Here is a 230,686-nt window from a genome sequence, read left to right on the forward strand (position 1 = left end):
ACGCATCATCGGCGAGGGATATCATACACGATATGGACAGCTTCATGCAGAACGGGAGGCATTTAAGAATGCGGCAGAGCGAGGCGAAGAGACGGCGGGAGCAGATTTGTATGTGACGCTGGAACCCTGCTGTCACACCGGAAAACAGCCGCCGTGTACGGAAGCGGTGCTGGCATCCGGGGTGAAGCGCGTGATTGTCGGCTGCACGGATCCGAATCCGGTGGTGGCAGGGCGCGGCATCCGGCTTCTGAGGGAAAAAGGGCTGGAAGTGGTGGCCGGAGTTTTACGCGGAGAGTGTGAACGGCAGAATGAGGTGTTCTTCCATTTCATGCGGACGAAACTTCCGTTTACGGTGCTGAAATACGCGATGACACTCGACGGAAAGACAGCGACGGTGTTGGGTAAATCCCAGTGGATCACGGGCGAGGCGGCGCGGAAGCGGGTGCATGAGGACCGCGGGCGTTATATGGCGATTCTGACTGGCGTTTCGACGGTGCTGGCGGACAATCCGCAGCTGACCTGCCGGATTCCGGGAGGGAAAAATCCGATCCGGGTGATTGCAGATACGAAGCTTCGGACGCCGCTTTCATCGACCGTGGTACAGACCGCGCGGGAGACACCGACCTGGATTGTGACGGCGGTATCGGATGCCGGAAGAAAGAAAGCATATGAGGACGCCGGCTGTCGTGTTTTAAGTGTCCCGGCAAAAGAGGGAGAACTGGATTTGCAGGCGATGATGCAGCGGCTGGGCGAGGAAAAAGTGGACAGCGTGATGGTCGAGAGCGGCGGGACGCTGGCATGGTCGTTTTTAAAGGCAGGGCTTGTGAACCGGGTGCAGGCCTACATTGCACCGAAGATTTTCGGAGGGGCAGGCGCCCCGACCCCGGTGAGGGGAACCGGTGTGGATGCGCCGCCGGAGGCATTTCTTCTTAAAAAGCCGGAGGCAGTGTGGCTGGGAGAGGATCTGCTGCTGGAATATGAGGTGTCCGGTCAAGATGCATGAGGCGGTGTTAGAACGGGAAAAAATCGCTGATTTGAAAAGGAGAAAAGATGTTCACAGGAATCATAGAGGAAGTGGGAAGGATCCGTGCGATTGAGCGCCAGGCAGTCTCGGCACGGCTGACGGTTGCTGCGTCCAAGGTGCTCTCGGATGTTCATCTGGGCGACAGCATTGCGGTCAACGGTGTGTGTCTGACGGTCACGTCATTTGGGAGAGATTATTTCTGTGCGGATGTAATGCATGAGACGCTGAACCGTTCGTCCCTGGGGGCGCTGGGTGTCAAAAGCCCGGTCAATCTGGAGCGGGCGATGCTGGCGGGCGGACGGTTTGGCGGACATATCGTCTCCGGTCACATCGATGGAACTGGAACCATCCGGGATGTGCGCCGGGACGGAAATGCCGTCTGGTATACGATTCAGGTCCCAGAACCGATTCTGCGGCTGATTGTGGAAAAAGGATCGATCGCGATCGACGGAATCAGCCTGACGGTCGCACGGGTGGATCACGTATCATTTTCCGTTTCCATCATCCCGCATACACTGCAGGAGACAGCGCTTGCGTTTAAGAGGGCAGGCGATATCGTCAATCTGGAAAATGACTGCATTGGAAAGTATGTGGCGAAGCTGATGGGAGTAGAAGAAGAGGATAAGGCAGGAAAGGGCATGACAAGAGAATTTCTGCAGCGATATGGATTTTAATAGAGGAGGAGAACAATGAAGCAGTTTGATACAGTTGAAAAGGCTCTGGACGAGCTGAAACAGGGACATTTAATCCTGGTTACGGATGACGAGGATCGCGAAAACGAAGGCGATCTTATCTGCGCGGCAAGTTTTGCCACGACAGAAAATGTCAATTTCATGGCGACGCATGCGAAGGGCTTAATCTGTATGCCGATGAGCGCAGAAATCTGCCGGAAGCTGCAATTCCCACAGATGGTGATGGATAACACGGATAACCATGAGACGGCGTTTACCGTATCGATCGACCATAAAACGACGACCACCGGTATTTCTGCCGAGGAGCGCGGTATTACGGCGCGCGCGTGCGTGGATCCGGACACAAAGCCGGAGGATTTCCGCCGTCCGGGACATATGTTTCCGCTGATGGCGAAGAAAAACGGCATTCTGGAGCGCAACGGTCACACAGAGGCGACGGTAGACCTGATGCGGCTTGCAGGGCTGCCGGAATGCGGTCTGTGCTGCGAGATCATGCGCGAGGATGGAACGATGATGCGGTCGGAAGAATTATTTGCGATGGCAGAACAATGGGGTCTGGCGATGATTTCCATTAAACAGCTGCAGGAGTACCGCAAGAGACATGAAAAGCTGGTCGAGTGTGTGGCAGAGACGCGGATGCCGACGAAATACGGCGAATTCCGCGCGTATGGCTACCTGAATCTCTTAAATGGAGAACACCATGTGGCACTCGTCAAGGGCGATATCGGAGATGGGAAAGATGTACTCTGCCGCGTGCATTCGGAGTGCCTGACCGGCGATGCATTTGGTTCCCTGCGGTGTGACTGCGGACAGCAGCTTGCGTCGGCGATGACCCAGATTGAGAAAGAGGGACGAGGCGTTCTCCTTTATATGCGGCAGGAGGGACGCGGCATCGGGCTTTTAAATAAGCTGCGCGCCTACAAGCTGCAGGATGGCGGCATGGATACGCTGGATGCGAACCTGGCGCTGGGATTTAAGGGCGATCTGCGGGAATACTACATTGGGGCGCAGATTTTAAAGGATCTGGGAATCAAGACGCTGCGTCTTCTGACCAATAACCCGGATAAGGTATATCAGCTTTCGGATTTTGGCATGGAAATCAAGGAGCGCGTGCCGATTCAGATGGAGGCAACGCCGTATGATGGATTTTACCTGAAAACGAAGCAGGCGCGGATGGGACATATTTTGAATTTTAAATAGAAAAAGTGACAGGCGAAAATAGATCGTCGGAAAGGATGGTACTTATGCGTACATTTGAAGGAAACGTAGTAGCGGAAAATAATATGAGGATCGGAATTGTGGCGGCACGATTCAATGAGTTTATCACCTCGAAACTGGTTGCAGGCGCGCAGGATGCGCTGCGTCGTCACAATGTCTCGGAGGAGGATGTAGATGTTGCGTGGGTTCCAGGTGCTTTTGAGATTCCGCTGATTGCGTCGGAGATGGCGAAGTGCGGAAAGTATGATGCGGTGATCTGCGTGGGTGCAGTTATCCGTGGAAGCACAAGCCATTATGATTATGTGTGCAGCGAGGTTTCGAAAGGAATCGCACAGGTTTCTCTGGCAAGCAGCGTGCCGGTTATGTTCGGTGTGCTGACGACGGATACGATCGAGCAGGCGATCGAGAGAGCGGGAACAAAGAGCGGAAATAAGGGATTTGACTGCGCGATGGGAGCAATCGAGATGGTGAATTTGCTGCGGGAGATCCGGAAGTAAAAATAATCAGGTAATCGGGCATCGAAAAAGCCAGGACTGCGGAATGCTGCAGCCCTGGTTTTTTGTCTTAGGAAAATTCGTCCATGCGCCAGGTTTTGGTGTTACCTGTTTTTGTTTGCTATCATGTTACTCTGTTTTCAACAGCCCCTGTTCCGTATAATATTTCTCAGCTCCCGGATGCAGCGGAATAGGAAGCTGGCTGCATATATATTCCGGATCAGATAAGTTACTTAAGGAGGGGTGGGCGCTGATCAGTTCTTCACGGGATTCGTCGAGAATCTTGGTGATGGTGTAGACCAGCTGTTCGTCCATGGATGCGTCCACGCAGAGAAGGCATTTGATTCCGAAGGTTTTCAGTGTCTCGGTTTGTCCCGGATAGGTACCGGCTGGGACGGTGGCGCGGACGTAGAAGGGGCTGGCTGCAAGAATTTTTTGCAGTTCTTCGTCAGTGTACTCCAGCAGGCGGCAGGGCGTCTGGCTGGCCAGGTCGGTCAGGCTGTGGACCGGGATTCCGGCGAAGCTGTGGACGGCGTCGAGTTTACCGTTTAAGACAGAGTCCACGCTGGCGGAGAAGCTGTAGTTTTCAAGGGCAGTGTTGGCAATATTGAGCCCGGCTGCCTTGAGAGCGGTGCGGGCGGAAAGCTCCGTGGTGGATCCTTCTGGTCCGACGGCAATGTGGTGTCCGGCGAGTTCATGAACGTAGGAGATATGCTCGGATTCCGGCGCCATCCAGGTGGACAGGCTTGAATAGACGGCCCCGATCGCCCGCAGGGATTCGACCGGATGACCGGAAAATTCGTCCGTTCCCTGATAGGCGGAAAATGCCACATCGCCGCTGACCAGTCCCATATCAAATTGTCCGTTTTTGATATTTTCCACGTTCGTGTAGGAACCGTTGGAGGCGCTTAAATTGACCTTGAGCTGTTCATCATGTCCGCTTAAAACAGAGGCGATGGCACTGCCAACCGGGTACATGGTTCCGCCGCTGTCGGCAGTTCCGATGGTCAGAACGTGCAGCTCTTCGTCTGCTTCGTTGGGATGGTCGTTGACCCGCGCATCTGCGGAGGTGCTGCCGGAACAGCCGGAAAGTCCGAGCAGGAAGGTAAGAAGCATCATTGGTGCCAATTTTACCAGTTTTTTTATTTTCATAGATCTCACCTTTTCGTAGTTTATCAGTATATAGAAAAAAACGCAGCGGTTCTGTCGAATGCTGCCTTAGCGATTAAAAGAATATTAAAACTCTATAAAAGTATAACATAAAAAACAGTGATAAGACAAGACCAAGGAAGAGGAAAATATAAATGTAACTGTTCACAGGTAGGCACTTTTGGAACCGAAAGTGCCGTAAGAAAACGTGGTGGCAGCAGGAATTTGCCGTATTTAAATGCGAAGCCACGGCAAATTCCGTTACTGGGCACGTATGCGTGAACAGTAACAAAAAAGAGCGTCCGGTTTATGTGGGGGAACCGGACGCTCTTCTTTCAGGTTACATTTTCAATTGAGCTTTAGGTATGTTGTTATATAAAAGATGTCTTATATGAAGTGTTCCTATCTCGTCTCAGTGATTATTTTGTAATCAGGCTGGAGAAGATGGAAAGGAAAATCGGGTTGTAAATATCGTCGATGATAACTGCGAAGGACGGATACAGAACCCAAGCAACGGTGTGCCATCCATACTGATCCATAACGGCTTTCTCGTTTGCTACTGCGTTCGGACCTGAACCACAGCCCCATCCACAGTTACCAGCTGCCATAACAGCTGCACCGTAATCGCGGCCAAATACGTTGAAGGATACGAAGATTGCAAAGAGTGCCATCAGGATAGCCTGTGCAAGGAGGATGATACCCATCTGACCAGCTACCGGAGCCAGCTTTGTGATATCGATGGTCATCAGAACCAGTGCCAGGTAGAGTTCCAGGAACATATGCTCGATAGCGTCGATCTCCGGAACCGGGAATTCGATACCAGCTGCATCCATGATGTTTCTTGCGATAGCACCTGCGAACAGACAGCCGATGAATTTCGGCATCTCGATCATTGGGATGTTGTCTAACAGGCAGTAGATCGGCATACCAAGTGCTGCTACAAGCAGAGACAGGGCAAATGCTTTGATCATACGGGTGTTGTTAAGAACAGCTGCTGAACCTGCTTTTGCGGATTCCGGTCTGTCGTTCGGGTCAGATTTCAGACCGTGACGGGAAATCAGGAAAGCTGCAACCGGGCCACCGATTAAGGAACCCATGATGTTGCCCATAGTACCGGCTGCTACACCGACTGTGGTTGCATCCGGAGCACCCATGTTCTCGAAGATAGGACCAAATGCAGAAGCAGTACCAACACCGCCGGACATAGCTGAGGAAGAACACTGCAGAGCCAGAAGCGGATGAAGACCGATGGCGCTGCCTACCAGGTAACCAACGACATCCTGTAAGGTAATCAGGACACAGGCTGCAACTGCGATTGCGATACAAAGCTTTCCGCCTGCATGCTTTAACATCTTGTAGCTGAAGCCGAAACCTACGCACAGGAAGAATAAGTTCTGGCATAAGTCTTTCACGATTTTTGCATCAAAGGAAAAACCGATGATTCCGGAACCCTTGATGATAGATACAACAACAGAAAAGATGATACCGGAAATAACCGGAGCCGGTATTGCATATTTTCTGAGCAGGGCGCTGTGAGCGACAATCGCGCGTCCTAAGAAGATAACGATGGCTGCGAAACCAAGTGTGGTCAGATACTCGAACTGGAATGTAGCAATCGCACCGTCCGCTGCCGGTGTGTAAGTTCCAAAGTACCCCATAATGTGTTCTAACATAGAACTTCCCTCCATTCTTTTTTAAGAATTTGTTTATTTCTTTTATAAGCAGTTTATAAGATTGAAAAAGGGAAGTCAATTTATGTAATTTTAAATACAGTTTTGTAAGTATTGTAAATAAAAATGACTATAAGAAAGCGACTGCAGTATAGATACGGTTCTATGATGAATCTGTACAGCTGTAGCCGCGAAAAGGCAGGAAAAACCTGTATATTGCTGGAAAACGAAGTGGCTCTTATTTTCCGGAATATCTATATTTAATAGAAGGGCGTCCACCGGTCTGGTAATCGATCATGCTGACCAGTTCGTTGGTTTCAACCAGGTAATTTAAGTACCGCCGGACTGTAATACGGGACAAATGAACCTGTTCCGAAATCTGTTCGCTGGACCAGACCTCCTCCGGATGTTCGGAGAGAAAGAGACGGATCAGTCCAAGGGTGCGTTCATTTAGGCCCTTTGTCAGCGGAGCGCTCTGGGAGGAGACATCCGGGACGGAGAAGAGGCGGTCGATCTCCGCCTGTCCCAGGTCAGAAGCGGACGCCGATGTTTTCAATTCCTCCTGACGTTTCGCAAATCGTTCCAGGGCAGCTTTGAAACGGTCATATTCAAATGGTTTGACGAGATAATCGGTGACGCCGCGGGAAATAAGCCGGCGGACGGTCTCTGCGTCGTTGGCAGAGGTTACCATGATGATCGCAGGGGTCATGCCAGCCGCGTGGAGCTGGTCGATAAATTCGTCACCGTTCATCTGAGGCGTGTAGTAGTCGAGAATAATCAGGTCAACCGTGCAGTTCTGCAGATACTGCAGGGCAAGGATGCCGTTTTTGAAAGTTGCCTCCACGTGAAAAGAGGAGGTCAGCTCGACATACTGTTTATTGATGGATGCAACCATCGGATCATCTTCTATAATAATGACTTTATACATTAGATTCTGTCTCCTTTCGGGTAAATGTCAGGGTGAAGCAGGTGCCCTCGCCAGGCTCTGTGTCGATATCGATGGTTCCGCCGTACTCCTCCATCAGCTCATGAACCAGGAAAAGCCCGGTTCCGCGGTTCTCGCCCTTGGAGGAAACACCTTTTTCGAAAATATGATCGAGCAGCTGTGGCTGTATGCCGTGCCCGGTGTCCTCGCAGGTGATGATGTTGACGTCTGGGCGGCAGTAGATGCCGATGTGGATCTCGCGCGGGCTTTCAGATGCGTTAATGACATCCGGACTGGCGGTGTGATCGTGGCTTAGCTCTTCAATGGCATTTTCCATCAGATTGCCGAGAATGGTGACAAATCCTTCCACCGGGATCAGCAGATCATGGTCGCGGCAGGTGCTGTCGGCGCTGACCTGCAGGCGGATGCCAAGCTCAGCGGCGTGCATCATTTTCCCGATCACAAGCGCACAGATTTTCGGAACGCGGATGCAGTTGGCTGTCTCACGGACGGACTGGCTGGAGACAAGGCTGCTGTTGGTGATAAAATTCATCGCCTGCTGAATCTCCCCGGTCTGTAGGTAGCCGAGAATGATGTGCAGCTTATTTAAAAATTCATGGTTGAACGCGCGCAGCGTGTCCAACATATTGTGGGCGCCGGAAAGCTCGTCGGAGAGACGCAGGAGGTCGGTGCGGTCAAATAAAACGATCAGGACACCCCGGCGCGCCTGTTTGCCGCGTCCATGGATCGGCACCTCCTTGACGATGAGCTGGCGTCCGGCGAAGCTGATGCTCTCGTGCGTTACACTTTCGCCGGTTTTTATAACCTGATCGAAAGCGGTCTGTGGAAACAATTCCTGAATCGTTAAGTGGGTGAGCGGAGGATCGTTTGCAGGACGACCGAGTATCGTGGAAACTTTCTGGTTGGCAAAGAGAATTCTGCCGTCCAGATCGGTTGCGGCAAGTCCCTCGTCGATCATATTCATGACCTCATCCTGGCGGGTATAAATATTGACGAGTTCTTCCGGGTCATATCCCAACAGGGAGTCGCGCAGCAGGGAGAACATTGTGTGCGTCAGGGAAATGCTGACGATCATCATGATCAGGAATATAATTATATAAAAGAACAGCAGACTGCGGTGCTGGGCGGACAGGGTAGCGGTGAACAGGGAAACCATCACAAAACCGACGATCTCTCCGCCGCTGTTTTTTACTGCGTGAAAGGCGCGCCGCTGCATGCCGTGCGTGCCGTAGCCGGTTGTGATATATGGATCGCTTCCTGCCAGAATAGCGTCCTCGTCACCTGCCACGTAGGAATCGCCGGTTTTCAGACGGTTCGTGTGGTAAAAGCGCAGTCCGTTTTTATCACTGATGACGATGACATTGATATCTGGTATATTCGAAGAAAGAGAATCCAGGTCGCGGGTCACGGTGGAATCAGGATAGCCGTTTTCCAGCATGGCGGCGACATCCGGAATTGCAGCAATATAAGAAGCAGTGCCGCTGATCAGCTTGTCCATATCCTTTCGCTGCCTGGAAATATCAAAAAACAGAGTAAAACCAAGTGAGATGAGCACCAGAGTAGCGGAAAGGAGCAGAAAGGATCGGTATAGATTCTGTTCCAGCGCTGATTTTCCTTCCTTTATCTTCATATATAAAACCTCCGGAATTTATTTTAGGAAATGATTTGATCCGGTCTGCAAAATGTGTAAACCAAAACGATGATTAAAGTTATTATAGTAAAAAAAGAAACGATCTGCAAGAAAGTGTGGAGGTTTACAAGGCGCTGGATGGCGAATTGCAAAGTGGCCGGGTTATTGTTCACGGGTAGGCACTTTTGGAACCGAAAGTGCCGTAAGAAAACGTGGTGGCAGCAGGAATTTGCCGTATTCAAATGCGAAGCCACGGAAAAAGGTTGAAAAACAAGAAGAGATCGATTAAAATGAAAATAGTTCGAATTAGAGCATTTGGTTAAAAAATTATGCAAAATTAAGGCTGTCAGCACAAAATTCCATTTAAGATATGACAATCCGTCGAAGTTGTGCGCAGCAAGAGAGAAAATACTGAATATTTGCTGTAAAATTTACAAAAAACCACTTGCTATTTTAGGAAAAGTTGGGTACAATACAAGCAGGGTTGATTAATATTTAACAATCATGAAGATGAATTTCTAGGAGGAATGAGATCATGGCAGTAAAAGTTGCAATTAATGGTTTTGGTCGTATTGGTCGTCTGGCTTTCAGACAGATGTTTGGCGCTGAGGGTTACGAAGTCGTAGCTATCAACGATCTGACAAATCCGAAAATGTTAGCTCACCTGTTAAAGTATGATTCTGCTCAGGGCAGATACGATGGACATACGGTAGAAGCTGGCGAAGATTATATTGTAGTAGATGGCAAGAAGATTACTATCTACGCAAAGGCAAACGCTGCTGAACTTCCGTGGGGCGAGATTGGTGTAGACGTAGTTCTGGAGTGTACCGGATTCTATACATCCAAGGCAAAAGCACAGGCACATATCGATGCAGGCGCTAAGAAAGTCGTTATCTCCGCACCGGCAGGCAATGACCTTCCGACTATCGTATACAATGTAAACCACAAGACACTGAAACCAGAAGATAAGATTATCTCCGCAGCATCCTGTACAACTAACTGCCTGGCTCCGATGGCTAAGGCATTAAACGATTATGCTCCGATTCAGTCCGGTATCATGTCCACCATCCACGCTTACACAGGCGATCAGATGATTCTGGACGGACCGCACAGAAAAGGCGATTTAAGAAGAGCAAGAGCAGGCGCTGTCAACATCGTTCCGAACTCCACCGGTGCTGCAAAAGCGATTGGTCTGGTTATTCCGGAATTAAACGGCAAGCTCATCGGTTCCGCACAGCGTGTTCCGGTTCCGACTGGTTCCACTACTATTCTGACAGCCGTTGTTAAGAAAGCTGACGTTACCAAGGAAGCTATCAACGAGGCTATGAAGGCAGCTCAGACTGAGTCCTTCGGCTACAACGAGGATGAGATCGTTTCTTCCGATATCGTAGGTATCCGCTATGGTTCCCTGTTTGATTCTACACAGACTATGGTATCTCCGATCGGTGATGACTTATATCAGGTACAGGTTGTTTCCTGGTATGACAACGAGAACTCCTACACAAGCCAGATGGTTCGTACAATCAAATACTTCGCAGAGCTGGCATAATTTTATCGATTCGATAGAAAATCATAAGGATTCAAGATGGGTCCGGTCCTCGGTCGGGACCGGACCTGTTTTTTATTCTTTTATAATGTAAAGGAGACAGGATATGCTGAATAAAAAATCCGTGGATGATATCAATGTAAAGGGCAAACGCGTTCTGGTACGCTGTGATTTCAACGTACCGTTAAAAGAAGGAAAGATCACCGATGAAAACCGTCTGGTGGCAGCGCTTCCGACGATCAAAAAACTGATTGCGGACGGCGGAAAGGTAATTCTCTGCTCCCACCTTGGCAAACCGAAGGGAGAGCCGAAGCCGGAGCTGTCTCTGGCACCGGTAGCCGTTCGTCTGTCTGAACTTCTGGGACAGGAAGTGAAATTTGCAGCCGATCCGGAAGTGGTTGGAGCGAACGCAAGGGCAGCCGTTGAGGCGATGAAGGATGGCGAGGTTGTTCTGCTTGAGAACACCCGTTACCGTGCCGAGGAAACCAAGAACGGTGAGGCGTTCAGCAAGGATCTGGCATCCCTGTGTGATGTCTATGTGGACGATGCATTTGGTACTGCACACCGCGCACACTGCTCAAACGTAGGCGTGACCCAGTATGTGGACACCGCAGTAGTTGGTTACCTGATGCAGAAAGAGATCGATTTCCTTGGAAATGCAGTGGATAACCCGGTTCGCCCGTTCGTTGCCATTTTAGGCGGCGCGAAGGTAGCCGATAAATTAAACGTTATCTCCAACCTGCTGGAGAAGTGCGACACGCTGATCATCGGCGGCGGCATGGCATTTACCTTCTTAAAAGCACAGGGCAAGGAGATTGGTAAATCCTTAGTCGATGATACAAAGTTAGATTATTGTCGTGAGATGGTAGAGAAGGCGGCGAAGCTTGGCAAGAAACTGCTCCTTCCGGTTGATGCAGCTGTAGCAGCATCCTTCCCGGATCCGATCGATGCACCGATCGAGGTACAGAATGTATCGGTTGACGCTATCCCGGCTGATACGATGGGACTTGACATAGGACCGGAAACTGCAAAGCTGTATGCAGACACCGTAAAATCTGCTAAGACAGTTGTATGGAACGGACCGATGGGTGTATTTGAGAACCCGACTCTGGCACAGGGTACAATCGCAGTTGCAAAAGCACTGGCAGACACCGAAGCAACCACGATCATCGGCGGCGGCGATTCTGCAGCAGCGGTCAACCAGCTTGGATTTGGCGACAAGATGACCCATATTTCCACCGGCGGCGGCGCTTCCCTGGAATTCTTAGAGGGAAAGGAGCTTCCGGGTGTAGCGGCAGCGAATAATAAATAAATGTTACTGTTTACAGGTAGGCACTTTTGGAACCGAAAGTGCCGTAAGAAAACGTGGTGGCAGCAGGAATTTGCCGTATTTAAATGCGAAGCCACGGCAAATTCCGTTACTGGGCACGTATGCGTGAACAGTAACAAATAAACAAACAGAAAAGAGGAATAGAATAGTCATGGCTAGAAGAAAGATCGTAGCAGGCAACTGGAAAATGAACATGACGCCGTCGGAGGCAGTAGCTCTGGTAGAGCTTCTGAAGCCGCTCGTTGTTTCGGAAGATGTAGACGTTGTATTCTGCGTACCGGCGATTGATATTATCCCGGTTGTAAAAGCGTGCGAGGGAACCAACATCGCAGTTGGCGCTGAAAATATGTATTTCGAGGAGAAAGGTGCTTACACCGGCGAGATTTCCCCGAATATGCTGACCGATGCAGGCGTTAAATACGTGATTATCGGACATTCCGAGCGCAGAGAATATTTTGCAGAGACCGATGAGACGGTCAATAAGAAGGTACTGAAAGCATTTGAGCACGGTCTGACCCCGATCATTTGCTGCGGCGAGACTCTGACCCAGAGAGAGCAGGGCATCACGCTTGACTGGATCCGCCAGCAGATCAAGATCGCATTCCAGAATGTGACCGCAGAGCAGGCAAAGACAGCTGTGATCGCATACGAGCCAATCTGGGCGATCGGTACCGGCAAGGTAGCGACCACCGAGCAGGCTGAGGAAGTGTGCGGCGCGATCCGTGCGTGCATCAAGGAAGTGTACGATGAGGCGACCGCAGAGGCGATCCGCATTCAGTACGGCGGTTCCGTATCTGCAGCATCGGCTCCGGAGCTGTTTGCACAGCCGGATATCGATGGCGGTCTGGTAGGCGGCGCATCCTTAAAGGCAGATTTTGGAAAGATTGTAAATTATAAATAAGAGATGAGCAAAAGGGGGCTGTCGCACGTGTGAGGCGTGGCAGTCCCCTTTTTGCCAGTAAAAAAAGAAGGTGAAGGTTTTGAACTGAAACAATCAAAATTGTTGGTTCATCCGGTTGTTTCAGAAAAAACGGTTCATTTCATGGAAGGAAAGGAAGAAGAAAGAGATGAAAAAAAAGCCAACCGTATTAATGATTCTCGATGGATATGGCATGAGAGATACCTGTGAGCACAATGCCGTGTGTGAGGCGAAGACACCGATCATGGATCAGCTGATGAGCCAGTGCCCGTTTGTGCGCGGCAATGCCAGCGGTCTGGCGGTCGGTCTGCCGGACGGACAGATGGGTAACTCGGAGGTTGGACATTTAAATATGGGTGCCGGACGTATCGTATACCAGGAGCTGACCCGTATCACGAAATCAATCGAGGATGGCGATTTCTTTGAGAATCCGGAATTTCTGGCAGCCGCAGACACCTGCAAGAAAAATGATTCCGCCCTGCATCTGTTCGGACTGGTATCAGACGGCGGCGTTCACAGCCATCTGACTCATTTATTCGGACTTCTGGAGTTCGCAAAACGTCAGGGACTTAAAAAAGTGTATGTGCACTGCTTCCTGGACGGACGTGATACACCGCCGACCTCCGGCAAGGAGTTCGTAGCAGAATTAGAGAAGAAGATGCAGCAGCTTGGCATCGGCGAGGTGGCTTCCGTGATGGGACGCTACTATGCGATGGACCGTGATAAAAACTGGGATCGTGTCCAGAAAGCTTACGATGTGCTGACAAAGGCAGAGGGCGAGAAGGCAGAAAGCGCGTGTGCAGGCATTCAGGCATCCTATGATAAAGAGGTAAACGATGAGTTCGTCGTACCGTTCTATGTAGAGAAGGACGGAAAGCCGGTTGCCACGATTCAGGATGGCGATTCCGTCATTTTCTTCAATTTCCGTCCGGACCGTGCAAGAGAGATCACTCGCGCATTCTGCGATGAGGGATTTACCGGATTTGCGAGAGAGAAGAAGCTTGACCTGACGTTTGTATGCTTTACCGATTACGATGAGACGATCGGGAACAAGCTGATTGCGTTCAAGAAGGAAGAGATTAAGAACACATTTGGAGAGTTCCTGGCGGCGCACCATATGACGCAGGCACGTATCGCCGAGACCGAGAAATATGCACACGTAACATTTTTCTTCAACGGCGGCGTGGAAGAGCCGAACGAGGGCGAGGACCGCATTTTGGTTCCGTCTCCGAAGGAGGTTCCGACCTACGACCTGAAACCGGAGATGAGCGCACCGATCGTGTGCGATAAGCTGGTGGAGGCGATCGAGTCCGGCAAATATGATGTCATCATCATCAATTTTGCAAACCCGGATATGGTAGGTCACACGGGCGTGGAGTCGGCTGCGATCAAGGCGATTGAGACCGTCGATGCCTGCGTAGGACGTGCAGTTGAAGCCATCAAGGCAGCCGGAGGCGTTCTCTTTATCTGCGCCGATCACGGTAATGCAGAGGTGATGGTCGATGAGGCAACCGGCGAGCCGTGGACCGCTCATACGACCAATCAGGTACCGTTTATCCTGGTCGGCGCTGACCCGGCGTACAAGCTGCGCGAGGGCGGACGCCTCTGCGATATTGTGCCGACGCTGATCGAACTGATGGGACTTGAGAAGCCGAAGGAGATGACGGGAGAGTCGCTGTTGGTGAAATAGGGAGAATTTTCGAATATATTAGGAAAGTATAAATATAACCGTCAATAAGAATCGGGAAAACTGCCATAAAGCAAGAAAAGATCATGAACAGAGAAATGGTCGGGGCTTGTTTTGTGGCAGTTTTTTGTTCACAGGTAGGAATTTTCTGAACTGAAAATCCCGTGAAAATCCCGTTACTTCTCTCTTCCATTTCATAAGAAAATAGGATAAAATAAAATCATCTATGTGAACCGCTCGGAGGCTGTTCCAGGGCAGACATTTTTAGAAAAGAAAGTGTTATGCGGAAAGGAAAATAGGATGGCAGCAGATTCACAGGGAAAACAGGAGGAAACAAGCATGAAGGTAGCGGTTGTTACAGACAGCAACAGCGGAATTACACAGGCACAGGCGAAAGAGATGGGCGTATATGTCCTGCCGATGCCGTTTATGATTGATGGAACCGAGTATCTGGAAGATATAAATTTGACACAGAAGGAATTTTATGAGCATCTGAGCGGGGATCACGATGTGAGCACATCCCAGCCGTCCCCGGAGACGATCTTAAATCTCTGGGAAAAACTTTTGGAGGAATACGATGCAGTTGTGCACATCCCGATGTCCAGCGGGCTTTCGAGTTCCTGCCAGACGGCAAAGATGCTGGCAGATGATTTCGACGGAAAAGTGCAGGTGGCGGATAATCACAGGATTTCCGTGACACAGCGCCGTTCGGTGCAGGATGCGCTTGACATGGCGGCAGCCGGCATGGACGCGGAGGCGATTTGCAAAAAGCTGGAAGAGACAGGTTTGGATTCAACTATTTATGTCACGGTTGACACATTAAAATACCTGAAAAAGGGCGGTAGAATCACACCAGCGGCAGCAGCGCTCGGAACACTTCTCCGTTTAAAACCGGTTCTGACGATACAGGGCGAGAAGCTGGACGCATTTGCGAAGGCGCGGACGATGAAACAGGCGCGTTCCATGATGATCACGGCGATCACCCGCGATCTGGAAAATCGGTTTGATGATATGACGGGAGAAAAAACGTATATTGATGTAGCGCATACCGACAATGATGAGATGGCGCAGGAGCTGGCAGCCGAGCTTCGGGAACTTTTCCCGGAGACGGAAGTCCGTGTAGAGCCGCTGTCCTTAAGTGTAGCCTGCCATATCGGACCGGGAGCGCTGGCGATTGCGGCAACGAAGAAGCTTGAAATCGGATCGTTGTTGTGAGAAACGCAGTTACGGAGCAGCATTTCGGGGTTAAAGTTCACAGCCAATGTCAGTAAGTTAAGCAACGCAAAGAGCGTGTGAACTGTAATCGTTCAGGACAGGAACATGAGAAGAATAGCAGAACATAAAAGAAAGATATGGAAAGCGATGGAGCACACGATTGGGATGCGAATCCCGCTGTTCCTTGCCTTTCTGATCCTGACGCTGGTTCCGCTTCTGGTACAGGTTCGTTTTACATCGGGGTATTTTTACCAGAGCCACGTGGAAGAACGGATGGCGGAAGCGCAGAACCGGTGTCTGATTTTAGCAAACAAGATACGCAGCAGTGATTATATCAATGTACTGCTGTCGGGAAATCCAAATCTGGCGCTGGATGCGGAACTTAGTACAACGGCGGATCTGATGAACGGAAGAATCGTGCTGGTGGACGACAGCTTTAAGATTTTGAAAGACACATTTGGTCTTTCCAGAGGGAAAACGCTGGTTGTATCGGATGTGTTAAAGGCATTTGACGGGGAAACTTCCAGCTATCTGAACCAGAAGAAAAAGTATTTCTATGTAGCGCAGCCGATTCAGGCAAAAAGCACGGATGCAGCGCCGATCGATTCGGATGTGGCAGCCGGAAATGGGAAAAATACGGCAGGCGTGCAGGGAGTCCTTCTTCTGATGGCGTCCACGGAAAATTCGGCGCTTTTGCAGGAGAAAATTGTGCATAAGACGGGATTTTTGCAGCTCGTTATGTTCTGTTTTATTCTGATCGCAGATTTATTGGCGGCGGCTTGCCTGCTGAAACCATTCCGCCGCCTGCAGCAGCAGCTCGATATGGTGGCAGAGGGAAATCTGGATCAGGATATTGATGTAAAAACGTACCGGGAGACGCGGGACATTTCGGAGGCAGTCATGCAGACCATCCGGAAACTGAAAAACCTGGATCAGTCGCGTCAGGAGTTTGTTTCCAACGTGTCGCATGAGCTGAAAACACCGCTGACTTCGATAAGAGTGCTGGCGGATTCTCTGATGGGGATGGAGAACGCCCCGGCGGAGCTATATCAGGAGTTTATGCAGGATATTTCGGCGGAGATTGACCGCGAGGGCAAGATTATCGATGATCTGCTGACGTTAGTCAAAATGGATAAATCATCGCCGGATTTGAATATTGCCCAGACTTCGATCAATGGTCTTCTGGAACAGATTTTAAAACGTCTGACCCCGATCGCGAAGCGGCGGAACATTGAGATCACGTATGAGAGCAAGCGGGAAGTATCGGCAGATGTGGACGAGGTAAAGTTGAGCCTGGCACTTTCGAACCTGGTGGAAAATGCCATCAAGTATAACCGCGAAGAGGGAAAAGTCTGGGTGACGCTGGATGCTGACCACAAGTTCTTTTATGTGAAGGTAGAGGATAATGGCGTGGGAATCCCGAAAGAATTCCAAGAGCGCGTATTTGAGCGTTTTTACCGTGTAGATAAGGCGCGCTCACGCGAGACAGGCGGTACCGGGCTGGGGCTTGCGATCACAAAGAATATTATTCTTCTTCACCAGGGCGCGATCCGCCTGAAGAGTGAAGAAGGCAAGGGAGCAACCTTTACGGTGCGGATTCCGTTGAATTATATTCCGTAGACAGCGTGGTTCTGGGCGGTTTAGAGGTTCGAGAGGGTTGCTGGTGCTGCGGTGTTCGAATGTTTCGGTGTTTGAATGCTGCCGTGTTCGAATGTTTCAGTGTTTGAATGTTGCAGTATTTGAGTGTTGCAGTGTTCGAATGAGAGGTCAGGGAAATGTCTATTGTGAGATAGATTGCAAAATAACAACAGGAAATAATAAATGGAGAAAATAAGAAAAAAAAGCTCTGGAAAACGGGCAGGAAGTGTAAGTTTGCGGCTGATCCTTTGCCTGGCATGTCTGCTTCTTCTGGGCGGATGCCGAAAAAAAGAAGAGGTGCATCCGACGGCGGGCGAGGACGGAGTCTATCAGATTTATTATCTCAATTCGACGCGCACGGGGCTGGCGAGTGTTTCCTATCAGACGGAGACGACGGACGCTGAGATCCTGATCGGGGAGCTGGCGGGGCAGATCCTTGCGGCGCCGGAAAACCCGGAGTATCAGGCAGTTTTAAGCGATAAGGTTGAATTCCTGGATATTAACCGGGACAATAACGTGCTGACGCTGAATTTTAATCAGGAATATATGAATATGAAAGCGTCGAGGGAGATTCTGTGCCGGGCGGCGCTGGCAAAGACCTTTACACAGGTTAAGGGAGTCGATTATATCAGCATTAATTGCGAGGGACAGCCGCTTCTGGACACACATGGAAACCCGGTGGGCGCGATCGCAGGAAGTGATTTTGTAGACAGTATTTCGGATGTCAATTCCTATGAAAAAGTAGAGCTGACCCTGTATTTTGCCAATGAAGAAAAAGATGGTCTGGTGGCAGAAAAACGGGAAGTATTTCACAGTATGAACACGTCGCTGGAACGCCTGGTAGTGGAACAGCTGCTGGCAGGTTCCCAGAATGGCGGGCTTTCAGTGATGCCGAAAAATACAAAGGTATTAAACGTATCACTGACAGATAATACCTGCTATGTCAACCTGGATAGCGGTTTTATTTCCGGGGATATCGATGTGGCGGAGTATATTCCGATTTACGCGATCGTCGATTCGCTGACAGAGCTTCAGACGGTAAATAAAGTACAGATCACGGTCAATGGCTCGGCAGATGTGACGTACCGGAATGTGATTTCGCTGGTGCAGCCTCTGGAGAGAGAGGAGAAGTATATTGTGAAGTAACTGTCAGACAGAATGTATATGCCATATTTGGAAGAGAGCAGCAATGGGATTTTGTTGATGTTTTGTAGAATACAGGAAAAGAGGAATTGAATATCAAACGACCGGTAATGTGGATGATGGTGGCTTTCGTACTTGGAGAGGTCGCAGCGTACCAGATGGGCATGACGGTGTGGTTTATAATTGCAGCAGCGCTTTTTTTGTTTCATAGGAAATTGTGTCCTATGAAACACAAGGCACATTCTTTTTCACCTGCAGTCATAAAAACAGCAGAAGGACGGGTAGATTCGGACTTTCAGACAGACGCAGAACGCGTCTGGAATTGGAAAGATCCGATGATGTGCCGTGTCTTTCTGCTGTTTTTCTGTTTCCTGGCAGGATGGGGACGGATGACGGTGGAAATGCGCCCGGATGCGCTGGAACGGATGGTAACGCAGAAGGGCGGTTCGACAGAGGTGGCGGTATCTGGAACACTGGATTCTGTTTCGGAAAAAAATGGGTGGTGTACGATGATTTTGACGGGGGTGGAGGTAGAGGATGAAAGTGTAAAAAAGGTACTGATATCGTGTAAAAGCGATTTACTGGATATGTGTGAAGAGAAAATTCTGCCACCCTGCGGAAGTCAGATTCATCTGACGGGAACTGCTGAGTTTCTGGAAGAAGCGCGCAATCCGGGGCAGTTTTCGTATCGGATGTATTATCGGGGACTAGGAATCAGAAACCGGGTGACGGCGGATCGGATTTTTATTTCAGAAGGAAAAAGTTCCCCTCTCCGAAGTCAGGCAGAATGCTTCCGGGCGTACGCGACGGCTGTTTTTCAGGAAATCTGTGTTCCAGAAGATGCAGGGATTTTCCAGGCAATTTTGCTGGGGGATAAATCCGGGTTATCGGAAGAGCTGCGCGAACGGTTTCAGGATAATGGGATTGCACATATTCTGGCGGTCAGCGGACTTCATGTCTCTTTGATTGGCATGAGCGTTTACAGCGCCCTGCGTTTGGGGGGCATATCGTATGGATGGGCGGGACTGGGTGCTTCAGCGCTTCTTACCTTTTATGGTTTTGTAACCGGATTTGGAGCATCGGTATTCCGGGCGGTATTTATGGTAGAGGTGTCCTGTCTGGCGGCATATCTGGGGCGGAGTTACGATCTGCTGAGTGCGCTGTCACTGTCTTTGATTTTGCAGGCGTGGCAGTCGCCGTATCTGCTCTTTTCGGCGGGATTGCAGCTTTCCTATGGCGCGGTTGCCGCGATTGGGCTGGAGACGGAGCGGCTGCGGAAAGTGGGAAAAAAGAGAAAAGAGCGGGAAGAGGAGGAACAAGAGAAAGAAAAAAAGAAAGGATATGAAACATTCATGCTTAGCTCGGCAATTCAGCTTTATACGATGCCGATTCAGCTGTATCACTATTTTACATTTCCAATGTGGGGAATTTTTCTGAATCTGATCGTGATACCGCTTCTCACGTATGCAGCCGGAAGCGGTCTGCTGGCGCTTGGAATTTACAGTATAGCGTTTGTGGGAGGAAAAATGGGGGAAATGGGCGGAGGCAGTAGCATTGCGGGAGTGCTTTCGGCTTTTGGGGGTGCAGCATCAGGAATATCAGAAATACCAGAAATATTCAGAATAGCGGCAAGTGCATGTACGGGTCCGGGGCATTATATTTTTCAGTTGTATGAATGGCTTTGCATCCAGGTGGAACGCGTGCCGTTTCATTCCATCGTGGCAGGACGCCCGGAAATGTGGAAAATAGGGGTGTTTTATGTGGCGCTGGGGATTCGATATGTGTGGAGTGTGGGAGAAGCAAGAGAGAATTTAGGGAGAAAAGGGATTTTTCGGTTTCCAAAAGACTGGAATGCACAGGGAAAAAATAGTGTATTTATTGCTGTGGCGGTAGTCTTTTTAGTGGTTAAGCCTGTTCATGGCTTTCAGAGCTGGTTCCTCGATGTAGGACAGGGCGACGGCGTCTTTCTGCGGACGCGGGATGAGGCAATTCTTTCGGACTGTGGCAGCAGCCAGGATAAAAAAATCGGGAAAAATGTGCTGGGACCATTTTTGAAAAGTCAGGGAATCCGCACGCTGGACTGGATTCTGGTCAGCCATGCGGATGCGGATCACACGAACGGGATCGAGTGGCTTTTGAAGGAGGAGGCAGATATCCGGGTGCGGAATCTGGCACTTCCGGCGGCGGGAAAAGGGCAGGAGGCATATAAAAAACTGGAAACTCTTGCCAGAAAACGGGGTGCGGAAGTCTATTATCTGCATCGGGGAGAAACGGTGCGGGCGAAAAGCCTGGCGCTTCGGTGCCTGTACCCGGAGGCGGGGGAAAAGCCGGTCGAGGAGCGAAATAGTCATTCACTGGTGTTTGATGTCACGTATGGAAAGTTTCGTATGCTTCTGACTGGAGATATTGGAGTGGAGGAAGAAAGAGATATTCTGGGAATGGAAGAGGACAAAAAGGGGGAAAAAGTGACACTGTTAAAAGCTGCACACCATGGTTCGAACGGTTCCTCCTCAGAGGAGTTTTTGGAGTGCTTTTCCCCAGCTTTCACGGTGCTCTCTTATGGAGAGGGAAATACTTACGGGCATCCGGCACCGGAGGCGGTGGAACGTCTGGAACAGACGGGAACGGAGATCTGGAGAACGGCGGATTCAGGGGCAGTGAATGTGTGGACGGACGGGAAACGTATGTATATCAAGGGATATAAGAAACAAGATTATGGGAAGGAAAGAGATAAAAACAGATAAAAAACTAATTGTTAACTATATAAAAATAATAGGTTGACAATAGAAAAAGGCTATGTTATGCTTGCAATCAGTTCTGCATCTGTTTCGACTACCCGGGATCTGGAACGGCCGCTGCTGTTTTAGATGGTTGGAACAGGGGTTGCGGAGAGAAATTTATGTACATGTGCGAGAATAGAATGGCTTCGGATGCCTGAAATCATTCAGATAACCAAGGAGGAAAAAGGTTTGAAACACATGAAGACAAAAGATTTAGTTTTGTGTGCGATGTTTGTCGCACTGATTGCAGTGGGAGCATTTATCAAGATACCGGTTCCGGTGGTTCCGTTTACATTGCAGTTTTTATTTACGATGTTGGCAGGTCTGCTTTTAGGTCCGGTCAACGGGGCGCTGGCGGTTGTGGTTTATATCGTATTAGGTTTAATTGGACTTCCGATTTTCGCACAGGGCGGCGGACCGGGATATATTTTCCAGCCGAGTTTTGGATATATCATCGGATTTGCGGTTGCGGCGTATGTGAATGGTAAGATTGCCAATGCCAAGACGCATCCGAGTTACCGGCGCCTGCTGGGAGCTAATTTTCTGGGACTTTTTATTGTCTATGCATTTGGAATGATTTATTACTACGTGATCAGTAATTTCTATCTGAATTCGCCGATCGGCGTAGGAGCGCTGTTTTTATATTGCTTTGTTCTGGCAGTTCCGGGCGATATCGTGCTCTGTATTGTGGCTGCCATCATAGGAAAACGGATGATTCCGCTGATTCAGGGAGGGAGACTTGGATAAAAGATGAGCAAGGGGATTTTTATAACAGGTACGGGAACGGATATTGGAAAAACGTATGTGACAGGCTTGATTGTGAAAAAACTGCGGGAGAGCGGCGCGGATGCGGCGTATTATAAAGCGGCAATGAGCGGCAATGAGCGGCGTGTGGATGGAAGCCTGATTCCAGGAGATGCCCTGCAGGTAAAAACAATGTCGGGAATCGGGCAGCCGCTTGAGGAAATGTGTCCGTATGTGTACGAGACGGCGGTATCGCCGCATCTGGCATCCCGTCTGGAGGGCAACCCGGTCCAGATGGATCGGGTGCTGGAAGATTTTCACAAAGTCTGTGAAGAATATGAGTATGTGACGATGGAAGGAAGCGGCGGAATTCTCTGTCCACTCTGCATAGACGAAGCGGATATCCGTCTTCCAGAAGTAGTAAAAGCGTGCGGGCTTGGCTGCCTGCTGATTGCAGATGCGGGGCTTGGGACGATCAATGGCGTGGGGCTTACTGCCTATTATCTGAAACAACAGGGAATTGCCCTGAAAGGAATTATTTTCAACCATTATGAGACGGGGAATCTGCTTCATGAGGATAACCGGAAAATGTGTGAATATTACACGGGCATTCCGGTTGTTGCCTGTGTGGCGGATGGGGATACGGAGCTTTCCATGGATGCGGAGACGCTGAAAGGGCTGTATGCGTAAGACAGAAGATAAAGGAGAAGAAAAATGATCTGGTATCCATATGAACAGTTAAAAACAATGAAAGCACCTTATGAGATCGTGGATGCGAACGGGGTATATCTTTACACGAAGGATCAGAAGCTGATTGATTCGGTTTCATCCTGGTGGAGCGTGATTCATGGATATAAACATCCGGTGATCAATCAGGCAATTATTTCACAGGTGGAAAAATTTTCTCATGTGATGCTGGGCGGGCTGACGCATGAGCCGGCGCGCAGGCTTTCAGAAAAATTGGCATCCTGGCTGCCGGGCGATCTGGACTACTGCTTTTTTTCAGATTCCGGCAGCGTGGCGGTTGAGGTAGCGCTGAAAATGGCGCTGCAGTATTATATGAACCGCGGCGATGAGAAGCGGACGATGATTCTGGCGCTGGAACACGCGTACCACGGCGATACCTTTAAGACGATGGAGGCAGGCGATGATGAGGACTACCATTTTGTGCTGAAAGCCTATGGTGCAAGCCCGTATGTGGTTCACATTCCGACGGAGATCCCGGCGCTGGAGAAAGCATTTGAACAGTATCATGACAAGTTGAACTGCGTGCTGGTGGAACCGCTTTTACAGGGTGCTGGCGGAATGCGGATGTACGACATTTCATTTTTGGAGAAGGCAAGGGAACTCTGTGATAAGTACGGCGTGCTGTTGGTTTTTGATGAGGTGGCAACCGGATTTGGCAGAACCGGAAACCGCTTTGTGGCAGATCGGGTGCTACCGGATATTCTGGTTCTCGGAAAGGCATTGACCGGCGGTTACATTGGTCATGCGGCGACTGTGGCAAATAAAAAGGTATTTGATGGATTTTTCGATGATAACCCGGAACATGCGCTGATGCACGGACCGACCTTCATGGGGAATGCCCTCGCGTGCAGTGCAGCGCTTGCCTCGATCGAGCTGTTTGAAACGCAGAACTACATGGAAAAGATTCAGAAGATCGAAGCCATCACCCGCCGGGAGATGGAGGGATTTACCGATCCGAGAATCAAGGAGGTCCGCATGATGGGCGGATGCGTCTGCGTCGAGGTATATGATCCGGCAGTCCTGAAAGGATATCAGGAATATGCGTACAAACGCGGCGTGTTCAGCCGTCCGTTCTTAAATTATCTGTACGCGATGGTTCCGTATATTATCAAGGAAGAAGAGCTGGTGCAGGTGCTTCAGTGCATGAAGGACTGGTTTGCGCGGGGATAGGTAACGAAGAAACGTAACTGCTCACAGGTGGGAATTTTCTGAACTGAAAATCCCGTATGCGTGAACAGTAACAGACATCTATCTTAGAATAAAAAATAATTTAAGTATTTCTTTCTGAATGAATTTCATTTATGATAGAAGATATGGAGTATTGTTTTAAGAAACGATACATGGATTGTGTTGCCTGCGATTGTGAATGGATAGGACAGAAGCAATCAAAATTCTAGTATAAAACTAACATTCGGGGAGAAACCAATATGAAAGAACAAATGAAGAAAATAGCGCTGCTATCGCTGTCATTGATACTGACATCGGCGTATTCTGTTTCGATCGTGCTGCCATCGCTGCTGCAGCATTTCAGTGAATATACAACCGCACAGGTGGAGATGTTGATCTCAGCACCGTCGTTTGCGATCACTGTCATGATCGTGCTGAATGCATGGCTGTCGCGTTATATGAAAGACCGTCCAATGATTGTGGGCGGTCTGCTTCTTTTATCGGTCAGCGGCATGGTACCGGTGTTTGTACAGGAATATCCGGTGATGTTCGCGTCCAGGATTTTCCTGGGGATCGGGATTGGGCTCATTAATGCGAAAGCAATCAGCATTTTCAGTGAATATTATGAAGGCAGGGAAAAAGCGGCGCTGCTCGGATACCGCGGATCGGCGGAGGTGCTGGGAAGCGCGGTTATGACGCTGGTTGCTGGAAAATTGGTGTTGATCCGGTGGAATCTGGCATTTTGGGTGTATGCGCTCGGATTTGTGATTGTACTTCTGTATCTTGTATGGGTTCCGGGGAATATGGAGATGGGACAGAGTGCGGGCTCACAGAGTGCAGGGGCAGAGAAAGAAAGTCTGGAAGCGGAGGCAGATGGAAAAAGAGAATGCTGGAAAAAAGAAGTCCTGCCCATTGCTTATGCACTGTTTGCGGGATTTGTCATCTGCATCTACTGTTCCAATTCCCTGCGTGTCCCGATGCTGATTTTGGAGAAGAAACTTGGAACGGAGTCGGAAGCCAGCATCATTCTCACGCTCATGATGCTGATGGGAATAGCTGCCGGTGTTTATTTTGGAAAACTGACGATGTGGTGGAAGGAAAAATTGCCGGGGGTTGGATGCCTGATGCTTGGAGCGGGGATGCTTCTGACCGCATATGCGGGCAATCTGCCGCTGATTGGAATTGGCATTAGTATCGTTGGATTTTTCTATACCGTTCTGGTTACCTATTCCTTCCACCAGATTTCCGAGCAGATTCCGCAGTCTTCTATCAATACAGCCACATCAATCGTGCTGGTCGGCTGCAATCTGGGAGCGGCGTGTTCGCCGTTTGTGCTGAAATGGATGGGAAGATTCAGTGAGGGCGTGAGCGTGCCGTTTGTGGGGTATGCGGGGATGATGGGAGTATTAGGAATCGTTCTGATAGTAGTCACGGGAAGAAAGAAATAATACAGTAAACCAATAATAGGAATGACGGCAAAATCTGCAACCAGAACTGTATCGTACGGAATCTTCAGTTTAGAAAATTCAGAAAATTCCTACCTGTGAACAGTTATCTGAAATCGAACGTTTGTACTGATTTGTTCTGCTTTTATGTATACATTCATGAGTGGATTTGGTATAATAGAAATACTTAATGGGATTTTTTGTGTACTAGGAAATTCCTTGGAATCCCCTATTACACAAAAAGGCACATTCTTTATTTGTGAATTATATCAAATCAGGAGAAAGCAATGGATCATTTTGAGTTGGTATCAGAATACAGCCCGACCGGCGACCAGCCGCAGGCGATTGAAAAGCTGGTGGAGGGCTTCAAGGAAGGAAATCAGTTCCAGACATTACTGGGTGTAACGGGCTCTGGCAAGACGTTTACGATGGCAAATGTGATTCAGAAGCTGAATAAGCCGACGTTAATTATTGCACATAATAAGACGCTGGCAGCCCAGCTTTATTCGGAAATGAAGGAATTTTTTCCCAATAATGCGGTGGAATACTTTGTCAGCTACTATGACTACTACCAGCCGGAGGCTTACGTCCCGTCCACGGACACATACATCGAGAAGGATTCCTCCATCAACGACGAGATCGATAAGCTGCGGCATTCAGCGACGGCGGCGCTGTCGGAGCGGCAGGATGTGATTATTGTGGCATCGGTTTCCTGTATCTATGGTCTGGGAAGCCCGATCGATTACAAAAACATGGTTATTTCCCTGCGTCCGGGCATGGAGAAGGACCGCGACGAGGTCATTCACAAGCTGATCGACATTCAGTACAGCCGGAATGACATGGATTTCAAGCGAGGTTCGTTCCGGGTGCGCGGCGATGTGCTGGAGGTATACCCGGCGTATTCGGGCGGCGATGCGTACCGGATTGAGTTTTTCGGGGATGAGGTAGACCGGATCACAGAGATTGACACGCTGACGGGCGAGATCAAGGCGCAGTTAGGACATATCGCGATTTTCCCGGCATCGCATTATGTCATCCCGAAAGAGCGGATGGAGATTGCGGCAAACAATATTTTAGAGGAAATGAAGGAGCAGGTCGCTTACTTTAAGAGTGAGGATAAGCTTCTGGAGGCACAGAGAATCGCGGAGCGGACGAATTTTGATGTGGAAATGATGCGGGAAACAGGCTTCTGTTCCGGTATCGAGAATTATTCGCGTCATCTGATTGGTTCGAAACCGGGAGAACCGCCGTGTACGCTGATGGATTATTTCCCGGATGAATTTCTGGTGATTGTGGACGAGTCGCACATCACGCTGCCGCAGGTGCGCGGTATGTACGCGGGCGACCAGTCGCGCAAGAAAACGCTGGTGGAATATGGCTTCCGCCTGCCATCGGCGCTGGATAACCGACCGTTAAATTTTGAAGAATTTGAGAGCAAACTGGATCAGATTCTCTGCGTTTCAGCAACACCGGGCGAGTATGAGGCAGATCATGAGCTTCTGCGGGCAGAGCAGGTGATCCGTCCAACGGGACTTCTTGATCCGCCGATTGAGGTGAGACCGGTCGAGGGACAGATCGACGATCTGATTTCGGAGGTCAACCGGGAGGTGGATCGAGGGTTTAAGGTGCTTGTTACGACGCTGACAAAGCGGATGGCAGAAGACCTGACCGACTATATGCGCGATGCGGGAATCCGCGTCAAATATCTGCATTCGGATATTGACACGTTGGAACGCGCCCAGATTATCCGGGATATGCGTCTGAATGTCTTCGATGTGCTGGTCGGCATCAATCTGCTTCGTGAGGGTCTGGATATCCCGGAGATTGCGCTGGTGGCGATTCTGGATGCGGATAAAGAGGGATTCCTGCGTTCGGAAACGTCCCTGATTCAGACGATTGGCCGAGCAGCGCGAAATTCCGAGGGGCATGTTATCATGTATGCAGATTCGATCACGGATTCGATGCGGGCGGCGATCGAGGAGACGGAGCGGAGACGCGCGATTCAGCAGGCGTACAATGAGGAACATCACATTACGCCGACGACGATCAAGAAAGCTGTCCGGGATCTGATCACGATCTCGCAGGCAGCCGAACCAGTTACGAATAAGGTAACAAAGGATCTGGAATCGATGGATCGCCAAGAATTAGAAAAACTCGTAAAGGAACTGACGAAGAAGATGAATCAGGCGGCAGCCGAGCTGAATTTCGAGGAAGCGGTCGTGCTGCGTGACCGTATGGTAGAGGTCAAGAAAATGTTGCTGGATTTGGAAAATTCGTAAATCAGAGGGTGATTGGTATGGAATATGGCGCGCTGATGGAGATGGCGGTCCGGGCGGGGGAGATCATGCTGGCGAGCGGAGCGGAGGTCTACCGTGTGGAGGACACGATTCACCGTATTTTAAAGCATTCAGGGATTGCACGGGCAGATGTGTTTGTCGTGACGACGGGGATCGTGGCGACGATTGCGGATGCATCACTTCCGCCGCTTACCTTGGTAAAACGGGTGGAAAACCGGGCAACGAATTTGAACCGCATCTATCAGGTAAACAATGTTTCAAGGGAATTTTGCAGCGGAAAATTGTCCGTCGGGGAGGCGCAGGAACGACTGGATCGGATTGCTAATACGACATTATATGGATTCTGGAAGAAATGCATTGGCTATGCGGCAACGACGGGATTTTTTGCGGTGATGTTTGGAGGCGGTCCGGGCGAATGCCTGGTGGCGGCTGTCGTGGGAGTTGTTCTTGCGTTTGTCCTGCGGGCGGCGTCCAACCTTATGCTGAATGATTTCTGTCAAAATGCACTTGGCTCGTTTGCGCTGGCGGTTGTAGCGTATCTGCTGCGCCGTGGGGCATTTCTGGGAATGAGCCTGGATGTAGTGATTATCAGCGCAATCATGCCGCTGGTGCCGGGGGTCACATTTACGGCAGCAATCCGCGATACGCTGAATGGAGATTACAGTTCGGGAGTCGCGCGGATGGCGGAGGCAGTCGTGGTGGCGCTGGCGGTTGCGTCGGGCGTCGGTCTGGCGATCGTGGCAGTCCGGCTGGCGGGAGGATCGGTATGACAGAGATGATAAGAGAATTGATGATCCAGAGCGTGGGGGCATTTCTGGCGGTTTTTGGTTTTTCCCTGCTGGTCGATATGCCGCGGAAATATCTGGTTTATGCGGGCATTACCGGAGGTGCCGGATGGCTGGCGTACCTGGTATCGATGCAGGTGGGAACCTCGCAGGTGGCGGCGGCATTTTTTTCCAGTCTGGCAGCGGCTCTGCTGAGCCAGGTATTTGCACGCGTGTTAAAAGCGCCCGTCACGATCTTTCTGGTGGCAGGAATCCTGCCGACGGTGCCGGGCGCATCGATCTACCGGAGCGTCTATTTTCTGATACAGGGACAGACAAAATGGTACAATTTTTATCTGATCCAGACGATCCAGATAGCGGGGGCGATGGCGGTTGCCATCTTTATTGTGGATTCACTGTTCCGTCTGCTCCGGAATAAAGCGTCGTAGTGGAACTGGGCGGCAGGTAGAGACAGCCCTGAATCCTGCTAAAATAATAAATATGATCTGACAGGCGGTCTTCAGCGGGCACATCCGACTGATTGATCGCCTGAACCATTTCATTGAGTTCTTCCGGCGGAAGGGAGACGCTGCTGGGAGTGAGAAGCACTTCATGGATGCTGGATGGAAGGATAATCAGATCTTCGCCCAGGCTTTCGGCAAACTCTTTTAAGACGCGGGGATAGAGCATGCAGGCAGCGCCGTTGATGCCGTGCGAATTTGTCAGAACGTAGAGAGCGACCGATGGAAGAGCTTCCGTTTCAACGATGTCCTCCATTTCGAGCTGATTGAGGGTGGATTCGATGGAGCTGATGTGGTACGGCAGTATGCGAGGTGTATTTTCTTCCGCCAGTATGCCGAGCTCTTCCAGAGAAATATCCCACAGGGCAAGATGGTCGCTGTGTACCAGGGTCGTCATCTGCCCCTCCTCATTGTCAGTGAGGATCAGATAGAAAACGATCGCCAGATCGAGATACGGAATATGCGGGACGTGGGAGAGAAGCACCTTATTTTTAGCGGCGTGGATCAATTTGTAGGCAATCCGGCCGCGTACGGCATCAAAATCACGCAGTTCCTCGCAGATATCCTCCGAAAATCCTGGATTTGTCTCATACACCATCAGGATCTGATCGGTAATAATGGAGAGCGGCATCCCTTCCTCCGCTTCATTATAGTAGGCGTTCAGATAGACAGTCGGTGATAACCGTGAGCCGGGTTTCGTAAAGCTCAGCCCGTCGAGCATCAGTCCATTATTTTTCAGAACACGCCGCAGGGAGACGTTGGCTTTTTTGTTGAGGCGCGTCTGCACCATCGACTGGATTGTTTTCAAAAAAGTTTCATAGACCATAGAGTACCTCCTGAAATAAAATTGCAGATAGGGGATGCCCGCTTGCTCATGTAGGTTATGAATTTCAGCAAAATGAGAAACAGTTTCCCCGTGTGAATAAGTTTTAAGGAATCAAATCAAGAAGCAGTCATGAAGTTTGAGATGTGAAGAAAGATTGCTTAGTGATTAAAAAATAAATAAAAAGTTCAGAGTTTTAGCGTTTACCTTTTGAGTGCGTAAGTATGAAAATAGTCATGGAAATCATCGAAAAAACTGAACATGAGAATCGCAGGAACCAGTAAGATGTGAAAAAATTGCCTGCATATAAAGAAGCAGGTGCCAAATGCACCGATATCATGATTATACTGGAAAATGGGAAGATTGGCAAGAAAAATAACAGGGAAAAAAGTGAAGTTCTGGTTGCGGATTGTTACTGTACACGGGTAGGCACTTTTGGAACCGAAAGTGCCGTAAGAAAACGTGGTGGCAGCAGGAATTTGCCGTATTTAAATGCGAAGCCACGGCAAATTCCGTTACTGGACACGTATGCGTGTACAGTAACTGCGGATTTGTTGCTGTTCACGCATACGTTCCCAGTAACAGTTTGCATGACGCTCATAATGTGTGAACGATGATAAATAAAGAGATAAGATGGCGCGACTACGAGACGAAAACTAATAGCTGGCATTCATGATGAAAATAAAACTGAAAAATAACAAGAAAATACAAAATTAGTATTGACAAAATGCGACATATGTATTAGAATAAAACCATCAAAAGAAACAAGAAATAAAACAAAAAAAGAAGGGAGCTGATTCCACCGAAAACATAAAACTGGTTCAATTTTTTAATAAAAAAATTGAACAAAGGAAAACCAAAATCAACAAGTAAAAATCAGTCAATCATCTATCATACATATTTAGAAACAGGATTCGGTTTAGTGATATGACGAGAAAGTATCATTAAAAAGAAGCGTTTTTTAAAAGAGAGATAGATAAGTGAAAAAAGAAAAAAATAAGATTGAACGATTCAGAAATTGTTGAAAAAGGAATCAAAATTGAATAAAGGAAAAGTTCAAAGAAAGAGGTATCATCCAATGGACGAGATAGTTTAAAGGGTATCGATAAAATGTCAATTTATCGATACCCTTTTTCTGGTTCATGGAAAGGCATCAAGAAGGATCTTTTCTTATATAAAGATCAAATCCCCTGTAACTCAAACGGCGGCGTGTATTCTTCTTTCGCGCTGCTTTTTTCCTGCATAAAGCCGTGCGTGAGCCCCAGCTCAATCGCAGCATCGACGACTTTCTGGTATTCGTAGCTTGTGATGCGGCGGTTGATTTCCGGATATTTGCTGCTCTGGTAGAAGGGGGTGTACTGGCTCATAAGGCTTACCAGAAAATGCCCCTCCGGGAGGTTGTCGTGAATCCAGTGGAGCAGGCGGATGGAATCGTCTTTGTGTTTCGGAAGAACCATATGTCGCAGGATCACGCCGCGCTTCATGAGCTGGCAGGTCTGACCATTTTCAGAGAAATCTTCCAATACCAGCGGACCGGTGTGCGCGATCATCCGTTTGACTGCTGCGGAGGCGACCGGAAAATAGTCCGGGGCGGCGGAGTAGCGGGCGGACAGCTCAGAAGAGTAATATTTTAAATCCGGCAGCCAGATATCGATATAGGGAGCCAGCGCGTCAACCGCCTCCAGTGTCTCATAACCGCCGCAGTTGTAGACGATAGGGATGGAAAGCTGCGGTTTGACCCGTTTTAAGACGGGCAGTAGCGACGGAAGGTACTGCGTCGGCGTCACCAGATTGATATTGTGCGCGCCCTGTGCCTGCAGTTCCAGAAAAATTTCCTCCAGACGCGTTTCGGAAATATCTTTTCCAAAGCCTTCGCTGCTGATCTGGTAGTTCTGGCAGAAACAGCAGCGCAGCGTGCAGCTGGAAAAAAAGATGGTACCGCTTCCGTGAAGACCGCTGATACACGGTTCCTCCCACGGATGAAGCGCCGCGCGTGCCGCCCGGATACCGGCAGGGCTGTGACACCAGCCCTGCTTTTTTGTGCGGTTGATCTGACAATTTCGCGGACAGCAATGGCAGCTTTCGTAGGAATAGGCGGCTGGTTCAGAGAACTGGACAGGCGAGCCGGCACTTGAATTAGGGAGGGGAATATATGTGTTCATAGGTTTTGCTTCCTTTTTTTATAAGATTTTTTGTAAAGGTAATTCCTTCAAAGTTTTTTTACATAGTTCAAATCTGTGTTGAATCTGAAAAATCGATCGTTATAATGTATTTATTCTACTAAGAAAGATAAGCAGTGTCAAATGTGATTACATTTAATACGAAAGGGCTGGACTTTGCACTGACGGCACTGTTTGTAATGATTTTTACGGAACAGTGGATCGGACAGAAGCGCCATTGGCCGGCAGGGACTGTATTTTATATGATTCTGGTGCAGATGGTGTTTGTTTAGATGATGCGTGTTTTTGCCTCGCGTGCGTTGCCATCGGAAGCAGTGTTTTTTGTTTCAGATCCGGGTTTCCCCAGGATCTGGTTGATACATTTCCAGGCATCTGTCAGCCGGTCGAGGTTCCAGGCAGCGTTGGCAGGGCTGGTGGACGGCAGTTTGATTGCCTCAATGCCAGTCTGTTTACGGCAGAAGCGGTCGTACATTTTTCCGGACAGCCCGCCGTTTGTGTAAATCGCCTGGATGGAAGCGTGATCCAGGATAGAGGCGAGGTCGTTTGGAACAACATCGCGGATGGAACTGTCGCTGGATCCTTCGATGGAACAGCTATGGATGGTGTCCCAGACGGCGATGTGGTTCCGCAGCAGAAATTCCTTCTTTTCCTCGATGGAGGATGGAACGTCTTCCTTTCGCAGGCGCGCTAAGAGCTTCCAGAAACGATTCTGTGGGTGCCCGTAGAAAAAACAGCTTTCTCGGGATTTGACCGACGGAAAGGAACCGAGGATCAGGATGCGGGAGTCGGCGTCAAAAACAGGCGGGATTGGGTGGATGATGTGGGATGGCATGGTGGAACCTCCTTTTTGCGGATTATTGTTGTCAATTATAATAAATACGAAATCAATTTTCGACTTTGATCTGGCTTCATTTGGTGCATGGACATGATACTCACGAACCCGCGCTATCGCGCGCTACCGCCCTGCTTCGCATGGCTGTTTGTTCGGTAATGGCGCAAGAAAAGAATATGTCTGCTTCGCAGCCGCATTCTTTTCTTCTGGGCTCATTATACCATGACCACTAAATTCGTGAAACACCTCATTAAGTGGTCAGGCATATGTTCTCACTAGACTCGAAAATACCTCGTCAAGTGTTCACATTATATCATAGATCAAAAATGATAGAATGTTTTTTTGAAACTCCCTTTTTACAAAAGTGTGTCTGATGCATACTAACTCATAATTATACGAAACACCACACTTTTATTCGTTTTCTATTCATTTCCGGCTAATGGGTATTCATTTTTACTCTAAGTTATCATGCAATTTATTTAGAATGGAATTTTTGAAAGAGCCGGCACCTTGAATGGGCTGACTCTTTCAATGTCACCTGTAATTGACAAACTGGAATTGTTCTACTTCTTTATCTTTTTAATATCCTGATACAGCCCATATCCCAGAAACAGGATTCCAATAATAAACGCAATACCAGCCGCTATTGCTAAAAAAGGACCTACATATTCAAGACCTGCTGCAAATAAAGTGGCATTCCACGAAGCTACTCCACTCATAAATATCGCAGCAGAAATATATCGTGCAGAAATTAAAACTGCTGACATGAAACAGAAAATAGCACCTACAATTTTGTTTTCCATTTAAATCACCTCCAAATTCCGATTTTTCGTTCTCTGTGACTTCCCAATAAACGGGAATTTATCGTTTTATTCTGGTATAAAACTCTTTTTCATCTTGGTGATGAATATAGGCCCCATTTTTAATCTGCACACGCAAAGATGCCATATTATCCCTATGAACAGACATATATATTTCGTCTTCTTTAATAATGTGCCAGGCTTTTTCGATTGTCAATCTCAACCCTTCCGAGGCGTATCCCTTGCCTCTGAATTCTTTCTTTATTCCATATCCTATATGGCCTCCTCCGTTTGCAAGTGCAGGAGTAAGGTAATGACGCACGCGAAATAATCCTACTATTTTCTCATCATCCCATAAGAAAAAATCCGTTTCTGGAACCCATCCATCAGCCAGATCAATTCCCTTTTCAGCATTAATATAACCAGGTAATATTTTTATTTCAAATTCCTTTCTTGAACATCCAGACGCAAAATTCGTAAATCCATTTTCATTGGAAGGGGTATTAGTAATAAATTCGTATTCCTTTTCAATATCTTCCAAATTAGCTGATTTTAAGTACAACATAAAAAGCTGCTTCCTCCTATTTTTCTCAAAGAGTTCGGTCAATCCCGATTTGTATAACAGTAGTCTAACACACGTTGTTTAAAAATACTACAGCCAAGCCAATGTCTGTAATTTGCCCTAAAATTTCATTTTATGGAATTTGGACTACTTGATTTTCTAATTGCATACGCAATTCGTGAAATGTATCATTATACTGTTGATACATCAGACACACAAATGTAAATAGGGACTTTTGAAAAAGCAATTTTTCGAATAACTGTGACGAGGTAACTGTATCGGGAAGAGCTACACAGCGGATGATTTTGATGGCATTTCATATATGCAGAGAAAACACCTATATTTTATAAGGAGTTCACAAGTTTTTAATATTTTCACTTCTTGATTTATAGGCAATCTGCCACTATAATGGATAAGAGTACGCAGAAATTTGTGCGCTGACGGGGAAGAAAAGCGGGCATGAAGCCGGATGAGAAGCAGATGCGGCAGATTTAGAGGAGCTTTTGAGTAACCTGATGTGGCAGATTCCGGATGTACAGTGACACAGAATGGAGAAAGTGTATGGATAATAAGGGAAACCAGAATAAAAATGGAAAAAATCCCCGCGGTCAGAATTATGCAGTGCTGATCATGACGATGCTGTTTACGCTTCTCTGCGTGGCGATGATGCACAACCTCTGGCAGGGCAGCCGCACGCACAAGATGCCGTACAGCGAGTTTAATCAGATGCTTAAGGATCACGAGGTAGAATCGGTTGTGATTGGCAATGGAAAGATTCAGATCACGCCGAAGGAAGATTCGAAGAAATATGGCGGCAGCCAGGGCAAATACGGAAATCTGGTAGGAATGGAGTACTACACGATTCCGATCAACGATCCGGATTTGGAGAAGAAGCTGGATGAAGCTGGTGTTACGACCTATGAACAGGCAGAAGTGGACGCGACAGGCAGTATTATCATGCTTCTGCTTGAGTGGGTGCTTCCGATTGCAGCGATGTTCGTCATTTTCAATATGATGATGAAGCGCATGGGCGGCGGAGGCGGCATAATGGGTGTCGGCAAGAGCAATGCCAAAGTATATGTACAGAAAGAGACCGGTGTTACGTTCAAGGATGTGGCAGGCGAGGATGAGGCGAAGGAGTCTCTGACGGAGATTGTTGATTTCCTGCATAACCCGGGAAAATATACGAAGATTGGTGCGAAACTGCCGAAGGGTGCGTTGTTAGTCGGACCGCCAGGAACCGGTAAAACACTTCTTGCCAAGGCAGTAGCTGGAGAGGCGAAGGTTCCGTTTTTCTCTCTGTCCGGTTCAGATTTTGTGGAAATGTTTGTCGGCGTCGGCGCATCCCGTGTGCGTGACCTGTTCAAGCAGGCGCAGCAGTCGGCTCCGTGTATCATTTTCATCGATGAGGTGGATGCGATCGGTAAAAGTCGTGATTCCCGTCTGGGCGGCAACGATGAACGTGAGCAGACGTTAAACCAGCTCCTTTCGGAGATGGATGGATTTGATTCCTCCAAGGGTCTTTTAGTCATGGCGGCGACGAACCGCCCGGAGATTCTGGATCCGGCGCTGCTTCGTCCGGGACGTTTTGACCGCCGGATTATCGTGGATAAGCCGGATTTAAAGGGGCGTGTGCAGATTTTAAAGGTACATTCCAAGGATGTAAAACTGGATGAGACGGTTGATTTCGAGGAGATCGCGCTGGCGACATCTGGCGCTGTAGGTGCGGATCTAGCCAATATGATGAACGAGGCGGCGATCACAGCCGTTAAGAATGGCAGGAAAGCCGTTTCCCAGAAGGATTTATTTGAGGCAGTTGAGCTGGTTCTGGTCGGCAAAGAGAAGAAAGACCGCATCTTGAGCCAGGAAGAGCGCCAGATTGTTTCGTATCATGAGGTGGGTCATGCGCTGGTCAGCGCCCTGCAGAAGGACTCGGAGCCGGTACAGAAGATCACGATTGTGCCGCGTACCATGGGGGCGCTTGGCTATGTCATGCAGGTGCCGGAGGAAGAGAAGTACTTAAATACCGAGAAGGAAATCCGCGCGATGCTGGTCGGATTTTTAGGCGGACGTGCGGCTGAGGAGATCGTTTTTGATACGGTAACGACAGGTGCGTCAAATGATATTGAAAAAGCAACCCGGATCGCGCGTGCGATGGTAACCCAGTACGGTATGTCCAAGAAGTTCGGTCTGATGGGGCTGGAAAGCCAGGAAAATCAGTACCTGAACGGGAGAACTGTCCTGAATTGCAGTGATATGACGGCGGCAGAGATTGACAAGGAAGTCATGCATATTTTGAAGGTTTCTTATGAGGAGGCGAAACGCCTGCTGAGTGAAAACCGCGAGGCGCTTGATAAGATTGCGGCGTTCCTGATTGAGAAAGAGACGATCACCGGTAAAGAGTTCATGAAGATTTTCCATGAGGTAAAGGGAATCCCGGAGCTGGAGGAAAAGAAACAGGAAGGCGAGAGCCGGATTGAGATGCCGGAGGCTGCGAAGACAGGCGATGAGGTTCAGCCGATAAAGACTGCGGAAGAAACGAACGCGGAAGACCCACAGAACCAGCAGAATCTGGAAGCAAAACTGGCGGATGAAGCACCGGAATCGGCAGAAGCTGTAGCAGCAGAGAGTCCAAATGAGGATGAGATGCGCGGTGGAAGCTCGTTCGACCGGAAATAAAAGTGATGTATAGCATAAAAGAAATATTTATACAGTAAATAGAACGGCTGTATTTCAGCAATGTGAATTCATATATTGAAAAATCTATGAGTACACATTGCTGAGATACAGCCGTTATTTATTTTGCCATAGGAAACTTCGTCCTATGACAAAAAAGCGCTCCGCGGCACATTCTTTTTTATATGGGATTATTTCAATTATTGGTACAGGCGGTTATGCTCATATACCGGCTCGGAGGTCAGTTCGATGCCGAGACGTTTGAAGGTCTTGATATCAACCTCCGACAGCATGACGGAAGTGTGAACCTGGCAGCCACGCAGCTTTTCAAGCTGTTCCAGGGCGATCTGCGCGTGTTTGTTGGTAGCGGCGCACATGGACAGCGCGATCAGAACTTCATCGGTGTGGAGACGTGGGTTGCGGCTTCCGAGGTACTCGACTTTCAGCTTCTGGATCGGCTCGATCGCGATCGGGGAGATCAGGTGCTCATCGTGCGGAATATTGCCAAGTACCTTGACAGCATTTAGAAGCAGGGCAGCGGAAGCGCCGAGCAGGTTGGTTGTCTTTCCGGTAGCGATGGTTCCGTCCGGAAGTTCGATGGCAGCAGCCGGAGCACCGGTTTCTTCGGCGCGTTTCAGGGCAGCCGGAACAACCTTGCGCATATCGGTGGTCAGTTTTGCCTGCTTCATCAGAAGTTCGATCTTATAAACTTCCTCTTTGCCGACATCCTCTTTGACAACGCGGTTTAATGCCTGATAGTAGCGGCGCAGGATTTCCTGACGGGATGCTTCGCAGCAGGCTTCGTCGTCAATGATGCAGTTTCCTGCCATGTTGACGCCCATATCAGTCGGGGATTTGTACGGGTTCTCGCCGTAGATTCCCTCGAAAATAGCGCTCAGAACCGGGAAAATCTCGATGTCACGGTTGTAGTTGACCGTTGTTACACCATAAGCCTCCAGATGGAACGGATCGATCATGTTGACATCGTTTAAGTCAGCGGTCGCTGCCTCGTATGCCAGGTTGACCGGGTGCTTTAACGGGATATTCCAGATCGGGAAGGTCTCAAATTTGGCATATCCAGCCTTGACGCCGCGTTTGTTCTCGTGGTAGAGCTGGGAAAGGCAGGTTGCCATTTTTCCGCTTCCCGGTCCCGGCGCGGTGACAACAACGAGTGGACGTTTGGTTTCAATGTAATCATTTTTACCATAACCTTCATCGCTGACGATCAGCGGAACATTGCCCGGATAACCGTCGATGGTGTAGTGGCGGTAAACCTTGATGCCCATGGATTCGAGCTTGTGTTTGAAGACATCCGCAGTGTTCTGCCCGGAATAGTGGGTGATTACAACGCTTCCAACATAGAGTCCCTTGTCGGTAAAGGATTGAATCAGACGGAGTACGTCTACGTCGTAAGTAATGCCGAGGTCGGAACGTACTTTGTTTTTCTCGATATCCGCAGCACTGATGACGATGACGATCTCCGCCTGATCCGCTAACTGCAGAAGCATCCGCAGCTTGCTGTCAGGTGCAAAGCCCGGAAGAACCCGGGATGCGTGGTAGTCATCGAACAGTTTTCCGCCAAATTCGAGGTAGAGCTTATCACCGAACTGGTTGATACGCTCACGGATATGTTCCGACTGCATTTTCAGGTATTTGTTGTTGTCAAAACCGATTTTCATCTAATCCTCCGTTCTTAGTTTCGTCCCGCACAGAATACCGGTATCGCGGTGGGGGCAGATGCCGGTTTCCATCTGGTGGGATGAAAATCATATGTTTGTATGGATGATTGCGCCGCCAGGTCACAGTCCATGTCCGGCATAGACTGCCATTCGCAGTTGTTTATGTCGATGCTCTTTGTGTGAAATGAACGCAGCACAGCAGACCGCAAAGAATCACAATTAGTACTATTATCCTACAAAAAAGTCTATTTGAGTAGAGGAAAAATAAAAAAATTTTAAAATCGGAAAAATGACGGATTTGGTTTTCGGAAATGTAATATTTTCTGGCGAAAATTTTTGTGTACAGGCGATGGGGATGGAGGAAAGAAAATCTGGATGTAAATTGATAAAAAACAGAAAAGGGCATACAAAATGTGATATAATGAGCGCAGAAGAAAAGAATGCGGCTGCGAAGCAGACATATTCTTTTCTTGCGCCATTAACGAACGAACAGCCATGCGAAGCAGGGCGGTGGAGCGCGATAGCGCGGGTTCGTGAGTGGACGGGTGAGAATACGTTCTTATGATATAATGAGCGCAAGTGAGCCAGAAAGCTGCTTGCAGATTTAAGGCGAACGGCGAATCGTGATATAATGTGAACACTTAGCGAGATGTTTTAAGGAGGTATCAGCATTCATGCGGGAAATTCCAAAGCCGGGCGAGCGGTACCGGCATTTTAAAAATAAAGAATATCAGATTCTGGCGGTGGCGACCCACTCGGAAACGGGGGAAAAGATGGTTGTCTATCAGGCGCTCTATGGAGAATATGGCGTCTGGGTTAGACCGCTTTCTATGTTTATGGAAGAGGTAGATCGGGTAAAATATCCGGAGGCGGCGCAGAGATACCGGTTTGAGCGGATTGCGGCGGGTCCGTGGGAAAATTCGAAACAGCAGGAAATAAGGACAACCAGAACGACTCATGTCGTAAATGAAGGTGTTCGCCGTTCGAAAATGTCTGACGCAGCCACTCATTCCTGGGACATACCGCAGGAGGAACCGGAGCTGCATCCGCTTGTGGCAGAATTTCTGGATCAGGAAACGACCGAGGGCAGGCTGGAAGTGCTCCAGAGAATGAGCGGCAAGGTGGACAAGCGGGATCTCGACAGTCTCTGCTTCTGTCTGGATATGAATCCGGTCGGTGGAAGCGTGGAGGAAGAGCTGGACGCGATCCGTCAGTGCATCCGGATGCAGCAGAGGTACGATGCACCACGCCTGCGGTATGGAAAGTGAGCGGCTGTCTGGCAGAAGAGTCTGGGTAACTGTTCACGGGTAGGCACTTTTGGAACCGAAAGTGCCGTAAGAAAACGTGGTGGCAGCAGATTAGAAAACAGGATGGTTTGAGATGTTTCAAATAGAAGAAGAACTGAAAAAACTGCCGGGGCAGCCGGGTGTTTATATTATGCACGATGCGAAGGACGCGATCATCTATGTCGGCAAGGCGATCAGCCTGAAAAACCGAGTCCGTCAATATTTCCAGAGCAGCCGGGATAAGACGGCGAAGATCAAGCAGATGGTCTCGAAGATAGCACGTTTTGAGTATATCGTGACGGATTCGGAGCTGGAAGCGCTGGTGCTGGAGTGCAACCTGATCAAAGAGCACCGCCCACGCTACAATACGATGCTCAAGGATGACAAGACGTACCCGTACATCAAGGTGACGGCTTCGGAGGAGTACCCGCGGATCTTGTTTTCACGCCAGATGAAAAAGGATAAAAATAAGTATTTTGGTCCTTTTACGAGCGCGGGAGCAGTCAAAGACACAATCGAGCTGATTCGGAAGATATACCGGATCCGGGCGTGCAGCCGGAAGCTGCCGCAGGATATGGGAAAGGACCGTCCGTGCCTTTATTACCATATTCACCAGTGCGACGCGCCATGTCAGGGGTATATTTCACAGGCAGATTATCAGAAATCGGTGAAGCAGGCGGTCGGTTTTTTAAATGGACAGTATGAGCCGGTCATGAAATATCTGGAAGAAAAGATGAGGACGGCGTCCGAGACGATGGAGTTTGAGAAGGCGATTGAGTACCGGGATCTGCTTGAAAGTGTCAGAAAGGTGGCGCAGAAGCAGAAGATTACGAGCCAGAGCATGGAAGATCGGGATATTATCGCGATGGCGAAGGATGAGCGCGATGCGGTTGTGCAGGTGTTTTTCGTGCGCGATGGCAAGCTTATTGGGCGGGAACATTTCCATATGAATCTGACCGGCTCGGAGAGCAAGGCAGAAATTTTAAACAGCTTCGTCAAACAGTTTTACGCGGGAACGCCGTTTGTGCCGCATGAGATCTGGGTGCAGGAGGAGTTAGAGGACGCGGAGGTTATCGCCAGCTTCCTGACGGCGCGCCGGGGACAGAAGGTGCGCTTTGTCGTGCCAAAGATGGGCGAGAAAGAGCGGCTGGTCGAGCTGGCGGAGAAGAATGCGAAGATGGTGCTCTCCCAGGATAAGGAGAAGATCAAGCGCGAGGAACTTCGGACGATCGGGGCGATGAACCAGATTGGATCGTGGATCGGACTTTCGGGAATCAAGCGGGTAGAAGCCTACGATATTTCCAATATCAGCGGTTTTGAGTCGGTCGGTTCGATGATTGTCTACGAAAATGGACGTCCGAAACGCAATGATTACCGCAAATTTCGCATCCGGACGGTGCAGGGACCGAACGATTACGCTTCAATGCGCGAGGTGCTGCTGCGGCGGTTTTCCCATGGCCTGGAGGAGACGAAGAAACTGCAAGCCGAGGGCGGCGATCTGGCGATGGGAAGTTTTACGCGTTTTCCAGATCTGCTGATGATGGATGGCGGACGCGGACAGGTTAATATCGCGCTGGAGGTATTAAGAGAGCTTCAGCTGGAAATCCCGGTCTGTGGCATGGTAAAGGATGATAACCACCGGACGAGGGGATTATATTATCAGAATGTGGAAATTCCAATCGATCGCCATTCGGAAGGATTTCAGCTGATCACCCGGATTCAGGACGAGGCGCACCGGTTCGCGATCGAGTACCACCGGAGTCTCCGGGGCAAGGAGCAGGTGCGCTCCGTGCTGGATGATATCAAGGGCATCGGACCAGCGCGCCGTAAGTCTCTGATGCGGACGTTCAAGACGATCGAAGCAGTCCGGGAGGCGAGCGTGGAGGAGCTGGAAGCTGCGCCACAGATGAACCGGGCAGCTGCCGAGGCAGTCTATATATTTTTCCGTGATGACAAGCAGGGGAAGATGTGATAGGATGTAGACAATAGTAAAAATAAAAGGAGACAAAAGTATGGGTGGAGTGACGATAACAGAACTGATCGATAAGATGGGGCTTCGCAATATGACGCCGGAGCTGGAGACGGACAATGTTATGCTGGTGCATGCGGATGTGAACCGTCCGGCATTGCAGCTGACTGGATTTTTCGACCATTTTGACAAGGACCGTGTGCAGATCATCGGTTATGTGGAAAATGCGTACATCTCGACCCTGACTCCTCAGCGCCGCCGGGAAATGTTTGACAAACTGCTGTCTTCGGGTATACCATGTCTGGTATATAGCCGCGGCATGGCACCGGAGGAGGAAGTGCTGGAGCTGTGTAACCATTATGGGGTTCCGTGCATGGTATCGGAGAAGACGACTTCGGATCTGATGGCGGAGATCATCCGCTGGCTGAACGTCAAGATGGCGCCGATGATCAGCATTCACGGCGTACTGGTCGATGTATTTGGCGAGGGTGTCCTGATTATGGGCGAGAGCGGTATCGGCAAGAGTGAGGCAGCGCTGGAACTGATTAAGCGCGGTCACCGTCTCGTCAGCGATGATGTGGTCGAGATCCGCCGCGTCAGCGATGAAACCCTGATCGGTTCGGCACCGGATATTACCCGTCATTTCATCGAGCTTCGCGGTATTGGCATTATCGATGTCAAGACGCTGTTCGGTGTAGAGAGCGTAAAGGATACACAGTCGATTGACATGGTAATCAAGCTGGAGGAGTGGGATAAGGACAAGGAGTATGACCGCCTTGGCATGGAAGATCAGTATACCGAGTTCCTTGGCAACAAGATTGTATGCCATTCAATCCCGATCCGTCCGGGACGTAACCTGGCAATCATCGTAGAGTCGGCGGCAGTCAACTATCGTACCAAGAAGATGGGATATAATGCGGCGAAAGAACTGTACAAGCGGGTACAGGCGAACCTGGCAAGAAGAGATTGATGGAACGCTTCACGCAGTCTGATTCGTGTGATTTAGTGCGGAAATCCTGACTTGCAAGGGATGGAGCCGTTATGAAATGAATAAAGGAAAATAGATATGTCTAATTTTTATCAGAAACTTTGTGATGCCATCGGCGCTGCTTCCGTGCGGGAGCAGGAGCCGATGAGCGCACATACGACCTTTCGGGCTGGTGGACCAGCCCGCTATTTTGTGACCCCGGAGGGCGAAAAAGAGCTGGCGGCAGTGCTGGCGGCGTGCCGGGAGGCAGAGAAAGCGTATTACATATTAGGAAATGGAAGCAATCTGCTTGTCAGTGATGCGGGCTATCCGGGCGTGATGATCCTTCTGGGAAGCCAGTTTACAGAGGTGGTCTGTCCGGAGGGCGAACCGGGCGTCTATGAGCTGGGCGCCGGTGTGCTGCTTTCGCGTGCCGCCAGGGAGGCGCAGAAGGATGGAATGACCGGATTTGAGTTTGCAGCCGGGATTCCTGGAACCGTGGGCGGCGCGGCGGTCATGAATGCGGGCGCTTACGGCGGAGAATTAAAGGATGTGCTGGAATCTGTGCGCGTGATGACGCCGGACGGCGAGGTAAAAGAGCTTAAAACGGAAGAACTGGATCTGGGTTACCGCCACAGCTGCATCCCGGAGCGCGGATATATCGTTTTATCGGCGCGGATCCGTCTGGAGAAAGGTGATCCGGAAGCGATCCGGGTGCGGATGGATGAACTGGCAGCCAAACGGCGGGAAAAACAGCCGCTGGAATATCCGAGTGCCGGAAGCACCTTTAAGCGCCCTGAGGGCTATTTCGCCGGAAAATTGATCGAAGATGCCGGACTTCGCGGCTATCAGGAGGGCGGCGCACAGGTGTCGGAGAAACACTGTGGTTTCGTTATCAACCGCGACCATGCGACGGCTTCGGACATCGCGGGGCTGTGTGGGACGGTGCAGAAGCGCGTGTATGAGCAGTTTGGGGTGAAACTGGAGACGGAAGTAAAGATGCTGGGCTTTTAAGATATTAAGATATATAGAGTATGGAAAAGGGAGGAACAATATGCGGCTTGTGATCGTAACCGGTATGTCGGGAGCCGGAAAGACGGCGGCACTGAAAATGCTGGAGGACATGGGATTTTACTGTGTTGACAATCTCCCGATCCCGCTGGTGGGAAAATTTGCGGAGCTGGTGCAGAGCAGCAGCGGGGAGGTAAGCTGTGCAGCGTTGGGAATCGATGTCCGCAGCGGCGACGAGCTGGCACAGCTGGAGGGAACACTGAATGATTGGAATAACATCCAGTTTCCGTATGAGATCCTGTTTCTGGATGCCAGCGATGAGGTGCTGATCAAGCGATATAAGGAAACGCGCCGTTCCCATCCGCTGGCAGGAAAAGAGCGGCTGGACCGCGGTATTGCGAAAGAGCGCCTGAAACTCGATTTCCTGAAAAAGCGGGCGGACTATATTCTGGATACCAGCACGCTTCTGACGCGGGAGCTCAAGGCGGAACTGGAACGGATTTTCATGGGGCGCGAGCGCTTTTCCAGCCTCTTTGTGACGATCTTAAGCTTTGGCTTTAAATATGGGATTCCGTCGGACGCGGATCTCGTGTTTGACGTCCGTTTTCTGCCGAATCCTTATTATGATGAGAATTTAAGAAGCCATACCGGCAATGAGAAGGCGGTGCAGGACTTTGTGCGCCGCGGCGGGACGGCAGACGTATTTTTGGATAAACTCTATGACATGATTGACTTCCTGTTTCCGTACTATGTAAAAGAAGGAAAGAATCAGCTTGTCATAGCAGTCGGATGTACCGGTGGAAAGCACCGTTCAGTTACGGTGGCGAACCGGCTCTATGAGCGCCTCAAGGAGCACTCGGAAATAGGGCTTAAACTGGAACATCGGGACATAGAGATGGATAACCGGACAAAAGGGTAAACGGAGGTAGAGAACTTTGTCATTTTCAGCCCGGGTAAAGGAAGAGCTATCGCATCAGCTGAGCAAGGCGAGGCACTGCCAGATTGCAGAGCTGGCGGCGATTTTGAGCCTTTGCGGCAAGATTCATATCGATGAAGAGGATCATTTCAGCATACGGATCCACACGGAAAACGTAGCGGTTGCACGAAAATACTTTACATTATTGAAAAATACATTTAATATTAAGGCGGACATTTCGATCCGGCGCAATGCATTTTTAAAAAAGAGCCGTTCTTATACGCTTCTGGTGCGCGATCACGAAAATGCACTCCGGGTGCTGGAGGCGGTCAAGATGGTGGATGCGCAGGGAAATGTCGGGGAAAACCTTTCGGTGGTGCGGAATCTGGTGATTCAGAATGCGTGCTGCAAGAAGGCATTTATCCGGGGCGCTTTTCTGGCAGCCGGATCCTTAAGCGATCCGGAGAAATTTTATCATTTTGAGATCGTATGCGCGTCGCTTGAAAAGGCGGTGCAGCTTCAGAATGTGATTCTGACATTCGACATCGATGCGAAAATAGTTGTCAGAAAGAAGTATTATGTGGTATATATAAAAGAAGGCAGTCAGATTGTGGAACTTCTGGGGCTGATGGAAGCGCATGTGGCATTGATGGAGCTGGAAAATATCCGGATCCTGAAAGAAATGCGAAACAGCGTCAACCGTCAGGTCAACTGCGAGACTGCCAATATCAATAAGACTGTTTCGGCGGCAGTCAAGCAGCTTGCGGATATCACATACATCCGTGATACGGTCGGGCTGGATTACTTGCCGGAGCTTCTTTCAGAGGTAGCACAGGTTCGTCTGGAGATGCCGGATGCAACCTTGAAGGAATTGGGGGAGAATCTGAGCCATCCAGTTGGAAAATCGGGAGTCAATCACAGGCTCAGAAAGATAAGTGCAGTAGCTGAAAGTCTCCGCGAAGAGCGGGGCGAGTAAAGTTAGGTTATTGTTCACAGGCAGGAATTTCCCGGATGGAAAATTCCGTGCGATACAGTAGTGGCAGCGGATTTTGCCGTTTTTTTCGAGCGGGGCTCGATGAGGAGGATATTATGACAAGTAAGGAAATCAGAATTGGTTTGAGTTCAGGTCTGGAGGCACGTCCGGCGGCGATGCTGGTGCAGGTGGCAAGCCAGTATGAGAGCAGCATCTATGTGGAAAGTGAAGAAAAACGCGTCAATGCAAAGAGCATCATGGGCATGATGACGCTGGGACTGGCAGAGGGCGCGCACGTAAAGGTAACGGCTGATGGCAGCGACGAGGAGAGTGCGATCGAAGGAATTGAGAAATATCTGAGCAATCAGTAGAAATCCAGATTTCTGACCGGTTTTCGGAAAGAGACAGGGGACGGAATAGTTACACAAAACAAGAGCTTTGATAGATGAGGGGGTGTCGTTTCGCGGGAAACGGCAGTCCCTTAAAAGATCTGAATGGGAGGAAAAAGGTGGCATTTACACATCTGCACGTGCATACAGAGTACAGTCTGCTCGACGCATCGAGTAAAATAAAAGAACTGACCGCCCAGGCGAAGGAGTTGGGGATGGACAGTCTGGCGATTACCGACCACGGCGTTATGTACGGCGTGATCGATTTTTACCGGGCAGCCAGGGAAAATGGGATCAAGCCGATCATCGGCTGTGAGATCTATGTGGCGCCCGGATCGCGTTTTGACCGGGAGGCGGGAAGCGGCGAGGATCGCTATTATCATATGATTCTGCTGGCGGAAAATAATACCGGCTATCAGAATCTGATGAAGATCGTCTCCAAGGGCTTTGTCGAGGGCTTTTATTATAAACCGCGTGTGGATGACGAGGTGCTGAGAACCTACCATGAAGGCATTATTGCACTCAGCGCGTGTCTGGCGGGCGAGATCCCGAGGTATTTGTCGAGAGGCATGTATGAGGAAGCGTGCAAGTCGGCGCAGAAATACCGCGATATCTTTGGACCGGACAATTTCTTTCTGGAATTGCAGGATCACGGCATCCCGGCGCAGCGGACGGTCAATCAGGGCTTGATGCGGATGAGCCAGGAACTGCAGATTCCGCTGGTGGCGACGAACGACTGCCACTATATTTATAAAGAAGATGTGGAATCGCACGATATTTTGCTCTGTATCCAGACGGGCAAAAAAGTCACGGACGAGAACCGGATGCGCTATGAGGGCGGGCAGTTCTATGTCAAATCCGAGGAGGAGATGCGTGCGCTGTTTCCGTATGCACAGGAAGCACTTGACAACACGCACAAGATCGCCGAGAGGTGCAATGTCGAGATCGAGTTTGGCGTGACGAAGCTGCCGCAGTATGATGTCCCGGACGGATATACGTCCTGGGAATATCTGCAGAAGCTCTGCGAGGAGGGCTTTCACAAGCGCTACCCGAACGACGATGGGACGCTGCGGGAGCGCCTGAGGTATGAGCTGGACGTTATCCATTCGATGGGATATGTCGATTATTTCCTGATTGTATGGGATTTTATCCATTTTGCAAAATCAAACGGTATCATGGTCGGTCCGGGACGTGGTTCGGCGGCGGGCAGTATCGTCGCGTACAGTCTGGAGATCACGGACATCGACCCGATCCGCTATCAGCTGATTTTCGAGCGTTTCCTGAACCCGGAACGAGTTTCCATGCCCGATATCGACGTCGATTTCTGTTTCGAACGGCGTCAGGAGGTGATCGACTATGTCGTGCGGAAATACGGAAAAGACCGCGTCGTGCAGATTGTTACCTTCGGTACGCTGGCGGCAAAGGGTGTCGTCCGCGACGTGGGGCGCGCGCTCGATATGCCGTATGCACAGTGTGATGCGATCGCAAAAATGATTCCGGGTGATCTCGGCATGACGCTAGACAAGGCGCTCAAAGCCAGTCCGGATCTGCGTGAGGCGTATGAGTCGGATGATTCGGTCAAATATCTGATCGACATGAGTAAACGTCTGGAGGGGCTGCCGAGACATACCTCCATGCATGCGGCGGGCGTTGTCATCAGCCGTGCGGCGGTCGATGAGTATGTGCCGTTGTCCAGGGCATCTGACGGTTCGATCACGACCCAGTTTACGATGACGACGCTGGAAGAGCTGGGACTTCTGAAAATGGATTTCCTGGGTCTTAGAACCCTGACGGTTATCCAGAATGCGGTTCGCCTGGTGGAGAAAACGACCGGAAAACCGCTTGATATAGATAAGATCGATTACAACGATAAAAAGGTGCTGGATTCGATTGGAACTGGCAAAAATGACGGTGTGTTCCAGCTGGAGAGTTCCGGCATGAAAGGATTCATGAAAGAGTTAAAGCCGGAAAACCTGGAGGATCTGATCGCCGGTATTTCCCTGTATCGTCCGGGTCCGATGGATTTCATTCCACGTTATCTGAAAGGCAAAAATGACAAGGCTTCGATTGTCTATGAGTGCCCGCAGTTAGAACCGATTCTGGCGCCGACCTATGGCTGTATCGTCTATCAGGAGCAGGTTATGCAGATCGTGCGCGATCTGGCTGGCTATACCTGGGGACGAAGCGACCTGGTGCGCCGTGCGATGGCGAAGAAAAAAGCGGCAGTCATGGAGAAAGAACGCCAGAATTTCGTCTATGGCAATGCACAAGAGGGCGTAAAGGGCTGTATTGCGAATGGGATCGACGAGAAGACGGCGAACCATATTTACGATGAGATGATCGATTTTGCGAAATACGCCTTCAACAAGTCGCACGCGGCGGCGTATGCGGTTGTCTCCTACCAGACGGCATATCTGAAATATTACCATCCGGTCGAATTCATGGCGGCGCTGATGACCTCGGTCAAGGATAATGTTACGAAGGTATCGGAATATATCATGAGCTGCCGTCAGATGGGTATGAAGATCATGCCGCCGGATATCAATGAGGGCGAGGGCGGCTTCTCTGTTTCGGACGGCGCGATCCGCTATGGTTTATCGGCGATCAAGAGTATCGGTCAGTCGGTGGTGGATGAGATCGTGCGGGAGCGGACCGAACATGGAAAATTCCGATCGCTGGAAGATTTCATTGACCGGATGTCGGGCAGGGAGGTCAATAAGCGCACATTGGAAAGCTTTATCAAATCCGGTGCGATGGACGGGCTGCCGGGAACCCGCAAGCAGAAATGTATGGTCTGCGGCTCGATGGTCGATCAGAAGAATAAAGAGAAGAAAAATACGATGGAAGGGCAGATGTCGCTCTTTGATTTTGCGGCGGAAGAGGACAAGAAGAGTTTTCAGATCACATTTCCGAATGTCGGAGAGTATTCGAGGGAAGAATATCTGGCATACGAGAAAGAAATGCTGGGCGTCTACGTCAGCGGGCATCCGCTGGAGGAATATATCGGCATCTGGGAGAAAAATGTGACGGCGAAGAGCTCCGATTTTGTTGTGGATGAGGAGACCGGTTCGGCGGTGATTCACGACGGCGCGTATGTGACGATCGGCGGAATGATCACCGAGAAAACGGTTAAGACGACCCGGAATAACAAGATGATGGCGTTCCTGACGGTGGAAGATCTGGCGGGAAGTGTGGAAGTGCTGGTATTCCCGAAGGATTATGAAAAACGGCGCGATATGCTGATAAAGGATGAAAAAGTCTTTATCCGCGGGCGCGCATCGGTCGGCGATGAGCCGGTCGGAAAACTGATCTGCGAGCAGATTATCCCATTTTCGCAGGTGCCGCGCGAGCTGTGGATTCAGTATGCGGACAAGGAAGCGTATCTGGCGGGAGAGAAAGAACTTCTCGACCTCCTGAAAACAAGTGATGGAAATGACACCGTGATCATTTACCTGGGACGTGAGCGCGCGAAAAAGGTTCTGCCGCGCAACTGGAATGTGCGGGCAGGCGAGGCGCTGGTGACGACGCTCAGCGAGATGCTGGGCGAGAAGAACGTCAAGGTGGTGGAGAAGCCGCTGGGGAAGATTTCTTCATAAGTGTTAAAATTTGCATTGGACATTGAAAGCTTTGGTAACTGGGCACGTATGTGTGAACAGTAACACGCTTTGGCGACATGTTAAAAAAATATCATAAAAAATCTTGAAATGACCTATAAAATGAATTACAATAAAATTGTTTGAAAATTGTGGTAGCACGCAGTGCAGAACAATTTGGTATCAGAAGGGTCAAAAGATTCGAAAATAAAACGGCTGGTTCACGGTTGGGGATGTGAAGCGGAAAGCCTTAGGACGGAGGAATAAGCGATGGCAAAAGAGGTTAAAACGATTGGTGTACTGACAAGCGGCGGCGATGCGCCGGGTATGAATGCAGCGATCCGTGCGGTGGTCCGGACTGCGATCAACAAGGGCATGAAGGTAAAAGGTATCATGCGTGGTTACGCTGGACTTTTGCAGGAAGAGATTGTGGACATGGACGGAACCAGCGTGGCAGATACGATTGGCCGTGGCGGTACGATCTTATACACAGCCCGCTGTCCGGAATTTATGACCGAGGAAGGTCAGAAGCGCGGCGCAGAAATCTGCCGCAAGCACAACATTGACGGTCTGGTCGTCATCGGCGGCGATGGTTCCTACCGCGGCGCCGGAAAGTTATCCGCGCTGGGAATCAATACGGTAGGTCTTCCGGGCACGATCGATCTGGATATTGCCTGCACCGATTATACGATCGGGTTTGATACCGCGATCAACACGGCGATGGAGGCGATCGATAAGGTAAGAGATACTTCCACCTCCCATGAGCGCTGCAGTATCATCGAGGTTATGGGACGCCACGCGGGATATATCGCCCTGTGGTGCGGTATCGCTAACGGCGCCGAGGATATTCTGCTTCCGGAGCGGTACGATGGCAATGAGCAGATGCTGATCAACCGCATCATCGATAACCGGAAACGCGGCAAGAGACATCATATTATCATTAATGCCGAGGGCATCGGACATTCCGCGTCGATGGCGAAGCGAATCGAGGCGGCAACCGGCATCGAGACACGTGCGACGATCCTTGGTTATATGCAGCGAGGCGGCGCGCCGACCTGTAAAGACCGCGTCTATGCGTCCATCATGGGCGCCAAGGCGGTGGAGCTGCTGGAAGAAGGAAAGACCAACCGCGTGGTAGCGTATAAGCACGGCGAGTTTCTGGATTTTGATATTCAGGAGGCGCTGAATATGAAGAAGGATATTCCGGAAGATCAGTATGAGATTAGTAAGCTGCTGATTCGTTAAGGAATTTGATGGCTGCTTGTGAGATGGGCTGGCATATGAACGGAGAACAGGCTTCTCAGGGATAAAGGGAGAGCCTGCTCTCCGTTCGTGCGTCAGCCCTGTTTGTGGGCAATGGAAAATGAAACAGATGGAGGTGCAAGAAAATGGCAGAAATGCAGAATCCCAATACAGATGGGGACTCCACCGTACTCTGCGGTGCGAATTCGTATGTGGAAAAATATTATCTGAATGAGCAGTTTTCGGGGCTGCCGGAGTCAATTAAGCAGGAATTGCAGATCATGTGTGTCATGTACACAGAGGACATCGGCGGTATTATTTTGCTGGAGTTTATGCCGGATGGCAGACTGCAGTTTAAGGTTGAGGCGGAGGAGAATGATTACCTCTTTGACGAGATCGGAAGCGCGCTTAAAATCAAGCAGTATCAGGCGGAGAAGCGTGAGCTGCTGGAATCGCTGGAGCTGTATTATAAGGTGAAGGTGCTGGGAATCCCGGCGGACGAACTGTTAGACGACGAGCAGATGGAACGGTATCAGGAAGATTAGAAATAAAATGAAGATTGGAAACGTAGAATTAAAAAATGCAATCGCCCTTGCGCCGATGGCAGGTGTGACGGATCTGCCGTTCCGTCTGCTCTGTAAGGAGCAGGGATGTGGTTTGATGTACACGGAGATGGTCAGCGCGAAGGCGCTTCTTTATAAGAACCGCAATACAAAGCCGTTATTAGAGACGCGGCCGGAAGAAGAGCCGGTTGCGGTGCAGCTGTTTGGCTCAGATCCGGAGATTATGAGCGAGATGGCGCTGCAGCTGGAGGAAGGACCGTATGCCATCATCGACGTCAACATGGGTTGTCCGGTGCCAAAGATTGTCAATAACGGCGAAGGTTCGGCACTGATGAAGGATCCGAAGCTGGCAGAGCAGATTTTGACGGCGATGGTAAAGAAACTTCATAAACCGGTTACGGTCAAATTCCGCAAGGGATTTAATGATTCGAATATCAATGCGGTTGAGTTTGCGAAGATGGCAGAGAGCTGCGGCGTGGCGGCGGTAGCCGTGCATGGACGGACGAGAGAGCAGTATTATTCCGGAAAGGCGGACTGGGACATCATCCGTCAGGTCAAAGAGGCGGTTTCAATCCCGGTCTGGGGAAACGGTGATGTATTTACACCGGAAGATGCTAAGAGAATGAAGGAAGAAACCGGCTGCGACGGCATCATGGTGGCGCGCGGCGCGAAAGGAAATCCATGGCTGTTTAAACGGATTCTCCACTATCTGGAAACCGGAGAACTTCTGCCGCCGCCGACTGCGGAGGAAGTAAAGAGGATGATTGTCCGCCATGGGACGCTTCAGACGGAATTTCGCGGCGAGGAGATCGCAATGCGGGAGATGCGTAAGCACGTGGCATGGTATACGGCAGGATTTCCACATTCGTCGGCGCTTCGCAATGATATAAATCAGGTGGAGACGCTGGAGGAGCTGGAACGGCTGGTGGATGAGAGAATTTAAGAGAAGGATGAATGTGTGGAATCAAAACGATGGTTGTGTTACATGGGTGGACGAAATCGGAAGGCACAGAAAAAGCACGAAAATGTAGGATTTTCCCTTGTTTTTAAAGCCATTATGGCACTTTGTGATTCTTGACATTACACCAAGAATCATGTATAATAGTGCGATGCAATTATTAGGGGATTCAGTGATGAATCGATAGAAGGAAGGATAGCTGTCATGGCAGAAAAGAAGAACATTTTAACTTACACAGGATTGAAAAAGTATGAAGATGAACTTCATGATCTGAAAGTAAATAAACGCCAGGAGATCGCACAGAAGATCAAAGAGGCGAGAGAGCAGGGCGACCTGTCTGAGAACGCTGAGTATGATGCAGCAAAAGATGAACAGAGAGACATCGAGGCAAGAATCGTAGACCTTGAGAAACTGTTGAAAAACGCAGAGGTTGTTGTTGAGGATGAGATCGATCTGGATAAGATCAGCATCGGATGCCAGGTAAAGGTACTGGACGTCGAAGAGGATGAAGAGATGGAATTTAAGATCGTAGGTTCCACCGAGGCAAACAGCTTAGATGGTAAGATCTCCAACGAGTCTCCGGTTGGTCGTGCCCTGCTTGGCAAGAAAGCTGGCGAGACCGTAGACGTAGAGACACAGGCGGGCGTTATCCAGTACAAGATCCTGGACATCCAGCGAGTATCATAAAGAGACGAAGGAGTGAAAGAGAAAGTGGCAGAGCAGAATCAGCAGAATAAGAACGAGGAGAAGGACTTAAATCAGTTATTAAAGGTGCGCCGCGAGAAACTGAAAGACCTTCAGGACAACGGAAAGGATCCGTTCCAGATTACAAAATTTGATGTAACTGCACACAGCAGCGAGATCAAGGATAACTTTGAGCAGATGGATGGCAAAGAGGTTACGATCGCAGGACGTATGATGTCCAAACGTGTGATGGGTAAGGCATCTTTCTGCAATGTGCAGGATTTAAAGGGCAATATCCAGTCTTATGTTGCCAGAGACAGCGTAGGCGAAGAGGCTTATAAAGATTTCAAGAAGATGGATATCGGTGATATTGTCGGAATCAAAGGTACCGTATTCCGCACCAAGATGGGAGAGATCTCCGTTCATGCAGAGTCCATCGTACTGCTGTCCAAGAGTCTGCAGATTCTGCCGGAGAAATTTCACGGACTGACCAACACGGATATCCGTTATCGTCAGAGATATGTGGATCTCATCATGAATCCGGAAGTAAAAGACACCTTTGTAAAACGTTCTCAGATCCTCAAGGAGATCCGCAATTTCCTGGATGGACGCGGATTTATGGAAGTGGAGACTCCGATGCTGGTAGCTAATGCCGGCGGTGCGGCTGCACGTCCGTTTGAGACCCATTATAATGCTCTGGATGAAGATGTAAAACTGCGTATTTCTCTGGAACTCTACTTAAAGAGACTGATCGTAGGCGGCTTAGAGCGTGTTTACGAGATTGGCCGTGTATTCCGTAACGAGGGTGTTGATACCCGTCACAACCCGGAATTTACCCTGATGGAGCTGTATCAGGCATACACCGACTACGAGGGCATGATGGAACTGACCGAGAGTATGTTCCGCTACCTGGCTGAGAAAGTCTGCGGAAGTTCTGTCATCAGCTATAACGGCACTGTGATTGATATGTCCAAGCCGTTCGAGCGCATCACCATGATCGATGCAGTTAAGAAATACTCCGGCGTTGATTTCAACACCGTTAAAACTGACGAGGAAGCAAAGGCAATCGCAAGAGAGCACAATGTTGTATTTGAGGAGCGCCATAAGAAGGGTGATATCATCAACCTGTTCTTCGAGGAGTTCTGCGAGGAGAAGATGATTCAGCCGACCTTCGTTATGGATCACCCGGTTGAGGTATCTCCGCTGACCAAAAGAAAACCGTCCAATCCGGAGCTGGTTGAGCGCTTCGAGATGTATATCTACGGCCGCGAGATGTGTAACGCATACTCTGAGTTAAATGATCCGATCGATCAGAGAGAACGTTTCAAAGCACAGGAAGAGGCTTTTGCTGCTGGCGATGAGGAAGCAAATCATACGGATGAAGACTTCCTGAACGCACTGGAGATCGGTATGCCGCCGACAGGTGGTATCGGATACGGTATCGACCGTCTGGTTATGCTGTTGACCGATTCCCAGGCAATCCGTGACGTACTGCTGTTCCCCACGATGAAGTCACTCGGTGATGTAAATAAGAAAAATGATGTAAAAAATCAGGCTGCCGAAGAAATGAAAGCAGAGCCGGAAAAAATTGATTTCTCTAATGTAAAGATTGAGCCTTTATTTGAGGAAGAAGTTGATTTTGATACATTCAGCAAGTCAGATTTCAGAGCTGTAAAGGTTAAAGAGTGTGTTGCAGTACCGAAGTCAAAGAAACTCCTTCAGTTCACTCTTGATGATGGAACAGGCACAGATCGTACGATTTTAAGCGGTATTCACGCTTATTACGAGCCGGAAGAACTGGTTGGTAAAACACTGATCGCCATCACAAACCTTCCACCAAGAAAGATGATGGGAATTGAGTCTTGCGGTATGTTATTATCAGCAGTAAATAATCTGAAAGACTCAGAAGATGAAGAACTGCATCTGCTCATGGTTGATAACCACATTCCAGCAGGTGCAAAGCTCTATTAAGATGAGAAACTGAGCCTTGCGGCGGTGTGCGCTTGCGAACACCGACATAAGGCGAAAAACGCACGGAGACGCCAGTCGACGTGATGTAAAGATGTACCATTTTACCGAATAGACGGGACGTACTTCATTTGATAAAAAACTAAAAAAACAACGATTTACATCAAACTTACATCAATTGATGCAGAAATCGGTGCAAGCAAGAAAAAATCGCATAATTAGTGCAATGAGTGGGCAATTCCAATCGGAGTTGCCCATTTTTAAAACAAACAGAAATACAAATCGGAAGTTGGAGGATACACGCATGAAAATTGTAATCATTAATGGAAGTGCAAGAAAAGGAAACACGCTGACAGCAATCAATGCATTTATAAAAGGAGCATCAGAAAAGAATGAAATTGAAATCATTGAACCTGACAAACTCAACATTGCACCATGCAAGGGATGTGGTGTCTGTCAATGCTCTAAGGGATGCGTCGATAAGGATGATACAAATCCTACAATTGATAAAATTGCTGCCGCAGATATGATTCTTTTTGCTACACCAGTTTATTGGTGGGGAATGTCAGCACAATTGAAACTTATCATTGATAAGTGCTACTGCCGTGGATTGCAGTTAAAAAACAAAAAAGTTGGCACAATTGTTGTAGGTGGTTCTCCCGTAGGCAGTATCCAGTATGAGCTGATTGATAAGCAGTTTGACTGTATGGCAAAATATCTTTCATGGGATATGCTTTTCAAAAAATCATATTACGCAACAGCCAGAGATGAACTTGAAAAAAATAAGGATTCCATGAACGAACTTGAGTGGATCGGAAAAAATTTATAAAGCACACACCAAATTCCAGTTTGCCAACTTGCCCTTTGAGAGAGGAGAAATCCCTTTCTCAAGGGGCTTTTTCTATTTATACAGATATTCGCAAACTACAAGATAAAGCTAAAACTTCATATACTCTAAGCACAAGGAGGTTGAGGTTTGGCTATGAATAACAGTTTAGCAGAAGTACACCCGGAGCTTGTTTCGGAGTGGTCGGAGAAGAACTTACCGCTTACACCTGATACTTAAATGAAGAAGAACGAAGCCCAGTGATACAATCACTCATTGCACTGAAGAACAATTTAGCAGCTCAGGGACGATACACCGATGCAGTAGATGATGTTCTATGTAAAGTGCTTGAAGCAAAGAAAAAGAAATTGAAAATTGAATACATTTAGAACGTGTTTTGTCGTCTGTTTCCTAACCGGAGCAGGCGGCTTTTTTTATTTCGAAAAATTTTTTGAAAAGCAGCGATTTTGGGTGTGCATTTCATACCCCTTTGTCCAAATGAGTGAAGTCCTTCAGGAAGCAGGTGGACAGTTAGAGCGTTCTGAAATTAGAGACAGAATTAGTGAGTTAGATGAGCATATTGCTGAATTTGAACAGAAACTATATACATCTAATAAAACAGGAAATCAGTACAAAAAATTTGATGTTAAGTTTAATTTTGCTATTAAAGAGCTTAGTTATGTCGGACTCATCTGCCACCTGCCGTCTGCCGGTGCATGAATACTTTCAAGTATCAGGAGTAAGTAAAAGTAGATTGACAGATAATATAGAAAAGCGTATTATAATAATAAGAGGTGGGATTTCCCACACAAATGCTTGCGTAGGAGGTGTTGGTAATGGAAGCGATGAAAGATTATGTTGCCCATCTGGATAACAAAAAAAGAATTACGCTCAGAGGAGCTGCTTATCAGTATTACAATGTAAAAGAATACGGAAATGGCTGCATTATTCTGGAACCTCGGGAACTGGCAGTGCCTGAGAGCATTTCAGCCAGAACTCTGGCAGATATGGATCGTGCAGTAAGTAACTTTAAGAGAGGCGATGTTTCCCCGGCTATTGACCTGTCAGATTTTTAAAAGGAATAAGAGATGAATTTTAATATACGAATGGGAATTCCTGAAATGCAGGAACTTTGGTTAGATCTGCAGGAGAAATATCGTTCCGGTAATATAAAAAAGAAGGAAGAACAGTTGTATAAAAAATGGGGAAAGGCTTTAAAGCTGTTGTCGGCTGATCCGGGTTATCCGAGTCTTCAAACCCATGAAATAGAGCCATTATCCAGACGTTATGGAATGAAAGTGTGGCAATCATATCTGGAAAATAAAACCAGTGGCGCAATGAGAATGTACTGGGTTTATGGACCGGACCAGAAAGATATTACAATTATCGGACTGGAACCACATCCGGAAGATAAGAAAAATGGCGCATACGACCGAATTTCACTGTCGGATTTGTAGAATAAAACTGAATATGGAACTAAAATACGAGCAGTTAGTCTATGAAAAATAGGTTAGCTGCTTTTTTCATGCAAAAAGGTGAATCACAGGGACGTTCAGACGGAAGATATGTATATACTTATACGGATCCTCTCGGAAGACGTAAATATGTTTATGCACAAGACCTTGTAACGCTTCGGGAAAAAGAAGCACAGCTCATGAAAGATCAGATGGACGGTCTGGATATATAATCTAACGTATTATCCGGTAGGAGAAGACCGGGCATCGGAAAATCACATTTCAACGCCGAAAACAGAAGCCGGAATGCGTACGATTCCCATGTTGGATACAGTGAAAGATGCTTTTGAAATGATCTGGGAAGAGCAGAAAGAAAATGGCTGGACAGATGCAGAGATTGATGGGATGACAGGCTTTGTTTTCTGTAACCGTTATGGAAATATAATGAATGCCCAGTCAGTTAATCGGGCAATCAAGAGAATCTCATCTGCTTATAACGCAACAGAAGAAATAGAGGCAAAAAAAGAGCATCGGGAGCCGGTGCTGTTGCCGGATTTTTCAGCGCACAGCTTGAGACAGACATTTTGCACAAGGCTTTGTGAAAGAAAAACGAACCTGAAAATAATCCAGTCGATCATGGGGCATAAGGATATTCAGACCACTGTGGATATCTATGCAGAAGCGACAGAGAAAAAAAACAGGAAACATTTGAACATTTGGCTGCAACAATGGATGTATTTTAAGAAGGGCTTATGAACCCTTTCATCTGACAACAGAAATAACCAAATGACATCAAATTGACAACAGATATGATTTGACAATGATTCATCATGAATGGTGATGAAGAGAAGACAATTTAATAGAAATAGCACAGCGAAGCATCACGAAGGGTAATGAAGAAAAATTAAAAAAATTCCCGACGATGAAGAGTTTGGAGAAATAAAATGCCGAAAACAGGGCGTTTTCAAGCAATTTAAGAGGCTTAAATTTGTATTTTACGACAGAGTTACGACAAATGATGAGCCATGATATAGTAAAAAATATTTCTAAACTTAAAAAACAGGTTGCTAAATTCAGAGAAACTGTATATACTAAGGATAGAAGTAAATGTTTGCCGCTTGCTGATGGTGCGGGGTATAAATAATTCAGTTCGTAAATGAAGCCACTTGCTATACAGGTGGGATAAAAATAGTATAGTTTGTAAATGTTCCCCATCAGTGAATGCTGATGGGGAATTTTATCACATAGGAAAGGTTATTTATGGAGATACAACAGGGATATTCGTATCATATCAAGGATGAATTTTTTGACTTGGTTCAGGATAAATATTTGATGAGTAATAAGGAACAGGGGAACTATCGTCCTCATTACTATGCAATTCAGGATAGAAAAAATCCAAAATTGTATTGGATGATACCAATTAGCTCACAAGCTGAGAAATACAAGGAAATCGTTGAAAAGAAAAAGAAACGATATGGTAAATGCAATACGATAGTGATTGGATTATTTGCACGGAAAGAAAATGCTTTTTTGATACAGAATACATTTCCTGTTATTGAAAAATATTTTGACCATGTTCATACGATTCAGGAACAGCCTGTAACGATACATAAAAAGTTGGATAAGGTACTTGTTGAAAATCTGAATGAAGTACTGGCTATGTATAATCGTGGAATAAAATTGACTTTTACGGGTATTAAAGCGATTAGGAATATTATGGAAGAAGAACTTGGAAAATAGAGAGGACACCATTGCTTATGCAAATGTAAGTAATGGTGTCCTTTTGTATGAGCAATGTTTATAAACCCACTGTAATTCCAACAAGAAAGGATTCCTCACCGGGAACGAGATCGAGATCACCGCCATGGCTTTCAATGATTTTTCGGACAGAGGAAAGCCCGATTCCATGATCAGCAGATGTACCCTTTCGGGAGAGGAATGTTTTTCCCTCTTGCAAGGCCAGACCGTCGTAAGTGTTTTCAATCTTCAAAAAGTACATATTGCCTCTGGTTTCGCCTGCAATGAAAACGCGGCGCACCCCTTGCTTTTGACGGCTGCACGCCTCAACGGCATTGTCCAAAAGATTGCCCAGCACCGTACACAGTTCCACATCGGTAAGCGGCATCTGATCGGGAAGATCGAGCCGCACCTGAAATTCTGTCCCTTGTGTTTGCGCCATGCCGTAGTAGTATTCAATCAGTGCATTTACGACGGGATTTTTGCAGAACTGGGCAGGGGAGTGACCCGATGATGCCGCAACCTGTTCCTCTACCTGTAACAGGAAGGAGCAGATCTCTGTCTGCCCATGTTCAGAGGCCATGCGGTCTATGGTGCGCAGATGGTGTTTGATGTCGTGGATCAGCCTTCTGTTTTCTGCCGCTGCTTCAGAAACCTGACGGCTGTATTCGGTCTGCATAGAAAGCTGACGGATGACCTGCTTGCGTTCTTCCTGGAAAATCAGGCTGTTTCCATATCCTTCTATCACATCGCGCCAGAGGGAATAACCGATGGCTGCTGCTATGAAAAAGCTGCCCCATTCCAAAAACCAACCGCCGATAACCGGCTCATAAACCGGCAGAAGGCGATCCCATATAAAGGCGCAGGTTGCGGCTGCCGCAGCATAGAAGATCGGCCTGCTCCGTTTTTCTCCTCTGTGAATGGCAAGCACAGCGATGATAAGCAGATAGAGCGCAGATGCCGCCTTATAACAAAAGACCGATGCAGAGAAGAAACGAATCGCTCCAAGGGAGAGATGGGAAGCCATCATGCCATACACAAACGCATATACCAGGAAGGCAGCGCCCACTCCATTACTGATGGCCGCAGGCAGGAAGCCCGGCCTGCATATCCGGTTTTGCAGAACTACGATCAGCCAGGTAACCAGATAGATACAGAACAGTTCAATCGTGTACCAGGGGAATACGGGAACCGCAGCCAGCATATGAAGCACAGGATAGGATGACAGGCCGCACATGGCAAGGCAGATCAGTCCGAACAGGAATGTATTTTTCTGTTTCATCCGGCGGCTGAAATAAAAGGACAGCAGCGCACAGACAAAGGTAACCGTACAGCTGAACAGGCAGAATGCAAACCGGATTCCTCTGGTTGTATTGACCGCTAGCATCGTTCCGAAAGCAGGCGGATAGACAATCCCTCCGTAAAAGTGGTCATAGTTGCTGACCGCTATGGTGAGTGTGACCGGTTTTCCGCCATGAAAAGTGACCATGCGGTTTTGAACCAATGGTGTCCCCTGTGCCGGTTCCCCCATTTGCAGGATCAGGTCATGATCCAGATAAAGGTTGTAAGCAGAAAACACTTCCGGGATTTCCAGCGCATATGTTTCCTTCCGTTCCGGTAGAAAGAATGTCATCTGATAAGTCCCGCAGCCATAGGGAGAAGGGTTTGCAGGGCTGGAGAAATTGGTCTGCTCTCCAATGGAAAGGTAGCGCATATAATGGCTTTCATCTTGTATTTCTTCCGGGGTTAAAAGCGCGTCAGGATAAAATGCCCAGCCGGATACCAGAAAGCGCACCGGTGACTTTTGAAGTTCTTCCTCAGAAAGCGCTAGAATCCCATTTGCCGCCTGGATTGTGTTCTGGCTATATTTATTATTGAACTGATACAGGCCAAGAAAAAACAGGGATGAGCACAGGCAGACCATACATAAGGCAGCATATTTTTTTACCGCAGAAGATACCATCTTATTTTCGCCTCCTCCTTAGGAAAAACACACCGGCAGACAGAAGAAGCAGACAGGCCGGAATCAAAAGGAGTATGGGCGACCGGCTATGCTCTGTGTCGGCGGCCTGTGCCAGGGAAACGGCATCTTCCTTTCCCACAATGGTGTATGCCCCTGTATGGCTGATCTGAAAGGAGACGGCTTTTGCCGCATCGTCATAACCGGTCATGGGAATTTCCACGCCGCTTTCATCACAGAGGAACCATGTGCCGGCTGCCGGGTCATTTGGACAGGGCAGCATGACAGAAACATCCGGCAGGGAGCTGAGCGCAGTTCCATTGATGGAAAACGAAAAAGAAAAACCGCCGTCCGTATCCTTTTGGATGATGACTTCAATCTGATCTTCGTTTTGGATGCCCTCCGGCAAGGCGTCTTTTGGTATGCTGATGGTGATTCCCTGTTTGGAAAAGACGGCTCTTTGCTCCCCTGTTTGCAGCATCATCAAAAAGCGCGTGCCGGAAATCCGGTCGGTGGTTTCATCGAAGAACTCTGAAAACGCGGAGTTTTGGGAATCTGCGCCTTCCTGGGGAACGGTCATAGCGCTTTGCACTGAATCTTTCCTGTTTTTCGATTCCGGTATAGTCGGTTCATCGGAACCAGCGTCTGGTTCTAATGCTTCCTCTGCATCACCGTTTGTCTGTTTCGATGGGAATTCTTCTTTATCTATGGAATCATCCTTTCCAACCCAGGATGGCTCGGAAGGCTTGTGATCCGTAGGCTTATTTTCTCCGCTGACCGGTGGTGCTTTTTCAGAATCATCGGAATTCGTTCCACCGCCATTTGTTGCAGGCGGTTTTGGAGGCTTTGTGGAGGGCCTGTCTGCGAAACCGTCATCCTGATCGTCGGTATCTTCAGGAGGCGGTTGAATGATGGTATCGGGAGGATTTCCGCCTGCATCCCCTCCATCCCGGTCGCCTTCATGGTACCCTTCAAGGACAATTTCATCTGCGTAGGTAAAGGAGAGGATGCCGGTCTGTCCGCCGTCATAATCCACCTGAAGGCGGTAACTGCTGCCCGGCATCAGCAGACGGGTAGCAATCGAGAGCATTTCCTGACCCACATAAACGCCACTTTCCAGACGGTTCCATGAACCGTTGTTTTTGGACAGCCATATACTGACCTTGTCCAGATTCCCCGGCGGTGTGACCCAGGGAAAATAAAGGCTTCCTCTGCGAACCAGGAAGCAGTTGATGTCTGGGCTGCCCGGAGCCTGTACAGAAACAGGAATTGAAATTTCAGGGAAATCGACACGATCTGCAAATATGGTATTTTCCGGTGCAGTCAGCCTTCCTGCTGCATGGTACAGTCCCACAGTATTCAAATCAATACCAGAAAAATCCCATTCCACCACAGCGGTGTAGCTGGTTCCATTTTCCGCATAGCATTCCAGATAGTAAGGGGAAAAGGCAAACAAATTTTCCAGCGTTTCGGTTTCGCTGCCCTCTTGAACCGCAAACGCGTCCGTATAAGGATACCATTGCTCTATGGAGGTGATGACAGCAGGCGGCATTTCTTTCACCCGGACGGAAATCTGAAGCTCCTGCAAGACAGCTTCACCAAAGGCATACCCCTCCGGCAGTTTAATCCGACCTGCTGCGGTATATTCGCCTGGAGTGGTCTGGTCAATGGCCGAAAAATCCCATGCGACAGAAAATGTTTCCTGCCGGATTTCTTCACCTGCTGTTACCGTGGCGCAGACGGTTTGATACCGAAGGGCCAGCTGATAAATTTCCTCCAGGTCATCATCAGACGGTGTGGTTCTAAGGGGCAGGGTGAAATCTGGCAGGGAGAGCAGTTCGTCTTCCTTTTGTATTTCTGTGACAAGGACGAGGGATACTTCTTCCGATGCTTCCGGGGTTTTGCTCTCCAGTGTCCCTGGAGTCTCGCTTTCTAAATCCGGCAAAATCTCCCTTCTTTCATCGGCATTGGATGGGGTTGCAGTTTCGGCGGCAAATGCTGGGATACTGCAGGTGAAGCAGAGGAGACAGGCCAGACAGCCCTCCAGAATACGCCTGTGCATTTGCTTCATTCTCATACGATACCCCCCATTCCAGAGAAAACATATTGACGGTAGGATTCCCGCAGCTGTTTTCCATTGCGGAGGGCAATCGGAAGTTCCTCCCCGTTTATCAAACGGAAGGTCTGACTGTCAACCTGGCTGATGTAATCCATGTTGATTAAAATGCCCCGGTAGCAGGGCAAAAAACGCTTGTCCTTCTGCAATGCGGCAGTAACCTCCTGAAAGCCTCCGCTTACCGGTATCACGCGTTCCGCCGTATGAATCCGTGTCATACGGTTTTGATAATCTATGTATAGAATCTTCTCTGTGGGAAGTTCCAGCTTTTGACGGTCAGCCATAACCGAAAGTGTCATCACTTCATAGGGCGGTTTTAGCTGGCACAGCTCCATCGCTTCTTCAAAATCTGCCTGATGGAGCGAAAGCGGCTTCAGCAGATAATAGCTGGCGGACAGGCTGTACCCCATCCGGGCATAATCTTCTGTAATGGTCAGAAAAACAATCTTACAAAGCCTGTTTTTCTGGCGCAGCCTTCTGGCGGCCTCTATTCCATCCATGTTCTCCATATAGATGTCCATAAAGACAAGCTGAAAATTGACCTGGGCGGCAGCTTTCAGAAAATTCTCTCCGCCCTCAAATTCTGTCAGCGTATAGTCCAGCTGATGCTTTTTCATATAATTTTCCAGGCAGGCAGACAGTTTTGCTCTGTCCTCTGCTCTGTCATCCACAATCGCAATCTGCATCGTGCCATCTCCTTTGCACAATAATCCAATATTAGTATAACATAAAACCGCAGGAAAAAACTTGCGTCTTAAACAGGAAACCTGCGTCTTAAACAAAGTCGGTTGCATTTCCCTTGACAAGATGCTACTCTAATTATACTACCAGACTTTCCGATGAGAAGGTCTGGTTTTTTTATGTCATAGGAACATCCTATGACATAAAAACGCTCCGCGGGATGCGCACTCGCGCGAAGAAGAAACATGTCGCAAGCGACCGCGCAAGGCGCAAGAATGTGCCAAGGCACATTCTTTCTTATTTTTCTTTTCAGGAAAGGAGGCTCAGCATGAAAATCGCACTTTGTACGGAATTAAGGAATGCAGAATGGTTTGAGAGCAGGCTGCGCTCCCTTTTTGCTGGGGACGGACAGCTTGTCATCGACGAGCTATGGAATGAGAAGCAGCTATCTCAGGCACTGCGGCGGAGCCGATATCATGCGGTTGTCATCGCCATGACCGGGGCAAGGGGATTGGAGGCTGCCATTCAGGCAAAGCAGCTGGCACCGGAAACACCGCTTGTCTGGTGGAGCGATGATGAAAACTTTGCCCTGATCGCATATCACCTGCGTATCCCTGCGTTCCTTTCGGCAGACTGCTCCGATCAGGAGCTATATGAGGCGATAAAACCCATCACAAAATGGAGGTGCGAACATGCGAATTGCGCTGTGCAGTTATAGTCAGAAGGAGAAAGAAACGGCGTTACTGATGAAGCTTGGCAAAGTAGACCGCTTTGACAATGGCGTATTCTGCGTCTATGCCATGCAGCGGGATGGGCCTTATGATGCTGTGGTTGTCATGGAGGACGGAGCCAGGGGAATGAATTTCTGCATGAGCATACGAGGGTACAGCAAGGATGTCCCGCTCCTGTGGATCAGCGACCAGGCAGAATTTGAACCCCAAAGCCGCAGGATGCAGGCGGACACCTTTTTGGTAAAGCCTGTGACAGAATATCAGCTGCGGGAGGCGGTATCCCAGCTGCTTCAGAAAACAACGAGAAGGAACGAACCGCGTGAGGAGGATGAATAAATGATATGGAAATGGAAACGGCCGGCCGCATTTTTACTGGCGGCGGCAATGATTTTTACGATGCCGGGAGTTCCGGCATCTGCGGTGGAAGCGGGTGTATCCGCCGTCCATACGGGGTTGTGCAAGCATCACCCGGAACATACAGAGGACTGCGGATATACGGAAGGAACCGAAGGGGCAGCCTGTGAACATGAACATACTGAGGATTGCTACACCCTTGTGGAGAAGTGTATCCATAAACATGACGAAAGCTGTTACCCTGTTTTGGAAGGCAGCGTATCAGAAAATACGGCGACCTCATCTGAAGTAGAGGAGGTCCAGCCGACCGAGTGTACCCATAAATGCAGTGAGGAAAGCGGCTGTATCACAAAAAAATTAAGCTGTCCTCATGAACGCGGCGAGCATGACGATAGCTGCGGCTACATCCCGGCCACAGAGGGGATGCCCTGCGGGTATACCTGCGAGCAGTGCAATTCCCAGGACAGCGGGCTTGTTCCCGGCGCGTCCGGAAATGCTCCGGTGGAGTGCATCTGCGAAACCCGTTGTGATAAAGAGGCGGTCAATCTCGACTGCCCAGTCTGCTCTGCGGAAGATGCAGACCTGACAGCCTGCAAAGGCACAGCGGAAGCCGCCTGCATCTGTGAGAAATTATGCGGCGCTGATGCTGTGAACCCTGACTGCACCGTCTGCTCTGCTAAGGGTGCAGACCTCTCCGCCTGCCTTGGAAAAGAGGAGGCGGTGCTGGCTGTGCAGGCACTTATTGACGCCCTGCCTGAAACAGTCACGGAGGACAATGCGACCGAAATTGAGGAGCAGCTGAAGGCTATTGATGCAGAAATAGAGGCCCTCACCGATGAGCAGGCCGCCAAGCTGGACATGACGCGCTATAACGCCGTTTGTGCGGCGCTGGCTGCGTTTGCGCTGCCGCAGGCCTATCATACCCACTGTATCTGCGGCGGTACTGCGGCGGTCAATGGCCATGAACATGACTCTGATAGCATAGCATGGACAACTGCCGATTCCCTGCCTGATTCTGCTGGTAACTATTATCTGACGCAGTCTGTGTCGGAGAGCTGGACTGTGCCAACGGGCGAGGTCAACCTCTGCCTGAACGGGCAGACGATTTCCGGCAGTATCACGGTCGGCAGCGGTGCTTCGCTGACGCTGACTGACTGCTCCGACAGCGGCAGGGTTCAAGGCGGAGTGCTCGTCAATGGCGGCAAATTTGAGCTGTACAGCGGCACGATCACCGGCGGCGTGCAGGTCGGTATAAAGGGCGGCACCTATCAGACCGGCTCGTCCTTTACCATGTATGGTGGAGCGATTACCGGTAATAAAGCAGGCAGCGGCTCCGGCGGCGGTGTGTTCCTTGTCGGCACGACGAATCATATCGCCCCGCCGAGCTTCACCATGCATGGCGGAACCATTTCCGATAACACTGCGGGTGCGTCTGACGGCGGTGGCGGCGGCGTCTACGTGGGTGAGAAGTGCAGCTTCACCATGGACGGCGGCACCATCACCGGCAACACAGCCACCAAGGGCAACGGCGGCGGCATCTATATCCACTTTAACGCCGGCCGTGTTTCGATCTCCAACGCCACGATCACCGGCAACAAGGCGTCCGCCACGGGGAATACAAGTTATGGCCACGGGGGCGGCATTTATTCGGAGAGAGGGGTAACCGTCAAGGATGTGACGATCACCGGAAACAACAGCACCTTCGAGGGCGGCGGCATCTATGGAAAGGGCGCTATTACCCTCACCGATGCTACCGTTACCGACAACAATCAATATGACGTTTACTACGGCGGAGTGGAAGGCACAACTTCTAATTCTAAGCTCACTGTTTCCGGCTTGGTGAAGGCCGGTTATTACGCCAATTATGATTGGAAGCTGCCCATTCTTGTATCAGGCGCATTGAGTGAGGATTCGGTCATCCGTGTGGGCGTGCGTGAAGGCATAAATCCTGGGGCCATCGCCGAACCGGCAAGCGGCGTGACGCTCAGCGCCGAGAACTTCAAGGCGGACGCCGCCGACAGCGTGACCAGCCTGGGCAATGACGGCAAGGTCTATCTTGTGCCCTGCACGCACGAGATGGACGATACAGGCTACACCTGCAAGAAGTGCAAAACGCAATTCGACGCGCGCGTGGGCGATAGCGCCTATTATCAGACGCTGACGGATGCGTTTAATGCAGCCAGAGGCAGCACCGTGACGCTGCTGCGGAATGTGACGCTCACAGGAAATTGCTCTTCTGAGAACTACTCAGCGACGCTGGATCTGAATGGCAAAACTGTCAGCACCGAGAATAAATACATTTGTGTCGGAGGCGGGAACAAGTCCAATACTCTGACGGTCAAGGATTCCGGAACAGGCGGCGGAACGCAGGCGCTCAATGTCAAGTTTTCGGTTAATTCCGACGGAACGCTGGCGGTTGACGACTCCTACACCGGCAAGATTTCGCGCGTGGAGCTGCAGGCCGGCGGCACATTGGAGCGCTTTGGCGGCAAAATCGGCGAGTTGGTTTTAAGCAATGCTGCGTATGGCTCCACAAGTACGGGCTACGGCCTGAAGCTGTGGAAGGGCAATACAAACGCCTGCACCATCGGCAAGATCACGGACAGCACGAAGAGCAAGAGCCTCACCGTTAACGACCTGCTGGGAACCAACCATGCAAAGTGTGAATTGTACGGCGAAAAGGACGGCGCTTGGAGCATCGTTCCCAAGACGGAGAAAATCTCCGAACTGACCGGCTATACAGCGTACAAGGTGCAGTTCACGGAGTGCGTCCATCAGTGCGCCGATGACAGCAACCCTGTGTGCTCTGTGTGCCACAAGGACCTGTATACGAAGATCACCGCCAAGGCCGCTGACGGCACGGCCAAGACTGCCTACTTCACGAAAGACAGTGCGCTGGAAAACGGCTATGTAGAGACCATCCAGACCCTGAACGGCTGGAGCAATGAGGGCTGCACCGAGCCGACGCTGACCCTGCTGCGGGATATGCCTTACGGCACCTCCATAACGCTGACCGGCATGCTGACGCTGGAGGGCGGAACGCACACCGCCAGCAATGTGACGGTCGCTGAAAACGCGAATGTGACCTTTGCCAGCGGCAGCTATAAAGGTGCGACCATCAACGGCACGGCGACGGTGGAGGCGGGCGTCACATTCACCACCGCCTCCGTCACGGTGAACGGTACGCTGAATGCCAAGGGCGGTACCTTCAATGGTCCTGTCAAATTCAACGGCAGCAGCATCGCGAACATCAGCGGCGGCAGCTTTAATAATGAAAAGAAATATGGCGGCGTTGAGTTTGACTACAATGTCACGGGGACGATCTCCGGCGGCACGTTTGTCTTCGCGGATTTTTACACCACCAAAGTCAAGCTTTCCGGCGGCACATTTACGATGATCAAAACCAACGGCGACCGCAAACTCGCCGACCTGCTGGCGGAGGGCGCGGCGTATTACGGAGCAAGTGATAATCAGGCTGTGACCAATGATAGCGTGAATACGCTGGAAAATGTCAAGGTCGTGTCGCATACGCACGACGGCGGCAAGGACGGCAAGGGCACTTGCAGCATCTGCGGCAAGCAGATGACGGCGTCGCTGACCGTCGGCGGCACAACGAGCTGGTACACGGCCTTTGCCACTGCCATCGAGGCGGCGAACGCGGCGGACGGTGCAAAGACCATCACGCTGTATCAGAATGTGAATGACTCTGTCTACGGGAAGCGGACCGCCTATGAACTGACCCGCGGGCCGGTGACGCTGGCGACCGGCGGGAAAACGGTCGATGGTGTGGACCTCATCGCCAAGGGCATTTCTCTGACGGTCACGGGCAGCAACGGAGGCTTCTATGTGACGGTGGACGGCAAAGACGCGGAATTGACCGTCAACGACAAGGATACGAGGCTCGCCATTGTCACGGCGCAGAACGGCGGAAAGCTTTCGCTGAGCAACGGCACCTTCAGCCGTGTGGCTGTAAAGGACGGCAGCAGCGCCAGCCTCAGCGGCGGCAGCTACGGCGAGATTACGAGCGATGCCGGCTATGTCAAGCCCTACGCGCTGCTGGCGAAGGGGTACGCTTACAAAAAAACAAAGGATAACCAATGGCTCCCCAACGCCAATTCAATCCCGTCAGAAGTCACCGTTGAAAAAGCGCCCTTCGCGGTCGAAAAGATTTATCCGAATAACGATACGAACTACACCGAAAACTCGGCGTTTACGACGGACGGCAATATCACGCTGACTGCGGTAATCGCGCCCGAAACGGAGGGCGTCACCTACTACTACTGGTGGGAGCGGTTTGACGAATCAAGCAAAGACTGGACCACGAAATTAAACGATGTTAATACTGCGACGCATACCGGCGGGCAGAGCAAGACGCTCACGATTTCCGGGCTGCCCGTAGACAAGAGCTATCAGTACCACATTTACGTCCAGTGCAGCAATGGCTACAATTGCTACAGCGAGCCGTTCACCGTGACCCGGCATCAGCATAGCTGGACGTACACGGCAAGCGACGCGACCATCACTGCCAAGTGCAGCCAGGACGACGCCAGCGGCGGCAGCGTGACCATTGCGGCCCCCGCCGAGCTGACCTACAACGGCAGCGGCAAACCCGCCACGGTGACTGCAAGCAGAGATTGGCAGGGTCCGGCGGTGGATAAGATTACCATCAGCTACACGAAGACGGGCGAGTATGGTCCAGAGAAATTGGAAAACGACGCGCTCCCCACGAATGCCGGCACCTACACCGCCAGCATCACCATGGGCAGCGCCACCGCCAGCGTGACCTATACCATTGGCAAAGCTACCCCCAAGGCGGAGGACTTCACCTTCACCGCCCCGACAAGCCTGACCTATGACGGCAATGTCAAGAGCGCGACAGTTTCTCCCGCAAAGGCCGGTACGGGCGAGGTCATCGTAAAATACTACGATAAAGACGGTCAGGAAGCCACGCTTAAGAACGCGGGCGAATACACCGTCAAGATCGATGTAACCGAGAGCACGAACTATGCTGCGGCCAACGGCCTGACGGCGGATAGCTGGAAGTTTAGCATCACCAAGGCGGCCGCGCCCACGATGCAGCCCATAGAGCTGACCGTTATCAACGGGCTGGCAAAGACTTACTTGGTCAATCTTCCCGCGTTGCCGACGCTGGGCGATAATTGTAAGTACGGCTCCATCAAATATGAGGCCTGCAACTTCAATCTGATTGGAGAGGGCGGCTACGCAAATTCGACGGCAATGATCACATCAAACGATGAGTTCCAGTTGACTGTCCCGGCTGTCGAATCTCAGACCGAAGGTTCCGTCGGAACCGTAGGCGTCAAGATCACCACGGACAACTATCAGGACATGCTCCTGACCGTTAAAGTCATCGCGAAGAACAAGATCGTTCCCGTGCTGGACGGCGAGATCACCGCAACGCCAATCACCTTTGGCCAGATCCTGCGCGTCAGCACCATTACTGGCACGATGAAAGACGACGGCAAGACGGTCGAAGGCACCTTCGAGTGGACGAATCCTAGTACCAAGCCCGACAAAGCCGGCGACTATCAGGCTGAGTGGATATTCACCCCGGCGGAGGGCTATGAGGAATACGCGACCGCGACCGGAACTGTGACCATCAAGGTGAACAAGGCTACCCCCACCTTCAACGCTCCCACGGCGCAGGAAAATCTGACCTATACCGGACAGGAGCAGGCGCTGATTACTGCGGGCAGTGTGACCAGCGGTGGCACCATGCAGTACAGCCTGACCGAGAACGGCACATACAGCCCGGACATCCCTACCGGCACCGATGCCGGAGCATATACCGTGTGGTATCGGGTGATTGGCGATGCAAACCACAAAGATACCGCACCCGCCAGCGTGGCGGTCCGCATTGGGCAGAAGCCGCTGACGATCACCGGGGTAACGGTTGCGTCCAAGCTTTATGATGGCACGACAAACGCGGACATTACCAGCGTAACCTTCGACAACGTGACCTTGAAGCGAGACACAGACTACAACGTGACCGCCAGCTTTGACTATGCCAGTGTGGACAGCGGCAAGAACGTCACTGCCACAGTGACCCTGATGGGGCAGGCCGCGAAGAATTACGCCCTGGAGCAGAGCAGCTTCCCTACGACTGGCAGCATCACCAAGGCCGCCGCGCCTGACTTCACCAAGGAAACCGCGCTGACCATTGTAAACGGCTACGAAAAGACCTACACTGTGACGCTTCCCGCCCTGCCCACGCTGGAAACGCCCAAAGAGTACGGTGCACCCACCTATGAGCTCGGCGGAATCACACTGGATGGCAGCTACTACACCGGCGGCGCGAAGGTGGAAAACGGCAAGCTGATCCTGCCGATTCAGAAAAATGACGTGAAAACCACCGGCCCTGTGGGCACAGTGACCGTAGTAATCAAGAGCACAAACTATGAGGACATCACGCTGACCGTCAATGTCAATGCGACCAACAAGCTTGTCCCCACTGTTACGGCACCTACGGCAAACGCCCTGACCTACAACGGTGCAGAACAGGCGCTGGTTACAGCAGGCAAGACCACTGGCGGCACGATGCTCTACCGGCTTGACAATTCTGAGTGGAGCGAGCAGCTCCCCACAGCGAAAAACGCCGGGGAATACACTGTTTGGTATAAGGTTCAGGGAAATGCAGAGTACGCAGATGTGGCAGAACAGAACGTGACTGTGACCGTAGCGAAAAAGTCAGTTACCGTTACGGCGCTTGATCAGAGCGCCTACACCGGCAGCACCGCGCCCGATCTGAGCAGCCCGGAAGCAGATAAGGACTACAAGGTGGAGGGGCTGGTTGGTGCAGATACCCTGAGCGGCACGGTAACACTGGACTACGCACAGACACTGGATATGAGCAAAACCGGAAAAACCGCGATCAACATTACTGGTACGCTGTCAAATGACAATTATGCGATCACCTATGTTTCTGGAACGTTGACTGTTTCCAAGCAATCTTCCAGCGACGGCGGTTCCTCCTCTGGTGGTTCGGGCAGCGGTGGAGGCTCATCCTCCGGCGGTTCTAACGGTTCCGGAAGCAATGATAACACCAACCAGCCGGAAGCCCCTGTCACCGGTGAAACCAAACCCATACAGCCGGATAAAAACGGCAATGCGGCAGTGGATAACAGCTCTGTCCAGTCCGCCATCGACAAGGCCAAACAGGATGCGAAAAAGAACGGCACCACAGAGAACGGGATTGGTGTTACGGTTCCCATCACCCCGGCGGCAGGCCAGACCTCTTTTAACGTGACCATCAAGGCGCAGACACTGGATCTGCTGGTTAAAGAAAACGTCCGGCAGTTTACCGTAGCAACAGACCATCTGGTTTCGGTTACTATCGGCCTGGATACTCTGAAGCAGCTGGATACCGCCTCCGCTGGCGGGGACATCATTCTCCGGGCAGATAAGGTGGATGCACTGCGTTCCACCGAGGCCAAAGCCACCATCGGCACAAGACCGACCTATGACCTGTCACTGGTCTACCTCTCCGGCGGCAAAGAAACACCGATTGCCAACTTAAATGGTCACACTATATCGGTGCGTTTGCCCTACACACCGGCAAAGGGTGAGCAGACAGGTAATCTCTATGCAGTCTATGTAGATGACGCTGGCAAGGTGGAATGGATCACCAAATCCAGCTACAATGCCAGCCTGAAAGCGGTGGTTTTTGAAACCGGTCATTTCAGCGTTTACGGCGTGGGCTACAAAACTTTTGTCCCGGCTTTTACCGACATTACCGGCCACTGGGCAGCAGATAACATCCTCTTTGCAGCCAGCCGGGGACTGCTCTCCGGCACCAGCGACACCACCTTTAGCCCGGACACCGGCATGACCAGAGGAATGTTTGTGACAACTCTGGGGCGGTTGGCGGGCATCAACCCGGACAGTTACCAGACCGGGAAATTCACCGATGTGAAAGCCGACGCTTACTATGCCCCCTATGTGAACTGGGCGGCACAGACCGGTATTGTGGAAGGCATTACCGCCACCACCTTTGCACCGGACACCAACATCAACCGGGAACAGATGGCGGTGATTATGAAAAATTATGCTGCAAAGCTGGGCTATGATCTGCCCCAGACCTTGAAGGCTGTGACCTTTGCGGACAACACACAGATCAGCAGCTGGGCGAAGGATGCGGTCAAGTCCATGCAGCAGGCGGGCATCCTGACCGGGAAGAATGAAAATAAGTTTGACCCCAAGGGAACCGCCACCCGCGCCGAGGTCGCCACGGTTCTGCGGCGGTTTGTGGAAATCGTCATTGACCCGCAGGCCGCAAACGGCTGGCAGCAGAATGACAGCGGCCAGTGGAACTATTACAGAAACGGGGAGTCAGTGAAGGGCTGGCTCTCCGAGGATCAGAAGTGGTACTGGCTGGACAAGGTCACCGGAATGATGTTTGCCGGAGGCTGGAAGCAGATCGATGGTAAGTGGTACTACTTCTATGCAGATGGGACGATGGCGGTGAATACCGCATCCGACAGATGAAAAATGAACCCGTAATGTAATGCAAAAATAATATCAATAAAGAGGGATGTGAACAATATGGGCAAGTTTCTGGTACTGTCGCTTACCGACCATGAAGAATATATACTCAGTAGAATTATGGAGATTATTGCGGTCGAGCCAGGATTTGACCATATTGTGACATCCCACCCTTGTAACACTCTTGTTTTTCCGGGCTTGGAGCTTCGGCTGAAGGAGAGAACAGTATACCGAAACAGTGAGTTGATTTCTATGACTCGTCGGGAATTTGCAACATTGGTATACTTGGCAAAACATCCATTCTGGGTATTTTCTGCCGGACAGATCTATGAAGAAGTATGGGGAGAGGATGGTGAAAATTGCGGAACGGCTGTTGCCTTCGTACCGAAAATCAATGCGAATCCGGTGTATAACGGAGGGTGAAGCCTGCTATATGTATGTAGCAATCCTTATGATAACATAAAAGGCACGGCATAAAGCAATCTGATGTAAAATCTATCAGAATAATTTATGCCGTGCCTCTTTTTAAGTTGATTGAAAAACGGCACACCGCATTCTCGTTACTTTAGTGATGAGTTAGGTGTGCCAATTATTTTAATAGATACAGAACAAATGTTTGCCTTGCAAAGAGATGCATGGTATAATATAAATGTAAATATAGTGTATTACCTACGAAAGAAAAATTACTTTCGTAGGTAGAAGAAATGCGTATTTTTTACAGTATCATTTTGCACAGTGTGCGAAATATCGAAAACAGAAAGCAGGGACCTTTATGCAGATTGTATCCAGCTATGGAGTAGAAATTAAAAAAAAGAATATACCGCTCCGCTCTACGCTGGATATTTTTCGGAAAGCAGTTTCCTATCTGATTCCGGTGTATGCAGAGATCTGGGAAGAACTTTCAGAAATCAAAAATCTACAAAAACGCTTTAATGAGGCGGAACATCTGGTACATGAGACAAAAAAGAATCATGCCAGATTTCCGTTTGACCGTCATTTTCCTAAGATGCCATCTTATCTGAGAAGAGCGGCGATTCAACACGCACTTGGAGCAGTGTCCTCCTATCAATCACGCCTTAGTTTGTGGGAAAAGGGAGAACTGAGGGGGAAACCGAAGCTGGTCTGTGAGAATCATGCGATGCCGGTATTCTATCGGGATGTCATGTATAAGGAAGCAGAACCGGGAGAAGATGTGGCACATTTAAAGCTGTTTGATGGGCGTGAGTGGAAGTGGTTTCAGGTAAAATTACTTCATACCGATATGGAATATCTTCGGAAAAAGTGGAGCGGGAAAAAGGCATCCGCACCAACTTTGGAAAGGAAACATCATAAATATTTCCTTCGATTTTCATACACAGAGGAAGTAACCTTATCGAAAACAGCTGTAAAACAGCAGGTGATATGCAGCGTTGATTTAGGAATCAATACGGATGCAGTTTGTAGTATCATGCGTGCAGATGGCACTATTCTGGGACGTAAATTTATAAATTTCCCCAGTGATAAAGACCATTTGTATCATGTGCTTGGCAGAATCCGCCGTTTTCAGAGAGAACATTCCTCCAGACAGGTTCAAAGCCGATGGGATTATGCAAAAAGGCTGAATATGGAACTGTCCCGTAAAATAGCTGCGGAAATCACGAAATATGCCGTAGAATATCAGGCAGGTGTAATTGTTTTTGAGTATCTGGAAATGCAAGGAAAAATATCCGGAAAAAAGAAGCAAAAACTTCATTTATGGAGAAAGAGGGATATTCAGAAGCTATGTGAACATCAGGCACATCGGAACAGGATTCGTGTGTCCAGAGTTAGTGCCCGGAACACCAGCAGGCTGGCCTGTGACGGAAGTGGAGCGGTAGTAAGAAATCCGGAGAACCATAGCCTATGTATCTTCCAGACAGGAAAGCAGTATAACTGCGACCTGTCAGCAGCCTATAATATTGGAGCGAGATATTTTATACGGGAACTTTTAAAACCCTTGCCGGAAACGGAAAGGTCTTCACTGGAGGCAAAAGTCCCTGTAGTGAAGCGTAGAACCTCCTGTGTTTATGCAGATTTAAGAAAGCTTTATGTAGAAGTAAACAACTTAAAAGCAGCATAAACGCAGGCAGATATACAGCGGACTACCTGTAATGTGGAAACCAGCCGTATCCGGTGTGGAAAAAGTGCGTATCCGCACGAATTCTAAGATACTGGCGTATCCGCCGATATTTAGTCTTGCCGTTTAAAACGGCCGAGAAGCACGTGACTTTAGCCATGTGAGGTTCACTAATCCACCGTATTGTCCACTGCCCCTTGGTATCCTTCGCCTTAAACAGGCAGTGGTTCCGCTGTATTATTCGATATTTCGCAACGTCCATTCTGAAGATAATTACGCAGTGTTTCTTTATGTTTTTTTGCGTATATCACAGCTTTTTCCAGCTTGCTTCTTTTTACAGGATTGAGTTGTTCCAACCATGCATAAAAGCTTTCCTATACCGGCACTTCTGTTTCCAGACATCTGTCTTTTCGCTCTTCCGGAGTAAGGTCACGGAACTGCTTTTCCAAAAAGAAAAGCTTGTTGCAGTATGCCAGACCAACTTCAGCCGGAATCATGCGGGGATCTCTTCTTTCTTAGGAAGAAGCGGCTCTTTGATTTCTTCCTCGGAATTTCCGTTACTGGGCACGTATGCGTGAACAGTAACAGTACTCAATTTTGGGGATTGCCTATAAGCAGGAGAAAACGGTATAATTGAGGAAGGCAGTTGGGTATAAGGGGGTACAGGTGGTGGAGATGAAAAATATTGTGAAGACGGAAAGAGGGGCGGTTGTCTGGGATATGGGATGATGCGGATGATCGATGCGGTGCATCGCCGTTTACATAAATAGATAGAGGAAATACGATGGAACTGAATTTAAGCGAACCGGGACAGAGCCGGTATCTGAGAGTATATGAATATTACAAAGAATTGATCGTGTCCGGTCAGATGAAGCCGGGAGCGAAGCTGCCGTCGATCCGCAAATGTTCCCTACAGCTGCAGCTTTCGCGGACGACGGTGGAGACGGCGTATATGCTGCTGGCGGCGGATGGCTATATCATTTCGCGTCCGCAGAGCGGGTTTTATGTAACGGATGCGGTGCTGGCGGCTGCAAACCGGGAGGAAATAGAGCACGGTGTGCCGCATCAGGAGGAACGCCCGGAAATCCGGTATGATTTTGCGTCTTCAAATGTGGATCGGGAGAGCTTCCAGTTTGATTTATGGCGGCGCTATGTCAAGAGCGCCCTGCGCCAGGATGAACGGCTGCTTTCTTATGGCGAACCACAGGGAGAGCGGGAATTCCGGGAGGCACTCTGCGCGTATCTGGGGCGCCACCGCAATGTGATCTGTACGCCGGACAGTATCGTAGTAGGGGCGGGTGTGCAGAGTCTCTTGCATATTTTGTGCCCGATGCTGCGGGAGCGGGACAGCGCATGGTTTTTTAATCCGTCGTTCCGGCAGGGACGCCAGATTTTTGAGGATTATGGGTTTCGGACCGGAGATATAAGAGAATATTGGGAAAATAATGATAGGAGGATTGAGTCCTCAAAAAAGGATTTGTGCGGAATAGAAAAGCCAGATGTATGTGCAACAGAGATGAAAACAGGGTTATCCGAACAGATGTCAGAGGCGATGAGACATACAGGGAAAAGTGTTTGCTATCTGACCCCATCGCAGATGACAGTCTGGGGCGAGGTCATGCCGGTGGGCGACCGGATGAAGCTTTTAAAGGATGCGGCGCGCGAGGATATGCTGATTATTGAGGACGATTACAACAGTGAGTTCCGCTATTATAACCGCCCGACACCGTCCCTGCAGGGGCTTTCCGGAGGGCGGGGCGTCGTGTATCTGGGGACATTTTCAAGGCTGCTTCTGCCATCGATCCGCATGAGCTACATGGTCCTGCCGCCGGATCTGCTGAAACGGTATCAGGAGCGGGGGCGTTTTTATAACCAGACGGCGTCCAAGGCAGAGCAGATTGCCCTATGCCAGTTTATCCGGGACGGACATCTGGAAAGCCAGATCCGAAAGTCCAAGAAATTGTACGCGGCAAAGGCAAAGTGTTTGTGTGATGCGGTGCGGCGCATTTTTGGAGAAAAAGCGCGAACGCATCTGGGCGATGCCGGTTTTCTGGTTCTCATGGAGCTTGACAGCCCGCTTACATCGGCGGAAATTGCCGGGCGTGCGGCACAGGCAGGCGTCGCCGTCCGCCCGGTGGAGTCGGTCGGGAGTCTTTTGGAAAAACAGGAGCATCATTTTCAAGAGGGATATCCGAAGCTCCTGTTGTCCTGTGCCTCGATGGGGGCAGAGCGGTATGAGGAGGCGCTGGAGGTGCTGAAAGAGGTAGTGTATAAGAAAGAAAAATAGAAGATAGATATAGAAGTTAAAATGTCCGCATAAACCACAGCCAGTACCCGGAACCATCCGGGCAGTTGTGGGTATGCGGACATTTTATGCGACATTCTTACCCGTTTTTCTCCTCATGCGGCAGCCGGTTCCGGAGCAGCCGCTTTTTTAATTCACTCCAGTGAAATGGAATTAGCGGGTAAATATAACTTTTTCCGGCGATTGTCCGGTTAAAGACAAGGCAGCCGACGGCAATGAGTGTTCCTGCGATGAAGCCCCAGAGATTGAGGAAAAAGGTCAGAATCAGGAGCAGGACGCGCATGAATTTGAGTGCGTAGCCGAGTTCGAAGCTCGTCATCGAGTAGTTGGCGATCGTGACGAACGCCATATAGAGCATCGTTTCGCTGTTGAACCAGCCGGATTTGACCGAGTATTCTCCAAGCACGATACCGGCGATGACACTGAGCGGTGTCGTCAGCATGCTGGGGGTGTTGACTGCCGCGAGCCGCAGACCATCGATGGCAAATTCCAGGATCAGGAGCTGATAGATCAGCGCCACATGGATCTCGTCGGTGACACGGATAAAAGCGAGCCATTCCGGGATCCAGCCGGGATTCTGCATAAAAAGCAGCCACAGCGGTGTCAGAAATAAGGTCAGGAAAAAGATGACCGTCCGCGACAGGCGCAGATAGGTGCCGGTCAGCGGTGGAAAATAGTAGTCGTCGGCTTCCTCGATGATATCGAAAACAGAGGATGGCAGAATCATTGCGGATGGCGAATTGTCCACCAGAATGATGATATTTCCTTCCAGAATCGAGGCAGCGGAGGTATCCGGACGCTCTGAAAAACGAAATTTTGGGAACGGATTGAACCATTTGTGCGGATAAATACATTCGGCAAGGCTTTCCTGGTTCATCGAGAGGGCATCGACATGCACTTTTTGAATCCGGGTGCGGATGCGGTTTAAAAGTTCGGTGTCCACCCGGTTTTCCATGTAGCAGATGGCGATATCGGTGTGCGAGCTTTCCCCAATATTCATGATTTCCATCCGCAGCTTCGGATCGCGGATGCGCCGCCGGATCAGAGCCGTATTGAACACAAGCGTTTCGACAAAACCATCGCGCGAACCGCGCAATACCTTATCCTTTTCAGGTTCGCTGACTCCGCGGGCGGGATAGGTGCGGCAGTCTATCGTGAGTGCCTGTGCATATCCGTCGATCAGAAGAAAAGGAACACCGGAGAGAAGCTGGATAATCAGCGCGTCCGAATCCGTTTCCAGCCCGATTTCGCCGTAGGCGAGGTAGAGGGCGGCAAAATCGTTTGCATTGTCAGGCATCTGGGCGGTTTCAATGCTGCTCATCGCCTGCAGCACTTTTAAAAGCGTATCGTCCTTGGTAAAACCATCAATACAGTAGAGGCAGGCATCGCGCCCGCCGATCATCAGGTTCCGATCTACGACATCAAAACTGATGTCCGGTCGGAGCTTTTTTTGAAAAAAAGTCCGGTTATTTTCAATGGATGAAGAAATCTGCATCGTGTAAATCTCCTATCAGAGAAGCCAATATCAGTGACCGCGAAGGGACTGGAATGGGACAAAATGTTTACAGATGGAGTATGTGCGAAAAGGATAAAAATATACGAAATGAAGCAAACAGAAAAAAATTCTCAAAATATGTTTTTTTAAAATTCATGGCAAGCGAGGCAATATCAGGGAAAAAGGCGGAAAAATCGCTGCAAAATGAGACTTAACATGTGCTGAATGGAAAAAGAAATTTGCATGTTAGTTTTAGTAACTAAAAAACTAATGCTTTATTGAGAATAAAATTCAATTAAAAATAGATAAAAATTCTCATTTTTAAACAGATTTAAATAATTGACAGATTTTATTGGATTAGTCTATACTAACCTCCTCGGCCACCTGAGTTAGGGATGCCTAATCCGGTGCGGAGAGTAAGATATTACAAAAGATTATATGGAGGAATATGTATGAAAGGTAAGGGAAGATCCCGGCAGGCAATTCTGGCAGCGGTGACCGTGTTAGCGGCGGCGCAGGCAGGTACTGCTTATGCTTCAACCGGACCGGCATCGGAGTCCGGAGTACAGACCGGCGCCTGGATTCAGGAAGGACAGGACTGGAAATATCAGGGAACGGACGGAACGCTCAAGACTGGATGGGTCAAGACCGAGAATGGCTGGTATTATCTTGATCCGCAGACCGGACGGATGATGACTGGATGGATCACCGTCGATGGACGCCGGTACTATATGAACACAACTGCCGATGGCGTGGAAGGACAGATGCGCCGCGGCTGGTGGAAGGACAATGCAGGAAAATGGTATTTCTTCAGCACTGCATCCGATGGAACGGAAGGCATGACCGTGACCGGATGGCAGTGGATTGATGGAAAATGCTATTATTTTGATAACTTGAGTGCAGAAAACTATGGTCAGATGCACACCGAAGGTCGGACGCCGGACGGCTACAGCGTCAATGCGGATGGACAGTGGGTCAATGAAAATGGAGAGGTCCAGACCCGTGCGGATAGAGGTTACGCGAGCAGTCCGGCAGCAGCCGGCAACGGAAGCAGCGTATCAGGAGGCGGTTCAGGGAATTCCGGCAGTTCCGGCGGCAGCCATTCGGGGGGCTCTGGAAGCAACAGTAATTCTGGAAATAACAGTAATTCCGGAAATAACGGTAATTCCGGGAATGACGGAAACCAGAATGGCGGAAATGCCGGAGATAACGGAAACACTGAAAATCCAGACAAGCCGCAGATGGTTTCGCTGGTAGATGAGACGAAGACAAAGCTTACCGAAGTAAATTCCCTGGGCTGGTGGCTTCCGATCGCATTTGATGAGGGATACAATGCAGGCAATACGGTCGTTAAGGTCGATGGAAAAGATGTAACCAATCTTTTAACTCCGATCACAGATGACGGACGTATGGCAAAACTGGCGCTTCTTGGCACACCGGGCAAAGTAACCGTCAGCAGCAAAGAAGATGCAGCAAAGGAAGAGACGGTGGTTCTGAGCAATGAGAGCCAGGAAGATGCTGTATATGAGGAAAACGACGGCTATCTGCCTGAGAAGATTCTGACGCATGAGCCGGTTGCTTACTGGGACTATTATCTGACCAATTACGATGAAAACGGAAATGCCCGCATTTCTCCGAAAAAGACTACGTATAACTTGAATGAAGAGAAACAGACTCATCCGAGCTATTCGCCGGATGCGGTTCTTCCAAAAAATGGAAAAGCAGCCGTTACCATTCTGTTTAACTATAATACAGATGAGGAAAAAGAGTGGTTTGACGGCATCCGCAAACTGGAACTGGTTGAATACAATGAGCAGAAGAACACAATTAATTCGAGTCTCGTATTTGACAGTGAAAAGAATGTGGCGCACGGACAGGGACGCGTTGGACAGCTGACTATCCAGACAGGACAGAGCAATTTCTACAATAATGGACGTTATTATGTGCGGGTTGTATCGTCGGCAGGCGGTTCCGCGCTCGTCCCGATTCATGTCGTCAATGAGACAGTACCGACGCTGGAGCTTAAGGAAACACCGCAGTCCGGCAAGAATCTCCATTTTGCAGTCAGCGATCTGGTATATGCAATTGAGACACCGATCGAGCGTGTGACCCTGGAAGATCCGAACGGAACAGTAAGCGACCTTAAGATGATCGATGACTGGTATCTCTACAGCCAGGATTTATTTGTTCTGTACAATGATAATACAGACCATCTGCCATACAAGGGCAATTACAAGATCACTGTATATGCAAATGGTTTCCGGTCATTCTCCAAGAGCTTCAAGGTGACAACGGGCGCAGAGCCGGTAAAAGAGAAGGAACAGACCAATGGTCAGAAAATGGCGGCATATGGATTCGACGGTATCAGCACCGCATCGACTGGTTCCAGCGGAAGCGGAAGCTCCAGCGGCAGCAGCTCAGGAAGCTCTGCAATCTCTGCAAACCTGATTTTTGATTCAGATCTGCTTGTAAATGCACATCTCCTTGAACAGACCAAGATGGAAAATGATGCGTCCAAGGCAGTGATGGAATGGTGGTACAATGCGATTCCGGATGCAGTTTATGATACTGGAGATGATGATTTCTTCAGCTGGAAAGACTACGTAAATAAGAGCGAGAATCAGAAATACAAAGAGGACAGAATTCTTCCGTTTGCAGATTACCGTGAAAATGGAGCACTGGATCCGAACCATCCGGCAACGGCAAAAGAGGTTCTCGAAGATGGTCTGCTCGGCGATATCCAGTACAATGGAAACTTCTCCCGTCAGGATGCACCGGCGATTACAGTTGTACAGAACAAAGAGGGCGAGCCGGTAGTCCTGCGGACAGAGGATACAGAGTATATCGAGGCGGTTCAGAGTATCGTTGTCAACGGAAACTGGCAGGCACTCAGCAAGGACAAATATTCCATTGATAAAGAAGCTGGCACCATTACCATAGAGGCGGATGTATTCAAGGCTGGTGAGGAGTACAAGCTGACTGTTGATGCAACGGGATATAAGAGCCAGAGTATTGCATTTACATACGATAAGGTGCTGGAAAACGATTTATCGCTGACCGTTGATTATGCGGATGATAAAGAGGCGTTTGCAGCTGAGAAAAAAGAAGATTCTAATAAGACTTACTATTTTGCAGATGCTGAATTTACCGTTAATGGCAGCAAGGGAGATTTCCTGAAGAACCTGAAATCTGTTACCCTGCTTTCTGACGAGGAAGATGCGGTTGAGAGAAATATCTACACGAAAGGCGTGTCCAGCAGCAACGATGTTTACTATGAAGTATCCGGGGATGGCAAGAAGCTGATTCTCCATCAGGTTCAGCCGGGAAGCTATAAGCTGACTCTTCGTTCGAATTATTACACGGAGGCGCTGAGATGTGAATTTGTGGTTGAGAAGGAAGAGGAAGAAATTAAGGAAGAGATGGCAGCTCCAGAAGTAGTGGAGTTCAGCAAACATAAAGCCAGCTGGTCATTTGATCCAGATTTTGGCCGTGCTTCTTTTAAGGCTTCAAAGGGAACGAGTGTAAAAGATTACTTGGCTAAGATTACGTCTGTGAAGGTTGGAACAACAGAGTATACGAAAGCTTCTTACAGCCTTAGTTCGTATAAGCCTACATGGAAGATGTCAGATGCAGATGATCCAGATAACAATGTACAGAATTTTGATTGCATCGATTTCACCTTAGACGGTTTCAGCACCGAAGAAAGCACCGATGTAACGATTCAGGCAGAAGGATATGAAGAGCTTACCTTTACAGTTACAAAGGATATGAAGTTAGCGGGTGACGAAGAGAAACTGCTTCCAGCACCGGAACTGACAGGCAGCACTACGGTTGATGAGGGAGATCCGCTGGTTCTGACTGGTGATGAAGAGTATCTGAAAGCAATTAAGTCTGTAAAAGTAACTGGCAATAATGAGGAGGATGTTGCGCTTGGATTTGCAGTAAATGGTACAACATTGACAATTCAGACAAGCGCACTGGATAGTGGTCTGAATGAGGTTGTGATCGAAGCAAAAGGTTACAAGAATCAGTCGATCACGGTTACAGTTGAGAGCCAGAAAGCAGATACAGAAATTGAGGTTTCCAGTGTTGTAAAAGAGCGTAGTTGGACAGGAGATTATTATTTACTGATTCGCTTCAATGGAGTTGAGGGAGAAAAGTTAAAAACTTTCTTAAAGGAGATTGATTTGGTTGAGGTGAATAGAAAAGAGTATAGCAAGGCATCCGTTTCCTCGCTCCTTAGAAGTGGTGAGTTTGCACCGCATGCAACGGATACATCTTATAGCAATGATAATTATGATTGTTTAAAGGTTTCAGCGTCCGGATTGAGTGAAGAAGAGAATAATGAAATTCTTATCTACACTAAGAATAACGGAACGATTGAGTGCAAACTTGATAAAAACTGGAAATTAATCAAGGAATCCAAAACGCTTCTTGCCGACGAAGTCCTCCCAAGCGAGATCGTCACCACCCCAACCGAGGGAGTAACCACACCGGAGCAAACACCGGAAGAGCCGAAGACGAATGACGAAAACAAGGCAGATGTACCGGATGGCGATAAGAAGAACGAGACAGACGATGCGAACAAGGCACCGGAAGTAGACGAGGACAAGAAGGAGGATTCGGACGAGTCCAAGGATACTTCGGATGAGAAGAAAGACGAAACTTCAGATAAAGGCGATGCTGACAAGGATGATTCGAAAGATGAATCCGGCGAAACTGGTGACGATTCCAAGAAGAATGAAACGGACGAATCTAAGGACAATGATTCCAAGAAGGATGAGACCGGTGACGTAAAAGATGATACTTCTGATAAGGAAGAATCCGACGGAGGTAAAGGCGATGCTTCTGAGAAAGAAGAGTCTGTTTCTGAAGAAGAGTAGTTGTATTTAAAGGAGTAAAAATTGAAACAGAAGTGGTGGATTTTATTAACCCTGCTGCTGTGTGGCTGCGGTGCTTCATCGCAGCCGGATCAAACGGGGGCGGTCCAGAATGACCGTCCTCGTTTATCTGCGTCTATGGAAGAGACGGCAGAAAATGTGGCAGCAGTAGAAAAAAACGAAAATTTAGAGAAAAATCCCTCAAATTCGAACCAGAATCCGGGAGAAGGGCAGAATTGGACAGTGTTTGCGATGGATACTGTGATGCAGTTTGACGCCTACGGCGGAAGTGCAAATTTGCAGGAAAAAGTGAAACGGCGGGTGGAAGAGCTGGAAGGGGAGCTTTCGACAACGCAGGAAAACAGCGATATTTTTCATCTGAACCAGGAGAAAACAGCGGAACTTTCAGCGGATACGCGTTATCTGATGCAGGAGGCGCTGGCGCTGGGAGCGGAAACAGATGGTGCACTTGATATATCAATTTACCCGATTGTGCGGAGTTGGGGATTTACAACGGGAAATTACCGGGTCCCCAGTGAGAACGAGCGGGAAAGCCTGCTTAAATCGGTCGATTATCGTCTGGTTGGTTTAGGAGCAGATACGGCGTCGATCGAGCCGGGAATGATGGTGGATCTAGGCGGCGTCGGAAAGGGATTTACCGGGGATGAGGTGGTAAAGGCTATGAAGGAGGACGGCGTGACAAGCGCGTTGTTCAGTCTTGGAGGTAATATCCAGACGATCGGAACGAAACCGGATGGCGAGAAATGGTATGTCGGTATCAAGGATCCGGAGAGCGACGGTTATCTGGGCGGAGTCGGGGTGCAGGATGAGGCGGTCATTACCTCCGGCGGCTATGAACGCTATTTTACGGACAATGACGGAACGATTTACTGGCATATCATGGATCCGTCCACCGGGACGCCGGCGCATAGCGGGCTGATTTCTGTGACAATCATCGGACCGTGCGGGCTGCGCTGCGATGGGCTTTCGACCGCCCTGTTTGTCATGGGACGGGAAAAGGCAGCGGCACATTGGGCGGCGCATCAGGACTATGAGGCAGTCCTAGTTGACGAGGGCGGCACGATCTGGCTGACGCCGGGCTTAAAAGACCGGTTTATTCCGGTGGATCAGGGGGAGACGCGGGAGATTCGGATATTGTGATTCTGGAACAGATCTAGTATAATGAGCAGAGAAAAGTGCATGCGAGTCAGATTTACAATTTATAACGAAGAGGTCGAAAATACCGTGAATGATAGATTGAAAAAGAAGCTTCTTTGCTTTGAGCGCGCTCTCTCCACATTGGAAGGATACGAGGGCTGGATGATAGGCACAACTACACTTCATCTGGACTGGCAGCCCAAACAGGGGGAGAATGAGTTTTGCCATACCAAATTAACTCCAGAAATCATCAAAAAAGGCCGCTCGGCAATCCGGGTCCGCATAGCGGCAGCGGAGGAGGAAAAGGAACGGGAAAATGAGGAGATGGAAGTGCTGCTGGTAAAACCGCGCCAGAGCGTCCTTGTCCCGGAAAAAGAGAAAATGCCGCTCATGAAAGCAATTACGGAACTGGGCAGTGAGGATGATGATACGCTGGTATTTAGCCGCAGCCAGATGGAAGAATATCTCCGGGAGGCGGCAGATACCAATCCGATCCATCAGGGAGAAGCGGCAGTTCTGCCGGGGTTTCTTGTTATGAATGCCTGTCTGCTTCGTCTGTGGAAGAAGGGCTGGATGAAGGGACAGACCGCTCTGGAAGTACGTTTTCTTGCCCCACTTCGTCCTGATGAGGAGGTATATCTGTCGGATTCGGGGCAGGAGGGAAGAAACGCGGTGTATCTGAGAGCGAAGCAAGAGGGAAAGGAAATTCTTTCGATTACAGAAAAATAGGGATGCCGATGATAAAGTGGGTGCAGAGGAGCTATGGATGTATATGTAAACCATTTATAAAAACAAGGTTGACAATTCACTGAAATTCCGATATACTCTTTTCTAGCAAAGATTCTCTGTGTGTGATTCATAGGAAAATGCATTACACGGCTTAGAATTTTATCACTGAGGAGGTATATATAATGAGTTCAGAGACAAGTGCAGTGAACGTACACGGCGCATGGAGCGCGAAGCGGCTTACACTTTTGGCGATGATGCTGGCTCTTATCAGTGTGTCTTCGTATATTGCGATTCCGCTTCCGTTTTCGGATGCAAAGATCACAGCGCAGACGATGATTGTCAACCTGATCGGTCTGCTGATTGCACCACAGGATACCATTTTAGTTATGGCGAGCTGGCTGCTGTTAGGCTTATGCGGCGTGCCGGTATTCAGCGGCGGAAGCGCAGGACCGGGAAAACTGCTTGGACCGAGCGGCGGTTACTATATCGGATTTCTGGTTGTAGCGTTCCTGATTTCCCTGTTTTGCCGGAAATGGAAAAATGTTGCATTCCAGACAGCGTTCCTGATTGTAGTTGGTATTCCGGTGATTTACGCATTCGGTGCAGGCTGGATGAAACACGTGACCGGACAGCCGTGGGGTGCAGTTATCGTGCAGTCGATAATTCCGTTTATTCCGCTGGACATCGTTAAGTGTGTGGCAGCGGTAGCACTTGGAAAGGCGCTGAAGCGGACGGGCTTATTTGGAAATTAGATAGAAAATAAAGATGGGATGTGGTAGTGAACAGAATCAGCCTTTTAGTGCAGAAATGCAGCCAGGAGGCATGAGGAGTCCGTTGCCGCATCCCTTTAATTTTAATTAGGAATAGAAGAAAAACAGGAGAAAAGTATGAATCACGTATATATTCTGGGCGGTTTGCGCAGTTACATCGGGGTGAAAGATGGAATGTACCGTCATATCCCGGCGGAAAAGCTGGGGGCGGAGGTGCTGCGGGAGGTGGTTTCGCGATTTGAGCTTCCAACCGATGCGATCGACTATATAATAGGAGGAAATGCGGTCGGGGGAGGCGGCAATATCACGCGTCTGGCGGCACTTTCGGCAGGGTTTCCAGAGCGGATTCCGGCAGTTACTTTGGATCTGCAGTGCGGGTCGGCGCTGGAGGCGATCAGCGCGGCAGCAGCCAAGATTGAGAGCGGGATGGCGGATCTGGTCATTGCCGGGGGAATGGAGAGTTCTTCGGTACAGCCGTACCGCATGATGTCCCCGAACCATCCGGAATATGACGGTGGAAAGGTGTATACGGTTGCACAGTTTGTGCCGGGAAAGCGCGGCGAGCAGGTTATGTTAGAGGGCGCGGAGGAGACTGCGATCCGGGAAAATGTCTCTAAGGAAGAGATGGACACCTGGGTGCTCCGGAGCCATAAGAGGGCGGCGCAGGCGCGCAAAGAGGGAATATTGGAGGATATAACGGTTTCCATCGACGGCAGCAGCCGGGATGAGGGAATCCGTCCGACAATGAGCCAGCGTCTGATCGACCGCCTGCCGTATCTGCTTCCAAATGGCACGAAAATCACGGCGGCAAATGCGTGCCTGATGCACGATGGCGCGGCATTTGTGGTACTTTGTTCGGAAAGGTTTTTGCGGGAACAGGGACGGAAAGCAGAATGCCGTTTCCGGTTTGGTACAGCGATCGGGGATGATCCGATGATGAGCCCAAAATCAGCCGTCAGCGCTGCTAAGGCGATACTTGCAAAAACGGGGCATTCTTATCAGGAGATCGATGCTTTTGAGGTCAATGAAGCGTTTGCCGTTATTGATGTTCTATTTGAACGTGCATTTCCGGGGATTGAAGACCGTTATAATATCTGGGGCGGGGCACTTGCCTTTGGGCATCCATATGGTGTCTCCGGCGCAATGATTCTGCTGCATCTGATGAAAGCACTGGAATATAAAAATGGGCATTTGGGAATGTGCTGCGTGGCAGCCGCCGGAGGGATCGGAAGCAGTATTCTGGTGGAGAAAGTAATGAAGTAGATGAAGACAGTGTTTGAATGATATAAAAAGTAAATGTGGTAAATTTAAAAGCTCAGATTGGTAAAAAGTTCTATATAAAAATAAGTAAAAGACAGGAATTAATCATGAAAGAAATACAGACACAATGTATAAATACATATCTGGATGCGCTCCGGGCATACCCGCCAGAGTGGGAAGCCCTGATCACGGAGAAAGAGCGCTATACGTTCGGGGAGCTCATCGAGGCGGCAGAACGTGTAAGGAAACATCCGAAAGAGATAGAAGAAAAACAGGGAAAACGTCACATCCACTGGATCCAGGAACCGACGATCGCGCATCAGCTTATTCAGTTTCTGGCATATGGAGACGGAAATACGGTTCCGGTGATTGCACCGTCCGATGTAAAAATTTCCGATGAATTGCGTGACGTGACACCTCCGGAAGGGGCATATATGGGTGTGATGACGTCGGGAACCTCCGGTCGTCAGAAAGTATTGTTCCGCTCCTTTGAAAGCTGGCACGATTTTTTTAAGCTTCAGAATAAGATTTTCAAAATGGGAGAGGGAAGCATTACGTTTATGCAGGGGAGCCTGGCGTTTACGGGCAACCTGAACCTTTATATGGCGCAGCTTGCGTCCGGCGGAAGCGTCGTTGCGGCGGATTCCTTTGATCCGCGCCTCTGGAAGCGGATGATCGAGGCAGAACAGGCGACCAGCGTCTATCTGATTCCGGTCAAGCTGCGGGCGCTGCGGCGTATCTATGAGCGGGAACAGGCGGTCAATTACCGGATTATTTCTTTTGTCAGCGGCTCCCAGAGTATGGGCGGTGCGGAGGCAGTGCAGTTTAAAAAGGCATTTCCCGAAGCGGAGATTACATTGTATTATGGCGCCAGCGAGCTGAACTATATTACCTATATCCGTGGAAGTGAGATGAAAGAAGATACGACGCTGGTTGGCCGTGCATTTCCAGAGGTGGATGTCTGGATTGAAAACGACCATTTTCATGTAAAAACGCGGTATGGAATCCTTGGAATTGGAAATGACGCGGTGATTGGGGATTGCGGTCACACAGATGCAGAGGGACTCTTCTATTTTGATGGGCGGGATGATGATATCTGCAACATAAATGGGAGAAAAGTGTCATCCCTCCGGGTCGAAGAAGCGGTGCGGACATTTCCGGGAGTGGCAGAGACGGCAGTGAAGGCAGTCCATGAGCATGGGCGCGATTATCTGAAAGTGTGGATTGTGTGGGAGAAAGAAGCTGAAAGGGAAGAAATTGCCGGAAGTGACAGCGAAAAAAGTGGTTGTACCAATATGGCAATTCGGGAATTTTTGGCAGAAAGACTGGCAGATTATGAGATTCCACGCGAATTTGTCTTTCTAAAGGAGTTTCCAAAGACTGAAAGCGGAAAGATTCGCAAAAAAGAACTGTGAAAAATGCTTTTTCTTGTCAAAAAAGAAAATTGCTTATTGTGCAAAATGACAAAAGAAAGACATAGGGGCAGCTTATGGAGATGCACTGATGGCAGCGATTGGAGTCGGATTCTACCAAGGTTTTTCAGATTTGCGCCAAGTAATCCAAAAGAAATGTATTTATAAGCCGGATTTAGAGAGGCATGAGTTATACAAGCCGTTTAGAAAGCTATTTGATGAATTATATAGGTGTAATCAGGAAATATTACATAGTTTATCTAAGCATAACAAGTAAATAAAAGATAAGGAAAGGCTTTTTGACTGTAATCATTGATATTACAATTGAAAAGCTTTTTCATTTATAGGTTCCCGATAATGTGTAAAAATGAAATTCAATCAACCGGGCAGAATATATGTTCGAAATTCCGCACTTTCCTTGCAATGAAAACTGTGCTATGGTATACTGAAAAGAAGATTTGGAGGCATTTTGAAGCGTTCTTTTTTTTGTTTGAACCAGATCTTGAACCAGTGAGAAAAGAAAGGAATTTACCGTGATTTCGTATGTAAAAGGCATCCTGGCGGAGAAAGCAAAGGACCGTATCGTGGTCGAGTCCGGCATGATGGGGATCGGGATTTTTGTCCCGATGTCGGTGCTGGAAGTTTTACCGCCGCTCGGGGAAGAGGTAAAGATATATACGCACCTGCAGGTGCGGGAGGATGATATGAGCCTGTACGGCTTTTTAAGCCGTTCGGATCTGGAGATGTTCCGCCAGCTTCTGGGGGTCAACGGCATTGGTCCGAAGGGGGCACTTGGCATCTTGTCGGCGCTGCGTCCGGAGGATCTGCGTCTTGCGGTTATGACTGGGGATGCGAAGGCGATCTCCCGTGCACCGGGCGTTGGGGCAAAGACGGCACAGCGGATCATTCTCGATTTGAAGGATAAAGTACAGGCAGAGGATCTGCTGACACCGCTGTTAGATGGCAGTGCGGCGGTTTCGCCGGCTGCGGGGAACGGGCTTTCAGGCAATGCGGTGAAGGAAGCCGTGGAGGCGCTGGTGGCGCTGGGATATACGAATGCCGAGGCGGTGAAGGCGGTCAAGAGCGCCAATGTGACGGAAGAGATGGATTCCGAGGCGGTATTGAAGGCATCGCTGAAATATCTGGCGTTTTTGTAAAACAACCTATGTGTCGGACATTCGAAATTGCAGGATCATAAAAAATAGTGGTGCTTGTGCGTCAGATGAAAATTTGGAATGTGTGGCAGATATGAGAAAATGGAACTGTCATGGCTTAATTGAATGAGAGAGAAAAACAGGAAAGACAGGAAACAAGTATGAGCAGAAGGACGATTACAACCGAGGTGACGGAGGAGGATAAGCGGATTGAGGGAAGTCTCCGCCCGCAGACCTTAGACGAATATATCGGTCAGGAGCGGATCAAATCGACGTTAAAGGTATTTATCCATGCGGCGAAATCCCGCGGCGAGGCGCTTGACCATGTTCTTTTCTATGGACCGCCGGGATTGGGAAAGACGACACTCAGCGGCATTATCGCCAATGAGATGGGAACCCGTATGAAGGTTACTTCCGGTCCGGCAATCGAGAAACCAGGGGAGATTGCGGCGATTCTCAACGGGCTCCAGGAGGGAGACGTCCTCTTTGTGGATGAGATTCACCGCTTAAACCGCCAGGTGGAAGAGGTGCTTTATCCGGCGATGGAGGACTATGCGATCGATATCATGTTGGGAAAAGATTCGACGGCGCGCTCGATTCGTCTGGATCTGCCGAAATTTACGCTGGTAGGCGCGACGACACGCGCGGGGCTTCTGACGGCGCCGCTGCGCGATCGCTTCGGCATCGTGCAGAAGATGGATTTTTATACGCCTGAAGAGCTGCAGACGATTGTCCTGCGGACGGCGGGAGTTCTGAATGTGGAGATTGATAAGACGGGCGCCTATGAGATTGCGAGACGTTCGAGAGGAACGCCGCGTCTGGCAAACCGCCTGTTAAAACGTGTGAGGGACTTTGCACAGGTCAAGTACAACGGCGTGATTACGAAAGAAGTCGCGGATTTTGCACTGGATATCCTTGATGTGGACAAGCTGGGACTTGACAACAACGACCGTGCGATCTTACATATGATTATCGACAAGTTTTCCGGCGGTCCGGTCGGGCTGGAGACGCTGGCGGCAGCGCTGGGCGAGGATGCTGGGACACTGGAAGATGTGTATGAACCGTATCTTCTGATGAACGGTCTGCTCAACCGGACTCCGCGTGGGCGGATGGCGACCGAAGCAGCGTATCGGCATCTCGGGTATGCCTGGAATCAAGCAAAAAACGGTATTTCTGAGATTTGATATTTGATTGATTTGAAGGTGGTATTTCTGTGTGGGTGACGTGACAACGTCGAACCATATTTATTAATAGATAGAAAGAAGAGAATGCGATGGCAAAACAGTATATAGATGTATTAATTGATGGAAAAGTGTATAGCCTGGGCGGCAGTGAGACGGAAGGATATGTACAGCAGATTGCCACGTATCTGAATGGGAAGATTTTCCAGCTCAAGGCGCAGCCGGGATTTTTGAAAATGCCGGAAGACTACCAGAGTATTATGACTTATCTGAATCTGGCGGATGATTATTTTAAAGAAAAAGAGAGTGCGAAGGCACTTGCATCCGACAAAGAGAGCATGGAAAAAGAGACATATCGTCTGAAACATGAGATGGTCAGCACCCAGATGAAACTCGAGAGTCTCCGCAATGAGCGCACCGTCAGCGAGGAAGAACTGGAGACAGCAAAGAAGGCGGCAAAAGAGGCAGCTGAGCAGGCGGAAGCTGCTAAAAATGAGGTACAGGCGCAGATTGAGCGTGTGAAAAAAGAAGCGCAGGAGCAGATCGAGGCTGTGAAGAAAACAGCACAGGAACAGGTTGAGTCTGCAAGAAAAGAAGCGCGGGGACAGATCGAGGCTGTGAAGAAAACAGCACAGGAACAGGTTGAGTCTGCAAGAAAAGAAGCGCGGGGACAGATCGAGGCTGTGAAGAAAACAGCACAGGAACAGGTTGAGTCTGCAAGAAAAGAAGCGCAGGAGCAGATTGAACGTGCGAAGAGAGAGGTACAGGATCGCGTGGAATCCGCGGAAAAAGCAGCCCAGGATCGCGCTGCCAGGGCGGAGCAGACAGCCCGGGAGCAGGCAGAAGCTGCAAAGAAAGAGGCATTGGAACAGATTGCGGATGCAAAGAAGGAAGCAAACGATTTCCGTGGAGAAGCAGAGGTTTGGAAACAGGAGGCAGAAGATCAGCGTCTGGCGGTCGAGTCATCCCAGAGTGAAATCGCTTCTTTGCAGGACAAGCTGGAGATTTTCAAACAACAGCTTGAAGAAGCAAGACAGGCGGCGACAGCTGTGCAGACGGAAAAATCGCAGCTGGAAGCACGTCTGATGCAGACGGAACAGGAAAAACAAAGTGTAAAAGAGCAGCTGAGCCAGCTGGAGCAGGAAAAACAGACGATAAAGAAAGATCTGGAAGAGAGCCTCCAGGAGGCAGGGGCAGCACGTGAGGAACTGGCAGCTGTCCGTCAGGCACAGGTGGAGGCATATATGAAGCGGAAGCCATTTCCCAAGAGACAGGGAACGGTGGAACTGAAAGATGCAATTCTGCGGTTATAATGGGTGAAATGATATGAAAAAAAAGGTGGAAATTCTGGCACCGGCGGGTTCCTTCGATAGCATGAAAGCGGCGGTTGCTGCGGGGGCGGACGCAGTCTATATGGGCGGCAGCCGTTTCGGAGCCAGGGCATATGCGGAAAATCCGGATGAAACGGGGATGCTGGAAGCGCTCAACTACGTGCATATGCATGGGCGCCAGCTTTATATGACGGTCAATACGCTGGTAAAGGAAGACGAGATGGATGACTTATACGACTATCTGCTTCCGTATTACCAGGCGGGACTGGATGCCGTGATCGTGCAGGACATGGGCGTATTTTCTTATATCCGGGAGCATTTTCCGGATTTGCCGGTTCATGCGAGCACACAGATGACGATTACCGGACCGGAGGGCGCGGCGCTTATGACTAGAATGGGCGCGGTCCGCATCGTCACAGCGCGTGAACTTTCATTGGAAGAGATACGCCGCATTTATCAGGAGACGGGCGTGGAGATAGAGAGCTTTGTTCACGGGGCTCTCTGTTACTGTTATTCGGGACAATGCCTGTTCAGCAGCCTGATCGGCGGCAGAAGCGGCAACCGGGGACGATGCGCTCAGACCTGCCGGCTTCCGTTTGATGTCCTTCGGCGGCTGGATGAGAACAACCCGAATGAAAACAAAAAACAAAAGAAAGAAAATGGCGTGTTAAATCCGGGCGATTCCAAGTATGTGCTCAGTCTCAAGGATCTTTGTACGCTGGATATTTTGCCGGATATTCTGGAAGCAGGCGTTTATTCCTTGAAAATCGAAGGACGCATGAAGAGTCCGCGCTATACGGCAGGCGTGGTGCGCCTGTACCGGAAATATGTAGATTTATATTTAAAGAATGGCAGAAAAGGTTACCGGGTTGACCCGAAAGACCGGAAGGAGCTGCTGGATCTGTTTGACCGCGGCGGTCAGACGTTAGGCTATTATACCGAGCACAATGGACGCGATATGGTGGTCTGCCATGAGAAACCGGCATTCCGCCAGGAAAACCGGGAACTTTACCAGTATCTGGACAAAACGTATGTGGAAGCAGAGGTGAAAGAACCGGTTCAGGGGTTTGCGCGTGTCTGTGAAGGCGAACCGCTGCAGCTGACGCTTCAATACGAAGATCCGCTGACGGGAGAAAGCCGGATGGCAGGCGGAATCGGAGCAGTTGTCCAGACGGCAGTGAAACAGCCGATGAGCAAGGAACGGATTGAGAAACAGCTCGGAAAAACGGGAAATACGCCGTATTATTTTGAAAATCTGGAAGTGGAGACAGGCGGCAGCCCCTTTGTGCCGGTGCAGGAGTTAAATGAACTCCGCCGCTCTGCGTTTGAGCAGCTGACCGAGGAGATACTGCGTCCATACCGCCGGGAGATACCGGAAAATAGGGCGTGCGGGACAGGAAAAGGATGGCAAAATCCGGAAGAAAAGAATCTGGAAGAAAATAACCAGACAGGTTCGGAATCAGAAAAAACCAGCCCGGCTCAGGACGTTGAACTCACAGCAGATTTACCTGTACAGAGCCAGAAAACGCTGTTTGAGAATAAAAAAGGGAATAAAACAGCTCTGTACCACATCCACGTTTCGGTCGAACACCCGGCACAGTTAAAAGTGGCGTTATCCGTACCGGAAGTCGGCGCCATCTATCTGGATAGTGCTGAATTTGGCGTCGAACAGTGGAACGAATGGGTATCGCGCTGCCATGAGGCAGACAAGCAGTGTCTTTTGGTAATGCCGCATATTTTCCGCGATCGGGCAAAGGAATATTTTGAAACACATCGTTCCAGGCTGGAATCGGCGGGATTTGACGGTCTTGTCATCCGGGCATGGGAAGAGCTGGAACTGGTGCGCGAGTGGAAGATTTCCATCCCGCTTGTGATGGATTATGGTATTTATACGATGAATCACCGGGCGGAGGATTTTGTGCGGGAGATGGCGCCGGAGTTTTCGATGCGTTTTACCCTTCCGGTCGAGCTCAACAGCCGGGAGTTGGAGGCGCGCGACAGCCGGGAACGGGAACTTCTCGTATATGGTTCGATCCCGGTCATGGTAACCGCCCAGTGCATCCGGAAAACAGTGGAAGGATGCAGTAAATGTCCGGAATATCTGTATCTGCGGGATCGCAAAAAGAAGGTATTTCCGGTAAGGAACCAGTGCCGTTTCTGCTGCAATACGATCTACAATTCCAGCCCCCTGTCGCTTTTGAAGGATAAAAAGCAGATAGACCGCCTGCAGCCGGAGGTGTTGCGTCTGGCATTTACGTCGGAGAGTGCGGCACAGACCGGGGAAGTGCTGGATGCCTACGTGAAGACCTTCCTCCATCAGGAACCGGTGGAGCTGGAGGGCGAATTTACAAGAGGTCATTTTAAGAGGGGCGTAGAGTAGCGTGTGTACCGGGAATCTTCCGGGTACACATGAAAAGGAGGATCACCATGATAAATCTTGTGACAACGATGTCCAGGTATCTGATGATATTGCTGATACTGATTTATACATATTACAATTTCCGCTTTTTTTCACTGCCGGATGACGAGTCGAAACTCCGGCTCTGTCGTCTGCAGAATGTACCGCTGTTTTTGATATTTCTTCTGTCGGGTACGATCATTTATCTACAAACCGAGGATGAGGCAGTTGTGCTGTTTTTCGGCGCGCAGCTTGTCTTTTTTGTCCTGTACCAGCTCTTATACCGGCTGTTTTACCGGAATGCGTCGAGACTGTTGCTGAACAACACGTGTATGCTTCTGTGCACCAGTTTTATCATGCTGACGCGCATCTCGATGGACAAGGCGGTCCGCCAGTTTATCATCATGGCAGTTGCGGCGGTTATCACAATGATTATACCATATGTGATAGATAGAACCTGGCAGCTCGCTAAGATACCGTGGGTGTACGGTCTGATAGGTCTGGCGCTGCTGCTGGTTGTCTGTGTGATCGGCAATACCAGCTTCGGCGCGCAGCTTTCGATCAGTATCGGTGGATTCTCGTTCCAGCCGTCCGAGTTTGTCAAGATTAGCTTTGTATTCTTCGTGGCGACGATGTTTTACCGCTCAACGGAGTTTAAAAATGTGGCGATCACGACCGGCGTGGCGGCGGCGCACGTGTTGATTCTGGTGTTATCCAAGGATCTGGGAAGTGCGCTGATTTTTTTCCTCGCCTATGTCCTGATGCTGTTTATTGCAACCTCCAACTGGCTGTATCTGGCAGGCGGTCTTGGAAGCGGCTGTGCGGCTGCGATGCTGGCGTATAAGCTGTTTTCGCATGTGCGTGTCCGCGTGGAAGCATGGCAGGATCCGTGGAGTGACATCGCAGGAAAAGGGTATCAGGTTACGCAGGCGCTCTTTGCGATCGGCACAGGCGGCTGGTTTGGCATGGGACTTTACCAGGGGATGCCGAAGAAGATCCCGGTTGTCGAGAAGGACTTCATTTTCGCGGCGATCTCGGAGGAGCTGGGCGGCATCTATGCGCTCTGTATTCTCCTGATCTGTCTGGGCTGCTTCATGCAGTTCATGCTGATTGCGACCCGGATGCAGGCATTATTTTACAAGTTGATCGCGTTTGGTCTGGGAATTGAGTATGTGGTGCAGGTGTTCCTGACGATCGGCGGCGTGACCAAGTTTATTCCGTCCACCGGCGTGACGCTGCCGCTTGTCAGTTATGGAGGCAGTTCGATTCTCAGCACATTTATCCTGTTTGGCGTGATACAGGGACTATATGTCCTGAAACGGAATGAGGAAGAAGAGGAGGAGCAGCAGCTTGATGAGGCAGAAGGATGAAATGGAAAGAACTGAAAATGCGAGAGCGCGTTCAAACCGTCATATTCTGTGGCTGACCTATGGGATTGCGGCGCTCTTTATCGCGATGGCCGTTTATTTTGGCTGGTTTATCCAGTTTAAGAGTGAAAATGTGATCGGCAGCTCTTATAATGCGAGACTCGATCTCCTCTCAGACCGGGTGACCCGCGGTTCGATTATGAGCAATGATAAAACGGTGCTGGCGCAGACGAACGTTGCAAGTGACGGAAGCGAGAAACGCTATTATCCGTATGATTATCTGTTTGTCCATTCGGTCGGATATTCCGGCAAAAATGGAAAAACAGGTCTGGAGTCGCTGGCGAATTTCTACCTGCTTTCCTCCCATGTGAATCTGATTGAGAAAACGATCAATGAATTTCAGGGGCAGAAAAATCTGGGCGACAATGTGATTACGACGCTCGATGTGGATCTGCAGCAGACGGCATCCGACGCGATCGGAAAACACCGGGGCGCAGTGATCGTCATGGAACCGGATACGGGAAAGATTTTGACGATGGTTTCCCAGCCGAATTTCAATGCGAATCTCGTCGATGAGCGCTGGGCAGAGTTGACATCGCCGGACAACACGAAGGCGCAGTTAGTCAACCGCGCGACGCAGGGCTTATATCCGCCGGGATCGACGTTCAAGATGCTGACGGTGCTGGAATATATGAAAGAGAACCCGAATACCTGGCAGGACTATGTGTATAATTGTAATGGCTCTTACCAGAATGGCGATTATACGATTAAATGTTACCACGGGACGGCACATGGGGCGCAGAACCTGATTCAGGCATTTGCCAATTCCTGCAACGGTGCGTTTGCGGAGATTGGAATGCAGATTAATTCAGAAAAATTCCGGGCGCTGGCAAATCAGATGCTCTTTAATTCGGAGCTTCCGTACACACTTCCGTACAACCAGAGCACGTTTTCGCTCGACGGCAGTTCGGATGACTGGGAAAAGCTTCAGACCGCGATCGGACAGGGAAAAACCCAGATTACGCCGCTGCATAACCTGATGATCGTATCGGCGATCGCCAACGGCGGCACGCTGATGAAGCCATATATGATCGATCATGTTGAAAATGTGGGTGGTCAGACGGTCAAGAAGTTCCTTCCGTCCGCCTATGGAACCCTGATGTCTGCGAATGACGCACAGTTTCTGACACATCTCATGAGCCAGGTGGTCGAGATTGGTACAGGTTCCGCGATGCGGGGGGCATCCTATACGGTGGCCGGAAAAACCGGTTCCGCCGAGTTTGAGACAGGTAAGGAGACACATTCCTGGTTTGTCGGTTTCGCTCCGGCGGACAAGCCGAAGGTGGCGATCTGCGTGCTGGCAGAAGAGTCCGGTTCCGGCGGTGCGGTCGCTGCGCCGATCGCAAGACAGGTGCTGGATCGGTATTTTGCGAAATATGGGCAGTAGGACAAAAGAAAAGGGCAGGAAAGCGATTTGAAGCTTTTCCTGCCCTTTTTGTCTCAAATATGCATAGTCACATTTTATTTACACAGCCGTTCCAGATCCCCATAGAATCCCGGATAGGAGATGTTCACGCAGTCTGCATCCAGAATTTCGGTCTCGCCGGAAGCGCCGAGTGCGGCAACGGCGAAGGTCATGGCGATGCGGTGATCCTTCTTGCTGTCGATCACAGCACCGTGCAGCGGCTTGCCTCCGTGGATGATCATGCCATCTTCGGTCTCGGTCACATCCGCGCCCATAGCGGTTAAATTCTCTACCATGACAGCAATGCGGTTTGACTCTTTTACCTTCAGTTCCGCGGCATCGCGTATGACGGTGGTTCCCTCGGCATAGCACGCCATCGCAGCGATCACCGGAAGCTCGTCGATGAGAGTCGGGATGATCGCACCCTCGATCGCGGTTCCAGTCAGCTTACCGGAGCGGACGAGCAGGTCGGCGGTCGGTTCGCCGGAGGCGGTGTTTACATTGAGAAGTTCGACGTCCGCGTTCATCGCCTTGCAGACGCGCAGGATGCCGTCGCGGGTCGGGTTGATACCGACATTTTTAATTAAGATTTCTGAATCCGGTACGATGAGTCCGGCTGCGATAAAGAAGGCAGCGGAGGAGATATCGCCCGGAACCAGGATTTTCTGTCCATAGAGCTGTTTTGCCGGCTGTAAAATCGCGGTGGTTCCATCTGTGTGGATGTCTGCGCCGAATGCGGACAGCATCCGTTCACTGTGATCGCGGGAAATGTAAGGTTCGGTCACGCGGGTTTCTCCGTCGGCATACAGACCTGCCAGCAGAATCGAGGATTTGACCTGGGCGGAGGCAACCGGAGAATTATAATGGATGCTGTGCAGTGGTGAGCCGGTGATATGGAGCGGCGCGCAACCATTTCCATTGACACTCTCGATCTTTGCGCCCATCTGAGAGAGAGGATCGATGATGCGCTTCATCGGACGTTTCTGGATGGAAGCGTCGCCGGTCAGTGTTGTGTCAAATTTCTGGGCCGAGAGAATGCCGGAGATCAGGCGCGTTGTGGTGCCGCTGTTGCCGCAGTCTAAAACGGAGTCTGGGGCAGTCAGCCCATGCAGTCCACGTCCGTGGACGAGAACGGTCTCGCCCTGATTTTCGATCGAGATTCCCATTTTGGAAAAACAGGAGATCGTGGAGAGACAGTCTGCGCCCTGCAGGAAGCCGTGAATTTCGGTCAGTCCGTCCGCAAGAGCGCCGAACATGACGCTGCGGTGGGAGATGGACTTGTCTCCCGGAACGGTCAGTTCGCCCCGGAGAGAAGATGTATGGGTAAATTTCATTGAGTTCATAGTTGTACCTGCCTAAACATTAATGTTGAAAGTTAAGTTTGAAACATACATTGCAGTCTACGCGAACAGCGTGTAATTGTATTTCTTCAAACGCGCCCACGCCGCTTCCATCGAAGCCTTGTCGTAGAAGCTGATCCGCAGCGCGCCCTCGCCATGCTCACGGTTGTGGCTGATGCCGATATTTTTGATACTGATTCCTTTACCGGAGAGGATCGAGGAAATGATGGAGATAGCACCTGGCTCGTCCACCACGTCGGCGGAGAAGGCATATTCCGGCTGTATCGATCCTTTTGGAATTTCTGCAAACGAATTCCGGTAGTCGCGGGAGGACTCAAACAGCTGGTAGATGGCTCTAGACTGGTGGTCGGACAGTTCTTCTCGCAATGTCGTCAGGGAATCAATGTAGCGATCCAGCACCTCAGTGATATTGCCTGTGTTCGTCATGCAGATCTGTTCCCACATGACCGGAGAAGAGGAGGCAATACGGGTGATATCCTTGAAACCTCCGGCAGCCAGCCGTTTCATCATCTGATCCTCGCCGTCGCAGTCGTGTACCAGGTTGACCAGGCTGGAGGCGATGAGGTGCGGCAGATGGCTGATCGCCGCGACAATGAAATCATGACGATGGTAATCCAGCACCAGGGGCAGCGCACCGATCGCCTTTGCCACCTCCACCATACGGTCGGTGTAGGAAGCCGGGGTGTGCGGCGTCGGGGTAATGATATAGTACGCATTTTCCAGCAAATGGTCGGTTGAACTCTCGTAGCCGGTCTTTTCCGAGCCAGCCATCGGGTGTCCGCCGACGAAGCAGCTTTCCATGCCAAGCGCGGCAACGGTCTCATGAATGCTGGTCTTGGTGCTTCCGACGTCAGTCACAACCGCGCCTTCCTTTAAGAACGGCCGGATCTGGCGCAGATAGGATTCATTAAATTCAACCGGTGTGCACAGGAAAATGATGTCGCACTCGCTTAAATGCTCGTCCACGCCGTCCAGAATCAGGTCAACAATGCCGTCTGCATGTGCCTGTTCCAATTTTTCGCGGGTTCGCATATAAGCCATGATCTGAATATCCGGGGCGCTGCGTTTCAAACCTCTGGCGATAGAGCCGCCGATCAGACCGAGTCCGATGAAACCGGCGGTAAGATGATTAATCGGTGTATTCATAGCAATTACGCTCTCTTTCATAGGTAGTATAGTAAAAAATGAAACTAGAAATTATTGTAGAATAGAACAAGTCACTTGTCAACGATTTTACGCGTTGAAGTGAAAAAGAAATTTTTTTACATCTGTTTATTACTAAATTTGCGAAAATGCGATTGATTTCACCGCCTTTGAACAGGGAAATTGTCGCATTTTCAATGCTTTTCAAAATAAAACGAATAAATTTTGTATAAAGGTGTTGTTTTGCTTGAAATTTTCTCTATTTTCTTGTACAATATGAACAGAGGTTAAAATACAAGAAAAAAACATCAAAATAAATAGACGGGAGGACTTAACTATGAACGTGTATGGGACAAAACAAATCCGCAATGTAGTGTTACTGGGGCACGGCGGTGCCGGCAAGACAACGGTAGCAGAGGCGCTGGCACTGGTAACAGGTACTACCAAGAGAATGGGAAAAGTTCCGGAAGGAACCACCATCAGCGATTATGATAAAGAAGAAATCAAGAGACAGTTCTCTATCTCCACCACGCTGATTCCGTTGGAGTATCAAGGAGAAGATGGACCGATCAAGATTAACCTGTTAGATACCCCTGGCTATTTTGATTTTGTGGGAGAAGTAGAGGAAGCTATCAGTGTAGCAGATGCAGCAATCATCGTTGTAAACTGCAAGGCTGGCATCGAAGTCGGAACCGAGAAGGCATGGGAACTCTGTGAAGAGTACAACCTGCCGCGCCTGTTCTTCGTTACCAACATGGATGACGATCAGGCAAGCTTCCGTGAGCTGATCTTAAAACTGGAGAAACAGTTTGGCCGTAAGATCGCGCCGTTCCAGGTGCCGATCCGTGAAAATGAAAAATTTGTCGGCTTTGTCAATGCGGTAAAGATGGAAGGCCGCCGTTTCACCCATTTAAGCGAATATGAGAAATGCGAGATTCCGGAGTACACCAAGAAGAACCTCGGCATCATCCGTGATGCGCTGATCGAGGCAGTGGCAGAGACGAGTGAAGAATATATGGAGCGCTATTTCTCCGGTGAAGAATTCACACAGGAAGAGATCGCACAGGCGCTGCGTGAGCACGTAAGTGAGGGCAACATCGTTCCGGTTATGATGGGTTCCGGTGTCAATGCACAGGGCTTCGCATATTTGCTGCAGGCGATCGATAAATACTTCCCGTCACCGGACAAGTTCGAGTGTGTCGGTGTCGATGTATCGACCGCAGAGCGCTTTACCGCTAAATATAATGACGATGTATCCCTGTCGGCACGTGTTTTCAAGACTGTGGTTGACCCGTTCATCGGCAAATACTCCCTGATGAAGATTTGTACCGGTACCTTAAAACCAGATACCGTTATCTACAATGTAAACAAAGATGCTGAAGAGAAAGTTCAGAAAGTATATGTTCTCCGCGGCAAGGATGTCATCGAGGTTCCGGAATTAAAGGCTGGCGATATCGGCGCGGTTGCCAAATTAAACGTTACTCAGACCGGCGATACCATCGCAGTCCGCACGGCTCCGATTGTATACCACAAACCGAAGATTTCTACCCCGTATACCTACATGGCATACGCAGCTAAGACCAAAGGCGATGAGGACAAGATCTCCAGTGCACTGGCGAAGATGATGGACGAAGATCTGACACTCAGAAGCGTCAGCGATACCGAGAACCGTCAGACCTTACTTTACGGCATCGGCGAGCAGCAGCTCGAAGTTGTTGTCAGCAAGCTGCAGGCAAGATATAAAGTAGACATTGTGCTCAGCAAACCGAAATTTGCATTCCGCGAGACACTTCGCAAGAAAGTAGAAGCACAGGGCAAATATAAGAAACAGTCCGGTGGACATGGACAGTACGGCGATGTTAAGATGTCCTTCGAGCCGTCCGGCGATCTGGAGACACCATATGTATTTGAAGAGAAGGTATTTGGCGGTGCCGTTCCAAAGAACTACTTCCCGGCAGTTGAGAAAGGTATTCAGGAATGCGTACAGAAGGGTCCGTTGGCTGGATATCCGGTTGTCGGTGTGAAAGCAACCCTGTTAGATGGTTCCTATCATCCGGTTGACTCCTCCGAGATGGCATTCAAGATGGCAGCGACGCTGGCATTCAAGAAAGCGTTCATGGAAGCGAATCCAGTTCTCCTTGAGCCGATCGCATCTCTGAAAGTAACCGTTCCGGATAAATTCACCGGCGATGTTATGGGCGATCTGAACCGCAGAAGAGGTCGTGTTCTCGGTATGAACTCCAACCATCACGGCAAACAGATCATCGAGGCAGATATCCCGATGTCCGAGCTGTTTGGTTATAACACCGATCTTCGTTCCATGACCGGCGGTATCGGTGAATTCTCCTATGAGTTCAGCCGCTACGAGCAGGCTCCGGGCGATGTACAGAAGAGAGAAGTGGAGGCGAGAGCGGCAGAAGCTGAATAATGGCAGATGAAGTGCTTACCGTTTCGGTCAAAAATATGATATTCTTATATAAATAAGCAGAAAACCGCCGCAGGCGGCTGAGTGGATCGATACCGATTCATCAAGGCTGTCAGCGGCGGCTTTCTCTTTCTGGAAGGTCTTTCGGATCGATATGGTTATAGGCTGTGCTTGAATTGAACAAAGCGCTGTGAATGTTATCGATGGGACAGGCGAGAAGTTAAGGCAGTGAATGCGGATGCCAAATTGCTACGAATTGCGTGCTTTTGCAATTTTCAAAAAGAAGGCTATAAATTGTAAGAAAATAGAAAAGACTACCCACCTGTAAAAAGGTATAATGTTGCAAAGAGAACAACTTATACAGACAGGTGGGTGGCCTTTTTATGATAGAGAAAAATGAGAAAAGCGGGGAACTCATGGAAGTAAAAGAACAGGCAAAAACAGTTCGGAAACACCCGGAGCGGATGATCGTGCGTATCTGGCTGGTGCTGGCGCTTATTTGTCTGCTGGCGGGTCTGAGCGCCCAGTATACGTTCCGGCTGAAAGAACCGCTGTTTCTGCACTACAGCCAGTCGGCTTATCTGGGCTGTGGGCTGGACGGAGTAGAAACTTCGGAGGATGGAATCGTTTCATCTGTGTCAAGTGAGGCGCTTGAAGAAGAAAGTACCGATTCCGATGTGAAAGTTGGAGTTTTAGACGAAGGTGTGAAAGACCTGAATGCGAATATGGAATTGGAGAATACAGTGTTCTTATATGCGCTCGGGGAAGAAAGTGTGGATGAGACAGATGAAACTTCGGATGTATGGTATACACAGGTAAATTTTGCCTATCTGACGGATGTGACGGATGAGATCTGTGTGAGAGAAATTCGTTTTTCAGAGTTGCCTGAACTTCAAATGCAGGAAATGCGGGAGACAGTCCAGTCAGCGGGACAGTATGCGCTTCATCGCCTGGATGCTACGCTTTCGATTGAAGATCCGCAGCATAACGGGATCAGTCAGTGGAGAATCCTGACGCGGGCGCAGGTGCTCTATTCAGATGGAAACACAGCGGACGTAAAAATTGGTAATCTGGTACTGATTGCAAATCCGGAGGGCGGGAGCGCCCTGGAAAATCCAAGTTCCAGCGCCAATTCAGATGGAACGGCCACACAGGTTTACACCGTTCAGAAAGATGGAACCATCGAAGTAAAAGGTTGCATTGCGTCAGCCGGGGAGATGGAAAATTTTTCGATGACCTTAAATGGAGAGCCTATCCCAGCCCAAAAAGAAGGGGAAGATCCGAAACGGCTGACAGTAAAAACGGGTGATGTGCTGACGTTCCAGAGCCATTGGATTGGCAAAGAGGAAGACCAGTCACCGCAGGTATTTCATTCAGGAGTTGCAGTGCTTTCATATATCGGCAAAGATGGCGGGGAGCAGGTTCTTTCATTTGAAAATGAATACAGGAAGAGAAGGGAGCTTCGCTTTATTGATGTGTGGAAATATCTGCTGAAAGAGGAGGCATTTAAGTGAAAACGGGAGATCATAAGATTTTAGCCGGTCTGATTCTTGCTTCGATTCATATTAATCTGTTCCATGTGATGCTGCTGCCGCCCTGCATCGGGTTCCTGATTTTATATATCGGGATTCTCCAGAAAGAGCGACAGGCTGGATTTTTCCAGATGGATGTAAAAGAGATGAGAGTGTACCGGGCAGCAGGGGCGGCGCTTGTGCTGGTGACTGCTTTTTCTAGCTTTCTGTCCATGTTCTGGAGGCGGCCGGACGGAACCATCTGGTCGCTGATTCCGTGTATGCTGGAATATGTGGTGCTCTATGGACTGATGGAAAGCTACACCGCAGGTTCGCCCAGACATTCGTATCACTCCGAACTGTGCTGTGGATATGCTATGGTAATGGGAGCAGCACTGTGTGGGTACGCAGTCAGCCTGATTCTGCATATCGCGCTGTGGCAGCTCTTTGCGTCTATGATTATTCTGGTCTGCCGGTTTATGGTGGTTGTGGTTGTTATAGGGGCGAAGAAAGAGGCATAAAAAATAAAAAGCCGTAACCAGATATACTCGCCCATGGGATTAAACTCATGAGCGAAAGTATAAGGTTACGGCTTTTCTATGTTGAAAATTCTGGTTTTCAAAGAATCAAAGATAACATGGAATGTTGATGTTTCGGTTCCGATGTATCTTTCCAATTTTTATTTAAAATTCTCCTCCGCATACCGGCGCAACTCATCACGGAAATCCGGGTGTGCGATGGCGATCATGGCATCCGCTCGTTCTTTTAAGGTAAGCCCGGTCAGTTTTGCGATACCGTACTCGGTCGCCACGTACTGAATCATGGTACGCGGTGCAGATACGGTGCTGCCGCCCGGAATGAACGGTACGATGTTGGATTTTAAGGAGCCATCTTTTTTCTTGTGGGTGGAAGCAAGGCAGATAAAGCCCTTGCCTCCCTCGGAGCGGAATGCGCCCTCCAGGAAATCCATCTGTCCGCCGATACCGGAGAGCTGTCGGGTGCCGGCAGACTCGGCATTTTCCTGTCCCATCAGATCCAGCTCGACGCCACCGTTGATGCTGATGACATTTTTCATTTCACCGATGCGGTATGGGGAGTGGACGTAATCGACATCAGCCGGGTGGAAGAGCTGCGGCTCATTATCCAGCCAGTCATATAATTCCTGAGAGCCCATGGCAAGGTTCCAGGTAGAATAACCGTTGTCAATTTCCTTCTTCTTGTTGGTCAGCTTGCCAGCCTTATAGAGGGCTAAAAAAGCATCGCTGATGGTGCCGGTGTGGCAGCCGAGGTCGGTTTTGTCGGACTGTGCCAGCATATTGGCAACGGTAAACGGAACGCCGCCGACGCCCAGGGAAAGGACAGCGCCGTCCGGGATCTCCTCAACGACACGTTTGGCAATCTCAATATCAATGGCGCTCGGATCGCGGTAGGTGCGGATCGGAAGCGGCTCATGCTCGCCCTCGACGATGAAATCTGCCTCTGAGAGGTGGACACGGTGGGAACCATCGACGCCCTGTAAGCGCGGGAGGCGCTCATTGATCTCGAAGATGACGGTGCGCGCATTCTCAAAGATGGTGCGCCATGCATAGTTGGAAATACCCAGTCCGCAGCAGCCGTCCGCATCTGGTCTGGAAACCGGTACAAAGGCAACATCCACGCGAATGTGGTGGCGGTACATTTCCGGCAGGGAACGCAGCATCATCGGCATAAACTTGCAGAGCCCACGGGTCTGCAGCTTGCGCTCATAATCGCCGATGTGCCAGCTGTAGTAGCTGAATGCTTTCTGCTCCGGGTCGCTTTCGACAACCTCGATGCGCGGGCGGATGACTAAACCACCGCGGATCTTGACATCGGTCAGCTCATCCCTGCGCGCTGCCAGCGCACGGTCGAGAAGCTCCGGAAATCCAGCGCCAAAGCCATAATCCACCCAGTCGCCCGGTTGAACGGCCTTGACGGCGGTCTCAGCACTTACAAATTTGCCTGCGTAATTGTTAGACATAGTAAAAATCCTCCATCGGTATGAAATTCATAATTTTCTAGTTTCCATCATATCCCAGAAAGCGCTTTTTTGCAACTTCCAAAGACAATTCCAAAAGACAATTTTTAAGCTGGGTTTTAAGATGAGTTTAAGATAGGTTTAATACGGAAATAGTTGACAAAATAGGTGTTTATGATAAAATTAAGTGTTTATAAATAAGAGTTGGTCTTTTACACAGCAGGCAGAAGTGCCTGTATTTTTATGTAATAGGAAATTCCTTGGAATCCCCTATTACACAAAAAGGCACTAACGTGCCAATGATGTGCACTTGCGCGAAGCAGAAACATGTCGCAAGCGACCGCGCTCGGCGCGAGAATGTGACTGTAAAGAATACAACAAATATAGAAAGAGAGGAGTTACGACAAATGAAAACAAATACGGATTTATTTGAAAAAACACCCGTACCGAAGGCGGTCGCAACCATGGCGGTTCCGACCATGATTTCCATGCTGGTGGTTGTTATCTATAACATGGCGGATACATTTTTCATCGGTCAGACGAAGGATCCGCTGCAGGTGGCGGCAGTTTCGCTGGCAACGCCGGTCTTTATGATTTTTATGGCATTAGGCCATCTGTTCGGTATCGGCGGCAGCTCAGCGATATCGAGAGCACTGGGAGAACGCCATAAAGATCGGGCATGTCATATCAGTTCATTCTGCTGCTATGGATCCCTGGGGCTGGGCGTGATAGTGGCTATCCTGTCTGTACTTGGAATGGAAACCATTCTGCATCTCATCGGTGCCAGTGTAAATACGATCGGTTTTGCGAGACAGTACCTGGCGATTATTGCAATCGGCGCGCCGTTTATTATGTTTTCAACTGCATTTGCGAATATTCTGCGGGGAGAAGGCGCATCGAGAGAATCGATGGTCGGAAACCTGATAGGTACCGTAGTAAATATTATTTTGGATCCGATCATGATCCTGGTGCTTGGCTGGGGAGTGACCGGTGCAGCGCTTGCGACGATCATCGGCAATATTGCGGCCTGTCTTTACTATATTGCTTATTATCTACGGGGAAAATCGACACTGTCGATTCATTTCCGTGATTTTAAGATGGGAGATGGAATCGCTTCCGGCGTGGCAGGGATCGGTATTCCGGCATCCTTAAATAACATCCTGATGAGCTTTGCCAATATTATCCTGAACCAGGCGCTGGTCGGTTACGGTGACACACCGGTAGCGGCGATGGGGGTTGCGATGAAATCCAATATGCTTGTTGTCCTGCTGCAGATTGGTCTCTGCGTGGGAATCCAGCCGCTGATCGGTTATAATTATGGAGCGCGCAACAAGAAACGCCTGATGTCGGTATTCAAATTTACAGGACTTGTATCGGTTATTATGGGAACGATTCTGACATTGATTATGATTGTCGCAAGAAAGACAATGATTCAGATGTTTATTAATGATGCGGAAGTTGTCCAGTATGGTATTCAGATGGTGGTTGCCCTGCAGCTTTCTGCGCCACTCCTTGGTATCTTATTCCTCTGCATCAATACGATCCAGGGAATGGGAAAAGCGCTTCCGTCGCTGATTCTTACGATCTGCCGCCAGGGACTGATTTTTATTCCGCTGATTTTCGTGCTGAATGCGATGTTTGGCCTGGATGGAGTTATCTATGCACAGCCGGCGGCTGATTATCTGTCGATTGTGGTGGCGATTTTGATTTGTGCACATCTGTTCCGAACGATGGATCATAGAGAAGAGAAAGCAGAAGGCTGAGAAGATTCAATAGATTCAATAAGGAAAAATATGCTTAAAGAAAATAAAAGAGAAGAAATCACAAAGAACATAGAGAAGAGGGAAGCCCTTGTAGAACAGGTGGCAGATGGAATCTGGCGGATCGGTGTGGAATTGCCGCAGAATCCTTTGCGGGAACTCAACAGTTACCTGATCAAGGGAAAAGAAAACGAGCGTGATCTTCTGATTGACACCGGATTTCGGCGCGAGGAATGCCGGGAGGCGCTGTTTGCCGGGCTTCGGGCACTTGGAAGTAGCCCGGATCGGCTGGATATTCTTCTGACACACCTGCACTCGGATCACACAGGACTTGCCAGGGAGGCGGCAGGGGCGGACAGCCGCATTTATATCAGCGGAACCGATCTGGCGATTTTAAAGGACGGTTTTACACCGGAGCGTCCGCTTCGGCTGGCGGAGCAATTCCGTGCCGGGGGATTTCCGGAGGATGAGATGAAGAAAACGCAGGCGCTCAATCCGGCAGTCCGCTATAAGCTGGATCAGGTTGATGACCGTTTTGTTCCGATTGAGGCAGGCTGGAAATACACGGTAGGAGATTACACCCTGGAAATGATCTCCGTGCCGGGGCATACGCCGGGCAATGCGATGTTCTGGGCAGAGAAGCAGGGCGTCATGTTCACGGGCGATCATATCCTGTTTGATATATCGCCGAATATTACTTCCTGGCTGGAATCGGAGGATTCATTAGGTGACTATCTCGACAGCCTGCGTCTCGCCAGAAAATATCCGGTCCGCCTTGCCCTACCGGGACACCGGAAGACAGGCGATTATGCGGCGCGCATCGAGGCGCTGCTGGCACACCATGAGCGGCGTCTGGAGGAGACGGAGGCGCTGCTTGCCGAACATCCGGGTATGACGGCATATGAGACGGCTGGAAAGATGCGCTGGAAGATCCGTGCCGCCAGCTGGGAAGAATTTCCACCGTCCCAGAAGTGGTTCGCGGTGGGCGAGTGCATGGCGCATCTGGACTACCTCCGCCTGCGCGGCAGAATCCGCCGGGAGATGGACGGAGAAGTGTGGAGATGGTTCACGGTAACGGCTAAATACTGTTAGAATTAACTAACAATTATTACCATTGACTAACAATAGTCTGACTGCATATAATAATAGTAAAGAAAGCAGTAACTGTTCAGTAGGTCTGCGCATTTACTGCGCTGACCGTACGAAAACATGGACCAGCAGACAAAAATCCCATTGCCGTAGGCAATTTTTAATGGATTTTGCGCGTGACTGTGAAGGTACTGAACAGTTACAGAAAGCGGAATATCAGTCAGGAGGTCGTTGTATGCAGTCGTTGGCAAAGGTGCAGGCGGGAGAGTCCTGTGAAATCAAGTGGATGTTTGGAAATGCGGATGTGATGAACTTTTTGGAGCGCTATGGAATCAAAGAAGGAAGCCGTATCCGGGTCCTTGGACGTGTGCTGGATGGTCTGATCATCGGAAATGGAAAGGTTCGGCTGGCACTGGGCGATGAAGTGGCAGAGCGGATTCAGGTGTAGGTTTGACGGTGATTGAAAGATTGTCGAAAATGTCATGTATTGAAAGAACGTCGAATCTGTCACGTGCAAGTTTGAGAAGGTCACGTTACTTGACATTTCTTCCCATTTATGCTATTCTACCAGATAGCACAAATGCAATGAACGGAAGTAGTAAGCCGCGAAATTTCTACAGAGAGCTGCCGGATGGTGTGAGGCAGCGGAAGGAAGCCGCCGAACTGGTCCGGGAGCAGCCTGTTGAAAGAAGTGTTTTTGAATACCCGAGTAGACAGAGCCGGTCATCCGCCGTTACAGGACGATGAGGAGCACACGGATTCCGTGTGAAATAGAGTGGTACCGCGCAGTTGGAATTTTCGCCCTGCGTCTCTATACAGGTAATGTAGAGACGCAGGGCGTTTTTGACGTTACCGGATTGAAAGAATGTCCGCAAGGGTTGGATGTTATGCAACTGCCAACGGACCAGTCGATTGCAATAATGAATCATCATTTTAGAGACTGGAGCCGGATTTTGACAGGAAATAGCAAAAAATCAGCGTGGGTTAAGCAGAAAACAGGAGGAACAAAGATGTCACAGTACAATCATACCGCCATTGAGAAAAAATGGCGCGAGAACTGGGAAAAACATCCCATCAATGTAAACGATGGAAAGAAAGAAAAATATTACTGCCTGGATATGTTCCCATATCCGTCCGGAAGTGGTCTGCACGTTGGTCACTGGAGAGGCTACGTTATTTCAGATGTATGGAGCCGTTATCAGCTGCTGCGCGGCAAATACGTGATCCATCCGATGGGCTGGGACGCATTTGGTCTGCCGGCAGAGAACTACGCGATCAAGATGGGCGTACACCCGGCTATCTCGACCGAGTCCAACATTAAAAATATTAAACGTCAGATCAACGAGATCGCAGCCATCTATGACTGGGATATGGAAGTAAATACCACAGATCCGGCATTCTACAAATGGACCCAGTGGATCTTCGTCCAGATGTTCAAAAAAGGTCTGGCATACGAGAAAGAATTCCCGATCAACTGGTGCCCGTCCTGTAAGACAGGTCTGGCAAACGAGGAAGTTGTCAACGGCTGCTGTGAGCGCTGCGGTACCCCGGTTACCAAGAAAAACCTGCGTCAGTGGATGCTCAAGATTACCGCGTACGCAGACCGCCTCTTAAATGATCTGGACAAACTGGACTGGCCGGAGAAGGTTAAAAAGATGCAGACTGACTGGATCGGTAAATCTTACGGTGCAGAGGTTGATTTCGGCGTAGAGGGACGCGATGAGAAGATCACCGTTTACACCACCCGCCCGGACACCCTGTACGGTGCAACTTTCATGGTACTGGCTCCGGAGCACGCGATGGCAAAGAGCCTGGCAACCGATGAGACCCGCGAGGCAGTAGAGAAATACATTTTCGATTCATCCATGCGTTCCAACGTAGACCGTCTGCAGGATAAGGAAAAGACCGGCGTATTTACCGGAACTTATGCAATCAACCCGATCAACGGTGCGAAGGTTCCGATCTGGCTGTCTGATTATGTATTAGCTGACTACGGTACCGGCGCTATCATGTGCGTACCGGCACACGATGACCGTGACTTCGAGTTTGCAAAGAAATTTAATATCCCGATCATCCAGGTTATCGCAAAAGATGGCAAAGAGATCGAGAACATGACTGAGGCGTATACCGAGGCGTCCGGCACGATGATCAACTCTGGCGAGTGGAATGGTATGGAATCTTCCGTACTGAAAAAAGAAGCGCCGGAAATGATTGAGAAGAGAGGTATCGGTCACAAGAGAGTCAATTATAAGCTGCGTGACTGGGTATTCTCCCGTCAGCGTTACTGGGGCGAGCCGATCCCGATCGTACACTGCCCGAAGTGCGGCAACGTACCGGTTCCGGAGGATCAGCTTCCGTTAAAACTTCCGGAGGTAGAAAGCTATCAGCCGACTGGTACCGGCGAATCCCCGCTGGCAGCCATCGACGAGTGGGTCAACACCACCTGCCCGTGCTGCGGAGCTCCGGCAAAACGTGAGACAAACACCATGCCGCAGTGGGCTGGATCTTCCTGGTACTTCCTGCGCTATGTAGATAACAAGAACGATAAAGAACTGGTATCCCGTGAGAAAGCAGACAAATATCTGCCGGTTGATATGTACATCGGCGGTGTTGAACATGCAGTACTGCATCTGCTGTATTCCCGTTTCTACACTAAGTTCCTGTGCGATATCGGTGTTATTGACTTCGACGAGCCGTTCAAGAAGCTGTTCAACCAGGGTATGATCACTGGTAAGAATGGTATCAAGATGAGTAAGTCGAAAGGCAATGTCGTATCCCCGGATGATCTGGTACGCGACTACGGCTGCGATTCCCTGCGTCTCTATGAGCTTTTCGTAGGACCGCCGGAACTGGATGCAGAGTGGGATGACCGCGGTATCGAGGGCGTATCCCGTTTCCTGAACCGTTTCTACAACCTGGTTATGACCAGCAAGGACAAAGACATCAAAGAGACCAAGGAAATGGTTAAACTGCGCCACAAACTGGTATTCGACATTGAGCAGCGTTTCGAGCAGTTCAGCCTGAATACCGTTATCTCCGGTTTCATGGAGTACAACAACAAGCTCATCGATCTGGCGAAGAAAGAGGGCGGCATCGACAAAGAAACCCTCAAGACCTTCACTATCCTGCTGGCACCGTTCGCACCGCATCTGGGTGAAGAGCTGTGGCAGGAGCTCGGCGGCACCGACAGTGTCTTCCATGCTTCCTGGCCGGAGTGCGACGCAGAGAAGATGAAGGATGACGAGAAAGAGGTAGCCGTTCAGATCAACGGCAGAGTCCGTGCGACCATCACCGTACCGGCAGACATCTCCAAAGAAGATGCGATCGCCGCTGGTAAAGAGGCTATCAAGGACAAGCTGACTGGAAATATCGTAAAAGAAATTTACGTTCCGGGACGGATTGTGAATATTGTTATGAAATAAATAAAAATGGTATGGGAAGAAGCAGAAGAATCTGTGACTTTTCTATGCAGATAAGGTCAGCGGCTATACAGGGGAGAAAAACTGTGTGGCCGCTGTTTTTTTGCCCGCTCCTTTTTCACGTGCCTGCTATTTGATTTCTTAAATGATAAAATTAAATTGAATATGGGAATATTTGTCAACCCGGACAATTCGGCGTTTCAATCAGCCCTGAATGCAAAAAGCATTCTTGATGAGGAAAAACTCATATGGAATGCTTTTTGCTGTCTATACGAAACATTCCATATGGCGCTTCTGGGAGGAAGCGAAGGTGTGGAGTACTATCGTTCAATAAAATTGTCTAAAAAGTCTACCAATTCAAAAGATAAATTTTATATCATAAATGCAACATAATAGCTTGTAGCTAGAAAAATCAGAATAAAAAATTTCGCAGAATATCTAGTTCTGCGAAAATAAAAGGTTTTATATGCAGAACCCAAATGCCGTATTGACAAAAACTTCAAAAGCAAAGGGAAATATTATATGAGAATTTCAGAAATTTTTGTTCAGAAATGATGACTTAATAATTTCATAAGAGATTCTTGGGAGAAACTTCTATTGAATTAACCTTGAAAGTATCGTATAATGATTGAAGATTTTCGCAGAACTAGATATTCTGCGAAAATCGCAAACATGAAAGGGAGAACGCCTGTATGTGGTACGTGGTGCAGACACCTGTGGGACGCGAGGCAGAAGCGGCAGAAAAACTGAATCATTTTTATCGGGATAAGGCTGAAAAGCCTTGTTTTGTGTTGTCCAAAGAACGGACCTGGCGGATGGGCGGTGTCTACTATGTAGATACGGAAGTCATGTTTCCGGGCTATGTGTTTGTGGACACGGCGGATGAGCCGGTTTTGGAAGACGGAGTGAAATGTCTGGCGGGGCTGGTTCGATTTCTGAATGCTGGTTCGGAAGCGCATCCATATGGAACGGCAGTCCCCTTAAAAAAAGAGGAAGAGAAATTTCTGAAAGAACTTCTTCGGGAGGATTCTTCTCACACCGTCCGGCGGTTTCTGGTGCGGGCAAATGACGCGGGGGAGATCAAATGGGCGGAAGGAGTGCTTGGTGAGATGCTGCCAAAGATCATCCGGAAGCGGCTGCGGAAACGAATCGTGACGATTCAGGCAGAACTGCTGAACGAAGCACGACAGGTAGAGCTGGCAATCCGGATGGAAGATGATCCGGAGGCAGTTTTCCCAAAGAAAGGACCCCTGAACCCTAAAAATCTTTCAGGAGATTTCCAGGAAAACGATTTTAGCCGGGTATCGGTCTCTGGAAAGAACCCATCAAAAAAGATAACAAGATTACATGGAGCGGAGAACGATGGAACAAAGCTGGCAGCAGAATAATGAGTATGAGTGTATGAAATATTCGGTTCTGATGCCGGTATATCACAAAGAAAATCCAGCGTATTTCTATCAGGCGGCAGCCAGCATGATGAATCAGACGATTCCTCCAGATGAATTTGTCCTGGTATGCGATGGACCGTTGACACCAGTGTTGGATGAAACGATCCAGACGATTGACCGGGAATGGCCGGGAGTTCTGCAGGTGCTTCGCCTTCCTGTATGCGGCGGAATCGCACGGGCGCTGGCAGCAGGTGTAGAAGCGTGCCGAAATGAATGGATCGCCCGCATGGACAGTGATGATATTGCCTGTCCGGATCGCTGTGAAAAGCAGCTGAAACGATATGCAGAAGAAGCAGCGGGCAAATTGCTGGGAAAGAAAGCAGAACAGGGGAAACTCGGACTTCTGAGCGGAAAAATTGCAGAATTTGCCGCAGCAGAAGTGCCAGAACAGGAAAATGTAGATAACCTAAATGCGCCAGATAGAGGTGAAATTGGAAGTGGGATGAATGGAAAATTGTTTCCGCCGGGCAGAATCACTGGAATTCGGTCACTTCCCTGCCAATATAAAGAAATTTTAACGTTTGCCAGAAAGCGCAATCCGATGAACCATATGGCCGTCATGATGCGGCGTTCAGCTGTGCTGGCGGTGGGAAACTATCATCCGGTTCCGGGGGCGGAGGACTATGAATTGTGGGTCCGTCTTTTGCAGGCAGGATATAAAGCAGAAAATCTTTCGGATATTCTGGTGTATGCGAGAACGGACAATGGGATGATCAAACGCCGCGGCGGTCTGTCCTATGCCAGGGCCGCTCTGAATCTGCAGAAAACGTTTTTTAAAAGTGGATTTTTAAATAGAAGAGAGTATCTGCGAAACTGCGTGATCCGCGTTACTGCAAGTCTGATTCCGGCATCCGTGCGTGGAATACTCTATCAGAAAAAATTGAGAGGAACGCTTTCTGAGGATGCTTAGTGTTCCTATAAAAAGAAACAGGCAGATTACCTGGAATAGAATTACACGTTGGGTTCTGTGGAGTTCGGCCTGAATAAAAACAAAAAGAAGAGGAACTATTTTGAGACAATATGAACCATTCAAACGACTGTTCCGTCTGATAGGTGCGCTGCTCCTGATGGGGGCAGAAGTTGGCGCTTATGGATATGTCTGGAACGGATATTTCAACAAAATGATCGAATTTCCGTTCTGGAGAAGAGGAAACTGGCTGATGATCGCCCTGTATGCGGGACTATTACTATTTTTCCTGCTGACTTACGGGGGATTCCGGATCGGATACCTGAAAAAAGGAAATCTGCTCTGTTCTCAGATCCTTTCGATCGGACTTTTAAATCTGATTACGTATATTCAGATTTCTCTGTTAGATAAAAAATTTCATGATCCCCGGATACTGCTTGGGATGACGGTTGTCCAGCTTTTGATTGCACTGATCTGGACGTTCCTGTTTCAGCAGATATACAGGATTCTGTTTCCGCCAAGAAGAATGCTTTTGGTATGCGGAGACCGTCCGGCCTTTCATCTGATGGAAAAGATTCATTCCAGAGAAGATAAATACTATCTGGAAACAGCCATTCATATCCGGGTTGGCATGAAAGCGATTCTGGAAGAAGCAAAAAAATACGACGCTCTGATCATCGGAGATATTCCGGCGAAGGATCGAAATGCGCTTTTAAAGAAATGTTTTGAGCAGGATATCCGGACCTACACGGTGCCGAAATTATCGGACATTCTGATCCGGACTTCCCAGGAATTAGATATCTTTGACAGTCCTCTGCTATTATCGAGAAATGATGGCATATCGGATCTTCAGCGATTTATTAAGCGGGCGATGGATTTCATCTGTTCGAGCATCGGAATCGTGGTATTATCCCCATTTTTCCTTCTGGTGGCGCTGTCGATCTACCTGACCGACCGCGGTCCGGTCTTTTACAAGCAGACCCGTCTCACAGAGGGCGGAAAAGAATTTCAGATCTGCAAATTTCGGACGATGATCCAGAACGCGGAGGCAAAAACCGGGGCGAGACTGGCAGCGGAACACGATGACCGGATCCTGCCGGTGGGACATTTCCTTCGGAGAACCCGCCTGGACGAGCTGCCGCAGCTTTTCAATATCTGGAAAGGTGAGATGTCGATCGTAGGACCGCGTCCGGAACGCCCGGAGCTGGCGGCGGAGATCGAGAAAGAAATCCCGGAATTCTGCTACCGCTTAAAGATGAAAGCCGGACTGACCGGATATGCGCAGGTCTATGGAAAATACAATACAACGTCCTATGACAAACTGAAACTGGATTTGACTTACATACGAAATTACTCTCTGCTTCTCGACCTGAAGCTCATCCTGATGACGCCGAAGATCATGATGCTCAAAGAGAGTACGGAAGGAGTCGCAGACAATGGAAAAGCTTCTGACAGTCGTCATCCCGGCGTATAACGCGGAAAAATATATCACATATACCCTGGATTCACTGTGCGCAGGATGCAAAGACCAGGATTTGAAAAAGAAAAATCAGAGCTGGACAGGAAATGAAACGGAATCAAACATTCAAACTGTATCAGCAAGAATGTCTGATTTTCAACCAGGTATGGATTGGTCCGAATACCTGGAAATATTGATTATAGACGATGGATCAAGGGATCAAACCGGTGCGATTGCTGATCAATATGCGGAGCGCTATCCGACCGTTGTCCGTGTCATTCATAAAGAAAATGGCGGTCATGGATCTGGGATCAACTGCGGCATCCAGAATGCATTGGGGCGATATATGAAAGTAGTCGATGCCGATGACTGGGTGGATCCGGAGGCATTGGATCATCTGATTGCTGCGCTGAAAAACTGTCGGGATGATGTGCTGGTCAGCGGTTTCTACTGGCGATTTGACAACCGAAGCGGAGAGGAAAGCTCCTTTCCGAAAAAAGCAGAAATTCCGGAACCATTTTCAGGGGTGAAATATGGGATTTCCTATGAATTCGATGGAATCGCAGATCAGATTTACATGAAAATGCATGGAATCACATGGAAAACAGAGATCCTGCGGAAGATGCCGCTTTCCATCGATGAACACTGCTATTACGTTGATGCCGAATACATCCTGTATCCGATTCCGTGGGTCAAGACCGTATCCTTTATCCCGGACTTTGTCTATCAGTACCGGATCGGCCGGGAAGGACAGAGTGTCAGCCCGGAGAAGATGATCAGGAATAAGGAAAATTATGACCGAGTGATGGAATCATTGCTGTCCTTTTACCGCCTGTATCAGGGCGGAACACTTACCGGAAAAGACGGAAAGAAGATTTCATGCACTCAGGAAAAGCTACAGTATCTTGAAAATGGAATCGCCAGGGTGGCAGCTGGGAGAGTGAAGATACTTCTGAGCCTTCCGGCTGGCAAGGAAGTAAAGCATGCATTGATGCAGTTTGAAGATGAATTACTTCGGGACTATCCGGAAATTTACCATGCGAACCGAAATAAGGCGGTGAAGCTGCTGCGGGTAAGCCGGTATGGGCTGTACCGGGCGGCGGTATGGGCGCTTGGGCGGAGCAGAAGGAAGTTCTAAATATGAAGATAGATCCGTCAGAGATATAAAGACAGATTAGAAACTATATAATTCTCAAAACATGGAATGAGGAACGGCAGTTCCTAAAAGGACTGAAAAGGAGACACAGCGGATGCGTCTACAAAATATACGATTTCCGGAAGCAGATATCTGTAGGGAAGAAGAACTGTATTTCCATCGAAATGGAGAATGGGTCGATTTCAATGGATATTTCAACCTTTTCTATATCGAAAAAAGGAAGAAGTACACAAACCAGGAAAGTTTGACGCTGCACCTGGAATTGAATGGCTGTCAGGCAATTCGTCTGATGCTGGATGAGAATATCATTCAGGAAAAGATGCTGACGGGGGGGAAAGAAACTCTGGATCTGGAGTTCCCATATCCGGAGACGGAAAAAGGAGTTTTCTGGTTTTCGGTGAAAAAGATAGGTGCCGGGAAAGAGACAGAATCGGAGAACGTGAAAAACGCGGAGACAGAATCAGCAGAAAATGCAGCTGCCAAAACGATAAAGGATACAAAGAAAAATATCGGTTTTGATATATCAAATCATATAAAAGGCTGGTATGAGGGAACTTGTCGGAATGAAAAACAGGTGCGGATCGCAGCGGTAGTCTGCACGTTTAAGAGAGAGCCGTATGTCCTCCGAAATCTGAAAAGTATCCTGCAATTTCTGGAACGACCAGAAATTGCTTCTTTAAAACTCTGCTATTGGCTGGTAGACAACGGAAGAACGCTTTCGGAACATGAAGAAATCAGCCGCCTGGCAGCCAGATATCCAGAAACCGTTCGAATCATACCAAACCGCAACGTCGGCGGCGCAGGCGGTTTCACCAGAGGCATGATTGAGGCGATCGAGGAAAAAGAACGTCTCGGATTAACGCATGTACAGCTGATGGATGATGATGCCGTCATGGATCCGGAACTGTTTGTGCGGGCGTATGGATTTTTGGGGATGCGGAAGGATGAGTGGGAGGATATCCGCTTGGGAGGTACGCTGCTTCGGGAAGATTATCCGTATATTTGTCAGGCGATGGGAGAGTGGTTTGAAGGATTCAATGTGACTAACCGCCTCGTCATGACAGATATGCGAAGTTTTCGTAACTGCCGGAAACCATTAATTGAAACACCGCAGGACGAATACCGGATGTATTCCGGTTGGTGGTGCTGTTGCTATTCCCTGAATACAGTTCGAAAAGATAATTTGCCGCTTCCGCTGTTTATTCACCGGGATGATATCGAATATGAGATTCGAAACAGAGAGACAGGCATTGTTTTCTTAAACGGATTCAATGTCTGGCATAAAGGGTTTGAAGTGAATTTTCTGGGAACAAACGCATATTACGATGTGCGGAATAACCTGATATTTGCGGCACTGCATGAACCGGATATGCCACGAATTCAGATGTGGAAATGGATCTCTAAATTTATCATAACAGCTGTTTTAAAGATGCGTTATGAAGAAGCCTATTTCTCCTGGCGGGGAGTGATAGATTTCATGAAAGGCCCAGAATGGCTGATGGGGACAGACGCAGAGCAGTTGAACAATCAGTTGAGAAAGCATCTTCCGGATACAGAGCCGATGGAAGTGGATGAGCAGCCAACATTAAAAGAATTACAGAGGTGCTATAACCCGGATCGGAATAAAAAACAGTTTTGGAAAAAGGTAACGTTCAACGGCTGGTTCCTGCCAGCAGATAAAGAAGTAGGTTTCTTACGTCCGTATGATGCACCGTTTTCGATTTTTCGAAAGAAGCGGATTGAATTGCGGGATACTGGGGCAAAAAAGAAGAGAGTGGCAGTCCGGGAAGAAAGACAGCTTTTCAAAGCAGCTATGTATTGCATAAATACTTGGCGGATTCTGATGGTTCAATATGGAAAAACTCAAAAAGAATATAAGACAAAATACGAAATATTAAAAAACGGAAAGCTCTGGATTGAAAAAATATTAACAAATAGAGGTTAGTATCCATTAGGAGAATTGAGAATGGGAAAGAAACAAATAGAATTATTTAAAAAATATAAACCGCTCATGAAGCAGTTGGTAATAAAAGATATTAAATTGAAATACCGGAGAAGTTTTCTGGGATATATATGGAGCATTCTGAATCCATTAATGATTATGATCATTATGGTAATTGTATTTCGTCAGATGTTTCGCTTTAATATTGAAAATTATCCGGTATATTTGATTATCGGTTCTACATTGTTTAGTTTTATGTCAGATGCAACCAGTCAGGCCATGTGGTCAATTATAGGAAATAGTGCATTGCTAAAAAAGACATATGTACCTAAATATATATTTGCAATATCCAAAATAACAAGCAGTTTCGTAAATACTCTATTTTCTCTTGGAGCTATGTTGATTGTATTTGTTGTGTGCGGTGTGAAATTTAATTTTTATATGTTTTGGATTCCGGTTGTGCTGATACAAATTTATATATTTAGTATTGGACTTGGATTGCTATTGGCGCAGGGATGTGTCTTCTTCCGAGATATTCAGCATATCTATGCAGCGGTCTTAACAGCGTGGAATTATCTTACACCAATTTTTTATCCAATTGAGCAGCTTCCAGAACAAGTACAGCATTTAATTAAAATATTTAATCCAATGTATTCATATGTAGTACAATTCCGGACCATTGTTTTAAAAGGAGTATTCCCTGATATTAAGTGGATTCTTTACGGATTTACGGTAGCACTTATATCGCTGGTTGTCGGAAGCATTGTTTTTTCTAAAACACAGGATAAATTTATTTTATATATTTAGACGAGGAAAAAATGAAACAGAATGAAAAAAATGAAATAGCAGTTGAAGTAAAGAATGTAACAGCCAGATTTAATATGGCTTCTGAAAAGATAGATAATCTGAAAGAATATTTTATTAAGCTTGTAAAACGAGAATTAATGTTTGAGGAGTTCCTTGCATTAAAAAACGTATCATTCAGTGTAAAAAAAGGTGAGTCCTGGGGGATCATAGGAATCAATGGCTCTGGAAAATCGACGTTGTTAAAGGTGATTTGCGGAATTTTAAAACCATATAAAGGAACAGTAACGGTAAACGGAACGATTGCTCCTTTAATTGAATTGGGCGCCGGTTTTGATGGTGATTTGACGGCCAGGGAAAATATTTACTTAAATGGAGCTGTTTTAGGGCATGACGAACAGTTTATGAAAGAGCATTTTGATGAAATAGTAGAATTTGCGGAGCTGGAAAATTTTTTAGATATGCCGATTAAGAATTATTCTTCCGGTATGGCAGCAAGACTTGGATTTGCGATCGCGACGGTGGTTAAGCCGGATATTCTGATTTGTGATGAGGTTCTTGCGGTTGGCGATTATGCGTTTCAGCGAAAATGTGAGAAAAGAATGAAAAAGATGCGAGAAGAAGGAACGACACTTCTGTACGTATCTCATTCGATGGAATCGGTTCGAAAAATCTGTGACAATGCTTTGTGGTTAGAAAAAGGAGTTGTCAGAGGTTGTGGAACCGTCCGTGAAGTATCAAGAGCGTATTTAAACAGCTTAAGTGGAAATAAAGGAGAGATGAAGGAAAAGGAGAAGGAAAATCCTTTTACTGATGAGACCTGCAGCTCACTGAGTATTTTCAGCGCTCCGGAGGCGAAAAGAGAAGGAACAGGACTGGTTCATTTTACTTCGATTGAACTGCTGGACAAAGAAGGAAAATCCAGTGCTTGTTTTGATACCGGAGATAAGATAACAATTCGTTTTCAATATGCAAGCAGAACCAAAAATATGCCGTTAAGTTTTGCATTTGGAATTGTTACAAAGGATCATACACCAGTTTATCGGACATCAACCGCATTGGAATATAAAAAAATGATTTTATCTGAGCATTGCGGAGTCATGGAATGTCATATTGATAAAAATTATCTTTTGGATGGTCAATATTATTTGGAAGCACGTATATGGGGAGAAAATTTAGTTCTTCATGACAGTCTGACAGATTTTATTGTGTTGGATATCAAGACAGCTGAGCGAAAAGAGCATGGATTTTTGGTAATGCCGCATGGATGGAACACATATCCAATAAAGTCATTTTTTGATCCGGAAACAAAATTCGGTTTTGAAATAACAGAACAGCAGAAAAAAGTATGGGCGATTGAATTGGAGATGGCAGATCGCCTGCTGACGGTGTGCAGGGAAAATAATTTAAAAATCTTCGCAGATGCAGGAACTATGTTGGGAGCAGTGCGCCACAAAGGATTCATTCCTTGGGATGATGATATGGATTTTGCAATGTTCCGGGAAGACTATGATAAGTTATGTGAGATTGCTCCCAGATATTTCACAGAACCGTATTTTTTTCAGAATGTGTACACGGATAAAAAGTATGTACATGGACATGCTCAGATTCGAAATAGCTATACAACTGGAATCCTAAGCGTAGAAGAAAGACAGAATAAAGAATTTAATCAGGGTATTTTTATCGATCTGTTTGTTTTAGAGAATGTTTCAAATGATGTACAGGTTGTAGAGAAGCAGAGAAGGAACTGTGATGTATTAAAGCAATTTATTGTTGAAACGACAGATGGAAGAGAATTTGAATGGCCGGAGGATTTTGAAATTCCAGAGGAGTTGAAAGAAAATCTGAGTACAGACAATTGCTGGAAATATATAGATGATATGTTCCGGTCAGTCAAAGAGAAAGATGCAGATAAGGTGGCACCTTTAAACTTTATTTTTGATACAGAAAAGAGAATCAGAGACCGCCATATGTATGATGAGACAATTTGGATGGACTTTGAATATTTGAAAATGCCGGTACCGGCTGGGTATGACGCATATCTGACAAATAGGTATGGAGATTATATGACGCCTCAGAATGTATCGAATACGCATGGAGGGGTAATTTTCGATACAGAGATGGATTACAAGGAGTATCTAAGTAAACTGAAATGCGATGAAAATTAGTATAAAGGGATTGTTTTATGCAGAAAAAGAAATTCAAAATCGGGTATACAACAGGCACCTTTGATTTGTTCCATGTAGGGCATTTAAATATACTGGAAAAAGCAAAGGAAAATTGTGAATACCTTGTTGTAGGTGTAAGCACAGATGAACTGGTAAAAGAGTATAAAGGAGAATTTCCCATTATTCCTTTTGAAGACAGACTTCGTATTGTAAAGTCATTGAAATGTGTAGATCAAGTAATTCCGCAGAAAACAATGAACAAGCTGGAGGTATTAACGGAAATTAATTACAACGTTTTATTTCATGGAGACGATTGGAAAAATACGAAGATGTACAATGAAATAGAAGAAAAATTGAAACAAAAGGGAGTTTCGTGTGTTTATTTTCCATATACAAAATCAGTTTCTACAAAAAGTATTAAAGAAAAAATAAGGGAAGAATATAAAGGCAGCGAAAGATGAAATGTTGGAAATACATATTAATGTTATGCGGATGCTGTGTATTATGTTCCTGCAGCAAACCAACTCAGGAAGCTAAATTTTATGACTATAATGTGATTGCTCATGCTGGAGGGGGAATAGATGGAAACATATATACAGATTCGTTAGAAGCACTCAATCAGTCCTATCAAAATGAGACAAGGCTATTTGATATTGATTTGAGGTTTACTTCGGATGATGAAATTGTACTGAGGCATGACTGGACACAAGTAGACTTAGGGCAGCCTGAATTTGAATATTTACAGCAGATTGAACGCCAGCCGAGTGAATATCTTCAAGAGCAGATACCAAGAGAATACCTGCCGACTTTAGAACAATTTAAACAAGCTCGCATCTTGTCAAAATATACACCGTTATCATTCAGAGATGTTGTAGATTGGATGAAATCCCATTCGGACGCGTATATGGTTTTGGATGTAAAAGAGGATGCAAAAGAAACATATACGTGGATTATTGAACATTTTAAAGAAAATGATGAAATGCTGAATCATTTGGTTGTTTCTTGCTATGATGTCCAGGACTTAGAGGATGTATTAAAAATATATCCATTTAAGAATATTATGTTAAGACAGCATGCAGTCTATCCAGACAAGTTTGATGAATTGCTTTCGAATTGTAATAAATACAAAGTTAAAGCAGTTAATATAAACTTACAATATGCTGATGATGAGAAAATAAAAGATATTAGGAGAGCTGGAATTAAGATTTTTTGGGCGGTGGAAAATGACTTTGAGGAATATAAAAGTAAATATTTAGGTGATGGAGTTGTGAGCGATTGGATTACGGAAGATGAAATAGGTAATGTGATAAATAAATGATATTGTGCTGATGTGATCAGTGCTTTATATGAAAGTGCAAAGATTTTGATAATGAGGTAAGTTATAAAGGAGAAAAAATGGCTTTAATATCAGTAATAATGCCGACTTATAAAGTCGAAGAATATTTTCAACAATGCATTGAGAGTGTATTAAATCAAACGCTAAAAGATATCGAAATTATTCCAGTTGATGATGGTTCGCCTGATAAGTGCGGAGAAATAATGGATTATTATGCTGAAAAAGATCATCGTGTAAAACCTATTCATCAGAAAAATGGGGGTTACGGAAAAGCTGTTAATAGTGGATTTGATAAGGCTTCAGGAAAATATGTTGCAATTGTTGAAACAGACGATTTTATTGAGCCCAATATGTTGGAAGTTTTATACAAAGCAGCTGAAAAACATCAGGCCAATGTTGTTAAGGCGGGGTTTAAAAAACTATATCAAGATGGTGGAAGTTGTGAAGTAAAACCCCCATTTCCTTTTTATGAGCCTGAGGTGATAGTAGAGCCATGTTATTCTAACGATTTGATGTTAATGGAATCATCTATATGGGCGGCACTTTATCGCAGAGATTTTTTAGAGAATAATCAAATTAGAATGATTGAATCGGCTGGAGCAGCGTATCAAGATGGAATTTTTAAATTTATGATATATTCATCCACCAAAACAGTTGTGTGTATACCTGATGCGGTATATGACTATCGAGTTATGACAACAAATTCTTCAAGTAAATCATCGAAGAACTGGGATGCAGAATTTAAGAATTATGCACAGATAAAAAAATGGCTGATGGAGCATAAAAAATTTGAGATTTTTAAAAATGCTTTTTATTTGCATGGGTATTTTGATTTTTTGTTCCATTATAATCGTTTGGATGATAAAACGCAAAAAAAATTTTTAGAGAAGGCAAAAGAATTTTATAAAGAGGGAAAAGAAGCTGGAGTTGGATTAGATAATGCACGATTCCAAAGATGGGAAATGCGAGATTATTATTATAAAACTGTATATCCATTTTTAAAACAATTTGAAACAGGGATAGTTGTAAATGAAGATGGTCGTAGAAAACATGATTTAACGAAAAATATTCTAAGGGTCATGTATCATACAAGAATGGGTGATTTTATATGGACAAAATTTAATCAATTCATGCATAGACCTTTTATATGGAATAAATTACATGAGGGAGAAGTTCAAATAGATGGTAATTCAAATCGATTATATTGCATGGATTTTGATACAGGAATATTTGAATTAGAACCTGTGGGAGAAGGGAAAAAAGCACTTGTAATTGTGCCATGGTATTCTGAAAATGCAGCAATTCATAACATTGAAAATATTGCCGAAATGTTAAAAAAGAGAAAATATCAAATGCATTTGTTTTTGTATTATAATGAGTTTAGACCTGATAATATAAATAGAAAAGTTTGGGATAGAGTTTTTTATCAACATGCATCAAATCCATATTTTTCGCATACTAATGTTTCACCTAATTGTGCGGATGGGGATTATATAGATGATTGGGTTGATGATGAATTTTTACAATCGATAGTCCGAATGAATGAACATTATCATTACGATCTTTGCATGGCAAATTATTTATTTTATTCAAAAGCATTTGAGGTTTTGCCAAATGCAAAGAAAGTATTATATACACATGACAAATTTACAAAACATAATGAATCATTAAAAAAAGCGGGTTTTCCAGAGTGGAGTTTTTGGTTTGGGGTAAATACGGAAAGAGAAGAAGCACGTGCACTTAAACGGGCAGATATTGTTTTGGCATCACAGGAAGAAGATGCAACGTTTTTTAGAAAAATAACAAATTATCAAACGAAGGTAATTACATATCCATTCGTTCCTGCATGCCATTATATTGATGAAAAAAGGAATGATAATAAATATGAAGAAGATTTAATAAAAGTAGGATATTTGGCTTCTTCAAATCCGCCTAATTATTTTGCTATTAAGAAATTAATATCGGATCTTGCAAATAACAAAAAAATACAATTAAATATTGCGGGTGGGGTTTGTAATATGCTTTCATCATTAAAGGTTCCAGATAATATAAGAATTTTAGGATATATTGATGACTTGAAAAAGTTCTATTCCTCATATGATATATACATCAATCCTGATACTTTTTATTCTGGATTGAAGTGTAAGACATTAGAAGCAATGTCATATGGAGTGGCTATTATTTGTACAAAAATTGCAGCAACTGGACTTGGATTAAAAGAAAAATATCATCAATTAGAAAGTGAAAAAGAGTGTGCTAAATATCTTATGGAACTTACAAATTATGAAGATGATGTTCGGAAAAAGACTATTGATGATATTAGAAAAGAGAGTATTCATCAATACAATTTATTTATTGAAAGATATCCATTGGATAAACTAATGGATGATATTCTAAAAAGCTAATTGTCTTCATAAAATATGAAGTTTGAATTTATATAGGAGAAAATTATATGATAATTACAAAAACACCATTTCGGATGTCTTTTTTTGGCGGTGGAACAGATATCCCAGAACATTTTTATGAAAATAGAGGGGCAGTTTTATCTACGACGTTTGATAAATATTGTTATGTAAATGTCCGTCATTTACCGCGTTTCTTTGAATATAAAACACATTTGACGTATTCGAAAATGGAATATGTAAATGAAAATAATGAGATAAAGCATCCGGCAATTCGAAATGCAATGAATATGCTTAATATGCATGAGATACGTTTAGTATATGAGGCAGATTTGCCAGCTAGATCGGGACTTGGAACAAGCAGTTCTTTTGCGGTGGGAATGTTAAATGCTTTTTATGCATTAAAGGGTAAATATGCGGATAAAAAGAAATTAGCAGATGAAGCTATTTATTTGGAGCGAGAACTTTGTAAAGAGGCAGGCGGATGGCAAGATCAAATAGCTGCGTCATTTGGAGGTTTGAATCGGATCGATTTTTCTGGAAATGAATATGATGTAAGGCCAATTGTGATTTCACCGGAAAGGAAGAAACAATTAGAAAATAATTTGTTGTTATTTTTTACTGGTTTCACGCGATTTTCTTCTGAAATACAAGCAGTTAATAATGTGGCTGCAAAAAGTAAATCAGAATATCTTTCAGAAATGTATGATTTGGTAGATGAAGCGGAACAGGTATTGGTAAATAAAAATAGAAATATTGATGATTTTGGAAAATTGTTAGATACTACATGGAAGTTAAAAAAGCAAACGGGCTCGAAGATATCTACTTCTTCTATTGATCGATTATATGAACTTGGAATAAAAGAAGGTGCTTTTGGAGGGAAACTTTTAGGTGCTGGAGGAGGCGGATTTCTTGTTTTTTATGTTCCGGAAGAACGACAAAGTAGAGTGAAAGAAGCAATGAAAGATTTGGTACATGTCCCATTCAAGTTTGAAGAGGGTGGTACAAAAATTATTCATTATACACCAGAAGAATACACAGAGACAAGATAAAATAGTGAAAGCTATTAATAAAAAGTATGAAGAAAAAGTTTTAATATTTTATTTATAGACAGAATTGTGTACATGCTTTGTGTGTGCAAAAGTAAAACGTATAGGAGAATGAATGAAAAATAAGTGTGAATATATTGAATTGTGTAGGTTTGTTGGCGCAATTATAATATTATGTCATCATTCATATACATTGATGGATCGTACGATTTTTTTGGGAGGATGGGCATTTGTAGAGTTCTATTTTATATTAACGGGATATTATACAACGAGTCATTTTGTCAAAAAAATGGAAAAACATAAAGTTGAGTACGATGAAATGTTTTTTTATGTAAAAAGTAAAATAAAAAAATTGTATCCTTATGCAGTAGGGGGGGGGTGCTGTTCAGCTTTTTGAATGTTATTACAAAATGCTCTGAAAATGACAGAGGCGTAGCTTCCTTTTCATTAATATATAATTTATTATTGTTAAAAGGAAGTGATATAGCAAATTCTTCTTATACCTATGATCCACCTTTGTGGTATATTACGCATTTGATTTTGTTTTTGCCGTTGATTATAATTTTAATGGTCAAAAATGAAAAAATTTATAAGTATTTTTTATGCTGGTTTATTCCTATTATGTTATATGCATTGTGCATGGATTATATGAAAAAAATTGCAATTTGGGAAGGCGGAATATTTCAGTGCTTTAGAGGAATCGCTGGATTGACTGTTGGAAGCGCATTGTTTTATATGACAAGATATTATAAAGAAAAAGATGATTTCCCTAAAATGTTATTTCGTATAGCGAGTGTGATTGGATTTATAGGCTTTATTTTTATTACTGTTTTTTTTAGAAATGGTGGAATTGATATTTCAGCGGAGATAATTGCCTATTTAATTATAGTGATGTTTTTTACATTAATGAATGATGAAAATTATATAAAAAATAAGCATATTTATTCGATATGCATTCATTTGGGTGAATTGGCACTTCCAATTTATTGCATCCATTATCCTATTCAAGATTGGATTCAAAGATTATTTCCTTTAAATGGATATTGGTTAAAATTAGGAATGTCAATCGTTTGGTCGGTAATGATTTCAGAATTGATGCTGTTAGTCTGTAAAAAATGGGGAGAACAGAAGAGAATAGTTCAGAAAGAAACAACTCTGTAAATTTGCATCTTTATAGTTATGGAGGAAAACATGAACACAACCCTCATCATCATGGCTGCCGGTATAGGTTCCCGTTTTGGAACCGGTATCAAGCAGCTGGCTAAGATGGCTCCGAATGGAGAGATTATTATGGATTTTTCGATTTACGATGCGAAGGAAGCTGGTTTTACAAAAGTTGTATTTGTAATTCGGAAAGCCATTGAGAAAGAATTTAAAGAAGTGATTGGAAATCGCTTATCTAAGGTTATGCCTGTGGAATATGTCTATCAAGAGTTAGAAGACTTGCCTGAAGGCTATCATGTTCCAGAAGGACGAGTAAAACCATGGGGAACCGGGCAGGCAATTCTGGCTTGTAAAGATGTTGTGAAAGAACCATTTGTGATCATCAATGCAGATGATTATTATGGGAAAGAAGCTTTTTCGAAGCTTCATGAGTTCCTGCTTTCTGGAAATACAGATGCGGATAAGATAAATCTGGCAATGGCAGGCTTTTCTTTAAAGAATACGCTGAGTGAAAACGGAGCGGTTACCAGAGGTGTCTGCGTGGCAGATAAGGCGGGATTCTTGAAAGAGGTCGTTGAAACGACGGGAATTCAGTGTGTAGATGGAAAAATCCAGTGTGATAATGCGAAGGTAAGCAAATGGATCACACCGGATACGATGGTATCCATGAATATGTGGGCCGGATATCCGGATTTTTTGCGGTACATAGATGAAGGATTTGCCAGATTCCTTGATGCATTAGGGGAAAATCCGGAGAAGAAGGAGTATCTTCTCCCAAATATTGTGGCGGAATTGCTTGAAAAGAAGTTAGCTTCCGTAAAAGTTTTGAATACGCCGGACAGATGGATTGGAATTACTTATAAAGAAGATATAGAACCGGCGCAGGAGGGATTCCGACAGATGATAGAGAGTGGATTATATCCGGAAAATTTGTGGGATTAGGATAAAGTAAGAACAAATGAAATTAGAGAGAAACAGGATGGTTGAAGTTTTATTTTACACAGCCGTCCTCACCAAACAATTCTACCTTCTCCCCAGCGGCAGCATCGGCATCGCGGATCTGTTTTTCGCCTTGTCCGGTGCCCTGGCGCTTATCATGGCGTGGAGAAGTGGTAAGAAAATCTGGTATCAGGAAGATTTTCCCTGGGTGGTCTTCCTGATATTTGCAGCTGTCATTAATGGCATTTATTTTGTTCGGACAGGAAAAGGAAGTTTTCCGTTACATACGCTTTATTGGATTTATTCTGCATTCCTGATCTGGGCGTTCCGGACACTTTATTCGGATTCGTTTATGCGGGGACTTTGCTGGATATGTCGGATCAATCTGGTGTTTCAGACAATTGTTTTGATTTCCGGACGAGGACGCTATTTTCATGAGAGCTGGGGCGGTTCTCGGTTTATGGGAACGTTTAATGATCCGAACCAGTTTGCTTTTTTCATCTTTACGATGATTCTGGTGCTTTTTATGGAATACCGGCGGAAGGCAGAGTATACAGTCAAGACACGGATTGCGTGCTGGGGAATGTTTTTTTGGGGAGTTCTTCTGATTGGAAAAGCAAAATCAACCGGTATGTTTGTGGGACTGCTTGCCTTTTTTGTAATACTGGCATGGCAGTTTTTCTGGGAAAGATGCACGCACTCAAAGTATAAAAAACTCTGGTGGTTCGGCGGGGCAGCTGTTGTAGTGATGCTGGCGCTGGGCGTCTATCGGATCTGGCCAGGGGCAAATTTTGATGTTTCGCAGACGGATTATACGCTTCTTTCCAGAATCCAGCAGAAAATATGGAAGCTGGCAAATGGAAATCTCTATGATCTGCTGTATGACAGAAGTGCGGAGCGGCTGGTATTGACGCCTCAGTATTTGTTTTATGGAGCGGGAGAGGGTTTTTTTGAACGTTTTATTCCGTATGATGGATTTGAGAAGCTTCTGAGTCCGGGCGTGTTTGATGTTTTTCATGTTAATGAGATTCATTCCAGCTTTTTTGATGTCTGGTTTTCGTATGGACTGATTCCTACCACATTTCTGGTGTATTGGATTGTGAAAAATGTGATTCGGTGTGAGAAAGCGCAGAGGGCGGCGGTGCTGGCACTTCTGGCAGAGAGTTTTACGCTGATGAACTGCAGGCAGCCGTTTTTCTGGTTTGTTATTGTGATGGCGGGGATGTCTGGGAAGAAGGGAAGAAGGACATGAATTTGAAACATCAAAAGTTTGTTAAAAAAGGATGTTATTCTGCTTGCATCTCCTGTAAGGATATGCTACATTTAACATAACAAGCATATATTTTTCTTTACCACATTTCATATATTTATCTATATTCTAAAAATAATCTAAGAAAATCTTATGCTTATCCAAGTCAACAACAATTGAAGAGCAGGAGATTTTCAAAGGGTTAAAAGAAAAGTGGAAATTCTCCTGCCAGAAGGGAGAATGAATGAGAAGTAGGAATTCTGTAAAAGTGAAGCGGAATCACAAGGATACGCTGTTTCGGATGATTTTCAGCACGAGGGAGAATCTGCTGAGTCTTTATAATGCGGTGAATCATTCGCATTACACAGATGCATCGGAGCTTGAGATTGTGACGCTGAAAAATGCGGTTTATATGAACATGAAGAATGATCAGGCGTTTCTGCTTGATATGCAGCTGAACCTTTATGAACATCAGTCCACCTGGAATCCGAATATGCCGCTGCGCTTTTTGATGTATGTGGCAAAGGAGTACCAGATGCTGGTGCGGAATCAGACGCTTTATGCATCGGCGCTGGTAAAGGTGCCGACACCGCATTTTGTTGTGTTTTATAATGGGGAGACGGAGCAGGAGGCGGAGACGATTCTGAGGCTGTCGCATTCGTTTCAGCAGAAGACGGATAAACCAGAGCTGGAATTGATGGTAAGGGTGTTGAATATTAACCTTGATAAGAAACAGGAAGTGTTGGAGGCGTGCCAGCTTTTGAAAGAATATATGCTTCTGGTGAATAAGATTCGTAGATATACGGATGAGTATAAAGATATTAATCAGGCAGTCGAACAGGCAGTGACGGAGTGTATCGAGGAAAATATACTGGCTGATTTTTTAAGAAAGAATCGGGCGGAGGCGATTGAAATGTGTATTTTTGAATATGATGATAAGCGGGAGAAGGAGCTGATCCGGAAGGCGGAGTATTCGGAAGGTATGAAAGAGGGAGAAAGGATTGGACGGGAAGCTGGAAAGAAAGAAGAAGCCGAACGGATATTTAAAATTTACCAATTATTTCGCGCGAACTACACGGAAAACCAGATTAAAGAGAAGCTGGGGATGAATGTAGAAGAAGTACGGAAAATTTTGGAACGATTTAAATGATTTTTAGCTTAGACGGGAGTGTCTTTCGGAGGGAGGGCACTCCTTATTTGAATACGAAAGTTATGACAGATGCACCGTTGGATATGGAAATGCGGAAACGGTATCTGGGAATGTTCTGGGGCAGTTACTGTTCACTCATGTGTGAACAGTAATCTGGGGCATAAAATAGGAATATAAAAGAAATAAATTCTTCTTGCATCCTATATGCGGATATGCTACATTTATCTTATCAAGCATATATTTTTCTTTATCAGCAATTTAAGCGGTATCTAATATTCTAATTTTAATCTGAGAAATCTTATGCTTATCCAAGTCAACAATAATTGAAGAGCAGGAGATTTTCAAAGGGTTAAAAGAAAAGTGGAAATTCTCCTGCCAGAAGGGAGAATGAATGAGAAATATGAATTCTGTAAAAGTAAGGCGGGATCACAAGGATACGTTGTTTCGGATGATTTTCAGTACAAGGGAGAACCTGTTGAGTCTGTATAATGCGGTAAATCATTCACATTATACGGATGCAAAAGAGTTGGAGATCGTGACGCTGGAAAATGCAGTTTATATGAATATGAAAAATGACCAGGCATTTTTGCTGGATATGCAGTTGAATTTGTATGAACATCAGTCAACCTGGAATCCGAATATGCCGCTGCGTTTTCTGATTTATGTGACGAAAGAATACCAGATGCTCATTCGGAATCAAACGCTGTATGCGTCAACGCTGGTAGAATTGCCGACCCCACACTTTGTTGTATTTTACAATGGAGAAGAGGAGCGGGAAGCGGAAAGTGTTCTGAAACTGTCACATTCATTCTGCCAGAAGGCGGATGAACCAGAGCTGGAATTGATAGTGAAGGTATTGAATATTAATCTGGATAAAAAACAGAGGATTTTGGAAACTTGCTGCCTGTTGAAAGAGTATATGCTTCTGGTTGACAAGATTCGTAAATATGCGGCAGAGTATAAGGACATAAACCGGGCGGCAGAGCAGGCTGTGACGGAATGTATTGAGGAAAATATACTGGCTGATTTCCTGAGAAAGAATCGAACGGAGGCGATAGAGGTGTGTATTTTCGAATATGATGAGAAACGGGAAAAGGAATTGATTCGGAAGGCAGAGTATGCGGAAGGTAAGAAGGAAGGATTAAAGGAAGGTCAGAAGCAGGGTGAAGAACGAGTGTTTGGAATTTATAGATTATATCGAGATAAATATACAGAAAACCAGATTGCAGAACAGATGAAAATAGATGTGGATGAAGTTAGGAATATTTTGGAAAAGTTTAAGGAATAGGTGCGGCGGTTGGTTATACATATGCTGATATTATCATTGAACCGCAAAATCCGGATAATGGCATTATCTTTGAATTTAAGCATTCCAAGGAAGTGTCAGGATTAGATAAGACCTGTGAAAGAGCGCTCAAGCAAATCAGAGATCGAAGGTATTCTGAGTATCTGAAAAATGATGGTCGCCATAATATAATGCTTTATGGCATCGCTTTTTACAAAAAGAGATGTAAAGTAGTGGTTGAGAAACTGAAAGAAGCATAATGTTGATCAGCCCGCTTACTATAATCGTATACGATTTGTAGGTGGGCTTCTTTTTTGATGCTATGTCAATAGTTGGGAGAGAGTATGAAATTTCTAAAGATAAGTGCAAAATTATGTTTGATGCTGCTTGCAAGTCTGTTTGCAGGCATATTTTTACTATGGTGCGTATTTTTGCTGCCGGATCGTTTGACCCAGACGCATGCAGCCCGATCGGCGGAAACATTTTCTTATGAAGGGATAGGTGCGGCGGTTGGTTATACATATGCGGATCAGCTGGATAACTGGACGGATGCGCTTATGATTGGAAATGCCTGTTATCAGAAAGAAGATGCCAGTGCGTTGAACCGCGCGGCTGCAGCCTACCGACCAGATTATCAGAATGGAGATCCGATTACTTCGTTAGATGCATACGTGAAGGCGGAGGAGGACGTTGGCAGTATTGCGTACCCGCGTTATTGGCATGGCTATCTGGTGGCGCTTAGGCCGCTTTTGATGGTAACCGATTATTTGGGTATACGGTCAATTAATACAGTCTTTTTTGCGGTTACAATATTATTACTGGTGTTGGTTATAATAAAAAGAAAACAATATCAGTTGTTCCTGCCGTTGGGGATTACGATTTTATTTTTGCGTCCATTAGCGATTATTCATTCGCTGCAGCTTTCGACGGTATTTTACCCGACGATGCTGTCGGTTATTGTGTGTATTTATTTTCAGAAATGGATGTGCAGGGAGGGACATTTTCTTTATCTGTTTTTGATGAATGGGATTGTGATTGCATACGCGGATTTGCTTACATATCCGGTCGCTTCATTAGGGGTATTACTGACTGTTTTTATGATGATTCAGGAAAAAACGGCGCCTGCAGAGAAGATTCGGCAGATTGTGGCTGGTTCAGTCGTTTGGGGATTTGGCTATTTTGGCATGTGGGCAGGAAAATGGCTGATTTCTTCGATTATTTTACGTCAGAATGTTTTGGCAGATGCCGTTTCGCAGGCACAGGTCCGCGTTTCCAGCAGCTATGGAGAAAATCATTTTTCCAGAGTGATGGTATTTATGCGGAATATAGGTGCCGGATTTATAGGTGTTCTGGTATTAGCGGCGGTTGTCTTTCTTCTGTTGACGATTTTTATGCTGTGGAGAAATAGACAAAGCCTGCATGTTCGGAGTGGCTGGCGGGAGCTCTTCCTATGTATGTTGCCATATCTTATGATTTGCCTGATTCCGTTTGCCTGGTATAGTGTGTTTGTGAATCATTCTTATATCCATATCGTGTTTACATACCGGGCACTGGCAGCAGCGGTGTGCGCGTGGAGTGGAATGTGCATGGTAAAAATGGAGTTTGTGTTTTATAGATAGTAGTGTGCTAAAATTTTAGGAGCGGGTAAAACGCGAAAAAGAGCTTTAAACGAAATAAGGATGGAAGAAATCACCCCCAAAGTAAATTCTTCCATCCTTTTTCTTACTCTTTTACAATTCGAAACTCCCTCCATTTTCCGCTCCGGTAGCGCATCACAACTACGAAGCAGGCGATCAGCCATGCGGGCGGCATGCTCACATAGTAGCAGCGGAAGCCAACCGGGGTGAGCGCCAGCAGGAAGGAGAGCGCGAGGCGGATGCCCAGGTTGATGAAGCCGGAAGCTGCCGGGATCTTGACATCGCCTGCACCCTGCAGAAAACCGCAGGTGATGTTGGTGATCGTGCTGGTCCAGATGAAGAACATCAGGATGTCGAGATGTTCCTTTGCGCGCCGCAGGGACTCTCCGGTGATGTTGAAGATCTGGAGAAGCGGCCGGTCAAAAAGCAGAACTACGATACTGATGGAGATACTGATCAGGACGCCCATCAGGATGGTGGTGCGGTAGCCGCGGCGGGCACGGTCCAGTTTTTCAGCGCCGATATTCTGTCCGGCGAAGCTGGAAATGGCGACGTTAAAGCTCTGGGACGGGATGTGCGCGAGCTGTTCGACCTTCAGCATGGCAGCGTAGCCCTCGATGCTGGGAGCGCCGAAGGAGTTGATGAGACGCTGCAGGATGAGGAAGCCGATTGAATTGACGCCCGTCTGCAGCATGATCGGAATACTCAGGCGCATCAGCAGCGCCCCCTGTCCCTTCCAGGCGTAGAGATAACGCCGTTTCGGCAGCAGATCCGGGAAAATGTGCCGCAGATACAGGAAACTGGCGATGGCGGAACCTGCCTGTGCGATCACGGTCGCGGCAGCCGCGCCGGAGACACCCATATGAAAGATGGAGATAAACACACAGTCCAGCACGATGTTCAGGGCGGCGGAGATCATCAGGAAAATGAGTGCGCCGCGCGAATCACCGTGTGCCCGCAGGATGCCATAGGTAACATTGTAGAGCAGCTGGAAAATAATTCCACCGCTGTAGATCAGAAAGTATGCCATACTGTCGAAACGCATTTCCTCCGGTGCCTGCAAAAAACCGAAAATAACTGGACGGGCTGCCAGAAAGCAGGCGGCGGTTAAAAATATACTTGCGATTATGGCAATCAGATAGGAGACGGAGATGGATTCCTGTATGTCTGTCTCTTTTTTGGCACCGAAATACTGGGCAACTGCGATGTTGACACCGGCACCGATGGAGGTGCAGATGGCGGTCAGAAGCCAGATCATGGAGCTGGTTAGTCCGACGGCTCCAAGGGCGGTTGCGCTGATGAGGTTTCCGACGATCACGCTGTCAGCGAGGTTGTACAAAACCTGCAGCAGGTTTGCCCCCATGATAGGCAGGGAAAAGAGCAGGATGGAGGACCATTCCCGCCCTTCGGTCATATCTTTTTTCATATGTATAAAACTCCTTTGATACAGCTAAAATCATGAGTTTAGTGTAGCATAGAGGATGGAAAAAGTAAAGAGAACGGAAAGCGCTTGTCAAGTGGAAAGAGGAGGATCTATAATAGAATAGATTTAATGTAACTGTTCAGTAGGTCTGCGCATTTACTGCGCTGACCGTACGAAAACATGGGTCAGCAGGCAAAAATCCCATTGCCATAGGCAATTTTTAATGGATTTTTGCGCGTGACTGTGAGGGGACTGAACAGTTACGATTTAACGAATATTAAGAAAAAGGGATGAGGAAATCTTGAATCACAACATGGAAATGACGGAGAAACCGACGGGAAGCGGGGTAGCACGGTGGAGCTTCTATCTGATGGGGCTTCTGATTCTGGCGATGGGGCTTACACTCAATACCAAAGCAGGACTCGGAGTGTCGCCGATTATTTCACTTTCGTATGCAGCGTCCGTGATCTGGAACCGGAATTTTGGTGATATGACCTTTGTCCTGTATGGTATCTTTGTCTTGATTCAGGCGGCGATTCATCTGCGGGAGAAAGGAGAAGCAGGACGCAGCTTGCTTATGAAAGATGCTCTGCAGTTTCCATTGAGTATTGCATTTACAAGATTTCTGAATGTATTTTCAGCGTGCATACCGCCGCTGGAAGAATGTGGACCGGCGGCTTCTGGACTTTTAGGACGCATGGGCGTGCTGGTGCTTGCCCTGACTTTTACAGGCGTCGGCGCAGCGATGTCCCTGTCAATGCGGCTGGTGCCAAATCCGGGTGATGGTCTGGTGCAGGTGCTGGCGGACACCTTTGGAATCGACACAGGTCTGATGAAGAACTGTGTCGATGCAACCTGTATCGTTTTGTCACTGCTCATGGGACTTTTGTTTGCGGGAAAACCGGTGGGAATCGGCATTGGAACGGTCTGTGCTGTCATGCTGGTGGGGCGCGTGATTGCGCTGTTTCATCATATTTTTGGAAAGGCGATGCTGCAGGCGGCTGGACTGGAAAGTGGCAGGAACTGACAGAGTGTGTGGAAAAAGGTGTGCGAAAGATAAAAGCAGCCGATTTTTGAGTGAAATTCAGATACATAAAATAATAGGAGATAAATAAGATGAAATTGAGAATGAAGCGGAAAGCAATGGTAGTATTGGCAGCAGGCATGTTGATGAGTGCGGCAGCTCCGGCGGCTGCGATGGCGGCGGAGAAAGCGACAGGACCGGCGCTTACGGCAAGCTACAACGGGGATGTAAATACACTGGAGGCGGCGAAGGATGCAACGCAGCTGATTGTGGTGATTGGCAACCGCCAGGATCCGGCGAAGAGCCGTCTGGACTGGTATAAACGCGATGCAGATGGAAAACTGGTGCAGGTGATGTCGAAAGAAGCGGTCAGCGGCATGAACGGTATCACGATGCAGAAGCAGGAGGGCGATAAGAAGACGCCGGCGGGTGTGTACCGCTTTACGATGGCATTTGGCCTGAAGGCAAATCCGGGAACGATTCTGCCGTATCACCAGATCGTGGACGGCGATTATTATGTGGATGACGGAAACAGCCAGTATTATAACAAGCTGGCAAATACGAAGCAGGTACAGAAGGACTGGAATTCGGCGGAGGATCTGATGGCGCAGGCGCCGCAGTATAATTATGGCCTGGTACTGGATTATAATCCGGAGTGTACACCGGGAAAGGGATCGGCGATCTTTCTGCATTGCCCGAAGAGCTGGAATAATACGGGAACTTCCGGATGCATCAGTATTCCGGAGGAAGATATGAAACAGGTTGTGTGCCAGGTGGATACCGGGACGAAGATTGTGGTGGTGCAGGATGAGAGCGATTTAGCAAATTACTAATTAGATAGGCTGTGAGAGTCAGATCTCATTTGGGGATTTTTATCTGGAAGCAGATAGGAACCCCCAGATGAGTTTTTTTGTTTCATAGGACATAATTTCCTAATGAAACCCAAAAACGCCGGACAATATCCGGCGCTCAGGTGTCTCAAAATATTTGTCCCTACGTTGGCATTATCCAAATCAGGTTTTGGGTCGAAACTTTTGGTTCCCTCTCAGCCTGCATCACAAGCTCCCCATTATCGAAATGAATTGTAGCATGATTTGGAAAAAAATAGCAATGGCAACTCTGGTTTTATGATTTATTTGCCCCGCCCATCTGCCGGCTCAGCATCCGCAGCATTTCCGCCTGCCGTTTCTGCGCTGGGGGCATTTGGTCTGTCAGGATCGAAAAAAGAGTGTCCATTTCTGAGGTTGAGAATTGCGGGGAACCGTTGCTGCCCCGGAGACTCATGAGAAGCGGCAGAAGCTTGTCTTGCGGCGTGTTTCTTGCCTGATCGGCTAACTGTTCCATCTGTTTTATTTTGTCTGGATCCATGGAGCGGAGTCTCGGATCCTGTTTCCAGTTTTGAAATTCCATAGTGTGTGCCTCCTGTCTGTTTGAAGTGGATGTGCCAGATGCACGGTCTGTGGTTTTTTTCTGTCTGCGGGAATATTCGGCTTGCGGGTAAAGGACAGATGCCGGAACTGCATCAGAATTGGGTGAATCATTCTGGATATCTTGCGAAGTCGGAAAGGATGCTGTCTGCGGCATATTTTGCCAGTAGGATTCATAGAGGCGGGAACCTTCGATAAAATTTAAGACCAGATCGATCGAACTTTGCTCTTCCTCTGTGCCATACGGCTTGATCGCTTTCAGCATATCAACCGGCGAATCCTTGTCGCGTTCGCCCACCGAGCAGATTCCGATCTCACCGTCGGCCGGATCAGCAAATAGCTGCATCGTCTTTTCTAGTTCGCGGAATTTCACAAACAGGGAGAAAAAACGCTGTTCCGGGATGTGAATATAGGGAAGCGCCGCCTTGACAAGCTGCATATGTGGGAGTGAGGTCAAGCGGTCTAACTCGGTCATTTTGAGAGAAACATCTTGGTTCACGAAAAAAACCTCCCAAATCTTTGTCTCAATATATGCAGATGAGAGGAAAAAAAGACGTTTTGGTTCACGGGTAGGCACTTTTGGAATCGAAAAAGAACGGGAATGTTTAAAGAAAAAAAGCTCCGGGACAGGAAAAACCACATATAGTATATTATAAAAAATAAGAAAGAAAAGGATTCAGAGCTATGAACACCCGGCTGATCATTGATGGAAATGCCGTTTATGAAATAGATGAAGACTGTCTCGCCTGCCGCGGACGGCGGACTGGATGCAGACGCTGTGTGGAACCGGGTTCCCGCACCCGGGGACGAAGCACGCCTTTACAGAAATTGGAACCTGCCAGTGAAAAATCACAAACTCACAAATAAAGAAAGATGTGGTATAATGTAAAGAAAGAAATTCCCCTCATTCCAGCCTGCCCAGCCACTTCCTCATGAGGTGTCAGGGAAAGCTGGAATGGGGATACCGTAGCAGAGCTCCAGAGTCCTAAGACAAACTGGCTCACAACAACATTGCATCAGGAACTGAAAGGACGAATCCATATGAACCCATATAAAATCATGCTGGTAGATGACGAGGAGGAAGTACGGACAAGCATCATACGCAAAATCGACTGGCAGGATGCCGGATTCGAGGTGATCGGGGATGCGGAGAACGGGAAGGAAGCGCTGGAAAAGATCGAGCAGAATGAGCCGGATGTTGTGCTGACAGACATCCGGATGCCATATATGGACGGGCTGGAGATGGCGGAGAATATACGGCAGAGATATCCGTCCATCAAGATCGTGATTTTTTCTGGTTTTGATGAATTTGAGTACGCCAAAAAGGCGATCAAGCTCAATGTGATCGAATATATTTTAAAGCCGGTCAATGTCGAAGAGCTGACGGCGATTTTAAAGAAAATCAAGAAAAATCTCGATGAGGAGATCGAGCAGAAGCGGAATGTTACCCTGCTTCGGGAAAGTTATATCAAGAGTCTTCCGGCGATCCGGGAACATTTTTTGAATGACCTGATTCACGGCGGCATGGAGGAAGCGCAGATTGAGGAAAAACTGAACGAATATGTGATCGACGTTGCGGGTGCGGTCAAATGGGTGATTGCGGCGATCCATCTGGAACCGGATGAGAAGGTGGACAAGGCAGTTTCGCTGCATCAGCAGCGGGAGCTGATTCCGATTTCCGTCCGCAATCTGATTGAGGAAAAACTGGAAGGGCAGTACCGTTTTATTGTGTTCCACTCTTCCTTTGAGACGATCCTTCTGGTGGCGATCGACAAAGACAATACGCAGACCGGACTGATTGCCCTGCTGGGCGATATCTGCAAGGAGACGAAGAAAATTCTGGAGGTATCGGTTACGATCGGCGTGGGTGAGAGCTGCAGTTCGCTGACGGATTTAAGCCGCCCGTGCCACACGGCACTCAATGCACTCGGTTACCGTGCGATCACAGGTTCCGGCGGTGTGATCTGCATCGGCGATATGGAGCCGTCCGGGCATGAAAAACTCCGGTTCGACAGCCGGATGGAGTCGGAGCTTATAGCGGCAGTCAAGTTTGGACCGAAGGAAAAGATCCGTTCCGTGATAGACGGGATTGTGAGCCGGATGGAGGATGCGCGGGTGCATTACCGCCAGTATCAGGCGTATGTGCTTGCGATCATCAATGTGCTGACACAGCTCTCCCAGCAGTATGATCTGCGGATCAGCGAGATGTTTGGCGTGGAAAATGATTATTTCGAGATTCTGGGGCGCGTCCAGAAGATGGAGAATGTCCGCCCGTACCTGACCGAGGTGGCGCTCAAGATGAATGCCGGAATGGAAGAAGAGCGGAGCAATACGACAAAAAACGTGATCCGCGAGGCGAAGCAGTACATTCAGGACAATTTTCAAGATCCGGAGCTGTCGGTGGAGAAGATCTGCCGCCATCTGCATATGAGCCCGGCGTATTTTTCAACGATGTTTAAGAAGGAGACGGGACAGGCGTACATCGCCTATCTGACCGATGTCCGGCTGGGGCGCGCGGTCGAGCTTCTGATGGCAACTGACGACAAGACGTATATCATCGCGGAAAAGGTCGGCTACCCGGAGCAGAACTATTTCAGTTACGTATTTAAGAAAAAATTCGGTGTTTCCCCGACGCGGTACCGCACGGCACACCGGAGCGGGGAGGCATAATGGGTAAAAAAAGGACGATCTGGAAGAAAAAGCTTTTTGACGACGCCAGCATCCGGTCTATGATCTTTATCTATTTTACGATCACGGCGCTGGCGGCGAGCGTGCTGATCTCCCTGTCGCTGTACCAGAGAATGTCACGGCAGGTCACGGAAGTAGTACAGGAGGAGAGCCAGAACCTGATCGCGCAGGTGGGGCGCTCTGTGGAGTCGTACCTCCGCACGATCATGAAGCTGTCCGACTCGCTTTATTATGGCACGATCAAGAATGCCGATCTGTCGAGCCAGTCGCTTGGAAGTGAATTTACGCTTCTCTACGATAATAATAAGGATAATGTGGAGAATATTGCCCTGTTTTCGGAGGATGGGGCGCTTCTGGAGGCAGTCCCGGCGGTGCGTCTGAAAAATGAGGTGGATGTGACGCAGGAAGAATGGTTCCGGAGCGCCTTAAACCGGACGGAAAACCAGCATTTTTCCCTGCCGCACGTACAGTATGTGTTTGACAATGCGGAAAATCAATACCGATGGGTCATTTCGCTGTCCCGGGCGGTCGAACTGACACACGGAACCTCGACCTCTCAGGGCGTCCTTCTGGTCGATATCCGCTATTCGAGCCTGGAACAGCTCTTTGGCGGCATCACGACGGGGCGCGGCGGTTATTTCTATATGATCAGCGGAAATGGCGAGATTCTTTACCACCCGCAGATGCAGCTTCTGGATTCCGGCTGGGTGCAGGAGAACAATGGACAGGCAGCCGGCTATTCGGACGGAAATCATGAGGAGATATTTGCCGGAAAAAAGCGGATGGCGACGGTCAAGACGATCGGCTACACAGGCTGGAAGGTGGTCGGGGTGACGCCGGAAAATGCCGTGTCGCTCAACACGATCAAAACCCGGCTTTTTATCGTATTTGTCATTGCCCTCATTTTGTGCATTCTGGCTCTGATTAACTCTTATATTTCATCGAGGATCACGAATCCGATCCGCGAGCTGGAAAAATCGGTCGGCGTCCTGGAGGCGGGCAATTTAAGCGCACCGGTGTACATCGGCGGTTCGTATGAGATCCGCCATCTGGGAAAATCGATCAGTGATATGGCGGGTCAGATCCGCCTCCTGATGCAGGATATTGTGCGTGAGCATGAGGCGAAACGCAAGCAGGAGTTTGATACGCTGCAGTCGCAGATCAATCCGCATTTCCTCTATAATACGCTCGATATCATTGTCTGGATGATTGAAAATGAGCAGAAAACGGAGGCGGTCAAGGTGGTGACGGCGCTGGCGCGGTTCTTCCGTATCAGTTTAAGCCGCGGCAAGAGCTTAATTACTGTGAAGGATGAGCTGGAACACGTCCGGAATTACCTGATGATCCAACAGATGCGGTTTAAAAATAAGTTTACTTATACGATCGAGTCAGATGATGAGGTTTTGGAACTTGCAAGTTTAAAACTGATGCTGCAGCCGCTGGTGGAGAATGCGATCTACCATGGCATGGAATATATGGACGGCGACGGCGAGATCTTCGTGCGCGCCTGGCAGGAGGAAAAAGAGCTGTATCTGGAGGTGCGGGACAATGGGCTTGGCATGACGGAGGAACAGGTCGAGAGCCTCTTTACCGATACGGCGCACGTGGCATCCAAGCGCGGATCCGGCATCGGGGTACGCAATGTCAACGAGCGGATCAAGCTGTATTTCGGCGCGGAATATGGTCTTTCGATCGAGTCGGAGCCGGATGAGGGAACCGCGGTGAAGATTCATCTTCCGGCAGTGCCTTACGAGAAAGTGCTGGAAGAGAAGAAAGTGTAAAAGTGGGGGCGACAGATCAATGCGATATGGAGTGAGAAAAAAAAAGGAGCTGGCGCTCTGGGGAATCCTGTGTGTGGGACTTATTTTGCTGTATCTCCTTTCCTCCACGGATTGGATCATCAAGGAAAAAGAGGTGGAGGTCTACCCGGTGTCCCTGATTATCAGCGATACTTCGGATGATGATTACGTCAACTTCCGCAAGGGCGTGGATCAGGCGGCGGTTGAGTATAATGTAGATGTCAGCTTTATTACCCTGTATGAAAAGGATAATCTGGCACAGCAGATGGAGCTGGTGCGCCGGGAAGCGGCAGACGGTGCCGGGGTAGTGATACTGGAGCCGGTTGATGAGCTGGAATGCCGCCAATATCTGGAAGAAAATACATATGGAACGCCGATTATCCTGCTGGGTGAATTATCACCGGATGAGGAGGTCAAGGGGGCGGTTCATATGGACTGGACGGCAGCCGGGAGAAAGCTGGGCGAGGCGATTACGGCGGAACAGAGCCCCGATCTTCCTGTCTGGATCTTTGCAGATAACCCATATATCGGCAAGGCGGGGGAGATGAAGCAGGGGCTGACGGAGGTGCTGGAAAAACAGGGCTTTTCCTATACCATTGTGCCGCGCGGCACCGATGATACTTACCGTTCCGTCATTGAAAAAACAGTTTATCCGGGCAGCGGCACGGCGGTGGTGGCGGCACTGGATTTCGCCAGCACAGCGGAGGCGGCGGAGATTGTCGGCGGAAGCAGCGTGTACGGAAAATACATTTCCGGGCTATACGGCGTCGGGATGATGCCGTCCCTGCTGGATCAGCTTGACAAGGGGACAATCCGGGGGCTGGTGGTGACAAACCAGTTTGACGCGGGCTATTTTGCGGTCAAAAAAGCAGTGCAGGCGATTGAAAAAGAGCAGGAGAGAAGCCAGCTTTCATTGGAATCCTACTATATAGAGAAGGATGAGCTGCGCTCGAAGAAATATGAGAAGATGCTGTACCCGATTGATTAAAAATCCGGGAGGGAGTATAGAAAGATGAAAAAAAACGGAAAAAGCATTCAGATGGCGCTGGCACTTCTGGCAGTGGGCACACTTCTTTTAAATGGATGCAGCGCGGCAAAACCGGCAGAAAAAAAGAGCATCCGTATCGGTGTAACGCTGTACCGGGGCGAGGATGCCTTTATCAACAATATCCGTTCCAGCCTGGAGGAAAAGGCGAAGGAATATGAGCAGCAGACGGGCATTAAGGTCAATCTGGAAATCATGGATCCGAAGGGAAACCAAAATACGCAGAACAGCCAGGTAGATCGTTTCCTTTCCCTGGAATACGATGCGATCTGCGTCAATATGGTGGATCGCTCAGCAGCATCGTATGTCATCAACAAGGCGATGGATGCCGGGACGCCGGTCGTATTTTTCAACCGCGAACCGGTCGAGGAGGATATGAAACGATGGGAGCACCTCTATTATGTAGGGGAGGACGCGCGGGAATCGGCGGTTCTGCAGGGAGAACTTCTGGTGGATGCGTATCAGGAAAATCCGGGCAGTCTTGATTTAAATGGGGATGGAACCGTTGGATATGTGATGTTGGAGGGCGAGCGCAGCCATCAGGATTCGCTGATCCGCACAGAGTGGTCGGTGCAGACGATGCGCGACGGAGGTATTCCGCTGGAAAAACTGACCGGTGGTTCGGCAAACTGGGATCGGAGCCAGGCGGCGGCGCTGATGGAACAGTGGATCCGCCAGTTCGGGGATGCGATCGAGGTGGTGATCGGCAACAACGATGAGATGGCGCTCGGAGCTGCCGAGGCGCTTGAACGCGCCGGTGACACAAGGGGTGTGAAGGTGGTCGGCATCGACGGAACCCCGCAGGGAATCGAGGGGCTTAAGAGCGGAAAACTGTATGGAACAGTCCAGTGTGACAGCGACGAGTATGCAGAAGTGATTTTTGAGATAGCTGCCGCTGAGGCACTTGGTCAAAATGTACAGGAAAAGGTCGAATTAGAGGAAGGAACCTATTATCAATGCAGTCAGAAAGCGTTGACTGTTGCTGATTTACCATAAAATCCCACAGTTTCACACCGGAAAAACAAGAATATGTGAATAAAATCACAAAGGATCTAAAAAAATTTTATATAAGAACCAAGAAAATTATATGGAAAAGTGTACAAACGATCCGTATAATAAAGGTGTCGATAAGAAAAAATGACGAATCGGCGAAACTGTATAATGTGTGTATGCGGAAAATTTAACTGTTCGGTGGATCCGGACAGCGCAAACGGATACGCAAGTTTAAGGGAGGACAAACATTATGAAACTGAAAAAAGTAGCAGCACTTGGTTTGGCAACTGCAATGGCATTTTCCGTAACTGCTTGCTCCAGCAAACCGGCAGAGACAACTGCAGCGGCAGAAGAGACAACAGCAGCAGCTGACGCAGCAGAGACTGTTAAAGAAGCAATCGAAGGAAAAGATCCGGCAGAAGTTAAAGTTGGTATTTCTATTTACCAGTTCGCTGATAACTTCATGACACTGTATAGAAACGAACTTCAGAAATATTTAGTAGATGAGCTTGGCTTAAAGGCAGAGAACATCTCCATCATGGATGGTAAGAATGACCAGTCCGAGCAGATGAACCAGATCCGTAACTTCGTTACCCAGGGATTTGATGTTATGATCATCAACCTGGTTCAGGCTTCTTCTGAGCCGGATGTAACCAACATCTGCAACGAAGCAGGTATCCCGGTTGTTTACATCAACCGTGAGCCGGATGCTGAGAGAGAGCAGGCTTGGGTTGACGACGGCATCAAAGCTACTTATGTAGGTGCTGATGCTAGACAGTCCGGTACATATCAGGGTGAAGAGATCGCTGAGCTTGAGAACAAGGGTGATGCAGACGGCGACGGCGTTGTTCGTTACATCATGGTTCAGGGTGATCCGGAGAACGTAGATGCTCAGTACAGAACTGAGAAATCCGTTGAGGCTTTAAAGGCAGCTGGCGTAGAGGTTGAAGAGCTGACCAAGCAGCGTGGTGATTGGGATCAGACAAAGGGTCAGGAGATCACTGCTAACGCTCTGTCCCAGTACGGCGACAAGATCGATGTTGTATTCTGCAACAACGATGCTATGGCTCTTGGTGCTCTGCAGGCTATCGAGGCAGCTGGAAGAACTGTAAACAAAGATATTTACCTGGTAGGTGTTGATGCTCTGGTTGAGGTTGTTGAGAACGTTATGAACGACAAGATGACCGGTACCGTATTCAACGATTACTTCGGACAGGCTCATACAGCAGCTGACAAAGCTCTGGATTTCGTAAACGGCAAAGATGTTGACAACGTATACATGGTAGACTATGTAAAGGTTACAACTGAGAACGCTGGCGATATTCTGGAAATGATTAAATAATTGTAGCTGTTCAGAGAAGGACGGTTATGAACATATCACTCCCCTGCGGGGGAGTGAATAAAGTGTCGGGTGTGCAGATGGCACACCCGATTTTATGAAAGGAGAGAATGGGATGGCAGAGTACAGATTGGAGATGCGCGGGGTATCGAAAAGCTTCCCTGGCGTAAAAGCTCTGGACAAGATAAACCTCAAAGTACGTCCCGGCACCGTCCATGCACTGATGGGAGAAAACGGCGCTGGTAAATCCACCTTGATGAAATGTCTCTTTGGTATTTATCATATGGATGAAGGTGAGGTATATCTGGATGGAGAAAAAGTGGAGATCCACAATCCGGATGAAGCCCTTCACAGAGGACTGGCCATGGTACATCAGGAGCTGCAGCCGATACCTGAGAGAACGGTAGCAGAGAATATGTACACCGGTCGTTATCCAACCAAGAAATTTGGTCCGATTCAGGTCATCGACCATAAAAAGATGTTTGAAGAGACAGCAAAATGGCTGGACGATGTTAAGATGCCGTATAACCCGAAGGCAAAACTGGGAACCATGTCCATCGCCCAGATGCAGTCTGTCGAGATTGCCAAGGCTGTATCCTTAAATGCCAGAGTTGTAATTCTGGACGAGCCGACTTCCTCCTTGACGGATAATGAGGTAGAGGCGCTTTTCCGCATTGTCCGTGACCTGAAATCACGAGGCGTATCCCTTATCTATATTTCCCATAAGATGGCGGAGATTCGTGAGATTTGTGATGATATTACCATCATGCGAGACGGCACCTATGTTGGTTCCTGGCATATGGACGAGATTTCGGATGATGAGATCGTCAAACAGATGGTTGGTCGTGAGCTGACCAATATCTATCCTCCGAAGAATGATACAAAAGCCGGAGAGGTACTGCTGGATGTCAGAGGATATTCCAGTATCCATGATCGTTCCTTCCAGGATTGCTCCTTCACCCTTAGAAGAGGCGAGATTCTTGGATTCGGCGGCCTGGTAGGTGCTCAGAGAACGGAACTGATGGAAGGTATCTTCGGTATGCGTCATATTAAATCCGGAGAAGTTTATATTAAGGGTAAGAAAATGAACATTAAGCGTCCGCAGGATGCAATCCGGGGCGGTATCGGTATGATTACCGAGGACCGACGCGGAACTGGTATTCTGGGATGTCTGTCCATTGCAGATAATGTATCAATTTCCTCCCTGGATCAGTATTTACACTATGGTATCAAACTGAATAAGAAGAAGATTGAGCAGCTTGTCAAGGATAACGTGGCAAAGCTTTCAATCAAGACGCCGAGCAGTAAGACACTGATTCAGTCACTTTCAGGCGGTAACCAGCAGAAGGTTCTGATTTCCCGCTGGCTGGCCAACAACCCGGATATCCTCATCATGGATGAGCCGACCCGTGGTATCGACGTTGGTGCCAAGTACGAGATCTACCAGATCATGATTGACCTGGCAAAGCAGGGCAAAGGTATCATCATGATTTCATCTGAGATGCCGGAGCTGATTGGTATGTCGAACCGTATCCTTGTCATGTGTAATGGTCACATTACCGGTGAGGTACAGGGTGAGGAAGCAACTCAGGAGCGTATCATGAGCTACGCGACTAAGTTCTAAAGGAGGAAGAGAGAATGGATAAGAAACAACTGAATGTAAAAGATATATTGATCAATAACGGTATCGTTATTCTGATCCTGTTGATGGTTCTCTTTGTTGGTGTAACAAAACAGAACTTCTTCAGCCGTAGCAACTTTAGCAACATTTCCATCAACGTAGCATGCCGTTTCATCATCGCAGTCGGCGTATCCGGCTGTCTGATTACGAAAGGTACCGACCTTTCTGCAGGACGTCTGGTTGGACTTTCTGCCTGCCTGGCAGGTACTCTGCTCCAGAAGAGTGATTACAGCGGACATTTTGAACTTACCAAAGGATTTGGCGAGCAGAACGTATGGCTGATTCTCCTTATCTGTATTGCTATCTGCTGTGTATTTGGTCTTATCAATGGTATCGTAGTTGCTTACCTGAATGTACCGGCTTTCATCGGTACCCTGGGTATGCAGATGATCGTATACGGTATCAACCTGGTTTACACAAAATCCGTTCCGTTAGGCGGTTATCGTCAGGAGTATACCATCATTGCAAATGGTAACTTCTTCGGTATTCCGTACCTGTTCATCATTGCATTTGTCATCGGCGCGATCATGTGGTTCGTATTTAACTACCCCCGCCATGGTAAATATATGTATGCAATCGGCGGCAACGAGGCAGCAGCAGAGGTTGCTGGTGTAAATGTTAAGAAAACCAAGATCATCATCTATGTAACAGCTACTGCACTGTATGCTATCGCAGGTTTCCTTCTGGGAGCTAAATCTGGTGGTGCCGGTGTAAATACCGGTAACGGTTACGAGCTGGAGGCTATTGCAGCTTGTACCATCGGTGGTGTATCTGTAAACGGTGGTATCGGACGTATCTCCGGTGTTATCATCGGTGTACTTGTATTCGAGTTCTTAAAGACCTGCTTACAGTTCCTCGGCATCGACCCGAACTATCAGTATATTGCACAGGGTATCGTTATCGTTGTTGCGATTGCGCTGGATATCCGTAAGTATATTGCGAAGAAGTAATAAGATTAACTGTGTTCTGACGAGAATGTATGTACCATATGAAAAGTCGTCTGAAACCGTACATAAATATAAGTTCGAAAAGAAATCAGAAACTCCCTCTCCATGGATGCATGGCGGGGGAGTTTTTTATAATAGGATAATCCGTTGGAATCTTCTATTATATAAACTGCCGGGCAGGATTTTTTCTTGTATAAATCTGAAAAGTTGTAATCGGCAGGGGGATGGTGGACGAGATGGCGTGCCAGCGCTTGCTTTGACAGTGACGGAAAAATATTTTTGGATTGCCTGAACTTATTTTTATGGATATAATAAGAGAAGAGGCTGTTTCAGAGTGAGCAGCAGAGAAAACAAGCCATATTCTGAAAGGAACAAGGATGAGCGAAAACGAAATGCTGGAAAAGAATGAGACGATAAAAGAAACAGTGAGCGAAAAACTGGAGACGGCGAAAGAAGCGGCAGAGGAGACGGCAGATAAAACTCTGGAGGAACTGGAAGCGGAGAATGAAAAGCTCCGCCGGGAGCTGGAACTCATGAAAGAAAAGACCATCAAAGAGCGCATCTATGACCATGTGCATGTCTCTGTGCGGACGATGGATATTTTTATCGGCGTGATGGTGGTACTGTTTGTGGTGGTTGTGGTGATGGGGATGCTGAATAAGTAGAAAGCAGCCGTGGTTAAAACTGTTTTGAGGATAAATGAGAGGAGGAAGAAAGATGATGTACCCATTTATGACCTTAAATGATGATACGGAAATTACCCATTCTGAAATGCGGGCAGATGGCAGGGTTAAAGTTTATATAGAAACACCCGATGAAAAAGATGGATTTCACAATGCGATATGCTATTTGCCAGATTACAAGTGGGAGAATATAAATGGTTATTCAGATATGGAAATGAGTTATTTCAAGAAACTGATTCGGGAAAATGCACACTTGATTATGGAGTTTTCACAAGAGGGAGGAATTCTGAGTGCCGCAAATTTTTAGGATTGGACCATATATTGTATATTTTTGGTCGAATGAAAATGAGCCGCTGGAACCGGTGCATGTCCATATTGCAGAGGGAAGAGCAACTTCAAATGCGACAAAAGTGTGGATAACCAGTACGGGCAAGGCATTGCTCAGCCACAATTCTTCCAAAATATCAGCCCAAATTTTGAACAGTATGATTCGGGTGATAGAGGCCAACAGTGAAGAAATTATAGAAAAATGGCTTTCTCATTTTGGAGAAATACGGTACTTTTGTTAAGACTTTTTAAGAAATATAAAAAGGACAACTAATTTTATGGAAATCGAACGCAAATATTTAATTAGTCACATTCCATTTGATATAGCCGGATACCCCTTCCACCAGATCGAGCAGGCATATCTAAGCACTGCCCCGGTTGTGCGTGTCCGTCAGGAGGATGACACCTATTATCTGACCTACAAATCCAAAGGACTGATGGCGCGGGAGGAATACAATCTGCCGCTGACGAAGGAATCCTATGAGCATCTCCGCTCGAAGGCTGACGGCAGGATTCTGACGAAAAAGCGTTATCTGATTCCGATGGAAGGAACGGAGTACACGATTGAGCTGGACATTTTTTTAGGTGAATATGAGGGATTGAAGCTGGCGGAGGTTGAATTTCCAAGTGAGGAAGCCGCACATGCCTTTGTGCCGCCGGAATGGTTCGGGCGCGAGGTGACGTTTACGGGCGAGTACCAGAACAGCCGTCTGGCGCTGGCGGAAAACCTGGTATTAAAAACGAAAGAATAAAAACGAAAGAACAATACAAAGGTATATTATTAATGATAAAACAAGTAATGAATTGGATCAAAACGCACCGCTACTGTCTGGCAGGACTCTATATGCTGGTGTTTCTGTCAGGATTTTTTCTGCTGGAGCTGCATGAACCATCGGATGTTCATATTATACACTGTGCGGTCGATGACCTGATACCGTTTAATGAATGGTTTGTACTGCCGTATTTTCTGTGGTACGCGTGGGTGCCGGTGTTTATGCTTTATTTTATGATCAAGGATCGGGAGGCATATCTGCGGCTTTGTTTTGTGATGTTTGCAGGAGCAACCTTTTGCTTATTTGTCTACCTGCTGGCACCAAACGGTTTAAATCTGCGGCAGGAGATCACATCACAGAATTTCTGCGCGCAGATTGTGCGGTTTCTGCGGAGGGTGGATCCGCCGAACAATGTCTGCCCGTCGATCCATGTATCGAGCACTGTGGCGGTGCATCTGACGATCTGCCACGCGGCAAGTGTGCGGAACAAGAAACCGATCCGTACACTTTCGTGGATTGTCACGATTCTGATTTGTCTTTCAACCATGTTCATCAAACAGCATTCGCTGGTCGATGTGCTCTGTGGCTGGATTTTGAGCCTGATTCTTGACGAGGCAGTGAATGTGTGGGTGCTAGTAAAGGCATTTTCAAAAGGAAAAGCTGGAAAAACAACGAATGCGGTTCATGAAGAATAAAAAAGTGAACGAATTGAACAGTTGCAATGATTTTCTGATATCTAAAAAGAAAAAATGATTACTTTGTGGAAAATAAAAAAATTAATATAAAAAGTCTTATAAAAATAAAGAACAGGAGGAAATAATCATGGCTGTAGTATACGCATTTTTAGCAGATGGACTGGAAGAAGTGGAATGTCTGGCGACGGCAGACGTGCTGATCCGCGCGGGTGTGAAGGTAAAACTGGTTTCGATTACGGGTAAAAAAGAGGTGAAGGGCGCACATGGATTTGGCATTCATGCAGACACCCTGCTGCATGAGATTGATCCGATGAAAGCGGATCTTCTGTTCCTTCCGGGCGGTATGCCGGGAACGAAAAATCTGATGGCGTGCAAACCGCTCTGCGATGCACTGGTGCAGTCAGATGCTGCTGGAAAGCGCCTGGCAGCGATCTGTGCGGCTCCGAGCATTCTGGGGCAGCTGGGGCTTTTGAAGGACAGGAAGGCAACCTGCTATCCGGGCTTTGAGGATGCCCTGACCGGTGCGAAGCTGACGGGTGCGGGCGTTGTGACGGACGGCAATATCACAACGGCGCGTGGACTTGGATATGCGCTGGATCTGGGAATTGAGCTGGCATCGCTCTTAGTCGATCGCCCGGTAGCATTACAGGTCAAAGATTCAATTCAGTATGACCAGGTGTAGTTTCAACTAAAAAACACACAGAAAATACATCAAAAATGGCATAAAACCCACCTAAAACCACTCATAAACCCGCAAAAAGTGAACGCAAAATTATATTTTCCGCTAGTATTTAGCACGCAGATATGCTATAATGCTATCTTGAAGTGTAACGCCCGGTAGAATGGCGGTTCACATATAGAAGCAAGGAGGACCCCTTAAAATGAGTTTACAGGTAGAAAAATTAGAGAAGAACATGGCAAAGCTGACCATCGAAGTTCCGGCTGAAGAGTTTGATGCAGCAATCAAAAATGCGTACAACAAGAACAAAAACAAATTCAGCATCCCGGGATTCCGTAAAGGTAAAGCACCGTTAGCTATGCTGGAGAAGATGTATGGCGCTGGCATTTTCTATGAGGATGCAGCAAACGAAGTGATCGACTCATCTTATCCGAAGGCAGCAGAGGAGAGCAAGGAAGAGATTGTTTCCACTCCGGAGATCAAAGTAACTCAGATCGAAAAAGGTAAGGCATTCATCTACGAGGCAACCGTAGCTCTGAAACCAGAAGTAACTCTGGGCGAGTACAAAGGCGTAGAAGTTAAGAAGGCAGAAGCTGTTGTGACAGACGAGGATGTAGAGAACGAGCTGACTGCAGCACGTAAGAAAAACGGCAGACTGATCGACGTAGAAGACGGCGCAATCGAGGACGGCGACAACACGATCATCGACTTCACCGGCTACATTGATGACAAGACATTTGACGGCGGCGCTGGTACAGATTATCCGCTGGTAATCGGTTCCCATTCCTTCATCGAGGGCTTTGAGGATCAGTTAATCGGCAAGAAAAAAGGCGAGACCTGTGACGTAAACGTTACTTTCCCGGCTGAGTACCATGCAGATGAGCTGGCTGGCAAACCGGCTAAGTTCGTTGTAACCATCAAAGAAGTTAAGAGAAACGAGCTTCCGGAGCTGAACGATGAGTTCGCAAGCGAAGTATCTGATTTCGATACTCTGGATGAGTACAAAGCAGACATCCGCAAGAAACTGCAGGAGAAGAAAGAGCAGGATGCTAAAGTAGAGAACGAGAACAACGTAATCGAGAAAGTAATTGAGAATGCTCAGATGGAACTGCCGCAGCCGATGGTTGACACTCAGGCAAGAGAGATGGTAGAGAATTACGCTCGTCGTCTGCAGAGCCAGGGCTTAAACATCAACGATTACATGAAATATACCGGCATGACACCGGAGAAGCTGATGGAGCAGATGCGTCCGGAAGCAGAGAAGAGAATCAAGACCAGACTGGTTCTTGAGAAAGTAGTTGAAGTTGAGAACGTAGAAGTTTCCGATGAGAAGCTTGACGAGCAGATCAACGAGATCGCAGCATCCTACAAACTGGAAGGCGCTAAGCTGAAAGAAATGATGGGTGAGCGCGAGAAAGAGCAGATCCGTGAGGACCTGAAAGTTCAGGCAGCGATCGATTTACTGGTAGAGCAGGCAAAGCTTGCTTAATCAAACCGATAAAAGCGAATACTGAAATAAGGCAGAATTCTATGGTGTCCTAAGGCATCATAGAATTTTGTATTACTGTTCACAGGCAGGCACTTTTGGAACCGAAAGTGCCGTGCGATAACATAGTAGCAGCAGATTTTGCTGATTTGTAATGCGAAGCATCAGCAAAATCCTGTTACAGTTTGCACGCGTGTGAACTATAACAATTTTTGCCATAAACATTCATTCTCAATTATAGGAGGAAGAATCATGAGTTTAGTACCTTATGTCCTTGAATCCACCAGCCGCGGCGAGCGGACGTATGACATTTACTCCCGTTTGCTTAAAGATCGTATCATTTTCCTGGGAGAGGAAGTAAATGATGTGACAGCCAGCCTGGTTGTAGCACAGCTTCTGTTTCTGGAGGCAGAGGATCCGAATAAGGATATCAGCTTATATATCAACAGCCCGGGCGGTTCTGTTACCGCAGGTATGGCGATCTATGACACGATGAATTATATCAAATGTGATGTATCTACCATCTGTCTGGGTATGGCAGCCAGCATGGGCGCATTCCTGCTTTCCGGCGGTACCAAAGGAAAGAGATATGCACTTCCGAACGCAGAAGTGATGATTCACCAGCCATCCGGCGGCGCGAGAGGACAGGCAACCGAGATCCAGATCGTAGCGGAGAATATTCTTCGTACCAAGAAGAAATTAAATGAGATTCTGGCAGCCAATACAGGCCAGCCGTATGACGTGATCGTGCGTGATACAGAGCGTGATAATTACATGACAGCAGAGCAGGCGAAAGAGTATGGTCTGATTGATTGTGTCATTACCAACCACTAATTAGATTTCTGGATGGAATAATAGAAAGGAACAAGGTGGAAGTATGCCAGGCAGAACAGACGACAAAATACGCTGCTCATTTTGCGGCAAGACACAGGATCAGGTTAGAAAACTGATCGCTGGCACAGATAATGTATATATCTGCGATGACTGTATCGAACTCTGCTCGGAGATTCTGGAAGAGGAATTTGCCGATCAGGAAAAAGGACCGGATTTCAGCGGAATCAACCTGCTGAAGCCGAAGGAAATCAAAGAATTTCTCGATGAGTATGTCATCGGACAGGACGACGCCAAGAAGGTGCTCTCCGTAGCGGTTTATAACCATTACAAGAGAGTTATGTCCAAGTCCACGCAGGATGTAGAGCTTCAGAAGAGCAACATCCTGATGCTCGGACCGACCGGTTCCGGTAAGACATACCTGGCGCAGACGCTGGCGAAGATCTTAAATGTACCGTTTGCCATCGCGGATGCGACCACTCTGACCGAGGCTGGATATGTCGGCGAGGATGTAGAGAACATTCTCTTGAAGATCATCCAGGCGGCTGATTACGACGTCAGCAAGGCAGAGTACGGCATCATTTATATTGATGAGATTGATAAAATTACGAAGAAGTCTGAAAATGTATCTATCACCCGCGATGTATCGGGCGAGGGTGTACAGCAGGCGCTTTTAAAGATTCTGGAAGGAACCATTGCCAGTGTTCCGCCGCAGGGCGGCAGAAAGCATCCGCAGCAGGAACTGATTCAGATCGATACGACCAACATCCTGTTCATCTGCGGCGGTGCATTTGACGGTCTGGAGAAGATCATCGACAGCCGTTTAGGTGCCGGTTCCATCGGATTTAACTCCGATATTGTGGATCGCAAGCATCAGGATATCGATGAGCTTCTGAAACAGGTAATGCCGCAGGATCTGACGAAGTTTGGTCTGATTCCGGAGTTTATCGGTCGTGTGCCAATCACGGTATCGCTCCAGACGCTCAATGAGGAGGCGCTGGTCCGCATTTTAAGAGAGCCGAAGAATGCACTGATCAAGCAGTATCAGGCGCTTCTCGATCTGGACGGCGTGAAGCTGGAGTTCACGGATGATGCGCTGATGGCGATCGCCCACATGGCAGTCGAGAGAAAGACGGGAGCCAGAGGACTTCGTTCTATCATGGAGTCCCTGATGATGGATACCATGTATGAGATTCCGTCCGATTCCACGATCGGCATCTGCACGATTACCAAAGACGTAGTCGAGGGAAAGAGTGCGCCGGAGCTGGTATATCGCGACAATACGGTGCCCCGCAAGTCTTTTACAGGACGTTCTAAGAAAGACAGAACCGGCGAGATTGCGTAAATGTAAAGGAAAATAAATGCAGCAGCTTGAGAATGGCGGCTGTTAATGGGGTCTGTGAGATGGCGAACTGCCATAGGCAGACCCCTGTTTTTCTTTTCACAGGAAATAACGATACGTTTGATTAAGAAAGATAAAGGTGTTATGGAAGATAAGAAACTGACAATGCCGATGATCGCGCTGCGCGGACTGACCGTGCTGCCGCAGATGACGGTAAATTTCGATATCATCCGGGATAAATCCATCGCGGCGGTGGAGCAGGCGATGGTGGGCGATCAGCGAGTATTTCTGGCGACGCAGAAGCAGCCGGATGAGGTGATCCCGGATATTGACGGGATTTTTCAGGTAGGAACGATTGGCTACGTGAAACAGCTTGTCAAGATGCCGGGCGGCATGGTGCGCGTCACGGTGGAAGGGCAGGAGAGAGCCGAGCTTCTGGAGATGGAGAAGGGCGAGGCATGCTGCACTGCGATCGTGGAGATTCTGGATCCGGTCGAGGACGATCTGGACACGATTCAGAAAGAGGCGATGCTCCGGATCCTGAAAGAAAAGCTGGAAGAATACGGAAAATTAAATGTGGCAGCGGGACGTGAAGTATTAAGTCCGTTGATCGCACAGCCAGATCTGACCGAATTAATGAACCAGATATCAGCCCAGTTCCCGTGGAACTATGAAGCGCGCCAGTCGGTACTGGAATGCCGGACGCTGACGGAGATGTATGAGACAGAGCTGCAGCTTCTGCTGACGGAATTAGAGGTTTACCGCGTGAAACGCGAGTTTCAGACGAAGGTAAAGGCGGCGCTGGATAAAAATCAGCGTGATTATATTCTGCGGGAGCAGCTGCGTGTGATCCGGGAGGAGCTGGGAGAGGAAAATCCGGTTTCTGATGCGGACGAGATGAAGGAACAGTTGAAGAAGATCAAAGCCAGCGTGGAAGTAAAGGAGCGGATCCGCAAGGAGATCAACCGTTTCCAGAATATGCCGGCTGGCAGCCAGGATGCGAATGTGATCCGGACATATCTGGAAACGGTGCTGGAACTGCCGTGGAACAAAATGACGAAGGATAACGCGAGCCTGAAGCATGCGGAAGAGATTCTGGAAGCCGACCATTATGGTCTGGAAAAGGTCAAAGAGCGCGTGCTGGAATACCTGGCAGTCCGCATCCTGACGAAGAAGGGCACCAGCCCGATCCTTTGCCTGGTGGGACCGCCTGGAACCGGTAAAACTTCGATCGCCCGCTCGATTGCGAAGGCGATGGGACGCAAATATGTCCGCATCAGCCTGGGCGGCGTGCGCGACGAGGCGGAGATCCGCGGTCACAGAAAGACCTACGTCGGCGCGATGCCGGGACGCATCGTGGAAGGGCTCAAGCAGGCAGGGGTTGCCAATCCGCTGATGCTGCTGGATGAGATCGACAAAGTCAGCAGCGATTATAAGGGAGATACATCCTCGGCGCTCTTAGAGGTGCTGGACAGCGAGCAGAATGTGAAATTCCGCGACCATTATGTGGAGATCCCGATTGACCTGTCGGAGGTATTATTTATCGCGACGGCGAATACAACGCAGACGATCCCTGGACCGCTGCTGGACCGTATGGAGCTGATTGAAGTCAATAGTTACACGGAAAATGAAAAATATCACATTGCAAAAGACTATCTGATTCCGAAACAGTTGGAGAAGAATGGCCTTTCGAAGGAACAGTTAAATATCACGGGTTCGGCGCTGGAGAAAATGATTCACAGCTACACCAGGGAAGCTGGAGTCAGGAATCTGGAGCGCCGGGTTGGCGATATCTGCCGCAAGGCAGCCAGAGAGGTGCTGGAGAAGAAGAAACCGTCGATCCGCGTGACAGAGCGGAATCTGGATCATTATCTGGGACGCGAGAAAGTCTTCTTCGATGCAGCCGGAAATGAGGCACAGGTCGGTATCGTGCGCGGTCTGGCGTGGACGAGCGTCGGCGGCGATACACTGCAGATCGAGGTCAATGTCATGCCGGGCAAAGGCGTGCTGCAGATGACGGGTCAGATGGGCGATGTTATGAAGGAGTCGGCGCAGATTGCACTGACCTATGTGCGTTCGGTTGCATCTGATTACGGCGTGAAGGAGAACTATTTCGAGAAACACGATATTCACCTGCATATCCCGGAGGGCGCGGTGCCGAAGGATGGTCCATCGGCCGGAATCACGATGGCAACGGCGATGCTGTCGGCGGTGACAGGACGGAAGGTACTGCCGCGTGTGGCGATGACCGGCGAGGTAACGCTGCGCGGTCATGTGCTGATGATCGGCGGTCTGAAAGAAAAACTGCTCGCAGCCCGCATGGCGCAGGTGGAAAAGGTACTGGTACCGGCGAAAAATCAGCCGGATGTCAAGGAACTTTCGAAGGAAATCACGAAAGGAATGGAGATCGTATACATCAAGGAGATGAACGAAGTCATCCGAGAGGCATTTGTACCGGAGAAATAGCGGTTTAGTAGGAGAAAAAATATGATTATAAAAGATGTAAATCTGGAAACCGTCTGCGGTATCACCAGTAAGCTGCCGGCAAATACACAGCCTGAATTCGCGTTTGCAGGCAAATCAAACGTCGGCAAATCGTCCCTGATCAATGCGCTGATGAACCGCCGATCCTATGCGAGAACATCCTCGCAGCCGGGCAAGACCCAGACGATCAATTTTTACCATATCAACGACGCGTTTTACTACGTCGATCTGCCAGGCTACGGCTACGCGCGCGCGAGCGTTGAGGTCAAGGCAAAGTGGGGCAAGATGATTGAGAATTATCTGCACAAATCGCAGATGCTTCGCTGCGTCTTCCTGCTGATTGATATCCGTCATGAGCCGTCTTCAAACGACAAACTCATGTACGACTGGATCGTTTCCCAGGGCTTCCAGCCGATCCTGATTGCGACCAAGGCTGACAAGATCAAGCGCAGCCAGCTCCAGAAACAGTTAAAGATTCTCAGAACAGGTCTGGGAGTCGGCACCGAAGTGATGATGATTCCGTTCTCCGCCGAGACAAAACAGGGCAGAGAAGAGATCTGGAACTATCTGGAGACGGAGATCTGGAAGGTGGAACATCCGGGGGAATAGATGCCGGTGGGTAACTGTTCACAGGTAGGAATTTTCTGAACTGAAAATTCCGTACGATACAGTTCCGGCAGCAGATTTTGCCGATTTGGAATGCGTAGCATCGGCAAAATCCCGTTGCTGAGCACACGTGTGTGAACAGTAACGCCGGTGGAGAGTGCGGACGGCGAGAAATAGAATAGAGTTTTAGAAAAATTCGAAAAATAAACGTATAAACTGCGGTATCTGACCGGATATCAGGCGGCGCCTATCCTTGCGGGCGATGTCAAATATCTGGGCTGGGTGGCGCAGTTTTTTGTTTCACAGGAAATTGCGTCCTATGAAACAAAAAAGCGTTAGGTTTTTTTGAGAGAATAAAATATATATTTCTGGAAAATATAAAAATTGAGGTAACTGTTCAGTAGGTCTGCGCATTTACTGCGTTTTAATGGATTTTTGCGCGTGACTGTGAAGGTACTGAACAGTTACGAATTGAGAAAAATAATAAGGCTATCTTGAAGTAAAAAGTGATAGGATGGAATTTAAGCCTTATGGTGGTGCGGGTTGTGATTGAGTTGTGAGATAGAAGGGAGCAGCCATGTTTGAAAATCGGACGGATCTGGCGTTGGAGGAGAGAGAAAGTTTTGAGGGGAATGGGGGCGAAATCGGCGGTGTGGCGCTGCGGGAATGGCGCTGTCATGGCAGTTCGATCCGGATGACGGAAGTCTCGATTTTGAACGAAAAAGGTGCGGAATCAATGGGAAAGCCGATGGGAACCTACCTGACGATGGAAGATCCGGGTCTGTCGGAGACAGAGGATGTATACTGTGAGGCGGCTGCCGGGGAGTTAGGACGGCAGCTGGCGTCCCTGATCCGGAAAAACTGTGCTTCAACCATGGCCGGACTTTCGATTCTGGTAGCGGGACTGGGAAACCGGCAGGTGACGCCGGATTCGCTGGGACCGCGCGTGGTGGATGGGCTTTCGATGAACCGCCATCTGCGGACGGAGCCAGGCAGAAGAAATGGCACATACCTCTATACGGCTGAGAAAGCGGGGCGGACGGTGCATCCGGTTCTCAGCGGTATCCATCCGGGGGTGATGGCACAGACAGGGATGGAGACGGCAGAAATTGTCCGCGGCGTCGTGCGGGAGAGCCGCCCGGATCTGGTGATCGCGGTCGACGCGCTGGCGGCGCGAAACGTCCACCGTCTGGCAAGCACCATTCAGCTGACGGATACAGGAATTCATCCGGGTTCCGGCGTCGGCAACCACCGCCGGGGAATGACGCGGGAAAATCTCGGCGTGCCGGTAATCGCGATCGGCGTTCCGACGGTTGTGGGCGCGGCGGCGATCGTTCACGGGACGGTCAATGCGTTAGTGCGGACACTAACCGCCTCAAAAGAGGGCAGCCGGTTCGGTGAATACATCCGGGAACTGGATTCGGACAGCCAGTATGAGCTGATCCGGGAACTTCTGGAACCTGAATTTGGAGCGATGTTTGTGACCCCGCAGGACATGGACGAGCGTATCTGCAAGCTGAGCGCAGCAATCGCCGAGGGGATCCGGCGGGCAGTGGAACGGCTGGAGGAAGAAAGATAACACTGAAAAAAATGCCAGATTGAAAAACAGAACCAAACAGGAAACTACACTTTGCTAATCGCATAGGATAGAACAGGAAAGAAGGGAGATGAATGCGGTGCGGTGGTGGCAGAGGGCAGCCGGGCTCCTGATGGTTCTGTTTTTGCTGACAGTCGGCTGGAAGATGCGTGCATTCATCTGGACAGCTGTGCAGAATGCGGTGGTAAGGTCCTGGTATCCGGTCTGGGGGACTAATTTGCGGGATATACCAGATTCGGAGGAGGGGAAAAGGCATAGACTTGCCGGGTGGAAGAAACAGACGCAGGGAGAAGCCGATCCGTCCTATTATAAATATCTGGAAGAACAGGAAGTCCGGCAGGAGTATATGGATTTCCTGGCACAGTTTTCCGGGAGTAGGCTGGTGGATGGAACTTTACTTGGAAAATGGAACGGGCTTGTTCATGGAAGTGGGAGACAGGGCGGCGGAGAGACAGACGAAGAGAGGCTGTATAGTGCTGGAAAGAATGGAGAAAAGACAGAGAGGGCAAATCCTGCCGCACTGGTGGACAGCCCGCGTCTGCGGAAAAAGCTGGAAGATTATGATTATCTGATCCAGCATTTTTTTACAATCCACCCGACGGCATCGATTGACCGGAGCCTGATGAACGCAGAGACATTTTTATCGATGGATCTGACAATCAGGAAGGACGAGGCGGACGGACCACAGATCTTGATTTATCATACCCATTCGCAGGAAAATTATAGAGATTATGCGGGAAGCGACGGAAAGGGAGCGGTGGTGTCTCTGGGGGAAGAGCTGGCAAAACGGCTGCGGGCGAAAGGATATCAGGTCTGGCACGATACAACTGCCTATGATATGAAGTCGGGGCATCTAGACCGGAGCCGTGCCTATACATATGCCTGCGAGGGTGTCACGAACCTTTTGCAGAAATACCCGTCGATTCAGGTGATTTTAGATGTGCACCGGGACGGTGTCAGCGAGCAGACGCATCTAGTCACGCAGATAGAAGGGAAACCAACGGCACAGATCATGTTTTTCAACGGTACCAGCGAGACGCCGGACGGACCGATCGAGTATCTGGCAAATCCCTGCCGGAAGGAAAATCTGGCGTTCAGTTTTCAGATGAAGTGGAATGCCGATCAGATATATCCTGGGTTTACGCGGACGATTTATTTAAAGGGGCTTCGTTACAATCTGCATCTACGCCCGCGCTCGGCGTTGATCGAAGTCGGAGCACAGACGAATACATATGAAGAGGCGGTCAATGCGATGGATCCGCTGGCGCAGCTTCTGGATCAGGTGCTGACAGGCTAATGGCAAGGCTTTTAGTCAAGGCTTTTTCTATTTCAGGACTTGCGGCGTACCTGAAAAAATGGTATATTCATTTAGATCAGGTGTTATTTATTATAAAAGATGATTTTAAATAAAAAATAAGATATCGCAGCAAACATGTTGCTGCCAAACAAAGTGATACAGAGAGAGGAATGAACGGATGGCAATTATAGATCAGAGCAAAATCAGAAATTTCTGCATCATTGCACATATCGATCACGGCAAATCAACGCTGGCAGATCGTATTATTGAGATGACGGGACTTTTAACGAGCCGTGAGATGCAGGCGCAGGTGCTTGATAACATGGATCTGGAGCGGGAGAGAGGTATTACCATCAAGTCGCAGGCAGTCCGCACGGTATATAAGGCGAAAGACGGTCAGGAGTACATTTTTAATCTAATCGACACGCCTGGACATGTGGACTTTAACTACGAGGTTTCCCGAAGCCTGGCGGCGTGCGACGGCGCGATTCTGGTTGTGGATGCGGCACAGGGAATCGAGGCGCAGACGCTGGCGAATGTATATCTGGCGCTGGATCATGATCTGGAGGTCATTCCGGTGTTAAATAAGATCGATCTGCCGAGTGCGGATCCGGAGCGCGTGGCAGCGGAGATCGAGGATGTGATCGGTCTGGAGGCGTCAGATGCACCGCGCATTTCTGCGAAGACCGGCTTAAATGTCGAGGCAGTTCTGGAGGAGATCGTGCAGAAGATCCCGGCACCGGCGGGCGATCCGGAGGCATCGCTGCAGGCGCTTATTTTCGACTCTCTGTATGATTCTTACAAGGGCGTTATCGTATTCTGCCGTGTGAAGAACGGTACGATCAAAAAAGGCACACGCATGAAAATGATGGCGACCGGAGCGGCTGCCGAGGTTGTGGAGGTCGGATATTTTGGCGCAGGTCAGTTTATTCCGTGCGAAGAGCTTTCAGCCGGTATGGTTGGTTATGTGACTGCCAGTATTAAAAATGTGCAGGATACCCGCGTGGGCGATACGATCACCGATCTGGACAACCCATGCGCAGAGCCGCTTCCGGGTTACAAGAAGGTAACGCCGATGGTATACTGCGGTCTTTATCCGGCGGACGGTGCGAAATATCCGGATTTGCGGGATGCACTGGAAAAATTGCAGCTCAACGATGCAGCGCTCTATTTTGAGCCAGAGACATCGGTAGCGCTGGGCTTTGGTTTCCGGTGTGGTTTCCTGGGGCTTCTTCATCTGGATATTATCCAGGAACGCCTGGAACGCGAGTACAATCTGGATCTTGTGACAACGGCGCCGGGCGTTGTATACCGGGTGCACAAGACGAACGGCGATATGATTGAGCTGACGAACCCGTCAAACCTGCCGGATCCGTCCGAGATTGCCTATATGGAAGAGCCGATCGTGTCGGCGGAGATCATGGTTACGACCGAGTTTGTCGGTGCGATCATGACGCTGTGCCAGGAGCGCCGCGGCGTTTACCTGGGAATGGAGTATATTGAGGCGAGTCGTGCGCTGCTGAAATATGAACTTCCGTTAAATGAGATTATTTATGATTTCTTCGATGCATTGAAATCGCGCTCCCGCGGTTACGCGTCGTTTGATTATGAGTTAAAGGGCTACGAGGAATCCAAGCTGGTAAAACTGGATATTCTCGTCAACCGCGAGGAAGTGGACGCGCTCTCTTTCATCGTATTCGAAGGTTCGGCATATGATCGCGGCAGAAAAATGTGCGAGAAGCTCAAGGATGAGATTCCGCGTCATTTATTTGAGATTCCAATCCAGGCGGCGGTCGGTGGAAAGATCATTGCCCGCGAGACGGTCAAGGCAATGCGGAAGGACGTTCTGGCAAAATGCTACGGCGGCGATATTTCCCGAAAGAGAAAACTTCTGGAGAAGCAGAAGGAAGGAAAGAAACGTATGCGTCAGATCGGAAACGTAGAGATTCCGCAGAAGGCATTTATGAGCGTCCTGAAGCTGGACGAGGAATAATGGAATTATATATACACATCCCGTTCTGCGTCCGCAAATGCCGTTACTGTGATTTTCTTTCGTTTGCGTCCGATGCGTGCGTGCGGGAAAAATATGTGGATCAGCTGATCCTGGAGATTGAAAGCATTCCGGAAGAGGATGCAGGGCAGTGTCCTGAAAATGCGGCGCTGCGGCTAAACCTGACAGGGCGGACGGTGGAGACGATCTTTATCGGCGGCGGAACGCCGTCCCTGCTTCCACCATCGGCGATTGAGCGGATTCTGGCAGCCGTCCGGCAGGTCTTTCGGGTAGAGCCGGATGCGGAGATCACGATGGAGGCGAATCCGGGGACATTGACGCCGGATTCGGCAGCCGGTTACCGGAATGCAGGGGTCAACCGCCTGAGTCTGGGGCTGCAGTCGGCTTCGGAGGAGGAATTGCGGCTTTTAGGGCGGATTCATACGCGGGAGCAGTTTTTACAGAGTTTTCGTGCTGCGCGGGACGCTGGATTTGACAATATCAATGTCGATCTGATGTCGGCGCTTCCGGGACAGTCGGAGGAGAGCTGGCAGGAGACTCTGCGGTTCGTCTGCGACCTTGAACCGGAACATATTTCCGCATACAGCCTGATTGTGGAAGAAGGCACGCCGTTATATGAAGAGTACGGGGAGATGTGCGCGGATCTGGAAAAATACGGCGATTACGCCTCTATGCCAAAGCGTTTACAGACGAAGTATGAAGGCTGCAAATGTCTGCCGGATGAGGAGACAGACCGGAATATGTACCACCACACGAAAACAACACTGGCGAAGCTGGGCTATGAGCGGTATGAGATTTCCAATTATGCCAGACCGGGCTATGCCTGCCGCCACAACATCGGTTACTGGATCGGTGTGGAGTATCTGGGGCTTGGTCTGGGGGCATCCTCGCTGGTGGGCGGGAAACGCTTTCAGGTGACGGCGGATTTGAACCGTTATCTGGTGTTTACGAAAGAAGAACTGGCAGCGGGCGCGCAGTATGAGGAAATACACGAACTGAGCCGTCAGGAGCGGATGGAAGAATTTATGTTTCTGGGGCTGCGGCTGACCGGCGGCGTCCGGACGGCAGAGTTTGAACGCCGGTTTGGCGTGGCGATGGAAGCGGTGTACGGTGAGGTGATCGAGAGGCTTTTGAAAGAAGGATTGTTGGAAGCAGCGGTCCAGACAGATAGCCATATCCGCCTGACGGAATATGGTTTAGACGTCAGTACCTATGCACTGGCGGAGTTTTTGCAATAAGAATAGAAATGTACGCCCAGAGTGCTTTTTGATTTCTGTTTTGCGACGGCAGGAGGAATTTGGGCGCGCATGAAAATTTTGGAGGATGTAGCATGGATTGCACGATACTGCAGTTTATAATCGTCTGCCCGATGGTATTTCTGGCAGGCTTTGTGGATGCGATCGCAGGGGGAGGCGGATTGATTTCACTTCCGGCGTACCTGATCGCCGGGGTTCCGACCCATATGGCGCTCGGAACCAACAAAATGAGTTCCATGATGGGAACGGCAATCGCGACCGGGCGGTTTGCCAAAAACGGTTACATACAGTTTAAGAAGGTGGTCTGGTTTATCGTGGCGGCGCTGATCGGTTCTTCGATCGGTTCGAACCTGACTCTGTTAGTCAGCGATAAGATTTTACAGTATATGATGATCGTGATTCTTCCGATTGTTGCATTTTATGTTATGCGGAATAAGAAAATGGGCGATGATTCGCTGGCGGGCACCCTGCCGGAGCGGAAATCATTCCTGATTGCGCTGGCATCCGCGCTGATCATCGGTATTTATGATGGTTTTTACGGACCGGGAACTGGAACTTTCCTGCTGCTGGTGCTCACAGGAGCGGCGCGCTATACGATGAAAGAGGCGGCGGGTACGACAAAGGCGATCAATCTTTCGTCTAATGTGGCGGCGTTTGTCACATTTGTGATTCACGGCAAGATCATTTACACGCTGGGACTGGCTGCGGCGATCTGCAGTATTTTAGGAAATTATATCGGTTCCGGCCTGGTATTGGGAAATGGACAGAAGATCGTGCGCCCGCTGATTCTGGTGGTGCTGGCGATCCTGTTTGTGAAGATTTTATTGGGAAATTAGAAAAGAAAATTAGAACGATTAGGCGGATTCAGCCGTTTGATACATTTACAGTGAAAATGATGCAAAAATAGCTGCGTGATGAAATGTGAATGTTTGGATGATAAGTCGTTTCAATAAAGAGAGGTAACGAACATGAAATGGAAGAAATTTACGCTGACGACCACCACAGAGGCGGTGGATCTCATCAGCTACACATTGGATGAACTCGGCATCGAGGGCATTGAGATTGAGGACAATATCCCGCTGACCGAGAAAGAGACGAAGGGAATGTTCATCGACATTCTGCCGGAGCTTCCGCCGGATGAGGGCGTGGCGAAGGTAAGTTTTTATCTCGATGAGGATGATGATATCCCGGCGATGATGGCGAAAGTCAAAGAGGCGCTGGAAGAATTGAAGCCGTTTACCGATCTGGGCGCCTGCACGTTTGCAGAATCCGAGACGGAGGATAAGGACTGGATCAACAACTGGAAACAGTATTTCAAACCGTTTACGGTCGATCACATCCTTATCAAGCCGACCTGGGAGACAGTGCCGGAGGAGCACAAAGACAAGCTGCTGATTCAGATCGATCCGGGTACGGCGTTTGGTACGGGCATGCATGAGACAACGCAGCTTTGCATCCGCCAGCTCGAGAAATACGTGACACCGGATTCAGAGGTGCTTGATGTCGGAACCGGAAGCGGTATCTTAGGTATCACGGCGTTAAAACTGGGCGCAAAACACGTATTTGGAACGGATCTGGATGAAAATGCGATCACAGCCGTTGGCGAGAATCTGGAAGCAAACGGAATTGCACCGGAGCAGTTCAAGGTTGTACAGGGCAACATCATCGACGATAAAACAGTGCAGGACGAGGTAAAATACGAGTATTACGACATTGCGGTTGCCAACATCCTGGCAGACGTTATCATCATGCTGCAGAAAGAGCTCCCGGTTCATATTAAGAAAAATGGTATCTTCATTACATCGGGTATCATTGATATGAAGGAAGAGGCAGTCAAGGCGGCATTTGAGGCGAACGATGCCTTTGAGATTGTAGAGATTACCCATCAGGGCGAGTGGGTTTCTGTCACAGCGAGGAAGAAATAATCATGTACCATTTTTTTGTGGAACCGCACCAGATTGGGGCGGAAGAAATCCGGATTGAGGGCGCGGATGTCAACCATATCCGCAATGTTCTGCGGATGAAGCCGGGCGAGGAGATCCTGATCAGCAGCCGTGAGGGCGGCGACTATTTCTGCCGCGTGGAAGAACTGGAACCAGAGTATGTTTCGGCAAAGATTCTGGAAGAATGGGAAAACAAAGAGCTTCCGGCGCGGATTCACCTGTTCCAGGGGCTTCCGAAGGGCGATAAGATGGAACTGATCATCCAGAAGGCGGTGGAGCTGGGGGCATACCGGGTGGTTCCGGTCAGCATGAAGCGCTCGGTTGTCAAGCTGGATGCGAAAAAAGCGGACGCGAAGAGAAAACGCTGGAATGCGGTTTCTGAGAGCGCCGCGAAGCAGTCCAAGCGCAGCCTTATCCCGGAGGTGGCGCCGCTTATGACCTACAAAGAGGCGGTCAAAGAGGTAGCCGGGTACGATATGGTTCTTCTGCCATATGAGTCGGCGGACGGCATCCGGAAAACGAGGGAACTGCTGGCGTCGGTCAAGCCGGGTACGGATATCGCCGTTTTCATCGGTCCGGAGGGCGGTTTTGAGGACGAAGAAGTCGAGCTTGCCAGGGAAAACGGGGCGGAGATCGTAACGCTTGGAAAGAGAATTTTGCGGACGGAGACGGCAGGCTTGTGTATGCTGTCGGCACTGATGCTGCAGTTGGAAGTGTAATTGGAAAATTACAAAGGAGATAGAGATAAAAATGGAAGCCTATTTTGATAATTCAGCGACCACCAAGGTGCTGGACTGCGTAAAGGATGCAGTCGTTGATGCAATGTGTGTCAACTACGGAAACGCGGCGGCGAAGCACAGAAAAGGTGTGGAAGCAGAAAATTTGATTCGCGAGGCAAAGAAGGCGATCGCGGATACACTGAAAGTGCAGGAGAAGGAGATTCTCTTTACTTCCGGCGGAACAGAGTCGAACAATACGGCGCTGATCGGCACGGCGCTGGCAAATCGCAGAGCCGGAAAACACCTTATCACGACCGGTGTGGAACATCCGTCGATCTACAATACGATGTCATTTCTGGAGGAGATGGGCTTTGAGGTGACCTATCTTCCGGTCGATCATCTGGGACATATTTCTCTGGAGGATCTGGAAAAAGCTATCCGCGAGGACACGATCCTGGTGTCTGTGATGTACGTCAATAACGAGGTCGGAGCAGTAGAGCCGATCGAGGCGATCAGCCAGTGCATCAAGAAGAAAAATCCGAAGACATTGTTCCATGTCGATGCGATCCAGGCATATGGAAAATATAAGATCCGTCCGAAAAAACAGGGAATTGACCTGCTTTCCGTCAGCGGACACAAGATCCATGCGCCGAAGGGCGTCGGATTCCTCTATATCCGCGACGGTGTCAAGATCCGCCCGATTCTGTTTGGCGGCGGCCAGCAGAAGGGCATGCGTTCCGGTACGGAAAATGTGCCGGGGTGTGTCGGACTCGGCGTGGCAGCACGCGAGGCGTACAAAGATTTTGATGCACGCATCGAAAAGCTGTATACACTCCGGGAGCACCTGATTGCGGGATTGAAACCGCTCGGCGGCGTCACCATCAACGGCAGTGAGGACCGCACCAACGCGCCGCAGATCGTCAGCGCCAGCTTTGAGGGCGTCCGCAGCGAGGTACTTCTCCATGCGCTGGAGGACAAAGGGGTTTATGTATCGTCCGGTTCCGCCTGCTCGTCCAATCATCCGGGCATCAGCGGTACTTTAAAGGGAATCGGCGTGAAAAAAGAACTTCTCGATTCGACGATCCGGTTCAGTCTGGGTGATCTGAATACCGAGGAAGAAGTAGACTATGCGATCGGCGTTCTGGGAGAGCTGCTTCCGGTACTTCGCCGTTACCAGATGAAATAAAATGGCTGTTTAAAGAATGGCTGTTCAGTTTTTTTGCGGGAAAGCAGAAGAATGACAGCCTGCTGTAGAAAGGAAATTCCATGTTTCATACATTTTTGATTAAATATGCGGAGATCGGCCTGAAAGGTAAAAACCGCTATGTATTCGAGGACGCGCTGGTGTCCCACATCCATCACTCGTTAAAACGTCTCGATGGAAAATTTACTGTAACCAAGGAGGCAGGGCGTATCTATGCGACCGCAGCGGAAGAATTTGATTACGATGAGGTCATCGACGCACTGAAAAAGGTATTCGGTATTGCGGCGATCTGTCCGATGGTCCAGTTAGAGGACAACGGCTATGACGACCTGAAAGCGAAGATTGTTGAGTATGTGGACAAAGCATACCCAGATAAACACTTTACGTTCAAGGTAAACACCCGCCGTGCAAACAAACAGTATCCGCATACCTCCGAGGAAGTCAACCGCGATCTCGGTGAGGTCATCCTGGACGCATTCCCGGAGACAAAGGTAGACGTACACAATCCGGATGTTCTTTTAAATGTGGAACTGCGTGCAAAACGTATCAACGTATACTCTCTGGTGATTCCGGGACCGGGCGGTATGCCGGTCGGAACCAATGGACGCGCGATGCTGCTTTTATCCGGCGGTATTGATAGCCCGGTAGCCGGATACATGATCGCAAAACGCGGCGTTACTATTGAGGCAACCTATTTCCATGCACCGCCATACACCAGCGACCGCGCAAAACAGAAAGTAGTCGATCTGGCAAAACAGGTAGCAAAATACGCAGGTCCGATCAAGTTAAACGTAGTCAATTTCACAGACATCCAGCTCTACATCTACGAGCAGTGCCCGCATGAGGAGCTGACGATTATCATGCGCCGCTACATGATGAAGATTGCGGAAGAGCTGGCGAAGAAAGACGACTGTCTCGGACTCATCACCGGCGAGAGCATCGGTCAGGTAGCATCCCAGACGGTTCATTCCCTGGCGGTTACCAATGCAGTCTGCACACTTCCGGTATTCCGCCCGCTGATCGGTTTCGACAAACAGGATATCGTCGATATTTCCCTGAAAATTGGTACCTACGAGACATCGATCGAGCCGTATGAAGATTGCTGCACCATCTTCGTAGCCAAACATCCGGTTACCAAGCCGGTCCTGCACCTGATTGAAAAATCCGAGCGCAATCTGGAAGAGAAGATAGATGCGCTGGTAAAAGAGGCGATCGATACGGTTGAGGTTATCCGGTGCTAGTCATATATAAAAAAGAATGTGCCTTGGCACATTCGGGCGTCTCGCGCGGTCGCTTGCGACAGTTTTTTGCTTCGCGCGAGTGCGCATCCTCGCGGAGTGTTTTTTCATAGGACGCAGTTCTCTATGAAAAAAAGAACCGCTGCAAAGCGAGTTGCTTAACAGCGGTTTTTTTCGTTTCAAACAGAACCATCTCGATCGTTCTAATGGTTGCTATACAATGTACGGAGCCAGTGTCGTTAAGATCTCATCGATCTGGTTCTCAGAATGGATGTTTAAATCGATCGGTTTAGACAGATCCAGACTGAAGATACCCATGATGGATTTAGCGTCAATCACATAACGTCCGGAAACAAGGTCAAAATCTACGTCGAACTTCGCTAAGTCGTTGACGAAGGATTTAACTTTATCGATCGAGTTTAAAGAAATACGAACTGTTTTCATGAAAAAAACCTCCTCTATCTACAATAATACTTTTATACTACAAAGTAATCTGACAAAAGTCAAGAGAGGATTCAATTTAAAGGAGATAAAAATGAGAAAAGCGGCATTCCACAATCTGGGCTGCAAGGTGAACTCATATGAGACGGAAGCCATGCAGCAGCTCTTAGAGGATGCAGGATATGAGATTGTGCCGTTCCGGGAAGGAGCGGATGTTTATATTATCAACACGTGTTCCGTGACGAATGTTGCCGACCGGAAATCGCGCCAGATGCTGCACCGGGCAAAGAAAATGAACCCGTCGGCGGCTGTTGTGGCGGTCGGCTGTTATGTGCAGGCAGCAGGCGCGGAGCTGAAAAAAGATGAGGCGGTCGATCTGATCGTTGGCAATAACCAGAAAAAAGATCTGGTACAGATCCTGGATGATTATTTTGCAGATCATGAAAACAGCGGTGAGATTCTGGATATCGGACATTCACAGGAATACGAAGAACTCCATATCCGCCGGATTGCTGACCATACGCGTGCCTTTATCAAGGTACAGGACGGCTGCAACCAGTTTTGCAGCTATTGTATTATACCATATACGAGAGGACGCGTCCGCAGCCGCCGCCCGGAGGACATCGAGCACGAGGTGCGCGGGATTGCGGAAGCCGGATACAAGGAAATTGTCTTGACCGGTATCCATTTAAGCTCCTATGGTGTCGATTTCAAGGATGAGCAGCAAGAAAATCTGCTGACTTTAATCAAACGTCTCGACCAGATTCCGGGCATTGAGCGCCTGCGCCTAGGTTCTCTTGAACCACGTATCGTAACCCGCGAATTTGCCAAAGAGCTGGCGAGGCTGCGGACCATCTGCCCGCACTTCCATCTGTCACTCCAGAGTGGCTGTGACGCGACTTTAAAGCGCATGAACCGCCGCTACAACGCTGCTGAATATCAGGCGTGCTGTGAAATTCTGCGGGAAGAATTTGACAATCCGGCGATCACGACCGATGTCATCGTAGGATTCCCGGGCGAGACCGGAGAAGAATTTGCCGAAACAGAACGCTTCTTAAAAGCGATCCATTTCTATGAAATGCATATATTCAAATACTCCCGCCGCGCAGGCACCCGCGCCGCCGATATGCCGGATCAGGTACCAGAAGGAATCAAATCCGTCCGCAGCGATATCCTGCTGGCACTGGAAAAACAGCAGTCCTTAGAATACCGCGGGCGCTTCCTCGGAACCGAAGAAGAAATCCTTCTCGAAGAACCAATCGAGATTGACGGAACCAAATACATGATGGGACACACCCGCCAGTATGTCAAAGGTGCCGTGCCATACGAAGAAGGATTGAAAAATAAGACGGTGAAGGGAATCTTCACGAAGGCACTGAATGAAGAGGTGCTTTTACTGGAAAGTGAATAGAAGACCGTAAACGAAAAAACCAATGATACCCCCAAGATGGGATTCATTGGTTTTTTACATACATATAAAATTTCAAAAAATGACATAAATAGAATATATCGACTTAATAAATTAACCAGTAAGCAATCAATGAACCCCGACGAGATCCTTAATAACCTCCCCGGCAATAATCAGTCCCACTACTGATGGTACAAACGAGATACTACCCGGAATCTGCCGTCTGTCGGTACATTTACGGGCGGTTCCCGGCGGGCAGACACAGTGGGAACGGCAGGAGATTGCCATATCATCGCCCGGAGTCAACGGTTTCTCTTTCGAATAAACCACTTTCAGTTTCTTGATTCCGCGTTTTTTTAGCTCACGCCGCATGACCTTCGCGAGCGGGCAGACGGAAGTCTTATAAATGTCAGTTACCTCAAAGGCAGCCGGATCCAGCTTGTTTCCGGCACCCATCGAGCTGATGATCGGCGTGTGGCTTGCCTCTGCCTGTTCTACCAGCATCAGTTTTCCCGTTACGGTGTCGATTGCGTCGATCACGTAGTCATACTGGGAAAAATCAAATTCCTTCGCGGTATCCGGCATGTAGAATGTCTTGTAGGTGTGGACAACCGCATGCGGGTTGATGGATTTGATGCGTTCCTCAGCGACATCGACCTTGTACTTTCCGATGGTGGAGGTGGTTGCGATGATCTGACGGTTGATGTTGGTTAAGCAGACCTTGTCATCGTCGATGAGATCAAGCGTGCCGACGCCGCTGCGCGCGAGGGCCTCCACCGCATAGCCGCCGACTCCGCCGATGCCGAAGATGGCAACGCGTGCTTTTGATAAACGCTCCATGGCATCCCTGCCGAGGAGAAGTTCAGTTCTGGAAAATGAATTTAACATATGATACTCCCTTGTAATATATTCTGTCAGTAGCTTCACAGTCACAACTGTGCTATACTAAATAATAGCAGGCTCTGTTTCTGAACGTTTTTTACCCATCAGTTCGGTATTTTATTGTAAAGGTGCGGTCTGCGTTTGTCAAGAAAGATATGAAGAAACGCCACAAAGTGTGCAAATAATCGTTACTGTTCACGGGTAGGCACTTTTGGAACCGAAAGTGCCGTAAGAAAACGTGGTGGAAGCAGGAATTTGCCGTATTTAAATGCGAAGCCACGGCAAATTCCGTTACTGGGCACGCGTGCGTGAACAGTAACAACAGGCAAAAAAGGGTTGACAGATATTGCATAAAGTGATAATATGCCTACTAAGCTGATAGGAAAAAGAAAAGGAGTGAAGATCATGAAAGCAGTCAATGGTTTTTGGATGAATACGATGTGTTGCAGCAATGTTTGTACCTGTATGGATCGATGTTGTTGTCGCATTTGTGTACGCGAAAACCAGAAAGCTGGACTTCGGTAAGCGGGGTTTCCGGGGAAAACGGATTTCGTGAATCTTTTTATTCATAAGGGTTAAGGATATAGAAAGAGCGCATCCGCGTACACAGAAAAACAAGCAGGACAGGCGGCAGAAAAGCTGGATTGGACGGCGGTAAATGTGTATAGAGGATGGGCTCTTTTCGCATTTTAAACTTCTTTTGAAGCGAGTTTGTAACTGCTCAGTACCTTCACAGTTACACGAGTTTTTCAAATTGGAAAAGAGTTCTGGAAAAAAGAAGAATCTATAGAAATATATAAAAATTAACAAATATAAAAATCATCACAGATATTAGGAGGAAATCATCATGGCAAACATTTATAAGGGAACACTGGGACTGGTAGGAAACACACCGTTAGTTGAGGTTGTGAATGTTGAGAAAGCGCTGGGACTGGAAGCAACGGTTCTGGTAAAACTGGAGTATTTAAACCCGGCTGGAAGCGTGAAGGATCGTATTGCAAAAGGCATGATTGAGGATGCAGAGAAGAGAGGTGTCCTGAAAGAGGGTTCTGTCATCATCGAGCCGACTTCCGGCAATACCGGTATCGGTCTGGCGTCCATCGCAGCAGCGAAGGGATATCGCATCGTCCTGACGATGCCGGAGACGATGAGCGTGGAGCGCCGCAACATTCTGAAAGCGTACGGTGCAGAGATTGTCCTGACTGAGGGCGCAAAGGGCATGAAGGGCGCGATCGAGAAGGCAGAAGAGCTGGCAAAAGAGACACCGGGCAGCTTCTTAGCCGGTCAGTTTGTCAATCCGGTCAATCCGGCGGTTCACAGAGCAACCACTGGTCCGGAGATCTGGAATGATACCGACGGAAAGGTTGATATCCTGATCGCAGGTGTTGGTACCGGCGGAACTCTGACAGGTACCGGCGAATACTTAAAATCCCAGAACCCGAATGTGAAAGTCGTAGCGCTGGAGCCAGCTTCATCCCCGGTATTAAAGACAGGCAAGGGCGGCGCACACAAGATTCAGGGTATCGGCGCCGGATTTGTACCGGATGTACTGAACACTAAGATTTATGATGAAATTTTCGAGGCGGAGAATGAGGATGCATTTGCGGCAGCAAAACTTCTGGCACACAAAGAGGGCATCTTAGTCGGTATTTCCTCCGGCGCAGCCCTGCATGGTGCGATTGAGCTGGCAAAACGCCCGGAAAATAAGGGGAAAACCATCGTAGCGATTCTTCCGGACAGTGGTGACCGCTATTATTCCACACCACTCTTTACAGAGGACTAAGAGACTAATTATAAGAGACTAATTATAGAAATAGGACTTCCCAGAATGCAGGGAGAGTGTTATAATTAACAGAAAATGAGTGACTGGTTACGTGCGCGTGAACGGTAACAAAACAGCAGAAAAACACAGGACCCGTTTGTTTGGCAGAGCACTGTCAGCGCGGATCCTGTGCTTTTGTTTCATTTCATGAGAATTGTGGTTACTGCACACGGGTAGGCACATTTTTTACATTCTTTTTCTTAAAGAGGATTTTGCAGATAACGGATACAGGAGAATATACAATGAAAACGATTACGATTGAGGAGCTGGAAGCGTTAAAGGATGCGGAGAAGACGATCGTGGACATCCGCCCGCAGGACCAGTATATGCGCGGAACTTTTCCGGGGGCGGTAAGCCTCCCGGCGTCCCGGCTGGAAGAGCAATATGAGGAAGAAACAGCCAGGTTAGACAAAATGCATCCAGTGTACGTGATGTGCCATACCGGTGAGAAGAGCCAGGAGTGGGTGCGTCGTCTGACCGGAGACGGATTTGACGCGGTTAATGTGGAGGGTGGTTACCGTGCGTGGCTGCGCCTCTCCCTCTCACGCTTCGTGGGCGGAGAATCCGAGGCGGATCGAGAGGAAAAACGGGCGAGAATTGAGCAGAGTATTATAAAAAAATTCCGCAAGCCGATCTGGCGGGCGTTTACGCGGGCGCTCAACACCTACGACCTGATTCAGGAGGGCGACAAGATCGCAGTCTGTATCTCAGGCGGCAAGGATTCCATGCTGATGGCGAAACTTTTCCAGGAATTGAAAAAACATGGAAAATTCCAGTTTGAAACCGTTTTTCTAGTGATGAATCCGGGCTACAATGCGGATAACTGGAAGATCATCCAGGACAATGCGAAACTTCTCGGCATTCCGCTGACGGTATTTGAGAGCGATATTTTCGACACGGTGGCGACGATCGAACAGAATCCGTGCTACCTTTGTGCCAGAATGCGACGCGGTCACCTCTATGCACAGGCGAAAGCGCTGGGCTGCAATAAAATTGCGCTTGGGCATCATTTTGATGATGTGATCGAGACGATCCTCATGGGAATGCTGTACAGCGGCAAGATTGAGACGATGATGCCGAAGCTGCACAGCCAGAATTTCGAGGGCATGGAGCTGATCCGCCCGATGTACCTTATCAAGGAAGATGCGGTCAAGGCGTGGCGCGATTACAACGGACTGCAGTTTATACAGTGCGCGTGCCGTTTTACTGAAAATTGCGTGAGCTGCGGAGGCGGACGCGGTTCCAAGCGCGATGAGATGAAGGAATTGATCGCCCATTTCCGCAAGGAGAGCGACGTGATCGAGAAAAATATCTTTAAGAGTGTCCACAATATCAACTTAAAGACTGTGATCGGTTACCACAGGGACGATTGGACGTACAATTTCCTGGATGATTATAATGATAAAAAATAACTTGCCGAATGGGGTAAAGTAGAGTAAAATAAAAAAGAGTAGTTTACCTGCACGCATGGATCCGCAGAGTGACAGAGCGCGGCGGGTATTTAAAAGGACGTGAAGACAAAATGGGTGATATCAGCAATACACAGTTTTTTAGAGCAGTACAGGAAGAGAAGAAGCTGGAGGCAAGCCAGGTTCTGGAACAGGTATATACAGCGCTGACGGAGAAGGGTTACAACCCGATCAATCAGATTGTAGGATATATTATGTCTGGAGATCCGACCTATATTACCAGCCACAAGAGTGCCAGAAGCCTGATTATGAAGGTAGAGCGTGACGAAATTCTGGAAGAGCTTGTGAAGGTATATATTGAGACGAAGCTTCAGTAAAGAGTGGATGCAGCACGGCAATTAAAAAGCGGAAGAGTAAACAGCTGGCGACAACAGTCCAATATCTGACGGGCTGCCAGCTTGTTTTGTTATGGAGAAAATAGAATATGAGAATTATGGGGCTTGATTTTGGATCGAAGACCACGGGAGTGGCAGTCAGCGATCCGTTAGGCATTACAGCACAGGGGATTGAGACGATCACACGGAAGGATGAGAACAAACTTCGCCAGACCTGCGCCCGGATTGAAGAGCTGATCCGGGAATACGAGGTTGGGACGATTGTTTTGGGGTATCCTAAAAATATGAATAATACGCTGGGAGAGCGCGTTGAAAAGACGCTGGCATTTAAAGAGATGCTGGAACGGCGGACGAACCTTCCGGTCGTTATGTGGGACGAGCGCCTGACGACGAATGCGGCGGAGCAGATTCTGATCGAGAGTGGAGTGCGCCGGGAAAACCGGAAGAGCGTGATTGATAAGATTGCGGCAGTATTGATTTTGCAGGGATATTTGGATTTACAGGCACAAGGAAAAGCGGAAGAATAAATTATCAGTGATAAAAATCAATGATTGAAAATAAAGAATAGAAGGAGAATCATAGAATGGGAAACCTGGATTCAATGTTAGATGAACTGAATAATATGGAAAACAGCATCACGCTGAGGGATGAGAACGGCGAGGAAGTGAAGCTGTATGTCCTGGAAGAGACAAAGTTAAATGGCGAGTCCTATCTGCTGGCAAGTGATACGAAGGACGGCGATGGAGAGTGCTATCTGTTGAGAGATACATCAAAGCCGGAGGATGCAGAAGCAGCTTACGAATTTGTGGACGATGACGGAGAACTGGAGTACATGTCCAAGGTGTTTGCGGAGCTGATGAGCGATCTGGGCGTTGATATCGAATAAAAATCTAAAAATCGAATTTTTGGAGGTGCATTGATTGAAAAAGGAAACAAATCATAATAAGGTAAAGATCATACCGCTCGGTGGTCTGGAACAGATCGGTATGAATATGACTGCCTTCGAATATGAAGACAGCATTATTGTAGTAGACTGCGGTATGGCATTCCCGAGCGACGATATGCTGGGAATCGATCTGGTTATCCCGGATGTATCCTATTTAAAGAACAACATTGACAAAGTCAAGGGCTTTGTGATCACGCACGGACATGAGGACCATATCGGCGCGCTGCCGTATGTACTCCGCGATGTTCCGGCACCGGTATACGGCACCAAACTGACGATCGGACTGATTGAGAATAAATTAAAAGAGCATAATATGATGAAGACCGTCCGCCGCAAGGTCGTAAAGCACGGACAGTCCATCAATCTCGGATGTTTTCGGATTGAGTTTATCAAGACGAACCACAGTATCGCAGATGCATCGGCGCTTGCGATCTTCTCCCCGGCTGGTATTATCGTCCACACCGGCGACTTCAAGATCGATTACACACCGGTATTCGGTGAACCGGCGGATCTGCAGCGTTTTGCCGAGCTTGGAAAGAAAGGCGTGCTGGCGCTGATGTGTGACAGTACCAACGCGATCCGTCCGGGATTTACGATGTCGGAGCGCACCGTCGGCAAGACCTTTGATTCGATTTTTGCAGAGCACAAGAACAACCGGATCATCGTTGCGACGTTTGCTTCCAACGTAGACCGTGTCCAGCAGATCATCAATACGGCATACCACTATGGACGTAAGGTAGTGGTCGAGGGTCGAAGCATGGTCAATGTCATCGGCACGGCGAGCGAACTTGGATACATTAATATTCCGGAAAATACACTGATCGACATTGAACATCTGAAAAATTATAAGAAAGAGGATACCGTCCTTATCACGACCGGCAGCCAGGGCGAGTCTCTGGCGGCACTGTCCCGTATGGCGGCAGACCTGCACAAGAAGGTTTCGATTATGCCGGGCGACGTGGTTATTTTAAGTTCCACCCCGATTCCGGGCAATGAGAAAGCCGTTGCAAGAGTTATCAACGAGCTGTCGATGAAGGGCGCAGAGGTTATCAACCAGGATACCCACGTATCCGGACATGCCTGCCAGGAGGAGATCAAGCTGATGTACTCCTTAGTTCGTCCGAAATTCTCGATTCCGGTACACGGTGAATACCGCCACCTGATGGCGCAGCGCAACCTGGCAATCTCAATGGGCATTCCGAAGGAAAATGTCATCCTGATGCGCTCAGGTGATGTGATCGAGATCGGGGACGAGGGCTACCGTGTTGCCGACCATGTACAGGCGGGCGGCATCCTGGTCGATGGTCTGGGCATCGGTGATGTCGGAAATATCGTTCTGCGCGACCGCCAGAACCTGGCACAGAATGGTATCATTATTGTGGTACTGACGTTGGAGAAATACAGCAACCAGCTCTTAGCGGGACCGGATATCGTGTCCCGAGGTTTCGTCTATGTGCGTGAGTCCGAGGATCTGATGGAAGAGGCACAGAGAATCGTGGATGAAGCCGTACAAGGCTGTCTTGAGAAGCACGTGAGCGACTGGGGCAAGATCAAGAACATTATCCGCGACAGCCTGAGTGATTTCCTATGGAAGAAGATGAAGAGAAATCCGATGATTCTTCCGATCATCATGGAAGTGTAGAAGACTGCAAAAGCAGCACGGAGGTGGAATATGAGCCGGAGATCTGGGGAACCCCATATCGCAGTATCAATTCTGGACAGTGTGTTCCGGATCGTTTTTCTGGTACTGACACTGTTTCTGCTCTATGAGGGCGCAACGAAGGGTTACTGGCTGGGGCATGAGATATTTAACCCGACCGCAGTTGAGGCAGAGCCGGGAAGAATGAGAACGGTTACCATCGAGGAAAGCGAAAGCACCTCCGAGGCAGGCGAAGCGCTGGAACGCGTCGGTTTGATTAGGAGCCGCGTGGTCTTTGTGCTGCAGGCAAAGATTTATGAATACAAGATATATCCGGGAACCTATCAGTTCAGCACCGCCCAGACTTCTCTGGAGATGCTGAAGGAGATGGATGAGGCGGCAGCTTCTGCCGCCAGCCCGGAGGAGGATAAAAGTGATAGTAAATGACAGAATTACCGCCTATATCCAGTCGTTGGACGCGGGCAACGGACCGCTGCTCGACTCGATAGAGGAAGAAGCGCTGGCTGACTGCGTGCCGATCATCCGCAGGGAGACCTCCGCATTTCTGAAAACACTGATTGCTCTCAAGCGCCCGCAGTCGATTCTGGAGGTAGGAACGGCTGTGGGCTATTCGGCTTTACTGATGAGCCGTGTGATGCCGGAAAACTGCCGGATCACGACGATTGAGAAGTACGAAAAAAGAATACCGATTGCCAAGCGCAATTTTGAAAGGGCAGGAAAAGAGCCGTGCATTACTTTACTGGAAGGCGATGCGGAAGAGATACTGGGGACGCTTTCCGGCCCTTATGATTTTATATTTATGGATGCGGCTAAGGGGCAGTATATGCACTGGCTGCCTCAGATTTTGCGTCTGCTGCCGTCCGGCGGCGTTCTTCTGTCGGACAATGTCTTACAGGACGGCGATATCGTGGAATCCCGCTATGCGGTCGAGCGCCGCAACCGGACGATCCACACGCGGATGCGCGATTATTTATATGAACTGACACACATGAAAGAATTTGAGACGTCTGTCATTCCGATCGGGGATGGCGTGGCGTTAAGTGTAAAGCGATAAAAGAAAGGAAAAACATGAGAAAACTGGAACTTTTAATCCCGGCGGGCAGCCTGGACGTCCTCAAGACGGCGGTCCTTTACGGAGCCGATGCGGTCTATCTGGGCGGCGAGGCGTTTGGTCTGCGGGCAAAGGCGAAGAATTTTACGAACGAAGAGATCAAAGAGGGCATTGCGTTCGCCCATGAGCGCGGCGTCAAAGTATATATTACAGCAAATATTTTTGCACATAATGATGATTTAGCCGGTGTGGAAGAATATTTCACAGAACTGAAAGAAATCAAGCCGGATGCGCTGATTATTTCCGATCCGGGTGTTTTTGAGATTGCCAGACGCATTCTCCCGGAGATGGAGATCCATATCAGCACACAGGCAAATAATACAAACTACGGGACGTTCCTTTTCTGGTATAAACAGGGCGCGAAGCGCGTGGTAACGGCGCGGGAGCTGTCCTTGAAGGAGATTCGCGAGATCCGCGAACATATTCCGGAGGATATGGAGATCGAGAGCTTCATCCACGGAGCGATGTGCATTTCCTATTCAGGACGATGTCTTCTCAGCAATTTTCTGACGGGGCGCGACGCGAACCAGGGCGCCTGTACTCATCCGTGCCGCTGGAAATATGCGGTGGCGGAGGAGACAAGACCGGGCGAGTGGATGCCGGTCTATGAAAATGAGCGCGGCAGCTATATTTTCAACTCCCGCGACCTGTGCATGATTGAGCACATTCCGGAGATGGTCGAAGCAGGAATCGACAGCTTCAAGATCGAGGGACGCATGAAGACAGCACTCTATGTGGCAACCGTGGCGAGAACCTACCGAATCGCAATCGACGATTATCTGGAAAGCCCGGAAAAATACCAGTCCAAGATGGAGTGGTATAAGAGTGAGATCCGCAAATGTACCCACCGGGAATACATCACTGGATTTTATTTCCATAAACCGGGTACCGAGTCGCAGGTATACGGAAGCAATACTTATGTAAAACCGTACACCTATCTGGGAACGGTCGGCGCTGTGCGCGGGGATGGCCTGGTTCATCTGGAGCAGAAGAATAAATTCAGCGTGGGAGAGACGATCGAGATCATGAAGCCGGACGGACGTAACCTGCGTGTGGAAGTGAAAGGCATCTTTACTGAGGATGGAACCGCGCAGGAGAGCGCACCGCACCCGAAGCAGCAGCTCTGGGTAGACTTAGGCGGTATGGCAAAGCCGCAGGATATCCTGCGGCGTGAGGACGAAGCGCTGGATTTGTAAAGGTGCGGCTGGATGGACATCAGGAGGATGACAGATGGTTTGGTTTTTAGGAGGAACGGCGGTCCTGTGCCTGTTATATTATATCATAATTGTTATTTATTCAGGTGTTTCGACTTCGTTTGCCTTGATCTGGCCCTGCTTGGCGATCTTTTTGGGACTTCTGGCGGCTGGATGGTGGTTTGGCAGCCAGCATGAGGGCAGAATCCCCGTGTGGATCGGCGTTTCCGTCGGGACAGTATGTGCGGCGGGATTTCTGATTCTGGTGATCACGGAGGTTTTGATCGGCTGGAGCGCCATTACGGCAACGGGACAGCCGGCGGACTATGTGATCGTGCTGGGAGCACGTGTGCGCGGCACCAAGATCAGCAATTCCCTAAAGCAGCGTCTGGATCGGGCGATCGAGTATTCGGAGGAATATCCGAACACGGTTCTGGTGCTTTCCGGCGGAAAAGGTCCGGGCGAGGAGATCAGCGAGGCGCGGGCGATGTACGAATATTTACAGTACAACGGGATTCCGGAGGATAAGCTGCTGATTGAAGACCAGTCCTCCGACACGGTGCAGAACATCGAGTTCAGCCGGACGGTGATCGACCGGCAGGAATACAACAAGGCGCAGGCGGCGCGGGCACACCTGATGGAGTTTTACCGTGAGCGCCCGGACGGCGATACCATCCGGATCGGGATTCTGACGAGCAATTACCATGTGTTCCGGGCGGAGGCGATCGCGCGCAGACAGGAGATCGAGCCGGTCGGTGTGGCAGCTGCGTGCGACCCGGTGCTGGCGGTGCACCTGTGGCTGCGGGAGGCATTTGCCGTACTAAAAGACAAATTTATGGGAAGACTGTAAAAAAAAGAAAAAAAGGTGCGATTCAACGTTACTGTTCACGTATGCGTGAACAGTAACGATTCAACAGATGTCTGTATGCACTGTGGAATCGTTTCAGAGAAAGGAAAGACAGCATGACAGTAAAAGATTTGAAGAGCTATCAGATCCTGAATGAAAAACACGTAAAAGAGCTGAATTCTGATGGGATTCTTCTGGAACATAAGAAGACGGGAGCGAGAGTGTTCCTGCTCTCGAATGACGATGAGAACAAGGTATTCTGCATCGGATTCCGTACCCCGCCATCTGACAGCACGGGTGTGCCGCATATCATGGAGCACAGCGTTTTGTGCGGTTCGGCGAAATTTCCAGTCAAGGATCCGTTTGTAGAGCTGGTGAAGGGCTCATTAAATACCTTCTTAAACGCGATGACCTACCCGGATAAGACGGTATACCCGGTTGCAAGCTGCAACGACAAGGATTTCCAGAACCTGATGGACGTCTATATGGACGCGGTTCTGCATCCGAATATCTATAAAGAAGAGAAGATTTTCCGCCAGGAGGGCTGGCATTACGAGATGGAGTCGGCGGACAGCCCGATCACGGTAAACGGTGTCGTTTACAATGAGATGAAGGGTGCATTTTCCTCCCCGGAGGGCGTGCTTGACCGCTACACGCAGAACACGCTTTACCCGGATACCTGCTATACGCATGAGTCCGGCGGCGCCCCGGAGGTTATCCTGGAGCTGACCTATGAGGATTTCCTGAATTTCCACCGCAAATTCTACCATCCGTCCAACAGCTTTATCTATCTGTACGGAAATATGGATATGGCAGAGAAGCTGGACTGGCTGGATCGTGAGTATTTAAGCCACTATGACCGTCAGCCGGTGGATTCTGAAATTCACTACCAGAAGCCGTTTGACGCGCCGAAGGACCGGGAGATCTTCTATCCGATCACTGAGGATGAGCCGGAGGATCACGCAACTTATCTGTCGGTCAATACGGTAGTAGGCGACGATCTCGACCCGATTTTATACATGGCATTTCAAATCCTGGAGTATGTGCTTTTGGACGCGCCGGGCGCCATTTTAAAGAAAGAACTCATCAGCGCCGGGATTGGTCAGGATATCCTGGGAAGCTATGAAAATGGTATTTTACAGCCATATTTTTCTGTCATTGCGAAAAATGCGGATAGCAGCCAGAAAGAGGCATTTTTAAAGACTGTTAAGGGAACTCTTAAGAAGCTGGCAGATGATGGCATCAACCAGAAGAGCCTGCTGGCGGGCATCAATTACTATGAATTCCGCAGCCGCGAGGCAGATTTCGGCAACGCGCCGAAAGGATTGATGTACGGCTTGCAGTGTTTAGATAGCTGGCTGTACGGCGGCGATCCGCTGATGCACCTGGAATATGAGGAGACATTTGCATTCCTCAAAAAAGCAGCAAAGGAAGGATATTTTGAAGAACTGATCCGCAAATATCTCTTAGATAACCCGTTTGAGGCGGTGATCACGGTCAGCCCGAAGCGGGGACTGACGGCGATCGAGGATGAGAAGCTGCGTGAAAAGCTGGAAGCATATAAGAAGAGCCTGGGCGCGGAGGAGATTCAGGCGATCGTGGATGGCACGAAAGAGCTGAAAGAGTATCAGGACACCCCGTCCCCGAAGGAAGATTTAGAGAAGATTCCGCTGTTGAAACGCTCAGATATCCGCAAAGAGGCGGAGAAATTTATCCTGACCGAGCGCGAGATTGGCGGAACCAAGGTGCTGGCACATGAGCTCTTTACCTCAGGCATCGGTTATCTGCGCGTGATGTTCCGTACCGACCGTGTACCGTCCAGGGATCTGCCGTATGTGGGACTTTTGAAAGCAGTGCTTGGATTTGTCGATACGACGAAACACACATACAGCGATTTGTCGGATGAGATCAACTTAAATACCGGCGGTATCACGCTCAGCGTCAGCTCCTATGCGGACAGCCGGAAACAGGGCGCGTTTACCGGTATTTTTACCGCGAGTGCCCGGGTGCTGTGCGAGAAGCTGGACTTTGGATTTTCAGCGATCGCGGAGATTCTGCTTGATTCAATCCTTGATGATGAGAAACGTCTCGGCGAGATTGTGGCGGAGACGAAGTCGAAGAGCCAGATGCGTTTAAATCAGGCGGCACATTCAGCGGCAGTGATGAGAGCCAGCTCCTATTTTTCAGCAGAATCGGCATTTGACGACTGCACGGGCGGAATCGGCTTCTACCAGTTCCTTGAAGAGACGGCAAAGCACTTTGAGGAGAAAAAGGGCGAGGTGATCGCGAAATTAAAAGAGACGGCGGCACGCCTGTTTACGAAAGAAAATATGCTGATAAGCTACACGGCAGCAGCCGACGATCAGGCAGGGCTTGAAGCAGCGCTTCCGCTTTTAAAAGAACGTCTTCCACAGGGCGACGGAACCGTTTATCCGTTTGAGTGGAAAAAAGAGAACTTAAACGAGGGCTTCATGACCTCCTCCCAGGTCAATTATCTGGCGCGCTGCGGCAATTTCGTGGAGAAAGGGCTGGCATACAAGGGCACGCTGCGGACGCTGAAAGTCATTCTCGGATATGATTATCTGTGGATCAATGTCCGTGTCAAGGGCGGCGCTTACGGCGTCATGAATGGAGCCGGACGGTTTGGCGACAGCTATTTCGTTTCCTACCGCGATCCGAACCTGCGTGAGACGAATGAGGTTTACGAGGGTATCGTGCCGTATCTGGAGCAGTTTGAGGCAGACGAGCGTGATATGACGAAATTCGTGATTGGAACCATCAGCGACCTTGATGCGCCGCTTCTGCCGCCGTACAAAGGCATTCGCGCCGACGCGGCCTGGTTTACCGGCGTGACGGATGCGATGATCCAGAAAGAGAGAGACGAGATCCTGGCAGTTACCCCGGAGGATATCCGGGAGCTGGCGCCGATTATCAGGGCAGTGCTCAGTGAGCAGAGCATCTGTGCGATTGGAAATGCAGAAAAAGTCAAGGCAAATCAGGATCTGTTTAAGACGGTGAAGAATCTGTTTAACTAAACAAAATGCAAGTGAAAGGAAACAAGATGGCAAATACAGATACAAAAGAGTTTAAATCTGGCTTTGTGACCCTGATCGGGCGTCCGAATGTTGGCAAATCCACTCTGATGAACCACCTGATCGGACAGAAGATTGCGATCACATCTGAGAAGCCGCAGACGACCCGGAACCGTATCCAGACGGTTTACACAGACGAGCGCGGACAGATCATTTTTCTGGACACACCGGGTATCCACAAGGCGAAAAACAAGCTGGGCGAGTACATGGTCAATGTCGCAGAAAATACGTTAAAAGAGGTTGACGTGATTCTCTGGCTGGTAGAGCCGACCACCTTCATTGGGGCAGGCGAGCGTCACATTGCAGAGCAGCTTTCGAAGATCAAGACGCCGGTCATTCTGGTTATTAATAAAATTGATACGGTCAAATCGAAGGAAGAGATTCTGACCTTTATCGCGGCATATAAGGATATTTTGAATTTTGCGGAGATTATCCCGGTTTCGGCTCTCAAAGAGATGAATATCGAGGATGTCAAGAGCAGTATTTTTAAATATCTCCCGGCAGGTCCGCAGTTTTACGATGAGGATACCGTCACCGACCAGCCGATGCGCCAGATCGCAGCGGAGCTGATCCGCGAGAAAGCGCTTCGGATGCTGGACGACGAGATCCCGCACGGCATTGCAGTTGTCATCGACCAGATGAAAGAGCGCCCAAACGGCATCATCGACGTGGATGCAACGATCGTGTGCGAGCGCGATTCCCACAAGGGCATCATCATCGGAAAAGGCGGATCGATGTTAAAACGTATCGGAACCGCTGCCCGGATGGAAATTGAAAATCTGATGGACACGAAGGTCAACCTGAAACTCTGGGTTAAAGTGCGCCGGGAGTGGAGAGACAGCGATATGTATATGAAGAATTACGGATATAACCCGAAAGAAATTTAAGTGAGGGAAGGAAGGGCTGCATGCGAGATTTGATACAGACAACCGGAATGGTGCTTTATGCAGCCCCGGTCGGTGAATTTGATAAACGTCTGATTCTCCTGACGGGAGACCGCGGAAAAATCACAGCATTTGCCCGCGGGGCGAAGCGCACTGGAAGTTTGCTGCGTGCGGCAAGCCGGCCTTTCGCATTTGGAACCTTCACACTTTCTGAGACGCGGGATGCCTACAATCTCTATGGCGCGGAGATCGAAAACTATTTCGAAGGACTTGAACAGGACGTTGAGTGCGCCTGCTACGCCTCCTATTTTGCTGAATTCGCCGAATACTTCGGAAGAGAAGGTCTGGAGGCAAGAGAAATGCTGCGATTACTCTACCAGTCCTTCCGCGCCCTCCTAAAACCCGCACTCCCCAACAAACTTGTACAGCGTATCTTCGAGTTAAAAATCATGGTCATCAACGGCGAATACACCGAAGATCCACCCCTGCGCGCCGGAGACTCCGCACGCTACGCCTGGCAGTACGTCATCTACGCGCCGATCGAGAAGTTGTATACATTTCTTCTGAAAGAAGATGCATTTGCACAATTTGCGGCGAATGTGGAGCGGAATAAGAGGGCGTATGTAGATAAAAGTTTTCACTCATTGGAGATATTGCAGACGATTACATAACATACAACTATCCAGGGAGGAGCTGTTTATATGCCAGAAGCCAAATTCCACCAGAAAATCGCCTGGTTCAATTTCATCTGCTGCCTCATGGTCATCTGGACGCATTCCGGCAACGCGGATCTGTTTTTCCCGGAACTGGGGCAGGACGCACCGTGGTGGCATTTCCAGTACCCGGTCATGCAGGAAATTCTGCGGGTGGACATCCCATGCTTTATCATGCTGTCTGCCTACCTGTTCTACCGGAACTTCACGATGAAGCGGCTGGGAGAAAAATTAAATAAACGTCTGCATTCGCTTCTGGTTCCGTACCTGCTCTGGAATACTATCTACTACGTGGCGTATGTGGCGGCGAGCCGGATTCCGGGACTGCAGACGATCGCCAACCGGACGGATCTGGTGATCACGACGTCCGGGGCATGGCAGGCGATCACCAAGTACACCTTCAATCCGGTGTTCTGGTTCATGTATCAGATCATTTTGCTGGTGCTGCTGGCACCGGTGCTGTATCTGTTTCTGAAAAATATCTGGACCGGCGCGGCATTTCTGCTGGTGCTGCTTGTGGCACTTTTCAAGGGGGTGGCGCTGCCGGAGCTGAATCTGGACGCCCTGATTTATTATTCCTTTGCCGCCTATGCGGCGCTGCACGGGAGAAAATGGGCGGAGGCGGTATGGTCGTGGAAGCGGGCGGCACTGGGGGTGTGCCTGCTGGCAGTGGGAATCGTGCTCAGCAGGAGCTATTATACCCACTATTTTGTGCCGGGAATCGTTCTCTACCAGCTTCTGGCAGTCATCGATATCTGGATGATGGTAAACGAGCGCTGGCTGGGAGAAGTCAGACCGTTTATGACCTGCACCTTTTTTATCTATGCGACGCACTTTGTGGTGGTCCGTTTCCTCAATAAGGCGGCGGCGCTGCTATTTCCGGGCAGCCAGCTGGTTTCGATGTTTATGTATGTGTGCATGCCGCTGCTTGCAGTGACACTCTGTTATCAGGCGGCGCGCGTGTTGCGGAGGTACCGTCCGGACATCTGGAAGACCCTGAATGGGGGACGTTGACAAAAAGCAGGATTTACGGTTGAAAGGCAGGTATCTCTGGAAACGGAAGTGCGAGTATGCGTTTTTTCAGGTCCAAGTCTTGAAAATACATAGAAAAGCAGGTATACTATAAAAACTTGGTTGTAGGAGCATTTTTGCGCTTGGGAGGAAGAGCAATGAAAAAAAGAGGATTTCTTCTGGCAGCGTGTACCGTGGGTGTGATGCTGTCCGGCTGTGGCTCACGGGAAACCGCCTTTTCCCCTTCGGAGAGCTGCGTATATGTGGCAAAAGACGGAGCGCTGTCGAGTGCTCTGGTGGAGCAGACCGGCGGTATTTCGGTCGATGAGAATGAATTAAAGCAGTATTTAGAGACGGCAGTGATTCATTTTAATGAAGAAAAAGGCGCCGGGGCGCTGGCACAGAACCAGAAAAATGCCGAGAGATTGCCGGCAGCATTGAAAAGTGTGAAGGCGGGAAAAGACACGGTGACTGCGATCTTTGATTATGCTTCCTTTGAAGATCTGAAAGCATTCGGAGAGACGAATGACAACGAGGACACCAGCAACTCCCTGACGGCGCTGGAGGCAAAGCCGCTTTCGGAGGCGATTGCCGATGGATGGTTTTCCGAGGGTGAGCTGGTAAAGGCAGATGGAAGCGAAGCCGGAACGGATACGGTTCAAAATGAAAAGAGCGGCATGGCAGTCCGGAGCGAGGGCGGTGCGACGCTGATGGTCGGCGGAAAAGTGCTTTACCGCAGTTCGAATACCGAGTTAAAAGACGATTCAACCGTCAGTCTGCCGGAAACAGGCACGGCTTATGTGATTTTTAAAAGATAAAAAACAGAATGATTGTTAAATTCGTCCATCTGCCAGATATCGAAAGAAGAGGCGGGGACGGGTACAATGATAAATGAATCAGGAGGACAAGACAAATGGAAAAGACGATGGACAAAATCGTGGCGCTCGCAAAATCAAGAGGATTTGTATATCCGGGTTCTGAGATTTACGGCGGCCTTGCCAATACATGGGACTACGGCAATCTGGGCGTAGAACTGAAAAACAATGTAAAACGTGCATGGTGGCAGAAATTTATTCAGGAAAGCCCGTACAACGTAGGTGTAGACTGTGCGATTCTCATGAACTCCCAGACATGGGTGGCATCTGGACATCTGGGCGGCTTCTCTGACCCGCTGATGGACTGCAAGAGCTGTAAAGAGCGTTTCCGTGCAGATAAGCTCATCGAGGACTATATGGCAGAGCACAACATCGAGATCGAGGGTTCCGTAGACGGCTGGTCCCAGGAGCAGATGAAACAGTACATTGATGACAATAACATCTGCTGTCCGAGCTGCGGCAAGCATGATTTCACCGACATTCGTCAGTTTAACCTGATGTTCAAGACTTTCCAGGGAGTTACCGAGGATGCAAAAAACACCGTATATCTGCGTCCGGAGACTGCACAGGGTATCTTTGTAAACTTCAAGAACGTACAGAGAACCTCCCGCAAGAAGATCCCGTTTGGTATCGGTCAGATCGGTAAATCTTTCCGTAACGAGATCACACCGGGTAACTTTACTTTCCGTACCAGAGAGTTCGAGCAGATGGAGCTGGAGTTCTTCTGTGAACCGGGAACCGACCTTGAGTGGTTTGCATACTGGAAACAGCACTGCATCGACTGGCTGCAGACACTTGGCATCAAGCCGGATGAGATGCGCGCGCGCGACCATTCTCCGGAAGAGTTGTGCTTCTACAGCAAGGCGACGACCGATCTGGAATTTCTGTTCCCGTTCGGATGGGGCGAGCTGTGGGGTATCGCAGACCGTACCGATTACGATCTGACCCAGCATCAGAACACCTCCGGTCAGGATATGACCTACTTCGATGATGAGAAGAAGGAGAAATATATCCCGTATGTGATTGAGCCGTCACTGGGTGCTGACCGTGTAACCCTGGCATTCCTGTGTGCTGCATACGATGAGGAAGAGATCGGAGAGGGCGATGTAAGAACCGTTCTTCACTTCCATCCGGCTATCGCACCGGTTAAGATCGGTGTGCTTCCGCTGTCCAAGAAGCTTAACGAGGGAGCAGAGAAGATCTACGCAGAGCTTTCCAAGTACTACAACTGCGAGTTCGACGACAGAGGAAACATTGGTAAGCGTTACCGCCGTCAGGATGAGATCGGTACTCCGTTCTGCATCACTTACGACTTCGAGTCGGAGACCGACCAGGCTGTTACCGTCCGTGACCGTGATACCATGGAACAGGTACGTGTGCCGATCGCCGAGTTAAAGAACTACTTTGAGGATAAGTTCCGTTTCTAATCTTTAAATAAACAAAAAAGCAGAAACCATATTCCAGAAAATAGGAGATGGTTTCTGCTTTTTGTGTTAGAGAGGGCTTGTGACATTTTTGGCATTTTGCAAAGAACGAAATTTATTTTGGGCCAGATTAGGCACTGTTCTGGATAGTCATCTCATTTAATATTCACGAAAATTACAAAAAAATATATATTGATCGAAAAAAAGTTGGAAAGAATTCAAAAAAACTCTTTACTAGACCGCAGTTTATGTTATAATATTCACGATGGCTTTTATCTTTCACATAAATACAAATATGTGAATGTAAAACATAAACGAGTATAGGAGGAAAATACTTATGGCAAAATGGGTTTATATGTTTAGCGAGGGCGACATGACCATGCGTAACCTGCTGGGAGGAAAGGGAGCGAACCTGGCGGAGATGACAAGCATCGGTCTGCCGGTTCCACAGGGATTTACAATCACAACTGAGGCTTGTACCCAGTATTACGAAGATGGTCGCAAGATTAACGACGAGATCATGGCACAGACCATGGAAGGCGTTAAGAAGATGGAAGAGCTCAATGGAAAGAAATTTGGCGATCTGAAGAACCCACTGTTAGTATCGGTTCGTTCCGGTGCGAGAGCATCCATGCCAGGTATGATGGATACCATCTTAAACCTTGGTTTAAATGACGAGGTAGTTGCAGCGATGATCGCAGGCAACCCGGACCCGAAATTTGAGCGATTTGTATATGACTCCTACAGACGTTTCATCCAGATGTTCTCAGATGTCGTTATGGAGGTTGGTAAGAAATACTTCGAGCAGCTCATCGACAAGATGAAAGCAGAAAAAGGCGTTCACTACGACATAGAGCTGACCGCAGCTGACTTAAAGACTCTGGCAGAGCAGTTTAAGGCTGAGTATAAGAAACAGTTAGGTGAGGACTTCCCGTCTGATCCGGTTGTTCAGTTAAAATTAGCGATCGAAGCTGTATTCCGTTCCTGGGACAACCCGCGTGCGAACGTATACAGAAGAGATAATGATATTCCGTATTCCTGGGGTACTGCAGTAAACGTAATGCCGATGGTATTCGGTAACTTAAACGATGAGTCTGGTACAGGTGTTGCATTTACCCGTGACCCGGCAACCGGCGAGAAGAAGCTGATGGGCGAGTTCTTAAAGAACGCACAGGGCGAGGACGTTGTTGCTGGTGTTCGTACTCCGATGCCGATCGCACAGATGGAGCAGGAGTTCCCGGAGGCATATGCAGATTTCATCAAGGTTTGTGATGTGCTTGAGAACCACTACCATGATATGCAGGATATGGAGTTCACCGTAGAGAACAAGAAACTCTACATGTTACAGTGCCGTAACGGTAAGAGAACTGCTCAGGCTGCGCTGCAGATCGCTTGCGACCTGGTAGATGAAGGTCATAAGACAGAGGAAGAAGCAGTCGCTATGATCGACCCGCGTAACCTCGATACACTGCTGCATCCGCAGTTTGACGCTGCTGCATTAAAGGCAGCTACTCCGCTTGGAAAAGGCTTAGGTGCTTCTCCGGGTGCTGCTTGCGGTAAAGTTGTATTCACCGCAGAAGATGCTGAGAAATGGGCTGAGAAGGGCGAGAAAGTTATCTTAGTTCGTCTTGAGACTTCTCCGGAAGATATAACCGGTATGAAGGTTGCTCAGGGTATCTTAACCGTTCGTGGTGGTATGACCTCTCACGCAGCTGTAGTTGCTCGTGGTATGGGTACCTGCTGTGTATCCGGATGCGGCGACATCGCTATGGATGAAGAGAATAAGAAATTCACTTTAGCTGGTAAAGTATTCAACGAGGGAGACTTCATCTCCATCGATGGTACAACCGGTAATATTTACGAAGGTGAGATCAAGACCGTAGATGCTACTATCGCTGGTACATTCGGTCGCGTTATGGCATGGGCTGACAAGTTCAGAAGACTGAAAGTTCGTACAAACGCAGATACACCGGCAGATGCTAAGAAGGCTAGAGAGCTTGGCGCTGAGGGTATCGGTCTTTGCCGTACCGAGCATATGTTCTTCGAGGAAGACAGAATCGCTGCTTTCCGTGAGATGATCTGTGCTGACACTGTAGAAGAGAGAGAAGCAGCTCTGGATAAGATCCTTCCGTATCAGCAGGGCGACTTCGAAGGTCTGTTCGAGGCTCTGGAGGGCAACCCGGTAACTATCCGTTTCCTGGATCCGCCGCTGCATGAGTTCGTTCCGACTGAGGAAGAGGACATCAAGAAACTGGCTGACGCTCAGGGCAAATCTGTAGAGTTCATCAAGAACCTGATTGCTTCCCTGCATGAGTTCAACCCGATGATGGGTCACCGTGGACTTCGTCTGGCAGTTACCTATCCGGAGATCGCTGTTATGCAGACCAAGGCAGTTATCCGTGCAGCTATCAACGTACAGAAAGCTCACGCTGACTGGTCCGTAAAACCGGAGATCATGATTCCGCTCGCTTGCGATGCGAAAGAGTTAAAATATGTAAAAGATATCGTTGTGAAGACCGCTGACGAGGAGATCGCAGCAGCAGGCGTTGATCTGAAGTACGAAGTAGGTACCATGATCGAGATCCCGCGTGCAGCTCTGACCGCTGACGACATCGCAAAAGAGGCTGAATTCTTCTGCTTCGGTACAAACGACTTAACTCAGATGACCTACGGCTTCTCCCGTGATGATGCAGGCAAGTTCCTGAATGCTTACTATGACAAGAAGATCTTCGAGAGCGATCCATTTGCAAAACTGGATCAGACTGGCGTAGGTAAGCTCATGGAGATGGCGATCAAGTTAGGTAAAGCAGAGCGCCCGACCCTTCATGTAGGTATCTGCGGCGAGCACGGCGGCGACCCGTCTTCCGTAGAGTTCTGCCACAAGATTGGTCTTGACTATGTATCCTGCTCACCGTTCCGTGTGCCGATCGCTCGTCTGGCTGCTGCTCAGGCTGCAATCGCTGAGAAATAATCATTTAAGGAAAACCTTGAATAAAATAAATGAGTAGATAAGGACTCCCTTACGAAAGTAAGGGGGTCCTTTTGTATAAATAATCTGTGGCTGTTTATGAAAAAATGGAGTTACTGTTCACGCATGTGTGAACAGTAACAAAATGGATGATGGCAACTTTTTGTGGACATGGTATATTTTGAATGCTATAATAAAAAGTGTAAGAATATAAGGTAAGAGTTAAGAGGGCATTATGGATAAAGTTCCTGTAAATTTTTTACATGGAGCTTTTTTTGATCATATAGGAAATTAAGTCTTATATACGGGGACACCTAAGCGCGGGCCACTGAATCGTAATAAATGGCCGGAAATCAGATGTGAAGAAATAGAAAAGAATAACAGGGATGGAATGAAAATGAAAGGAAAAAGAGTGATCGCAGGTATTCTGCTTGTTGGAATCTTAGCAGTTACCCTGGCAGGGTGCAAAAACACAGGTGAGAATAAAAAAGAAACGGAAAAACCCGTCATCACCCTGGGAAGCGACAGCTATCCACCATACACTTATCTGAATGAGGATGGTGTGCCGACAGGAATTGATGTAGAACTGGCTACAGAAGCGTTCAGAAGAATGGGCTATCAGGTGGAGCCTGTCCAGATCAACTGGGAGAAGAAAAAAGAACTGTTGGAGAGCGGGGAGATCGATTGCATCATGGGCTGTTTTTCCATGGAAGGGCGCCTTGACGAGTACCGCTGGGCCGGACCGTATATAGCAAGCCGTCAGGTGGTTGCTGTAAATGAGAGCAGTGATATCTATAAACTGAGTGACCTGGAGGGAAAGAATCTGGCTGTTCAGTCCACAACCAAACCGGAAGGTATTTTTCTGAACCGGACGGATGAGAGAATCCCAAAGCTGGGCAATCTGATCAGTTTGGGACACAGGGAGCTGATCTATACATTTCTGGGAAAAGGATACGTAGATGCAGTTGCCGCACATGAGGAATCGATTGTCCAGTATATGAAGGATTATGACACAAGCTTTCGTATTCTGGAAGAGCCGCTGATGATCACCGGTATAGGGGTTGCCTTTGCAAAAGAGGATGACCGGGGAATCTGTGAGCAGATGGATCAGACCCTGGAGGAAATGCGTCGGGATGGAACATCCCTGAAAATCATTGAAAAATATCTGGATGATCCGGGAAGGTATCTGGAGGTGGATGAACTTGGATATTAAGGGAAGGACAAAGAAAAAGCAGATAGAAATAGTTGGTATTTTGTTTGGAATCTGTGTGGCGGTAGTTTCCCTGACTTATTTCTTTCATGCGGAAAAAGCGGAAGCAGAAGAAAGAATGGTAGAGATTGTAAACTATGTGAAAGTGCAGTGTTCCACCTATACTCATTATAATGAATCTTCGGAATCCAAAAGCCTTCTCCGTGCCATTGAAAGTGCCAGACAGATGAGTACCAATATTAACATGGAAAGAGAAAACGGTGGTCAGTTAAGCCGGGAGTTTCTAAAAGATAATCTGCAGACTCTCTGGGTGGATGGCATCCTTGTACTGGATGCAGAGGGAAAGACGGTCTGTGAGTATAGCACAAAAGAGTCTCTGACGGATGAGATTACGGAGTATCTGCAAAAAGAAATTATCATGGATTTTACAGGATATGAAGAAAGAAGCTATTCGGAACGGCTTGCCAGGGAAGACGGGTCCCGGATCGACATTGCAGCCTGCGCCAGAAAAGACGCACCGGGTATTGTGGCAATTTACTATTACACATCTCCTGAATTTACCAGAAACTATACTTTGACGATACAAGGGCTTTTAAATGGATATAGTGTCCAGAAAGATGGAACAATTATTGTTGCAGACGATGGGTTCGTTGTTGCCAGTAACGATGAGAGCCTGTTGGGGCAGAATACGGCCGACAATGAGGTTATTCAGGCAATGAAAAAGCACACAGACAGCCAGCATATTTTTCATTTGAAGAATGAAGGAACCGGATGCTACGGAATCATGCTGAAGCAGCGGGATTATTATATTTATGCATATCTTCTGGATGAGGAAGTGTTTCATAACCTTCCATTAAGTGTGGCTGGTGTCATTTTTCTATATTCTTTGATAGTTGGTATATTTTGGTCCTGTATCTTCAGAACCAATCTGGAACATGAGAAACAAGAGCGGGAAAAGGATGAAAAATATAAATCAGAACTTCTGATAGCTGCAAAAAAGGCGGAAGCCGCCAATAGGGCGAAGACGGAATTTTTCCAAAGGATGAGCCATGATATCCGGACTCCGATTAATGGAATCTGCGGTTTACTCAATATGGCAGATCATTGTGCAGATGATATGGAGAAACAGACAGAATACAGAACAAAGGTGAAAGAGGCATCCAATCTGTTGCTGGAGCTGGTAAACGATGTCCTGGATATGAGTAAGCTGGAGGCGGGTGAAGTGATTCTGGAAGAAATTCCATTTGATCTAAGCCGTATTTCCCGGGAAGTACTTGTTGTGATCGAGCAGATGGCTGCAGACCAGAATATCCGGATTGTGTGGGAGAAGAAAGAAATCACACATCGAAAGCTTATTGGAAGTCCAGGACATGTGAAACGTGTGATGATGAATATTCTGTCGAATGCGGTGAAATATAACAGAAAAAACGGATATATCTATATTAGCTGCCGGGAGATTCCATCCGAACAGCCAGAGATGACGACGATAGAATTTGTCTGCCGGGATACCGGAATCGGAATGGCAGAAGAGTTTCAGAAACATATTTTTGAACCGTTTGTACAGGAACACGCAGGAAGCCGCACAAAATTTGCGGGAACGGGTCTGGGAATGTCGATTGCAAAGAAGCTGGTTGAGAAAATGGGTGGAACCATTACCTTTGAAAGTGAAGATGGTGTAGGGACTACCTTTGTGATCCAGGTTCCATTTAAAATAGATCTGAATTCGGATAAATGGGAAGAACAGAAAGATGTATCAGATGGAAAATCTATAAAGGGACTGCATATTCTTCTGGCAGAAGATAATGAGCTGAACATGGAAATTGCTGAATTTATGCTTCAGAATGAAGGTGCTGTCGTGACCAAGGCATGGAATGGGCAGGAAGCTGTGGATCAATTCAAAAAAAGTGAGTTAGGTGAATTTGATGCGATCCTCATGGATATCATGATGCCGGTCACGAATGGTTATGAAGCAACGAAGATGATCCGGTCTCTGGAGAGAGAGGATGCTAAGACGATACCGATCATTGCAATGACAGCAAATGCGTTCACGGAGGACAGAATAAGAGCAAAAGAAGCGGGAATGGATGAACATATTTCTAAGCCTGTTGATGCAAAATTACTGGTAAAGGTAATTTATGAACTAGCGGAACACAGTTTTAGGGGGATTCGTAATGAAAAAGGAAAAAAGAAATAAGTTACTTGCTGTATTCCTGGTGATGGTAATGGCCATATTACTTTTATCAGGCTGCGGCGGGAAAAGAGCGGAAAAAGAAGATGCAGAAACCATCACGGTGTATTTATGGAGCACAAACCTGTATGAAAAATATGCACCCTATATTCAGGAACAGCTTCCGGATATTAACATTGAATTTGTAGTAGGAAATAATGATCTGGATTTTTATAAGTTTCTTGATGAAAATGGAGGATTGCCGGATATTATAACCTGTTGTCGTTTTTCACTGCATGATGCAAGTTCGCTGAAAGACAGCCTGATGGATCTTTCCACAACCAATGCGGCAGGTGCTGTCTATGATACATATCTAAACAATTTTAGGAACGAGGATGGCAGCATAAACTGGCTTCCGGTGTGTGCGGATGCCCATGGCTTTGTAGTGAACAAAGATCTTTTTGAAAAATATGATATCCCGTTGCCAACAGACTATGAAAGCTTTGTCTCTGCCTGCGAGGCATTTGATAAGGTGGGAATCCGAGGGTTTACCGCAGACTATTATTATGACTATACCTGTATGGAGACACTGCAGGGCCTGTCGGCGTCAGAACTTTCTTCTGCCGACGGACGCAGATGGCGCACCACCTACAGTGACCCGGATCATACAGTGAAAGAAGGTCTGGACAATACCGTCTGGCCGGCGGCTTTTGAACGGATGGAGCGGTTTATCCGGGATACAGGATTGAACCGGGATGATTTGGATTTGAACTATGATAATGTGGTTGAGTTGTTCAAAAGTGGTAAGCTTGCCATGTACTTTGGAAGCTCTTCCGGTGTTAAAATGTTTCAGGATCAGGGCATTCACACAACATTTCTGCCATTCTTTCAAGAGAATGGAGAAAAATGGCTGATGACGACACCCTATTTTCAAGTGGCTTTAAACCGTGATCTGGCACAGGATGAAACACGACGGAAGAAAGCCATGAAGGTATTGGATACAATGCTTTCAGAGGATGCTCAGAACCAGATCCTTTATGATGGTCAGGATCTCTTAAGCTACAGCCAGGATGTGGATATCCATCTTACAGAATATCTGAAAGATGTGAAACCTGTGATCGAAGAAAATCACATGTATATCCGTATTGCGTCAAATGACTTCTTCTCTATTTCCAAGGATGTAGTATCTAAGATGATCGCAGGAGAATACGATGCAGGGCAGGCTTATCAGTCCTTTAACACCCAGCTTCTGAATCAGCAGACTATCTCCGAGGATATCCTGCTGGATTCACAGAAATTCTATTCCAATCGTTTCCATGCCAGTGGAGGTAATGCAGCCTATTCGGTTATGGCAAATACGCTGCGCGGTGTCTACGGGACGGATGTGCTGATCGCCACCGGAAACAGCTTTACCGGAAACGTGCTGAAAGCCGGGTATACGAAAAAAATGGCGGGCAGCATGATCATGCCAAATGGTCTTTTGGCTTACAGCAGTAAGATGAGTGGGGCAGAGCTGAAAGAGACTGTCAGAAATTTTGTGGAAGGCTATGAGGGAGGCTTTATTCCCTTTAACAGCGGTTCTCTACCTGTAGTCAGCGGTATTTCTGTGGAGATCAGGGAAACGGATGATGGTTATACATTGAGCAAAGTTATGAAGGATGGAAAGAAAGTTCAAGACAATGATATGTTCACGGTAACCTGCCTGACGATACCTAAACACATGGAGAATTATCCGGTAGAGGATAATATTGTGTTTGATAGGGGAGATACTTCTGTGAAGGATACCTGGATAGGATATATTTCAGATGGTGATGCCGTTCTTGCAGAGCCTGAAGACTATGTGGCTCTGAGGTGAGAAAAATGGATATTAAGAATCATAATACAGACAAAAAGAAACTTGTCAATAGAAAACAATTCAAGGCAGCTGTCGTTATAGCTGTTTTTCTTGGAATCGTATTGACGGTTTCCCGATATTTTAAATTTGTGTCGAAAACGGTATATGAGGAAAGTGTGTCTCATCTGACAGAGATTTTTCATCAGTCTGATAATATGCTGCGGGAACTGACAGACAAGAATCTGACCTATCTTCATATGTGGGGAGAGAATCTGCAGAACACCTCCAATGAAGACGAAATTCGTGATTATATAGAGAAAGCACAGGAAGATGCCGGCTTTTTAGAATTCTTTTTTCTGTCAGCTGACGGAAACTATAAGAAGGTAACAGGTGAAACAGGGTATCTTGGATTACAGGGAAATATGGAAGAGGAGCTCCGACAGGGAAGTGATGTGATAACAAATGCAGCAGTTCCTGGAAAAGCCCAGCTGCTTGTTTTTGCAACTCCCAAGGCCTATGGAAGTTATCAGGGATTTGAATATGATGCGATTGCCATTGCCTATGAGAATTCTGATATCGTAAATGTACTGGATATCTCTGCTTTCGACGGAAATGCCCAGAACTATGTGATTCATCCGGATGGTCGTGTTGTGGTGGAGCATTCTTCTGGGTCATGGGGGAGAGTGTATAATTTCTTCGGTGTTCTGAGAGAGCATTCTGATATGTCTGAAAGAGAGATCAATGAGCTTTCGGAGAAGTTTAAAGAAGGACGTACCGATGCGAAGCTGGTAAAGCTTGATGGAAGGAGCTATTATCTGGTCTATGAAAAATCAGATATCAAGGATTGGATGTTTCTGGGACTTGTCCCGGCGGATATCGTGAATGCCAGTATGAATAGCCTGCAGTTTAATACAATGCTTCTCGTGGGAGGAGTCGTGCTCTGTATTGCCGCTTTACTTATCAGTTTTATTGTTCAAAAAGGCAGAACAAACCTCAGGAAAAAGGATACGGAGATCCTGTATAGAGACGAATTGTTTCAGAAGCTGTCAATGAATGTAGATGATGTTTTTCTGATGCTGGATGCTAGAACATATCAGGCAGATTACGTCAGCCCGAATGCGGAAAAATTGTTGGGGATTACGGTAGAAGAGATCCGTAAGGATATTCATGTTTTGGGAAAATTGCATTCTGAAAATCCGAAAGAACCGGATAAAAATTATCTGGAGAGAATCCGGGTTCATGAACAGAAAGAATGGGAGTTTGAATACGTTCATTATAAATCAGGAGAGCAGCGCTGGTTTCATAATGTTGCAATGTGCAGCGAGGTAAACGGAAAAAGAAAATATATCTTGGTTATGTCGGATCGTACCTCTGACAGGAAAATGAATCAGGCACTTTCTGAGGCAGTCCGTGCTGCGGAGACAGCAAACCGGGCCAAGAGTACGTTTCTTTCCAATATGTCTCACGATATCCGGACACCCATGAATGCGATCATCGGTTTTACCACACTGGCTGTAAGTAATATTGATGATAAGGAAAGAGTCCGGGATTATCTGGGTAAGATTCTTTCATCCAGCAACCACCTGCTCTCACTGATCAACGATATACTGGATATGAGCCGGATTGAGAGTGGAAAAATCCATCTGGAAGAAACAGAGGTCAGCCTGTCGGATGTGCTTCATGACCTGAAGACGATCATTGGTGGGCAGATCCATGCGAAGCAGCTGGAGCTTTATATGGATGCAATGGATGTGACTAATGAGGATATCTATTGTGATAAGACGCGTCTGAACCAGGTACTGTTGAATCTTTTGTCCAATGCGGTTAAGTTTACACCTGCTGGTGGAACCGTTTCAGTCCGGCTCAAACAGTGTCCGGGGACGCAAAGCGGCAGTGCGCTGTACGAGATCCGGGTAAAGGATAACGGAATCGGTATGAGCCAGGAATTTGTACAGAAGCTCTTTTCTCCTTTTGAGAGGGAGCGGACTTCCACGGTCACCAGGACTCAGGGTACCGGACTTGGCATGGCTATTACCAAGAACATTGTGAATATGATGGGCGGAACTATCGAGGTTCAGACAGAATATGGCAAGGGAACTGAATTTATTGTCCGCCTGCCATTCCGGATTCAGCCTGAGCATCACCATGTAGAGAAGATCGCAGAGCTGGAAGGTCTTAAGGCACTGGTTGTAGATGACGATTTTAATACCTGTGACAGTGTGACAAAGATGCTTGTCAAGGTTGGAATGCGTTCAGAATGGACTCTTTCCGGTAAGGAGGCTGTTCTCCGGGCGCGGCAGTCTATGGAACTGGGGGATGCATTCCATGCGTATATCATTGACTGGTGTCTGCCGGATATGAATGGCATTGAAGTTACCCGTCAGATCCGCAGTCTGGGTGACCATACGCCAATCATTATCCTGACGGCTTATGACTGGTCAGATATCGAAGTGGAGGCCAGAGCGGCAGGGGTTACAGCATTCTGTTCGAAACCTATGTTTATGTCAGATATCAGAGAGACCTTGATGACAGCTATCGGTCAGAGGCAGGCTGAGCAAGAGGATAATATTCTCCCGGCAGCAGGTTCAGATTTCAAGGGCAGATGTATATTGCTTGTGGAAGACAATGAACTGAACCGTGAAATTGCGGTGGAGATCCTGAATGAATATGGCTTTCTGGTTGACACTGCCGAAAATGGAGCAGAGGCAGTGGAGAAGGTAGAAAAATCGAAACCGGGCGGTTATGATCTTGTGTTGATGGATGTGCAGATGCCTGTCATGAACGGGTATGAGGCCACAAAGCGGATTCGTGCCCTGGATGATCCGGCACAGGCGGGAATCACTATTCTTGCCATGACTGCCAATGCTTTTGATGAAGACAGGAAGGAAGCGCTGGAATACGGTATGAATGGATTTCTATCCAAGCCAATTGTTGTAGAGGAATTAATTGATGCATTGCAAAAAAATCTTTCATAGAGGGGATACAGGAAGCAATGGCAAAAGTAACGGAAGTATATGAGTTAACCATTTGAGAAGTTAAGAAGGGATTGCATTAAGTAATGTGGCATGTTGCTAATTGACAAATTCATCTTTTCTAAGTATCGTATATACGTGTACAATAGTACGTATGATTTGAATGTGGAGTAAATATGACCGAAAAACATAGTTATGAGATTATCGTCCTGGATCTGGACGGAACCTTAACAAACAGAGATAAGGTGATTACGCCAAAGACGAAGCAGCGTCTGATGGAGCTTCAGGAGCGCGGAAAGAAGATTGTACTGGCGTCCGGGCGTCCGACGCCGGGAGTGCTGCCGCTTGCGAGAGAGCTGGAGCTGGCAAAATACGGCAGTTATATTCTGTCGTTTAATGGAGGCAGGATCACGAACTGCAAAACCGGCGAGATCATATTCAGCCGTTCCCTGCCGCAGGAGGCAAATCAGAAGATTATACGCTTGGCCGAGGAGGAACAGGTGGGGCTTTTGAGTTACGATGAGGCGGGGGCAAAGCTTCTGACGAACCAGAGTGACAGTCCCTATGCGAAGTTGGAAGCGCGGATCAACGGCATGGAGTTAGTACAGGTGGACGACATAGAAGCTGCGATCACGTATCCGGTACCGAAATACCTGATGATGGAGGATGGAGACTACCTGGCGATGGTCGAGCCGCGCGTCAAGGCGGCGATGGGGAAGAATTTCAGCGTTTACCGTTCGGAGCCGTTTTTCCTGGAGGTGCTTCCGAGGGGCATCGATAAAGCACAGTCGTTAGAGCGCCTTCTTTCTCACATCGGGCTTTCGCGTGAGCAGATGATTGCCTGTGGGGACGGCTATAACGACCTCACGATGATTCAGTATGCCGGATTAGGCGTAGCGATGGAGAATGCGGTGCTTCCGGTGCGGAAAGCTGCAGACTTTATTACCTATTCCAACAACGACGACGGTGTGGCTCATGTGGTGGAGAAGTTTATGCTGTAGAAGATTTGACAGATTCGCATAAATGTATATTGCGTGAACAGATGAAAAATAAAATATTCATAAAAATAGGCAAGATACTAGACTTTAAAACTTTAATATGTTAATATAAGAAAAACGGAAAAATGAATATATTTTCGGAGTACATATTAAAAAGGGGTGCCTTGCATTATGAATAAAAAACTGAAAACCGAAGCTGTGGATCATCTGTTCCAGGCGATTCTGACACTGAAAAATACCGACGAATGCTATAGCTTTTTCGAGGATGTATGCACAGTTAATGAACTTTTATCATTTTCCCAGAGATATGAAGTAGCGAAGATGCTGCGCGAGAAGAAGACATATCTGGAGATCGCGGACAAGACCGGCGCATCGACAGCGACGATCAGCCGTGTCAACCGTTCTTTAAATTACGGAAGCGACGGATATGATATGGTATTTGCGCGTGTGAAAGAGCAGGAAGAGGCGGAGAAAACGGAAGCGTAAGACGAAGTAGGAATATACGCACGATAGATAAAGCGCGTACTTTCATAGGTGTAGCAAACCAACCTGCCAAAGATGGACAAATTTGGCTTGGGGTGGAATTGTCCCAGGAGCCGGCAGCTGGTTGAATGAAAGATAAAAAGAAATGAAAGAAAAAAGACATTGAAAGAATTTCCACAAGGGGAAGTGATTCCAGTGTCTTTTTTATCGTGTATGGTACAATGGGTTGAAATTTTTGTTGTTTAGCCTATTTTTGAGTGTGGCGGTACAGCGGAAGTGCTGCCTATTTCTTCTTCTTCGGATTCACCGGCGTCTCCTGCCGGAGCTGTTCCGCCAGGATTTCAATCATCTGTTTTTTCAGATAGACATCAAACGCCAGCTCACTGATAAAGGCGAACAGCTGTAAATACTCGCGGTCTTCACAGTCATAGTCCTTGAATGTCTGGCTGGCGGCGTCAAATTTTGCCATGACGTCTTCCTGCAAGCGCTTGCGCTGCCCTTTTTCCAGCGAAAAGATTTCGTTGTAAAGCTCTTCTAATTCCGGGCTGGAACCATGGGAAAAGTGGTGCTCGCTGATGGGCGAGAAGAGCTGCTCAATATCTCGAAAGGATATCACATTTTTAAAATAATAAATCAGAATCAGCATCAGCAGATGATTCTTGGAGTAGCGTTTTTTGACGGGCGGCGGCAGCAGGTTATTTTTGGCATAGTTATTGATCATGGTTTTGGTCAGGATCTTATCCTCGCTCAGCCATTTGGAAGTGTTCAGGTGGCTGTCCATGAAGGTCGTGACCTGATCCATATATAAATCAATACCGGGAATCTCCGACGGATGCACCCGGGTCAGACTATCAACATAAGCCAGCAGATCCTGCAGGCGTTCTTCGTTCGATTTCATGTATGTACCTCGCTGCGTTGAAATTCGAAAGCTGCGAAACAGGGAGGCGATTTTGGCGCTTCCGCTGTCATGAACTCTCTATGTGATATTATATAGTTTTGAAAACCAGATAGCAAGGAGAAATTTAAAATCAATGAAAATTCCGTGACATCCAAGAGAAAATAGATTATACTAGAGCGTATTCGAACATACTTTTTGTCATTAAAAATAGATTATATAAGAGGATAGAAGGGAACGAAATATATATGAGCAAATACGACACACTTAACCCGATGCAGCGGGAGGCGGTTTTTCACACGGAGGGACCACTCCTGGTTCTGGCAGGCGCCGGTTCAGGAAAGACGCGCGTCCTGACACACCGGATTGCGTATTTAATCGAGGAAAAACGGGTGGCGCCGTGGAATATCATGGCGATCACATTTACCAATAAAGCGGCGGCGGAGATGCGCGAGCGTGTGGATAAGATTGTGGGGGAAGGCGCGGAGGCGATCTGGGTCAGCACTTTCCATTCGAGCTGCGTTCGGATTCTGCGCCGGTTTATCGACCGTCTGGGATATGACACGAATTTTACTATCTATGACGGCGACGACCAGAAAACGCTGATGAAGCAGGTGCTCAAGAAAATGCAGGCGGATCCGAAGCAGTTTAAGGAGCGGGCGGTGCTGTCACGGATTTCTGCGGCGAAAAATGACCGGATCACGGCGGATGAGTTCGAGCAGCAGGCGGGAGCGGACTTCCGGGAGAAAAAGATTGCTCAGATTTACCGGGAATACCAGAAAGAACTCAAGAAGAATAATGCCCTGGATTTCGACGATCTGCTGGTGAAAACGGTAGAACTTTTTGAGGCAAACGCGGATGTGCTGGAATATTATCAGGATAAATTCCGGTATATCATGGTGGACGAGTACCAGGACACGAACCTTGTACAGTTTAAGCTGGTCGATCTGCTGGCAAAGAAGTACAGAAATATCTGTGTGGTAGGTGATGATGACCAGTCGATCTACAAATTCCGCGGCGCAAATATCGAAAATATTTTAAGTTTTGAGAAAGCATTTCCGGGCGCACGTGTTATCAAGCTGGAGCAGAACTACCGTTCCACCCAGAGCATCCTGAACGCGGCAAATGAGGTGATCCGCCACAACCGCGGCAGAAAGGACAAGACGCTGTGGACGGCGAATGACGAGGGACCGAAGGTGCGCTTCCGTCAGTATGACACGGCATACGAGGAGGCAGACGCCATTATCCGTGATATTGAGCGTGAGAAAGAAGAGAAAAATGCGGAATATTCGGATTTTGCCGTGCTGTACCGTACCAATGCACAGTCGCGTCTTCTGGAGGAAAAATGTATTTATTACAGCATTCCGTACCGGCTGGTCGGTGGCGTCAATTTCTATCAACGCAAGGAAATCAAGGATATTCTCTGCTATTTAAAGACGATTGCGAATGGGCGTGATGATCTGGCGGTTCAGCGTGTTATCAATGTGCCGAAGCGCGGCATCGGTGCGACCTCGATCGGAAAAGTGACGATCTATGCGTCTGCCAATGGCATGAGCTTTTATGATGCGCTGCTGCGCGTGCGCGGCGTGCCGACGATCGGCAAGGCGGCGGATAAGATCGAGAAGTTTACGGAGCAGATCGAAAACTTCCGGTCGCGGCTTTCGGCCCTTTCGATCCCGGAACTTATCGAGGCGATTCTGGAAGAGACGGGATATAAGAAGGATCTGGAGGCGGAAGGCGAGATCGAGGGAGAAACACGTCTGCAGAACGTGGAAGAGCTGGTTAATAAGGCGACCGGCTATATGAGCACGGCGGAGGAACCGACGCTGGACGGATTTTTGGAGGAGGTTGCGCTGGTAGCGGATGTAGATAGTCTGGACGAATCCGAAAACAGGATTGTCCTGATGACTTTGCACGGCGCAAAAGGTCTGGAATTTCCGTATGTCTATTTAAGCGGCATGGAGGACGGGCTGTTTCCGAGCAGCATGTCCATCTTTTCGGATGATAAGGACGCCATCGAAGAAGAACGGCGTCTCTGCTATGTCGGAATCACCCGTGCGGAGAAAGAACTGACGCTGACGGCGGCGAGACAGCGCATGGTCAATGGAGAAACGCGGTTTGCGAAGGTCAGCCGCTTCATCGAGGAGATTCCGCCGCAGCTTCTGGACGAGGAAGAGCAGCCGACCGTCTTTGAACGGACTGCCGGTATGAGCCGGGGCAGACGCGGATTTGAAGATTCGGGGACTTCTGGCTGGACAACGGGCAGCTTTGGTGTATCTGGCGCGGGAGACGGCGATCGGGTGCGGATTGGCGGAATGTCTGGAAAACACCCTCTTTCAGAGAACGATGCCGTCTGGGAGCGCGGCGCAGCCCGGATGAGCGGCTGGGGCGGTGTGAATGGTTCCGGAAGTGCTGGTTCTAGCCGCACGCTGGATCCATATAAGAGCGCTTATAGTTCCAGCAGCCGTCCAGCCAGCCCGGCACCGTCATTTGGCAAGGCATTTACGGTCCAGAAGGTCGACCATCTTTCCTACGGCGAGGGCGACCGAGTCCGCCACCTCAAATTTGGCGAGGGAACGGTGCAGAAGATCGCGGACGGCGGCAAGGATTTTGAGGTGACGGTTAATTTTGACCGCGTGGGCGTGAAAAAAATGTTTGCTTCATTTGCAAAACTGGTGAAATGTTAGACCGTGTTTGCCGTATTGTTACGGTACACGTATGCGAAAACAGTAATGCCGTATTAAAACATTTTCGCCAGATCCAATAAAAAATATAGTAAAATCGGCTGAGAGATGGTATAATAAAATCAAGAATTGCGGATCAAAACGCGGGAAAGGATGTGGAGTGTATGAATAAATTTGATATGATGAGCAAAGATGCGCTCTCCAGAGTAGAAGAGATCATGAATGCAACCAAACTGAATGAATTCCTTCACAGAAAAGAAGAAGAGGAGAAACAGAAAAACTGTATTCTCTGGATTTTAGCCATTATCGGTATTGTAGCAGCAGTTGCAGCGATTGCATACGGCGTATATCGTTTCTTTACTCCAGATTATCTGGAAGATTTCGAGGACGACTTCGATGATGATTTCGACGACGATTTCTTCGAGGATGAGAGCGACGAGAAAGAAAAGAAAGACTGATTGTGATAATTTAGTCAATGAATCAGAATAAATACTGCGCGGAACCGGAAAATCGGTTTCACGCAGTATTTTTTATGCCATAGGAAAGTTTGTAGATAAGTTTGTATTTTTTATATCTTGGAAAAAGAAAAAAATTCCTGTATACTATAAAGATATGAATTAGAACCGCAGATGGAAATTAGCTGTGAGTTGAAGAAGCATTTGCAGTTGGTGATTATAGTGCGGTAAAAGCCACTGAGAGAAGGAGCTATATAGTTATCAATGAAAAAAGGTGAGATTTACGAAGGAACTGTAGAACGGATTGAGTTTCCAAATAAGGGCGTAGTTGTGATAGATGGAGAGAAAGCGATCGTCAAAAATGCGCTTCCGGGACAGAAGATCCGGTTCCGTATCAATAAAAAGCGCGGCGGTCGATGCGAGGGTATGCTTTTGGAGGTTGTCGAGCACTCAAAGTTAGAGACGGCAGAGGATGTATGCCCGCATTTTGGTATCTGCGGCGGATGTCTTTATCAGCCGATTCCGTATGAGGAACAGCTTGCGATCAAGGAAAAACAGGTTCGTTCCCTTCTGGATGCGGTATGTCCGGAATATGAGTTTGAGGGCATCTTAGGCAGCCCGCTGGTGCAGGGCTACCGGAATAAGATGGAGTTTTCCTTCGGTGATGAGGTCAAGGATGGTCCTATGTCGCTGGGAATGCACAAGCGCGGCAGTTTTTATGATGTGGTTACAACCGGCGAATGCCATATCGTGCATCCGGATTTTTGCAAGATTCTTGTCTGTACAAAAGAATATTTTGAGGAAAAGAAAGTTGGATTTTATAAAAAAATGCAGCATACCGGCTATTTGCGCCATCTTCTGGTGCGCCGTGCGATCAAGACAGGGGAAATTCTGGTTGATCTGATCACGACGACACAGACGGATACCTTTGAGGGAACCGAGGAAGCACTTTTACGGGGATGGACGGAGCGCCTTCAGGCACTTCCTATGGAGGGAAGCTTTGCGGGCATTCTGCATACCAAAAATGATACATTGGCGGATGCCGTAAAAGATGAGGGGACGGACATTCTGTTCGGACGCGAGCATTTTTACGAAGAGCTTTTAGGGCTGCGGTTCCAGATCTCGCCGTTTTCTTTTTTCCAGACGAACTCATTGGGCGCGGAGGTGCTGTACGAGAAAACGCGTGAGTATGTGGGTGAGACGAAGGGAAAAGTCGTATTTGACCTTTACAGCGGCACCGGTACGATCGCGCAGATCCTCGCACCGGTGGCGGAGAAAGTAGTCGGCGTGGAGATTGTCGGGGAAGCAGTCGAGGCAGCCCGTGAGAATGCGGCGCGCAACGGACTTGGCAACTGCGAATTTCTGGCGGGGGATGTCCTCAAGGTGGTGGACGAGCTGGAAGAAAAGCCGGATCTGATCGTTCTGGATCCGCCGCGTGACGGAATCCATCCGAAGGCGATCGGAAAGATTTTGAATTTTGGCGTCAGCCACATGGTTTATGTGTCCTGCAAACCAACCAGCCTTGCGAGGGATCTGGAACCGATCCAGGCGGCAGGATATCAGGTGGATAAGGTGTGCTGCGTGGATATGTTCCCGCATACTGCCAATTGTGAGACGGTGGTTTCATTGACGCGGAAGAAATAAGATCCCAAAATGGATGTGGGAAAAATGGATGAAACAAAAGAGAATGAAATAAAACCAGATACAGCAGATTGCCAGGTACAGGAGACAGCTGTGCAGCGCCGGAAGAGGGAGACTTTACTGCGCGAACAGACGCCGGATGCCCTGTGGGAAGCGATTCTTGCATTTGAGGGGGCAATATTTTACACGGCGAAAGGGCTGGAATATTCGTACACGATCCGGGGCAACGAGATGTTTGTCAGCCGGAAAGAAAAGTCGGTCACGCGTGCAAGCATCCTGGTGGCGTATAAAAAAGCGCAGGAGCTTGGCTGCGTGACCGGACCAAAGCAGCTGGGAGTGTTTGGGGCAAGCTATCTGTATCCGGTGTTCCTGAGGCTGGGGATTATCTGCGCCAGTGCTGGTTGATTTCCGCACCGAAAAACAGGATGCAGATGCAGGCGTACAGCCACAGCATCAGGATCACGACGGCGGTCAAGCTGCCGTACATATAAGAATAATTACTGAAATGGTTGAAGTAGATGGAAAATCCGTAGGAACATCCGATCCATCCGACGGTGGAAATCAGCGCACCGGGAAGCTGGAGACGGATATCCTGCCGTTCATAGGGCAGCCAGGTGTACAGCGCGACGAAAAAGAGCGTCAGCAGCGCCAGCGCAAGAAACGTCCGGAGACTAATCAGGCAGGAAACGAATCTGTCCAGCATCGGAAAGTAACGGAATAGCAGGCGCTGCAGGGAGGAACCGAACACCATCAGAACCAGGGAGAAAATGCACATCAGGAGAAAAACAATGGTATAGCCAGAGTTGATGATACGTCCTAAAAGGTAATTTCTGCGCTTGCGGCAGCCGATGATCCGGTTTAAGCCGCGCTCGATCCCAAGCATGCCTCGGGCAGCCGACCAGATGGTTGCCACGGTGGTAACCGAGAGCAGGGCGGCCGGGGATACAGTCTGGATGTCCTGGATTACCGATTCAATCAGCGGGTGGATGCTGGAGGGAAGAAGCTGTGTCATCACGTGCATCAGATCCTCCGGGCTGACGGCGGGGATGAGCTGGATCAGCGTCAGCAGAATCATGATAAAAGGTGCGGCAGAGAGAACGATAAAAAAAGAAGCCTGGGCGGCGTACACCGTGACTTCGTCTTTGATGAAATCGTTGTAAATCCGTTTACAGTTCAGGAGAAAAGAAAGCATGAAAAACCTCGCTTGATTTATGTTATTAAGAAAATATCCGTAACTGGCTCATTTCCCTTTGAAAAATGGCTAACGATAGGTGAATGCCATTTCAGTGTTGTTAAAAGTATATTATCATGAGGTCGAAAAAATAGCAACGGATTTGCCTGTCTTGACGAAAACACCGGTTTCCCGTATGATAACAGGATAGAAATGATTCGGGTCTGCAGGGCATAAGGATGGCAGTGATGCGGACAGCAGCAAAAATCAGCCGGCAGCCAATTGGAAAATGGGACATGGGAGGAAACAAAATGAGCGCAATCACAGCATGTGCGGCGGCACTGGCAGCCGTGACAGTGGGGCTTTTGCTCCGCTCGGAATATGAAAAAAAACATTTTGTGACAGACCAGTATGAGATAGAGAGTCCGAAGCTGCCGGATGGCGCTGCGTTCCGTTGCGTATTTTTGTCGGATCTGCATGATAATGTGTATGGAACGGACAATGAGCCGCTGGTGGCGGCGATCCGCACATTCAAGCCGGATGCGGTGCTGATCGGCGGCGATATGATGGTCTGTAAGGGAAAAGGTGATTTAACCGTCACGGTATCGCTTCTGGAAAAATTGACCTCCTTTGTGCCGGTTTACTATGCGAACGGAAATCATGAGGAGCGGATGAATCGGGAGCGGGATGTGTACGGAGATTTGTATGATCGGTTCCAGATGGAATTAAAACGTCTGGGGGTTCATTATTTGTCGGATCGGAGCGAGGAGATCAATCCGTGGATCCGGGTGACTGGGTGCAATTTGCGGGAGATATATTATAAGCATCATTTCACGGTGCCGGAACTGCCGATGGAAGAGCTTTCGGAGCGGGTTGGAACTGCGGCAGAGAAGACGTGTTTTCAACAGATGAAAGAATCGTTTTTTCCTGACTTGGCGGAAAAGGAGCGAGAAGCCGGACATGAAATGTATGAGATATTATTATTTCATTCTCCCCTCTTTTTTGAGACCTGCCGGAAATGGGGCGCGGATCTGACGCTTTGCGGACATTTCCACGGCGGAACCATCCGGATCCCGGGGCTGGGAGGCGTGATGACGCCGCAGTACCAGTTTTTCCTGCCATGGTGCGCCGGACGGTTTGATGCGGACGGAAAGACGATGATCGTCAGCCGGGGGCTTGGGACGCATTCGATCAATGTGCGGCTGAATGACCGGCCAGAGCTGGTTTGTGTGTCGTTGCGGGGAAAACAATAGAGAGATTCTGGTTATTGTACACGGGTAGGCACTTTTGGAACCGAAAGTGCCGTAAGAAAACGTGGTGGCAGCAGGAATAACTCTTCGGCACAGGTGGATGTATACGGAATTTGGTATATGATTGTAGAAAAAGCTGGCTAAAAGAAGGAGTTCGGAAAGAATGGAAATTTCCTATAAATTAGATAATTTTGAAGGACCGTTGGACCTGTTGCTTCATCTGATTGAAAAAAATAAAGTAAGTATCTACGATATTCCGATCGTCCTGATTACGGAGCAGTATCTGGAATATGTTAATCAGATGGATCATGAGGATCTGGATGTGGTCAGCGATTTTCTGGTGATGGCGGCGACGCTTCTGGACATCAAATCGCGGATGCTCCTTCCGAAGGTGGAAAAAGAAGAGGAAGAAGACGAGGAAGATCCGCGCGCCGAGCTGGTGCGCCGGCTGTTGGAATATAAGATGTATAAATATATGGCGCAGGAGCTGGAAGAGCGGGAGCAGGAGGCAGAGCTTCTCTTTTTTAAGGAACCGACGATTCCCCGGGAGGTGGCGAAATATGAAGAACCGCTGAATCTGGACAAGCTTCTGGATGGTCTGACGCTGGCAAAGCTGCAGAAAGTGTTTGACGCGGTCATGAAGCGGAATGCCAATAAGCTTGACCCGGTGCGAAGCCGGTTCAGTACGATCCGCAGGGAACCGATCAGCCTGGAGCAGAAGGTAAGGTCGGTGCTTTCTTATGCGCGGGAACACCGTCATTTTAAATTCAGCGATGTGCTGGAGAGGGAATCCGATCGCCTGGAGATAGTCGTGGCGTTTCTGGCAGTGCTGGAGCTGATGAAGATGGGACGGATTCATCTGGTGCAGGAAAAATTGTTTGATGAGATGCAGCTCGATACGGTGGATGTGGATGAAACGGAAGACGAGGCAGAGCTGGAACTTTCGACGGAGGAAGGAGAAGAGTATGCCAGAATTAGATGAAAAACGCGAGGAAGCCATCGTGGAATCGGTTCTCTTTACAATGGGAAAATCGGTTGAGCTGCGCCAGCTTGCGGCGGCGCTCGGGACGGATACAGAGCGCGCGGAAGCGGCGGTCAGACGATTACAGAGCCGTTATGAGGCAGAAAAGCGGGGCATGCAGATCACGCAGCTGGAGGACAGCTGGCAGATGGCGACCCGCGCGGAATATTATGAGAATCTGATCCGGGTGGCAGCAACGCCGAAGAAGCAGATTTTAACGGATGTTGTGCTTGAGACACTCTCGATCATTGCTTATAAACAGCCGATCACGAAGCTTGAGATTGAAAAGATCCGCGGGGTTAAATCGGATCACGCGGTCAATAAACTGATTGAGTACAATCTCGTTTACGAGGTAGGGCGTTTGGATGTGCCGGGACGTCCGGCATTGTTTGCGACGACGGAGGAATTTTTGCGCCGGTTTGGAGTCGGATCGACGAAAGAACTGCCGGAACCGGCACCGGGACGAATCGACGAGTTCCGCATGGAGGCGGAGGAAGAGCTGAAGTTTGAGGGGAAACTGCCGGAAGAGGCAGAGAAGGAAATGAAATATTAACGCTTTCTTAACAATATTCATTCAATTCTGACATTAACAGATTCTTAACATCATATTTCTGTATTTTCTTGTAACTTTTTGTAGCCAACGTGGAAAATGAGGTCAACACAAACAAACAAGCAGCTCTTTCAAATCGCTACATAAATGAAAGAAGCCAGCAAAACAAAAGGGGGAATTGTTTATGTTGACACTTGAGCTTGATATGTATCAGGCGTGTGCTCTTGGCGCACTGGTCTACTGTCTGGGAAGATTGCTTGTACAAAAGCTGCCCTTCCTGAGCAAGTATTGTATACCGGCTCCGGTTGCGGGCGGTGTCGTATTTGCATTCGCTCATCTGGCGTTGTATGCAACAGGAGTTCTGGAGCTTTCCTTTGATACAACCTTACAGAGCGTATTTATGACGATCTTCTTCTGCAGCGTCGGTTTTACCGCCTGCTTCCGTCTGTTAAAGAAGGGCGGCGTTCAGGTATTTATGTTCCTGGCGCTGGCAGTTGGTATCTGTATCGTGCAGGATGCAGTCGGCAGCGGTCTGGCAGCAGCGTTTGGTCTGAATCCGCTTCTCGGCTTATGTATGGGTTCTATGCCGTTAGTTGGAGGTCACGGAACGAGTGGTTCCTTCGGACCGCTTCTGGAGCAGGAATACGCAGTTGTAGGCGCAACTACAGTTGCCTTGGCATCCGCTACATATGGTCTGGTATCCGGCAGTATGATGGGTGGTCCTATCGCCCGTGCCCGTGTTGAGAAACACCATCTGAAATCAACCGCAGCCGAGGAAGGCAATGCAGTTGACGAAGTAGCATCGCCGATCGACGGTCAGAAATTCACCACCGCGGCTGTATTCCTTGCAGTTGCAATCGGTGTTGGTACCTTCATTTTCGCGTTCTTTAAGAGCATTGGTCTTACATTCCCGACTTACATCGGTGCGATGCTGGCAGCAGCCGCTATCCGTAACATCTGGGATGTACAGCACAAAGATCTTCCGATGGAAGAAGTTGACGCACTGGGCGGTCTGTCCTTGAACCTGTTCTTAGCGATGGCAATGATGAGCCTGAAGCTGTGGCAGTTAGCAGCTCTGGCGCTTCCGATGATTGTTATCCTGTTAGTTCAGACGGTTGTTATGTTCCTGTATGCAAACTTCCTTGTATTCAACATCATGGGCCGTGATTACGAGGCAGCTGCTATGACCACCGCATTCTGTGGTTTCGGTATGGGCGCAACCCCGAACGCAATGGCAAACATGAGAGCACTGGTAGAGCGCTATGGTCCGGCTCCGCGTGCATTCTTCATCGTACCGTTAGTAGGAAGCTTATTCGTAGACTTCTTTAACTCCATGGTACTGACTACTTTCATGAACCTCTTATAATTTGATGGCTGGTTCAGCAAAGTATCCATTTAAAATATTTTGATATTGAAGTAGCTCCAACCTATTTCCTTCCCGGCGGTTCTGGATTTCCAGGCCGCCGGGATTTTTCGCGTGCAACGAGCGAAAGTCCGTGCCTGCACGAATTAATACTTTCGGAAAACGCGCGCGTGTGGTATTATAGAGAAACTGGAAAGTTGAAAAATATTTTTCGGGGAGGTGCTTTGTGAAAAACAAACTTGCAAGGCAGCCATTACCAGATAAAATGTGACATAAGAAAGGATTTCATACAGATATGAACAGCATGAACATAAAGATCAAATATTTCACAGACGCCATTGACCGCCTCGCCTACATTGACGGCAAATCTGACTGGATCGACCTGCGTGCGGCGCGTGAGGTGGTGCTGAAAAAGGGTGATTTTGCCCTGATTCCGCTTGGCGTGGCGATGGAGCTGCCGAAGGGCTATGAGGCGCATGTAGTTCCGCGCAGCAGTACCTTTAAAAATTTCGGCATCATCCAGACCAATCATATGGGTGTGATCGATGAGAGCTACTGCGGGGACAATGATCAGTGGCATTTTCCGGCATATGCGCTGCGTGATACAGTGATCCATGTCAATGACCGCATATGCCAGTTCCGCATCATGGAGCATCAGCCGAAGATCATATTTGAGGAGACGGAGAAGCTTGACAATAAAGATCGCGGCGGGATCGGAAGTACGGGAAAGAATTAATAAAAAGGTTTGGTAAAAAATGAAGCAGATAAAGAGGTTAAAACGAGAAAAAGTAAGTCTTTTTCTGGCGGCAGCGGTGCTTTCACTGGGCATCCTTTCCGGCTGCGGCGGTGAATCGAAGGAAGCGAAAGAGGCGCGTATGACCGGAATCGAGCAGTTAAATGCAGGTAATTATCAGGATGCGATCGATTCGTTTGGAAAAGCGCTGGATGAGAGCGATGGGATCGTCAATTCTTTTGAGCTGGATGTTTTAAAATACCGCGGCGAGGCAGAATACAAACTGGCGGATTATAAGGCGGCAGCGCAGACCTATGGAATTCTGGCGGAGGTGGATGGAGGAAAAGCGGAATACCTCTATTATAAAGCGGCTTCGGAGGCAGCAGCCGGACAGGCGGAGGATGCCGAAAAGGATTTTGCGGCAGCGGAGGAAAAGGCGAAGAACAGCAAAAAGAGCAGCGCCGCGGCTCCGGGGGTGAGTCTGGCGTTTACGGCGCTTGCGTCGGCGGCGCGGGATGCCGGGGATAGTGAACTCGCAGCCCAGTACTGCAATCAGGCGATCGAGCGCGGCGTGTCGGGACCGGAGATTTATAATCAGCTTGCGATCAGTGAAATGGAGGCTGGCGATTATGAGAGCGCGATGTCCCATTATGAGGAGGCGCTTTCGCTGGCGGACAGTGAGACGGCGCTGGTAATCCGGCAGAATATTGCGGTTCTCTATGAGAAAGAGGGCGATTTTGCGAAGGCGCTGGAACAGTTTAAGGAGTGCCAGGCAGCCGGTGCGGACACACCGGAGGTACAGAAGGAAATCCGTTTTCTGGAAAGCCGGTAAATATTGGAGGTAATATGGCAGAATTGTTCGATATGAAAGAATTGGAGGAGCGCGTCATTCTGGTGGCGGTCAGCACTTCAGATGAAGATGATACGGAGGCGTCCTTGGATGAGCTGGAGGAATTGGCGGATACCGCCGGGGCGACGGCGATCGGACGTCTGGTGCAGAACCGGGAGAAGATTCATCCAGGCACCTATCTGGGCAGTGGAAAGATCGGGGAACTGCGGGAGATGGTCTGGGAAATGGGCGCAACCGGTGTGATCTGCGACGATGAACTGTCCCCGGCACAGCTTCGCAATCTGGAATCGGCGCTGGATACGAAGGTAATGGACCGGACGATGGTCATTCTCGATATTTTCGCGGCGCATGCGACGACGAGCGAGGGAAAAATCCAGGTTGAGCTGGCACAGCTGCGTTACCGCGCAGCGCGCCTGGTCGGACTGCGCAGTTCCCTGTCCCGTCTGGGCGGCGGTATCGGTACGAGAGGACCGGGTGAAAAGAAGCTGGAGATGGACCGCCGTCTGATTCATGAGCGGATCGGGCAGCTAAAGTCGGAACTGGAAGATGTCAAACGCCACCGCGAGGTGACGAGAAAACAGCGCGACCGGAAATATACGCTGTCGGCGGCGATCGTCGGCTACACGAATGCCGGTAAGTCAACGCTTTTAAACACTCTGACGGGTGCAGGAATCCTGGCACAGGATAAACTGTTTGCGACGCTGGATCCGACGACGCGTGGATTAAAGCTGGCGAGCGGACAGGAGATCCTGCTGACAGATACGGTCGGATTCATCCGCAAACTGCCGCACCATCTGATCGAGGCGTTCAAGAGTACGCTGGAGGAGGCACGTTATAGCGATATTGTCCTCCATGTGGTCGATGCGTCGAATCCGCAGATGGACACGCAGATGTATGTCGTATATGATACATTGCGTCAGCTGAAGATCGGCGATAAGACGGTGGTAACAGTCTTTAACAAGATGGATCAGGTGGAACAGCCGGAGACGCTGAAAGATCTGCATTCTGATTATCAGGTGCAGATTTCCGCGAAGACGGGCGCGGGGCTGGACGAGCTGAAGGATATTCTGGAAATGATTCTGCGAAACCGAAAGATTTATCTGGAAAAGGTATTTTCCTACCAGGAGGCTGGACGCATCCAGACGATCCGCAAATACGGTCAGCTTTTAAAAGAAGAGTACCGGGAGGATGGCATTTACGTGGAGGCGTATGTGCCGACGGAGCTCTACGCAGGGCTGATGCGCTAACAGGCAGATGATAGGTTACCGTGTTACGGTTCACGTATACGTGCCCAGTAACGGAATTTGCCGTGGCTTCGCATTTCAATACGGCAAATTCCTGCTGCCACCACGTTTTCTTACGGCACCTTTGAAATTCCCGGGAATTGACTTTTTATTTTAAATTTGTTAGAATGTAGCATATTTATGGCTGTACAGAATGCTGGAAGGCAGATGCGTACAGATCCATACGGTAAAGAGGTGTGCGGGGAAAAACCGTATGCCTCTTCTTCATGTTTTGGCGGATGCTAAGAAGTTGTTAAGATGAAGAGAAAAGAGATGACAGGGCGCAGGCTGCTTGTGTCGGATAGAATGACCGCACAAGTTTGCAGACATCTGGGATAAAGGAGTTAGAAGATACAGAATGGAACAGAAGGGACAAAACGGACAGGAACAGATTCTCGTCGGAATTGACGTTGGCTCAACGACGACGAAGGTGGCAGTGATGGAGGCGGCAACGGGGAAAGTCCTGTTTTCGGACTATACACGCCATCACTCGGATCAGCTTCAGAGTGTGTCGAGAGCTGTAAAATTGGTGAAAGAGACGCTTGCGGGGCGGTCATTTCTGACGGCGATGACCGGTTCGGGCGCAAAGCACCTCTCGGAAGAGCTGGGGATCCCTTATGTACAGGAGGTAGTGGCGAACTCGATCGCCTTGAAAGCCATGTACGGGGAAATCGGAACGGCGATCGAGCTGGGTGGACAGGATGCGAAGATTATCTTTTTCCAGAGGGATAAACGGACGGGCGAGCTGCAGGTCGCAGATATGCGGATGAACGGAAGCTGTGCTGGCGGTACAGGTGCGTTTGTGGATGAGATTGCTTCTCTTCTTAAGACACCGGTTGAGGAATTTGACGCGCTGGCGGCACAGGGAACAACCGTATATGATATATCCGGACGGTGCGGCGTGTACGCCAAGACCGACATCCAGCCTCTTTTAAATCAGGGGGTTAAAAAATCAGATTTGGCGCTTTCCTCCTTCCATGCGATTGCCAAACAGACGATCGGTGGTCTGGCACAGGGACTTTCGATCGAGAAGCCGGTCGTCTTTGAGGGCGGTCCGCTGACCTTTAACCGGACGCTGGTGCGCGTGTTTGCTGAACGTCTGGACCTTCGGCCGGAGGAAATTATAAGTCCGGACCGACCGGAACTCCTGATTGCCTGCGGTGCGGCGCGTGCGGCGGTGAAGCTCTTTTCGGAGGAAGAGGCGCTCGCCACGGCAGACGAACTGCTAGATCGGATCGAGAGGGTGCGTGCGGCGCGCGAGGAAGCAAAGAAACAAAGTGAAGCCGGAAATGGCGATGAGACGGCGGAAGGCTCGTTCCGTTCTCGTCCATTTTTTGCCGATCAAGCGGCGCAGGCAGAATTTCAGGAGAGACACAGACGCCTGGAACGAAAAACGGTATATCCGCAGTCGGGCAGTACGCTGCGGGCATATCTGGGTATTGATTCGGGCAGTACGACGACAAAATTTGTCCTGTTAGATGAGAATGAGGAACTTCTGGATTCCTTTTATGCGCCGAATCAAGGCGATCCGCTGACGGTGGCAAAGAAAGCATTGATTGCGATGCGGGAAAAGTATGCGTCCCACGGCGTGCGGCTGGAGATTTTGGCAGCCGGGACGACCGGTTATGGAGAAATGCTGTTTTCACGTGCATTTTCGGCCGAGACACACGCGGTTGAGACGGTGGCACATGCACGTGCGGCGGCAAAATACACGCCGGATGCGACGTTTCTTCTGGACATCGGTGGTCAGGATATGAAGGCAATCTGGCTGGACAATGGCGTTATCACAAATATTGTCGTGAATGAAGCCTGCTCATCCGGCTGTGGGTCTTTTTTGGAAAATTTTGCATCCTCCCTGCATATTCCGGCGCGGGAGATTGCTGAAAAGGCATTTTCTTCGCAGCATCCGGCTGCGCTCGGAAGCCGCTGTACCGTCTTTATGACGAGCAGTATCGTGACGGAGCAGAGAAATGGAAAGCTGCCGGAGGACATCATGGCGGGGCTGTGCCGTTCGATCATTGAAAATGTATTTACAAAGGTTATCCGTGTGTCGAACCTGGATTCTCTGGGAAAGAGGATTGTCGTACAGGGCGGAACGTTTGAAAATGATGCGGTTCTCTGTGCGCTGGAACAGTATGTCGGCCGCCCGGTGATCCGGGCGCCGTATCCGGGCATTATGGGGGCGATCGGTGCGGCGCTTTTAGCGAAGGAAGAAGCACAGAGCCGGAAACAGCCGCATTTTACCAGTTTGGATCAAATGGAGTCCCTGACCTGGCAGCAGGAGGCGAATGTGCCGTGTCCGTTCTGTATGAACCATTGTCAGCGTGCGGTGGTGCGGTTTTCGAATGGAACCTCATGGATCACGAACAACCGTTGTGAGCGGGGCGAGATTCTTGGCGATCCGAAGGATGTGAAGGTGCGCGAGCGACTGAAAATAGCGTCAGAAACCCGGAATAAAGTGCCAAATCTCTATAAATTGCGGGAAGAACTCCTGTTTGCAGATTATCTGGATCAAGCGGAAGAAGGGGATGCATCGTCTGCAAAAAGTCATTCAGAGCGGGCAGCCGCTAAGACTGGTCTTGTGCCGAATGCTGTGTCTGATACTGTGCGGCGAAATATAACCATCGGTCTGCCGCGCGTCCTTGCTTTCTGGGATACGATGCCGTTCTGGACGACGTTCTGGCGTTCGCTGGGCTTTGAGATTCAGATTTCATCCCCGAGCACGCACAAGATGTTTGAGGAAGGCTTAAGCGCGGTAACTTCAGATACCGTCTGCTTTCCGGCAAAACTGGTGCACGGGCATATCCGCGATCTGGTAAAGAAGAAAGTGGATCGTATTTTTATGCCGTCGATTGCGGCGATCGGATCGGAAAATACGGAATCAACGAGCGAGTCCATGTGTGCAGTCGTGAAGGGATATCCGCTTGTGATCCGCAACTCGGATTCTCCGGAGAAACAGTGGGGCATTCCGTTTGATGCACCGTTATTTTACTGGTACAGGGAGGAAGATAAAGAACGTCAGCTTATTACATATATGGAACAGACATTTTCCATCCAGCCGTCGGAAACGAAAAAGGCGGTTCTTGCAGGAAATGATGCGATGCGGCAGTTTGGGAGCCGCCTGAAAGAGGCGGGAGCGAAGGTTCTGGAAGAGGTGGAAAAAGAGGGGCGCTATGCGGTGGTGCTGGCGTCAAGACCGTATCAGAATGATGCGCTTGTCAACCACAGCCTGCCGGAGCTTTTGACCGAGTTCGGCGTTCCGGTTCTGACGGCAGATTCTGTTCCGGGCATTGAAAATGTGGATTTAAGCCACAGCCGTCTGGATGTCGTAAACAATTACCACGCGCGGATGCTGGCGTCCGCGGTTCTGGCGGCACAGAGCCAGAATCTGGAATATGTCCAGTTTGTAAGCTTTGGATGCGGGCATGACGCATATTTGTCGGATGAGATCCAGCGTATGATGCGGGAAATCTCCGGAAAATCACCGCTGATCCTGAAACTTGACGAGAGCGAGGTACAGGGACCGCTGCGGATCCGGGTGCGTTCCTTCCTGGAGACGATCAACATGCGGCGGAAGAAGCGGGAGATGGCGGAGAGGCTGCAAAACCAGCCTGGAACAAGCCGACAGGAGAATGCGGGCGGCGGAAATGAATGCGGGACGGCTGCGCTGGGACCAGACATTCAAAAATCCTGGCAGGTTCACGAACTTTCGGATCCATATCCGGTTAAATTTGAGGTGGAAGACCGCAAGAAGCGCACGGTTCTGGTCCCGAACACCTCTCACGCGTTCTGCCGGATTATGTCGGCGGCGTTGAAGACACAGGGAATCCGGGCAGTTCCGCTGGCGGTCGGCAGGGAAGAGGCGATCCGCCTCGGAAAGCAGTATGTCCACAACGATATCTGTTTCCCGGCGCAGATTGTCATCGGCGAGGCGCTGGCAGCACTTCGGAGTGGTCAGTATGTGCCATCTGAGACGGCGATCGGTATGGGAAAATACATCGGTGACTGCCGCCTGACCCATTACAGTGCGCTGCTTCGCAAGGCGCTTGACGACGCCGGCTACCCGGAGGTGGCGATTCTGACGAACGATGATGTCGATTATCATGATCTGCATCCGGGCTTCCGGATGAACCTTATGTCGGCGATCCGTCTGGCGGGATCGCTTCCGATGATCGATATTCTGGAAGAGCTGCTTCGCAAGATCCGCCCGTATGAGAAGGTTTCCGGAAGCAGCGATCAGGCATTTGACGAGGCGATGGATTTCGTCGTGGATGGTCTGGAGCAGCATGGGCTTTCAGGCGCTCTGCGAGGCTTTAAAAAGGCGATCCAGCGGATGAATGCGATCGAATATGACCGGAGCCAGCCGCGCCCGCGCGTCCTGATCATCGGCGAGTATCTCCTCAATTTCCATCCGGGCGCGAATCATGAGATTGAGCGCTACCTGGAGAAAAATGGATTTGAGATTATCGAGGCGCGGATGACGGATGTTATCCGGAAAACGTATTTCTGCCAGGATGAGCAGATTCGGACGTATCATCTGAAAAAGCCGTTTGTCAAGAAAAACTGGTACCATGTGGCGAACCGGGTATTTGACGCTGCGCACGCGGCAGCGGATCGGATAGCGAAACAGCATCCGCTCTATACGCCTGTCTGCCGCCTGCCGGAACTGGTAAAGGAAAGTGACCCGATCATCCCGCACACCTTTGATGCGGGCGAGGGCGTGCTGATTCCGGGCGAGATCCTGCACCATGCGGCGCATGGCTGCCGGGCATTTGTGATTTTACAGCCATTTGGCTGTCTGCCAAACCATGTGGTAGGACGCGGCATCGTAAAAAAAATGCGGGAAATGTACCCGGACGCCCAGATCCTGCCGCTTGACTACGATCCGGATGTGAGCTTTGCCAATCTGGAAAACCGCCTGCAGATGCTGATTATGAATGTGAAAGAAAGAAGCGTGGACACGGTTGCCCTGCCGGACGTGGGGCAGAGAAGCCCCGTGGAGACTATGAATAGAAAACAGAAAAACGCCGATAATAAAAAGCAGAAAGTTTCCTGATTTCGGGTTAGACAAAAATAGAAATCACATAAGCCCACGCGGCGGAAAGGGACAGGCTATGAAACATCTGGAAATTGAAAAGGTGATTGGACGGGAGATTGTTGATTCGAGAGGAAATCCAACAGTGGAGGCGGAAGTTTATCTATCAGACGGAAGCATAGGACGCGGCGCGGCACCGAGCGGTGCATCGACAGGTGAATTTGAGGCTCTGGAGCTGCGAGACGGCGACAAGTCGCGTTTCGGCGGAAAGGGCGTACAGAAAGCAGTCCAGAATGTGAATACCGTGATTGCAGAGGTGTTAAGGGGCATGGATCCGGCGGACGTCTATGCGGTTGATAAAGCGATGATCGAGGCGGACGGAACCAAGGATAAATCCAAGCTGGGCGCGAATGCGATCCTGGCGGTTTCGATCGCGAACGCACGGGCAGCAGCCAATGCGTATGGTCTCCCGCTGTACCGTTTCCTTGGCGGTGTGTCTGGAAACCGTCTTCCGGTCCCGATGATGAACATTTTAAACGGCGGTGCGCATGCGGCAAACACCATTGATGTACAGGAGTTCATGATTATGCCGGTTGGCGCAGAGAGCTTTTGCGAGGGACTCCGCTGGTGTACCGAGGTGTTTCATGCCCTGGCAGCATTGCTTAAAGAGCGCGGACTGGCAACCTCTGTCGGCGATGAGGGTGGTTTTGCGCCGGATCTGGGAAGTGACGAAGAAGCAATCCAGTGCATCTTAGAGGCAGTGGAGAGAGCCGGATATAAGCCGGGCGAGGATTTTGTCCTGGCGATGGATGCGGCATCCAGCGAGTGGAAGAGCGGCAGGAAGGGCGAATATCTGCTTCCGAAGAGCGGCAAACACTTTACCTCCGAAGAGCTGATTGCACACTGGAAACAGCTCTGCGGGAAATACCCGATCGCCTCGATCGAGGATGGTCTGGACGAGGAGGACTGGGAAGGCTGGCAGAAGATGACCGCAGAACTCGGCGGACAGGTGCAGCTGGTCGGCGATGACCTGTTTGTAACAAACACCGAACGCCTGAAAAAAGGCATTCGTCTCGGCTGCGGCAATTCGATCCTGATTAAGCTGAACCAGATTGGCTCCGTTTCCGAGACGCTGGAGGCAATCAAGATGGCACATAAGGCAGGTTACACGGCGATTGCATCCCACCGCTCCGGCGAGACCGAGGATACAACGATCGCAGACCTGGCGGTTGCATTAAATACCTGCCAGATCAAGACGGGCGCACCGAGCCGGAGTGAGCGCGTGGCAAAATACAACCAGCTTCTGCGGATTGAGGAAGAGCTGGGAACCGGTGCACAGTATCCGGGGAAGACGGCATTTAATAAAAAATAAGTTGTCTTTTTTGCGAGATATCGTACAGACAAGCAAGCTGTTACATTGCATAAAATGTGCGAATTGTTCCGAAAACTAACACATCTCTTCAGGAACAGACAAAAATCATCTGGGAAAATGCTGGATGGCGTCGAGGCAAAGGAAAATAGAATACAACTTTGAAAGGGAATGCGTTTTACCGTACAACTGGAACGGAGAGAAACGTATTCCTTTTTGTTTTGCATTAGACCGAAAAAGGAATATTGCTAAAAGTTTGACAATATTTTAAAAAATATTCGTTTTTTTACGAAATTTATTGACAAAACAGCGGGAGTAATTGTAAAATAACTGTAAAGCGAATATGAAAAAAGAATTTATTTTTTTTAAACGAATGGAAAAACGTTTTACCAAAGGAATGGTCCGGCGGATAACGTATTTCACATAAAAAAGGAGGATGAAAGAATGAGAAAAAGAACATTAAGCATTGTACTTGCAGCAGCAATGTGCGCCAGCTTAACAGCCTGCGGCGGTGGCGGAAGCACTGCTGAGACAACGGCAGCTGACAGCAGCAATACCGAGACGAAGGCAGCCGACGCTTCAGAGAAATCTGACAAACCGCTCCGTGTATGTGTTGTTTACACTGGAAACTTAGGTGATAAGAGCTACAATGACTCCTGCAACATGGGTGCACAGAAAGCAGTTGAGGATTTCGGCATTGAGCTTAAGAGTCTTGAGGGTACCACTGCTGAGGAGTGGAAAGCAAACCTGCTTCAGGCTTGTGATGATGGCTACGATTTAATTATCGGTGCTTCTTCCAACATCGCAGATTACATCACTGAGAATGCTTCCAGTTATCCGGATACCAAGTTCGCAGTTATCGATACAACCGTAGATCTGCCGAACGTTGAGTCTATCAGCTTTGCTCAGAATGAGGGCTCCTTCCTGGCAGGTGCAGCAGCAGCTATGTTTACCACCAAGACTGATATCCCGAATGTCAATGAAGATCATATCATCGGCTGGGTAGGCGGTATGGATATTCCGGTACTTCATGACTTTTATACAGGCTATGAGCAGGGTGCGAAGTACATCGATCCGGATATCAAGATTCTTCAGGCTTTTGCAGGAAGCTGGACGGATCCGTTAAAGGGCAAAGAGCTGACTTTAGCACAGTATGAGCAGGGCGCTGATATTGTCATGAACGTAGCATCCGGTACCGGTGTTGGTATTCTGGAAGGTGCAAAAGAAGCTGACAAATACGCAATCGGCGTTGACTTAAACCAGGATTCCGATCAGCCTGGACATATTCTTACTTCCATGGTTAAGAGAGTTGATAATGCCTGCTACCTGGTTATCCAGTCTGCAGTAGATGGAACCTTTGAGGGCGGCACAACTAAATATCTGGCACTGAAGGACGGCGGCGTCAGCCTGACTGATTTCTCTGTTATCAAAGAATCTCTGGGCGACAAATTCCCGCAGGATATCGTTGATAAGTGTGATGAGCTTGCCGAGAAGATCAAATCCGGCGAGATCGTAGTAGAAAACTATGAAGGATTTGGCCCAGAGGCATAATTGATAAAGACAAGGCCGGGAGCGAGTGAAACCTGGCGGCGAAGGGGGATCTGGATTCTTTCAGGTTCCCCTTCATTTTCAACAAAAATGTTTTTCTTGGAAAGAGCCGTCAGGCATTTCCGGACGAGAGGGTGATCGAATGAACGAATACGTAGTGGAGATGAAAGGAATTGTCAAAAATTTCGGACAGGTTCAGGCGGTAAAGCATGGCGAATTTACTCTGAAAAAAGGCGAGATCCATTCACTGATTGGTGAAAATGGAGCTGGTAAATCCACCATGATGAAGCTTCTGTACGGCATGTATCCCATTGACGAGGGCGAGATTATCGTCAAGGGGGAACCGATGGGAACCATCACACCGAAGATTGCAATTGAGCACGGTGTCGGCATGGTCCATCAGGAATTTATGCTGGTAAATGAGCTGACGGTTCTGGAGAATATTATTCTGGGATTTGAACCGAAAAAAGGATTGACAATTGACTTTGACAAGGCAAGAAAAGAAGTTAAAAAATATATTGAACAGTATCATATGGACGTGCAGCTGGATAAGAAGGTAAGCCAGATTTCAGTAGGCGAGGCGCAGCGTGTGGAGATTATCAAGACATTGATGCGAGGTGCTGATATCATCATTCTGGATGAGCCTACAGCGGTTCTGACCCCTCAGGAGGCGGAACGTCTGTTTGAAATCCTGAATAATCTGAAACAGGATGGAAAATCCCTTGTCTTTATTTCTCATAAGCTGAATGAGGTTATGGCAATATCAGACCGCATCTCTGTGATGCGTCAGGGACAATATATGGGCACTGTTAATAAAGAGGAAACCTCTCCGCTGGATCTGACCAAACGAATGATCGGACGTGAAGTATTCTTAAACATTGATAAGGCTTATTCTGAGGCGGGAGATACGATTCTGGAGGTTCAGGATGTGTGGATTCCCAGCCAGAAGGAGACATCGAAGATCCGGGGCATGTCCCTGCATGTCAAGGCCGGTGAGATTGTCGGCGTGGCAGGTATCGATGGAAATGGACAGAGTGAGCTGGTTGAGGCGATCACCGGACTTCGCAAGGTAGAGAAGGGCAAGATCCTTCTTTGCGGCAAGGATATTACGAATCAGAGTCCGAGAAAAGTAAGGGAGAGCGGTCTTTCCCATATTCCGGAGGACCGAAATACAAGAGGTCTGAACCGTGCCATGACCATTGAGGAAAACTTGATTGCAGTTCGGCTGGATCAGCCTCCCTTTACCAAGGGCATCATGATGAATAAATCGGGACAGGATGCTTATGCAAAGGAGATGGTAGAGCAGTTTGATATTCGCCCGGCGGATTATAATCTTCCTACCTCCTCCTTATCCGGCGGCAATGCACAGAAGGTAGTAGTAGCCCGGGAGGTATCTCTTGGCAATAAGCTTCTGGTAGCATCCCAGCCTACCAGAGGTGTAGATATCGGTGCCATCGAACTGATTCGAAATACCCTGGAAAAGGCGAAAAAGGCAGGCGCCGGTGTTCTGCTGGTTTCGGCAGAATTGGAAGAGATTATCTCCCTTTCGGATCGTATCGTAGTTATCCATGAAGGTAAAATTACCGGCGAGATGAGGGCCGACGAGGCCAATGAAAACAATCTGGGTCTGCTTATGATGGGCGGTACAGACACAGGGAAGGACGGTGAAGCAGCAGTATGAATCAGACATTAAATGGTATTCGAAGGATTCTTATTACGATACTCGTTGCGATGGGTGTCGGTGCGCTGTTTATCATAGCCATCGGGGAAAATCCGATTGATGCATATGCGGCGCTGTTCCGCGGTGCTTTTGACGGAAAGCTCCGTCTGGGCACAACCTTGGCAGGATTTACTCCGCTGCTGCTGACATCCATTGCCTTTGCAGTTGCAGCGAAAGCAGGTGCTTTTAACGTAGGTGTTGAGGGCGAGGTTTTCTTGGGCGGTATCACAGCTGCTTATATCGGCATCAACTGGACCTTCCTTCCGAAGCCGGCTCTGTATGTGGCCTGCTTCGTAGGTGCGATGGTGGTAGCAGCTGCCTGGGCCTTTATTCCGGCGATTTTGCGTGCCTATTATAATGTAAATGAAGTATGTACCACCATTTTGATGAACACAGTAGCCCTTTATATCACATCTTATCTGGTCAGCGGACCTATGAGTGCTGGTACTGCTAATGCTCAGTCCCTGCCGGTTACGGTAAGACTGTATCAGTTTATGAAACCCAGCAGTGTCAACGTTGGTATTTTCATCGCAGCCATCACCGTGATTGTGATTATTTTTATGCTTCAGAAAAGCAGCTGGGGCTACAAGATCCGTACCGTCGGCCTGAATCCGACCCATGCGGATTATGTGGGAATTGATTCCAAAAAGGTATTTGTCGGTGCTATGATGCTTTCCGGTATGTTAGGCGGCATGGCAGGCTGCATCGAGGTTCTGGGTGTTCACGGATATTTCCTGAACAACTTCGCAACTGGACTTGGAAGCAATGGTATGCTGGCAGCTCTGATTGTAAAGAACAACATGGTTTCAACTCCATTTATGGCATTTTTCCTGGCAGTTTTAAAATCAGGTGCTATGGGAATGCAGCAGTCAACCGGTGTACCAAAATCGCTGGTTGATACCATTACAGCAGTTTTCATTATCATAGCGACCATGGAGACTGCATTCCAGTTTACAAAGAAACGTAAAAAGAAAACGGAGGGGAAGAAGGAGGATAAGGCATGAATGCGATAATGCAGAATTTTGATAAAATCTTTAATGCGTCGCTGATTTATGCAACGTTTCGTTCAGCGACTCCGATCATCTTTGCCGCTCTTTGTGCGGCAATCACCCAGCAGGCCAATATCTTAAATATCGGTACTGAGGGTATCATGCTGGTAGGTGCTTTTACAGCAGTAGCGGTCAGCTACTTTACCGGAAGCTGGCTGTTAGGTATAATCGCGGCGATGATCGCGGGTGCTGTGATTGCGATGATCATGGCGGTCGGTCACATCCGTTATAACTCTGAGATCTGTGCGATCGGTATGGGTATCAACTTGCTGGCGCTGGCGCTCACAAAATTCATGGTAAATGCGATCTTCCACAGCACCGGCAGTTTTTCCAGCCCGGACATCAAAGCAATTCCGCGTGTGTCGCTCGGATTTTTAGACAATCTGCCGGTGGTTGGCGACCTGTTTAACAACTGGTGTGTGACCGAGTGGTTTGCCATCGTTCTGATTATTCTGCTTCAGTTCTTCTTTTATAAGACTGTATGGGGACTGCGTCTGCGTGCGGTGGGGCAGTTTCCGGAAGCAGCCAAGACGGCAGGTATCAAGGTAAATGCAATCAAATATCAGGCGATGCTGCTTTCTGGTCTCATCGGTGGTCTGGCAGGTGCACATCTTTCCCTGGGATACAGTACCCAGTTTATCGAGAACATGACCAATAACCGTGGTTTCATGGGCGTTGCAGCCATGTATTTCGGCGGCGCGAACCCGGTTCTGACCACACTGGGCTGTCTGCTCTTTGGATTTTCAGATTCCGTCGGTGCCCGTCTCCAGGCATATGGCATTCCATCCCAGTTCGTTCTGATGATGCCGTATATCGTGACCATTGCGGTACTGGCAATTTCCATGATTGCGAAGATTTCAACCAACAAGAAGAGAGAATCTTCCCTGCATGTGGGAAGCTGATGATGAAGAAAGATAAAACACTATAAGGAGGACATAATCAGATGGAAAAGACAAAAATTATTCTTGACTGCGATCCGGGACATGATGACGCGGTCGCGATCACGCTGGCGGCGAACAGTGACAAGATCGATCTGTTAGGTATTACAGTCGTAGCAGGCAACCAGACGCTGGAGAAAACGCAGATTAATGCGAGAAATGTGTGCCAGTGGCTCGGTGTGGATGTGCCAGTGTATGCGGGCTGCGGACAGCCGATGGTGCGTGAAAAAATGATAGCGGGCGATATCCACGGTGAAACAGGGCTGGATGGTCCGGTTTTCCCGCCGCTGACAAAAGAATTAGAGAAAGAGCATGCAGTCAATTTCATCATCAAAACCCTGATGGAGTCCGACGGCGATATCACGATGGTGACAACCGGTCCGATGACCAATCTGGCGATGGCGATGCGGATGGAACCGGCGATTATTCCGAAGATCAAACAGATTGTCCTGATGGGAGGCGCGTATACCAATGGTAACGTAACTCCAGCGGCAGAGTTCAATATCATCGCCGATGCGGATGCAGTATATGTATGCTTTACCAGCGGACGCCCAATCACGATGATGGGTCTGGATGTTACCCGCAAGGTACTGTGCTATCCGGAGATCGTTGACCGGATGGAGAAGATCGGCAATAAGGCATCCAAGCTCTTTGCGGATCTGATGCGCTTCTTCTGCAAGACCCAGAAAGAGGTATTTGGCTGGGAAGGCGGACCTCTGCACGATCCGGTTACGATCGCATGGCTGATTGATCCGAGCGTTGTGACCCTGAAACCGATGCATGTGGACATTGACATCCGCAGCGTCCAGTCCTACGGACGTACTAACTGCGATTTCTTCGGTTACGGCGGACAGGAGCCGACTGCAAACGTAGCGATCGATATCGATGCGGCGAAGTTCTGGGATATCGTTGAGGCAGGGCTGAGAAGATACAGCGAGGCATAGTTCATAATACTTGTGTTCGGAGGCAGATATAGATGAGAGACCTGAAAGAAGTTTTAGAGCAGAACAAAGAGAAATATATCGAAGAACTCAAGAATCTGGTGGGAATTGATACTCATGACTTAGGGCACGGAATCGACGGTGGTCTGGAGAAACAGGGACAGGAGTATATGGTAAACCTGTTTGAATCGATGGGAGCCGACGAGATCACGGTGGATCCGATGGATGAGGCTGTGATTCAGGAAAGCTACAAAAAGCATCAGGAAGGAAACCTGGGGCACAACCAGACCGACCGTGCCAATGTCTATGCGACATTTAAAGGAAAACAGGGCGGAAAAAGCCTGTTATTTAACGGTCATATTGACGTTATGCCGGCGGAGATGGAAGACGGCTGGACGAACCCGCCGTTTGAGCCGGTAATTCGGGATGGCAAGATGTACGGACGCGGCTGCACGGATATGAAGGGCGGTCTGATGGCATCGGTGATGGCGGTAAAGCTTTTGCAGGATGCCGGGTATGAGCTGCCGGGCGATGTGACAATTACCTCCGTGTGTGACGAGGAAGGCGGAGGCAATGGCTCGATCCAGGCGGTAATGCGCGGTCTGAAAGCCGACGGCGTTGTCAACTGCGAGCCGACCGACGATACCCTGATTCTGGCGCATATGGGCTGGGTATTCTTTAAGGTTGATTTTGAAGGAAAAGCGTGCCATTCCGGTGCAAAAGCCGAGGGCGTCAGCGCGATCGAGAAGGCGATCAAAGTAATTCAGGGGTTAAATGAGATGGAGCACCGCTGGCTTCTGACGATCCGCCACCGCCTGCTTCCGCCGCCGAGCTTAAATATCGGCGTGATCGAGGGTGGAACCGCCGGTTCTACCGTGCCGGGCGAGTGCAGTTTTTCTACCTGCGTCCAC

At 48.6% G+C, this 230,686-nt stretch carries 180 protein-coding genes, 2 pseudogenes, 1 riboswitch and 1 other annotated feature (2 of these 184 cut by a window edge); of the genes and pseudogenes, 158 read left to right on the forward strand and 24 right to left on the reverse strand.

Annotated features, from left to right (window positions below; translation table 11 throughout):
* The 4 genes in view from ribD to ribE are tightly spaced (at most 47 nt apart) and all read left to right on the forward strand, a layout consistent with a single transcriptional unit that may run on beyond the window.
* On the forward strand, nucleotides 1-1,003 hold the 3' portion of the coding sequence (gene ribD, locus DWZ45_RS01585) for a bifunctional diaminohydroxyphosphoribosylaminopyrimidine deaminase/5-amino-6-(5-phosphoribosylamino)uracil reductase RibD (RefSeq protein WP_118467254.1). Its footprint begins 140 nt before the window's first position; the window shows 1,003 of its 1,143 coding nt (coding positions 141-1,143); the start codon falls outside the window, past its left edge; it ends in the stop codon at nucleotides 1,001-1,003.
* Nucleotides 1,004-1,050: 47 nt separating this feature from the next.
* Entirely contained in the window at nucleotides 1,051-1,698 is a 648-nt protein-coding gene (locus tag DWZ45_RS01590; RefSeq protein WP_118467255.1) for a riboflavin synthase, read from the forward strand.
* A 15-nt stretch (nucleotides 1,699-1,713) separates the two neighbouring features.
* A complete protein-coding gene (locus tag DWZ45_RS01595) occupies nucleotides 1,714-2,916 on the forward strand; it encodes a bifunctional 3,4-dihydroxy-2-butanone-4-phosphate synthase/GTP cyclohydrolase II (protein WP_107001076.1) in 1,203 nt (400 codons plus the stop codon).
* A gap of 44 nt (nucleotides 2,917-2,960) precedes the next feature.
* On the forward strand, nucleotides 2,961-3,431 hold the full coding sequence (gene ribE, locus DWZ45_RS01600; RefSeq protein ID WP_022359479.1) for a 6,7-dimethyl-8-ribityllumazine synthase: 471 nt from the start codon (nucleotides 2,961-2,963) through the stop codon (nucleotides 3,429-3,431).
* Between the two features lie 126 nt (nucleotides 3,432-3,557).
* Here ribE and DWZ45_RS01605 read toward each other — a convergent pair whose 3' ends face one another.
* From DWZ45_RS01605 to DWZ45_RS01620, 4 genes are all read right to left on the reverse strand, one after another.
* Nucleotides 3,558-4,580, reverse strand: a complete 1,023-nt coding sequence (locus DWZ45_RS01605) for a TAXI family TRAP transporter solute-binding subunit (RefSeq protein ID WP_117795945.1) — start codon at nucleotides 4,578-4,580, stop codon at nucleotides 3,558-3,560.
* A gap of 416 nt (nucleotides 4,581-4,996) precedes the next feature.
* On the reverse strand, nucleotides 4,997-6,250 hold the full coding sequence (locus DWZ45_RS01610) for a sodium/glutamate symporter (RefSeq protein ID WP_107001073.1): 1,254 nt from the start codon (nucleotides 6,248-6,250) through the stop codon (nucleotides 4,997-4,999).
* A gap of 235 nt (nucleotides 6,251-6,485) precedes the next feature.
* Nucleotides 6,486-7,175, reverse strand: coding sequence for a response regulator (locus tag DWZ45_RS01615; RefSeq protein WP_117795944.1), 690 nt, complete (start codon nucleotides 7,173-7,175; stop codon nucleotides 6,486-6,488).
* Nucleotides 7,168-8,823 carry an ATP-binding protein gene (locus tag DWZ45_RS01620; RefSeq protein ID WP_118467257.1) on the reverse strand — a complete coding sequence of 552 codons (1,656 nt, stop codon included), beginning with the start codon at nucleotides 8,821-8,823 and terminating at the stop codon, nucleotides 7,168-7,170. The genes DWZ45_RS01615 and DWZ45_RS01620 overlap by 8 nt, the downstream gene beginning before the upstream one ends.
* Before the next feature lie 535 nt (nucleotides 8,824-9,358).
* Between DWZ45_RS01620 and gap the strand changes: the two genes are divergently transcribed.
* The 15 genes from gap to DWZ45_RS01695 all read left to right on the forward strand — a co-directional run bounded on the left by gap (nucleotide 9,359) and on the right by DWZ45_RS01695 (nucleotide 28,694).
* Nucleotides 9,359-10,372: a type I glyceraldehyde-3-phosphate dehydrogenase gene (gene gap, locus DWZ45_RS01625; RefSeq protein ID WP_022359484.1), complete on the forward strand. Its 1,014-nt coding sequence runs from the start codon at nucleotides 9,359-9,361 to the stop codon at nucleotides 10,370-10,372.
* A 103-nt stretch (nucleotides 10,373-10,475) separates the two neighbouring features.
* On the forward strand, nucleotides 10,476-11,681 hold the full coding sequence (locus DWZ45_RS01630) for a phosphoglycerate kinase (RefSeq protein WP_118467259.1): 1,206 nt from the start codon (nucleotides 10,476-10,478) through the stop codon (nucleotides 11,679-11,681).
* Between the two features lie 169 nt (nucleotides 11,682-11,850).
* Nucleotides 11,851-12,600 (forward strand): triose-phosphate isomerase, encoded by a 750-nt coding sequence (tpiA, locus tag DWZ45_RS01635; RefSeq protein ID WP_022359187.1) that lies wholly within the window; start codon nucleotides 11,851-11,853, stop codon nucleotides 12,598-12,600.
* Between the two features lie 166 nt (nucleotides 12,601-12,766).
* Nucleotides 12,767-14,308 (forward strand): 2,3-bisphosphoglycerate-independent phosphoglycerate mutase, encoded by a 1,542-nt coding sequence (gene gpmI, locus DWZ45_RS01640; protein WP_118467261.1) that lies wholly within the window; start codon nucleotides 12,767-12,769, stop codon nucleotides 14,306-14,308.
* 336 nt (nucleotides 14,309-14,644) lie between these two features.
* A complete protein-coding gene (locus DWZ45_RS01645; protein ID WP_107001290.1) occupies nucleotides 14,645-15,520 on the forward strand; it encodes a DegV family protein in 876 nt (291 codons plus the stop codon).
* A 105-nt stretch (nucleotides 15,521-15,625) separates the two neighbouring features.
* Nucleotides 15,626-17,140, forward strand: coding sequence for an ATP-binding protein (locus DWZ45_RS01650; RefSeq protein WP_118467263.1), 1,515 nt, complete (start codon nucleotides 15,626-15,628; stop codon nucleotides 17,138-17,140).
* Between the two features lie 201 nt (nucleotides 17,141-17,341).
* Nucleotides 17,342-18,304: a GerMN domain-containing protein gene (locus DWZ45_RS01655; RefSeq protein WP_118467265.1), complete on the forward strand. Its 963-nt coding sequence runs from the start codon at nucleotides 17,342-17,344 to the stop codon at nucleotides 18,302-18,304.
* A gap of 221 nt (nucleotides 18,305-18,525) precedes the next feature.
* Nucleotides 18,526-21,045 carry a ComEC/Rec2 family competence protein gene (locus DWZ45_RS01660; RefSeq protein WP_243015323.1) on the forward strand — a complete coding sequence of 840 codons (2,520 nt, stop codon included), beginning with the start codon at nucleotides 18,526-18,528 and terminating at the stop codon, nucleotides 21,043-21,045.
* 234 nt (nucleotides 21,046-21,279) lie between these two features.
* Nucleotides 21,280-21,828 (forward strand): biotin transporter BioY, encoded by a 549-nt coding sequence (locus tag DWZ45_RS01665; RefSeq protein WP_227589440.1) that lies wholly within the window; start codon nucleotides 21,280-21,282, stop codon nucleotides 21,826-21,828.
* A 3-nt stretch (nucleotides 21,829-21,831) separates the two neighbouring features.
* Nucleotides 21,832-22,515 carry a dethiobiotin synthase gene (gene bioD / locus DWZ45_RS01670; RefSeq protein WP_118467270.1) on the forward strand — a complete coding sequence of 228 codons (684 nt, stop codon included), beginning with the start codon at nucleotides 21,832-21,834 and terminating at the stop codon, nucleotides 22,513-22,515.
* A 24-nt stretch (nucleotides 22,516-22,539) separates the two neighbouring features.
* The gene (gene bioA / locus DWZ45_RS01675; protein ID WP_118467272.1) at nucleotides 22,540-23,742 is read left to right on the forward strand and encodes an adenosylmethionine--8-amino-7-oxononanoate transaminase; all 1,203 of its coding nucleotides are present in this window, start codon (nucleotides 22,540-22,542) and stop codon (nucleotides 23,740-23,742) included.
* Between the two features lie 257 nt (nucleotides 23,743-23,999).
* The gene (locus tag DWZ45_RS01680; RefSeq protein ID WP_118467273.1) at nucleotides 24,000-25,187 is read left to right on the forward strand and encodes an MFS transporter; all 1,188 of its coding nucleotides are present in this window, start codon (nucleotides 24,000-24,002) and stop codon (nucleotides 25,185-25,187) included.
* A gap of 284 nt (nucleotides 25,188-25,471) precedes the next feature.
* Nucleotides 25,472-27,463 (forward strand): excinuclease ABC subunit UvrB, encoded by a 1,992-nt coding sequence (gene uvrB, locus DWZ45_RS01685; protein WP_118467275.1) that lies wholly within the window; start codon nucleotides 25,472-25,474, stop codon nucleotides 27,461-27,463.
* A gap of 17 nt (nucleotides 27,464-27,480) precedes the next feature.
* Complete coding sequence (locus tag DWZ45_RS01690; RefSeq protein WP_118467277.1) at nucleotides 27,481-28,251, forward strand: threonine/serine exporter family protein; 771 nt, start codon at nucleotides 27,481-27,483, stop codon at nucleotides 28,249-28,251.
* Nucleotides 28,248-28,694 (forward strand): threonine/serine exporter family protein, encoded by a 447-nt coding sequence (locus DWZ45_RS01695; RefSeq protein ID WP_227589434.1) that lies wholly within the window; start codon nucleotides 28,248-28,250, stop codon nucleotides 28,692-28,694. The genes DWZ45_RS01690 and DWZ45_RS01695 overlap by 4 nt, the downstream gene beginning before the upstream one ends.
* Here DWZ45_RS01695 and DWZ45_RS01700 read toward each other — a convergent pair.
* Complete coding sequence (locus tag DWZ45_RS01700) at nucleotides 28,648-29,592, reverse strand: DUF5688 family protein (protein ID WP_118467279.1); 945 nt, start codon at nucleotides 29,590-29,592, stop codon at nucleotides 28,648-28,650. The two genes, DWZ45_RS01695 and DWZ45_RS01700, sit on opposite strands and share 47 nt — an antisense overlap.
* Before the next feature lie 1,178 nt (nucleotides 29,593-30,770).
* Nucleotides 30,771-31,751, reverse strand: coding sequence for a radical SAM protein (locus tag DWZ45_RS01710; RefSeq protein ID WP_118467283.1), 981 nt, complete (start codon nucleotides 31,749-31,751; stop codon nucleotides 30,771-30,773).
* 143 nt (nucleotides 31,752-31,894) lie between these two features.
* Between DWZ45_RS01710 and DWZ45_RS01715 the strand changes: the two genes are divergently transcribed.
* Nucleotides 31,895-32,041, forward strand: coding sequence for a hypothetical protein (locus DWZ45_RS01715; protein ID WP_243017769.1), 147 nt, complete (start codon nucleotides 31,895-31,897; stop codon nucleotides 32,039-32,041).
* Here DWZ45_RS01715 and DWZ45_RS01720 read toward each other — a convergent pair.
* The 3 genes from DWZ45_RS01720 to DWZ45_RS01730 form a co-directional block, all read right to left on the reverse strand.
* Nucleotides 32,038-32,601 carry a DNA-deoxyinosine glycosylase gene (locus DWZ45_RS01720; RefSeq protein WP_118467285.1) on the reverse strand — a complete coding sequence of 188 codons (564 nt, stop codon included), beginning with the start codon at nucleotides 32,599-32,601 and terminating at the stop codon, nucleotides 32,038-32,040. The genes DWZ45_RS01715 and DWZ45_RS01720 overlap by 4 nt on opposite strands.
* A 563-nt stretch (nucleotides 32,602-33,164) precedes the next feature.
* Nucleotides 33,165-33,404, reverse strand: a complete 240-nt coding sequence (locus tag DWZ45_RS01725) for a hypothetical protein (RefSeq protein WP_107001055.1) — start codon at nucleotides 33,402-33,404, stop codon at nucleotides 33,165-33,167.
* A gap of 58 nt (nucleotides 33,405-33,462) precedes the next feature.
* Entirely contained in the window at nucleotides 33,463-33,966 is a 504-nt protein-coding gene (locus DWZ45_RS01730) for a GNAT family N-acetyltransferase (RefSeq protein WP_107001054.1), read from the reverse strand.
* Nucleotides 33,967-34,524: 558 nt separating this feature from the next.
* Here DWZ45_RS01730 and ftsH point away from each other — a divergent pair.
* Nucleotides 34,525-36,642: an ATP-dependent zinc metalloprotease FtsH gene (gene ftsH, locus DWZ45_RS01735; protein WP_118467287.1), complete on the forward strand. Its 2,118-nt coding sequence runs from the start codon at nucleotides 34,525-34,527 to the stop codon at nucleotides 36,640-36,642.
* A gap of 197 nt (nucleotides 36,643-36,839) precedes the next feature.
* Here the strand turns inward: ftsH and DWZ45_RS01740 are convergent, their stop codons facing one another.
* Nucleotides 36,840-38,318, reverse strand: coding sequence for a DUF1846 domain-containing protein (locus DWZ45_RS01740; protein ID WP_022359314.1), 1,479 nt, complete (start codon nucleotides 38,316-38,318; stop codon nucleotides 36,840-36,842).
* Nucleotides 38,319-38,992: 674 nt separating this feature from the next.
* On the opposite strand from DWZ45_RS01740, the gene DWZ45_RS01750 reads away from it, so the two are divergent.
* From DWZ45_RS01750 to DWZ45_RS01840, 20 genes and pseudogenes are all read left to right on the forward strand, one after another.
* On the forward strand, nucleotides 38,993-39,586 hold the full coding sequence (locus DWZ45_RS01750; RefSeq protein WP_022359296.1) for a DUF1653 domain-containing protein: 594 nt from the start codon (nucleotides 38,993-38,995) through the stop codon (nucleotides 39,584-39,586).
* 112 nt (nucleotides 39,587-39,698) lie between these two features.
* Nucleotides 39,699-41,576, forward strand: a complete 1,878-nt coding sequence (gene uvrC / locus DWZ45_RS01755; protein ID WP_118467289.1) for an excinuclease ABC subunit UvrC — start codon at nucleotides 39,699-39,701, stop codon at nucleotides 41,574-41,576.
* A 40-nt stretch (nucleotides 41,577-41,616) separates the two neighbouring features.
* Nucleotides 41,617-42,543, forward strand: coding sequence for an HPr(Ser) kinase/phosphatase (hprK, locus tag DWZ45_RS01760; protein ID WP_022359298.1), 927 nt, complete (start codon nucleotides 41,617-41,619; stop codon nucleotides 42,541-42,543).
* 96 nt (nucleotides 42,544-42,639) lie between these two features.
* On the forward strand, nucleotides 42,640-43,554 hold the full coding sequence (murB, locus tag DWZ45_RS01765) for a UDP-N-acetylmuramate dehydrogenase (RefSeq protein WP_118467291.1): 915 nt from the start codon (nucleotides 42,640-42,642) through the stop codon (nucleotides 43,552-43,554).
* A gap of 40 nt (nucleotides 43,555-43,594) precedes the next feature.
* Nucleotides 43,595-44,470 (forward strand): RNase adapter RapZ, encoded by an 876-nt coding sequence (gene rapZ, locus DWZ45_RS01770; protein WP_022359300.1) that lies wholly within the window; start codon nucleotides 43,595-43,597, stop codon nucleotides 44,468-44,470.
* Between the two features lie 16 nt (nucleotides 44,471-44,486).
* Nucleotides 44,487-45,443 (forward strand): DNA-binding protein WhiA, encoded by a 957-nt coding sequence (gene whiA, locus DWZ45_RS01775; protein WP_022359301.1) that lies wholly within the window; start codon nucleotides 44,487-44,489, stop codon nucleotides 45,441-45,443.
* Between the two features lie 113 nt (nucleotides 45,444-45,556).
* Nucleotides 45,557-45,811 carry an HPr family phosphocarrier protein gene (locus DWZ45_RS01780; protein WP_107001048.1) on the forward strand — a complete coding sequence of 85 codons (255 nt, stop codon included), beginning with the start codon at nucleotides 45,557-45,559 and terminating at the stop codon, nucleotides 45,809-45,811.
* A gap of 137 nt (nucleotides 45,812-45,948) precedes the next feature.
* Nucleotides 45,949-49,425 (forward strand): DNA polymerase III subunit alpha, encoded by a 3,477-nt coding sequence (locus DWZ45_RS01785; protein WP_118467293.1) that lies wholly within the window; start codon nucleotides 45,949-45,951, stop codon nucleotides 49,423-49,425.
* A gap of 267 nt (nucleotides 49,426-49,692) precedes the next feature.
* Complete coding sequence (gene pfkA, locus DWZ45_RS01790; RefSeq protein ID WP_117795852.1) at nucleotides 49,693-50,667, forward strand: 6-phosphofructokinase; 975 nt, start codon at nucleotides 49,693-49,695, stop codon at nucleotides 50,665-50,667.
* 143 nt (nucleotides 50,668-50,810) lie between these two features.
* A complete protein-coding gene (locus DWZ45_RS01795; protein WP_022359305.1) occupies nucleotides 50,811-51,209 on the forward strand; it encodes a DUF6145 family protein in 399 nt (132 codons plus the stop codon).
* Between the two features lie 7 nt (nucleotides 51,210-51,216).
* Nucleotides 51,217-52,170 carry a tRNA dihydrouridine synthase DusB gene (gene dusB / locus DWZ45_RS01800; RefSeq protein ID WP_117795850.1) on the forward strand — a complete coding sequence of 318 codons (954 nt, stop codon included), beginning with the start codon at nucleotides 51,217-51,219 and terminating at the stop codon, nucleotides 52,168-52,170.
* Nucleotides 52,171-52,389: 219 nt separating this feature from the next.
* Nucleotides 52,390-52,872: a transcription elongation factor GreA gene (greA, locus tag DWZ45_RS01805; protein WP_107001044.1), complete on the forward strand. Its 483-nt coding sequence runs from the start codon at nucleotides 52,390-52,392 to the stop codon at nucleotides 52,870-52,872.
* Between the two features lie 24 nt (nucleotides 52,873-52,896).
* Entirely contained in the window at nucleotides 52,897-54,840 is a 1,944-nt protein-coding gene (gene lysS / locus DWZ45_RS01810; RefSeq protein ID WP_118467763.1) for a lysine--tRNA ligase, read from the forward strand.
* A 301-nt stretch (nucleotides 54,841-55,141) separates the two neighbouring features.
* Nucleotides 55,142-55,666 carry a flavodoxin family protein gene (locus tag DWZ45_RS01815; protein ID WP_118467295.1) on the forward strand — a complete coding sequence of 175 codons (525 nt, stop codon included), beginning with the start codon at nucleotides 55,142-55,144 and terminating at the stop codon, nucleotides 55,664-55,666.
* Nucleotides 55,667-56,038: 372 nt separating this feature from the next.
* Nucleotides 56,039-56,383: a winged helix-turn-helix domain-containing protein gene (locus tag DWZ45_RS14615; RefSeq protein ID WP_227589403.1), complete on the forward strand. Its 345-nt coding sequence runs from the start codon at nucleotides 56,039-56,041 to the stop codon at nucleotides 56,381-56,383.
* Nucleotides 56,384-56,499: 116 nt separating this feature from the next.
* Nucleotides 56,500-56,739, forward strand: a complete 240-nt coding sequence (locus DWZ45_RS01825; protein WP_005609451.1) for a hypothetical protein — start codon at nucleotides 56,500-56,502, stop codon at nucleotides 56,737-56,739.
* A 12-nt stretch (nucleotides 56,740-56,751) separates the two neighbouring features.
* Nucleotides 56,752-57,120: a hypothetical protein gene (locus DWZ45_RS01830; protein WP_015526702.1), complete on the forward strand. Its 369-nt coding sequence runs from the start codon at nucleotides 56,752-56,754 to the stop codon at nucleotides 57,118-57,120.
* A gap of 41 nt (nucleotides 57,121-57,161) precedes the next feature.
* Nucleotides 57,162-57,860: pseudogene (locus DWZ45_RS01835) on the forward strand (site-specific integrase).
* Nucleotides 57,861-58,105: 245 nt separating this feature from the next.
* Entirely contained in the window at nucleotides 58,106-58,261 is a 156-nt protein-coding gene (locus tag DWZ45_RS14475; RefSeq protein WP_182426611.1) for a hypothetical protein, read from the forward strand.
* A gap of 116 nt (nucleotides 58,262-58,377) precedes the next feature.
* Complete coding sequence (locus DWZ45_RS01840; protein WP_118467297.1) at nucleotides 58,378-58,857, forward strand: hypothetical protein; 480 nt, start codon at nucleotides 58,378-58,380, stop codon at nucleotides 58,855-58,857.
* 58 nt (nucleotides 58,858-58,915) lie between these two features.
* Here DWZ45_RS01840 and DWZ45_RS01845 read toward each other — a convergent pair whose 3' ends face one another.
* The 3 genes from DWZ45_RS01845 to DWZ45_RS01855 are packed head-to-tail and all read right to left on the reverse strand — an operon-like array spanning nucleotide 58,916 to nucleotide 63,616.
* A complete protein-coding gene (locus tag DWZ45_RS01845; RefSeq protein WP_118467299.1) occupies nucleotides 58,916-60,817 on the reverse strand; it encodes an ATP-binding protein in 1,902 nt (633 codons plus the stop codon).
* 1 nt (nucleotide 60,818) lies between these two features.
* On the reverse strand, nucleotides 60,819-62,891 hold the full coding sequence (locus DWZ45_RS01850; protein WP_118467300.1) for a hypothetical protein: 2,073 nt from the start codon (nucleotides 62,889-62,891) through the stop codon (nucleotides 60,819-60,821).
* A complete protein-coding gene (locus DWZ45_RS01855) occupies nucleotides 62,888-63,616 on the reverse strand; it encodes a LytTR family DNA-binding domain-containing protein (protein ID WP_182426612.1) in 729 nt (242 codons plus the stop codon). Before DWZ45_RS01855 ends, DWZ45_RS01850 begins: the two co-directional genes overlap by 4 nt.
* A gap of 323 nt (nucleotides 63,617-63,939) precedes the next feature.
* On the opposite strand from DWZ45_RS01855, the gene DWZ45_RS01860 reads away from it, so the two are divergent.
* From DWZ45_RS01860 to DWZ45_RS01880, 5 genes are all read left to right on the forward strand, one after another.
* Nucleotides 63,940-64,329 (forward strand): response regulator transcription factor, encoded by a 390-nt coding sequence (locus DWZ45_RS01860; protein ID WP_118467304.1) that lies wholly within the window; start codon nucleotides 63,940-63,942, stop codon nucleotides 64,327-64,329.
* Nucleotides 64,304-64,678 carry a hypothetical protein gene (locus tag DWZ45_RS01865; protein ID WP_118467306.1) on the forward strand — a complete coding sequence of 125 codons (375 nt, stop codon included), beginning with the start codon at nucleotides 64,304-64,306 and terminating at the stop codon, nucleotides 64,676-64,678. Before DWZ45_RS01860 ends, DWZ45_RS01865 begins: the two co-directional genes overlap by 26 nt.
* The gene (locus DWZ45_RS01870) at nucleotides 64,679-73,201 is read left to right on the forward strand and encodes an S-layer homology domain-containing protein (RefSeq protein WP_118467308.1); all 8,523 of its coding nucleotides are present in this window, start codon (nucleotides 64,679-64,681) and stop codon (nucleotides 73,199-73,201) included.
* A 57-nt stretch (nucleotides 73,202-73,258) separates the two neighbouring features.
* A complete protein-coding gene (locus DWZ45_RS01875; protein ID WP_118467310.1) occupies nucleotides 73,259-73,621 on the forward strand; it encodes a winged helix-turn-helix domain-containing protein in 363 nt (120 codons plus the stop codon).
* A gap of 349 nt (nucleotides 73,622-73,970) precedes the next feature.
* On the forward strand, nucleotides 73,971-75,296 hold the full coding sequence (locus tag DWZ45_RS01880) for an IS200/IS605 family element transposase accessory protein TnpB (protein WP_118467312.1): 1,326 nt from the start codon (nucleotides 73,971-73,973) through the stop codon (nucleotides 75,294-75,296).
* 371 nt (nucleotides 75,297-75,667) lie between these two features.
* On the opposite strand, the gene DWZ45_RS14735 is transcribed toward DWZ45_RS01880, so the two are convergent.
* Entirely contained in the window at nucleotides 75,668-75,790 is a 123-nt protein-coding gene (locus DWZ45_RS14735) for a hypothetical protein (protein WP_265104095.1), read from the reverse strand.
* A 287-nt stretch (nucleotides 75,791-76,077) separates the two neighbouring features.
* Between DWZ45_RS14735 and DWZ45_RS01890 the strand changes: the two genes are divergently transcribed.
* Complete coding sequence (locus DWZ45_RS01890; RefSeq protein WP_118467316.1) at nucleotides 76,078-77,580, forward strand: PLP-dependent aminotransferase family protein; 1,503 nt, start codon at nucleotides 76,078-76,080, stop codon at nucleotides 77,578-77,580.
* Between the two features lie 97 nt (nucleotides 77,581-77,677).
* Here the strand turns inward: DWZ45_RS01890 and DWZ45_RS01895 are convergent, their stop codons facing one another.
* Nucleotides 77,678-79,093 (reverse strand): spore germination protein, encoded by a 1,416-nt coding sequence (locus DWZ45_RS01895; protein ID WP_022360194.1) that lies wholly within the window; start codon nucleotides 79,091-79,093, stop codon nucleotides 77,678-77,680.
* Between the two features lie 452 nt (nucleotides 79,094-79,545).
* Here DWZ45_RS01895 and DWZ45_RS01905 point away from each other — a divergent pair, with 452 nt between their 5' ends.
* The 13 genes from DWZ45_RS01905 (at nucleotide 79,546) to DWZ45_RS01965 (ending at nucleotide 98,180) form a co-directional block, all read left to right on the forward strand.
* Nucleotides 79,546-83,976 carry a hemoblobin-interacting domain-containing protein gene (locus DWZ45_RS01905; protein ID WP_147353091.1) on the forward strand — a complete coding sequence of 1,477 codons (4,431 nt, stop codon included), beginning with the start codon at nucleotides 79,546-79,548 and terminating at the stop codon, nucleotides 83,974-83,976.
* A 21-nt stretch (nucleotides 83,977-83,997) separates the two neighbouring features.
* Nucleotides 83,998-85,134 carry an FAD:protein FMN transferase gene (locus DWZ45_RS01910; protein ID WP_227589401.1) on the forward strand — a complete coding sequence of 379 codons (1,137 nt, stop codon included), beginning with the start codon at nucleotides 83,998-84,000 and terminating at the stop codon, nucleotides 85,132-85,134.
* 84 nt (nucleotides 85,135-85,218) lie between these two features.
* Entirely contained in the window at nucleotides 85,219-85,860 is a 642-nt protein-coding gene (locus DWZ45_RS01915) for a hypothetical protein (RefSeq protein ID WP_147353092.1), read from the forward strand.
* A 182-nt stretch (nucleotides 85,861-86,042) separates the two neighbouring features.
* The gene (locus DWZ45_RS01920) at nucleotides 86,043-86,612 is read left to right on the forward strand and encodes a biotin transporter BioY (RefSeq protein WP_022360190.1); all 570 of its coding nucleotides are present in this window, start codon (nucleotides 86,043-86,045) and stop codon (nucleotides 86,610-86,612) included.
* Between the two features lie 135 nt (nucleotides 86,613-86,747).
* Nucleotides 86,748-87,893, forward strand: a complete 1,146-nt coding sequence (locus DWZ45_RS01925; protein WP_118467324.1) for an acetyl-CoA C-acyltransferase — start codon at nucleotides 86,748-86,750, stop codon at nucleotides 87,891-87,893.
* A 104-nt stretch (nucleotides 87,894-87,997) separates the two neighbouring features.
* Nucleotides 87,998-89,305 (forward strand): AMP-binding protein, encoded by a 1,308-nt coding sequence (locus tag DWZ45_RS01930; protein WP_118467326.1) that lies wholly within the window; start codon nucleotides 87,998-88,000, stop codon nucleotides 89,303-89,305.
* 88 nt (nucleotides 89,306-89,393) lie between these two features.
* Nucleotides 89,394-89,579: a hypothetical protein gene (locus DWZ45_RS01935; protein WP_118467328.1), complete on the forward strand. Its 186-nt coding sequence runs from the start codon at nucleotides 89,394-89,396 to the stop codon at nucleotides 89,577-89,579.
* 256 nt (nucleotides 89,580-89,835) lie between these two features.
* Nucleotides 89,836-90,459, forward strand: coding sequence for a Holliday junction branch migration protein RuvA (gene ruvA / locus DWZ45_RS01940; protein WP_022360178.1), 624 nt, complete (start codon nucleotides 89,836-89,838; stop codon nucleotides 90,457-90,459).
* Between the two features lie 158 nt (nucleotides 90,460-90,617).
* Nucleotides 90,618-91,640: a Holliday junction branch migration DNA helicase RuvB gene (ruvB, locus tag DWZ45_RS01945; protein ID WP_107001650.1), complete on the forward strand. Its 1,023-nt coding sequence runs from the start codon at nucleotides 90,618-90,620 to the stop codon at nucleotides 91,638-91,640.
* 89 nt (nucleotides 91,641-91,729) lie between these two features.
* A complete protein-coding gene (locus DWZ45_RS01950; protein ID WP_118467330.1) occupies nucleotides 91,730-92,950 on the forward strand; it encodes a hypothetical protein in 1,221 nt (406 codons plus the stop codon).
* 13 nt (nucleotides 92,951-92,963) lie between these two features.
* Nucleotides 92,964-95,348, forward strand: coding sequence for a DUF3656 domain-containing protein (locus tag DWZ45_RS01955; protein WP_118467332.1), 2,385 nt, complete (start codon nucleotides 92,964-92,966; stop codon nucleotides 95,346-95,348).
* Nucleotides 95,349-95,395: 47 nt separating this feature from the next.
* Nucleotides 95,396-96,736 (forward strand): FtsW/RodA/SpoVE family cell cycle protein, encoded by a 1,341-nt coding sequence (locus tag DWZ45_RS01960; protein WP_118467334.1) that lies wholly within the window; start codon nucleotides 95,396-95,398, stop codon nucleotides 96,734-96,736.
* The gene (locus DWZ45_RS01965; RefSeq protein ID WP_118467336.1) at nucleotides 96,720-98,180 is read left to right on the forward strand and encodes a penicillin-binding transpeptidase domain-containing protein; all 1,461 of its coding nucleotides are present in this window, start codon (nucleotides 96,720-96,722) and stop codon (nucleotides 98,178-98,180) included. Before DWZ45_RS01960 ends, DWZ45_RS01965 begins: the two co-directional genes overlap by 17 nt.
* A 74-nt stretch (nucleotides 98,181-98,254) precedes the next feature.
* On the opposite strand, the gene aroA is transcribed toward DWZ45_RS01965, so the two are convergent.
* Both aroA and DWZ45_RS01975 read right to left on the reverse strand, forming a co-directional pair.
* Nucleotides 98,255-99,532, reverse strand: coding sequence for a 3-phosphoshikimate 1-carboxyvinyltransferase (aroA, locus tag DWZ45_RS01970; RefSeq protein ID WP_118467767.1), 1,278 nt, complete (start codon nucleotides 99,530-99,532; stop codon nucleotides 98,255-98,257).
* Nucleotides 99,533-99,598: 66 nt separating this feature from the next.
* Complete coding sequence (locus DWZ45_RS01975; protein ID WP_118467338.1) at nucleotides 99,599-100,705, reverse strand: prephenate dehydrogenase; 1,107 nt, start codon at nucleotides 100,703-100,705, stop codon at nucleotides 99,599-99,601.
* Nucleotides 100,706-101,039: 334 nt separating this feature from the next.
* Between DWZ45_RS01975 and DWZ45_RS01980 the strand changes: the two genes are divergently transcribed.
* The 3 genes from DWZ45_RS01980 (at nucleotide 101,040) to DWZ45_RS01990 (ending at nucleotide 105,159) form a co-directional block, all read left to right on the forward strand.
* Complete coding sequence (locus DWZ45_RS01980) at nucleotides 101,040-103,130, forward strand: elongation factor G (RefSeq protein ID WP_118467340.1); 2,091 nt, start codon at nucleotides 101,040-101,042, stop codon at nucleotides 103,128-103,130.
* Between the two features lie 380 nt (nucleotides 103,131-103,510).
* Entirely contained in the window at nucleotides 103,511-104,641 is a 1,131-nt protein-coding gene (locus DWZ45_RS01985) for a hypothetical protein (protein WP_118467342.1), read from the forward strand.
* Complete coding sequence (locus DWZ45_RS01990; protein WP_117795011.1) at nucleotides 104,638-105,159, forward strand: hypothetical protein; 522 nt, start codon at nucleotides 104,638-104,640, stop codon at nucleotides 105,157-105,159. The genes DWZ45_RS01985 and DWZ45_RS01990 overlap by 4 nt, the downstream gene beginning before the upstream one ends.
* A gap of 158 nt (nucleotides 105,160-105,317) precedes the next feature.
* Here DWZ45_RS01990 and DWZ45_RS01995 read toward each other — a convergent pair whose 3' ends face one another.
* Entirely contained in the window at nucleotides 105,318-106,637 is a 1,320-nt protein-coding gene (locus tag DWZ45_RS01995) for an acetyl-CoA hydrolase/transferase C-terminal domain-containing protein (RefSeq protein WP_118467344.1), read from the reverse strand.
* 404 nt (nucleotides 106,638-107,041) lie between these two features.
* Here DWZ45_RS01995 and DWZ45_RS02000 point away from each other — a divergent pair, with 404 nt between their 5' ends.
* The 23 genes and pseudogenes from DWZ45_RS02000 to DWZ45_RS02110 all read left to right on the forward strand — a co-directional run bounded on the left by DWZ45_RS02000 (nucleotide 107,042) and on the right by DWZ45_RS02110 (nucleotide 134,979).
* Nucleotides 107,042-108,397, forward strand: a complete 1,356-nt coding sequence (locus tag DWZ45_RS02000) for an MATE family efflux transporter (RefSeq protein ID WP_118467346.1) — start codon at nucleotides 107,042-107,044, stop codon at nucleotides 108,395-108,397.
* Nucleotides 108,398-108,427: 30 nt separating this feature from the next.
* Nucleotides 108,428-109,486 carry an MBL fold metallo-hydrolase gene (locus DWZ45_RS02005; protein WP_118467348.1) on the forward strand — a complete coding sequence of 353 codons (1,059 nt, stop codon included), beginning with the start codon at nucleotides 108,428-108,430 and terminating at the stop codon, nucleotides 109,484-109,486.
* A 232-nt stretch (nucleotides 109,487-109,718) separates the two neighbouring features.
* The gene (locus DWZ45_RS02010) at nucleotides 109,719-109,931 is read left to right on the forward strand and encodes a ferrous iron transport protein A (protein ID WP_022360163.1); all 213 of its coding nucleotides are present in this window, start codon (nucleotides 109,719-109,721) and stop codon (nucleotides 109,929-109,931) included.
* A gap of 128 nt (nucleotides 109,932-110,059) precedes the next feature.
* Nucleotides 110,060-110,298, forward strand: a binding site (T-box leader).
* A gap of 195 nt (nucleotides 110,299-110,493) precedes the next feature.
* On the forward strand, nucleotides 110,494-112,905 hold the full coding sequence (leuS, locus tag DWZ45_RS02015) for a leucine--tRNA ligase (RefSeq protein WP_022360162.1): 2,412 nt from the start codon (nucleotides 110,494-110,496) through the stop codon (nucleotides 112,903-112,905).
* 689 nt (nucleotides 112,906-113,594) lie between these two features.
* Nucleotides 113,595-114,290, forward strand: coding sequence for a transcription termination/antitermination NusG family protein (locus DWZ45_RS02020; protein ID WP_118467350.1), 696 nt, complete (start codon nucleotides 113,595-113,597; stop codon nucleotides 114,288-114,290).
* Nucleotides 114,265-115,260: a glycosyltransferase gene (locus tag DWZ45_RS02025; RefSeq protein ID WP_181986184.1), complete on the forward strand. Its 996-nt coding sequence runs from the start codon at nucleotides 114,265-114,267 to the stop codon at nucleotides 115,258-115,260. The genes DWZ45_RS02020 and DWZ45_RS02025 overlap by 26 nt, the downstream gene beginning before the upstream one ends.
* A 100-nt stretch (nucleotides 115,261-115,360) precedes the next feature.
* On the forward strand, nucleotides 115,361-116,731 hold the full coding sequence (locus DWZ45_RS02030; RefSeq protein ID WP_118467352.1) for an exopolysaccharide biosynthesis polyprenyl glycosylphosphotransferase: 1,371 nt from the start codon (nucleotides 115,361-115,363) through the stop codon (nucleotides 116,729-116,731).
* A complete protein-coding gene (locus tag DWZ45_RS02035) occupies nucleotides 116,694-117,854 on the forward strand; it encodes a glycosyltransferase family A protein (protein WP_118467354.1) in 1,161 nt (386 codons plus the stop codon). Before DWZ45_RS02030 ends, DWZ45_RS02035 begins: the two co-directional genes overlap by 38 nt.
* Nucleotides 117,855-117,966: 112 nt before the next feature.
* Nucleotides 117,967-119,817 carry a glycosyltransferase gene (locus DWZ45_RS02040; RefSeq protein WP_118467356.1) on the forward strand — a complete coding sequence of 617 codons (1,851 nt, stop codon included), beginning with the start codon at nucleotides 117,967-117,969 and terminating at the stop codon, nucleotides 119,815-119,817.
* A 21-nt stretch (nucleotides 119,818-119,838) separates the two neighbouring features.
* Entirely contained in the window at nucleotides 119,839-120,621 is a 783-nt protein-coding gene (locus DWZ45_RS02045) for an ABC transporter permease (RefSeq protein ID WP_118467358.1), read from the forward strand.
* An 11-nt stretch (nucleotides 120,622-120,632) separates the two neighbouring features.
* Nucleotides 120,633-121,355, forward strand: a pseudogene (locus DWZ45_RS14780) (ABC transporter ATP-binding protein); the annotation flags it as partial.
* 42 nt (nucleotides 121,356-121,397) lie between these two features.
* Nucleotides 121,398-122,786: a LicD family protein gene (locus DWZ45_RS14785; RefSeq protein ID WP_333491332.1), complete on the forward strand. Its 1,389-nt coding sequence runs from the start codon at nucleotides 121,398-121,400 to the stop codon at nucleotides 122,784-122,786.
* Between the two features lie 17 nt (nucleotides 122,787-122,803).
* Complete coding sequence (locus DWZ45_RS02055; protein ID WP_118467362.1) at nucleotides 122,804-123,247, forward strand: adenylyltransferase/cytidyltransferase family protein; 444 nt, start codon at nucleotides 122,804-122,806, stop codon at nucleotides 123,245-123,247.
* Nucleotides 123,244-124,104: a hypothetical protein gene (locus DWZ45_RS02060; RefSeq protein WP_147353093.1), complete on the forward strand. Its 861-nt coding sequence runs from the start codon at nucleotides 123,244-123,246 to the stop codon at nucleotides 124,102-124,104. Before DWZ45_RS02055 ends, DWZ45_RS02060 begins: the two co-directional genes overlap by 4 nt.
* A 77-nt stretch (nucleotides 124,105-124,181) precedes the next feature.
* Nucleotides 124,182-126,527 carry a glycosyltransferase gene (locus tag DWZ45_RS02065; protein ID WP_118467366.1) on the forward strand — a complete coding sequence of 782 codons (2,346 nt, stop codon included), beginning with the start codon at nucleotides 124,182-124,184 and terminating at the stop codon, nucleotides 126,525-126,527.
* A gap of 47 nt (nucleotides 126,528-126,574) precedes the next feature.
* Nucleotides 126,575-127,576, forward strand: a complete 1,002-nt coding sequence (locus DWZ45_RS02070; protein WP_118467368.1) for a kinase — start codon at nucleotides 126,575-126,577, stop codon at nucleotides 127,574-127,576.
* A 112-nt stretch (nucleotides 127,577-127,688) separates the two neighbouring features.
* A complete protein-coding gene (locus DWZ45_RS02075; RefSeq protein WP_118467370.1) occupies nucleotides 127,689-127,970 on the forward strand; it encodes a hypothetical protein in 282 nt (93 codons plus the stop codon).
* Nucleotides 127,967-128,734, forward strand: a complete 768-nt coding sequence (locus DWZ45_RS02080; RefSeq protein ID WP_182426614.1) for an acyltransferase family protein — start codon at nucleotides 127,967-127,969, stop codon at nucleotides 128,732-128,734. The genes DWZ45_RS02075 and DWZ45_RS02080 overlap by 4 nt, the downstream gene beginning before the upstream one ends.
* Before the next feature lie 30 nt (nucleotides 128,735-128,764).
* Nucleotides 128,765-129,679 (forward strand): sugar phosphate nucleotidyltransferase, encoded by a 915-nt coding sequence (locus tag DWZ45_RS02085; RefSeq protein WP_118467373.1) that lies wholly within the window; start codon nucleotides 128,765-128,767, stop codon nucleotides 129,677-129,679.
* Nucleotides 129,680-129,716: 37 nt separating this feature from the next.
* Nucleotides 129,717-130,928, forward strand: a complete 1,212-nt coding sequence (locus tag DWZ45_RS02090) for a hypothetical protein (protein WP_118467375.1) — start codon at nucleotides 129,717-129,719, stop codon at nucleotides 130,926-130,928.
* Nucleotides 130,929-131,169: 241 nt separating this feature from the next.
* A complete protein-coding gene (locus tag DWZ45_RS02095) occupies nucleotides 131,170-132,075 on the forward strand; it encodes a transposase (RefSeq protein WP_118467377.1) in 906 nt (301 codons plus the stop codon).
* Nucleotides 132,076-132,466: 391 nt separating this feature from the next.
* A complete protein-coding gene (locus DWZ45_RS02100; RefSeq protein ID WP_117795049.1) occupies nucleotides 132,467-133,363 on the forward strand; it encodes a transposase in 897 nt (298 codons plus the stop codon).
* Nucleotides 133,364-133,704: 341 nt separating this feature from the next.
* Nucleotides 133,705-134,979: a hypothetical protein gene (locus DWZ45_RS02110; protein ID WP_118467379.1), complete on the forward strand. Its 1,275-nt coding sequence runs from the start codon at nucleotides 133,705-133,707 to the stop codon at nucleotides 134,977-134,979.
* A gap of 103 nt (nucleotides 134,980-135,082) precedes the next feature.
* Here DWZ45_RS02110 and DWZ45_RS02115 read toward each other — a convergent pair whose 3' ends face one another.
* On the reverse strand, nucleotides 135,083-136,423 hold the full coding sequence (locus DWZ45_RS02115) for an MATE family efflux transporter (protein ID WP_118467380.1): 1,341 nt from the start codon (nucleotides 136,421-136,423) through the stop codon (nucleotides 135,083-135,085).
* Nucleotides 136,424-136,721: 298 nt separating this feature from the next.
* On the opposite strand from DWZ45_RS02115, the gene DWZ45_RS02120 reads away from it, so the two are divergent.
* Complete coding sequence (locus tag DWZ45_RS02120) at nucleotides 136,722-137,447, forward strand: DUF6198 family protein (RefSeq protein ID WP_243015206.1); 726 nt, start codon at nucleotides 136,722-136,724, stop codon at nucleotides 137,445-137,447.
* A gap of 89 nt (nucleotides 137,448-137,536) precedes the next feature.
* A complete protein-coding gene (locus DWZ45_RS02125; protein WP_118467382.1) occupies nucleotides 137,537-138,277 on the forward strand; it encodes a L,D-transpeptidase family protein in 741 nt (246 codons plus the stop codon).
* Nucleotides 138,278-138,417: 140 nt separating this feature from the next.
* Nucleotides 138,418-138,523: riboswitch (TPP riboswitch) on the reverse strand.
* 46 nt (nucleotides 138,524-138,569) lie between these two features.
* On the opposite strand, the gene DWZ45_RS14620 is transcribed toward DWZ45_RS02125, so the two are convergent.
* Complete coding sequence (locus DWZ45_RS14620; protein WP_233430273.1) at nucleotides 138,570-139,370, reverse strand: hypothetical protein; 801 nt, start codon at nucleotides 139,368-139,370, stop codon at nucleotides 138,570-138,572.
* 542 nt (nucleotides 139,371-139,912) lie between these two features.
* Here DWZ45_RS14620 and DWZ45_RS02140 point away from each other — a divergent pair.
* The 27 genes from DWZ45_RS02140 to thiI all read left to right on the forward strand — a co-directional run bounded on the left by DWZ45_RS02140 (nucleotide 139,913) and on the right by thiI (nucleotide 170,537).
* Nucleotides 139,913-141,541 (forward strand): response regulator, encoded by a 1,629-nt coding sequence (locus DWZ45_RS02140; protein ID WP_118467384.1) that lies wholly within the window; start codon nucleotides 139,913-139,915, stop codon nucleotides 141,539-141,541.
* A complete protein-coding gene (locus DWZ45_RS02145; RefSeq protein WP_107001616.1) occupies nucleotides 141,541-143,340 on the forward strand; it encodes a sensor histidine kinase in 1,800 nt (599 codons plus the stop codon). The genes DWZ45_RS02140 and DWZ45_RS02145 overlap by 1 nt, the downstream gene beginning before the upstream one ends.
* A gap of 31 nt (nucleotides 143,341-143,371) precedes the next feature.
* Nucleotides 143,372-144,346: a substrate-binding domain-containing protein gene (locus DWZ45_RS02150; RefSeq protein WP_243023439.1), complete on the forward strand. Its 975-nt coding sequence runs from the start codon at nucleotides 143,372-143,374 to the stop codon at nucleotides 144,344-144,346.
* Nucleotides 144,347-144,370: 24 nt separating this feature from the next.
* Entirely contained in the window at nucleotides 144,371-145,399 is a 1,029-nt protein-coding gene (locus DWZ45_RS02155; protein WP_118467388.1) for a galactose ABC transporter substrate-binding protein, read from the forward strand.
* A gap of 247 nt (nucleotides 145,400-145,646) precedes the next feature.
* Entirely contained in the window at nucleotides 145,647-146,738 is a 1,092-nt protein-coding gene (locus DWZ45_RS02160) for a substrate-binding domain-containing protein (RefSeq protein WP_181357250.1), read from the forward strand.
* Between the two features lie 112 nt (nucleotides 146,739-146,850).
* Entirely contained in the window at nucleotides 146,851-148,359 is a 1,509-nt protein-coding gene (locus tag DWZ45_RS02165) for a sugar ABC transporter ATP-binding protein (RefSeq protein ID WP_107001613.1), read from the forward strand.
* A 14-nt stretch (nucleotides 148,360-148,373) separates the two neighbouring features.
* Nucleotides 148,374-149,366: a beta-methylgalactoside transporter gene (locus tag DWZ45_RS02170; RefSeq protein WP_118467390.1), complete on the forward strand. Its 993-nt coding sequence runs from the start codon at nucleotides 148,374-148,376 to the stop codon at nucleotides 149,364-149,366.
* A 374-nt stretch (nucleotides 149,367-149,740) separates the two neighbouring features.
* Entirely contained in the window at nucleotides 149,741-150,028 is a 288-nt protein-coding gene (locus DWZ45_RS02175; RefSeq protein ID WP_227589388.1) for a hypothetical protein, read from the forward strand.
* Between the two features lie 52 nt (nucleotides 150,029-150,080).
* Entirely contained in the window at nucleotides 150,081-150,353 is a 273-nt protein-coding gene (locus tag DWZ45_RS02180) for a hypothetical protein (protein ID WP_107001611.1), read from the forward strand.
* A complete protein-coding gene (locus DWZ45_RS02185) occupies nucleotides 150,337-150,615 on the forward strand; it encodes a DUF4160 domain-containing protein (RefSeq protein WP_107001610.1) in 279 nt (92 codons plus the stop codon). The genes DWZ45_RS02180 and DWZ45_RS02185 overlap by 17 nt, the downstream gene beginning before the upstream one ends.
* A gap of 36 nt (nucleotides 150,616-150,651) precedes the next feature.
* Nucleotides 150,652-151,125 carry a CYTH domain-containing protein gene (locus DWZ45_RS02190; RefSeq protein ID WP_118467392.1) on the forward strand — a complete coding sequence of 158 codons (474 nt, stop codon included), beginning with the start codon at nucleotides 150,652-150,654 and terminating at the stop codon, nucleotides 151,123-151,125.
* Nucleotides 151,126-151,172: 47 nt separating this feature from the next.
* A complete protein-coding gene (locus DWZ45_RS02195) occupies nucleotides 151,173-151,841 on the forward strand; it encodes a phosphatase PAP2 family protein (protein ID WP_182426615.1) in 669 nt (222 codons plus the stop codon).
* A 127-nt stretch (nucleotides 151,842-151,968) separates the two neighbouring features.
* Nucleotides 151,969-152,523, forward strand: coding sequence for a DJ-1 family glyoxalase III (locus DWZ45_RS02200; RefSeq protein WP_118467396.1), 555 nt, complete (start codon nucleotides 151,969-151,971; stop codon nucleotides 152,521-152,523).
* 199 nt (nucleotides 152,524-152,722) lie between these two features.
* Nucleotides 152,723-154,009: a trigger factor gene (tig, locus tag DWZ45_RS02205; RefSeq protein WP_118467398.1), complete on the forward strand. Its 1,287-nt coding sequence runs from the start codon at nucleotides 152,723-152,725 to the stop codon at nucleotides 154,007-154,009.
* Between the two features lie 249 nt (nucleotides 154,010-154,258).
* Nucleotides 154,259-154,840 carry an ATP-dependent Clp endopeptidase proteolytic subunit ClpP gene (gene clpP / locus DWZ45_RS02210; protein ID WP_022359226.1) on the forward strand — a complete coding sequence of 194 codons (582 nt, stop codon included), beginning with the start codon at nucleotides 154,259-154,261 and terminating at the stop codon, nucleotides 154,838-154,840.
* Nucleotides 154,841-154,883: 43 nt separating this feature from the next.
* Nucleotides 154,884-156,182 carry an ATP-dependent Clp protease ATP-binding subunit ClpX gene (gene clpX, locus DWZ45_RS02215; RefSeq protein WP_117795072.1) on the forward strand — a complete coding sequence of 433 codons (1,299 nt, stop codon included), beginning with the start codon at nucleotides 154,884-154,886 and terminating at the stop codon, nucleotides 156,180-156,182.
* A 141-nt stretch (nucleotides 156,183-156,323) separates the two neighbouring features.
* Entirely contained in the window at nucleotides 156,324-158,645 is a 2,322-nt protein-coding gene (gene lon, locus DWZ45_RS02220; protein ID WP_118467770.1) for an endopeptidase La, read from the forward strand.
* 21 nt (nucleotides 158,646-158,666) lie between these two features.
* Nucleotides 158,667-159,272, forward strand: coding sequence for a ribosome biogenesis GTP-binding protein YihA/YsxC (yihA, locus tag DWZ45_RS02225; RefSeq protein WP_107001606.1), 606 nt, complete (start codon nucleotides 158,667-158,669; stop codon nucleotides 159,270-159,272).
* 574 nt (nucleotides 159,273-159,846) lie between these two features.
* On the forward strand, nucleotides 159,847-160,848 hold the full coding sequence (gpr, locus tag DWZ45_RS02230; RefSeq protein WP_107001605.1) for a GPR endopeptidase: 1,002 nt from the start codon (nucleotides 159,847-159,849) through the stop codon (nucleotides 160,846-160,848).
* A gap of 88 nt (nucleotides 160,849-160,936) precedes the next feature.
* Nucleotides 160,937-162,163 carry a stage II sporulation protein P gene (gene spoIIP, locus DWZ45_RS02235; RefSeq protein WP_117795076.1) on the forward strand — a complete coding sequence of 409 codons (1,227 nt, stop codon included), beginning with the start codon at nucleotides 160,937-160,939 and terminating at the stop codon, nucleotides 162,161-162,163.
* Nucleotides 162,164-162,341: 178 nt separating this feature from the next.
* Nucleotides 162,342-164,156, forward strand: a complete 1,815-nt coding sequence (lepA, locus tag DWZ45_RS02240; RefSeq protein WP_118467400.1) for a translation elongation factor 4 — start codon at nucleotides 162,342-162,344, stop codon at nucleotides 164,154-164,156.
* A complete protein-coding gene (gene hemW, locus DWZ45_RS02245) occupies nucleotides 164,156-165,412 on the forward strand; it encodes a radical SAM family heme chaperone HemW (protein WP_118467402.1) in 1,257 nt (418 codons plus the stop codon). Before lepA ends, hemW begins: the two co-directional genes overlap by 1 nt.
* Before the next feature lie 92 nt (nucleotides 165,413-165,504).
* Nucleotides 165,505-166,266, forward strand: coding sequence for a TSUP family transporter (locus tag DWZ45_RS02250; protein WP_107001602.1), 762 nt, complete (start codon nucleotides 165,505-165,507; stop codon nucleotides 166,264-166,266).
* 132 nt (nucleotides 166,267-166,398) lie between these two features.
* Nucleotides 166,399-167,355 carry a 50S ribosomal protein L11 methyltransferase gene (gene prmA, locus DWZ45_RS02255; protein WP_118467404.1) on the forward strand — a complete coding sequence of 319 codons (957 nt, stop codon included), beginning with the start codon at nucleotides 166,399-166,401 and terminating at the stop codon, nucleotides 167,353-167,355.
* Between the two features lie 2 nt (nucleotides 167,356-167,357).
* The gene (locus DWZ45_RS02260; protein WP_118467406.1) at nucleotides 167,358-168,092 is read left to right on the forward strand and encodes a 16S rRNA (uracil(1498)-N(3))-methyltransferase; all 735 of its coding nucleotides are present in this window, start codon (nucleotides 167,358-167,360) and stop codon (nucleotides 168,090-168,092) included.
* Nucleotides 168,093-168,123: 31 nt separating this feature from the next.
* Nucleotides 168,124-169,278: a cysteine desulfurase family protein gene (locus DWZ45_RS02265; protein WP_117795084.1), complete on the forward strand. Its 1,155-nt coding sequence runs from the start codon at nucleotides 168,124-168,126 to the stop codon at nucleotides 169,276-169,278.
* A gap of 80 nt (nucleotides 169,279-169,358) precedes the next feature.
* Nucleotides 169,359-170,537 (forward strand): tRNA uracil 4-sulfurtransferase ThiI, encoded by a 1,179-nt coding sequence (thiI, locus tag DWZ45_RS02270; RefSeq protein ID WP_117795086.1) that lies wholly within the window; start codon nucleotides 169,359-169,361, stop codon nucleotides 170,535-170,537.
* Between the two features lie 210 nt (nucleotides 170,538-170,747).
* Here the strand turns inward: thiI and DWZ45_RS02275 are convergent, their stop codons facing one another.
* Nucleotides 170,748-170,978 (reverse strand): HPr family phosphocarrier protein, encoded by a 231-nt coding sequence (locus DWZ45_RS02275; protein ID WP_022359725.1) that lies wholly within the window; start codon nucleotides 170,976-170,978, stop codon nucleotides 170,748-170,750.
* Nucleotides 170,979-171,069: 91 nt separating this feature from the next.
* Between DWZ45_RS02275 and mtaB the strand changes: the two genes are divergently transcribed.
* The gene (gene mtaB, locus DWZ45_RS02280) at nucleotides 171,070-172,386 is read left to right on the forward strand and encodes a tRNA (N(6)-L-threonylcarbamoyladenosine(37)-C(2))-methylthiotransferase MtaB (protein WP_118467408.1); all 1,317 of its coding nucleotides are present in this window, start codon (nucleotides 171,070-171,072) and stop codon (nucleotides 172,384-172,386) included.
* 126 nt (nucleotides 172,387-172,512) lie between these two features.
* On the opposite strand, the gene DWZ45_RS02285 is transcribed toward mtaB, so the two are convergent.
* Nucleotides 172,513-173,271 carry a tRNA threonylcarbamoyladenosine dehydratase gene (locus DWZ45_RS02285; RefSeq protein ID WP_118467410.1) on the reverse strand — a complete coding sequence of 253 codons (759 nt, stop codon included), beginning with the start codon at nucleotides 173,269-173,271 and terminating at the stop codon, nucleotides 172,513-172,515.
* 841 nt (nucleotides 173,272-174,112) lie between these two features.
* Here DWZ45_RS02285 and cysK point away from each other — a divergent pair.
* The 23 genes from cysK to DWZ45_RS02400 all read left to right on the forward strand — a co-directional run bounded on the left by cysK (nucleotide 174,113) and on the right by DWZ45_RS02400 (nucleotide 203,282).
* Nucleotides 174,113-175,048: a cysteine synthase A gene (cysK, locus tag DWZ45_RS02290; RefSeq protein WP_118467412.1), complete on the forward strand. Its 936-nt coding sequence runs from the start codon at nucleotides 174,113-174,115 to the stop codon at nucleotides 175,046-175,048.
* A 281-nt stretch (nucleotides 175,049-175,329) separates the two neighbouring features.
* A complete protein-coding gene (locus DWZ45_RS02295; protein ID WP_118467414.1) occupies nucleotides 175,330-176,499 on the forward strand; it encodes an ATP-binding protein in 1,170 nt (389 codons plus the stop codon).
* Nucleotides 176,500-176,609: 110 nt separating this feature from the next.
* The gene (locus tag DWZ45_RS02300) at nucleotides 176,610-176,873 is read left to right on the forward strand and encodes an IreB family regulatory phosphoprotein (protein ID WP_022359731.1); all 264 of its coding nucleotides are present in this window, start codon (nucleotides 176,610-176,612) and stop codon (nucleotides 176,871-176,873) included.
* Between the two features lie 107 nt (nucleotides 176,874-176,980).
* The gene (gene ruvX / locus DWZ45_RS02305; protein WP_118293431.1) at nucleotides 176,981-177,418 is read left to right on the forward strand and encodes a Holliday junction resolvase RuvX; all 438 of its coding nucleotides are present in this window, start codon (nucleotides 176,981-176,983) and stop codon (nucleotides 177,416-177,418) included.
* 56 nt (nucleotides 177,419-177,474) lie between these two features.
* On the forward strand, nucleotides 177,475-177,777 hold the full coding sequence (locus tag DWZ45_RS02310; RefSeq protein ID WP_107001592.1) for a DUF1292 domain-containing protein: 303 nt from the start codon (nucleotides 177,475-177,477) through the stop codon (nucleotides 177,775-177,777).
* A 34-nt stretch (nucleotides 177,778-177,811) separates the two neighbouring features.
* Entirely contained in the window at nucleotides 177,812-179,479 is a 1,668-nt protein-coding gene (locus tag DWZ45_RS02315) for a ribonuclease J (protein WP_022359733.1), read from the forward strand.
* A 30-nt stretch (nucleotides 179,480-179,509) separates the two neighbouring features.
* Entirely contained in the window at nucleotides 179,510-179,923 is a 414-nt protein-coding gene (locus DWZ45_RS02320) for an aminodeoxychorismate lyase (protein ID WP_107001591.1), read from the forward strand.
* Complete coding sequence (locus DWZ45_RS02325; protein ID WP_022359735.1) at nucleotides 179,910-180,551, forward strand: O-methyltransferase; 642 nt, start codon at nucleotides 179,910-179,912, stop codon at nucleotides 180,549-180,551. The genes DWZ45_RS02320 and DWZ45_RS02325 overlap by 14 nt, the downstream gene beginning before the upstream one ends.
* A gap of 14 nt (nucleotides 180,552-180,565) precedes the next feature.
* Nucleotides 180,566-181,804 carry a U32 family peptidase gene (locus DWZ45_RS02330; RefSeq protein WP_118467416.1) on the forward strand — a complete coding sequence of 413 codons (1,239 nt, stop codon included), beginning with the start codon at nucleotides 180,566-180,568 and terminating at the stop codon, nucleotides 181,802-181,804.
* A gap of 34 nt (nucleotides 181,805-181,838) precedes the next feature.
* Complete coding sequence (locus tag DWZ45_RS02335) at nucleotides 181,839-182,651, forward strand: YdcF family protein (protein WP_107001589.1); 813 nt, start codon at nucleotides 181,839-181,841, stop codon at nucleotides 182,649-182,651.
* Nucleotides 182,652-182,764: 113 nt separating this feature from the next.
* The gene (locus tag DWZ45_RS02340; RefSeq protein ID WP_118467418.1) at nucleotides 182,765-185,683 is read left to right on the forward strand and encodes an insulinase family protein; all 2,919 of its coding nucleotides are present in this window, start codon (nucleotides 182,765-182,767) and stop codon (nucleotides 185,681-185,683) included.
* Nucleotides 185,684-185,709: 26 nt separating this feature from the next.
* Nucleotides 185,710-186,627, forward strand: coding sequence for a GTPase Era (gene era, locus DWZ45_RS02345; RefSeq protein WP_022359739.1), 918 nt, complete (start codon nucleotides 185,710-185,712; stop codon nucleotides 186,625-186,627).
* A 20-nt stretch (nucleotides 186,628-186,647) separates the two neighbouring features.
* The gene (gene recO / locus DWZ45_RS02350) at nucleotides 186,648-187,295 is read left to right on the forward strand and encodes a DNA repair protein RecO (RefSeq protein WP_022359740.1); all 648 of its coding nucleotides are present in this window, start codon (nucleotides 186,648-186,650) and stop codon (nucleotides 187,293-187,295) included.
* A 30-nt stretch (nucleotides 187,296-187,325) separates the two neighbouring features.
* The gene (locus DWZ45_RS02355) at nucleotides 187,326-188,351 is read left to right on the forward strand and encodes an acyltransferase (RefSeq protein ID WP_118467420.1); all 1,026 of its coding nucleotides are present in this window, start codon (nucleotides 187,326-187,328) and stop codon (nucleotides 188,349-188,351) included.
* Nucleotides 188,352-188,506: 155 nt separating this feature from the next.
* Nucleotides 188,507-189,166: a hypothetical protein gene (locus DWZ45_RS02360; RefSeq protein WP_107001586.1), complete on the forward strand. Its 660-nt coding sequence runs from the start codon at nucleotides 188,507-188,509 to the stop codon at nucleotides 189,164-189,166.
* Nucleotides 189,167-189,261: 95 nt separating this feature from the next.
* Nucleotides 189,262-190,650 carry a glycine--tRNA ligase gene (locus DWZ45_RS02365; RefSeq protein ID WP_107001585.1) on the forward strand — a complete coding sequence of 463 codons (1,389 nt, stop codon included), beginning with the start codon at nucleotides 189,262-189,264 and terminating at the stop codon, nucleotides 190,648-190,650.
* 334 nt (nucleotides 190,651-190,984) lie between these two features.
* Nucleotides 190,985-193,618, forward strand: coding sequence for a pyruvate, phosphate dikinase (gene ppdK, locus DWZ45_RS02370; protein ID WP_107001584.1), 2,634 nt, complete (start codon nucleotides 190,985-190,987; stop codon nucleotides 193,616-193,618).
* Between the two features lie 394 nt (nucleotides 193,619-194,012).
* Entirely contained in the window at nucleotides 194,013-194,828 is an 816-nt protein-coding gene (locus DWZ45_RS02375; RefSeq protein ID WP_107001673.1) for an ABC transporter substrate-binding protein, read from the forward strand.
* Nucleotides 194,812-197,019 carry an ATP-binding protein gene (locus tag DWZ45_RS02380; protein ID WP_118467422.1) on the forward strand — a complete coding sequence of 736 codons (2,208 nt, stop codon included), beginning with the start codon at nucleotides 194,812-194,814 and terminating at the stop codon, nucleotides 197,017-197,019. Before DWZ45_RS02375 ends, DWZ45_RS02380 begins: the two co-directional genes overlap by 17 nt.
* On the forward strand, nucleotides 196,997-198,847 hold the full coding sequence (locus DWZ45_RS02385; protein WP_107001582.1) for an ABC transporter substrate-binding protein: 1,851 nt from the start codon (nucleotides 196,997-196,999) through the stop codon (nucleotides 198,845-198,847). Before DWZ45_RS02380 ends, DWZ45_RS02385 begins: the two co-directional genes overlap by 23 nt.
* A gap of 5 nt (nucleotides 198,848-198,852) precedes the next feature.
* Complete coding sequence (locus tag DWZ45_RS02390) at nucleotides 198,853-201,801, forward strand: PAS domain-containing hybrid sensor histidine kinase/response regulator (protein WP_107001581.1); 2,949 nt, start codon at nucleotides 198,853-198,855, stop codon at nucleotides 201,799-201,801.
* Between the two features lie 173 nt (nucleotides 201,802-201,974).
* On the forward strand, nucleotides 201,975-202,799 hold the full coding sequence (locus tag DWZ45_RS02395) for a Cof-type HAD-IIB family hydrolase (RefSeq protein WP_118467424.1): 825 nt from the start codon (nucleotides 201,975-201,977) through the stop codon (nucleotides 202,797-202,799).
* 168 nt (nucleotides 202,800-202,967) lie between these two features.
* Nucleotides 202,968-203,282: a YerC/YecD family TrpR-related protein gene (locus tag DWZ45_RS02400; RefSeq protein ID WP_022359748.1), complete on the forward strand. Its 315-nt coding sequence runs from the start codon at nucleotides 202,968-202,970 to the stop codon at nucleotides 203,280-203,282.
* A 280-nt stretch (nucleotides 203,283-203,562) separates the two neighbouring features.
* Here DWZ45_RS02400 and DWZ45_RS02405 read toward each other — a convergent pair whose 3' ends face one another.
* Nucleotides 203,563-204,177: a DUF1836 domain-containing protein gene (locus DWZ45_RS02405; RefSeq protein ID WP_118467426.1), complete on the reverse strand. Its 615-nt coding sequence runs from the start codon at nucleotides 204,175-204,177 to the stop codon at nucleotides 203,563-203,565.
* Between the two features lie 245 nt (nucleotides 204,178-204,422).
* On the opposite strand from DWZ45_RS02405, the gene DWZ45_RS02410 reads away from it, so the two are divergent.
* The 4 genes from DWZ45_RS02410 (at nucleotide 204,423) to DWZ45_RS02425 (ending at nucleotide 209,359) form a co-directional block, all read left to right on the forward strand.
* Complete coding sequence (locus DWZ45_RS02410) at nucleotides 204,423-206,861, forward strand: UvrD-helicase domain-containing protein (RefSeq protein WP_118467428.1); 2,439 nt, start codon at nucleotides 204,423-204,425, stop codon at nucleotides 206,859-206,861.
* A gap of 161 nt (nucleotides 206,862-207,022) precedes the next feature.
* A complete protein-coding gene (locus tag DWZ45_RS02415; protein WP_022359751.1) occupies nucleotides 207,023-207,316 on the forward strand; it encodes a hypothetical protein in 294 nt (97 codons plus the stop codon).
* Between the two features lie 261 nt (nucleotides 207,317-207,577).
* The gene (gene rlmD / locus DWZ45_RS02420; protein WP_022359752.1) at nucleotides 207,578-208,957 is read left to right on the forward strand and encodes a 23S rRNA (uracil(1939)-C(5))-methyltransferase RlmD; all 1,380 of its coding nucleotides are present in this window, start codon (nucleotides 207,578-207,580) and stop codon (nucleotides 208,955-208,957) included.
* Nucleotides 208,958-208,981: 24 nt separating this feature from the next.
* Nucleotides 208,982-209,359 carry a hypothetical protein gene (locus DWZ45_RS02425; protein ID WP_107001672.1) on the forward strand — a complete coding sequence of 126 codons (378 nt, stop codon included), beginning with the start codon at nucleotides 208,982-208,984 and terminating at the stop codon, nucleotides 209,357-209,359.
* Here DWZ45_RS02425 and DWZ45_RS02430 read toward each other — a convergent pair.
* A complete protein-coding gene (locus tag DWZ45_RS02430) occupies nucleotides 209,337-210,146 on the reverse strand; it encodes a YihY/virulence factor BrkB family protein (RefSeq protein WP_107001577.1) in 810 nt (269 codons plus the stop codon). The genes DWZ45_RS02425 and DWZ45_RS02430 overlap by 23 nt on opposite strands.
* Before the next feature lie 290 nt (nucleotides 210,147-210,436).
* Here DWZ45_RS02430 and DWZ45_RS02435 point away from each other — a divergent pair, with 290 nt between their 5' ends.
* The 15 genes from DWZ45_RS02435 to DWZ45_RS02505 all read left to right on the forward strand — a co-directional run.
* Nucleotides 210,437-211,378 (forward strand): metallophosphoesterase, encoded by a 942-nt coding sequence (locus DWZ45_RS02435; RefSeq protein ID WP_118467772.1) that lies wholly within the window; start codon nucleotides 210,437-210,439, stop codon nucleotides 211,376-211,378.
* A gap of 160 nt (nucleotides 211,379-211,538) precedes the next feature.
* On the forward strand, nucleotides 211,539-212,357 hold the full coding sequence (locus tag DWZ45_RS02440; RefSeq protein WP_118467430.1) for a segregation/condensation protein A: 819 nt from the start codon (nucleotides 211,539-211,541) through the stop codon (nucleotides 212,355-212,357).
* Entirely contained in the window at nucleotides 212,341-212,949 is a 609-nt protein-coding gene (gene scpB, locus DWZ45_RS02445) for an SMC-Scp complex subunit ScpB (RefSeq protein WP_118467432.1), read from the forward strand. Before DWZ45_RS02440 ends, scpB begins: the two co-directional genes overlap by 17 nt.
* Nucleotides 212,950-213,130: 181 nt before the next feature.
* The gene (gene gltS / locus DWZ45_RS02450; RefSeq protein WP_107001574.1) at nucleotides 213,131-214,312 is read left to right on the forward strand and encodes a sodium/glutamate symporter; all 1,182 of its coding nucleotides are present in this window, start codon (nucleotides 213,131-213,133) and stop codon (nucleotides 214,310-214,312) included.
* Between the two features lie 301 nt (nucleotides 214,313-214,613).
* Nucleotides 214,614-215,045 carry a dUTP diphosphatase gene (locus DWZ45_RS02455; protein WP_118467774.1) on the forward strand — a complete coding sequence of 144 codons (432 nt, stop codon included), beginning with the start codon at nucleotides 214,614-214,616 and terminating at the stop codon, nucleotides 215,043-215,045.
* Nucleotides 215,046-215,064: 19 nt separating this feature from the next.
* Nucleotides 215,065-215,874: a tetratricopeptide repeat protein gene (locus DWZ45_RS02460; RefSeq protein ID WP_118467434.1), complete on the forward strand. Its 810-nt coding sequence runs from the start codon at nucleotides 215,065-215,067 to the stop codon at nucleotides 215,872-215,874.
* Between the two features lie 14 nt (nucleotides 215,875-215,888).
* Nucleotides 215,889-217,139, forward strand: coding sequence for a GTPase HflX (hflX, locus tag DWZ45_RS02465; RefSeq protein WP_117795120.1), 1,251 nt, complete (start codon nucleotides 215,889-215,891; stop codon nucleotides 217,137-217,139).
* A gap of 394 nt (nucleotides 217,140-217,533) precedes the next feature.
* The gene (locus tag DWZ45_RS02470; protein WP_118467436.1) at nucleotides 217,534-222,231 is read left to right on the forward strand and encodes an acyl-CoA dehydratase activase; all 4,698 of its coding nucleotides are present in this window, start codon (nucleotides 217,534-217,536) and stop codon (nucleotides 222,229-222,231) included.
* A 58-nt stretch (nucleotides 222,232-222,289) separates the two neighbouring features.
* Nucleotides 222,290-223,582, forward strand: a complete 1,293-nt coding sequence (gene eno, locus DWZ45_RS02475) for a phosphopyruvate hydratase (protein ID WP_118467438.1) — start codon at nucleotides 222,290-222,292, stop codon at nucleotides 223,580-223,582.
* 441 nt (nucleotides 223,583-224,023) lie between these two features.
* Nucleotides 224,024-225,130: a BMP family ABC transporter substrate-binding protein gene (locus tag DWZ45_RS02480; protein ID WP_022359763.1), complete on the forward strand. Its 1,107-nt coding sequence runs from the start codon at nucleotides 224,024-224,026 to the stop codon at nucleotides 225,128-225,130.
* A 139-nt stretch (nucleotides 225,131-225,269) separates the two neighbouring features.
* On the forward strand, nucleotides 225,270-226,808 hold the full coding sequence (locus tag DWZ45_RS02485) for an ABC transporter ATP-binding protein (protein ID WP_118467440.1): 1,539 nt from the start codon (nucleotides 225,270-225,272) through the stop codon (nucleotides 226,806-226,808).
* Nucleotides 226,805-227,851: an ABC transporter permease gene (locus DWZ45_RS02490; protein WP_118467442.1), complete on the forward strand. Its 1,047-nt coding sequence runs from the start codon at nucleotides 226,805-226,807 to the stop codon at nucleotides 227,849-227,851. The genes DWZ45_RS02485 and DWZ45_RS02490 overlap by 4 nt, the downstream gene beginning before the upstream one ends.
* Nucleotides 227,848-228,798, forward strand: coding sequence for an ABC transporter permease (locus DWZ45_RS02495; RefSeq protein ID WP_243023440.1), 951 nt, complete (start codon nucleotides 227,848-227,850; stop codon nucleotides 228,796-228,798). Before DWZ45_RS02490 ends, DWZ45_RS02495 begins: the two co-directional genes overlap by 4 nt.
* 41 nt (nucleotides 228,799-228,839) lie before the next feature.
* A complete protein-coding gene (locus DWZ45_RS02500) occupies nucleotides 228,840-229,778 on the forward strand; it encodes a nucleoside hydrolase (protein WP_118467443.1) in 939 nt (312 codons plus the stop codon).
* A 32-nt stretch (nucleotides 229,779-229,810) separates the two neighbouring features.
* A protein-coding gene (locus DWZ45_RS02505) for an ArgE/DapE family deacylase (RefSeq protein ID WP_118467445.1) crosses the window boundary here: on the forward strand, nucleotides 229,811-230,686 show its 5' portion. It continues 399 nt past the right edge of the window; only the first 876 of its 1,275 coding nucleotides appear in the window; the start codon lies at nucleotides 229,811-229,813; its stop codon lies beyond the right edge, outside the window.

This window comes from Clostridium sp. AF32-7AC, assembly GCF_003477925.1.
In the GTDB taxonomy this organism is placed as follows: Bacteria; Bacillota; Clostridia; order Lachnospirales; family Lachnospiraceae; genus Otoolea; species Otoolea fessa.

Excerpts from the sequence above, each read along its gene's own strand:
- DWZ45_RS01590 (WP_118467255.1), top strand. The coding sequence starts at position 1,051 with ATGTTCACAGGAATCATAGAGGAAGTGGGAAGGATCCGTGCGATTGAG.
- DWZ45_RS01595 (WP_107001076.1), top strand. The coding sequence starts at position 1,714 with ATGAAGCAGTTTGATACAGTTGAAAAGGCTCTGGACGAGCTGAAACAG.
- ribE (WP_022359479.1), top strand. The coding sequence starts at position 2,961 with ATGCGTACATTTGAAGGAAACGTAGTAGCGGAAAATAATATGAGGATC.
- DWZ45_RS01605 (WP_117795945.1), bottom strand. The coding sequence starts at position 4,580 with ATGAAAATAAAAAAACTGGTAAAATTGGCACCAATGATGCTTCTTACC.
- DWZ45_RS01610 (WP_107001073.1), bottom strand. The coding sequence starts at position 6,250 with ATGTTAGAACACATTATGGGGTACTTTGGAACTTACACACCGGCAGCG.
- DWZ45_RS01615 (WP_117795944.1), bottom strand. The coding sequence starts at position 7,175 with ATGTATAAAGTCATTATTATAGAAGATGATCCGATGGTTGCATCCATC.
- DWZ45_RS01620 (WP_118467257.1), bottom strand. The coding sequence starts at position 8,823 with ATGAAGATAAAGGAAGGAAAATCAGCGCTGGAACAGAATCTATACCGA.
- gap (WP_022359484.1), top strand. The coding sequence starts at position 9,359 with ATGGCAGTAAAAGTTGCAATTAATGGTTTTGGTCGTATTGGTCGTCTG.
- DWZ45_RS01630 (WP_118467259.1), top strand. The coding sequence starts at position 10,476 with ATGCTGAATAAAAAATCCGTGGATGATATCAATGTAAAGGGCAAACGC.
- tpiA (WP_022359187.1), top strand. The coding sequence starts at position 11,851 with ATGGCTAGAAGAAAGATCGTAGCAGGCAACTGGAAAATGAACATGACG.
- gpmI (WP_118467261.1), top strand. The coding sequence starts at position 12,767 with ATGAAAAAAAAGCCAACCGTATTAATGATTCTCGATGGATATGGCATG.
- DWZ45_RS01645 (WP_107001290.1), top strand. The coding sequence starts at position 14,645 with ATGAAGGTAGCGGTTGTTACAGACAGCAACAGCGGAATTACACAGGCA.
- DWZ45_RS01650 (WP_118467263.1), top strand. The coding sequence starts at position 15,626 with ATGAGAAGAATAGCAGAACATAAAAGAAAGATATGGAAAGCGATGGAG.
- DWZ45_RS01655 (WP_118467265.1), top strand. The coding sequence starts at position 17,342 with ATGGAGAAAATAAGAAAAAAAAGCTCTGGAAAACGGGCAGGAAGTGTA.
- DWZ45_RS01660 (WP_243015323.1), top strand. The coding sequence starts at position 18,526 with ATGAAACACAAGGCACATTCTTTTTCACCTGCAGTCATAAAAACAGCA.
- DWZ45_RS01665 (WP_227589440.1), top strand. The coding sequence starts at position 21,280 with ATGAAGACAAAAGATTTAGTTTTGTGTGCGATGTTTGTCGCACTGATT.
- bioD (WP_118467270.1), top strand. The coding sequence starts at position 21,832 with ATGAGCAAGGGGATTTTTATAACAGGTACGGGAACGGATATTGGAAAA.
- bioA (WP_118467272.1), top strand. The coding sequence starts at position 22,540 with ATGATCTGGTATCCATATGAACAGTTAAAAACAATGAAAGCACCTTAT.
- DWZ45_RS01680 (WP_118467273.1), top strand. The coding sequence starts at position 24,000 with ATGAAAGAACAAATGAAGAAAATAGCGCTGCTATCGCTGTCATTGATA.
- uvrB (WP_118467275.1), top strand. The coding sequence starts at position 25,472 with ATGGATCATTTTGAGTTGGTATCAGAATACAGCCCGACCGGCGACCAG.
- DWZ45_RS01690 (WP_118467277.1), top strand. The coding sequence starts at position 27,481 with ATGGAATATGGCGCGCTGATGGAGATGGCGGTCCGGGCGGGGGAGATC.
- DWZ45_RS01695 (WP_227589434.1), top strand. The coding sequence starts at position 28,248 with ATGACAGAGATGATAAGAGAATTGATGATCCAGAGCGTGGGGGCATTT.
- DWZ45_RS01700 (WP_118467279.1), bottom strand. The coding sequence starts at position 29,592 with ATGGTCTATGAAACTTTTTTGAAAACAATCCAGTCGATGGTGCAGACG.
- DWZ45_RS01710 (WP_118467283.1), bottom strand. The coding sequence starts at position 31,751 with ATGAACACATATATTCCCCTCCCTAATTCAAGTGCCGGCTCGCCTGTC.
- DWZ45_RS01720 (WP_118467285.1), bottom strand. The coding sequence starts at position 32,601 with ATGCCATCCCACATCATCCACCCAATCCCGCCTGTTTTTGACGCCGAC.
- DWZ45_RS01725 (WP_107001055.1), bottom strand. The coding sequence starts at position 33,404 with ATGGAAAACAAAATTGTAGGTGCTATTTTCTGTTTCATGTCAGCAGTT.
- DWZ45_RS01730 (WP_107001054.1), bottom strand. The coding sequence starts at position 33,966 with ATGTTGTACTTAAAATCAGCTAATTTGGAAGATATTGAAAAGGAATAC.
- ftsH (WP_118467287.1), top strand. The coding sequence starts at position 34,525 with ATGGATAATAAGGGAAACCAGAATAAAAATGGAAAAAATCCCCGCGGT.
- DWZ45_RS01740 (WP_022359314.1), bottom strand. The coding sequence starts at position 38,318 with ATGAAAATCGGTTTTGACAACAACAAATACCTGAAAATGCAGTCGGAA.
- DWZ45_RS01750 (WP_022359296.1), top strand. The coding sequence starts at position 38,993 with ATGCGGGAAATTCCAAAGCCGGGCGAGCGGTACCGGCATTTTAAAAAT.
- uvrC (WP_118467289.1), top strand. The coding sequence starts at position 39,699 with ATGTTTCAAATAGAAGAAGAACTGAAAAAACTGCCGGGGCAGCCGGGT.
- hprK (WP_022359298.1), top strand. The coding sequence starts at position 41,617 with ATGGGTGGAGTGACGATAACAGAACTGATCGATAAGATGGGGCTTCGC.
- murB (WP_118467291.1), top strand. The coding sequence starts at position 42,640 with ATGTCTAATTTTTATCAGAAACTTTGTGATGCCATCGGCGCTGCTTCC.
- rapZ (WP_022359300.1), top strand. The coding sequence starts at position 43,595 with ATGCGGCTTGTGATCGTAACCGGTATGTCGGGAGCCGGAAAGACGGCG.
- DWZ45_RS01780 (WP_107001048.1), top strand. The coding sequence starts at position 45,557 with ATGACAAGTAAGGAAATCAGAATTGGTTTGAGTTCAGGTCTGGAGGCA.
- pfkA (WP_117795852.1), top strand. The coding sequence starts at position 49,693 with ATGGCAAAAGAGGTTAAAACGATTGGTGTACTGACAAGCGGCGGCGAT.
- DWZ45_RS01795 (WP_022359305.1), top strand. The coding sequence starts at position 50,811 with ATGGCAGAAATGCAGAATCCCAATACAGATGGGGACTCCACCGTACTC.
- dusB (WP_117795850.1), top strand. The coding sequence starts at position 51,217 with ATGAAGATTGGAAACGTAGAATTAAAAAATGCAATCGCCCTTGCGCCG.
- greA (WP_107001044.1), top strand. The coding sequence starts at position 52,390 with ATGGCAGAAAAGAAGAACATTTTAACTTACACAGGATTGAAAAAGTAT.
- DWZ45_RS01815 (WP_118467295.1), top strand. The coding sequence starts at position 55,142 with ATGAAAATTGTAATCATTAATGGAAGTGCAAGAAAAGGAAACACGCTG.
- DWZ45_RS01825 (WP_005609451.1), top strand. The coding sequence starts at position 56,500 with ATGGAAGCGATGAAAGATTATGTTGCCCATCTGGATAACAAAAAAAGA.
- DWZ45_RS01830 (WP_015526702.1), top strand. The coding sequence starts at position 56,752 with ATGAATTTTAATATACGAATGGGAATTCCTGAAATGCAGGAACTTTGG.
- DWZ45_RS01840 (WP_118467297.1), top strand. The coding sequence starts at position 58,378 with ATGGAGATACAACAGGGATATTCGTATCATATCAAGGATGAATTTTTT.
- DWZ45_RS01845 (WP_118467299.1), bottom strand. The coding sequence starts at position 60,817 with ATGGTATCTTCTGCGGTAAAAAAATATGCTGCCTTATGTATGGTCTGC.
- DWZ45_RS01850 (WP_118467300.1), bottom strand. The coding sequence starts at position 62,891 with ATGAGAATGAAGCAAATGCACAGGCGTATTCTGGAGGGCTGTCTGGCC.
- DWZ45_RS01855 (WP_182426612.1), bottom strand. The coding sequence starts at position 63,616 with ATGCAGATTGCGATTGTGGATGACAGAGCAGAGGACAGAGCAAAACTG.
- DWZ45_RS01860 (WP_118467304.1), top strand. The coding sequence starts at position 63,940 with ATGAAAATCGCACTTTGTACGGAATTAAGGAATGCAGAATGGTTTGAG.
- DWZ45_RS01865 (WP_118467306.1), top strand. The coding sequence starts at position 64,304 with ATGCGAATTGCGCTGTGCAGTTATAGTCAGAAGGAGAAAGAAACGGCG.
- DWZ45_RS01870 (WP_118467308.1), top strand. The coding sequence starts at position 64,679 with ATGATATGGAAATGGAAACGGCCGGCCGCATTTTTACTGGCGGCGGCA.
- DWZ45_RS01875 (WP_118467310.1), top strand. The coding sequence starts at position 73,259 with ATGGGCAAGTTTCTGGTACTGTCGCTTACCGACCATGAAGAATATATA.
- DWZ45_RS01880 (WP_118467312.1), top strand. The coding sequence starts at position 73,971 with ATGCAGATTGTATCCAGCTATGGAGTAGAAATTAAAAAAAAGAATATA.
- DWZ45_RS14735 (WP_265104095.1), bottom strand. The coding sequence starts at position 75,790 with ATGATTCCGGCTGAAGTTGGTCTGGCATACTGCAACAAGCTTTTCTTT.
- DWZ45_RS01890 (WP_118467316.1), top strand. The coding sequence starts at position 76,078 with ATGGAACTGAATTTAAGCGAACCGGGACAGAGCCGGTATCTGAGAGTA.
- DWZ45_RS01895 (WP_022360194.1), bottom strand. The coding sequence starts at position 79,093 with ATGCAGATTTCTTCATCCATTGAAAATAACCGGACTTTTTTTCAAAAA.
- DWZ45_RS01905 (WP_147353091.1), top strand. The coding sequence starts at position 79,546 with ATGAAAGGTAAGGGAAGATCCCGGCAGGCAATTCTGGCAGCGGTGACC.
- DWZ45_RS01920 (WP_022360190.1), top strand. The coding sequence starts at position 86,043 with ATGAGTTCAGAGACAAGTGCAGTGAACGTACACGGCGCATGGAGCGCG.
- DWZ45_RS01925 (WP_118467324.1), top strand. The coding sequence starts at position 86,748 with ATGAATCACGTATATATTCTGGGCGGTTTGCGCAGTTACATCGGGGTG.
- DWZ45_RS01930 (WP_118467326.1), top strand. The coding sequence starts at position 87,998 with ATGAAAGAAATACAGACACAATGTATAAATACATATCTGGATGCGCTC.
- DWZ45_RS01935 (WP_118467328.1), top strand. The coding sequence starts at position 89,394 with ATGGCAGCGATTGGAGTCGGATTCTACCAAGGTTTTTCAGATTTGCGC.
- ruvB (WP_107001650.1), top strand. The coding sequence starts at position 90,618 with ATGAGCAGAAGGACGATTACAACCGAGGTGACGGAGGAGGATAAGCGG.
- DWZ45_RS01950 (WP_118467330.1), top strand. The coding sequence starts at position 91,730 with ATGGCAAAACAGTATATAGATGTATTAATTGATGGAAAAGTGTATAGC.
- DWZ45_RS01955 (WP_118467332.1), top strand. The coding sequence starts at position 92,964 with ATGAAAAAAAAGGTGGAAATTCTGGCACCGGCGGGTTCCTTCGATAGC.
- DWZ45_RS01960 (WP_118467334.1), top strand. The coding sequence starts at position 95,396 with ATGATAAATCTTGTGACAACGATGTCCAGGTATCTGATGATATTGCTG.
- DWZ45_RS01965 (WP_118467336.1), top strand. The coding sequence starts at position 96,720 with ATGAGGCAGAAGGATGAAATGGAAAGAACTGAAAATGCGAGAGCGCGT.
- aroA (WP_118467767.1), bottom strand. The coding sequence starts at position 99,532 with ATGAAATTTACCCATACATCTTCTCTCCGGGGCGAACTGACCGTTCCG.
- DWZ45_RS01975 (WP_118467338.1), bottom strand. The coding sequence starts at position 100,705 with ATGAATACACCGATTAATCATCTTACCGCCGGTTTCATCGGACTCGGT.
- DWZ45_RS01980 (WP_118467340.1), top strand. The coding sequence starts at position 101,040 with ATGAACGTGTATGGGACAAAACAAATCCGCAATGTAGTGTTACTGGGG.
- DWZ45_RS01985 (WP_118467342.1), top strand. The coding sequence starts at position 103,511 with ATGATAGAGAAAAATGAGAAAAGCGGGGAACTCATGGAAGTAAAAGAA.
- DWZ45_RS01995 (WP_118467344.1), bottom strand. The coding sequence starts at position 106,637 with ATGTCTAACAATTACGCAGGCAAATTTGTAAGTGCTGAGACCGCCGTC.
- DWZ45_RS02000 (WP_118467346.1), top strand. The coding sequence starts at position 107,042 with ATGAAAACAAATACGGATTTATTTGAAAAAACACCCGTACCGAAGGCG.
- DWZ45_RS02005 (WP_118467348.1), top strand. The coding sequence starts at position 108,428 with ATGCTTAAAGAAAATAAAAGAGAAGAAATCACAAAGAACATAGAGAAG.
- DWZ45_RS02010 (WP_022360163.1), top strand. The coding sequence starts at position 109,719 with ATGCAGTCGTTGGCAAAGGTGCAGGCGGGAGAGTCCTGTGAAATCAAG.
- leuS (WP_022360162.1), top strand. The coding sequence starts at position 110,494 with ATGTCACAGTACAATCATACCGCCATTGAGAAAAAATGGCGCGAGAAC.
- DWZ45_RS02020 (WP_118467350.1), top strand. The coding sequence starts at position 113,595 with ATGTGGTACGTGGTGCAGACACCTGTGGGACGCGAGGCAGAAGCGGCA.
- DWZ45_RS02025 (WP_181986184.1), top strand. The coding sequence starts at position 114,265 with ATGGAACAAAGCTGGCAGCAGAATAATGAGTATGAGTGTATGAAATAT.
- DWZ45_RS02035 (WP_118467354.1), top strand. The coding sequence starts at position 116,694 with ATGGAAAAGCTTCTGACAGTCGTCATCCCGGCGTATAACGCGGAAAAA.
- DWZ45_RS02040 (WP_118467356.1), top strand. The coding sequence starts at position 117,967 with ATGCGTCTACAAAATATACGATTTCCGGAAGCAGATATCTGTAGGGAA.
- DWZ45_RS02045 (WP_118467358.1), top strand. The coding sequence starts at position 119,839 with ATGGGAAAGAAACAAATAGAATTATTTAAAAAATATAAACCGCTCATG.
- DWZ45_RS14785 (WP_333491332.1), top strand. The coding sequence starts at position 121,398 with ATGAAGGAAAAGGAGAAGGAAAATCCTTTTACTGATGAGACCTGCAGC.
- DWZ45_RS02055 (WP_118467362.1), top strand. The coding sequence starts at position 122,804 with ATGCAGAAAAAGAAATTCAAAATCGGGTATACAACAGGCACCTTTGAT.
- DWZ45_RS02060 (WP_147353093.1), top strand. The coding sequence starts at position 123,244 with ATGAAATGTTGGAAATACATATTAATGTTATGCGGATGCTGTGTATTA.
- DWZ45_RS02065 (WP_118467366.1), top strand. The coding sequence starts at position 124,182 with ATGGCTTTAATATCAGTAATAATGCCGACTTATAAAGTCGAAGAATAT.
- DWZ45_RS02070 (WP_118467368.1), top strand. The coding sequence starts at position 126,575 with ATGATAATTACAAAAACACCATTTCGGATGTCTTTTTTTGGCGGTGGA.
- DWZ45_RS02075 (WP_118467370.1), top strand. The coding sequence starts at position 127,689 with ATGAAAAATAAGTGTGAATATATTGAATTGTGTAGGTTTGTTGGCGCA.
- DWZ45_RS02085 (WP_118467373.1), top strand. The coding sequence starts at position 128,765 with ATGAACACAACCCTCATCATCATGGCTGCCGGTATAGGTTCCCGTTTT.
- DWZ45_RS02090 (WP_118467375.1), top strand. The coding sequence starts at position 129,717 with ATGGTTGAAGTTTTATTTTACACAGCCGTCCTCACCAAACAATTCTAC.
- DWZ45_RS02095 (WP_118467377.1), top strand. The coding sequence starts at position 131,170 with ATGAGAAGTAGGAATTCTGTAAAAGTGAAGCGGAATCACAAGGATACG.
- DWZ45_RS02100 (WP_117795049.1), top strand. The coding sequence starts at position 132,467 with ATGAGAAATATGAATTCTGTAAAAGTAAGGCGGGATCACAAGGATACG.
- DWZ45_RS02110 (WP_118467379.1), top strand. The coding sequence starts at position 133,705 with ATGAAATTTCTAAAGATAAGTGCAAAATTATGTTTGATGCTGCTTGCA.
- DWZ45_RS02115 (WP_118467380.1), bottom strand. The coding sequence starts at position 136,423 with ATGAAAAAAGATATGACCGAAGGGCGGGAATGGTCCTCCATCCTGCTC.
- DWZ45_RS02125 (WP_118467382.1), top strand. The coding sequence starts at position 137,537 with ATGAAATTGAGAATGAAGCGGAAAGCAATGGTAGTATTGGCAGCAGGC.
- DWZ45_RS02140 (WP_118467384.1), top strand. The coding sequence starts at position 139,913 with ATGAACCCATATAAAATCATGCTGGTAGATGACGAGGAGGAAGTACGG.
- DWZ45_RS02145 (WP_107001616.1), top strand. The coding sequence starts at position 141,541 with ATGGGTAAAAAAAGGACGATCTGGAAGAAAAAGCTTTTTGACGACGCC.
- DWZ45_RS02155 (WP_118467388.1), top strand. The coding sequence starts at position 144,371 with ATGAAAAAAAACGGAAAAAGCATTCAGATGGCGCTGGCACTTCTGGCA.
- DWZ45_RS02160 (WP_181357250.1), top strand. The coding sequence starts at position 145,647 with ATGAAACTGAAAAAAGTAGCAGCACTTGGTTTGGCAACTGCAATGGCA.
- DWZ45_RS02165 (WP_107001613.1), top strand. The coding sequence starts at position 146,851 with ATGGCAGAGTACAGATTGGAGATGCGCGGGGTATCGAAAAGCTTCCCT.
- DWZ45_RS02170 (WP_118467390.1), top strand. The coding sequence starts at position 148,374 with ATGGATAAGAAACAACTGAATGTAAAAGATATATTGATCAATAACGGT.
- DWZ45_RS02175 (WP_227589388.1), top strand. The coding sequence starts at position 149,741 with ATGAGCGAAAACGAAATGCTGGAAAAGAATGAGACGATAAAAGAAACA.
- DWZ45_RS02180 (WP_107001611.1), top strand. The coding sequence starts at position 150,081 with ATGATGTACCCATTTATGACCTTAAATGATGATACGGAAATTACCCAT.
- DWZ45_RS02190 (WP_118467392.1), top strand. The coding sequence starts at position 150,652 with ATGGAAATCGAACGCAAATATTTAATTAGTCACATTCCATTTGATATA.
- DWZ45_RS02195 (WP_182426615.1), top strand. The coding sequence starts at position 151,173 with ATGAATTGGATCAAAACGCACCGCTACTGTCTGGCAGGACTCTATATG.
- DWZ45_RS02200 (WP_118467396.1), top strand. The coding sequence starts at position 151,969 with ATGGCTGTAGTATACGCATTTTTAGCAGATGGACTGGAAGAAGTGGAA.
- tig (WP_118467398.1), top strand. The coding sequence starts at position 152,723 with ATGAGTTTACAGGTAGAAAAATTAGAGAAGAACATGGCAAAGCTGACC.
- clpP (WP_022359226.1), top strand. The coding sequence starts at position 154,259 with ATGAGTTTAGTACCTTATGTCCTTGAATCCACCAGCCGCGGCGAGCGG.
- clpX (WP_117795072.1), top strand. The coding sequence starts at position 154,884 with ATGCCAGGCAGAACAGACGACAAAATACGCTGCTCATTTTGCGGCAAG.
- lon (WP_118467770.1), top strand. The coding sequence starts at position 156,324 with ATGGAAGATAAGAAACTGACAATGCCGATGATCGCGCTGCGCGGACTG.
- yihA (WP_107001606.1), top strand. The coding sequence starts at position 158,667 with ATGATTATAAAAGATGTAAATCTGGAAACCGTCTGCGGTATCACCAGT.
- gpr (WP_107001605.1), top strand. The coding sequence starts at position 159,847 with ATGTTTGAAAATCGGACGGATCTGGCGTTGGAGGAGAGAGAAAGTTTT.
- spoIIP (WP_117795076.1), top strand. The coding sequence starts at position 160,937 with ATGAATGCGGTGCGGTGGTGGCAGAGGGCAGCCGGGCTCCTGATGGTT.
- lepA (WP_118467400.1), top strand. The coding sequence starts at position 162,342 with ATGGCAATTATAGATCAGAGCAAAATCAGAAATTTCTGCATCATTGCA.
- hemW (WP_118467402.1), top strand. The coding sequence starts at position 164,156 with ATGGAATTATATATACACATCCCGTTCTGCGTCCGCAAATGCCGTTAC.
- DWZ45_RS02250 (WP_107001602.1), top strand. The coding sequence starts at position 165,505 with ATGGATTGCACGATACTGCAGTTTATAATCGTCTGCCCGATGGTATTT.
- prmA (WP_118467404.1), top strand. The coding sequence starts at position 166,399 with ATGAAATGGAAGAAATTTACGCTGACGACCACCACAGAGGCGGTGGAT.
- DWZ45_RS02260 (WP_118467406.1), top strand. The coding sequence starts at position 167,358 with ATGTACCATTTTTTTGTGGAACCGCACCAGATTGGGGCGGAAGAAATC.
- DWZ45_RS02265 (WP_117795084.1), top strand. The coding sequence starts at position 168,124 with ATGGAAGCCTATTTTGATAATTCAGCGACCACCAAGGTGCTGGACTGC.
- thiI (WP_117795086.1), top strand. The coding sequence starts at position 169,359 with ATGTTTCATACATTTTTGATTAAATATGCGGAGATCGGCCTGAAAGGT.
- DWZ45_RS02275 (WP_022359725.1), bottom strand. The coding sequence starts at position 170,978 with ATGAAAACAGTTCGTATTTCTTTAAACTCGATCGATAAAGTTAAATCC.
- mtaB (WP_118467408.1), top strand. The coding sequence starts at position 171,070 with ATGAGAAAAGCGGCATTCCACAATCTGGGCTGCAAGGTGAACTCATAT.
- DWZ45_RS02285 (WP_118467410.1), bottom strand. The coding sequence starts at position 173,271 with ATGTTAAATTCATTTTCCAGAACTGAACTTCTCCTCGGCAGGGATGCC.
- cysK (WP_118467412.1), top strand. The coding sequence starts at position 174,113 with ATGGCAAACATTTATAAGGGAACACTGGGACTGGTAGGAAACACACCG.
- DWZ45_RS02295 (WP_118467414.1), top strand. The coding sequence starts at position 175,330 with ATGAAAACGATTACGATTGAGGAGCTGGAAGCGTTAAAGGATGCGGAG.
- DWZ45_RS02300 (WP_022359731.1), top strand. The coding sequence starts at position 176,610 with ATGGGTGATATCAGCAATACACAGTTTTTTAGAGCAGTACAGGAAGAG.
- ruvX (WP_118293431.1), top strand. The coding sequence starts at position 176,981 with ATGAGAATTATGGGGCTTGATTTTGGATCGAAGACCACGGGAGTGGCA.
- DWZ45_RS02310 (WP_107001592.1), top strand. The coding sequence starts at position 177,475 with ATGGGAAACCTGGATTCAATGTTAGATGAACTGAATAATATGGAAAAC.
- DWZ45_RS02320 (WP_107001591.1), top strand. The coding sequence starts at position 179,510 with ATGAGCCGGAGATCTGGGGAACCCCATATCGCAGTATCAATTCTGGAC.
- DWZ45_RS02330 (WP_118467416.1), top strand. The coding sequence starts at position 180,566 with ATGAGAAAACTGGAACTTTTAATCCCGGCGGGCAGCCTGGACGTCCTC.
- DWZ45_RS02335 (WP_107001589.1), top strand. The coding sequence starts at position 181,839 with ATGGTTTGGTTTTTAGGAGGAACGGCGGTCCTGTGCCTGTTATATTAT.
- DWZ45_RS02340 (WP_118467418.1), top strand. The coding sequence starts at position 182,765 with ATGACAGTAAAAGATTTGAAGAGCTATCAGATCCTGAATGAAAAACAC.
- era (WP_022359739.1), top strand. The coding sequence starts at position 185,710 with ATGGCAAATACAGATACAAAAGAGTTTAAATCTGGCTTTGTGACCCTG.
- recO (WP_022359740.1), top strand. The coding sequence starts at position 186,648 with ATGCGAGATTTGATACAGACAACCGGAATGGTGCTTTATGCAGCCCCG.
- DWZ45_RS02355 (WP_118467420.1), top strand. The coding sequence starts at position 187,326 with ATGCCAGAAGCCAAATTCCACCAGAAAATCGCCTGGTTCAATTTCATC.
- DWZ45_RS02360 (WP_107001586.1), top strand. The coding sequence starts at position 188,507 with ATGAAAAAAAGAGGATTTCTTCTGGCAGCGTGTACCGTGGGTGTGATG.
- DWZ45_RS02365 (WP_107001585.1), top strand. The coding sequence starts at position 189,262 with ATGGAAAAGACGATGGACAAAATCGTGGCGCTCGCAAAATCAAGAGGA.
- ppdK (WP_107001584.1), top strand. The coding sequence starts at position 190,985 with ATGGCAAAATGGGTTTATATGTTTAGCGAGGGCGACATGACCATGCGT.
- DWZ45_RS02375 (WP_107001673.1), top strand. The coding sequence starts at position 194,013 with ATGAAAGGAAAAAGAGTGATCGCAGGTATTCTGCTTGTTGGAATCTTA.
- DWZ45_RS02380 (WP_118467422.1), top strand. The coding sequence starts at position 194,812 with ATGAACTTGGATATTAAGGGAAGGACAAAGAAAAAGCAGATAGAAATA.
- DWZ45_RS02385 (WP_107001582.1), top strand. The coding sequence starts at position 196,997 with ATGAAAAAGGAAAAAAGAAATAAGTTACTTGCTGTATTCCTGGTGATG.
- DWZ45_RS02390 (WP_107001581.1), top strand. The coding sequence starts at position 198,853 with ATGGATATTAAGAATCATAATACAGACAAAAAGAAACTTGTCAATAGA.
- DWZ45_RS02395 (WP_118467424.1), top strand. The coding sequence starts at position 201,975 with ATGACCGAAAAACATAGTTATGAGATTATCGTCCTGGATCTGGACGGA.
- DWZ45_RS02400 (WP_022359748.1), top strand. The coding sequence starts at position 202,968 with ATGAATAAAAAACTGAAAACCGAAGCTGTGGATCATCTGTTCCAGGCG.
- DWZ45_RS02405 (WP_118467426.1), bottom strand. The coding sequence starts at position 204,177 with ATGAAATCGAACGAAGAACGCCTGCAGGATCTGCTGGCTTATGTTGAT.
- DWZ45_RS02410 (WP_118467428.1), top strand. The coding sequence starts at position 204,423 with ATGAGCAAATACGACACACTTAACCCGATGCAGCGGGAGGCGGTTTTT.
- DWZ45_RS02415 (WP_022359751.1), top strand. The coding sequence starts at position 207,023 with ATGAATAAATTTGATATGATGAGCAAAGATGCGCTCTCCAGAGTAGAA.
- rlmD (WP_022359752.1), top strand. The coding sequence starts at position 207,578 with ATGAAAAAAGGTGAGATTTACGAAGGAACTGTAGAACGGATTGAGTTT.
- DWZ45_RS02425 (WP_107001672.1), top strand. The coding sequence starts at position 208,982 with ATGGATGAAACAAAAGAGAATGAAATAAAACCAGATACAGCAGATTGC.
- DWZ45_RS02430 (WP_107001577.1), bottom strand. The coding sequence starts at position 210,146 with ATGCTTTCTTTTCTCCTGAACTGTAAACGGATTTACAACGATTTCATC.
- DWZ45_RS02435 (WP_118467772.1), top strand. The coding sequence starts at position 210,437 with ATGAGCGCAATCACAGCATGTGCGGCGGCACTGGCAGCCGTGACAGTG.
- DWZ45_RS02440 (WP_118467430.1), top strand. The coding sequence starts at position 211,539 with ATGGAAATTTCCTATAAATTAGATAATTTTGAAGGACCGTTGGACCTG.
- scpB (WP_118467432.1), top strand. The coding sequence starts at position 212,341 with ATGCCAGAATTAGATGAAAAACGCGAGGAAGCCATCGTGGAATCGGTT.
- gltS (WP_107001574.1), top strand. The coding sequence starts at position 213,131 with ATGTTGACACTTGAGCTTGATATGTATCAGGCGTGTGCTCTTGGCGCA.
- DWZ45_RS02455 (WP_118467774.1), top strand. The coding sequence starts at position 214,614 with ATGAACATAAAGATCAAATATTTCACAGACGCCATTGACCGCCTCGCC.
- DWZ45_RS02460 (WP_118467434.1), top strand. The coding sequence starts at position 215,065 with ATGAAGCAGATAAAGAGGTTAAAACGAGAAAAAGTAAGTCTTTTTCTG.
- hflX (WP_117795120.1), top strand. The coding sequence starts at position 215,889 with ATGGCAGAATTGTTCGATATGAAAGAATTGGAGGAGCGCGTCATTCTG.
- DWZ45_RS02470 (WP_118467436.1), top strand. The coding sequence starts at position 217,534 with ATGGAACAGAAGGGACAAAACGGACAGGAACAGATTCTCGTCGGAATT.
- eno (WP_118467438.1), top strand. The coding sequence starts at position 222,290 with ATGAAACATCTGGAAATTGAAAAGGTGATTGGACGGGAGATTGTTGAT.
- DWZ45_RS02480 (WP_022359763.1), top strand. The coding sequence starts at position 224,024 with ATGAGAAAAAGAACATTAAGCATTGTACTTGCAGCAGCAATGTGCGCC.
- DWZ45_RS02485 (WP_118467440.1), top strand. The coding sequence starts at position 225,270 with ATGAACGAATACGTAGTGGAGATGAAAGGAATTGTCAAAAATTTCGGA.
- DWZ45_RS02490 (WP_118467442.1), top strand. The coding sequence starts at position 226,805 with ATGAATCAGACATTAAATGGTATTCGAAGGATTCTTATTACGATACTC.
- DWZ45_RS02495 (WP_243023440.1), top strand. The coding sequence starts at position 227,848 with ATGAATGCGATAATGCAGAATTTTGATAAAATCTTTAATGCGTCGCTG.
- DWZ45_RS02500 (WP_118467443.1), top strand. The coding sequence starts at position 228,840 with ATGGAAAAGACAAAAATTATTCTTGACTGCGATCCGGGACATGATGAC.